We start from the raw sequence: 229,244 nt of genomic DNA on the forward strand, positions 1-229,244 counted from the left end.
TGAGCCGAGTCTCCTCGGCGGCGTTCCACGTCATGAGCTCTGTTGAGTTGCAGCTGCCAGAAGAACTGGCAGCTCCTAAACATACGTCAAGACGGCCGGAAAATCCACGTCCTGGCGTGCTCAGGGCAAGCCTGGAGGCGATTCCCGGGAGGACCAGTAACCTGAACCCCATGAGCGGCAATGACTTTGAAGGATTCGGGCGCCCGAATTGGCAGAAGCCCGAGAACGGCGACGAGCACGCCCAGGAATCCGGGGACTCCGTTTCGGAAGACCAGACCTCTGGGCACGAAGGCTTCGGTGCGCACTTCGGCAGGCCGGCTGAGGAGCCGGACGCTCCCGCGCCCTCCGAGGATGGGCCCGGCCAGCCAGAGGTGAGCGACGGCGAGGTACCCGCGCCGGTCCAGTACGAGGCGCCCGCGGCGCCCACCTGGCCGCGTGATGCCGAGTCAGCACCAGCCGCCGATGCAGTCGGCGAAGGCATGGAACCGGCCAGCGGCGACCAGTCTCACCCCGACGAGAACAGCACCGAGGTCCTCGGCTTCGGCGAGGGAAACGAGACCGCTGTGCTCGGTCGCGGAGACCACAACCAGACGGAGATCCTCGACTCCGGTGCGCCGGCCGCCCCGAGTTGGGAGCAGACTCCCCCACAGGACTCGAGCACCTGGAACGACCAGGGCAGATCCGCCCCAGCTCCAACTGGCTGGGACCAGACAGCCCAGCACGACCCCAACGCCTGGAACGACCAGAGCGCACCGGCCCAGGCTCCCGCAGCCTGGGACCAGCAGCCCTCCGCTCCGGCGTGGGGCCAGTCGGCTCCGGACGCGCAGGACGCCCAGACGACGCAGACTCCGGCGTGGAACGCACCGGGTGCCGGCCAGGCTGGCGCGAGTCAGGCGAACGGCGGCCTCGAGGCGCCGGCGTACGGCGAGGTGAACAGCGCGCCGAGCTACGGCGGCCAGAACGAGTCGCCCGCGTTCGGCTCGACCGCCCCCGAGGCGGGTGCCGCTGCCTACGGCGCCGGCTATGGCGCGCAGCAGCAGGCAGGCGCGTGGAACGGCGCTCCGGAGAACCAGACCCCAGCCCCCTACGCTCCCGGCCAGGCACCCGGCCAGGAGTTCGGGGCACCCGCGTTCGGTGGCAACGGTGGCGGTGGCTACCAGGGCGGCGGACCGTCCGGCCCCAACGACTTCGGCAACGGAGCCCCCGCCAAGAAGCCCTGGTTCCGGAAGCCCGCGATCCTCATCCCCGCGATCATCGGCGTCGTGGTCCTGGTGGGAGCCGCCGTAGCGATCCCCGTCACCATCCACAACAACAACGTGAACCGCGGCGACGAGCTCGCGGCTGCGTTCCAGACGGACCTCGACGCGCATTACGCGGACTGGACGACCGAGAACCTCGACCTTGCCGCCAACGTCACCATCTCGGCCTCACTGGGCGAGAACACCGACTTCTTCTCGCAGTCGGCGGCCCAGATGACCGATTTCTCGACTCGCTGCGGGAACGTCGCGACGGCGGAGACGACGATCAACGATCTCGCCGGGTCCACCGTGCCCTCGCTTGCGGTCGAGGACGGTGCCGACGCCTCCGAGGCATACAAGGCCGCTCAGACCGAGAGCGACGGCCTCAGCGAGCGACGCGACATCGTCGCGAACTTCGCTGACACGGCAAGCGCGGATGTCGCGGCGCTGCAGCAGTTCTGCGAGGCGTTCCCGAAGTACAACTCGATCTACAACACGTTCGGCACGCAGCTCGCGTCGTTCTCGTCGACGATCTTCACCATCCCGGACGGTCAGAACATCGACCTCGGCAACAACCTGTACTACCCGTGCAACGTGTCGACGGGATGCCCGGACTACAGCAACCCGAACATCGGCACGACGATCGCCGACGGCATCAAGTCGACCTACGTCGACTTCTACCGTGGCATCGCGGACCTGGCCGCATCGGAGTGCTTCCTCGACGAGCTCGCGGACGTCTGCACGAGCTACAGCACCGAGTTCGGGAAGGCCGCGGATGCTGCGCAGGCCGCCGCCGACTCGTACCGCTCTGAGACGCTGAGCCTCACCGTCGGGGCCGTTCCGTTCGCCAACTCGTCAACGCTGTTCACCGCGATGTTCGACACGTTCGACGCGGCCGACGCGGCCGTGCAGACGGCCTGGTGGAGCGCCGACCCGTCGTCAGACGGGCAGACGGACCGTGGCTGGCAGTCGCGAAGCCTGAAGACGCTGCTCTCCGCACACGAGAGCTCCATCGCGACGCTCGTCGAGAGCGTGCGCTAGCGGTTCCAAGCACACACAGCGATGCGGCCCCCGATCCACTGGATCGGGGGCCGCATCGCTATTCGGGGCGTGCAGCGCATCGGTGCTCGAGGCGCGATCTACTCCCCCATGTACTTGCGGGACGCGACGGCGCGGTCGGCCTCGCGCTTGTCCTGGCGCTCACGCAGTGCGTGGCGCTTGTCGAACTCGCGCTTGCCCTTCGCCACGGCCAGCTCGACCTTTGCACGGCCGTTGAGGAAGTAGAGCGTCAGCGGGACGAGCGTGTAGCCGCCCTCTTTGGTCTTCATGGCGAGCTTGCGGATCTGCTCCTTGTGCAGCAGCAGCTTCCGCTTGCGGCGTGGTGCGTGATTGTTCCACGTGCCCTCGAGGTACTCGGGGATGTGCACGGCGTCGAGCCACGCCTCACCGCGGTCGATGTACGCGTATCCGTCGACGAGGGAGGCGCGCCCCTGCCGGAGCGACTTCACCTCGGTTCCGTTCAGCACGATGCCCGCTTCGAGGGTGTCCTCGATCAGGTAGTCGTGCCTGGCTCGACGGTTCGTCGCGACAGGCTTCGTCCCTTGCTCCTTCGGCATGGCCTCTTCCTCTCTCGACGGCAGACGATGGACAGCCCGCTATCTTACGACACGGGCTGTCCATCGGTCTACCTTGCTGTTGCGTGCGGGTCAGACCTTGAGGTACTTGTTGATCGCGATGCGCGCGGAGACCCAGGCGAGCAGCACGCTGACGATCAGGAGGACGGGGATCGCGAGGAGCGCCTCCGGGACTCCGATGAGGGAGACGAACGGCAGCTGCCTGCCGAGGTAGCCCTGCACGAAGAAGTGCGCGATCGCGACGGTTGCTGCCGAGGCGAGCACGGCACCGATGAGGGCCGCGACGACGCCTTCGAGGATGAAGGGCGCCTGGATGTAGCGGTTGGATGCGCCGACGAGGCGCATGATGCCGATCTCGCGGCGCCTGCTGATCGCAGACAGGCGGATCGTGGTCGCGATGAGGAGCGCCGCCGCGACGAGCATGACCACCGCGACTCCGATCGCAGACAGACTGGCGACGTTGAGGAGCTCGAAGATGCTCTCGAGGTACTGGCGCTGGTCGGTGACCGCCTCCACACCGTCGTAGTTGGAGAGCTGCTCGATGATGATGTCGGCCTGGTCGGGGTCGGTGAGCGTGATGAGGAAGCTCTCCGAGAGGAACTCGGGCTCGACGAAGGACACAATGGGGTCGCCGGCGAACTGCTGCTGGAAGTTCTCGTAGGCCTGTTCTTGGTCTTCGAACTCGTACTCACTGATGTACGGGGTGAGGACGGCGCCCTGCAGGGCCGCCTCGACGGCGTCGCGCTGGGTGTCGCTCGCCTGGCCGCCTGCGCAGTTCGGGGCGGTCGAGACGGACGAGCAGAGGTCGACGGACACCTGAGCGCGGTCGTACCAGAAGGCCTTCATGCTGCTGATCTGCTGCTGCATGAGGATTCCGGCGCCGACGAACGTCAGGGAGACGAAGGTCACGAGCACGACGGAGATGACCATGCTCGAGTTGCGGCGAAGTCCCTGCCACATCTCGGCGAATACGCGGCCGATCATTTGACGTCTCCAGAGTTCTTCGTGGTCTTCTCGCCGGCGACGCGCGAGGCGATCGAGTCGGCGATGGATGTGGGGGCTTGCGACGCGACCTGAGCTTCGGCGTCGTCGTTCTGCTCGAGCTGGTTGGCGGTCTCCGCTTCGGTGAGCGGCACGATGCCCGGCTGGTAGACGCCATCGGACTCGTCGCGCATGATGACGCCGCCGTCGAGCTCGATGACGCGCCTGCGCTCCTCGTCGACGATCGAGACGTCGTGCGTGGCCATGACGACGGTGGTGCCGTTCGCGTTGATGCGGGTGAGGAGGCGCATGATGCCTCGGCTCGTGACGGGGTCGAGGTTTCCGGTCGGCTCGTCCGCGAGGAGGATGTCCGGCTTGTTGACGACGGCGCGGGCGATCGCGACGCGCTGCTGCTCGCCGCCGGAGAGTTCGTGGGGGAAGCGGTTCGCCTTGTCGCCGAGGCCCACGGTCTCGAGGACATCGGGGACGGCTTTCGCGACGTGGCCACGGGACTTGCCGAGCGCTTCGAGCGCGTAGGCGACGTTCTCGAACACGGTCTTGCCTGCGAGGAGGCGGAAGTCCTGGAACACCATGCCGATGCTGCGTCGGTAGTACGGCACCTTGCGGTTGGAGATGCGGCGCAGGTCCTGGCCGAGCACGTGCACCTGTCCGCGGCTCGGGGCGTCCTCGCGGAGGATGAGGCGGAGGACGCTGGATTTTCCGGACCCGGAGGGGCCGACGAGGAACACGAACTCACCGCGCAGCACCTCGAAGGTGATGTCGTCGAGTGCGGGGGCGGCGGTGCCAGGGTAGACCTTGGCGACGTTATCGAATCTGATCATGGCGCTAACAGGGTAGGCACCGGAGTGGCCGCAGCCCGGCGCGACATGCAGAACACGCCAGACGTGGGTGTCCCGGCTCGATGCTCCCTGGCGCCTTCTTCGTGTTCCTAGGCGGCGTCGGCTTCGCCGCGCTTGCGCCAGCGGATGCCGGCGGCGATGAACGCGTCGATGTCGCCGTCGAAGACCTTGTCGGTGTTGCCGGTCTCGTGCTGGCTGCGGAGGTCCTTGACCATCTTGTATGGCGCGAGGACGTAGGAGCGCATCTGGTCACCCCAGCTTGCGGTGATGTTGCCCGCGAGCTCCTTCTTCTGCGCGTTCTCCTCTTCGCGGCGGAGCAGGAGGAGGCGTGACTGGAGGACGCGGAGTGCGGCGGCGCGGTTCTGGATCTGGCTCTTCTCGTTCTGGCAGCTCACGACGATCCCGGTTGGGAGGTGCGTGATGCGGACGGCCGAGTCGGTCGTGTTGACGGACTGCCCGCCCGGACCGGAGGAGCGGAAGACGTCCACGCGCATGTCGTTGTCTGGGATCTCGATCGACTCGGTCTGCTCGATGAGCGGGACGACCTCGACGGCGGCGAAGCTCGTCTCGCGGCTTCCGGCTGAGTTGAAGGGGCTCATGCGCACGAGCCGGTGCGTGCCGGCTTCGACGGAGAGGGTGCCGAAGGCGTATGGGCTGTCGATCTCGATGGTGGCCGACTTGATGCCGGCCTGCTCAGCGTAGCTGGTGTCGAGGACGGAGACCTTGTAGCTGTGCTGCTCGGCCCAGCGGAGGTACATGCGGAGGAGCATCTCGGCGAAGTCGGAGGCGTCGACGCCGCCGGCGCCGGCGCGGATCGTGATGACCGCGGGGCGCGGGTCGAATTCGCCGTCGAGCAGCGTCTGGACCTCGAGGTTGCCGATGACCTTGGTGATCGACTTGAGCTCGGCGCGGGCTTCCTCGGCCGTGTCCTCGTCTTCCATCTCGACGGCCATCTGCGCGAGCACTTCGAGGTCGTCGAGGCGTCGCTCGATCTCGTCGAGGCGCTTGAGATCTGCCTGCGCGTGGCTGAGTGCCGAGGTGACCTTCTGCGCGTTCTCGGTGTCGTTCCAGAGGTCGGGGACGGATGCTGCGGCTTCGAGCTCCACCACCTTCGCGCGGAGCTTGTCGGGGTTGAGCACGGCGCTGATGTCTCCGAAGGTGCTGCGCAGGGCGGCGATCTCCGAAGCGAGGTCAAGGTTGATCATGATCCCCCAAGACTAGCCGCCAGGGCTGGGCGGCGCTGTTGGGCGCGCGTGGCGTCAGGAGAGCACCACCCTGGCGTCACTGGAGACGGTGATCTCGAGCCCGGATGGGAGCAGCGCATGGGTGAGGGGCGGGGTCCAGTGGCCGGTGATGACGACGGCGGCCGTGACGCCGTCTGGCGTCGTCGCGGAGACGAGCGCAACGCTGTCCGGGGTCGCCCCGGCGAGGTCCTCGAGCGTCGCGAGGGCGCGTTCGTGCACCTTCGTGGGGTCGAGGACCGGCTGCAGCTCAGCATCGACGAAGGCGACGTCCGCCGCCGCGAAGCTCTCCGAGGCGGAGAGCGCCACCGCGTCCGCGATCGTGAGGAGTCGCTTGCGCTCGATGGACAGCGACGTGGCGGCGACCAGCACGTAGGCGGCGGTGAGCCCGATCACGAGGAAGACCAGGATGAGCGGGAGCACGCTGCCGCGCTCGCCGTGCATCCGGCGCAGGCTGTCGCGCAGTCGTGCCCGAGCGCCCGTCACGAGGAGAGCCCGAACCTGGTGACGGCGAACGAGGCCGTGGCGCTGGTCGGGATGGACAGCGGAGCTGCTTCCCCGGTCAGGTTCGGCGCGAACGGCAGGGGCACGTCGATCGTGACGGTGACGGAGACGACGGCACCCGCTGCCTGGCAGGCACCGGCCGTGCTGCTGCATTCGACGTGCTGTGCGACGGTGCCGGCCTCGAAGCCGTGGTCGGCAGCGGCGAGGTCGATCGCCGCCGCGGCGAGCGCCTGCGTCTCGACCGACTCGGGGTCGGACGCCAGCAGACGTGCCGCGCTTCTCGCCGCCGACTCTCCGGCGATGCTCGCGCCCTGCAGCGCGGAGAGGGTGAGCATGAGGTAGGCGAGTGGCACGATCAGCAGTGTGCCGAGTGTCAGGAACTCGAGCGAGGCCGACCCGCGATCGTCACTCGGCATCCAGCGTCTCCTGCGGGGCATGTCCGGTCACCTCCAGCGCGTCCGGCAGCCCGAGGAGGCCGATGAGCGGAAGCGGCGAGCGCACGGTGACGGCGACGACGGGCGCTCCGTTGAGTTGTGTCGTGCTTGCTGTGACGTTCTCTGCGTAGCCCGCGCCGAGGCTGAGGGTGATGAGCTCGGCTGCTCGCGCTTCGCCCGCGTTGAGGTCGGCACCGAAGAGTCCCGCATGCCTCGCGCCCTCTCCTGCCGCATCGAGGAGCGTTGTGCGCACGTGCAACGCGAAGCCGATCTGCAGGACCGTGACGGTGAGCAGCACGAGCATCGCCGAGACCATGACCCACTCGGCGACCGCCGACCCCCGGTCGTCTCGGATCATGGGTCGGCGTGAGCGGACCGGCTTGTCAGCTGAAGTCACTGACTCGCGTGATGGCGTTCTCGAACACGTTGACGAGGAGGTCGCCGGCGACGGTCCAGAGAAGGATGACGATTCCGGCGGACATGATCGTGATCAAGACCCAGCCGGGGACGTCTCCGCGTTCGGAGGCGGCTCTAGTTCGGAGTGCGTGCAGGAACTGCATGGTCGTGCCTTTCGGGTGGGGCTCTAGAAGCTCGTGCGGAGCACGAAGACTGCCGGGTAGAGCGCGAACAGGATGGTGGTGGGCAGGATGAGGAAGATCAGCGGGACGAGCATCTGCACTTCTTTCCGCCCCGCCGCTTCGAGGAGCTCACGCTTCCCGAGCTCTCGGGCGTCGCTTGCCTGAGCGCGGAGCACATCGACGAGGGGCGCGCCGCGTTCCAGTGCGGAGATCATGTGCTCGACGCAGCGGTCGAGCGGCAGGTACTTGACGCCCCTGGTCATCTCGTGGAGCGCGTCGGCGAGCGAGACGCCCGTGTTCACGTGGTGGACGACGCGTGCGAATTCCTTGGCCAGTTCGCCGGTGCTGACGCTCGCGACGCGCCTGAGGCTGTCGAAGACTCCCTCGCCGGCCGAGATGCTGAGGGAGAGGAACTCGATCACGGTCGGGAACTCGCTGGCCACCTGTCGATGCCGGCGGTGCGCTGCACGCCCGAGGACCTGGTCGCGGGCGAAGATTCCGACGCCGCCGAGGAGGAGGGGAAGCAGGACCTGAGCGATGACCGGCATCCCTCGGGTCACGCCGAGCATCACTGCGGCGGCGAGTCCGATTCCTGCGGCGATCAGCCCCCAGGTGAGCTGTTCGGCTCGGAAGCGTTCGACGCTGGCGGAGGAGCCGCTTTGGCGAAGCTGGCCGATGATGCGGTCGTTGCCGCCGAGGACTTCGCCGAGCAGTGCGCGCCCCTTCGCCATGAGCGGGGCGGCGAGGGTGCCGAGGACGGGGAGCGGGTCGGTCGCGGTCTTCTGCACGTCGGCGCGAGCGGCTGCCGACACGTCGAGGAGGTGCGGTGCGAGGCGTTCGGCGAGATTCGGTCTGGAGAGTCGGGGCACGGCGGCGAGCATCGTCCAGAGGCCGATGCCCAGACCGAGTCCGCAGAGGACGGCCCAGCCGAGAGTCTCGTTCATGCGAACCACCTGCGGTCGTCCTTCAGCTTCGCGATCCGGAGCATCACGAGGTAGGCGAGGACTGTCGTCCCGAGGCCGATGAGGATGACGACGGCGCCTTCGTAGCTGTTGAATGCGGCGGCGGCCTCCGGCCGCGTGCCCAGCATGAGCAGGACGATCCAGGGTGCGGCGGATCCGAGCTTGGCGGCGTTCATGACCCAGGACTGCTTCGCCTCGACTTCGTGGCGCACCGCTTGCTCCTCACGGAGGTAGCTGCCGAGGCTCTTGAGCACCGTGGGGAGTTCGGCACCGCCGACGTCCCTGGACATGCGGAGTGTTTCGAGGATGCGGTCGGCGGTTGGGTCTGCGAGCCGTTCCTTGAGGTCGTCCAGCGCGACCCGGAAGCTTCCCGTGAGGCGGTACTGCCTCGTGAAGGCGGCGAAGTCCTCTCGTAGCACGGTCGGGCCAGACTCCGCGAGGCTCGCGACTCCCTCCGGCAGGGCGACGCCGGACCGGACGGAAGCGACGAGATGGTCGATGACATCCGGCCAGACGAGACGGTTGCGGCTGCGCCGCTGCACGGAACGCATTCGGACGATCAGGAAAGGACCGGCGCAGCCCGCCAGGAAGGCCAGCACAGCAACAGCGAACACACCGGTGAGCGCGAGTCCGGCGGCGCCGAGCGTGAGGCCGAGGACAACGGCGGCGCCCGCGAACACGGCCACCGGAACACGTTCGAAGCCTGCGCGCCTCAAGTCTGCGCGGAAGTCGTCGATGCGGGAGCCACGGACCTCGACGCGCTCGGCGCTCGGCGCTCGGGGGCCAGAGCCACGCACTCACGATGCTGGAGACACCCGCTCCCATGACGAGCGCGAGCAGCACGTTCACAGCGACCTCCGCAGAATCCGAGCAGCATCGAGACCGTGCGCCTCGTACTTCGCGATGCGTGGCGGCGGTGACCCCGTGGATTCGAGCTGCCCGCGACCGCGGCGGAAGAGCGTCGCCGCCTCGATGACCTGGCCCGTGGCGACACCCGTGGGTGCGAGGATCTCGCCCACGTGTCGAGTCCCCGAGGCAGTCATCTCCAGATGCACCACGAGGTCGATGCAGCTGGCGACCGTCGGCACGACGAACGCGCTGTCGATGTTGCGCCCAGCCAGGAGCGGCAGCGTCGACAGCTTGATGAGCGCGTCCCGAGCCGAGTTGGCGTGGATGCTGCACATGCCCGGCATACCGCTGTTGAGGGCGATCAGCAGGTCGAGGCTCTCGGCTTCCCGCACCTCGCCGACCACGAGCCAGTCGGGTCGCATCCGAAGCGCCTCTTTGATGAGTCGGCGAAGGGTGATCTCCCCGGTGCCCTCGAGGTTCGCCTGCCTGCACTGCAGCGCGACCACGTCGCGCGCGACGAGATCGAGTTCGAATGTCTCCTCGACGGTGACGATGCGCTCTTCGCTGCGCACGGAGGAGAGGAGCGCATTGATCATGGTCGTCTTGCCCGTGTGCGTGGCGCCGGAGACGAGGATGTTGCATCCGGCCAGGACCGCGAGCTGCAGGAACTCCGCCGCCTGGGCGGTGAGCGCCTCTCGCTCGACGAGGTGAGAAAGATCACGGATGCGGCGCGTGAACTTCCTGATGTTCACCGACGGGTACCGGCGCGTCACCTCCGGCACAGCCACGTGCAGGCGTTCGCCGTTGGGGAGGGAAGCGTCGACGAATGGGGAAGACAGGTCGACGCGCCGGCCGCTCGACTGGAGCATCCGCTCGATGAGGTCGCGCAGGTCGCCCTCGGGGACGACCGTCGGCGTGAGCTCGGGGACGCCGCCGCGCGCGACGAACACGCGTGACGGGGCGTTGATCCAGATCTCCTCGATCTCCGGATCGTCGAGGTACGGCTGGAGCACGCCGAAGCCGGTGACCCGCGCGAGGACCTCGCGCGTCGTCGACTCCTCGTCGTGCACGAGCGGCAACGAGGACCCGAGGGCCTCCTCGGCGTAGCCGCGCACCTCTTCCCGTGCGATGTCGGCGGCCCGTGCACGGTCGCCGCCGAGGTCGATGCCCTCGAGCAGGACACGACGACGGATTCGGTCGGTGATGGTGCTTACCGCGATGCTCACGCCGTCAGCATGGCGAAAAGCGGAAATCCCCGCAGAAGTTATCCACAGGCCCCGCAAGCCGAAGTTTCGCGGGCCACCGACGCCGCTCTAGACTGGTTCCCGCGCGCGGGCTCGCCCGTGCTCGCGGGAGTGGTGAAATTGGCAGACACGCAGGATTTAGGTTCCTGTGCTTTCGAGCGTGCGGGTTCAAGTCCCGCCTTCCGCACTGTCCTTCCTCCGGGATGCGCGCTTTCACGCATCCGCGGCTCCGGCGTCCGACGCTCCTCCGACTCGACAGACTGTCTGGTCCGTCTCCCCCGACCAACGGGTACGGTTCCAGTACCAGCACTGCGAAGGAGCATCGACGATGACCGAGTTCAACGAAGCCGACCTGCAACAGAAGGCGAAAGACCACCTCTGGATGCACTTCTCGCGCCAGTCCGTGATGGAAGACGGCGCCGGCGTGCCGATCATCGTCAAGGGCGACGGGCACCACATCTGGGACTCGAAGGGCAAGAAGTACTTCGACGGCCTCTCCGGCCTCTTCGTCGTCAACGCGGGACACGGCCGCACGCGTCTCGCCGAGGCCGCCGCCAAGCAGGCCGCCGAGCTCGCGTTCTTCCCCATCTGGTCGTACGCGCACCCGAACGCCATCGAGCTCGCCGATCGCCTCGCCGACTACGCACCTGGTGACCTCAACCGCGTCTTCTTCTCGACGGGCGGCGGCGAAGCCGTCGAGACCGCCTTCAAGCTGGCCAAGTACTACTGGAAGCTGCAGGGCAAGCCCACCAAGCACAAGGTCATCTCTCGCTCGGTGGCCTACCACGGCACGCCGCAGGGTGCACTGGCGATCACGGGCATCCCCGCCATGAAGGCGATGTTCGAGCCCCTCACGCCCGGCGGCTTCCGCGTGCCGAACACGAACTTCTACCGTGCACCGGAGCACGGCGACAACCTCGTCGAGTTCGGCCAGTGGGCCGCGAACCGCATCGAGGAGATGATCCTCTTCGAAGGCCCCGAGACGGTCGCCGCCGTGTTCCTCGAGCCCGTCCAGAACTCCGGCGGATGCTTCACGCCTCCCCCTGGCTACTTCCAGCGCGTGCGGGAGATCTGCACGAAGTACGACGTGCTGCTCGTCGCCGACGAGGTCATCACGGGCTTCGGCCGGATCGGCGACATGTTCGCATCGACGACCTACGACATCCAGCCCGACATGATCACGTGCGCCAAGGGCATGACAAGCGGCTACTCGCCAATCGGCGCCACCATCGTCAGCGACCGCATCTACGAGCCGTTCAAGCACGGCCAGACGTCGTTCTCGCACGGCTACACGTTCGGCGGCCACCCGGTGTCGGCGGCCGTGGCGCTCGAGAACCTCAAGACCTTCGAGGAGGAGCGGCTCACGCAGAACGTCAAGGAGAACTCGCCGCACTTCCGTGCTGCCCTCGAGAAGCTCCTCGACATCCCGATCGTCGGCGACGTGCGCGGCGACGGCTACTTCTTCGGCATCGAGCTCGTCAAGGACAAGGACACGCGCGAGACCTTCAACGACGAGGAGTCAGAGCGCCTGCTGCGCGGCTTCCTGTCGAAGGCGCTCTTCGACGCAGGCCTGTACTGCCGCGCCGACGACCGTGGCGACCCCGTCATCCAGCTCGCCCCGCCCCTCACGATCGGCCAGGCCGAGTTCGACGAGATCGAGCAGACGCTGCGAGGGGTGCTCACCGAGGCGAGCTCGCTCCTCTGACACGGGCTCGTCGTCGTCACCGACGGCAACCCGAAAAGCTCGGGATGGCAAACTCGCTTCGTGCTGGAACGTTCTCCAGCACGAAGCGAGCTTCCCATCCCGAGTCGCTATTCGAGGCCGAGGGCAGTGCGCAGCTTGGGCGCGAGCGCGTCGAAGGCGCGGCGGCGGTGGCTCGAGGCGTCCTTCTCCGCGTCGGTGAGGTCGGCCGCCGAACCTTCCGCCCCATCGGGCTGGAAGATCGGGTCGTAGCCGAAGCCGTGGTCCCCGCTCCGCTGCTCCAGGATGCGACCGGGCCACACACCCAGCACGGCCTCGCTCTGTTCCTCGCCCGTCGATGAAGCTGTGGCCGGCACGACAAGTGCAGCCGCAGCGACGAACTGCGCCGTGCGGTGCGGATGCGAGACGTCGCTCAGCTGCCACAGCAGCAGCTCGAGGTTCTCGGTGGCGTCCTTCGCTGGCCCGGACCAGCGGGCGGAGAAGATGCCGGGCGACCCGCCCAGCACGTCCACCGAGATGCCGGAGTCGTCGGCGAGCGCCGGGAGCCCCGTGTGCTCGGCGGCGGCGCGGGCCTTCAGCAGCGCGTTGGCCTCGAAGCTCAGACCGGTCTCGCGTGGCTCTGGCCCGTCGTAGGAGACGAGCTCGATGCCGTCGAGCTGGTTGCCGAGGATGCGCCGCAGCTCGACCAGCTTGTGCGCGTTGTGGGAGGCGAGGACGACCCGGACGGGCTCGCTCATGCCTTGAGCGCCTCGTTCTGCAGCTCGGTGAGCGTCGCGGTGCCCGCGAGGGCGATGTCGAGGAGACGGTCGAGCTCCTCGCGGTCGAACGGCTGCCCCTCGGCGGTGCCCTGCACCTCGATGAGCTTGCCGTCGCCGGTCGCGACGACGTTCATGTCCGTGCCAGCCCGTACGTCTTCCACGTAGGCGAGGTCGAGCAGCGGGACGCCGTCGACGATGCCCACCGAGATCGCGGCGATGGAGCGCGTGAGCACGTTGGCCTTCGCGGGGACATGCTTGTTGGCCTTCGCCCACTCGATGGACTGCGCGAGCGCGACGTAGGCGCCCGTGATCGCGGCCGTGCGAGTGCCGCCATCGGCCTGCAGCACGTCGCAGTCGATGACGATCGTGTTCTCTCCGAGCGCGGACATGTCGACGGCGGCGCGCAGGGAGCGCCCCACGAGACGCGAGATCTCGTGCGTGCGCCCGCCGATCTTGCCCTTGACCGACTCGCGGCTGTTGCGGTCGTTCGTGGCTCGCGGGAGCATCGCGTACTCCGCCGTGACCCAGCCCTTGCCCTGGCCCTTCAGCCAGCGCGGAACGCCGGGCGTGAACGACGCCGTGCAGAGCACCTTCGTCTTCCCGAACGAGATGAGGGCAGAGCCCTCTGCCTGCTCGCTCCAGCCCTTCTCGATCGTCACGGGGCGGAGCTGGTCGTGGGTGCGGCCGTCTGCGCGTGCTTCGGTCATTGGTCCTCCAAAGAGTCTGATGGGTACGGGAAAGCGGTGGGAGCTGGCGGGCGGATGCGTCAGGCGCGGCGCATCGACGGCGGCAGGTTGATGGCCTCCGTCATGAGGCGCTCGACGTGGCGCACATCGGGCCCGAGGAAGCGGCCGGCGAGGTTCACGAACGCCTCCGTGTTCTCGCCAGTCGCGCGGTACGAGTACTGCGGGTCGCGCCCGCTCGAGTTGAGCAGCCCGTTGGAGGCGAGGACTCGGTACACGTCTTGGGCCGTCTCGACGTCGCTCGACACGAGGCGGACGCCCGGGCCGAGCACGTAGCCGAGCACGCCCTTCAGGAACGGGTAGTGCGTGCATCCGAGTACCACCGTGTCGACGCCAGCTGCCTTGATGGGGGCGAGGTACTCCTCGGCGTAGCGGACGAGCTCGGGACTCGTCGTGTCGCCGCGTTCGACGTACTCGACGAACATCGGGCAGGCCTGCGAGAAGATCTCGAGGTGAGGGGCCGCCGCGAAGGCGTCGTCGTAGGCGCGAGATGACACGGTCGCCTCGGTGCCGAGCACGCCGATGCGGTTGTTGTGGGTGGCGCTGACGGCGGCGCGGACGGCGGGGGCGATGACCTCGACGACGGGCACGTCGTACCGCTCGCGGGCATCCCGCAGCACGGCGGCAGAGGCCGTGTTGCAGGCGATCACAAGCATCTTCACGTCCTGCTCGACAAGCTCGTCGAGGATCGCGAGCGACAGGCGCCGGACGTCGGCGATCGGCTTCGGTCCGTACGGCGTGTGCTCGGTGTCACCGACGTAGAGGAGCGACTCCCCCGGCAGCTGCGCCCGGATCTCCCTCGCCACCGTCAGCCCGCCGACACCAGAGTCAAATACGCCGATCGGTGCCTCGCTCATGGGTGCCGAGTCTACTCCCAGGCACCTTCGAGCGTGGATGCGCGCGCCGAGATCCCGTGCGCTCCCCACGGTGGGGCCTAGGCTGGGGCGGTGACTTCCGAACGCCCGTCCACCGGCTTCCTCACCGACCAGTACGAGTTCACGATGATCGATGCCGCGATCCACGCGGGCACCGCCGATCGTGACAGCGTCTTCGAGCTCTTCGGGAGGCGACTGCCGAGCGGACGCCGCTACGGGGTCGTGGCGGGGGTGGGCCGCGCGCTCGAGCTGCTGCGCGACTTCCGCTTCGGTGACGCGGAGCTCGAGCACCTGCGTGCGCACTCCGTCGTCTCGCCCGAGACCCTCGACTGGCTCGCGAACTACCGGTTCTCCGGCACGATCCGCGGCTACCGCGAAGGCGAGATCTACTTCCCCGGCTCCCCCATCCTCGAGGTCCGGTCGAGCTTCGCCGAGGGTGTCATCCTCGAGACGCTGCTGCTCAGCATCTACAACTACGACTGCGCCGTCGCCTCCGCCGCAGCACGCATGGTCTCGGTCGCCCGCGGACGCCCGCTCGCCGAGATGGGATCACGCCGCACGGGCGAGCGCTCGGCCGTCGCCGCGGCGCGCGCCGCCTACATCGCGGGCTTCAAGGCGACGAGCAACCTCGAGGCGGGCCGCAGCTGGGGCGTCCCGACGATGGGAACCGCCGCGCACTCCTTCACGCTCCTGCACGACTCCGAGCGCGAGGCATTCGCCTCGCAGGTCGCGACGCTCGGCGCAGGCACGACCCTCCTCGTCGACACGTACGACGTCCGGGAAGGAGTCCGGCTCGCCGTGGAGGTCGCGGGGCGCGAGCTCGGCGGCGTCCGCCTCGACTCCGGCGACCTCCCCACACTCGTCGCGGAGGTGCGCGCGCAGCTCGACGAGCTCGGCAACACCGAGACGAGCATCACGGTCACCAACGACCTCGACGAGTTCGCCATCGCCGGCCTCGGCGCGAGCCCGGTCGACTCCTTCGGGGTCGGCACGAGCGTCGTCACCGGCTCCGGCGCCGTCGCCTCCGGCATGGTCTACAAGCTCGTCGCCCGCCGCGGTGAAGACGGCGACTGGGTCTCCGTCGCGAAGCGCTCCGCTGGCAAGGCGAGCGTCGGCGGCGAGAAGTTCCCCGTCCGCCGCCGCGACGAGCACGGCGTGGCGGCAGCCGAGGTCGTCGGCATCGGCGCACCACCCGTCTCCGACAAGAGCGACAGGTCCCTGCTCGTCGACCTCGTCGTCGACGGCGTCATCAACGATGAATTCACCGGCGAGGCCGGCGTGCAGCGCGCCCGCGAGCACCACCGAACGGCCATCGACGAGCTGCCGATCGGTGCCCTCCGCCTCCACGCCGGTGAAGCGGCGCTGCCCACCGTGTTCGTCGAGCAGGACGGCCGCGAGACCGTCTGGGTCTGATTCCAGCCACGCCACCACGCACAACGGCCGCGACCCGTCTCCGGGTTCGCGGCCGTTGTGCATCCGGCAGAAGCCGACGACACCGGTGAGGGTTCTCAGCCCTTCATCTTCTCGTACACGGCCTTGCAGTTCGGGCAGACCGGGAAGCGGTCGGGGTTGCTGTTCGGCAGCCATTTCTTCCCGCACAGCGCGCGCACGGGCTTTCCCGTCACTGCCGACTCGAGGATCTTCTCCTTGCGCACGTAGTGCGAGAACTTGTCGTGGTCGCCGGGGTCGTCGGTCTGCTCCTCGTTGAGGAGCTTCTCGAGCTCGCGGTCGAGGATCGCCGTGCCGCCGCCGGTCTCGTCTGGCCCACCCGGGCCGGTTGGGGTGCTGGAGAACGTCATGCCGAACATCTTAGAGCGCAAAACGGAGGCGTCACCGGATGCACGACCCGGTGACGCCTCTCGAAGAACAGCCGAGGTCTACGCGCTCTGCGCGAAGGCCATGATCTCGCTCGAACGACGCTCGAACTGGCGAGCTCCTGCCAGCAGGCCGACGAGCAGCACGAGGAGCCCGACGACAAGACCCCAGCCGAGAGCCACGAAGTTCCACCACGACTCGCCGCCGTTGAGCGCCACGAGGCCCGCGTAGACGGCGGGGCCCATGAGCAGGATCGCGATGAAGCCAGTCGTCGGGTGCCAGAACACGCCGGACCCCCAGGAGCGGACCGGCTGGCTGAACGGCGAGTCGCCCGGGCGCGCCACCGGATACGGGTGCAGCACGCTGCCGATGCTCGAGAACCCGGTCGCCGAGAACAGCAGACCGAGCGAGAGCCCGACGAGCGCGAGGATCGTGCCCCAGTCGCCGACGATCAGCCACGTGATGACCGCACCGAGCAGAACGACGACTGAGCCGAACACCAGGGTCGGCAGGGCGCGACCGAAGCGGTCTGACAACCCCGACATGCCGCTCGTCACGTGCATCCACACCGCCGAGCCGTCGAAGGCGAGGTCGTTGTGGAGCGTCCACCCGATGAAGAACGCCAGCAGCGGCAGCGGCAGGAGCGCGAGATGCCTCGGCTCGACGCCGACGACAGCGAGCGGGATGAGCGCGAGAAGCGGGATGAGGATGATCGAGACGTTCACGACGACGTACCGTGGGTCGCGCATCCAGTACGTGACCGTGCGGGCGGCGACGACGAGGGCCGGCGACCGACCGAACGCACCGAACACGCCGAGGTCGACCAGCTCGGTCTCGTCACCGCCGAGCGCCGCCGACGCGACCCGACCGGCGATGACCTGCCAGAGGACGAGCAGGACGAGGAGGGTCGCGGCTCCGATGCCGAGCTGCGCGAACGCGAGCTGCAGGTCTCCCCCGGCGGCGCTGGCCGCGGCGGCCCACGGTGCGGCGATCGGGGACAGCGAGAGCACCTCGAGCGCGGCGCTGATCGCCTCGTGCTGACCGAGCTGCCAGTCGACGGATACGGCCACGAAGACGAGCGGCGAGGCGAGCAGGAGCAGCACCAGGACGAGGGCGGCGCGAGCATCGCTGACAAGCCGTCTGGCCCGCAGATCCTCGCCCACGAGCCCAGCCAGGCGGGAGAGCACGACCAGCGTCGCGAGCACCACTGCAGACCCGACCACGCCGACCAGGAGCGCCGTGCCAGCACTCGCCCACAGCAGCAGACCCGCGAGGAGGACGATGGTGATCGCGAACGACGGCACGCTCACGAAGGCGGTCCCGAGAGCGAGCCACGCAGAACGTCGGGGCGAGAAGCCCATGACGGTCAGCGACCGAGGGTCGATGGCCGCGACAGGCGTCACGAAGACGCTCACGAGGCCGGTCGCGATCGTGACGAGCGAGCCGACCATGATCGCACTCTCGCGCTTCGCCTCGATATCCGAATCCAGCATTGAGACGACCGTGAGCACCGCGAAGACCGCGAGGGCGATCGAGAGCAGCAGCGTGCCGATCCACGCCCCCCGATGCTGCGAGTCGCGTCGAGCGCCGTTGCGGATCGACTGCAGCTTCAGTTGAAGGAGATGTCCAGCCAATCCAGCCCCTCCATCTGTGGCGTGCCGCGGACCAGGTCGCGGAAGCGTTCTTCGAGCGTGATGTTGCCGCGCACGTCACTGACGGTGCCGGAAGCGAGCAGCTCCCCCCGCACGATCACCGCGACGTGGTCGCAGACGCGCTGGACGAGGTCCATGCTGTGGCTCGACAGCAGCACGGTGCCGCCGCGCTGCACGTACTCGAGGAGGATGTCGATGAGCTGTCCCGCCGACACCGGGTCAATCGTGTCGAACGGCTCATCGAGCACCAGGAGCTCCGGCGAGTGGATCAGTGCCGCGGCGAGCGAGATCTTCTTCGACATGCCGGCCGAGTAGTCCACGACCAGCCGGTTCGCCGCCGATTCGAGCTCGAACGCGTGCACCAGCGACTCCGTGCGCGCCCGCGAATCAGCAGGCGACAACCCCCGAAGGAGTCCGGAGTAGTAGAGGAGCTGCCCACCCGTGAGCTGGTCGAAGAGGCGCAGACGGTCGGGCAGGATGCCGATGTGCGGATGCGCGGCCTTCGGGTTCTTCCACACGTCGAGGCCGAGGACCTCCACGTTGCCGCTCGTGGGCTTCAGCAACCCCGTCGCCATCGACAGGGTCGTCGTCTTCCCCGCACCGTTGGGTCCGACGATGCCCGTGAAGGAGCCGCGACGAACCTCGAACGTGACATCGTTCACCGCGACATCCGAACCGAAGCGCTTCGTGAGCCCGTTGACCGACAGGACGGTGTCGCCGAGTTCACGATCCGGAGCCTCCGTGACGCGGGTCACCGGCGTCATCGTCGAGAGCCCCTCGGCGGTCGCGGCACCCAGCACCGGGTTCCTGACGGCGGCCGGGAGGCCGGTCTCCTGCTCCGCAGTCGCCTCCTCTGCCAGTGAGGAGACGGTCACGGTGTCGTCGACGACGATCGCCTCGACCATGATCGGCTGGGGTCGACTCGCGTCGCCCTCCGGCACGTCGGGGCTGGCAGCACTCTCGTTCACATCGTCGGCGGTGCCATCGCCGACGTCTGAGCTCTTCGAAGACATCGCTCAACCGTACCAACGATCCGGCGTGGCGCGCCGCCGCGCCAGCTCCAAGCTCTCCCCAGGCGGCCCCTCATACACTGCTCGCGTCGCCCTCTGCAAGACCGGGGCGGTGCCACCACGAGGAGGTCAAGTGTCCGATTCCAGCACGCAGCGCTTCGACGACGCCGCAGACGCGACCGCCTACGCACCCCTGCCGCCCCGCGAGGAGCAGACCGGCGCGGCGCCCGGCGAACAGGACAAGATCTGGCTCGACCGCCTCATGGCCATCCAGCGACCCATCGTGGTCCGGCAGATCCGCATCCTCCGTGGCAAGTACCCGGACGCGACGCCGAGCGAGCTCATCAAGAAGATCGAGCAGCAGTACCTCAACGCGACCACCGTCAGCGGCGGTGCAGCCGGTGCCGCCGCCATGGTGCCCGGAGTCGGAACCGCCGCCTCACTAGCCGTCACCGGTGTCGAGACCGCCGGATTCCTCGAGATGACCTCGCTCTTCGGGCAGGCGGTCGCCGAGATCCACGGCCTCCCCATCTCGGATCCCGTCCGCGCACGCACCCTCATCCAGTCGCTCATGCTCGGCAAAGCGAGCAAGAACCTCATCCAGCAGTTCGCGGGCCAAGTCTTCGGGAAAGGCCCGACCAAGCAGGTCTTCTGGGGCGAGATGGTGACGAAGAGCCTCCCCCGCGCCATGGTCGGCGAACTGTCCGGACGCATCCAGTCGATGTTCCTCAAGAGGTTCGTCGTGCGGCAGTCGGCGAGCACCGTCGGACGACTCGTCCCGTTCGGCATCGGCGCCGTCATCGGCGGAGCCGGCAACCGGATGCTCAGCAACGAGGTCGTCCGCACCGCACGCGAGGCGTTCGGCGTCGCACCTTCCAGCTTCCCCATCGAACTGCACCCCACCTACGCCGCACCCAAGGACGACACCGGAGACGACCACAAGGCGCTGACGCGCGGGCCGTTCTCCTTCTTCCGCGTCCCGCTCGCCCTCACCCTCGGGAAAGACAAGAACCAGGACTGGGAGGCCTAGGCCGCAGCGTCGAGCGAGACCTCGACCTCGATGACCTCGCCCTGGCGGACCACCGTCAGGGTCGCATCCTCACCCGCCTCGTATACGCGCACGTGCGCGATCAGGTCGTTGGCGTTCGACACCGGGATCGTGCCGATGTACGTGACGATGTCTCCCCGACGCAGACCGGCGAGGGAGGCGGCACCGTTCTCCACGACGCTGTCCACGTAGGCGCCCACGATGCTCTGACCGCTCGTCGCGACCGTCGCCGCGTTGCGGACCGTCGCGCCCAGCGCACCATGCGATGGCGTCTGGCCATCTGCGAGCTGCGCCGCGATCTGGACCGCATAGTTCGCCGGCAGCGCGAACCCCAGTCCGATGCTGCCGCTGGAGGCCGCCTGCCCCTGGCCGCCGGGCTTCGTGCCGGCGATCGCGACGTTGATGCCGATCACCTCGCCCTTCGCGTTGAGCATCGCGCCACCCGAGTTTCCCGGGTTGATGGCGGCATCAGTCTGGATGACGGGCAGCTGGACGATGCTCTTGCCCGGATCGGCCGTCGAGCTGAGCGGAGAATCGGTCGCGGCGTTCTCGTCAACCGTCGGCGGGACCGCCGCCGACGCGATCTCGATGCTGCGGTTGACCGCCGAGACGACACCGGTCGTCGCCGTGCCAGTGAGCCCGAGCGGCGCGCCCAGCACGATCGTCGACTGCCCGACGATCAGCTGGTCGGAGTCCGCGAACCTGGCCGGCTGGAGACCGCTTGCCCCGGTCAAGCGCAGCACGGCCACATCGGCGAGCACGTCCAGTCCGACGCGGCTCGTGGTGAAGACCCGACCGTCGCTGGTCGTCGCCGTGATCTGCGCATCAGAGACCGTGCCGTCGAGCGTCACGACGTGGGCGTTGGTGATGACGAGGCCGTCGCCCGAGTACACGACCGCAGACCCGGTCTCGGTCCTGGTCGGCGTCGAGACCGTCAGCGTGACGACACTCGGAGCGGCGAACGCGATCGCGCCGCTCGCCTCCCCCGGCAGCGGAGCCGTGGGCTCGCTCGGGGACCCGAGCGGCTGCGTGAGACGCTGCGCGTCCTGGTTGGGCTCGCCGATGAGATTCGCCGTGATGAGCGCACCGCTCACACCCCCGACAACCGCAGCCACGACGGCGACGCCTGCCGCGAGCAGCAGCCCGATGCGTCGAGTCACGACGGGCGCATCGTCGTGGATGGAGTGCAGGTGGGCACCCGCGCGGTGCCGCCCATGCTCATCCTGCTGCGCAGCCTTCGTGGGCGCGTCGGCGCTCGTCGCGTCGGCGCCGGCAGGGGAAGGTGTGTCGAGCATGTGAATCCTGACGTTCGCTCCATGCGTCGGGGCGCATCGGTGGCGCCAGTCTAGGGAGCAGGCGGAGTGGACGCTCTGGTTTCCGCGGCACGTCGCAGTTCGAGATTCGATCGTGACTCAGCCGATGACAGACTGGATGCATGCGCAGAGATGGACCGTGGCTTCGGGCAGCCCAGGGTGCTGGCCTCCTCTCACCGAGCGGAGAGCTGCAGGGCACCGTCTTCGGGGAGATGAGCGAACTCGCGCGGACCACCGGGTCCGTGAATCTCGGCCAGGGGTTTCCCGACTACTCGGGTCCGCAGGAGCTGCTGGACGAGGCGATCGACGCGATCTCCCGTGGTGAGAACCAGTATCCGCCGCCCAGGGGCACCGCAGATCTGCGCGCTGCCATCGCCGAGCACCAGCTCCGCTTCCGAGGGGTCTCGCTCGACCCTGACCGCGAAGTGCTGGTCACCGTCGGCGCCACCGAAGCGCTGGCGGCAACGGTGCTCGGCCTCGTCGAGCCCGGTGAGGACATCGTCGTCCTCGAACCGCACTACGACGCCTACGGCGCCCTCGCGCACCTCGCCGACGCCCGCCTGGTGACCGTGCCCGTTCGGTGGCCGGAGTTCCAGCCGGACCACGACGAGCTCAGGCGAGCCGTCACCGACCGCACCAGACTGATCATCGTCAACACCCCGCACAACCCCACGGGCGCGGTCCTCCGCAGCGAGACGCTGCAGCTCATCGTCGAGCTCGCGGCACGCCACGACGCGATCATCGTCACCGACGAGGTGTACGAGCACCTCGTCTTCGATGGCCAGCACGTCGCAATCGCGAGCTTGCCCGGTGCCGCCTCGCGAACGCTCAGCATCGGTTCGGCGGGCAAGACCTTCAGCGTGACCGGATGGAAAGTCGGCTGGGTCACGGGGCCCGCTGTCCTGATCGACGCGGTCCTCGCCGTCAAGCAGTACCTGAGCTACGTCGGCAGTGGCCCCTTCCAACCCGCCGTCGCCGCAGGCCTGCGCCTGCCGGCGGCGCGCTTCGACCAGGAACGCGACCGCCTTCGCCACAAGCGCGACCTGCTGGTCTCCGCGCTTCGCAGTCGTGGACTCGAGACGGCGACCCCGGCCGCCGGATACTTCGCGATCGCCGACGCCGCCAGCATCGGCTACACCGACGCCACCGAGCTCTGCCGCCGCCTGCCCCGGGAGATCGGAGTGGTCGGCATCCCGGTCGCTGCCCTCTGCACCCCGGAACGGCAGGGAGACTACCGCTCGCTGGTGCGCTTCGCGTTCTGCAAGAGCGACCAGATCCTCGAAGAGGGCATACGCCGTCTCGACCGGCTCAGCGAACTTGGCCGGTAGAAGCTCACGCGATCGGCTGCACCCGGTATCGCCGCAGCTCGAGCGCCGGGTTCTGCTCGCGAACCGCATCGATCACGTCGAGCGAGACCCACCCGATGGAGACGCCCGGGTCGACACCGGCACCCGCGAGCGTCGCTCCGCGAGGATCGACGACGGCACTGTGCCCCACGCCGATCGGCGCAGGGTGGTCGGCCGCCGCGAAGTACACGGTGTTCTCGATCGCCCGCGCCGCGAGCAGCGTCTTCCAGTGGTGCTCCTTCAGCGGGCCACGCACCCATTCGGCGGGGATGACGATGAGCTGCACGCCCGCATCCACGAGCGTCCTCGACACCTCGGGGAACCGCAGGTCGTAACAGGTCTGCAGGCCCACCCGCACGCCGCCAACGACAAACGTCTGCGGCACCGAGATCTCACCAGGGACAACCCAGTCGCTCTCCTTCGCGCCGAACGCGTCGTACAGGTGCACCTTGCGGTACTGGGCGACGACCTCGCCGCTCGAATCGACCGCGACGAGCGTGTTGGCGAACCGGCCCGGATCCTCGGACTCGGCCACGAGGCCGGCCACGATGGCAACGCCATGCTCCACGGCGAGCGATCGCATGAGCGAGACGAACGGCCCGTCCAGACTCTGGGCCTGGCGCACGAGCTCTTCCCCGAGGTCCGGGAGGAAGAAGCTCGCGTACTCGGGCACGACGACGAGCTGCGCGCCCCGACCGGCCGCCGTGGCGACGTGCTCACGCAGCAGCCGCTCGTTCTCGACAAGGTCCGCACCTGGCGCGTACTGCGCGACCGCGACACCGAGGATCGGACGCTTCTGCCCACCGTCAGGGGATCCGAGGGGTGCTTGGAGGGGGGTGCGAGCGTCGGAAGGCATGACGCGAGCCTACGGTGAGGTGCGCTCGGTCGGGAAGTCTTCACCAACGCGTCACCCGCGACGCACCGACCCCAGCTTGTCTGCGCGCACCGTCACGAGTACCTTCATTCTGCGAGCGGTGTGCTCGCAGTCACGAGGAGTCGCCCCATGCCTACCTACGCCGTGCTCTTGAAATACGAGGTCGTCTCGGCGCTCGTCATCGAAGCCGAATCCGAAGACGAAGCCGCGAAGATCGCCAACGAGTACGAATCCGAGGCTCACGACGCCGTCGAGGACACCGACGACGTCCGCGTCTCCTCGCGCCTGTGGGGCGACGGCACCCTCGAGGTGCAGACCGCCGCAGACGACGAAGCCGCTGAAGACCTGCTCGACGAGTGGATCGACGAGATCGAGAGCGAACTCGAAGACGCCGACGACGAAGACGACGACCTCGACGACGTCGAGGCCGAGCTCGACCCGGAGGGTGACGACGAGGTCGACGACTTCGACATCACCTCGGACGACGAGGACTCCGCAGCGAAGAAGGCCTAGCCTCAGCTGCCCGATCGAGGGGCCGGATGCATCGCATCCGGCCCCTCGTCTGTCCCCGCCAGAGGCCGCTGGCTTCCCGGCCGACGCACCTCTGACCAGCATCAGTGCGATATTCGGCCGATCGACCCGGAAGCGCGGCGTTCGCCGCAATATCGCACTGAAGTTGGACAGCGATCCTGCGCTACACGCGAGCGATCGCCTGGATGTCCTCCTCGAACTCGCGCTCGACGTCGGAGGAGACCGTGGTGCGCGTGGACGCGACGGAGGCGAGGAAGTCGTCCGTGGTCGGCCCGAGGGGCACGACGTCCCCCGAGTTCCGGGCCGCGACGGCGCGCTCGAGGGCGACCTGCGAGGCGCGGCGAGCGGCGAACTCGATGTCAGCCGGCGAGTACCCGCTGGTCTGCTCGACCAGCGCCGGCACGTCGACCGAGTCGCTGACCGATTCGGGCACGTATCGCTCCCAGATCGCCCGGCGGGCTGCGGCGTCCGGTAATCCGATGGGGATGACGTAGTCGAAGCGCCCGTGGCGCAGGAAGGCCTGGTCGAGGGCTCGGATGAAGTTCGTCGCGCAGATGAGAAGACGCCCCGGCTTCTCACGGAACGCCGGGATGATCTTGAGGAGCTCGTTCGTGACGCCCTGCGTGGGCGACGGCGGCTCCCCCCCTCGGTGCGAGGCGATCTCCTCGACCTCGTCGATGAACACGACGGCGTGCTCGAGCGACTCGACCTGCTCGAACGTCTCGCGCAGCTCGCCGGCGAGGCCCCTGGGCGACGCCGAGAGTCGGGACGGGAAGACCTCGACGAACGGCCACCCGAGGCGGGAGGCGATGCCCTTGGCGAACGTCGTCTTGCCCGTGCCGGGAGGGCCGAAGAGCACGATCGCGCGTGGTGGCACGACGCCGTACTCCTCCGCGAGGTCTGGGTCGCTGAGCGGCAGAACGAGGCGCCGCTCCAGCACGTCCTTCTCGTGCTGCATGCCGCCGATCGCGTCCCAGCGGTCGGGTGGCAGGATGCGACCGCCGAGCTCGCGCAGCGCGACCATCTCCTGCTGCTTGACCCGGATCTCCCGCTCGAAGTAGCGCAGATGCCGCTTGTCGGCGAAACCGGCCTTCGTGAGCGCGCCGACCTGGGTCTGCTCGTCCGGCACGAGGATCGTGAGCTTCTGGAGGCCGTGCTGGGCCATCCGCTGCTCGAGGGAGGCGAGCAGCGCGCCGCCGATGCCGCGCCTGCGCCACTCGTCGTCAGTCGCGAAGAACACGATCCAGCCCTGGTCGTGGGCTGCCCGCGCCACGGCCACGCCGACGATCTTCTCCCCCGCGACCGCGACGACGGCGGTGTCCTTCCGGGTCGACGCGATGACCTCGCTCAGCCCGTACACCGGTTCGCTGCCCGAGCTGCGGTGCTGCTCCCAGAGCCGCAGCAGCGCATCCATGTCGGTCGGCTGGAAGTCGCGGATGCGCCAGGTGCTCATCCCCGTGCCCCCGCATGCACTCCCGCGAGCGCGGTGAGCGCGCGACTGTTGGCGTCTGGTGAGCCGATGGTGATGCGGATGCCTTCGCCGGGGAATGCCCTGGCGAGGACGCCAGCTTCGGTGAGGGCGGCGTCGATGCGTGCGGTGTCGTCGCCGAGCCTGAGCCAGACGAAGTTCGCCTGGGAGTCTCCGATGTTCCACCCCTGGGCTCGGAGCTCGGAGGTGACGCGGGCGCGTTCGGCGACGATGTCGTCGATGCGGTTGGCGAGCTCGGCTTCGGCGTCGAGCGACGCGGCGGCGGCGGTCTGGGCGAGGGCGGAGACGGCGAAGGGGACGGCGACCTTGCGGAGGTTGGCTGCGACGTCGGCTTGGGCGACGGCGTAGCCGATGCGGAGTCCGGCGAGGCCGTAGGCCTTGGAGAAGGTGTGGAGCACGGCGACGTTTGGGTACTCGCGGTAGAGGTCGATGCCGATGGCGGTCTCGGCGTCCCTGTTGAAGTGCTCGTAGGCCTCGTCGATCACGACGAGCACGTCGCTCGGGACGCGGTCGAGGAAGGCCCGCACCTCGGCGTGGGTGAGGCTCGCCCCCGTCGGGTTGTTGGGGTTGCAGACGAAGATGATGGCGGTGCGCTCGGTGATGGCGTCTGCCATGGCGTCGAGGTCGTGGCGTTCGTCGTGCGTGAGCGGCACCTGCACGGGCGTCGCGCCTGCCCCGATCGCGATGATCGGGTAGGCCTCGAAGCTGCGCCAGGCGAACATCACCTCGTCGCCCTCTCCTGCGCTGGCCTGCACGAGCTGCGTCGCCACTTCGACGGACCCGGCTCCGAAGACGATGTTCTCCGGCTCGACGCCCTGCAGTTCAGCGATGCGTGCGGTCAGCTCGGGGGCGGCCATCGAGGGGTAGAGGTGGATGCGCTCGAGCTCGGCGGCGACCGCGTCGCGAACCGAGGCGAGGGGCGGGAAGGGGTTCTCGTTGGAGGAGAGCTTCACGACGTCGCTGGTGCTGGGCATGGCGCCCTGCTTGTACGCGGGGATGCGCTCGAGGGCGCTGCGCTGCTTGACCATGCTCTGAGCGTACAGAGAATCCGAAGCTTGGAGAGCGCGTCGTGGGTCCCCGCGTCGTAGCGTTGAGTCATGTGCGGTCGTTACGTCACCCCAGCAGTCGAGCACGTCGAGGCGCTCTTCGACATCGAGGCGCTCGGCGCTGACCTGCCGGAGCCGTCGTACAACACTCCTCCGACGGATCCGGTGCCGGTTGTCGTCGAGCCGGAGCCGAAGGGCGGCGGGGATGCGGTGCGGCGCGTCGAGCGCGCCAGGTGGGGGCTGCTGCCTCCGTTCGCGAAGGATCCGAGCTTCTCGTCGAAGGCGTTCAACGCGCGTATCGAGACGGTGCTGGAGAAGCCGACGTTCCGCGGCCCGGTGAAGCAGCGGCGGGCGATCGTGCCAGCGGTCGGCTACTACGAGTGGCGCAAGACGGCGGATGGCACGAAGGCGGGTTCGAAGACGCCGTTCTTCATCCACCCGGGGCGGAGCGATGACCTGATCGCGTTTGCTGGTCTGTACTCGTGGTGGGCTGACCCGACGAAGCCCGGCGACGACCCGTCCCGCTGGGTGCTCTCGACGACGATCCTGACGCGAGGGTCCACGGGCGAGCTGGCGAGCATCCACGACCGCATGCCTCTCATGCTGCCGCGGGCGCTGTGGGATCAGTGGCTGGACCAGTCGGTGGTCGGCACGCAGGGGTTGCTCGACGAGGCGAGCCTGGCGGGCGTGGAGCTGGCCTCGACACTCGTGATGCACGAGGTCGGCCCGGAGGTGGGTCGGGTCGCGAGCTCAGGGCCGCAGCTCATGGCCCCGGTGTCGTCCCAGGGCTAGTCGGACCCGCGGCTCCACAGGCCTGCGGGCCGGTGCGCTTGCGACGAAAGCGCCGTGCGGGTCACGCCCTCGACTCGCGCGCCGCTCGTCGGGCCGTCGATGCCGAGAGGTGCGTGCGCACCGCGGCCGCGGCGGCGACGGGGTCCTTGAGGCGGATCGCGTCGGCGATGGCCCGATGCTCGGCCAGCACGGCGGCCGAGTCCGCGGCGTTGCGCTCTCTGTCGGAGATGCGCGCGGGCGGCAGGATGATGGCGCGTGCGCCCATGCGGTCGAGGGCCGTGAGGAAGTAGCGGTTGCCGGATGCTGCGGCGATCGCGCGGTGGAAGGCGAAGTCCGCATCCACCGTCTCGCTGGGCAGGGTGGCCTTCGCGAGGGAGTCGAGGGCTGCGTCGATCTCGGCGATCTCCTGGGGCGACGGGGAGCGCGCCGCGAGCGCGGCGGCCTCGACCTCGACGGCGATCCGGAACGCGTGCAGCTCCGCGCGCTCAGCCTCGGTGTGCGCCCCGAGCCAGTCGTCACCCGCCGTGGGCGCGGGAGGGGTGAGCGCGTAGCTTCCGGAGCCGACGCGCGTGCGAACGAGGCCGCGCGACTGCAGGCGGTGCAGCGCCTCACGCACGACCGTCCTGCTCGCCCCGAACTCCTCGACGAGGCCGCCCTCGCTCGGCAGGCGGTCACCGGGGGCGATGACTCCTTCGACGATGCGGTCGGCGAGGACCCTGGCGATCTCCTCGGCGCGCGTCATGCTCATGGAGACATCGTGCCATCCCTGAAGCGAGCCAAGAGCTGGCCCGCCGTGCCGGGCTCAGCCACTCGCTGGCTTCATGCTGGACGCCCCACCCCGCGCTCAGACCGAGAGTGTCACGCTGTCGGTCGTCCAGGCCCGCGCCTGCTCGCTGAACGTGAACCCGAGCCCCGGACGGTCGGGCACGATCATCCGTCCGTCTCGCGTCTCGAGCCGCTCCTCGAAGAGCGGGTCGAGCCAGTCGAAGTGCTCGACCCACGGCTCGCGCGGGTAGCAGGCGGCCAGGTGCAGGTGGATCTCCATCGCGAAGTGCGGGGCGAGGTCGAGGCCCGCCTCGTCGGCGAGGGTCATGAGCCGGAGGAAGTTCGTGATCCCGCCGATGCGCGGCGCGTCCGGCTGGATGATGTCGCACGCGCGGGTGGTGATGAGCTGACGGTGCTCGGCCACCGAGGCGAGCATCTCGCCCGTCGCGATCGGGGTGTCGAGCGCACGCGCGAGATCCGCATGCCCCTCCGCGTCGTAGGCGTCGAGCGGCTCCTCGATCCACGTGAGGTCGAGGTCCTCGAGGCGGCGGCCCATGCGCAGGGCAGTCGCCCGGTCCCACTGCTGATTCGCATCCACCATGAGCGGAACGCTCGCCCCGATGTGCTCGCGCACCGCGCGGACGCGGCGCAGGTCCTCGGCCGTATCCGGGAGGCCGACCTTGATCTTGATGCCGCCGATGCCTTCTGCGAGTGACTGCGTCGCGCGCTCGCGCACCTCGTCGAGCGACGCGTGGAGGAACCCGCCTGACGTGTTGTAGGTGCGCACCGAGTCGCGGTGCGCACCGAGCAGCTTCGAGAGCGGCAGGCCGGCGCGCTTGGCCTTCAGGTCGTAGAGCGCGATGTCCAACGCCGCGAGCGCCTGGGTGGCGACGCCCGAGCGCCCGACGGAGGCGCCGGCCCAGAGCAGCTTGGTGTACAGCTTCTGGATGTCGTTCGGGTCTTCGCCGAGGGCGACTTCGGCGACCTCCCGCGCATGGGCGTACTGGGCGGCACCGCCTGCACGCTTCGAGTAGCTGAACCCGTGGCCGGAGAGGCCCTGCTCGGTGCGGATCTCGGCGATGAGGAAGACGACCTCGGTCATGGGCTTCTGCCTGCCAGTGAAGACCTTCGCGTCGGAGATGGGGGTGGCAAGCGGGAGGCGGAGCGTCGAGAGCCGTATTGAGCGGATCGAGTCTGCCGAGCGGAGTGCGTCTGGGGTGTGAGTCATATGCCTTCGTCCTTGAGGGTGACGTTCTGCAGAAAAGCTATCAGACAGCTTCAGAACCTGTCTAGCTGCAGCACACCCTCACCCTCTGACTGAGACTTGCGGTTGCCACTGTCGGTGGTGCGATTTACGCTTGATCCACATTCGAATACAGATTCGAATCAACGAAGGAGGGAACCATGCCAACCGTCATCGACGACACCATCGACGTCGCCGTCAGCCCAGACGGGCAGCCGGTCTCCTTCGTGTGGCAGCGCTTCCTCTACACCGTCACGGGCCAACCCCAGGCCTACTTCCGCAGGCTCCCGCCGTGGTGGCACGGAGGCTCATCCCCGGAGCGCATCGACCAGGAGCTGTGGCGCGTCACCGCGGTCCGCGACAGCGCACACGGGCAGCACGACGGACACCTCTACGACCTCTGCCGCGCCTCCGGCGGCTGGCTCCTGGCGCTGAGCTGGGAGTGAGGACACGATGAGCTTCCCCCACCTGCACGTCTCGTCCGGCTTCAGCGCGCACTATGCGGTCTCTCCTCCCGAGGTGCTCGCGCAGGCCGCCGTCGAGCGGGGCCTCGACACGATCGCCCTCACCGACCGCGACGGCATCTCCGGCGCGGTCAAGCACCTCCTCGCCTGCAGAGACGCGAAGCTGCGGGCCGTGCTCGGCAGCGAGCTCGCCGTGCACGACGAACGGGGCGAGCCCCTCGGGCGGGTTGTCGTGCTCGCGACCGGTGGAGACGGCGGCTCCGGCTATGCGGCACTGTGCCGGGCCGTGTCCGCAGCGCACGAGACCACCGCGAGCGCCCCAACGGGGGTGCATGAGCCGAGCATCCCACTCGCCCGCCTGGCCCAGCTCGCCGAGGACGAAGAGGGGGCCACCCGCCTGACGGTGATGCTCGGCCCGAGCAGCGACGTCGGCACGGCGGCTTCCGTGGCGCAGCTGGGGCTGGCGCGGGAGCGACTGCGAGCGTGGGTGCACGCACTCCCCCACTCCTCGCTGGTCGTGGAGGTCGTGTGCCACCTCGCAGAGCCAGGCACTCCCGGTTCGGTCACGGCTGCGACGCGGATGCTCGGTCTCGCCACGGAGTCCAGGCTGCGGGCGGTGCTCACGAACGCGGTCCGCTACGCCTCCCCCGAGGAAGCGGCGACGGTCGACATCGCAGACGCCGTCCGTGCTCGGCGGGCGCTCGACGAGATCGAGCTCGCCCCCACCGCGCAGGCGTGGCTCAAGCCTGCGAGCCTCATGCGGCAGGTCGCGCGCATGGTCGCGGATGCGGGCGGGCACGACGCCTCCGCCGCCGACGACCTCATCGCGCAGACGAGAGCGCTCGCCGAAGCCTGCATCATCGACCTCGAACGGGATGCGGGGATCGGCACCCCGCGCATGCCGGAGGTCACACGCTTCGGCATCGACGGCGACCCGTTCGAGGTGCTGCGGGTGAAGGCCGAAGCCGCGATCCCCGCCCGCTACCCCGGTGCATCCAGTGCCCACGAGCGCGAGCTGCACGACCGCCTCGCCCATGAGCTGAAGACCGTGCGGAAGCTGGGCTTCGCCCCCTACTTCCTCACCGTCTCGCACGTCGTCGAACTCATCAAGGAGATGGGGGTCCGCGTACAGGCCAGGGGGTCAGGGGTCGGCTCGCTCCTCAACTACCTCCTGTACACGAGCCACGTCGAACCCGTCTCCCTCGGACTCATCTGGGAGCGCTTCCTCTCTGACGAGCGACGCACGCTGCCGGACATCGACCTCGACGTGGAGAGCGCCGAACGCCACCGCGTGTACCACCGCATCTTCGACGAGTTCGGTGGCGAGCGGGTCACACTCATGTCGATGGTGAACACCTACGGATCGAGAGGCGCCGTACGCGACGCCGGACTCGCGCTCGGGCTCGCCGACGGGGAAGTCGACCGCATCGCCAAGGAGCTGTGGCGCTTCTCCGCGAAGCGCTTCCGACAGGCCCTCGCCGAGAAGCCGGAGCTTCGGGAGTTCGCCGAAGAGGTGCGCCGCTCTCGCCAGCTCGACGTGCTCGTCGAGGCGACAGAGCGACTCGACTCCCTGCCGAGGCACATCTCCGTGCACCCCTGCGGCGTCATCCTCTCCGACATCTCCCTGCTCGACCGCACACCAGTGCAGATGTCCGGCATCGGCCTACCCATGAGCCAGTTCGACAAGCACGACATGGACCCGATGGGCCTCATCAAGCTCGACATCCTCGGCGTGCGCATGCAGAGCGCCATGGCCCATGCCGTGAAGGAGCTGAAGCGCACCCGAGGCGAGGAGCTCGACCTCGACGCGCTGCCCCTCGACGACGAAGCGACCTACGAGACCATCCGCTCGACCAAGACCCTCGGCATCTTCCAGGTCGAGAGCCCAGGCCAGATGGAACTCGTCGGGAAGCTGCAGCCCGAGGTGTTCAACGACCTCGTCATCGACATCTCCCTGTTCCGCCCCGGCCCCATGCAGAACAACATGCCCCTCAACTTCCTCAGGGCACGCCACGAGGAGGTCATGCCCGACTACATCCACCCGAGACTCAAGCCCATCCTGCTCGAGACGAAGGGCGTCGTCATCTTCCACGAGCAGGTGATGCGCATCTTCGACGAACTCACCGGGTGCGGCCTCGAACTGGCCGACGTGTACCGACGCTGGCTCGCCAAGCCCGACCTCGTCCCGCGCATCGAGCAGCTGGTGCGCGGCAAAGCCGCCGAGCGCGGGTTCCCGCCCGAGATCATCGAACGGTCGTGGAAGGTGCTCGCCGGCTTCGGCAGCTTCGGCTTCGCGAAGGCCCACGGCGCCGCGTTCGCCCTGCCCACCTTCCAGAGCGCCTGGCTCAAGACCCACCGCGCCGCGCATTTCTGGGCAGGCCTCCTCACCCACGACCCCGGCATGTGGGGCAAGGACCTGATCATCGCCGAGGCAAGGCACCTCGGCATCCCGCTGCTGCCGATCGACGTGCAGCGGTCCGGCCTCGAGTACACGGTCGAGCCGCTCCCTGACGGGCGTGACGGGGTGCGCATGTCCCTCGCGGATGTGCGCGGCATGTCATCGGCGGAACGCGACAGGGTCGCCGAGCACCAGCCGTTCGACTCGCTCGCCGACTTCCGGGCACGAGTGCGGCCCCGTCGCAGCACGTTGGACTCCCTGGCCAGGGTCGGAGCGCTCGACGCCTTCATCGACTACGAGCCGCGCAGGCGGCACGAGCTGCTCGCGTTCATCCGCTCGCTCACCAGCAGCCCGACACGCGTGCCGGAGCATCAGCAGGCGTTCGCGTTCGCGCTGCCCGTCCCCCAGCTACGGGGAGTGAGCGCCATGGACCTGCACGGCAAGACGCAGACCGATCTCGAATTGCAGGAGCTCGGCCTCGGCGTGAGCCGTCACCAGATGGAGCGCTTCTTCCCGCTGTTCAGACAGCTCGGCGTCGTGCCGGCAAGCACGCTCATCGACCTGCCCGGCGGCACGGAGGTGCTCATCGCCGGGGTTCGCCGCGCGACGAACACGCCACCGATGCGCGGGGGCCGCCGCACGGTGTTCGTCTCCCTCGACGACAGCACCGGCCTCTCGCAGACCGTGTTCTTCCACGACGCACAGGAGCGGGCTGGCAATCGCGTGTTCCGCACGCACTACATGCTCGTGCGAGGCACGACACGCAGATCAGGGGCCAGGGGAATCTCCGTCACCGGCGACATGGCGTGGGACCTCCTGGAGGTCGCGCAGCTCATGGCGACGTCGCACCCCGCGAGCACAAGCGGCGCCCAGCGGATGCGCGGTAGCGACTCCGCTCAGACCAGATCGAGCGCCGTGGTCCTCGAATCGTCGGAGCGGGACACCTCCGTGAGGCCGAGACGCCTCGCGAGCGCGTAGGACGCCTCGTTCTCGAGGTCCATGACCGCGATCACCCGCTTCACCCCGACATAGTCGCGAAGGTACTCGACGAGCGCATCCGCAGCCTCGGTGGCGAAGCCCTGCCCGGCGAATCCCGGATGCATGATCCACCCGAGCTCAGCCGACCGATGCTCAGGCTCGACCTCCCGCAGGTGCACGGACACGTCGCCGACGAGCTGACCGTCATGCTCGACCGCGAGGGCCATGAAGTCCCCCGACTGCCACAGCCGCGTCTGCGTGGTGCGACGGCTCAGATGCTCCGTCGCCTCCGCGAGATCGCGCCGCTTCCAATGCAGGTAGCGCACCACGTCGGCGTTCGACACGATCTCGTGCCACGCCCCCGCGTCGCGGACGGTGTGGGGACGGAGCACAAGGCGCTCCGTGAACAGCTGGGGCGCGTCGAAGGGACGCTCAGTGCGGGGGCCGCGCAGGAACCGGGGACGGTGGAAGAGCCCACCCTGCAGGTCCTTCTTGACCCCCGGCGTACGGCTCCCGAGGTCGGGCTGCTGAATTCGCTGGAGTGTCATGCGTCGCAGGTTACGAACTCCCTCCATGCCCTCGGTAAGAGAAGATTTGAGCTTCCTATGAGGACGGGCCCACATACCACCCGCGGGGCCCGCTCGTGACACGATGATCCAATGCCCGATTCTGCTTCCGCTGACCCGATCATCGAGCCCGGGCGCCGTCGGGCGGTCCTCGCCCAGCTCCCCCGTCTCCACCGCCCGGACGGCACCCCCATCCGCGTGCTGCTTGTCGACGACGAAGAGACGCTCACGAACCTCGTCAGCCTGGCCCTCTCCTACGAGGGTTGGCAGGTCGACGTGGCTAGCAACGGTCGCGACGCGCTCGCGAAGTTCACGGCGGAACGGCCCGACGTCGTCGTCCTCGACATCATGCTTCCCGACATCGACGGCCTCAGCATTCTCAGGAACCTCCGAGGTCAAGGACACGCCACGCCCGTGCTCTTCCTCACCGCGAAGGACTCGATCGACGACCGCATCATCGGGCTCACCGCGGGCGGCGACGACTACATGACCAAGCCCTTCAGCCTGGAGGAGCTCGTCGCCAGGCTCCGCGGACTCATCCAACGAGCGGGCGAAGCCGTCGCGGATGACGCTTCGCAGCTCCGGGTCGGCGACCTCTTCCTCGACGAGAGCAGCTACGAGGTGCGCCGCGGCAGCGACCCGATCGCCCTCACGACAACCGAGTTCGAGCTGCTGCGCTACTTCATGCGCAATCCCAAGCGCGTGCTGAGTCGCGCCCAGATCCTCGACCGCGTCTGGAACTACGACTTCGCCGGCAAGGCCAGCATCGTCGACCTCTACGTCTCCTACCTGCGCAAGAAGATCGACGCCGGGCGCACGCCGATGATCCACACCGTCCGCGGCGTCGGCTACGTGATCAGGCCAGCCGAATGAGACCGTGGACGCTCCGGGCGCGCATCATCGTCGGCGTCACCCTCGTGGTCGCGTTCGTCATGAGCGTCATCGGCATCATGAACGTCGTCACCCTCAACTCGGCGATCACGAGCGTCGTGAACACACAGCTCGCCGCCTCCATGTCGGTGCTCGAGAACTCCGTCGACAAGTACCGGGACGACATCCCCGGCACCCACCCGCACCCGCCGAAGAACGGCGAGACAAGCGCCCCGAAGGTCAAGCCGCTCATCAACTTCGTCGGACACGCGCCAGGCACCATCATCGCCCTCGCGCACAACGGCGAGATCATCGACTCGGCGTCCTTCAGCGAGACCTCCGCGGTCGAGTGCGACCAGACCATCAAGAACGAGCTCGCCGCCCTCGCGCAGTCCGACGACTTCGCAGTCCAGCACTCCCTGCTCGAGACCATCAAGCTCGACGACGTCGCCGGCGACTTCCGCGTCATGATCCACGAATGGGAGGGCGACCCCAGCTACGCCCTCATCTCCGCGGTGTCGCTCGACACCGCCCGAGAGGCGACCCTCAACCAGACCGTCCTCACGCTCGTGCTCTCCTCGCTGGGCATCGGGCTCATCGTGCTCCTCGTCGCCCTGGTCATGCGCGTCGCGATGCGTCCCCTCTCCCGGGTCGTCAACGCCGCCGAGAACGTGGCGCAGATGCCCCTCGCATCGGGCGAGGTGGGACTCCGCCAGGCCGTGAAGCTCAACGACATCGACCCCCGAACCGAGGTCGGCAAGGTCAGCGAGGCGCTCGACAAGCTCCTCGCGCACGTCGACGAGGCCTTCGCGGTTCGCTCCGCAGCCGACCAGCGGATGCGCCGCTTCGTCACCGACGCCAGCCACGAGCTGCGCACCCCCCTGGCAGCGATCCAGGGCTACGCGGAACTCACCAGGCAGGACTCCGCATCCCTGCCGGACACCACCGAGCGCTCCCTGGCCCGCATCGAGTCCGAGGCGACCCGCATGAGCTCGCTGGTCAACGACCTCCTGCTGCTCGCCCGCCTCGACGAAGGCCAGGACCTCCAGCTCGACACCGTGGACCTGTCCGAGCTCGTCATCAATGCCGTCAGCGACGCGCAGGCCAGCGACGCCGACCGCCACTGGAGCGCCACCGTGCCCCCGAGCGAGGTCTCCGTGCTCGGCGACTGGGAGCGCCTGCACCAGATCGTCGTGAACCTCCTCTCGAACGCCAGCCAGCACACCCCGCAAGGCACCCACGTCAACGTGTCCGTCCGCTACGAACTCGCCACCGCGTCTGCGACCGGGCGCGAAGCCGTCCTGGTGGTTCGCGACGACGGCCCCGGCATCCCCGCCGCCCTGCGTCAGGACCTCTTCTCGCGGTTCGCACGCGGCGACTCGGCCAGGACACGGGCCTCAGGCAGCACCGGGCTCGGGCTCGCGATCGTGAAGTCCATCGTCGAGGCCCACGGCGGACAGATCGCCGTCGAGTCAGATGACGGCGCGGCCTTCATCGTGCGCATCCCCGCCGCCAAGGCCTGGGACTAGCGAGCCGCGCTCGCCTCCCGCCCCGATCCCGCCGCGCCGGCGAGCGGAGGTTTCGGCGGGTACGCGAGCGTCACCATGACCACCGAGATGATCATGAGCAGGAACCACGAGAGCAGCTTCGTGATCGACACGAGCTCCCAGCCGTGCTCCTGGTTCGGGTACACCCACGCCCCCGCGAGCGTGCCGATGTTCTCCGCGAACCAGATGAAGAGCGCGACGAGCAGGAACGCGACGAGCAGCGGCATGCGGAGCGACCTGCGGAACACGCGGAAGTGCATCCACGTGCGACCCCACAGCACCGCCACGAAGAGCAGCAGCACGTAGCGGAAGTCGTAGGCGTAGTGGTGCGTGAAGAAGTTCACGTAGATCAAGACGGCAGCGATGACGGTCAGCCAGATGCGCGGGTACCTCGAGAAGCGCAGGTCGAAGAGGCGATAGACGCGGCACATGTACGAGCCCACGGCGGCGTACATGAACCCCGTGTAGAGCGGCACGGGGCCGATGTGCAGCCCTCCCCCTGACGCGTAGCTCCACGAGCCGACGCTCGTCTTGAAGAGCTCCATACCGGTGCCGACGATGTGGAAGGCGAGGATCACGAGCAGCTCGCGCCCCGTCTCGAGCCGTGCGGCGATCATGACGACCTGGATGACGACGGCGCCGATGACGAGCGCATCGTTCCGAGCGAGCAGGGCGTCGTCCGGATACCAGAGCCTCGCCGCGAGGATCATGACGAGCATGAGCGCGCCGAAGATGCACGCCCACGCCTGCTTCAGGCCGAACACCAGGAACTCCACCAGGCCGGCCCTGAGGCCGTGAGACGGGGAGTTCTCGAGAAGCCGCCCGGCGACGTCGTCGATGCGCCGCTCGAGGCTCGTGAATCTGGCCACCTGGCACCGCCGCTTTCCTACCGCGCCAACGATCGGCGCACGTCGAATGGCCGAGACTAGCGGCTTCAGACCGCGAACCCGCTGAGGCGGGCCACGACACCCGCGCACTTCCAGGTCGGCAGTGGGCCCCGGAGACGGATGAGGGGCGGCCCAAGGCAAACGGGAACGCGAAAGGCCCGCTTCCTCGAGAGGAAACGGGCCTTGTGCCGCAGTTCATACTTGCTCTTTCGAGCAACCCAACTTGTGCGGCTTTGGTTGCGGGGGCAGGATTTGAACCTACGACCTCCGGGTTATGAGCCCGGCGAGCTACCGAACTGCTCCACCCCGCGGCACAAGAGAAAACATTACACGCGGTCCTGACGTCGTGCAACTCCGGGTGCTCGTTCCCCGGAAAACTCGGCGTGTCGGGGGTCCAGGGGCGACAACACCTCGGGCTAGAACGGGCCGAGCAACCGCTCTCAGGACGCGAATTCGCCGAAAACGGCTTCGCTTGACCCGGCGCGCACCGCATCCCGGGCGCGTCGCGCCCCCGTTGCAACCGCGTGCGCCCCAGAGATCTGGGTCTTGTGCAGCCGCCGACCGCACAGCAGGTGCACACGGCCCACCTCTGCTGACGAATCGTGGGCCGGGGCAGGGCGTCGCGGCGCGCTGCGGGGAGGACACGCAGGCACAGACGCCGACGGGCGCCGTCCTCAGTGAGGACGACGCCCGTCGGCGTGTGGAGCTCGGCCGCCTACGTGGTGGGCGTCGGCTCCGGGGACTCGCCCGAGGTGCCCGAGATCTGACCATCAGCCTCACGGGCGCGGTTCAAGGCGTCCGTGAGTCGCTTGTCAGCCTCAGCTGCGGCAACGAGGTCGTTGTTCGCGTACGCCGTCGTGCGGTCCTCAAGTGCCTGCTCAGCGTCGGCCAGGGCCGTCGAGAGCTGCTCCTGTGGAGTCCCCGTTCCCCCGCCAGCCGGCGGAGTCGTAGCAGTCGGAGCCGGCGTCCCAGCGGTGTCGTCCGGGATGGAGTCGACAGGCACATCGTCGTCGGAGACCTCGACGCCACCGTCACCCGCGTCCGCACCGGCGTCGCCACCGAAGAGCTCGTCGAGCGCCTCGTCGAGCGTCGGCTGGAACGCGATCTTGTCGCCGAACGCGACGAGCACGCGCCTGAGCAGCGGGTAGCTGGTCTCACCGGTGGACTCGACGTAGACCGGCTGCACGTACAGGAAGCCCTCGCCGACGGGCACGGTCAGCAGGTTGCCTCGCAGCACCTGCGTCTGGCCGCCTCGCTCGAGCAGGTTCAGCTGGTTGGCGACCGTCTCGTTCGAGTTGAAGATGTTCTGCACCTGACCCGGACCGTTGACGTTGTCGTTCTCGACCCGGAGGAGCGTGATGCGCCCGTAGGTGTCAGCGACCGTGCCGTCTGTGGAACCCGCGTTGGAGTTCGCCGCCAGGTACCCCCTCAGCACGTTCCTCGACTGCGCGTTCGCGTTCGTCAGCGGAATGTACGTGGAGTAGATCGAGAAGGCCGATTCCTGCCCGGGGAGCTGCATCGTCAGGTAGTACGGGGGCTGCGACGCTTCGCCACCAGTCGGGTTCTGCGGCAGCTGCCACGCGTTCGTCTGGTTGTAGAACGTGCTCGCGTCGGTCACGTGGTACCGCGCGAACATCTCGCGCTGCACCTTGAACATGTCCGTGGGGTAGCGGATGTGGCTGAGCAGGTCACCCGACATCTCTGACACGTTCTTCAGCGTCGACGGGAAGACCTTCTGCCACGTCTGCAGGATCGGGTCCGTCTCGTCGAAGGCGTAGAGCGTGACGCTGCCGTCGTACGCGTCGACGGTCGCCTTCACCGAGTTGCGCATGTAGTTGATGACCTCTGGAGGCAGCGAGGAGGCCGGCGTGTCCGCGTCCTCGAGCAGATTCTGCAGGCCGGCGAGCTCCGAGTACGGGTACTTGTTGCTCGTGGTGTAGCCGTCGACGATCCACGTGAGGCGTCCGTCCACGACCGAGGGGTACGGGTCGGAGTCGATCGTCAGGTACGGGGCAGCCGCCTGCACTCGCTCGGCCGGGTCGCGGTCGTAGAGGATCTGCGACTCGTCGTTGACGTACTCCGAGAGCAGGATCTGCTCCGACTGGAACTTGATCGCGTAGACGAGACGGTTGAAGAGGTTGCCGAGATCGGGGCCGCCGTCTCCCGTGAACGTGTTGTACGTCTGGGTTGCGCCATCCGCGCCCGACACGTGGTCGAACTCAGCTGGCTCGGACCCCTCGGGAGCACCGACGATGGAGTACTCGGGCGAGGTCTCGCCGAAGTAGACGCGGGGCTCGAACTCGCCGAGCGCGCCCTCGCTTGGCATGCCACCCTCGATGAAGAGGGGCTGGCCGTCTGGGCCGCGCTGGTTGCCGAAGGCCGTGACGAGCCCATAGCCGTGCGTGTAGACGATGGTGTTGTTGACCCATGACTGGGCGTCGGCGCCGAGGCCGGCGATGTTGATGTCGCGGACGGAGCCGACCGCATCCTGGACCTGGCCGTCGATCTCGTAGCGGTCGACGTCGAGCCTCTCCGGGAACTGGTAGTAGGCGCGCTCCTGCTCGAACTGCGCGAACGTCGGCGAGACGAGCGACGGGTCGAGGATGCGGATGTTCGCCGTGGTGTCGGCGTCGTCACGCAGCTGCCCCTGGCTGACCGTCGTCTCGGCCGCGTAGTTGACCTCTTCGATCTTGTCGAGGCCGTACGCGGCGCGGGTCGCGTCGATGTTGTTCTGGATGTACGGGGTCTCGAGTGCCTGCTCGCTCGGTCCGACCTGGAACTGCTGCACGATCCACGGGTAGACCATGCCGACGACGAGTCCGACGATGACGAGCAGCGCGGTTCCGACGAGCGGAAGACGCCAGCGGCCGATGGCTGCCGCGATGAAGAAGAGCACAGCGACGACGATCGCGGCTCCGGCGAGGATGCCCTGGCCGGGGATCGTCGCGTTCGCCTCGGTGTAGAGCACACCGGTCCAGCGGCCGGAGAGCGTGTTCAGCGCCGCGTAGCGGTCGAGCCAGAAGCTCACTGCCTGGACGAGCATGTACAGGCCGGCGAGGATCGCGATGTGCGTTCGCGCGCTCTTCGAGATGACGACCTCGCGACCGGTCACGCGGATGCCGCCGTACAGGTACAGCGTCGCGGCCGTGAGGATGAGGGAGAGCAGCACGACGGCGCTCACGAAGGCGACCACACCGCGGTACAGGGGAAGCTGGAAGACGTAGAACGAGACGTCGAGGTTGAACACCGGGTCGGTCTCGCCGAACGGGGTCGAGTTCATCCACATGAGCACGGTCTGCCAGGACGCGATGAGCGCCACACCGGCGAAAAGGCCGAAGATGGCGGGCACGAACACCATTGCCCCGCGACGGATGGGCTCGATGACCTGCTGATAGCGGTCGAGCTGCTCGTTGAGCTTCGCGTAGACGGGACGCGCGCGGTAGGCGATCTGCAGGTTCACATACAGGGGCACCGCCATGGCGACGAGTCCGATCGCGAACATGATCGCGCCAGCTCCCCACTCGGTGAGGAGGACCTGGAGGAAGCCGAGCTGGTCGTACCAGAGCACGTCCGCGTATCGGCCGGCGAACCAGAAGAAGACGACGAGAAGCGCCACGACGATCAGCAGTGTGATCGTGAGCGGTCCCATCCGACGTCGGCTGGCGGGTTTCGGACTCTGGGGCTGTTGAGCTGCAGTGCTTGTCACGTCGTACCTGTCATTGCCTGGAAGGGCCGTTTGTTTTCCGAGAAAGGGGAACTAGGAGAGTTTATCTGGCAAGTGCCTGGCAAAACTGAGACACCGCCGCCTCAGGAGCCGAGCACCGACTCGCAGGTGCGCAGCGAGGTCGTGTCGGCGCCTTCGCCGACGGTCTGGATGACCTGCTCAGCCTCGGTGAGCGACGAGACCGCGTACACGGGGATCCCACCCGGGATACCGCCGTCGATGACGTCCTGACAGTTGTCGGCCGGAGCGAGGAAGAGGTCCGCCCCGACCTCGACGGCCGCGTACAGCTTCTGCGTGATGCCGCCGATGCTGCCGACGGTGCCGTCCGGGGACATCGTGCCGGTGCCGGCGACGTGAAGCCCCTGGGTGAGGTCGCCGTCGACGAGCTTGTCCGACACGGCCAGCGCGAAGATGAGCCCCGCGCTCGGCCCCCCGACGTTGCCGAGCTCGATGCTCACATCGATGGGGAAGTCGTGCTGCGTGGAGACGGTGACGCCCAGCAGGGCTCGCTCCTCCCCCTCGACGACACCCGCGCGTGGCGTGATCGAGAAGGTCTTGGACTCGCCGCCCCGGTCGACAGCGACGTCCACCGGCTGCAGGTCGTCCAGATTGCCGCCTGAGGCCTCGGCGACCGCCGCCGGGAGGCCCTCGGTCGAGTCGACCGGGATGCCGCTCACTGAGGTGACGAGATCACCCGGCTCGAGCATCCCTGCCGCTGCCCCGTCCTCGCCCACCGAGACGATCGCGAGTGCCGTTCCGACGTCGTACCCCTCGTTGAGGAGCGCGGCAGCGATCGCATCCGCTTCCGAACCCTGCATCAGCGCAGCGTTCTGCGCGTCGCGCTGCTCGCCGGTCTCGGCATCTGCGTAGTACGCCTCCACGGGAAGCACGTCGTTGGACGGCGTGACGAGGGCGAGGAACACCTCGAACCAGTTGGGCAGGTTCTCCGGCCTCCCGCCCACGTTGACGGTCATGACATCCAGCTGCCCGTCAGAAGGCTCGAACGTGTCCGCTCCGCCGATCGTGATGACCTCGACCTGCGTGGGGTCCTCCTGCGACGCCTGCACGGTGCCGAGCGCATCGAAGACGGGACCGGGCGAGCGCACGACGTACGGGGCCGGGCTGAACCCGAGCGCGACGAGCAGCAGCATGCCGATCGACAGGAAGACGAGACCGATGCGCGCCCGGCGGGTCCCCTCTTCGCTTCGACGGCGGTTCGCCTCGTGCGCTCTGGCGAACGCCTCGGACTGCTCGCGCACACGCGCTTCACCCTCTGGTGAGGGCTCTGAGAAGAAGGTCACTGCGCTCGTTTCGATGTCCTGCGGCCATTGTTCGCCCGTGGCGCAAGGCACTCGGCGCATACGCAGTCACGGCGACCCTTCCTTCGAGGGGCCACGAGCTAGCGTAGATCCAAGCGCTGGGAGGTGCGGAATGAGTGGTGCACAGGGACCGATTCCCGACGACGGATCCGAGGACGAGCTGCGCAAGCTGCTTCGTGAGCTGCTGAGCGGCCAGGGCGGCTTCGACCCTGCGAAGCTGGCTGGGGTCGCGGGGCTCCCGAACGACCCTGCCGCGGTGCAGGCGCTGCTGTCGCAGCTGCAGGCGGCCGTGGCGAACCCGGGAAACGGGCTCGACTGGCAGGTCGCACGAGACCAGGCGCGCCGAGTCGCGCAGCCGAAGAACCGCGAGATCAGCTCGGAAGAGGCCGCCCGCTTCGACCAGGCGTTCCGCGTGGCGCAGCTGTGGCTGAGCGAGGCGACCGAACTCGGCGAGCTCAACGAATCCCCCGCGACGCTGACCAGACTCGAGTGGATCACGGGCTCGATCCAGTTCTGGACGTCGCTGTCCGAGCCGGTCGCCACGAGCATCGCGGATGCGCTCATGAACGTGCTCACCGAGCAGACACCACCAGAGATGGCGCAGCTGCTCGGCCAGTCCTCCTCGATGATGCGCGGCATCGGCGGTGCCATGTTCGCGGTGCAGCTCGGCCAGGTCGTGGGGAACCTCGCAGAGGAGGTCGTCGCCGGAGGCGACATCGGCGTGCCGGTCCTCGACCACAGCAGGCCCTCGCTACTGCCGCAGAACATCGACGACTTCGCCGAGGGCCTCGACGTCGACCGCGAGCAGGTCGAGCTGTACCTCGCGGTGCGCGAGACCGCCCACGCGCGTCTCTTCCAGCACGCCAAATGGCTCCGCCTGCATCTCATCTCGTCGATCACCGAGTTCGCCAGAGGGGTGAGCATCGACGTGTCCCGCATGGAGGAACTCGCGCAGACCCTCGACCCGAGCGACCCGGACGGCATCAGGGCCGCGCTCTCCGAAGGCGCGTTCATCCCGCCTCGCACCGAGCAGCAGGAGGCGGCGCTGGCGCGACTCGAGACGATGCTCGCGCTCATCGAGGGCTGGGTCGACGTCGTGACGGAGGACGCGACCGCGCGGCTCCCGAAGTCCGTTGCGCTGGCCGAGACGGTCCGCCGTCGGCGAGCCGTCGGTGGACCGGCGGAGCGCGCGTTCGCCTCGCTCGTCGGGTTGGAGCTGCGTCCCCGTCGCCTCCGCGAAGCGGCAGCCATGTGGAGGGCCGTGTCCGAAGCCCACGGCGCTCAGGTTCGCGACGAGCTCTGGGCGCACTTCGACGCCCTTCCCACCAGTGAGGACATCGACCACCCGGAGGCGCTCGTGACGAGGCTCGGCTTCGGCGAGCTTCCGGCGGACGAGTACGACGAGGCGCTCGCGAAGTTCCTCGACGACCCGACGGCGTTCGGAGATGCGCCCGAGGGCGGCGACAAGCCCACCGGCTAGCGGGCGGCGGCCGGCGGGCTCGACCCTCCGGCCGCGCCCCCGCCTGCCTGTGGAGAACTCCTGCGCGGGACCGCGAGTTCCAGCATGATCTCCGCATGGACCTGCGACTGCCTCCCGGTGTGCCGATCGTGTGGCGCTCCCCCACGGTTCTCCAGCTCGGCGGGGTTGCCGCTCACGCGATCATCGACGTGCCGAGCACGGGAGCCGAGCGCTTCCTCGAATCGCTGCGTCAGCAGGGCACGCTCGAGCAGTTCCAGGAGCGTGGCTCCCGACTCGGGCTGACCAGCGCCGAAGTGCGCGACCTGCTGGACGCCGTCAGCCCGCTGCTCGAGGTGGCGCCGGTTTCGCCGCGCAGACGGGCGACGAGACCCGCGAGTGGCGTACCGCGGCGACCACCGGTCGTCCTGGTGCGCGGCACCGTCGCGGGCGACGACCTCTCCGAGCACATCGCGGCGCTCGGATGCACCGTGAGGCGTGCCGGAGCCGACTATCGGCCTCCGAGACCCGCCGAGATCGGGGTGGTCGTCGACTGCGCCGACTACGTCCTGCCGCGGCGGCGATACGCGCCGCTGATGGCCGACGATGTCCCCCACCTCGTCGTCATCGCGGAGGACCTCGGGGCGACCGTAGGGCCGTTCGTCGTTCCCGGCCGCACGCCCTGCGTGCGCTGCGACGATCTGCACCGACTCGACGCCGACCGGGCCTGGGCGGCCATCGCCACGCAGCTCGCTGTCACCGACCGGGTCCCGCTGCCGCGATCCACTCGAGAGATCGTGCGCAGCCTCGTGACGAGATCGGTGGCCTCCTGGCTCGCCGAGGGACCCGCGTCAGCAGATTGCGGTTCCGAGTCCTGGAAGCTCGACGCCGTCAGCGGCGAGGTCCACCGAACGCACCGTTCGTTCCACGGCGAATGCGGGTGCCGAGCTCTGCCAGGAAGCGAGACGCGGGGCGCTCCGCGTCGCGTCTCCCCCCGAACTGCGCATGCGTCAGGCGGAGACGCTTCCGTGCGCGCGTGACGGCCACGTACAGCAGGCGCCGTTCCTCGTCGAGCTCCGCCTGCGACTCGGCGTACCAGATGGGCAGCAGGCCCTCGCTCGCCCCGATGATGGTGACACTGTCCCACTCGAGCCCCTTCGCCGCGTGGATGCTCGAGAGCGTCACGGCTCGCAGCTCCGGTTCGTACTGCATCTTGGCCCGCTGCTGCAGCTCCGCCGAGAACTCAGCGAGCTTCGTGCCGTGCGGCTGCGCATCGGCCAGCCGCAGAAGCGCGTCCCACGAGTTCCAACGGTCGCGGAGCGCGCCGGAGTCGGCGGGCGGCTCGTGTGTCCACCCGAGGTCGCGGAGTACGTCGCTGACCGCCTGGAACAGGGGCCCCTCGGTCTCCTGCATGACGGCGGCACGCAGTGCGCTGAGCGCCTGGCGCACCTCCGGCTGCTCGAAGAACCGGCGCTGCCCGATGGCCGAGTAGGCGATCCCCGCGTCCTGCAGGGCCCGTTCCACGGCGGCGGCCTGCACGTTCGTTCGGTAGAGCACGGCGATGCTCTCGATCGGGATCCCGCCGCGGAGATCCTCGCCGATGCGGTGCACGACCCCGCGCGCCTCATCATCGTCATCGTGGAACTGCAGCACCTCTGGCAGCGGCTCACGCCTCGGCGTCTCGGCGGCCGGCTCGAGCGTGAGCGCGTAGGGCACGTGACGGGCGACCTCGTTGGCGACGCCGATGATCGCGGATGTCGAGCGGTAGTTGTCCTCGAGACGCACGACCCGCGCGTCCGGATAGCGCTCGGGGAACCCCGTCAGGAAGGAGCTGGACGCCCCGGCGAACGAGTAGATCGTCTGCGCCGCATCGCCGACGACACACAGCTCGCGTCGCTCCCCGAGCCATAGCTGCAGCAGTCGCTGCTGCAGCGGCGAGACGTCCTGGTATTCGTCCACGACGAAGAACCGGTACTGCTCGCGGACACGCTGGGTCACCCACGGTTCGAGCTCGAGCATGCCGACGGTGGCCAGGAGGACGTCCTCGAAGTCCATCTGACGACGCTCGTCCTTGATGTCCTCGTACGCCTGCAGCAGCGCGAGCGCCGCGTCGTCGCCGACGCCCTTCGGCAGCGATCGCGTCGTTCGCAGCTGGATCGCGTACTCCTCGAGCGAGAGCTCGCGCACCTTGCGCCATTCGATCTCCGTCGCCATGTCCCGCACCCCCGCCGGGTCGAGGCGCAGGCGGATGCGCTCGGCGGCCTCGGCGATGAGCCTCCCCTTGCCCTTCACGATCGCCGGCGCGGGCCCGCCGACGGTGTGCGGCCAGAAGAAGCCGAGCTGACTCAGCGCGGCGGCGTGGAACGTTCGAGCGGCAACACCGGAGGCTCCGAGATCGCGGAGGCGTCCGCGCAACTCGCCCGCCGCCTTCGAGGTGAAGGTCAGGGCGAGCACTCGGGACGGGTCGTACACGCCGGCGCGGATGCCGTAGGCGATGCGGTGCGTGATGGTGCGGGTCTTGCCCGTCCCGGCACCGGCCAGAATGCAGACCGGTCCGACCAGGGCCAGCGCGGCCTCACGCTGCGCGTCGTTGAGGGAGGCGAGGAGGCTGACGTCTGCCGTCGAGGCCTGCGCCGGTGTCTCCGATTCAGTCGAGGTGACCACTGAGCCACGCATCGATGATCGCGCGTGCGATCGAGGTGGGGCCGGGGAGCCGATCCTCGATGGCGCGCACCTCGTCTCGAGTGAACCAGCCGAGCTCGACGATCTCGTCGTTGTCAGGTTCGACGCTCGCGGGGTCCTGGTCCGGGTGGAGCTTGGCGGTGAAGCCGACCATGATGCTCGCGGGGAATGGCCACGGCTGCGAACCCAGGTACCTCGGTTCGACGACGTGGGCCCTGGCCTCCTCGTAGATCTCGCGTGCGACGGCGGCTTCGAACGACTCTCCCGGCTCGACGAAGCCCGCCAGGAGCGAGAAGCGTCGCGGGTTCCACCGCACATTCGCGCCGAGGAGGATGCGATCATCCCGGTCGAGGACGGCCGCGATGATAGCCGCGTCCGTGCGAGGGAAGCTGACGTGCGACTCGCCCTCCGCCTGGCGCACCCAGCCGGCGAGGCCCGAGCTGGTCGCGGAGCCGGTGCGCGGCGAGAACCCGTGGGTGTCGTGCCAGTTCGTGATGGCGAGCGCCTCCGTGAACAGCCCGCAGTGCACAGCGCCCAGGTGCGCGGCGGTCTCCATGAGCCCCGCCCAGAGGCGCGCATCCGGCTCGAGGGCGGCCGCGAGATGCTCGCCGACGCTGACGGACACGACGGAGGTGCCCTTAGGCAGCCCGTCGTCGTCGGCGAGTGTGCGACCGAGGTAGATGGCCTCGCCGATGACGGGTGCCAGGATCGAGGCGCGTTCGCTCGTCGCGACCAGCAGCTCGAGCTTCGGCCCGTCGCCGTCGGAGCGCATGAGCGCCTTGCCTCCGCTCAGGACGAGCACGCGGGTGGCGTCATCGGCGAAGAGCGCCTGAACGAGACCGGGCTGGCTCCGACGCTCGTGGTCGCGATCGGTCTGCTGCTGGGCGAGGGGAAGACGAGACATGAAGTGATTCATAGGCGGACTCATCCTAGGTCGCCTCGACGCTGTGCGGGCGTGGCACTCGCTCAGCCTGGACCCTGCCTCCTAACCTGGACCCATGGCTGAGCTCTCGCTGGAACTCGCGGCACTTGCCGTGGCCGCTGTCCCCGACCTCGATGTGGCTGCGGCCCTCGAGCACACGTATGGGGCGCACGGCGACTTCGACGCCGCTCTGCTGACGCTCGCGGACGGCGAGACGATCATCGCTCGGCGCCCGACGTCGTCCGCCGCGGCTCAGGAGCAGCTGGCCGACGTGCGTGCGCTGGCCGTGTTGACACCCGGGATGCGCAGCCGACTCCCGTTCCAGGTGTCCGAGGTGCTCGGCAGCCTGGCCGGTCAGCGCGAGCGGGTCGCCGTGTACACGTATCTGCGCGGGATCCCCGCCGACCAGGAGACGCTCGAGCCCGGCACGCTCTTCCTCGTGAGCCTCGGTCGTGCCATCGCCGCCATCCACTCTCTTCCGAAGGGGCCCGTCGAGGCCGCGGGCATGCCGACGCTCACCGCGACTGAAGCGAGGCAGGCCGCCGCGCAGACGATCGCCCGAGCGAAGGAGACCGGCCGTCTTCCGGTCACGCTGGACCGCCGATGGTCGGCGGCCGTCGACGACGATTCGCTCTGGCAGTTCCAGCCGACGGTCATCCATGGGGCGCTCGGGCTCTCGTCGATCATCACCGACGGCAATCAGGTGCGCGGTGTTCTCGGTTGGAGTGACCTGCGCGTCGGCGATCCTGCTCGAGACCTCCACTGGATCTCGTCCCTCGATGGCGCTATCGCTCGCGGGATTCTCGATGAGTACACGGACGAGGCCCCCGGGACCGTGGATCGGCAGCTTCGACAGCGCGCACTGCTCTACGCAGAGCTCGAGCTCGCCCGCTGGCTGCTCCACGGCGTGGATGCCGGCGACGCGGACATCATCTCGGACGCGGAGGGGATGCTCGACTCTCTCGTCGACCGCATCCACCGTGCGCCCGCTCAGCCGCTGGTCCACGAGACGCTTCCTGTGCTCGATATCGCCGAGGTGCAGGAGCTCTTGAAGGAGGCCGCTGGTCGCCGCCCGGCGCACCAGCCTGCCACGCAGGACACGGGGAGCGCCGTGCTGACCGGACTGCTGCACGGCACCGACTCTGGGGCCCCTGCCGGCGTGCATCCTGACGACAGCCCGGAGGTCGACGTCGATCACGCAGCCGAGGACGACCTCGACGACGACACTCCCCCGAACGACTTCATGCAGACGGACTCGCGGCGCTGAGCGCAGCTTCCGCCTCTGCGAGCAGACGTTCGAGCTCTCGGCGCCCTGTGATCTCCGGGACTCGGATCTCCTCGCCTTCGCGGACGTAGACGAGCACTGCGTCGATGAGCTCGGGCGCGATACCGGTGTGCTCCGAGTAGGCGAGTGTGTAGAGCGCGAGCTGCAGCTGACGCTCCCATCGGGCGCTCTCGCCGCTCGGCACGCGACCGGTCTTCCAGTCGACGACCTCGATTCGGCCGTCGTGCTCGAAGACGGCGTCGATCTTGCAGACCACGGTGCGGTCGCCGAGGCGGAACTCGATGGTCTGCTCCACGAGAATCGGGGTCCTGTGCGGCCACGGCGTCTCGAGGAACGCGTCCTGCAGGCGTTCGAGTTCGGCGAAGTCGGCGCCTGACGCGTCCGCGAGGCTGCCAAGTGCCGCGTCTTCCGTGCCGAAGATCTCGGCCATGCCGAGGAGGTCTCCGCCGACGTTGGGCGCAGCGTAGTGAGCCTCCACCCAGGCGTGGAACATCGTCCCGATCCGGGTCTGTCTGAACGGCTTCTGCGGCATCGGGCGTCGCAACTGCGCCGCGATCTCGGCGGGATCGGTGACGAGGTCCTTGAACTTCGAGGCCGCGAAACGTGACGGGAGCTGGATGTGCGTCACCGTGCTGCGGTCGGCGCGTTCCCGGAGGAGGAGGTCGATGCGTCGATCGAGCGCTGCGTCCGGGATCGTCGCGCCGTGCTGAGCACTGGCGACGGCCTCTGCGAGCTCGCCCACCCGCCGACGGCGGGCCTCGGTGAATGGCTGATGCGGCCACGCCACGCTGTCCGCGGCGAGTGATTCCGGCGCATCCTCGAGCGTGTTCTCCGGCGGGGTCTCGATGATGCCCGCGTCGGCGAGCTCGCTGACGAAGGTCGAGACCTTCCGTGGCGCCTTGTGGATGGCGCTCCAGTAGGAACCCGTGATGAGCAGCTCGTGGCGCGCACGCGTGTAGGCGACGTAGGCGAGTCGCCGTTCCTCGTCGTCGTTGCGCTCCCTGATGCGCTCCTTGAGCTCGACCATGAGGTCGGCGAGCTCCTTCTGCGACTCCGCTTCCCGCCAGGGCAGCTCCGGCCGGTCGTGGGCGTCGAGCAGGAGCTCGTACGGGATGGCACCGCGCCGGATCCAGCCGAGGCCGTCGCGTGATGAGCTTGGCATCTCCCCCTCGACACTCCGGGGCACGGCGACGAAGTCCCACTCGAGTCCTTTGGAACCGTGGATGCTGAGCAGCTGCACGACCCCTGGCTCGGCCTGCTCCTGGACGGGGGCGAGCGTGTCGTCCCCCGCGGCGATCTCGACCCAGTCGAGGAACGCGCCCAGATCTGCATCCGGCTCGGCGGACGCGAATGACGCGGCCGCTTCGACGAACGCGTCGAGGTTGCCCACTCTGGCGATGTTGCTGGGGTTCGCGGTCACTTCGAGGTCGAGACCCATGATCGAGATGGTGGTGTCGACGAAGCTGGTGATCGGGAGTCCCGAGTTTCGTCGGAGCTCGGAGATCAGGTCGTTCACCTTCGGGATGCGGCGGAGCGCCTCGTCGCTGAGTTCGGTCAGCCAGGCGTCCGGCTCGTCACGCCTGGCCGCGCCCCGGATGCGGGTGGCGAGGAAGTCGAGCGCCTCCTGCAACGGCACCTCGTCGTCGCCGCTCGCGAGTTCTCGTCGGCTCGCACGGACGTCGTCCGCGAGGGCAGCCATGGTGACGTCCCGGTTGGCGAGGCGCCGCGAGATGTCGTGGATGACCTTCACGTCGGCGAGGCCGAACCGGTACTTCGCGCCGACGAGCAGCCGGATGAGCTCGTTGCCCGCGGTGGAATCGTGCGCGACGCGCATGGCACAGCGGAGGTCCACGACCTCCGGCGAGGAGAGGAGCCCGCCCAAGCCGATGACCCTGTTGGGCACACCGGCACGGGTCAGTGCCGCTGAGAAGAGTGGCAGGAGCTTGCGGGCGCGGAGCAGCACGGCTCCCGAGGGCGGCTTCGTCTCGCCACCGCCGATGCCCACGATGCGGTCGCGCATCCAAGTGGCGACGGCATCCGCCTCATCATCGAGAGTCTCGGGGAACGCCAGCGAGACCGTGCCCGCCGCCGCACCCGGCCGCGTGCCGAGCTGGGTGACGCCGGGGTCATTGGCCTCAGGGAGCCTGGAGGCGACCTGGTTCGCTGCGTCGAGGATGCGCGCGTCGTTTCGCCAGGAGATCGACAGCTGGAAGGTGGGCTCTTCCCCTGGCGGTGCGATGCGCGTTCTGAAGTCGCGGTGGAATCGACGCATGTTGCCGGGGCTCGCGCCTCTCCACCCGTAGATGGACTGCTTCGGGTCGCCGACAGCGAGGACCGGGTGATCGCCGAAGATCGTTCCGAGGAGGCGAGTCTGGCCGACGCTCGTGTCCTGGTATTCGTCGAGGATCACGAACCGGTGCCTGCTTCGCAGCTCCGCGACGACGGCCGGTGTGCCCGCGCAGATCTCCGCCGCGAACGTCACCTGGTCGGAGAACTCGATGAGACCGCGCTTGCGCTTCTCGAACTGGTAGCGCTCGGCGAGCGCGACGAAGATCGGCAGCTCTTCCAGGATGGCGACGGCGTCGGTCACCGGCTTGCTCGGCGTGTTCGCCTTGCCTCGGCCCGGCAGCTGACCGACCCGCCGGAACTCGGCGACGAACGCGTCGCACGCGTCGGCGGAGAGCTGGTTGTCTCTCATCGCCCTCGCGACGTTGAGCGCGAGGGCCGTGATGGCCGCGAGCTGCAGATCGAGCGAGCTGAGGCGTTCGTCGTCGCTCGCGAGCACGACGCTGCGCATGAGCGCGAATGCGGTCATCTCGTCGACGATTCGGGCGTCCGGCTCTTGTCCGATGAGGAGGGCGTTCTCCGAGAACACGCGGTTCGCGAACGAGTTGTAGGTCGACACCTCGGGGGAAGCGAACTCGTCACCCCCGACCAGCCCTTCGCTGCGAAGCCGGGCGAGGGCCAGCTGCACGCGTTCTCGGAGTTCCCCCGCTGCCTTCCTGGTGAAGGTCAGACCGAGGATCTCGGTGGGATGCACGCCCTGAGCGGCCACGAGCCAGACGATGCGCTGCACCATGGTCTGAGTCTTGCCGCTGCCAGCTCCGGCCATCACGAGACTCGGCGCGGGGGGCGCTTCGATGACGAGACGCTGCTCCGGGGTCGGTTCGAGCATTCGCGACGGGTCGTTGTCGGCGAGTGCCAGCGCGATGTCGCCGTGCGTGACGGCTGCTGCGGGCCAGGTGTGCGTCATTCGGTGACCTCCGGTGCGGCGTGCAGTGCGCACGCTCGTCCGCCACCGAACGAGCCGAGGCAGTGCGACTCGAGGTGGGCAAGATAGTGGGCGTCGGCGACGTGGTCGCTGCCTCCCGTCTCACGGGAGGGCTCAGGGATTCCGACCATGCCGAGGGCGACGGTGCGGACGCGGTCGAAGAACTCCGCGGTTGCCGCTTCGTCGAACGGCTGCTGGGTGCGCTCGCTCCACTCGAGTTTCGAGGTCGGCTTCGCGAGGAAGACGAGCTTCGCCTCGTGCACCTCTGCGGCGGGGATCTCCCCTCCCTGGTCGCTTCGCGGGGGAAGCTCAACGGACTGGGGCGGACGATCGACGGGGTCGCTCACCGCTCCCGTCGAGAGGGCGAGCTGGTAGGCGGCAAGCTGCGCGTTCCTGGTCATGGAGTCGTTGGACGGCATCGACTTGCCGGTCTTGAAGTCGACGACGTCGACGGAACCGGCAGCGGTGCTCTCGATGCGGTCGATCTTGCCGCGCAGCACGACCTGGGCGCTGGCGTCGCCCTCGACGCGCACCTCAATGCTGAATCCACGCTCGGCCCCGAGCAGCGCGCCGCCGCTGAGACTGACGCGGTGCAGGTAGGCGGAGAGGTTGCGTACGAGCTCGTCGACCTTCGCTCGAACGGCTTTCTCCTGCCAGGGTGCGTCGAAGTCACTCGAGCGCAGGCGCGCCTGCGCGAAGGCCGTTCGAGCCTCCAAGCTGGGGAAGTCGAACTCGGCGGCCGCGTGCACGATGTTGCCGACGTTCATACTCTCGCTCGTGCTCCCGCCTCCGTGCGAGCTCACGAACCAGTTCACGCCGCAGTCCTCGAAGCTCTCGATGCTGGACGGCGAGACCGGGATGCTCGCGTCGGGGTCGGACGGGTCGTGCAGTGGCCTGCCGGTGGTAGGCGGCAGGAGTCCGTACCAGTGGGCCGGGTCCGCGCCGGGCACGCCCTCCGCCGAGAGCTTCGCGAGACCTGCCGCGCCGGAGGTCTCGACCCCGTCGACGATCGCGGCACGACGCAGCTCGCCGACGAGGCCACGCAGGGTCAGGGACCCGAGCGCTACCTGCCCCGGCCCCGCGACCGAGTCGTTCCACGAGGTCGAGGACAGCAGGAAGAACGGCGACGGCGCGCTGTCCTCGCTTTCCTCTGCAGTCAGCAGCAGCCACTCCGAGGACCTGGAGACGGCCTGGGCGAACATGCGTCGCTCGTCGTGCAGTACTTCGAGTCGTCGGTCCACGAGATCGCGAGTGGTGTCGATGCCTCGTTCGAGCTCAGCGAGCTGACCTGCCCCGAGCAGCGAATCGCGGAGACGCAGGTTCGGCCAGACGCCGTCTGAGAGACCGGCGACCACGACGACTCGGAACTCGCGACCGAGCACGGCGGCCGGAGTCGTGACGGTGACCGTGCCGCCGTGCGCGCGACTCGCCAGGGAGTCGGCGGTGACCTCGCTCCCGGTCCACTGCAGGATGAAGTCGTGGATGCCCGCGTCCGGCTGCCGCTCCACGAAGCGCTTGCCGACGTCGAAGAGCGTGACCAGGGCGTCGAGGTGGGCACCGATCTGCTCCGCTCGCGGCCCCGAACCCAGCGCTGCCTCGCGCCACGGTCTCGCGAGGCCGAGGCGCTCCCACACGGCGAACAGGACCTCGTCGGCCGCGATGCTGCGCTGCTGGCCACTCGCGGCTTCGATCTCGGCTGCGACGGCACGGATCACCGAACCCAGCTGCTGGAGGGCCCGCGTCGCGCTGCGTCCGCTTGCCGAGCCGCCTGTCGCCAGCAGGCGCTCGAATGTCGCCGAGACGGGCGCGTCCGGGTCGGTCAGGAGGCGGAGGCCGGCAACGCGGGAGACGGCCTCGACGAGCAGCTCGTCGGCGGCGCGGTTTCCCCCCGCCGCGATCTCGTCCAGCCGCAGGGCACGCCGGACTCGCCGCAGCTGCACGGGATCGATCGCGAAGACCGGTGAGGCGGCGAGCTCCGCGATGGCTTCCGGGGTGAGCTCATCAGCCCCGCTCGCGATGGCCGCAAGACGAACCACCGCCTGCACCGCCTTGTCTCTCGCCGCGGGAAGGGCCTGCGAGGAACTCGTCGGCACTTCCAGCTTCGCGAGCTGGCGGCGCAGCGACTCGATGCTGCCACCGCGGCGCGTGATGACCGCCATGTCATCCCAGGGCACGTCGTGAAGGAGGTGCAGTTCACGGAGGTAGTCGGCGATCCCACGGCACTCGGCCGCCGCCGACGTGGCGGAGAAGCGAGCCACCGTCGGTGGGGCGGCCGGCGTTCGGGCGGCCGCCGCTGAGGCACCGGCCCGAGCCGCATCCGCCCCTCGGTGTCCGGATTCTCGCTGCACGCCGATGCCCTCCGTGACGCGCCGCACGAACGCTCTGAGCTCCGCACCCCCTCGATGCACGGTGCCGAGGACGAGCCGAATCGGCGCCGCGAGCGCGCCGCGCGTCTCTCCGCGCCAGTCTGCCGCCAGTTCCGGTCTCGAACCGCGGAAGCCACCCGTCGTGATGTCGGGGTCGCCGAACGAGACGATGCGCACGCCTCGCAGGGCGAAGGCCGCGAGGAGCCTTCGCCCCGACTCGGTGAACTCCTGGACGTCGTCGACCAGGAGGAGCTTGAGCTCGGCGAAGGCGTCGAGGCTGGCCGCGGAGTGCACGAGACTGGCCGCTTCGAGCACGATGCCAGGCGTGTCGAACGCGTTCGGCTTCGCCTGCTCGATGCTCTCGCGGAACTGTCGTGCGACCGCCGCAGCACCCGACCACACGGGCCTGAGATGGGCGAGCTCCTCGAGTCGCTCCGGTGTCACGTCGTACTCCGACATGGCGGCCAGGAGGTCGCGCAGCTCGGCCCTGAAGCCACGCAGCCCGATCGTCTCCGGGGTCACGGGCGGTGCCCATTCGACGGGCGCCGCGTGCAGCCCCTCCGGGACGGCCGCGGCGCGCGCCTCGAGGTCGCTCTGGATGAGCTCGGCCAGGATCGTGTCCTCGTCGGCGCCCGTGAGCAGCTGCGGGGCCTGCATACCGCGCCTCGCGCGGTCGGCACGCACGATCTCGAAGGCGAGCGACTCGGGCGTGCGCGCCATGGCACCAGGGGTGCTGACCGCGAGTCGCTCGGCGATGCTCTCGCGGAGCCGTGCAGCGCTGCGTCGGTCGGGGGTCAGCGCAAGCACCTCGGTGGTGCGGAGGCCGTCCACGAGAACGCGCCGCGCGAGCATCTCGATGAGCGTCGTCGTCTTCCCCGAGCCCGGGGCACCGACAACGCTGAGATGCGACGTCTCGTCAGCCTCGAGAACGGCCATCTGCGTGGCGTCGAGGAGCACTGCATCGAGCACTGGTCCGGAAGTCATGCAGTCACGGTATCCCGGGGCACCGACATTCGACGCGCAGCCATGGCCGCAGTCCGACGTGGCCAGCACGCGTTGCGCCCACGGCGAAAGACGAGGCGAATGCGCGCGAGCCCGGCGGCCTGCCGGTAGCCTTGCCAGACACCCGTTCGCATCCGAAAGGCGCCAAGTGGAAGTTCGCATCGGCATCAAGCACGCCCCACGAGAGCTCTCGTTCGAGACCGATCTCACCAAGGACGACTTCGAGCGCATCATCGAAGAGGCAGTCGCGAAGGAAGCAGCCATCGTGAAGCTGCACGATTCGAAGTCGCGCTCCTACCTCGTCGCGACAGAGAACATCCTCTACGTGGAGCTCTCCGGCGACCAGGCTCGCCGCGTCGGCTTCATCGCCTAGACCACCACCATGGAACTCATGTTCGCGGGCCTTGCGGGAATCCTGCTCGGTGTGGCTGTGCAATTCGCGGCACCCCATCGGGCCACGCGGGGCACGGTGCTCCTTCCCGCGCTGGGCGGCATCGTCGCGCTCGTGGCCTGGCAGGCGCTCACCTGGCTCCAGGGCCCAGCGCCATGGCTCGCCTATGACGGAGGCTGGATCTGGGTCATCACCCTCGTTGTCGCCGCGGTCGTGACCATCGCCGTCGGCTGGTCGCTGAGCGCTCGCCGCCAGCACGATGACGACGACCTGCTGCACCGTCTCAGCCACCTCGGCCGCGCGCAGACGACCACGTCGTAGGCGAGTCGGTCTCCCGCTCGCCGCAGACGATCAGGCCCCCGTGTCCCGACACTCCGACTGGAGTGGCCGGGCCGGGGGCCTTCGCCGTGCCCCGATACAGGGGCAGGGTCGTGCAGGTCCGTCAGGCAGCGAGCCCGAGTGTGTTCATCCGCCGGGAATGACCGGCGTACAGCACCGACGCGAGCTTCTCGAGCTGCGCTTCCCCGTCGGGGATGAGGGCATCTCCACTCGCTCCCAGCGGCACGTCGAGGGCGAGCCTGATCGCGAGCACGGTGTCGCCGACGATGCGGCGTCCCCACATCGCGAGTCGGTCGCCGAGGCCGTCTTCATAGTGGATGGCCGCCTCGATCACCGGCAGCAGCTGATCCCGCTCCTCGTCGGTGATGAAGACGGCCGCAAGCGCCGCCCGGTACTGCTCGCCGCCCTGCTCGGCAACCTCCCCGAAGAAGTCGCGGAAGAAGCCGGACGAGAGGTGGCAGCTCAGCAGCCGCTGCGCCCAGTCGTGCCCGAGCACTCGTTCCGGGTAGCCGGAGAAGTGCTCGGCAGCCTCGCCGATGCGCGCGATGGACGTCTGCTCCGCCGCGGCCTCTGCACCGCCGAGCAGGGTCCTGTGCCGCTCGAGCGCGGCGTTGGCGGCCGCTCCGATGTGCTGCTTGTTGGCGAGCGCGGGCGCTTCGTTGACGATGGCCGACAGCTCCTGGAACAGCAGCAGCTCGAGGTACGCGGCGCGCGCGACAAGCACGTCGACGGGAACCAGCAGGTCTCCCAGCGACGTTGCTGGCTTCGGCGCGGATGCCGGGGCTGCGTCGTCCTGGGATCGGTCTCCGCTGCGCCTTCCGAATACTGGCTTCACACGCACATCCTATGCGCCAGACGAGTCCGTCCTGGTGCAGCTCCTGGCCGGTCCGAGTCAGGCGATCTCGGTACCCGCCGATGTCCGGAGGACCAGAAAGCAGCTATTCGCTAGACTGTGGCGATGCCGCGACCGCGGCCGTTCGGCGCCCTTCGACTTCCCGGGCGCATCCCACAACTGCAGACAGGGCGTTTCACTCGTGAAGTTCTCCGACCTTTCCATCGATGCCGACATCGTCTCGGCCCTCGAGGGACACGGCATCACCGAGCCGTTCCCCATCCAGGAGCAGACGATTCCTCTCGCGCTGAGCGGGCAGGACATCATCGGCCAGGCCAAGACCGGCACTGGCAAGACCTTCGGCTTCGGCCTCCCCCTCATCCAGCGCCTCGGCCTCGACCCCGCCCATGGCGTGCAGGCGCTGGTCGTCGTGCCCACCCGCGAGCTCGCGGTCCAGGTCTACGAAGACCTCGAGATCGCCGTCTCCGGTCGCACCACGACCGTCGTCCCGATCTACGGCGGCAAGGCGTACGAGGGCCAGATCGAGCAGCTCAAGGCCGGCGCCCAGATCGTCGTCGGCACCCCGGGCCGTCTCCTCGACCTCGCGCAGCAGCGCATGCTCAACCTCTCCAACGTGCGCGAGATGGTGCTCGACGAGGCCGACAAGATGCTCGACCTCGGCTTCCTCTCCGACATCGAGCGCCTCTTCGCGCAGACGCCGGCGACCCGCCACACCATGCTCTTCTCCGCGACGATGCCCGGGCCGATCGTCGCCCTCGCCCGCCGCTTCATGACGAAGCCGATCCACATCCGCGCGACCGACCCGGATGAGGGCATCACGCAGGCGAACATCGAGCACGTCATCTACCGCGCCCACCCGCTCGACAAGGACGAGATGATCGCCCGCATCCTGCAGGCAGAGGGCCGCGGGAAGACCGTCATCTTCACGCGCACCAAGCGCGCAGCGGCAAAGCTCATGGAGGAGCTCACCGACCGTGGCTTCAAAGCCGCCGCCGTCCACGGCGACCTCAACCAGGAGCAGCGTGAGCGTGCCATGGCGGCGTTCAAGGCCGGCAAGAAGGACGTGCTCATCGCGACCGACGTCGCGGCTCGGGGCATCGACGTCGACGACGTGTCGCACGTCATCAACCACACGATCCCGGAGGATGAGAAGGCCTACCTGCACCGTGTGGGCCGCACGGGTCGTGCCGGCAACACGGGCATCGCCGTGACCTTCATCGACTGGGACGACCTGCACAAGTGGGCGCTCATCTCGAAGGCGCTCGAGCTCGGAGCGGAGGAGCCCGTCGAGACGTACTCCTCCTCCCCGCACTTCTACGCCGACATGCGCATCCCGGAAGGCACGAAGGGGCGCATCGCCGCGCCGAAGCGCGAGGTGCAGTCGCCCGGCAGCCGCCACAGCTCGAGTGAGCGCAACGAACGCAGCGAACGCGGCGGCTCTTCGACGCGAGGCTCGTCGGAGCGGCCCGCACGTTCACGCTCGCGTCGCCGCAGCGACGACTCGAGCGCCGCTCCGGAAGGCCAGGCGCCGGCAGCGCAGGCCGCGTCCGGAGAGCAGCCTGCCGCCGAGGCCGGGGCAGAACGCCCCGCTCGGCGACGTCGCCGTCGTCGCGGCGGTGGAGCCGGCAGCGAGTCAGGCGCCTCTCGCCAGGAGTCGCAGCCCAGCGAGTAGTCGCAGCTCAGCGGGCATCCGCGGCGCGCCGAGCTGATCGCTGCACGAATGCAGACGGCGCCGAGCACCAGCTCGGCGCCGTTCGCCTCCCCGGCGACGCCGCCGCCCGTCGCCGATCTCAGGCTGGTCAGAGCGGGGTAGCTCCGCCGATCACTGGACCGCTGCCCGTCGCCTGCTCCAGGATCCGCTCCAGCTGCTCGGGCGCCGTCGTGTTCTCGCCGAGTCGGTTCGGCTTTCCCGCACCGTGGTAGTCGCTCGACCCCGTGACGATGAGGTCGTGCTCTGCAGCGATGTCCAGCAGGAGGCGCCGGCTCTCCGCATCGTTCTCCCTGTGCCCCACCTCGAGCCCACCGAGGCCGGCCTGCACCAGCTGCTCGAGGACGTCGGCTGCCATTCCCCGCCTTCCCCTCGATCCCGGATGCGCGAGCACGGGCACCCCACCGGCCCTCCGGATGAGCCTGACGGCGTCGAACGGGCTGGGAGCGTAGTGCGCGACGTAATAGCCGCCTCTCCAGTGCAGGATGGTCTCGAACGCGGCGACACGGCTCTCGACGATGCCCTTGGACACCAGCGCATCGGCGATGTGCGGACGGCCGACCGTCGCGCCGGGCTCCGTGACGGCGAGCACGTCGTTCCAGTCCAGGTCGTGGTCGCCGCCGATCATCTGCACCATCCGCTCGGCACGCGAGACTCTGGACTCTCGCACCTGCTGCATCTCCGCCAGCATGACCTCGTTCGCGGGGTCGATGAGGTAGCCCAGCACGTGAATGCTCGCGTGGTTCAGCTGGGAGGAGAACTCGATACCTGGGATGAGCGTCATGCCCGTCTCCCGCGCCGCGACGCTGGCATCCGCCCAGCCTGCCGTCGTGTCGTGGTCGGTGAGGGCGATGACGTCGAGGCCCGCCCTCGCCGCCTGCCGCACGACGTCACCGGGCGACTCGGTCCCGTCTGAGACCACCGAGTGGGTGTGGAGATCGATGCCTGGCTTGTCGGAGGGGGTCATGCTTCGATCAAATCACAGGGGGTCCGGAAGTGAACGCCACGCGCCTCCCAGGCTCTCTTCGGCTCTGGGGCTACGCTGAGGCGGTCATGCCGCGCAGCTCTTCACACCCCAGACGTTCCTCTCTCGCCGGCCACCGTGCAGCGGGGATCCTCCTCGGGCTGGTCGCGCTCGCCGCGGCGATCGTCCTCGGCTGGCCGCAGCTGCTCGACCTGCAGCGCGCGCCGCTGGTGGCCCAGGCGATCTCGTTCCGGCTGCCCGTGGCCATCGGGGCGACGGCGATCCTCCTGCTCCTGCTCATTCCGGTCCTCGCCTCTCGGAAGGCGCGCGCGGTCCTCGGGATGACCGCTCTGGTCATCGCGCTGTTCGTCGCGTCGACGGTCGCTGTGCTCTTCGACCGGGGCCTCGGTGCTCCCCTCGCCGCGAGCGACGCGCCGGGGTCCATCAACATCCTGAGCTGGAACACGCGCGGCGACGCTCCCGGCTCCCCCTCGATCGCCGAGCTCGCCGTGGAAGTCGGTGCGGATGTCGTCGTGCTCCCGGAGACGACCGAGGAGCTGGGCGTGGAGATCGCCGCACAGATGTCCGAGGCCGGCTCACCCATGTGGGTGCACACCCAGACCATCGATGAGGACTACAAGGCCACGTCGACGACGCTCCTCATCTCTCCGGACCTCGGCGACTACGAGGTCGTCACCGACCGCGGTGATACGAGCACGCTTCCGACGGTCATCGCGGTCCCGGTCGACGGCAGCGGCCCCACGATCATCGCCGCGCACCCCGTCTCGCCGACGCCGGGCAACATGGAGGCGTGGAAGGCCGACCTGGAATGGCTCGCGGCGCAGTGCACGAGCAACACGATCGTCGCCGGCGACTTCAACTCGACGCTCGACCACCTCTCGGGTCTTGGAGAGAGTGGCGCCAGCCAGCTCGGCTCGTGCGCGGATGCGGCGCTGGCGACGGGCAACGGCGCCGTGGGCACCTGGACCGCGGGAGTGTCTCCGCTGCTCGGTGCCAACATCGACCGTGTCATGGCGACGCCGGAGTGGAGCGTCACGGGCTTCGAGGTGGTGGTCTCCCGCGACGACGCCGGCAGCGACCACCGGCCGGTGTTCGCGCAGCTTTCCCCGTCGTCGCTGAGCTGACGCGCCTTCTCGTCGAGAGCGCCTCGACGGTGACCGCGTCGTCCAGTTTTCCGCGCGACAATGGTGGGGTGACTACCTCCGACCGCTCCCGCACCCTGTCCGCCACAGCACCTGCCACAGCATCCGCCACGGAGGCGGCATCGGCCGTGGACGAAGGCGCGCAGGCCGTCGAAGCGCCTGCCAACGAGAACCGCAGCACGACGCCGAAGAGCGACGTGTTCCGGTCGCAGATCATGCGCGGCTGGGCAGAGCGCGACGAGCCGCTGCCGGAGGCCCGAGTGTCGGTGCCGACAGCCGCCGCCCACCGCGACGCGATCTCCGCACGTCATCGGGGCGCGCGGCTTGTGATCCCAGCGGGGAGTCTGAAGCAGCGCTCGAACGACACCGACTACCGCTTCCGAGCGCACTCCGCCTTCTCGCAGCTGACGGGGTGGGGCTCGGACGCCGAGCCTGGCGCCGTCCTGGTGCTCGACCCCGTCGACGACGGCCACGACGCGACGGTGTACTTCCGCGAACGCGCCGGCCGCGACAGCGACGAGTTCTACGCGAACTCCGAGATCGGCGAATTCTGGATCGGCCCACGGCCGTCGCTCGCGCAGACCGCCGCCGACCTCGACGTCGCGGCTCGGGATCTCGCCGAGTTCTCCGAGCTCGGTCTGGTGACGGACGCGCGCACGCTCGTGCTTCGCGAGGCCGATGCTGCGCTCACGGACCGAGTCGACGAGGCTCGGCGCACCATGTCGCTCCCCGACGCCGAGTTCGATGAGCTCCTCGCCGACGACGCCCTCCTCGCCCAGGACCTCAGCGAGCTCAGGCTTGTGAAGGATGCCTACGAGATCGGCCAGATGCGCGAGGCCGTCGCGGCCACGGCCGCGGGCTTCGACGACATCGTCGCGGCGCTGGCGCAGGCGTCGGCCCATCCGCGCGGTGAGCGGATCGTGGAGGGCGTCTTCCAGCAGCGGGCGCGCCTCGAGGGCAACGACGTCGGCTACGACACCATCGCGGCCTCCGGGAGCCACGCCTGCATCCTCCACTGGACGAAGAACTCCGGCGCGGTGCGCCCAGGCGAGCTGATCCTCGTGGATGCGGGGGTCGAGGTCGACTCGCTGTTCACGGCGGACATCACGCGGACGATCCCGGTGACGGGACGGTTCAGCGCGGAGCAGCGCCTCGTGTACGAGATCGTCCTCGAGGCCGCGGATGCCGCGTTCGCGATCGTTCGCCCGGGGATCACGTTCCGCACGATCCATGACACGGCGATGGAGGTCATCGCCAAGCGCACGCAGGAGCTCGGCATGCCGCTGGGGGTCGGCGAGACGGACCCCGCCGAGCAGCTGTACCGCCGCTACATGGTCCACGGCACGAGCCATCACCTCGGCATCGACGTGCACGACTGCGCGAAGGCGCGCCGCGAGCTCTACCTCGACGGCGTGCTCGAGGCGGGCATGGTGTTCACGATCGAGCCGGGGCTGTACCTGCAGCCGGACGACCTCACGGTGCCAGAGCAGCTCAGGGGCATCGGCGTGCGCATCGAGGACGACATCCTCGTCACAGCCGACGGCGCCGAGAACCTCTCGTCAGCCATTCCGCGGAGGGTTGCGGATGTCGAGTCGTGGTTCGCGAGGCTTCACGGCGAATAGCGGCGGGGCCGCTGGCTCAGGACGTGCCGTTGGGCCCCGGCCGTCCCTGGTCTGCCTGCTGGGCGCGCTTCTCGCGCTCGAGCCGCCGCAGCTCGGCCTGCGCTTCTGAGTAGGTGCGGCGGGGCGCTGCGGGGGCAGCTTCGGTGTCCGTGCTCGCCGCGTCAGTTGCCGGCGCGTCGAGTCCGGGCTGCTGCGCGGGAGGTGCAGCGGGCGGCACGTGAGCCGGCGCCTGCTGGGCTGGCACCGCAGCGGCAGGTGCCTGCTGCGTGCCGAGGAGACCGCGCGCCTTCCCGGCGTGCTCCCGCGGCACGACGACGTCGAAGTGCGTCGCGACGACCTGCATGACCGAGGTGAACTGCCGACGCTGCGGGTTCGCCGCGTATCCGATGACACTCCAGATCACGGAGAAGCCGATCGCGACGGGCAGGATCGCGATGAGGGTCTCGAAGCCGACCCCGGGCGTGACGATGAGCACGAGCAGCCCGACGAAGAGACCGAGCATGACGCCCGTGCCGACAGCACCGAGCGCCGCCTTGCCGAACGACATGCGACCCGTGACCCGCTCGACGGTGCGCAGGTGACTGCCGAGGATCGAGACCGTCGAGACCGGGAAGTCCTGCTTCGCGAGACCGTCCACGACGGCGCGGGCTTCCTCGTAGCTCTCGAGGCTCGCGATCACGTCGCCCTCTGGGACCTTCGGGAACCGACTGCGCGCGCCACGTGTCGTCGTGCCTGGGGTTGTCATGCCGCCATTCTCTCAGCACGCCAGTAGGAAACGCGGCGGCCCGGTCACATGTTCGCTCTCGGCTGGCGAGCCCCCACGGGCGACTACCATTGGCCCGTGAGCGTCTCCAAGGTCTTTACAGCGCGACTTTCCGCGTGCCCCGTCTTCGACGAGGACGGCGACCGCATCGGCAAGGTGCGCGACGTCATCGTCGAGTACCGCGCAGCGCACTCCCCGCGCGTCAACGGGCTCGTCGTCGAGACGAAGAGCAAGCGACTCATCTTCATCCCGATCCGTCAGGTCGAGTCGATCGGCTCGGGGCAGATCGTCGTGAGCGGTGAGATCGACTCGCGCCCGTTCGTGCAGCACGGGCAGGAGGTGCGTGTGCTCGCGGACCTCGCTGACCGCTCCGTGACCTTCAACGACGGGACGGCGACTGGCACCATCGAGGATGTCCAGATCGAGGAGGACGCGCAGGGGTACTGGAACGTGGGCCAGCTGTTCGTCCGCCTGCCTCGCAAGAGCAAGCAGCTCTTCGGCACCGGCCCGACGCGCTTCGCGACGTGGGACGAGGTCACTCCAGAGGTGACGCTCGGTGAGCAGCAGGCGGCGACCCAGTTCCTCACGGCTCACTCCGACATGAAGCCGAGCGACTTCGCGACAGCGCTCCTCGATCTGCCGGATGCACGCCTCAAGGAGGTCGTGAGCATGCTGCCGGACGAGCGGCTCGCGGATGTGCTCGAGGAGATGCGGGAGTCCGACCAGGTGACGATCATCGAGTGGCTCGATGAGGAGCATGCGGCTGACGTGCTCGACAAGATGCAGCCTGATGACGCCGCCGATCTCGTGGCCAAGCTGGACGCGGTCAAGAGCGAGGCGCTCCTGCAGCGAATGGACCCGGAGGAGGCGGAAGAGGTCCGCATGCTCCTCGAGTTCGCACCGGACACCGCTGGTGGTCTCATGACCACCGATCCCGTCATCCTCCCCGGGGACGCCACGGTGGCAGAGGCGCTCGTGCTGATCCGCCGGAAGGACCTCCCGGCTGCTCTCGCGACCAGTGTCTTCGTGACCCTCTCCCCCTACGAGCCGCCGACCGGCCGGTACCTCGGCCTCGTGCACTTCCAACGGCTCCTCAGATATCCGCCGCACGAGCGCCTCGACACCATCCTCGACCGCGAGATGGAGCCAGCGCCGACGACGATGCGCGACGCCGAGGTTGCTCGTGTGCTCGCGAGCTACGACCTCGTCGCGCTGCCCGTCATCGACGAGGCGCACCGCCTCGTCGGCGTCGTGACGATCGACGACGTCCTCGATCACCTCCTGCCAGAGGACTGGCGACAGGTCGACGCGGAAGGCGAGGTCGTGCCCAGCCGCGTCTCGCAGCGTGTCGGCACGAAGCGCGCCGTCACCGCCCCCGCGAACTCTCCAGTGGTCCGGAGGACTCATGGCACGTCGTGAAGACGATCTCGAGCGCCCGAAGGTCAAGGGCCTCCACCTCCGTCGGCCGCGCCCGAAGCCGAGGCGTGACGCTCGTGGAGACGACTCAGAGAACCGCGACCACGAGCGCAGCGATGCGTTCGGCCGCGGCATGGAGGCGTTCGCCCGAGCCATGGGCACCCCCGCCTTCCTCGTCGGTCTGTCGCTGTTCGTCATCTTCTGGGTCGTGTGGAACTCGATGGCACCCATAGAGCTGCGCTTCGACTCCGCCGACCTCGGCTTCATCGCCCTCACGCTCATGCTCTCGCTCCAGGCGTCCTACGCGGCCCCCATGCTGCTGCTCGCCCAGAACCGGCAGGATGACCGCGACCGCGTGCAGATCGCGCAGGACCGGCAGCGCGCCGAGCGCAACTCGGCCGACCTCGAGTACCTCGCGCGCGAGATCGTGGCATTGCGCGTCCTGACCAAGGATCTGGCCTCCAAGGACTTCATCCGGGCCGAGCTGCGCGCCCTGCTCGAGGACATCGAGGACCTCGATGATCCCGACGAGGAGGGCTCTGAGACCATCTCGCGCGAAGAGCAGCGGGTCAGCGACTCAGCGAGGCGACGTGCGGAAGCCATCCGGGACAGGAAGCGCGCGGCAAAGTCGGCAGAAGAGCAGGTGTGAGCGGCGTGACCGTCGCTGCGGACATCTGGGGCGCGCTCGGCGAGGTCAGCGACCCTGAGCTGCGTCGACCGCTGACCGAGCTCGGCATGATCGAGCGCGTCGACGAGCGCGGGGACGGGTCGTTCGAGGTCGAGCTCCGCCTCACGATCGTGGGCTGTCCTGCTGCCCGCCAGATCGAGCGGGACGTGCGATCTGCGATCGAGTCGGTCATCGACGGCGCGCCCTACGAGCTCGTGGTGGGCGTCATGACGCGCGAGCAGCGGACCGCGCTCACCGAACGGCTCCGCGGCTCGCGAGCCGGACGCGTGCATCCGTTCGGCAAGGACTCGCTGACGCGTGTCATCGCCGTGACGAGCGGCAAGGGCGGTGTCGGGAAGTCGACGGTGACGGCGAACCTCGCCGCGGCGTTCGCTCGACGCGGGCTCAGCGTGGGCCTCATCGACGCGGATGTGCACGGATACTCGATTCCGGGTCTCTTCGGGTTGGGTGAAGATGTCTCGCCCACTCGGGTCGGCGACATGATCGTGCCGCCTGAGGCGCACGGGGTCAGGCTCATCTCGATCGGCATGTTCCTCGGCGACGACGCGCAGGTGGTCGCGTGGCGCGGCCCGATGCTGCACCGCACGATCGAGCAGTTCCTCACCGACGTGTACTTCGGCGACCTCGACGTCCTGCTTCTCGACCTGCCGCCGGGAACCGGCGACATCGCCATCTCCCTCGGACAGCTGCTGCCGGGAGCCGAGGTCGTCGTCGTCACGACACCCCAGGCCGCGGCGGCCGAAGTCGCGTGGCGCTCGGGTGCGCTCGCCAGGAAGACCGGCCAGCGCGTCATCGGCGTCATCGAGACGATGTCGCCGTTCGCTTCGGCCGACGGTGAGCGTGTCGCGCTCTTCGGAGAGGGCGGCGGAAGGGCGGTCGCTGATCGTCTGAGCGAAGACGGCTCCCCCGTCGAGCTGCTCGCCGAAGTGCCCGTCAGCCAGTCTCTGCGCGAGTCCGGCGATGCAGGCACGCCCCTGCTCCGGCACGCACCGACCACTCCGGCGGGCATCGCCCTGCAGCAGGCGGCGGAAGCGCTGCTCACCCAGCCGAGGGGGCTCAGCGGGCGCAGGCTGCCCGTGTCGCTCGTCTAGACAGGGCTGGCAGACATGCAGCGCGCCCGACCGCGTGAGCGTCGAAGGGCGTCAGGATCAGGTCGCCTCGCCGTCGAAGGGCACGGGCCCGACCACGGCGGGAGCTGGAGCGGCGCCTGCTGCCCAGCTCGGTCGCGAAGCACCGCCGATCGCGGCGGCGGCTCCTCCAGCGGCCAGCGCCGCGGTGCTCGCAGCCGCTCCTGTCGAGGTCGGCTTCGCGACAGCAGGTTCAGGGGCCACGGGCTCGTCTTCAGCGAGGAGCGCGTCGCGGATGATGCGGCGGGGATCGTACTGTCTGGGGTCGAGCTTGCGCCAGTCGACGTCCGCGAAGTCGTCGCCCATCTCCTCTTTCATGCGCGACTTGGCGTTCGTGGACGCACCACGAAGCCACTTGACCGCATCAGCGAGACGCTCGGCAGCTTTCGGGAGCTTGTCGGGACCGATGATGAAGGCCGCGATAATGCCGATCAACAGCAATTTCTCAAACGTCAGCCCAAACACCGTCCCATCATAGGCTCTGGTCTGCGCCAACACGGCACTCGAGGGACGCCAGCTGGGACTCCCATTCGGGCCCCGAGGGCCAGGCCGACGCTAGTCTTGGAGAATGTCTGAACTGGAGCTCAGCTCGCGCTACATCAACGAGCGAATCGTGGACGATGCCCTCGTCCGGGATGCTCGTCAGCTGACGCTCGAACTCGGACTCCCGCTCCCCTCGGCGGCAGCCGCCGCCCACCTGACGTTCCTCGCCGCCGCCACCGGCGCATCCACGATCATCGAGATCGGCACCGGGGCGGGAGTACTGACCCACGCGGTCTGGCGCGGCGCGCCCGGCGCGACGATCACCTGCATCGATGCCGAGCCCGAGTACCTCGGCCACGCTCGTCGCCTGCTCATCTCGGCGGGTGCGCGAGGCGCGAGCCTCCGATTCATCACGGGCCACCCGCAGGACGTGCTCCCCCGCATGACGGAGGGCGGGTACGACCTCGTCGTCATCGGCGGCGACGTGGCGCACATCGGCGCTCACCTGCAGCACGGACTCCGGCTCATCCGCCCGGGCGGCACGATCGTGGCACTCGGCGCGCTCAATGGCGGCAAGGTGGCATCGCCGGCCCGCCGCGATGCGCTGACGAGCGGCCTCCGCGCGCTCTACGCCGAGTTCGACCTGCAAGACGACCTGCGGCTCTCACTCCTGCCTCTTGACGGCGGGATCCTGCAGCTCACGAAGCTGCGCTAGACAAGAGGACCCCGAGCAGGCACAGCAGACGAGCAGGCACAGCAGAAGGGCGCCGACCGAATGGTCGACGCCCTTCTGCTTCGTGCGGAACGGCTATTCGCCGACGACCGAGCTCAGCGCATCGCGAAGCTCGCGTGCTTCGTCGTCGTTGACGGACACCACGAGGCGCCCGCCACCCTCGAGGGGTACACGGACGATGATCAGCCGTGTTTCGCGGATGGCTTCCATAGGTCCGTCACCAGTACGCGGTTTCATCGCGGCCATAATTGCGCCTCCAAGATTTGTGCAGTGTCCTCCTAGTATCCCAAATTCGTGGACGGAGTGTGCATTCGGCCCTCCGGAATGTGAAAAGTCGTGTTCTGGATGCACGCAGACTTGCGGGGAATCGACGGGGGAACGACCAGAAGCGAGGTGTAGCGTCGAAAGGCGTTGGCGTCGACGACGCCTCCTGCTCTTGCCAGATGATCGAAAGGACTTTCCGTGGCTGAATACACGCTTCCCGACCTTCCATACGACTACGCGGCACTCGAGCCCCACATCTCAGCTCGCATCATGGAGCTGCACCACGACAAGCACCACGCGACGTACGTCAAGGGTGCGAACACGGCCCTCGAGCAGATCGCCGAGGCGCGAGACAGCGGCAACCTCGCGAACATCAACAAGCTCGAGAAGGACCTCGCCTTCAACCTCGGCGGGCACGTCAACCACAGCGTGTTCTGGACCAACCTCTCCCCCGAGGGCGGCGAGCCCGAGGGTGGCATCAAGGACGCCATCGACGAGCAGTTCGGCGGACTCGAAAAGTTCCAGGCGCAGTTCACCGCGGTGGCCCTCGGCGTCCAGGGTTCCGGCTGGGCGGTGCTCGGCTACGACCAGACCGGCGGCAACCTGACGACGTTCCAGCTGTTCGACCAGCAGGGCAACATCCCGTTCGGGGTCACGCCGCTCCTCCAGCTCGACGTGTGGGAGCACGCCTACTACCTCGACTACCAGAATGTCCGTGCCGACTACATCAAGGCGTTCTGGAACATCGTGAACTGGAAGAACGTCGGCGAGCGCCTCGACGCCGCACGCTCCTAGCTCAACCAGCGGGGCGACCCGCAGACGACGATTGCCGCATCCGTGCTGGATGCGGCGATCGCTGTCTGCGGGCTCGGGCGAGCAGGTCAGCCCTTGGCGACGGCGACGGCCCGCTCGAGGGCCGCGACGCACTGCCCGTCGGTCTCGCGCGTGATCGTCACGACGGTCCTGTCCTCGACGTAGTGGCAGATATCCGCATTGACCGTCTCTCCGTGCACGACGTCTTCGAGCTTGTAGACGGTGCCAGCCCCAAGCGGCTCTGACGCGTACGTGGAGGTCCCGAGACTCTGCCCCTCGGCCGAGCTCTCGAACTCGTCAAACGTCGAGGCCGCGTCGAAATCCTCGCTCGCGGGAATAGTCGCGATGTGCAGCGACGTCTCACGCCACTTCTGCTCGGCAGACTTCACCGGCGTCCAGCTGCAGACATTGTCACTTGCATCCCCGAGCTGGACGAACTCGTCCCCCTGCTGCCCGAAGAAGATGGACCGGAACGTCACGACCTCAGGAGCCAACAGCTCGCCTTTCATGGCCTCAGTGAACTGGTCGCACTGATCCGCTGAGTCGATCGAAGCGACAGCCCAAACCGCAGCGGGCTGCTCCGTCTCCTCGGGCGTCGCCGAGGAGGGAGCGGTGGGTGACGACGTGGTCGTGGGGCCCGCCTCCCCCGGTGTCGCCTGACACCCCGAAAGTGCCAGCATCCCGACCGCCGCGATTACTGCGATCCGCCCCGCCCCGAGTCGTTCCATGTCCTGCTCCCCTGTGTTCTGTCGACGCTGCTGCGTCGGCGCTGTTGCCTGCACTCAATGTAGGGGTTCACCAGGGTTTTCTATGCCGGAAACGATAACGCTCCGGCCACGGAACGGTGACGTTTTGGACCGGGCTAAGCCGGGGTCCAGTCACCCTCCACGGTGTACCAGCAGATGTACAGCCAGACCAGCTGGCCGACGAGCATGACGACGACCACACCGACCCGGTAGAGCGGTGACTTGGGGATGGCGACCGCGCCGAGGACGGGGAACATCGGCATGAGCAGACGGAAGGTGCTCGACTGCGGGAAGAACACGGCGAACAGGTATGTGAAGTAGCTGAGCAGCCAGATCCTGATCTCGATGCCGAGCCTTCGCATGACCGGGAGCGCGATGACGCCGAGCACGACGACGACGAACAGGACGACGATGATGGCACCGATCGGCTGCCCGAACCAGAACGTCGCACCGTGGAACCAGCCGGTGAATGGCACGAGCTCGATGGGGCCTGTGTAGTGGATGCGCCAGGCCAGCTCAGTGTCGATGTAGGCCGACGGAACGCCGGTGACGGCCCACGCGATGAGGAGCCAGCCGAAGCCGGCGAGCGCCGAGAGCAGACCGGCCGCCATGACCTTGATGACCTCCGGCTTCGGGAAGTCCTCCCGGCCCTTGGCATGCATCCACCAGCGAGCGAGGAAGTACAGGCCGAGCGCCATGGCCCACGCGAGCCCGGTCGGGCGGGTGAAGGACGCGATGACGATGACGGGGAGCATGACGAGCCACTGGCGCTTGATGAGCAGGTACAGCAGCAGCGCGACGAAGAAGTTCTGCGCGCTCTCCGCATAGCCGAGCTGCAGCAGCGGGCTCGTCGGCCCGATGCAGAAGAGCAGCGTCGCGAACGACGTCGTGCTCTTGTCGACGACCAGGGCCAGCGTTCGGTTGAAGACCCATGCCGCGCCGAACCCGAAGGCCGTCGCGACGAGCACCGACGCGATCTCCCAGGGGAGCGTCGTCACGAGCATCAGCGCGCGGACGAGCACGGGGTACACGGGCATGAACGCCCACGCGTTCTCGGTCACCTGCCCTACGTCGTTCCTCGGCAGGTCACTGGAGTAGCCGTACGGCCCCGTCGCGATGCGCTCGTACCAGGCGGAGTCCCAGAGGTTCGAGAAGGTCCACAGGTCGGGCTTGGCCGGCGACTGCCAGGTCTCCTGCTGCTGCGATGCGAACGCCAGCAGGAACGTGGTCGTCACGACGCGGGAGACGGCGAAGATGATGGCGACCTGCGCAAGCGGCGGCAGGCGATTCCAGTAGTAGGAGAAGTAGGTGGGTCGTGTGTCAGCGGCGACGGTGAAGTCGTCGCGGCCCGTCCTGGCTAGCGTGAGGTCAGCCACGTGCGCAGCCCCTCCTCGACGCGCGTGATCTCGGTCAGCAGCACCCGCTCGTCGTCCGCGTGCGCCTTCAACGGGTCGCCTGGGCCGTAGTTGACGGCCGGGATGCCCAGGGCCGAGAAGCGCGCCACGTCCGTCCACCCGTACTTCGGCTTGGCTTCCGCCCCTACCGCCTCCAGGAAGCCGCGGGCGAGCGGTGCGTCCAGTCCGGGACGAGCGGCGGGAGAGCGGTCCACGAAGTCGAGCTCGAAGTCGCCGAACCACTCTCGGAGCTTGGCCTCGGCCTCGTCGAGCGACTTGTCCGGAGCGAAGCGGTAGTTGACATGCACGACGCACTCGTCTGGGATGACGTTGCCGGCCACTCCCCCTGAGATGCGGACGGCGTTGAGCCCCTCCCGGTAGTCGAGCCCCTCGACGGGAACGGTGGCCGGCTCGAACGCTGCGAGCCTCGCGAGGATCGGCGCCGCCCTGTGGATGGCGTTCTCGCCCACCCAGGCGCGCGCGGAGTGCGCGCGCTTGCCTCTCGTGCGGATGTCGACGCGGATCGTGCCGTTGCAGCCACCCTCGACCTCCCCCTTCGTGGGTTCGCCGAGGATCGCGAAGTCCGCCGCAAGCAGGTCGGGTCGCGCATCGGCGAGCCGACCGAGGCCGTTGAGGTCCGAGGCGACCTCTTCGTTGTCGTACCAGATCCAGGTGACGTCGACGGCGGGTTCCGTGAGCTCTGCCGCGAGCCGCAGCTGCACGGCGACACCCGCCTTCATGTCGACGGTGCCGCGCCCCCAGAGGTACTCGCCGGCCGGCGTGCCCGGCACGTCCGCGGCCGCCTGCTCGGGCGTCAGCACCTCGCTGCGGGTCGGGAGGTTCTCGTTGATCGGAACCGTGTCGATGTGCCCGGCGATCGCGACCCGCTGCGTGCGACCAAGCGACGTGCGCGCGACGATCGTGTTGCCGAGCCGGAGCACTTCGAGATGCTCGAACGGCGAGAGCGCCGCCTCGATCGTGTCGGCGATCGCCGCCTCGTCGCCGGACACCGACGGGATGTCGCACAGCAGCCTCGTGAGTTCGGTCGAAGGTCGCGTCAGATCGATGGCGTCGGCGCTCGCGAGAGAAGACATGCGCTCAAGCCTAAGTCCTCCACCGGAACGGGCCCGCTCGTGCCCGCGCGAGCCCTTCGCTGGGTAGCCTGGAGCCATGACCAACGATGCACCAACCTCCAACGACCCGCGGACCGCGTGGGGCGACGGCCTCGCCACCATCACGAACGACGGACAGGTGCTCGACGCCTGGTTCCCGACACCCGCGCTCGGCGCCCTGCCAGAGGGCCGAGACCCGCACATCTCGCCCGCGAGCTTCGCCGCCCTCGCCTACGATGACGAGCGTCGCCAGGTCCAGGTCAGCCCCGTCACGGTGACCGTGGAGCTGGACGGTCCCGTCGAGAGCGTCGTCGATGCCTACCTGCGCCTGCACCTCCTGAGCCACCTCATCGTCGAGCCCAACAGCATCAATCTCGACGGCATCTTCGGCCACCTGCCGACCAACGCGTGGACCAACGTCGGGCCCATGCGCCCCGAGCTCGCGGCGAGCTCGCGCGCAGGCCTCCAGCGTGAGGGCATCCAGGTCTACGCCGTCGACAAGTTCCCGCGCCTCCTCGACTACGTCATGCCGGCGGATGTGCGCATCGCGGACGGCGGACGGGTGCGGCTCGGCGCTCACCTCGCCCCGGGGACGGTCGTCATGCACGAGGGCTTCGTCAACTTCAACGCGGGCACGCTCGGCCGTTCCATGGTCGAGGGCCGCGTCTCCCAGGGCGTCGTCCTCGGCGCCGGCAGCGACATCGGCGGCGGCGCATCGATCATGGGCACGCTCTCGGGCGGCGGCAAGGAGCGCATCCGAATCGGCGAGCGCGCACTGCTGGGCGCGAACTCCGGCATTGGCATCTCGCTTGGCGACGACTCGATCGTCGAGGCCGGCCTGTACGTCACGGCCGGCACGAAGGTCTCCCTCATCGGCGTGAGCGACCCCGATGGTCAGATCGGCGAGCCCCGCTCGGTGAAGGCCGCCGAGCTCTCCGGTGTGCCCAACCTGCTGTTCCGTCGCAACTCGCTCAACGGCGCCGTCGAGGCTCTGGCCCGCACGGGGGCTGGCATCCAGCTCAACGACGCGCTGCACGCCTAGCGGCAACCCCCGCAACCCGGAGACGAAACAACACTCCCCGCTGGCCACCTGTCGTGCGGCTCGAGCGGGGAGTGTCTTGTTCGTTCAGCGTAGAGCGCGAGCCGCCGGATCGGAAGCCCTCTCAGGGGTTTCCAGGTTCCGGCGGCTCTCTCTTTTCGTCGCGCGGCCAGCTTCAGAGAAGCTGGAAGCCGCGGTTCTCCGGGTAGTGCCGCTCCGGCTCCCCCGTGTACAGCTGCTGCGGGCGACCGATCTTCGTCTTGGCGTCGGCGTTGGCCTCACGCCAGTGCGCGAGCCAGCCGGGCAGCCGGCCGATGGCGAAGAGCACCGTGAACATGCGCGTGGGGAACCCCATGGCCTTGTAGATGAGGCCCGTGTAGAAGTCGACGTTCGGGTAGAGGCTGCGCTCCTTGAAGTAGTCGTCGTTGAGCGCGACCTGCTCGAGCTGCGTGGCGAGCTCCAGGAGCGGGTCGTTGACGCCGAGGGCGGCGAGCACCTCGTCGGCGGACTCCTTGACGAGCTTCGCGCGCGGGTCGTAGCTCTTGTAGACGCGGTGCCCGAAGCCCATGAGGCGGACGCCGTCTTCCTTGTTCTTCACGCGCTCGACGAAGCGGTCGACGCCCTCGCCCGATTCCTGGATCTGCGCGAGCATCTTCAGGACTGCCTCGTTCGCGCCACCGTGCAGCGGGCCGTTGAGCGCGCTGATGCCGGCTGAGATCGAAGAGTACATGTTCGCCTCGGTCGACCCGACGAGGCGGACCGTCGACGTCGACGCGTTCTGCTCGTGGTCGGCGTGCAGGATGAGGAGGCGCTCGAGCGCCTTCGAGAGCACTGGGTTGACCTCATACGGCTCGGCGAGGTTGCCGAAGTTGAGCTTGAGGAAGTTGTCGACGAAGTCGAGCGAGTTGTCCGGGTACAGGAAGGCCTGGCCGATGCTCTTCTTGTGCGCATAGGCGGCGATGACCGGGATCTTCGCGAGGAGGCGGATGGTCGACTGCTCGACCATCTCGGGGTTGTGGACGTCGAGCGAGTCCTCGTAGTAGGTCGAGAGCGCGTTGACCGCGCTGGAGAGCACCGACATGGGGTGAGCGTGCGGCGGCAGTGCCGTGAAGAAGCGCTTGAGGTCCTCGTGCAGGAGGGTGTGATGACGGATGCGATCCGTGAAGCTCTCGTACTCGGACTCGGTGGGGAGCTGACCGTAGAGGAGCAGGTAGGCGACTTCGAGGAAGCTCGACTTGGAGGCGAGCTCCTCGATCGGATAGCCGCGGTAACGCAGGATGCCGTTGGCACCATCGATGTACGTGATGGCGGACTTGGTCGACGACGTGTTGACGAAGCCCTGGTCGAGCGTCGTGTATCCCGTCTGCTTCATGAACGTCGAGATGTCGACCGCGTCAGCGCCTTCGGTGGCGCGCAGGACTGGGAACTCCGCGGTCCTGTCGCCGATCCTGAAGGTGGCCGAGTCCGCCTCGTGCTGGTGGGCCTCAGCCTGCTTGTGCTGTTCAGTCACAGATCCTCCTCGAGCGAGTGGGGGATGCTCCCCGGCGAGCACGCAGAACGCGCAGTGTCCTCATAGCCTAATCGGTCGACAAGGTGACTATGCGAATCCACAATGAAACCCGCGATGTGCTGTCTGTTGTCTACTGCGCGTGTACCGATTGGTCAGCATTGGCCGCAATCAGGCGCCGAGCGGCCTCAGCGATCTGCGCATCGGTGGCCGTGAGTGAGATGCGGACGTACCGGGCTCCGGCGTCGCCGTAGAAGACGCCCGGCCCGCCGATGATGCCCAGATCGGCGAGCGCGCCGATCGTGGTCCACGAGTCATGTCCTGTCGTGCCCCAGAGGTAGAGCCCCGCCTCGCTGTGCTCGATGCGCAGCCCCCAGGACTGCAGGGCCGGCAGCAGCACCTCGCGGCGTCGGCGGTAGCGGTGGTACTGCTCCCTGGCGTGCTCGTCATCGCCGAGCGCCGTCGCGACCGCCGCCTGCACAGGAGCCGGCACGATGAGGCCGGCATGCTTGCGCGCGACGAGGAGTCTCTCGATCAGCGAGGCATCACCAGCGATGTACGCCGCTCGGTATCCGGCGAGGTTCGAGCGCTTCGACAGCGAGGAGCAGGCGAGGATGTTCGTCAGGTCACCACCGGTGACCCGATCGTCGAGGATGCTCGGGATGCGCTCCCCCGACCATTCACCCCAGCCGAGTTCGGCGTAGCACTCGTCGTTCACGATGATGGCACCCAGCTCCCGCGCACGTTCGACCGCGGCCCCGAGCTCGTCGACGCCGAGGACGCGTCCGTCCGGATTGCCGGGGCTGTTCAGCCAGATGAGCTTCGTCGACGCGGGCCAGGAAGCCGGGTCGTCCCCTGAGAACCCCACCGCCCCAGCGAAGACGGCGCCGATCTCGTACGTGGGGTAGGCGCGTGCCGGGTAGACGACGGTGTCGCCTGCACCGAGGCGCAGGAAGAACGCCGCCGTGGCGACGAACTCCTTCGAGCCCACCGTGAGCATCGTGTTCGCTCGCCCGAGCCCCGTGACACCCCGGCTCCTGGCGAACCACTCGACCACTGCATCCCGCGCCTCAGGGGTGCCGATGGTCGTCGGGTAGGAGTGCGCGTCGGCGTGCTCGCGCAGCGCCGTCCGCACGATCTCGGGAGTCGGGTCGACCGGCGAGCCGATCGACAGGTCCACGGCGCCGTCAGGATGCGACTTCGCTCGTTCGACGTACGGCGCGAGGTTGTCCCACGGATAGTCGGGAAGCTCACCCAGCGTCACGCGCCGTCCCCCTGGGGGTCGAGCGCCGCGATGAGGGGGTGGTCGTGATGGATGACGCCCACCTTGGCCGCGCCTCCCGGGGAGCCGATCTCGCTGAAGAAGTCGACGTTCGCGGTGTAGTACTCGCTCCACTCGTCGGGCAGGTCATCTTCGTAGTAGATGGCCTCGACGGGGCACACGGGCTCACAGGCCCCGCAGTCGACGCATTCGTCCGGATGGATGTAGAGCATCCGGTCGCCCTCGTAGATGCAGTCGACGGGGCACTCGTCGATGCAGGCCCGGTCTTTCACGTCGACACAGGGAAGGGCGATGACGTAGGTCACTTGGGTGACTCCTCCAAGTTCGTGGGCGATCTCCCATCGTACTCGTCGCGGACGGGCGTCGTTCGCGCCCGACGGCTCGGGAGCTGCGGCCAGAATGCGCAGGCCGCCGCGATGAGCGATGCGAGCGCCAGCCACGCGAGGCCGAATGCGTCCCCGACGACGACGACGCTGGACCCGGGGTTCCAGAGTCCGAGGGCGCCGACCGCCGCGACGATGCCGGCCGCGAAGCCCGTGGTCATCCACCGGTCGACGAGGTACATGCGGAGGCCGATGCCGAGGCACAGGATGCAGGCGAGTCCGAGCACGATACCGACCCAGAGCGTGGTGTCGAAGAGCTCGACGCGACCGCGGTGCAGGAACGTCGTGACCGTGCCGACGATGAGGCCGAAAAGCGCGTAGAGCAGCGCCCCGAGGATTCGCTCCCCGGTTCGCTGCTCTCCGGCAGGCTGTTCGATGACTTCCGTCATACGACCTTAATCTTCACTGCGAACCGTGCGAGTTCGCACGTTCGACTACTGCTTCTTGGCGCGCGACGTGGCACGTGCACGTGCGTTGCCGTCGAGGAGCAGCTTGCGGATGCGGATCTTCTCGGGCGTGACCTCGACGCACTCGTCTTCGCGAGCGAACTCGAGGCACTCCTCGAGCGTGAGCTGGCGCGACGGGGTCATCGACTCGAACGTGTCCGCGTTGGCGGAACGCATGTTCGTGAGCTTCTTCTCCTTGGTCACGTTGACGTCCATGTCGTCGGCGCGCGAGTTCTCGCCGATGACCATGCCCTCGTAGACCTCTTCGGTCGGCTGCACGAAGAACGACATGCGCTCCTGCAGGGCGATCATCGCGAACGGCGTCGCCACTCCGGCGCGGTCGGCGACGATCGAGCCCGACGTGCGGGTCGTGATCGGGCCGGCCCATGGCTCGTAGCCGTGCGAGATGGCGTTGGCGATACCGGTGCCGCGTGTGCTGGTCATGAACTCGCTGCGGAAGCCGATGAGGCCACGCGACGGGATGACGAACTCCATGCGCACCCAGCCGGTGCCGTGGTTCGACATGGACTCCATGCGGCCCTTGCGCGCGGCGAGGAGCTGCGTGATGGCACCGAGGTGCTCCTCTGGCGAGTCGATCGTGAGGTGCTCGTACGGCTCGTGCGTCTTGCCGTCGACGATCTTCGTGACGACCTGCGGCTTGCCGGCGGTCAGCTCGAAGCCTTCGCGACGCATGTTCTCGATGAGGACGGAGAGCGCGAGCTCGCCACGGCCCTGGACTTCCCAGGCGTCCGGGCGGCCGATGTCGAGGACACGGATCGAGACGTTGCCGATGAGCTCGCGGTCGAGACGGTCCTTGACCATGCGCGAGGTGAGCTTGTGGCCCTTGACCTTGCCCATGATGGGCGAGGTGTTCGTGCCGATCGTCATCGAGATGGCCGGCTCGTCGACCGTGATGCCGGGGAGCGGGCGGATGTCCTCGGGGTCGGCGATCGTCTCGCCGATCATGATCTCGGGGATGCCGGCGACGGCGACGATGTCACCGGGGCCCGCGGAGTCGGTGGGGACGCGGTCGAGCGCCTTCGTCTCGAGCAGCTCCGTGATGCGCACGTTGTGCACCGAGCCGTCGTTCTTGACCCAGGCCACGTTCTGGCCCTTCTTGAGCGTGCCGTTGAAGACGCGCAGCAGAGCGAGACGCCCGAGGAACGGCGAGCTGTCCAGGTTCGTCACGTGCGCCTGCAGCGGCGCCTCCGGGTCGAAGGCGGGCGGCTGGATGTGCTTGAGGATCGTCTCGAAGAGGGGCTCGAGGTCGTCGTTGTCCGGCAGCTCGCCGTCAGCGGGCTGGTTGTGCGAAGCGGCACCGGCACGCCCGGAGGCGTAGAGGACGGGCAGGTCGAGCAGCGCGTCGATGTCGAGATCCGGTGCCTCGTCGGCCATGTCGGAGGCGAGGCCGAGAAGCAGGTCCTGGCTCTCGGCGACGACCTCGTCGATGCGGGCATCGGGACGGTCGGTCTTGTTGACGCAGAGGATGACGGGCAGGTTCGCGGCGAGCGCCTTGCGGAGCACGAAGCGAGTCTGCGGGAGGGGACCCTCGGACGCGTCGACGAGCAGGACGACGCCGTCGACCATCGACAGGCCGCGCTCGACCTCACCGCCGAAGTCGGCGTGGCCGGGGGTGTCGATCACGTTGATCGTGATCGGGCCATCCGTGGCGTGCTTCCCCTTGTACGAGATCGCCGTGTTCTTGGCGAGGATGGTGATGCCCTTTTCACGCTCGAGGTCGTTCGAGTCCATGACTCGGGCCTCGGTCGAGTTGCTGTCGTGCTCGCCAAACGAGCCCGTCTGCTTCAGCATGGCGTCGACGAGGGTCGTCTTGCCGTGGTCGACGTGCGCCACGATGGCGACGTTACGGAGTTCAGAACGGTGGGCGACAGGCACAGCAGTCATTCAGGGGTGCTTTCATTTGAGAAAAGGGCAGTTCATCCTACGTCACGGAGGGCACGCCTCCCGACCAGCGTGAGATGGGCCTCACGCTGGTCGAAGTTTCTACCGGGTCACTGCCCGGATTCGCGCTCCTCGGCTTCCGCCCGCAGCACGTTCTCCTGCTGCTCGCTCGGCGCGTCGGAGACCACGATGTCGTCGCCGAGCACCTCGTTCGTTACCGCAGCGGCCGTCGCCCGCTTGAGCGCGGCGCGCTCCTCGCGACGCATCGCCTGCTCGTCAGGGTCGGGAACCGGCACGGCAGCGACGAGGCGCTGCGTGTACGGATCCTGGGGTGCGCGCAGGATCTGGTCCGTCGGCCCCTGCTCCACGATCTTGCCGTGGTTCATGACGATCACGCGGTTGGCGAGCTGGTCCACGACGGCGAGGTCGTGGGTCACGAAGAGCACCGCGAACTGCAGGCGCTGCTGGATCTCGACGAGCAGCTCCAGCACGCGCTTCTGCACCGAGACGTCCAGTGCCGACGTCGGCTCGTCGGCGACGAGGAGCTTCGGCTCGAGCGCAAGGGCTCGAGCGATGCCGATGCGCTGACGCTGGCCGCCGGAGAGCTCGTTCGGGTAGCGGTTGCGGAAGGAACGGGGCAGCTCGACCTGGTCGAGCAGCTCGCCGACGCGGGCCTCGATCTCGGCCTTCGTGAGCTTCTTCTCGAGGATGAGCGGCTCGGCGATCGACTGCCCGACGGGCCAGCGGGGGTTGAGCGACGAGCCCGGGTCCTGGAAGACGATGCCGATGTCGCGGCGCACCTTCGCGAGGTCCTGCCGGGAGACGCCGTTGAGCTCGACGCCGTTGAGCTTCATGGAGCCAGCCGCGACCGGCAGCAGGCCGACGACCGCTCGCGCGACCGTGGTCTTGCCGGAGCCGGACTCGCCGACGACGCTGACGATCTCGCCAGGGTAGATCTCGAACGTCGCGTCCTCGACCGCCTTGAACGCTGGGACGCGCCCCTGCTTCGGGTACTCGATGTCGGCGTTCTGCACGACGAGAGCCGGCTCGCCCGTGAACTCGCGCGCGTCCAGCCCGCTCGCCTCCCCCGTGCCGAGGTGCGGCACGGCGTCGAGCAGCGTCTTCGTGTAGGCATGCTGCGGGTTCTTGAAGATCTCGCGCACCGTGCCGCGCTCGACGATCTCTCCACCCTTCATGACGATCACGTTGTCGGCGATGTCGGCGACGACGCCCATGTCGTGCGTGATGATGACGATGGCCGAGTTCAGGCGCTCGTGGAGTGAGCGCATGAGCTCCAGGATCTCGGCCTGGATCGTCACGTCGAGCGCTGTCGTCGGCTCATCCGCGATGAGGAGGTCGGGGTCGCAGCTCAGGGACTGCGCGATCATGGCGCGCTGGCGCTGGCCGCCGGAGAGCTGATGCGGGTACGAGTCGAACGCCTTGGCCGGGTTCGGCATCTCCACGAGGCGAAGCAGCTCGAGCGCACGCTCGCGCGCATCGTTCGGCGTCATCGTCGGGTTGTGGATGCGCAGGGCCTCGGAGATCTGGAATCCGATCGTGAGCACGGGGTTGAGCGCGGTCATCGGCTCCTGGAAGATGACCGCGATGTCATTGCCACGCGCGCGACGAAGCGTCGACTGCGGGGCGCCGATGAGCTCGGTGCCGTTGAGCTTCGCGCTCCCGGACGTGCGCCCGTTCTTCGGGAGCAGGTCAAGCAGCGTCATCGACGACACCGACTTGCCGGAGCCGGACTCGCCCACGATGGCGAGCACCTCGCCCGGCCGGACCACGTAGTTGATGTCCTTCGCGGCGGGGACCCAGTCTCCGCCGACCCAGAACTCGACGCTCAGGTCCTGCACCTCGAGGATGGGCGTCGTGTCGTCTTTGCGTGAAGTCGTGCTCATGAGCGTGCCTCCCGGTGGGCTGCGGTCGAAGTGCGTGGAGTCTGAGGTGCGAGCGGACCGACTGCCGGTCCGCTCACCGCGGTGGGACGGGATTCGTCTGCGACACTTGGCTCGTGTCCGAGCGAACAGTTCTCCGCCCCCGCATGGGTCTTGTCGTCTACGGCGTCATCACCGCCATGGCGCTGGTCGCCGTCATCTCCGTGGCGGTGACGCCCGGTGCCGGCCGCCACCTGCTCTCGGTGCTGCCGCTGCCCATCCTGGCGCTCGGCGTCGGGTGGATCACCCTCGTGAGCCCGAGCGTCGTCTTCACCGATGATGCGCTCGAGGTGAACAACCCCCTCAAGAAGACGGTCGTGCCATACGGCCACATCGAGCTGGTCGAGACGACGCGCGGCTTCACCGTCACCACGCCGGAGGGCAAGGTCAGCGCGTGGGCCGCTCCCCCGCCCGACCGGCTCAGCGCTGAGCGAATGGACCCGCGCGACCCGCTCCTGTGGAAGGATCCTCGCCGACTCACCGACGAGTCGCAGAGCATCCGCACGAGCGCCGCTCCCGGCACGTACTCGGGAGACGCGGCCGTGAACCTCACGCACCGCAGGGCCCAGCAGCAGCGTGAGGCCGGAGCCCCGCTCGCCCCGGTCGTGCGCACGCAGAACGTGGCGAACACGGTGGTGCTGATCACCACCCTGCTGGTCGTCGGCGCGCTCTTCGCGTTCTAGCCCCACAGGGGCCAGCGACCCGGCGCGCTCTGCGACGAGGACCGTCACGCATCCGCCTTGCTCAAGTCGCGGTCAGCCGCGTCGCCCTTGGTCGGACGGCCGTCGCGCGAGGTGAGCGTGCGCCACATGCGCGACCAGGTGCCGTTGCCCGGGATCTTGCGCTGACGCGGGTCGAAGGCGTCTCGCAGGCCGTCGCCGATGAAGTTGATGCACAGGGCGATCGCCACGATGAAGGCGCCGGGGAACCAGAACAGCCACGGACGGGTGGCGAACGCGCCCTGGTACTCCTGCACGATCTGGCCGAGCGACACGTCGGGCGGCTGGATGCCGAAGCCCAAGAACGAGAGGTTCGCCTCGAGGATGATGGCGGCGCTCATCAGCAGGGTCGTCGAGACGATCACCACGCCGAGAGCGTTCGGCAGGATGTGGCGGAAGATGATGCGCCGGCCGGAGGCGCCGGCGACGCGCGCAGCGTCCACGAACTCGCGCTCGCGAAGGGTGAGGAACTCGCCGCGAACCAGGCGGGCGAGGGACATCCAGCCGACGAGGCCGAGGACGACGGCGAGCGAGACGGCGCCGTAGGCCCGGAGCACCTCGTTCTGTCCAGCGAGCTGTCCGAGGACGGCCGCGAAGACGAGCGTCGGGATGACGAGGAAGAGGTCGGTGACGCGCATGAGCACGTTGTCGACCCAACCGCGGTAGTAGCCCGCGATGCCGCCGACGATGATGCCGATGACCGCTGCGAGGATGCCGTAGATGAACATGACCGTCAGCGACTGCTGCGTGCCGCGCATGACGCGGGCGAAGATGTCGCGGCCGATCTCGTCCTGACCGAACGGATGCGAGCCCCAGTCGAAGAGGCTCACGAAGGTCGGATTGCCGCCGTTCACGATCGGCGCGATGGAGTTCCAGTCGTAGGCCCACCAGCCCGAGACCTGGATCTGCGTGAACTTGCCCTCGGAGAAGTCCCACCACGGCACGACGATGCCGACGGACGTGAAGACGAGCAGCACGATGACCAGGAGGACGGCGGTGGACACCATGGCACCCGTGTGGCGCACGAAGCGCCGCCACACGATCTGGCCCTGGCTGAGGCCGATGGTCTCACGTTGCTCGATGGTCAGCTCGTCGCCGGGGCCGTGAGGCTGCGGGGCGGTGATCTCGGTGAAGTTCGGAGTCGTCATAGCTCAGCCCTCTCTCAGCTCAGGCGGATTCGCGGGTCGAGAACGGAGTACAGGATGTCGGCGATCAGGTTGAAGATCACGGTGAGCGCCGCGGTCACGAGGATGTAGCCCATGAGCGGGTTCAGGTCGACGTTGCGCAGCGACTCGGAGAAGATCGATCCCATCGCGCGCCAGCCGAAGATCTGCTCGGTGACGATCGCTCCCGAGATGATGGCGCCGACGTCGGCGGCCACGATCGTGGTGATCGGGATGAGCGAGTTGCGCAGCGCGTGGCGCATGACCACGGTGCGCTCGGGGAGGCCCTTCGCGCGTGCCGTGCGGACGTAGTCCTGGTTCATGATCTCGAGCAGGCTGGAGCGCGAGTAGCGGCTGTAGCTCGCGATGGAGATGACCATGATGGCGATCGTCGGCAGCAGGAGGTGCGTGAAGCCGTCCAGCATCTGCAGCCAGATCGACGGGTCGGAGCCGAGCTGCGGGCTGGATGCTCCGACGGTCGCGATCGGACGGCCGCCGGTCTGGTCGTAGTAGCCGGACCAGGTCTGCATGACGCGGTCGATGACGAGCAGCAGCGACACGACGAAGCCGACGATGGCGGCGTTGCTCGCCACGTTGCGCTTGTCGAGGCCTCCGAAGTACTTGCCGACGAACCAGGCGATGACCGTGAAGACCACGATGAGGGCGATGGGGAACCAGGCGCCGATCTCGTTGGTCATCGCGAACTGCAGCGGGTACCAGAGCGCTCCCCCGACGACCGCGACGGCACCGGTGACGATGAGGTTGCGACGGTGCGAGAGGCCCACCGTGAGCGCGGCGGTCAGCAGCACCGTGGCGAGGCCGAGCACGATGATGAGCACCGTGCCGAGCCCGGGGTTGCGGAACCAGTCGAGCAGCTCCATCCCGAACAGGATCGCGATCGTGCCGACGGCACCAGCACCGAACACGGTGGCGCGCGTCTTTGCGGGCCCTCCGATGATCGACATGAAGATGAAGCCCATGATCACGCCGATGAGCACCAGCAGCGGTATCGGTATCTCGGGGTCCTGCAGGAAGTCGTTGAAGCCGATGGCCATGTACTGCTTGAGCAGCACGGCCACGAAGAAGATCGGCAGCGAGTACGTGAGGAACGACAGGAACGTGACCGTGTAGTCGTAGCCGGAGTACTGGCGGAGGGCGGTCGTCACACCGACGGCGACGCCGATGACGACGGCGATGAGCGTCGCGGCCGTGACGAGCTGCAGGGTCTGGCCGACCGCCGAGGCGATGAGCGGGCCGACGTCCTGGTTGGCGATGTTCACGCCCATGGAGAAGTTGTTGCCGAGGAAGCCGAACAGGCCGTTCGGGTCGTCGAAGGTCGGGATGAAGAACCCGAGGATGCCGCCGAGCCACAGGAAGAAGCGGGCGGGGGCTGGCACATCCAGTTGCAGGAGCTCCACGCGCGCGGCGATGAGCTGCTCCTTGTTGGGAGCCGTGGACTCCAAGATGTCCGCGAGCGGGTCCTTCGAGATCGCGACGAGGTTGTACACGATGAAGAGCGCGCCCAGCAGGATGAAGATCGACACGAAGAGGCGTCGGAGGGTGAATCTCAGCACAGATGGGTCCTGTTCTGGAAGGGGCATTCGGCCGGGGATGTGGCCGTGAACAGACGAGGCGGGAGTCCCGCAGTCGAGAAGACTACGGTACTCCCGCCGTCGCTAGATCTGACCGCGCAGCGGTCAGCGCGTCGAGAGCTCGACGCTGGTGTGACTACTCAGCGGCTTCCACGGGTGCCCACTCCCAGGCGTTCCAGAAGTACTGGGGAGAGAGGAACCCGGGCTTGACGTTCGCGACCTCGTCGCTCCAGGCGACGACACCGGGGAACTGGAAGATCGGCACGGACCACGAGTTTTCCATGATGATCTTCTCGGCCTCGACGAGCTTGCCCTGAGCCTCGGCTGGGTCGATCGTGACGTCGACGTCCTTGAGGATCTGGTCGAGCTCGGGGTCGCTCCAGCCGTAGTAGTTGTTGATGCCGCCCGTGATGTAGTTCGGGGACGGCTCGCCGACACCGAGACCCTCGGACTGCCATCCGAAGAGGGCAGCGTCGTAGGCGTCGGTCTGCGTCGTGAGCACGGTGGACCAGTCCTCGGCGCTCGCGTCGACGATCGTGAAGCCGGCCTTCTCGGCCGAGGCCTTGATGAGCTGCAGCTCCTGCTGACGACGCGGGTTGGTGGATGCCGTCATGAAGCGGACGGAGGGGTTGGCCACGCCAGCCTGCGCGAGGAGGCCCTTGGCCTCTTCGATGGCAGCGTCGTCGCCCGAGTAGCGGGAGACGCCGCTGTCGGCGACCGACTCCTCGTAGCCGTCGGCGCCGGGAAGGAACACGAGCGAGTCGCGCGTGGTCGCATCCGGGGCGATCGGCGTGATGAGCTTCTCGACGATCTCCTGACGCGGGATCGTGAGGAGGAAGGCCTCGCGGATCTGCTGGGCCTTGGCCTCGTCGCCACCGTACGTGGCTGGGTCGAAGACACCGCCGTTGGCGACCTGGAGGTCGACGTGCTCGTAGGTGCCCTCGAGCGAGGACTCCCACTCGATGCCCTCGGTGGCCTCGAGCTGCTGCAGGAGGTCGGTCGTCGGCTGACCGGAGACGATCTGGACCTCACCGTTCTGGAGCGCCTGCACCTGTGCCTGCGGGTCCGGGATGAAGCGGATCGTGATGGTCTCGTAGTGCGGCAGCGGGCCCCACGTGTAGTCCTCGCGGGCCGTGAGCGTCACGTACTGGTTCTCGACCAGATCCGTGATCGTGTACGGGCCGTTGGAGAGGGTCTTCTGCGGCTCCTCCGGCATCGACGTGTAGTCGTAGCCGGTGCGGTAGGCGGAGGCGACCTTGCTCAGGAACTCGCTGTTGTTGTCGTTGACCGCGGTGATGAAGGCATCCTTCGCGGCCTGCGCGTCGTCGTACTCACCCGGGTAGGCGAGCTGGACGGTGCCGTGTGCCGAGATCGCCGTCGTGTCCGGCGCAAACATGGTCTTCCAGTCGGCGTACGGCTGGTCGTAGACGACCGTGAACGACTTGTTGTCGTCGGCGAGCGTCGGAGCCTGCGAGGCGAGGTCGAGCTGCAGACCGGGTGCCGGGTCGGTTCCCCAGTAGACACCGGCGTCCGCGGCCGCGTCGATCGCGTCCTGGTTCGTGACGTTGCCCTCGTCGTCGTACTCGGCCTCTGGCACCTCGCCCGCTTCGCGGTGCGTGGTGTTGGCGGCCCAGGTGAGCAGCAGGTCGGCGCCGTCGAACGGCGTGCCATCGCTCCAGGTGACCGCGTCGTTGACCGTGTACTTGATGGTCAGCGGGTCGGTCGAGACCTCTTCGACCGTGCCGAACTCGGTGTTCTCCACGAGCTCGGGGGTCGGGTCGTAGTCGATGAAGCCATCAGACGTGACGTGGACGATGTTGGCGTTCGCCGCGGCGTTGTTGGCCGAGGTGTTCACGTTGAACGCGAAGAACGGGTCGTTCCATGCAACCGTGATGGCGGAGCCACCGACGATCTCCGGATCGCGATTCGGGGCAGAGCAGCCAGCGAGAACCAACGCGCTTGTGGCGACGACGGCTCCCACGGCGATAACTCGTGATGTCCTCATAGGACCTCCTTGGGGAAACAGGGGCTGTGAACGTCGAACATCCACGAACTCTGTGAATTATCGACAAATACCCGTTGAACCTACGCCCCCTCGCGCGAGGGGTTTCACCAATTCAGGGGATCGTTACTCACACGAAACGGGTCTTGTTCAACTCTTACAAGCCGTTCGCCGTTCGTAGACTGCGGACATGTCACATTCGCGCATTGACGTTACGGTCAGCCAGGGTCCGGAGGAACTGGACCGCTCCGCGCGCGCGCGGCTGCGCTGGGAGATCTGGATCGTCCTGGCCCTCGCGATCATCCCGTCGAGCCTGTACGCGATCATCTCCCTCGCGGATCGTGCGACGCGCGCTACCGCACTCGCCGACCAGACGACGACGCTGAACGCTTCCCGCGACGCGCGGCCACTGTTCGACGCGCTCCTACAGCTCTCGAGCATCCTCACCGACCTCGTACCCGTCGCTCTGGTGATCTGGCTGCTCTGGACGCCCACCGTCTCGGGCTTCCGGAAGCTGGGCCTGGACACGAGGCAGCCCCTCGGCGACCTCGGGCAGGGCCTTCTGCTAGCCGCCTGCGTCGGCGTGCCCGGCATCGTCTTCTACCTCGCGACCAGGGCACTCGGGCTCACGCTCTCCGTCGAGGCGAGCGCGCAGGAGATCACGTGGTGGACCGTGATCCTGCTCCTGCTCGCGGCGCTGCGTGCCGCGCTTCTGGAGGAGATCGTCGTCGTCGGGTATCTCGCGACCCGCCTGCGCGAGCTGGGGTGGGCGACCTGGCAGATCATCGTCGCGTCCTCGCTCCTCCGCGGCTCCTACCACCTGTATCAGGGCCCCGGAATGGCGCTCGGCAACGTCGCCATGGGCGTGCTGCTCTCCTGGTGGTTCCTCCGCAAGGGGCGCGTGGGCGGCCTCGTCGTCGCGCACTTCATCCTCGACGCCGTCTCGTTCCTCGGCTATCCCCTCGCCGCGGCGCTCCTCCCGCAGCTCTTCACCTGAGACCGGTCACGTCGCGGAGCCCTCAGACGGTGAGATTCACGAACCGGAACGACTGGTCGCCGTACTCCCAGACCACGTCGAAGCGCTCCTTCGGAACGTCGAACACGACGTACCCGGACTCTGCGCCGACCCCGTACTCGCGCTGCTGCACGGAGCTCCCGATGCAGTCGTCCGCGAGCGAGGCCCCCAGCTTCGAGTCGCCGTTCTTCTCGAACAGGCGAAGGCTGTCGAAGGCGAACACGGGCGCGAACGCACCCTCCTCATCCTCGGCGCTGAGCGCCCCGTATCCCTCGACCTGCAGCTGGATCGCGACGTAGCTGCCGCCGGCTTTCGGAGCTTCCTCTTCGAGACACCGCACGTCGAAGGCCACACCCGCGATGGTGAAGCGGCCGACGGGTTCGCCACTCGCGCCGAGCACCGTCGCCCACTGGCCCCTCGTGAACCTGAGCTCGCCGTCGACAGGCTTCGGGTTCTCGTTCTCCGCGACTCGTGGCGCGGCCACGACCTGCACGTTGATCGGGGTGACCGTCGGCGTCGGCGTCTGGGTGACGCCCGGGGTGGCGATGACGGCCACCGCATCAGCGGATTCGCGCGTCGCGGCCACCGGCGGAACGCACGCCGCGAGCAGCAGCGACGCACCGAGCGCCGACGCCAGGAGGAGGCCGCGGACACCCCGTGGCCGCCACCCGCCGGAGAGCCTCACCGCGCTACTCGGTTCTCCCCGACGCCGCCGCGATCCGGGCGGCGAGCGGCGAGCCCAGGAGCGCTTCGAGCGAGACCAGCCTGCCCTCGGCATCCGTCATGGGCACTCGCCAGTTCGGATACTCGTCGGCGGTGCCCGGCTGATTCACGCCGCGGCGGTCACCCGCGAGATCGGACACACCCACACCGAACAGCTGGGCAGCCGAACCCGAGAGGTACTCGTGCAGCGCCACGACGATGTCCTCGTTGCTCGGCTCCTCCCCCACCAGGCCAGCTCGCCGGAGTCGGTCGACGACCTTCGAGATCGTCTCGGTCTCCTCGGCCCGCGCCTCCTCGACCGAACCTTCGAGCAGCCCGAGGCGCTCTCGAACGTCGAGGTGCTCGAGCGCGAGGAACCCAGCCGTCGGCGGGAGGTCGTGCGTCGTCACCGTCGCGAGACAGGCGCGCCGGTAGTCCTCAGGGGCCAGCGGGACCCCATCGTCCGACCATTCGAACCACAGGACGGAGGCACCGAGCATGCCGCGCTCGGCCAGCGCATCCCTGGCCTCCGGCGGAACCGTGCCGAGGTCCTCGCCGATCACCACGGCGCCCGCTCGCTGCGCCTCGAGCGCGAGGATGCCCAGCATGGCCTCTGCGTCGGTGCGCACGAAGCAGCCATCCTTCGCGGTGTTGCCCTCCGGGATCCACCACAGGCGGAAGAAGCCCAGGATGTGGTCGATGCGCACAGCGCCAGCGTTGCGGAAGACGGCGCGCAGCATGTCCCGGTACGGCGCGTAGCCGAGCTCGGCCAGCATGTCGGGGCGCCACGGCGGCTGCGACCAGTTCTGCCCGAACTGGTTGTACTGGTCGGCCGGCACGCCGACCGTCACGCCCCGGGCCATCGCAGCCCCGAACGACCACGCATCAGCTCCACCGGCGTGCACACCGACGGGCAGATCGTGCACGATGCCGATCGACATGCCGGCCGACCTCGCATCGGACTGCACCTGCCTCGCCTGCGCTTCCAGGAGACACTGCAGCCAGACGTAGAACTCGGCGTCCTCGGCGTGAGCGGCCGCGAAGTCGAGCACGTCAGCACCGTTCGCCGTTGCCAGCTCACTCGGCCAGTTGCGAGCATCTCGCCCATGCACGCGCGAGATGGCGCAGAAGACACCGAACCGCTCGAGCGGCTCCCCGGCCTCCTTGCGGAACTCCGTGAAGTCGTCGTCGATCACATTCGCCGACTGCCAGACGTCGAAGAGCGCACGGAGCGCTGGTTCCTTCAGCGCCCAGGCGGCGTCACGATCGATGCTGTCGACGCCGTTGCCCAGGATCGCCTCGCCCGCAAGGCGCGAGAGCAGCTCCACCGTGTCGGCCGGCACCTCGGTGCGCTGCGCGACGAAGGCGGCCGCCCAGTCGACGGTGAGGATCAGGGGGTCGCCGAACTGCCGTGAGGTCGGCAGGTACGGAGACGGCTCCATGGGAGACACCGGAGGGTTCGCGTTGAGGGGGTTGACGAGCACGAAGTCCGCGTCACGCTGCGCACCCCAGGCCGTCAACGTGGCGAGGTCCCGGAGATCGCCGATCCCCCAGGACGTGGTCGAGCGAAGCTGGTAGAGCTGGGTGAACAGCCCCCACGAGCGCTCGTCTGGCCAGGGCGTCCTCGTCGGCACGACGATCAGCGTGCCAGCAGGCGCATGCTCCGAGAGGTCGTCCCCGACCTTCGCGACGACCTCGTGCCAGCCCGTCGGCAGGTCCGCGGGCAGCGCGAACGTCGCGCGACCGATCAGCGCACCGTCGAGGTCCTTCGGATCGACCCAGTTCTCGACCTGCTGCAGGCTGCGAGTCGACCCGTCTTCGAGGAGCACGTCGACCTGGACGGCGCTCCCGTGAGGAACGTGGACGAAGATCGTGGCGTCGCTGCCCTCCCGCACCGTCGTGCAGGACGGCACCACTCGACGCCACGGCCGGTTCTCGAACTCGCGGGCCGAGGCGGCGACGTCCTCGTCGGTGGATGCCGGGAGACCGAGGGCGCCGAGGACCGCCGCGAGCGTCTCGGGCGCGACCTGCTCCTTCTCGCCCCGCCAGCCCCAGTACTCGACCTCGAGACCCGCGTCCGTCGCGAGATCGCGGATCGCGGTCAGATTGGTGATGCTCACGAGTATTCGACCTCAGTTTCGGTGACGGTGATGGTGCGAGGGGTGAGCGGCCGGTCCGCCGGTCCGGCAACCGGCTCCCCGGTCCTCGTGTCGTAGTGGCTCGAATGGCAGGGGCAGATGATGTGCTCCGCGGTCACCGTGGCGACCGGGCACCCCTGGTGCGTGCAGATCGAGCTGAAGCCGAAGTACTCACCCGCGGCGGGCTGGGTGATGACCGTCTCGGTGTCCGCGATGACGACCCCGCCTCCGACCGGGACGTCGCCGACGGGCACGGCGCCGCTCACCGTCGACGTGGCATCCGCATCCTGTCGACCGGCGTCGTCGCCTCCGCACGCGGCAAGCAGCGCCGCCGTCGCGATTCCGCCGCCGACAGCCGCGCTTCCCCGTATGACCCCGCGTCGTGAAGGATCTCGTCGTTCGCTCACACGTCAAGGCTAGTCGGCGCGTGGCTGAGCGGGCCGCGGCGCGCGCGAGCCACTCCCCGCGTCGACTACTCTTCGAGTTCCCGCCCCATGAGCTCCGGCAGGGTGAATGCGGCACCGGCGGCGAGCAGGAACGCGGCGGCGAACACGCCGAAGACGAGCACGCTGCCACCACCCGCGAGCATGACGGGCACCAGCAGCGGCGCGATGATCGACGCGATGCGGCCGAAGCCCGCGGCCGCCCCGGTTCCCGACGCGCGCAGCCTCGTCGGATAGAGCTCGGGGCCGATCGCGTAGAGCGCTCCCCACGCGCCGAGGTTGAAGAAGGACAGGCACATGCCCGCGGCGAGGATCGCGCCCTCGGTCGTCGCGAAGCCGAACCAGAACGCGGCACACGCGGAACCGAGCAGGAAGATGGCGAGCGTCGCACGCCGGCCGATGCGCTCGATGAGGAAGGCCGCGACGAAGTAGCCGGGCAGCTGCGCCAGCGTGATGATGAGCGTGAACTCGAACGACTTCACGAGGGTGAAACCCTGGCCGACGAGGAGGCTCGGAATCCAGATGAACGCGCCGTAGTAGCTGAGGTTGATGCAGAACCATACGGCCCACAGGGCGGCCGTCCGTCGGCGCAGCGACGGCGCCCAGAGGTCGCGCCATCGTGCCCGCTGGGAGTCCGGTGACACGGATGCTCGCGCTGCGGAGTGTCCGCGGTCAGACGCGTCGATACCCGCCGCTGGGGGCGCATCGACGCGAGCCGACTCCTCGAACTGCCGGACCGCTCGCTCGGCCTCCGCGTACCTGCCCTTGCTCTCCAGGAAGCGGACGGATTCGGGGAGCCCGAACCGCACGACCACCGCGTAGACGGCAGGCAGGAGGCCCGTCAGGAGGGCCCAGCGCCATCCATCCGCCGACAGCGGGATGATGAAGGCCCCGATGAGGGCGGCGCCGATCCAGCCGACAGCCCAGAACGCCTCGAGCAGCACGACGACCCGTCCGCGGATGCGCTTCGGCGCGTACTCGCTCACGAGCGTCGAGGCGACGGGAAGCTCGGCGCCGAGCCCCAGACCGACGATGAAGCGCAGCACCATGAGCGCGCCCACCGACGCCGCGAGCGCGGAGGCACCCGTGGCGAGACCGTAGATGAGGAGGGTCGCCGCGAACACCTGACGCCGCCCGAGCTTGTCGGCGAGCAGTCCGCCGACGCTCGCGCCGATCGCCATGCCGACGAAGCCGATCGAGGCGATGAACGACAGCGTCGTCGCGTCGAGGCTCCACTGCACCGCGAGCGCGGCCATGACGAACGAGATGAGGCTCACGTCCATGGCGTCGAGCGCCCAGCCGATGCCGGACCCGAACAGGAGCTTGCGGTGCCTGCCGGTGAACGGGAGGCGATCGAGGCGCTGATTGCGCGTGGGCGCCGCCTGCTCTGTCGCTGCGGCGTGGCGGTCAGCCGGGGTGCGCTCGGTCATGTGCGTATCCAAGGGTGCGGGGTGGAGGGGACGACTAACCGTGCCAGACAGGAAACGGCTCCACCAGCCCCGCTGCCGCATTGCGCAACGGAGGCCCGCGGAGCAGCGCTCTCTGCGAGTCAGGCCTCAGGGGACGCCATGTAGAAGACCTCCCACAGGTGGCCGTCGAGGTCGTCGAACGCTGAGCCGTACATCCCGAACTCGTTCGCCTCAGCCGGACGGTGGATTCTGCCCCCACCAGCCTCCGCCTTGGCCGTGATCTCGTCGACTTCCTCGGTGCTGCCGAGGAGGAGCGCGGTCGTGCTCTCGTGTCGGTTTCCGCCCACGATGGTCTCCGCGCCCTCCGGCAGGAAGCCCTGGAACCGCTCGGTCTGCAGCAGCATGATCGCGACCTGGTCGTTGACGACGACGCAGCTGGTGCTGTCGTCGGAGAACATCGGGTTGATGGTGAAGCCAAGTCCGACGTAGAAGTCGGTTGCCGCCTTGACGTCGGCGACGGGCAGGTTCGGGAAGACCATGGATACGCCCATGATGGGCTCCTTTGCACTCGAGACATGTGACGACGGATTACGCGTCGTAGCCCGATCATAGGAGTCCGAGCAGTCCACCGGAAGCGCGTCACGTGGCGTCGCGGGTCGTCCCGATCACGAGCGGGGTTTTGTCGGGGTCCTGCAGGAGTCCCTGCGCTCGAGCACGGTGTCGTGCGAGCGTCTCCGGCTCCATGTTCTGGAGGAGCGCGATCGTCATCTGGGTGCGCGGGTTGCGGGCGAAGACCGCCCGGTGGTGGGCGACGAAGTCCCAGTACAGGGCATCCCAGGCTTCAGTCCACGCCCCCGAAGGAAGGTCGGACATCTTCCGCAGGTAGTTGCTGCCGGAGACGTAGGGCTTGGTGGTCACCGTCTCGCCGGCCGCGAACTGGCTCATGGCGTAGACGTTCGGCACCATGACCCAGTCGTAGGCGTCCACGAACTGCTCCATGAACCACCGGTAGACGTCGTCCGGGTGGATGCGGAGCAGTGACATCGCGTTGCCGAGCACCATGAGGCGTTCGATGTGGTGGGCGTACCCGGTCGCGAGGACGCGACGGATGACGAGGTCGACGGGGTCCAGTCCGGTGCTGGCGGTCCACCATCCGCGCCCCAGGCGATTCGTGTGTCCGAGGACGTTCGATGTCCGGAGTTCCCGGCCACGGAGCCGGTAGGTGGCCCGCATGTACTCCCTCCACCCGATCACCTGACGCACGAAGCCCTCGAGGGAGGCGAGGGGTGTGTCCGCGCGGGCGCTCGAGAGCGTCATCTGCAGCACCTCGCGCGGGTCGAGCAGACCGATGTTGAGTGCTGGCGTGAGCAGGCTGTGGTTGAGGAAGGGATGCTCCGCGGAGATCGCGTCCTCGTACGGGCCGAAGTCGTCGAGGCGCGTGCGGACGAATTCTCGGAGGTGCTCGCGCGCCTCGTCCGCGGTCGTCGGCCAGGCGAACGTCGTCGGGTCGCCCGGGGCGTGGGGGAACTCCTCGCGAACCCAGGCGACGGCGAGTTCGACCTGTTCCTTCCCTTCGTCGCGGCCATCTGATGGCGGGGTGGGAGACATGAGTGCGTCCAGGTCGAAGGCGCCCTGGGGATGCACGCTCGGGTGTCCGCGGAAGCGCGAGACCGTCGGCGGCACGTATCCCCTCGGCACGCGCTTGCGGTTGTCCGCATCGAACGACCAGCGGCCGCCGCATGGGCCGTCGCCGTCGAGGAGGATGCCGAGTCTGCGACGCTGCCAGATGTAGAACTCGTGCATGCGTGATTCGTTGTGCGCGAACCAGGAGTCCAGCTGCGCCCGGTCGGTGAGGAAGTTCGGCGTCTCGAGTTCGTCGTCCGCAGCCGCGGCGTAGCCCCCTGCTGCCAGTGCCCGGGTCAGGTCGCGTTCAAGCCAGTCGTCGACGACGTCGAACCACGTCACCCGGGTCGGCGAGTGTCGGCGGACGAGCGCGGCCACCTGCTGGCCGGAGGGAGCAGCCGCGTCGCTCTCCAGGTACTCGACGACGTGCCCTGCAACGCGGAGACGCTGCGCGAACCGGGACATGGATGCTCGGTGCAGGACCAGCTTGTGCGAGTGGAAGGCGTATTGGCGGAAGAGGAGATCGTGTTCGATGAGCACGAACACGGTTCCGGTCGGCTCGGCGAAGTGCGCCTCGAACAGCTGGTGGGGCAGGACGAGCCGCAGCTCCCGCCCTGCCGCTCTCGGTTCAGCCAAGGAGCTCGACGGTGGCGTCTGCGGCCCGGTTTCCGGCGACCAGCGCACCTTGGATGGACCCTGTCTCGCGGTGGTCGCCCGTCACGATGAGCCGCTCTCCGACTCTCTCCGGCCCGCGGTCGACGAGGGGCGGTGGCTGGGCGGGGAGGGTGTGCGGGATGACGTGGTGCGCGAGCACCTCCCAGCCGTCGGTGGGCGTGCCGTATAGACGGGCGAGGTCGCGTCTGACGTCCGCTTCGCTCGCGAGTCCGTCCAGGCGGTCGAGGAGGGTGGTCGCCTGCACGAGGTGCTGTCCGGCCGGGGCGTAGGAAGGGGCCACCTCCGAGATGACGGCGGTGTTCCAGATCGGCCCGGCCGGCCCGCCGCCTATGTTCGAGGCATCCAGAAGGAGGAACGGCCCGGTTCGCGGCGTCCCCGTGGCCCGGAACCACCATGTTGTCAGGCCGTGCGTCTTCGGAGCCGTCTGGCCGGTCAGCGCAGGGAGGTCGTTCGGGGCGACCGCGACGATCGCGGCTCGGGCGAGGATCGTCCCGCGGTCGGTGACGACCCGCACGCCACCCCCGGTCTCGGTCACCTCCCGCGCGGCGGTGCCGAGCCGGACGGGTTCGTGCAGCGAGGCGGCGATCTGGGCAGGCAGTGCGCGCATCCCGTCGGCGGGGAGCCCTGGCGCGCCGAGCGCGAAGTAGCGGACGAGCTGCTTGACGTGGTTCGCCGAGCTGCCTCCGCTGCTGTCGGCCAGGACTCCGGCGAGGAACGTGTCGAGCAGGTCGAGTCGGAGCCGCCCGGTGAGGCCCGCATCGTCGAATGAGGCGCTGAGCGTCGTATCCGGCCCAGCAGCCTGCGGGTCTGGGTGTGCAAGCGTCGGGCCGAGCCAGCGTGCGAGGGCCAGGACGTCGGAGACCGGCACGTGCCCGCTGAGCAGCGTCTGCAACGCGAACCGCGGATGGCGGAGCGGGTGCGCGAGCGTCGACGTCCGCTCCCCCGAACGGACGATGGCCCCGACCCCGAAGCGCTTGAGGTCGAGCGCAGCGAGGTCCGCGGAGGCGCGCAACGCCGGGTAAGCGGGGTTGAGGACCTGGAAGCCGCGGTCGCAGAGGAAGCCGTCGATGGCGTCCGTGCCGACTCTGCCGCCGACCTCGTCCTCCGACTCGAGGACAACGACGCTGCGCCCGCGCTCCTCGAGGCTCCGCGCGGCCCTGAGGCCGGCGAGCCCTGCTCCGATGACGACGACGTCCGTGTCCATATGGCTCCGTTCGATGGGCTTCGCTCGACTGGTCCGTCAGTCTGCGGGAGCAACCCGGGCCGTCCCTGAGCGCGGGCTCGTGAACGCTGGTGGGCGCGGTCCTCGGCAGGCCGGCGTGCTGGTGGCGCAGAATGGCCCGCATGCACGGCATTCATGAGATGGAGGAGTCCGACTCCCCGGCCACGCACGCGAAGCGACTGGCCTCGCTCCGCGCGGACGCCGTCGACCGCGTCACCAGTACGTCCGCGGCACTGCGGGCGCTTGTCCAGGACCGCTCCTCGCTCAACGACGACGACGAGCACGACCCCGACGGCGCTCCGCTGTCGGCCGAGTGGTCCCGCCTTGCCGGGCAGGTGGACGCGGCGCAGTCGGAACTCAGGCAGATCGAGGCAGCGCTTCTGCGCCTCGAAGAGGGCCGCTACGGCGTCTGCTCGACGTGCGGCCAGCGCATCCCGAACATCAGGCTGCGGGTTCGTCCCTTCGCGGAGCACTGCGTCTCCTGCGCAGAGCAGCGGCGAGGCCGCGGCCGTCAGTAGGCGGATCGCCGCTCTCTCCACCACAGCCTGCACGGCTGCGTGGAACCTCGCCGAACGCCGAGGCAAGGCGGCAGCGTCTCCGGCTCACCCCCGCACGCGTCGTACGCGTTGAGGAAGATCTCGCAGTCGCAGTACGCGCCCAGTCGGTCGAGGCGCTCGAGGAGTGCGGTCGCTCGCGGGGCCGTGCGTTCCTGGTACCACTGCGAGAAGCGGTGAGCGCCGTCGCAGCCGAACTCGTCGAGCTGCACGGCGACGTAGCACAGCAGGCATTCGCGCGGCCCGGGTTCGAGCAGGTCGTTCGCCATCGTCTGGACGAGGGTCTCGGCTTCTTGGTCGATTGGCTGATCTGTCATGACCTGATCTTGGACCGGACCACCGACAATCTCTGTCGCAGTGCGCACGTCCACAGCGCCGCCGCGATTCAGCTCTCGCGAGACGAGAGCACGCAGAACTCGTTGCCCTCCGGGTCGCGCAGGACAACCCAGTTGACGTCGTCGCCCTGCCCGACGTCGGCGCGGGTGGCGCCCCTCGCGATCAAGGCGTCGACATGGGCGACCTGGCTCTCGTGCAGCGGAGCCGCGAGGTCGATGTGGAGCCTGTTCTTCACGGCCTTGTCGTCGCCGACCGGGACGAAGACCAGTCCGGGGCCGACCCGCTCGAAGGGCACACCAGGGTTGTCCTCATCGAGCCACTTCGGGATGATGACCGCCTCGTCGCCGTCCTCGAAGGAGACCTGCCAGTCGAGCGTCTCCGCCCACCAGGCCGCAAGAGCGCGGTGATCTCTCGAATCGATGACGGTCGAATACCAGCGAAGTCCCATGTGCGCCTCCTCAGACGCGCCCATCCTCGGCGACCGAGCTGGGGATTCGCGCCACCCGGCCCGAGACGACCTCGAATTCGCGAGCTCGAGGAGACCGAGCAGGTTCGGAGAAGCATCCCCGCGCCAGGGGTCGTACCGTAGTCGTGATTCACCTGCTCACGACTGAACGAAGGAAGCTGCCATGGCGGAGAAGACGACCGGACTCTCGAAGGACGAGCGCGAGGCGGTCAAGCAGCGTGCCGCGGAGCTGCGCGCCGAGCAGAAGGCGGGCAAGAACCGGGCCGCGGGCGACGCGGCTATCCAGAAGGCGATCGCGGAGATGACCGACGAGGACAAGGCGCTCGCCGAGGGCGTCGACCGCATCGTGAAGGACGTCGCCCCGCAGCTCATGCCGAAGACCTGGTACGGCTTCCCCGCCTACACCGACGCAGACGGCAAGGTCGTCGTGTTCTTCAAGGCGGCATCGAAGTTCACGACTCGGTACGCAACGCTCGGCTTCGAGGAGGCCGCGAAGCTCGATGACGGCGACCTCTGGGTGACGTCGTTCGCGCTCATAACGCTGACGCCGGAGACTGAGAAGACCATCGCCGATTACGTGCGCAGGGCCGCGGGCGCGTAAGTGCGACGGAGTCGGACTCGGGCCAGGCAGGGGCTTCCCGCCTGGCCCGCTCTCTCAGCCGTGTGCGGCTCTGCGGTACCGGATGTGCGTGGCGAGCGGTGAGTGCAGCACCTCGACCGGTTCGTACCCGAACGTCTCGACGCCGTCGAACATCCGCTCGCCGCCACCGAGCAGCACGGGCGCGATGTCGAGGGCGAGCTCGTCGATGACGCCGGCCTGCAGTGCCTGTCGGACCGTGGAGGCGCCACCGGCGATGTCGACGCCGTTGCCGTCCGCGACGGACAGGGCCCGGGCGAAGGCGGCGTCGAACCCGTCGGTCACGAAGTGGAAGGTCGTCCCGCCTTCCATCTCGATTGGCTCGCGGGCGTGATGCGTGAGCACGAACACCGGCGCATGGTACGGGGGCTCATCGCCCCACCATCCTCGCCACTCTCCGTCCCATTCGCCGCGAATCGGGCCGAACATGTTCCGGCCCATGACGTAGGCGCCTCGGGGCCGCATGAGCCAGCTGGCTGCGACCTCGTCGGCGTCGGTCGCGCGCGGATCCCCCATGTGCCACGTGTGGAGGCCGTGCCCTCCCCGGCCGAGGGGATGCTCGCGGCTCTGCTCGGGGCCGGCGACGAAGCCGTCCAGGGAGATGGACATGTGGCACGTGGTGTCGGACATTCGGGGCCCTCCGTTGGACGCGAGATCAGATCGTGACCGCGACCCTACTCCCGATTCAGCCCGGGCATCACTCCCCGCCACCCGCCGCCGTGATCAGGGTGTGCAACGTGCTGCTGAGCAGTTCACCGTGCCGTTCGTCGAGCGTCTGGCCGGCCCGAAGGAGGCCGATGACATAGAGCCCGCTGATGGCTTCCGCCCGCACTCGCTCGTCGCGCACGTGCACGAGGGAGCGCACCGCGTCGCTCGTGACGTTCATGACGAGCCGCGGTCGCGCAGGCGACGCCTCAGGCTCGCTGAGCAACCCCGCCCAAGGGTCTGCCTCAGCACCGTCATCCGCCAGCTGACTCAAGTGGTCATCGCCGGCGGCCACGAACAGGGAAGGCGTGGATGCAGGCGCGAACGCCCGCAGATCGAGGTCCACGCCGAGCCGTTCGAGGACTGCACGGGCGTGCACCTCGAACCCGCGGGCCTCCGCGCCACCCTCGCGCGGTTCCGGGAGGGAGTCGAGGAACGCGTGCGGGTCGAAGGCGCGCACGCGCGCCGTATGCCCGCGGCGCTCACGCACCTTGCGGAGGATCTCGCTGCCGTAGACATAGGAGCCGTTGACGAGCAGCGATCGCTTCGCGCGCAGGAGCGGGGCGAACGCGGTGAAGTCGGTCATCGACGTCGTGTACCGCACATCGTCCGAGAGGCGCAGGATCTGCGCGAGCGTCATCGTGCCTTCGCTGGTCTCCCAGGGCACGTGGCCGATCACGAGGTCGAGCATGTCGTCATCGCCCGCCGCCATGGCGAGGATGCCCTTCGCGTGGACGTCCATGAATCGGTCGAAGCCGACCGGGTCGCTCAGCGCGAAGTGCTCGATCCCCTGCCTGAGCTGCGTCCCGATCTGCGCTTTCACGTCGCCGATCGCCGGCGAGTCCTGCAGGGATTCTCGGGAGGCGGTCAGGGCGAGGTCGCCGCCCTCGACGGCGAGTCGCACGAAGTAGGCCCAGTTCGGAGCCAGCTGCACGTTGTCGTCGGCGACGAACATGCCGTGAGAGTAGACGGTGTCGCCGTGTCGGTTCCCGACCCGCCCCGGGCTGTCCGAGATGAAGGCCACCCCGACCACACCGGCCGTGGGCACGTCGATGGGAAGCACGGCGAGGGGCGCGAATCCGAGCTCGCGATGACACCAGGCCGTCGCCTCGAGGCCGGAGCCTCTCCATGGCGGCGTCCGGGTGCTGACGATCTCGGACTGCGCGTGCGCACCGGTCCGCAGCGTGATGGGCAGCTCGAGCAAGCTCGCGAAACGCTCAGCGAGCAGTTGCACCCGCACCGGTTCGACCCACTCCCGGTCGTCGGCGCGCGCCTGCACTCGCACCTCGGTGCCGGCGTCCGGGAGAGGCGTCTGGGCGCTGGTGATCGTGAATGTGCCATCAGAGTTCCCGACCCAGCTCAGCGTCGGCGCGTCGGCCGAACGGGCGCTGCGCGACCGCACCTCGATGCGATCGGCGATGAGGAAGCACGACAGCAGCCCGATGCCGAACTGGCCCAGGTACTGACGACGCACTCGCGTGAAGTCGCTCCGCTTGCTCGAGGCGCCGATGGTCGCGAGCACCGACCGCATCTCCTCCTCGGTCAGCCCGATGCCGGAGTCGCGGACCAGCACGGCCCCGCCGTCTTCGATCTCGATCGCGATCTCCCGAGGGGCGGACGGATCGGATTCGCTTCTGGCCACCACCGCGTCCCTGGCGTTCTGGATCAGCTCGCGGAGGTACACGCGCGGGCTGGAGTACAGGTGGTGGGACAGGATGTCGACGATGCCGCGCAGGTCGACACGGAAGCTCTCCCCGCTCATGCGGACACCCCGAAGGAGGTGTCGCCCGGGAACCATCGGTCCCGCACCCAGGTGCTCCACCCGTCATCCCCGTTCCGGGCGTCCAGACCGCGGGTGAGGTCCGCGACCCGCGAACGGAGTCTCGGGCCCCGCGGGTCGTCAGGGGATGTGGCGAGCAGCGCGCTGCCGCAGGCGGCGAGGACCATGAGTTCGCTTGGCGACTCGTCGACCTCATCGAGCAGCGCATCGATGATCCGTCCGAAGTCGGCACCGGGTGCGGCTATCCCCTCGAGCAGCACCCATCCGGGTAACGGCCCGAACTGTGTGACATCCCCGTCGACGCTCTCCAGGAGCCGAACAAGCTCGGCTGAGGCCGCCCTGTCTCCGGAACGGGCATCCAGCCAGCACAGCCACGCAGTCGCGGCTCGAATCTGCTCGGCATCCCCGATCGCGCGGACGCGTTTGGCCGTCGCCGCCGCGAAGGCGGGCTCGACCAGGGCCGTCAGCCGAACGACTTCGAGGTCGACCGTGACTCGGTCGAGCAGGTTCTCCTCTGCCGCCAGCTCGTGCTGCACCTGCTCGACGGCCGCGCGCAGGGCCGAGCCATCGTCGCGGTGGGCGGCGATCTCCGCGCGCGCGAGCGAGAGGTGCGCGAGCGGGCCAGCGGTGACCTCCCGCAGGCGAGTCTCGGTCTGGATGAGCTCCTCGATCTCCGACCACGCGACGTCGGGCGATGCGACTGCCTGCTCGACGGTCACCGCGAAGAACCGCTCGCCGATAGCCTGGAAGGCGTCCTCGATGGCGTCGTGCGCGCGCAGGAGCTCCGTCTGCGAACTGCGGAAGTCGCGAACGAGCGTGGCGATCCTGCCCTGCTGACCTGCCCTGAGACCGTGGAGCAACGGTACGCAGTAGCGGGTCGACGCGCACTTGAGCTGCTCAGAGCGCGCCGCGAGGGAGGCCGCGAGGGCGTCGGCTTCTTGGGGCGTCTCGGCGGAGAGCAGCTCCATCGTGTCGCCGAGGTGCGCGACGTAGCGGTGCTTGATGGAGATGGGCGGGTCCTCGGAGCTCACCGACGCCGTGCGAGGCAGCCAGCCCGCGGCGAGAATCGCCTCGGCTCGTTCTTCCACATCGCCCCAGACCTCCGGGTCATCGACGACGGTGGGCCGTGGATGGGTGGGGAGCCCCGCCCACCAGAATGTCTCGAGTTCGCGAGAGTGCACGTCGGTGCCGCCACGCCGGTCCAAGGCGGCGGCGGACTGCTCGGCCAGCGCCCTCAGCAGCTTGCCCTCCTCCCCGATCGGGTCGGCGAGGATGCGGCTGCGCGCGACGGCGGCTGTCGCCTCCCAGTCACTCCCATCGAGGTGCAGGTTGCGGAGGGTGTGGTCGACGGAAGCGAGCGCTGCATCCGGCCGCTCTTCCAGGACGGGGATGAGGAACTCGGCGACACCGTCTCGAGCGAGCCGGGCGGATCCGACCCCGGCGAGCAACTGCTCGGCGATGAGGTTCGCGTCCGCTCGCCGACCCGCGCGAACGTAGAAGAAGGCGAGCATGATGAGCAGCGGCAAGGCGTTCACCGCCTCGGAACGCGCCTCGTCGAACGCGCGAGGGTCGATCTCGAGCATCCGCAACCGCTGCTCGAGCGTCTCCGTCGCGCGCGGCAGATCGAAGCGGGCCACCAGAGGCAGCTCCATCTGGATGACGCCGGAGTCATCCGGACGCCATTCGACGCTGTTCTCGGATCGCCAGCGCTGAATCCAGTCGAGCGTCGCCTCGGCCTCGCCCCTGGCGGCAGAGACCGTGGCTCGCGCCACGTAGACGCCGACGATGTCGGCACCCCGCTGCCGGATCTGCTGCTCGACGAGATCGATGGCACGGGTGATCTGCTCGAGCGGCACGACCGGGTCGTCGACGAGCGTCATGCTCGCCGTCGCGATGGAGTTGAGCATGCGGTTCACGTTCTCGGGTGCGATGAGGTCGCCGTGGCGGTGGATGACCTGCATGAGTCGCACGTAGGCGTCGAGCGCTCGGACTCCCAACCCCGCCTTGACGAGGGTCGTGTACTGGCCGAGACGCGCGCTCGCGATGAGGTGGGGGAACTCAGCTCGTTCGCAGTCCTCGATGAACTCATCCCAGACCTCGAGCTTGCCTTCGTCCTCTGGCAGGTCCCAGATAGCGGAGCTGCGCTCGAAGAGACTCTGGATGCGTTCCTGCTGCTCGTCGTCGAGCGTGCCTATCTCTGAATACGCGATCATCGTGGGCCTCCTTTGGGGACGTGTCCTCGCGACGACCCTACCCAGGCCATGCTGAAGGTGCCCGTCGCCGTCGACCGAGTGCTCCTGGATGACGAGGCCCTCGCGTGCTGCTCACGGAAGGACGGCTCAGTCGGCACCGTCGACCTGCACGCAGCGCCGCGCGAGCGCCCTGCGTGCGCGGGGCCCGAGGAAACCGCCGATGTCGTCCACTCGCCGGAGGTTCGGGAACGGCGCGAGGTCGTGGTCGGTGATCGTTGCGATGTCGAAGCTGCTGTCCTCCCCATCCCACTGCGGAATCAGCTGCGCGTAGATTTCATTGCCTCCGTCGAGGACGAGCTCCTCGACCTTCCCTGCTACGCGCGTAGGGATCGGATACCTGCGCAGCCAGGCGCGCACGGAAGGGATCATGGTGTCGTAGTAGGCGTCCGGATCGAAGTTCTTCGCTCCTTGATCCTGAGCGAAGTCGTACACGTTGAAGCGCGGACCGAGCACCCGCTGAACGAACATGAGCTCGTTGAGGATCGCGAGACGGAACGGGAACGACTTCAGCGAGAGTGTCGGCTCCTCGAGCACCGGAAGCTTCCATATCCCGGACGGCTTCTTCACCGGCGGCACGGGCCTGTACGAGGCGATGATCTCCGTGACCGGAGCGTGCGCTGACCGGACCACGTCCGCCAGCTCCTCGGTCTGCTGTCTGGCGAAGCGCTCTCGGGCCTCCATCGCGTGGAGCTCTCGCAGCTCGGTGGTGTTCAGGAGCAGGACGAACTCCCAATCCCCGACCCTGAACCGAAGCATCAGGTACGCCTTCCGGAGCTCCGCATCCGGGGCTGCTGCGATCGGCGGCTGCCCCTCGATGGTGAACGCACCCGTGTAGGCACCAGACGGGCGGTAGAGACTCGCCGATTCGTCGCGCTTCGCCTCTCTGCGCGCATCGGTTGCCAGGGTCACGGAGACGCCCGTCGCCACTTCGCCGTCCTTCGTGGACGCGCGCACGCCGACGTCGTCCCAGACGACCCAGGTGGTGCTCCCGTTCGGTGGAAGGGTGCGCGGTGAACCCAGCGCGTCCGTCAGGGCTCGGACGCTCTGCGCGTCGACCGGCACGCCGTCGATGCGCAACCCGTCCCGTGAGACATCGATGCTCGGCATGTTCACGTCTCTGCTCATGACCACCACTTCCTCGAGGCTCAACCGACGCCACCAGTATGCGAGGCGCCACGCGTGTGCGCGAGCAGCGTTCGGTGCCGGTTCGGCGACCGGTACCGGCGGTGCTGGAGGGCACCATCGACAAGCATCCGGGTACGGTTGCTGCTGTCAGTGCGCTGCCCCTGCCCTGGCAGACCGGATTGGCGGACCCCGAGTGTCGAAGCGCAGAAGCAGATCGAAGGCGCCGGAGCGGGACTCGCGGTGCTTCGTGCAGGTGAGGAGCCAGCCGAGCCTCGGCGTCGAGACGTCGACCGGAACCACCTGGGTCGGCGTCGACCAGCAGGTCGGGCACGGCTCCGCGGATGCGCTCTTCGAGCTCACCACCGAGCAGTACGTCGGGGAGCTGGTCTGGGACTCGGTCAGGCCGGGCTTCGTCGGCGAGTGCTGGTCGGGGAAGCACGACGACCTCAGGCTCTTCGACCCTCGCGGCGGGTCCTGGTATCCGGAGCAGTGGGTTCCTGCGAGGACCCGGATGTTCCCTCCCCGCGTCGACGGGGAGATCTGGCACCACGTGGACGCCCTGGGTGAGGCGCCGGATTCGGAACGCGCGACGGTCTCGCGGGCGCTCGCGGGCGGGACGGAGGACGTGACCGTGGATGCCGGGCGCGTCGCAGGCATCCGCTTCACGCTGAGCGGGGACCCCGCCTATCCGCGACCGGCTGGCCTCATCGCCGGGCTCGGTGCCGGGGCGAGTCGAGCTCAGGTGTCGGCGGTGCTTGGCGCTTCCATCGAGGCGGACTCGGACGTGCACGGCCTCGAGGGTGATCTCGTGCGCGTCCGCTACGACGCTGAGGGTCTTGCCGAGGTCCTCCTCGAGCGTCCCGAGCCGCGTCCGCTGCCGGACGGGCCGTTGAAGCCTGTCTTCGGGATGCTCGGCGAGCCGGAGGGTGGCTTCGCGTGGACGCTCGGGAGCGAGCTGCTCGGGGAGGTCCGTCGGCGCTGGGCCGTGTCGTCGGGGTTCCCGAGGCGCCTCCTCGAGTTCGACAGCGGCGCGGAGGTGCAGGTCGAAGACGCCCGCGTGCTGAGCGTTCGACTCCGTCCCTCCCCTGAGTCGGACGCTCCACCGCCGGTCGGTGTGACGGCGCTCGCGCGTGGTCCGCGCTACCCGCGGACACGGGAGGAGGCACGCCACACGCTTGGTGCACCGCTGTCGACGACCGGCCGGATGGAGCTCCGACGGTTCGGCGCCTGCGATCTGATGACGGAGTACAGCTCGGCCGAAGCCGACGCGGCGGTGACCGAGCTGACGGCGCTCCCCGTCGGGGCGAGCGTGTCGCACCGCATCCACCGGTGGCGTTCCGGCGAGTTCACGATGTTCCTCGACGCCCTCGGCCTCCCGGAAGAGCATCCGCTGGTGCTGGCGGTCGGCCGGCTCGACGGGGTCGACCTCTCGTTCCGCGATGGCTGTCTCGAGCGTGTCGAGATCGGCGGCGCAGGCTCCCAGGCCGAGCGCTTCGCCGCGTTCGTCGACGGGACTCCCGCCAGCCCGACGCGGAAGGAGCTTCCGTTCGGAGTGCCGACGTACATCGGCGAGCAGGACGATCTGCGCGACTTCGAGCAAGGCTGGATCCACGTGCACGCGCGCGACGGCGTGCACATCACAACCATCGCGGTGAGCCTGGAGCCGCCCGAAGACGTCGACGTCCACCTCTGGCTGCCGCACCGCGACCGCTGAGGCAAGCGGCCGTCGGTCGCTGCGCATCTCACCTCCTGCGATCGGGATGCGGCAGCTGCTCCACTGTCCACCGGTCCTCCTGGTCGAGCCAGGCCTGCGTCCGTGCATCATGGTGCTCGTTCATGGCGACGAGCGTATGCGCTCAGACGGACGCCCCGACCGGCCTGTGGATAAGTCGCTTGCGTCGCGAAGAAGGCCGCGATACTGCTCCGCATGGGAATTCGCTACTACGGCTGGCCGCTCCGCACGCAGGCTGATTTCGAGCGGGCCGTCGACGACCCGTGTGCAACGAGCTACGCTCTCGATCGGCGTGAGGCCGCCATCGATGACGAGAACTGCGTCGGTCTCGACAAGGGGTTCAGAGTCCTTCTGGACTACTTCCTGCGGGACTGGATGCCGGGGCCGTCCGCCGACAGCCTGCTCGAAGTCGCCGGACCGCCGGGGTCCTCCGCGCTCGCGACGATGGCCACCCCCGATCGCTGTCATTGCATCGACGAGCGTCAGATCAACGTCCTCCCACGAGCCGGGGCGCTGCTCCTGCTCGGAGACGTCCTCTACTCCGACGGGTACGCGAGCTGGAAGCCGTACTACGGCATCGTGCCGGCGGAGTATGTGCGCCTCGCGGCCGACGACTACGCGCGTGTCGACCTCGCCGAGCTCGAGAAGGCTTGCGGGGAGGCGGACGGTCTGTACTGCAGTGGCCTCTTCGAGCCATTCCGGGAGGCGATCCAACGGTTCACCAACGAGGGCGCCGGCTTCTTCTACTCGATCCGCTAGCGACGACTGGTCGTCACCGACGAGGTGTCGGAGCGTCATTCAGGTGGCAGCGAATCCCAGACCTCTCGCCATTTGGCCGCGAGCGTGTCGATCGTCTCATGCGCGTTCAGCCCGCTCGGCTGAGGAACGACCCAGAGGTCGACGCCTTCAGGCCAACCGTCGATCGCGAGCACATCCTGCCGTCCGAGCACCGCCCTGGGCAGCGCGTATGCGGTTCGGAAGGCGGTGATACCCGCAACGGCCACCGCGTCCGGACGCATCTCCCGCACACGTTCGACGAGTCGCCGCCCGCCGGTCTGCAACTCTGAGCGCGAGAGCTCGTCAGCTCGCACCGTGGCTCGACCGACCAGGTTCGTGATCGCGATGCCGCGGCGCAGCAGGGACTGCTCGTCGTCGGCTGGGAGTCCGCGCGAGGCGTCGACGACGTGGTCCGTGAATCCGGCTCGGTGCAACGAGGGCCAGAATCGGTTGCCCGGCCGAGCGAACGGGGCGTTGACCGCCGCCGTCCACAGCCCCGGGTTGACGCCCACGATGAGGAGACGGACTGTTGCGAGATCGACGGGGAGAATGTCGTCCACGGCATCGGCGTCGCTGCCCTGGAACGCGGCAAGCTCGGAAGTCAGAGGCTTCCGACCACCAAGCGGCGACTCCCGACGCTCCCTGGCAGGGACGGGCGCGAACACGGGCGAGTCACTCACTGCAGGTCCTTCCCATCGACGGTCCGAGGCTGGTCTGCACGAGTCAGACGGTGGACGCTGCCACCGCTACACGTTGAAGCGGAACTCCACGACGTCGCCGTCCTGCATGACGTAGTCCTTGCCCTCCATGCGGGCCTTGCCCTTGGCACGAGCCTCGGCGGTGGAGCCGGTCTCGACGAGGTCATCGAACGAGATGACCTCGGCCTTGATGAAGCCGCGCTCGAAATCGGTGTGGATGACGCCCGCAGCGGCAGGCGCCTTCCAGCCCTTGCGGATCGTCCACGCGCGCGACTCCTTGGGGCCGGCGGTGAGGTACGTCTGCAGGCCGAGCGTGTCGAAGCCGATGCGCGCGAGCTGGCTGAGGCCCGACTCGTCCTGGCCGAGCGACGCGAGCAGCTCAGCCGCTTCTTCGGGGTCCAGGTCGATGAGCTCCGACTCGGTCTGCGCGTCGAGGAAGATCGCCTTCGCGGGTGCGACGAGCGCGGCCAGCTCGGCCAGCTTCTCCTCGCTGCTCAGCGCGGCCTCGTCGATGTTGAAGACGAAGATCATGGGCTTGGCCGTCAGCAGGCCGAGCTCCTTGACGGGCTCGAGATCGATCTTCGTCGCCGAGAGCAGCGTGCCCTCGTCGAGCGCAGCCTTGGCCTCATTCGCCGCCTCGAGCACGGACGAGTCAAGACGCTTCTGCTTGACCTCCTTCTCGAAGCGCGGCAGCGCCTTCTCGATGGTCTGCAGATCGGCGAGGATCAGCTCGGTGTTGATCGTCTCCATGTCGCTGGCCGGCTCGACCTTGCCGTCGACATGCACCACGTCGCCGTCTTCGAAGCCGCGCACGACCTGCACGATCGCATCCGCTTCACGGATGTTCGCGAGGAACTGGTTGCCGAGGCCCTCCCCCTCGCTCGCACCGCGCACGATGCCGGCGATGTCGACGAACGACACCGCTGCGGGGAGGATGCGCTCCGAGCCGAAGATCTCGGCCAGCACCTTCAGGCGGGCGTCGGGCAGCTCGACGACCCCCACGTTCGGCTCGATCGTCGCGAACGGGTAGTTCGCCGCGAGAACCTGGTTCTTCGTGAGTGCGTTGAAAAGGGTCGATTTGCCGACGTTGGGCAGGCCGACGATGCCAAGAGTAAGAGCCACGAGGGTCTATCGTACGGGGCCGAGCGTCATTCGGCACTCCAGACCGACGCGAGCGCGTCCCAGTGCGCTCGCGTCATGAGCGAGCGCGGCGTGACGGCGACACTCGTCACCCCGTAGCTCGCGGAAGCGCGAACCCCTGCCCCGAAATCAGCCGGATCGAGCAACACGTCCCCGTCGTCGGTCCACAGCCCCACTGACATCGTCACCATCGTCGGATCGATACCCGCGTCACGGAACGCGCGCGTCAGGGTGGTCGAGTCATCGCCAGACGCACCGCTCATGCCGAAGTAGTTCCAGACGATGAGCCGATCGACGGCCCCCGCGAGCACCGAGAGGTCGTGGCCGCTCTCGGCGCGTCCGGAGACCGGGTCTTCCCACGACGTGCGCACATCCAGCGCCAGCTCACTGCCGGCCGCGTTCGCCGCCACACGTGCACGGGATGCGAGCTGGGCGATCACCTGCGACCGCCACGCGCCGATCGACGGATGCCCGGTATCGATCGCACCGTCTGCGTCTCGTGGCCAGTCGGCTGCGCCGAACATCGACATGTACAGTTCGCGGTCGTCATCGCCGAATGTGGACCCATCGAACATGATCTCCGTGAGCGTGACCTCGTCAGCGTCGTAGGTCCTGGCGACGTACCCGACCATCTCGACGAGCCGGTCCCCCACCGGTCCGTCCGCGAGCGCAGACGCGGACGAGAAGGATTCCGACCGCTGGCCAGATGCGTCGACCCCTGCGAGCTCGGGGTCAGCGGCGATGAGCTCGGGGATCAGGGCGTCGATCGTCAGCACGATCCGTCGAGGTGTCCCGTCCGGCTGGGTGCCGACCTCATCGATCGCACGCTGCACGTAGTCGGTTCCGGTCTCTTCGACAAGAGACGAGTTGCGATCCGCATGCTTCGCCCACGGGAAGGCCGACCACTCGACACGCCCCACTGCGAGGTGCACGGCATTCGCGTTCACAGATTCGAGGTCGGCTCGGACCGCAGACCAATCCGTGTCGGCGTTGGCGACGTCCTCGAAGCCGAGGCTCACCGCCCGCACCTCCGGGTCGACGATCTGCGAGTCGTCGGCACATGCGGTGAGGCCCAAGAGCGAGACCACGGTCAGGACGCAGAGAGCGGCGCGGCGACGCGCTCCGTGCTGGTGCGGGACACGACCCCGGTTCGTTCGAGCTTGTTCCATCGTTGTGGGGCCTTTCGGAGTTCCAGGGAGAGCGCCCGCACGAACACCACGCTCATGAGCGAGGAGTAGACGGGCCACAGCACCAGGGTCCACGCGAACCGCAGATCACCCCAGGCGCGGTTGAGCGCGACAGCGACGAGCAGGAAGAGGACCGCGACCGGGAGTCCGAGCCAAAGCACGAGCTGCCACGCATCCGAGGCAACGGCCGAACTGTCGCCGAGCATGACGGCAAGAATGAGCAGGGGCACGATCAGCAGCTGGGCGATCGGCACGACGATCGACGTGGCGACCAGATAGATCAAGGAAAGGCCGAAGATCCCGAAGCGGGGATTCCCGATCATGTCAGCGTGCTTCCCGCAGGTCTGCAGCAGGCCTCGACCCCACCGCACTCGCTGGCGCCACAGTCCCCTGATCGTCGACGGGCTCTCGGCGAAGACGACCGCTCTCGGTGCGAACGCAACTCGGAACCCGGCGCGGTAGATGCGCCAGGTGAGCTCGAGATCCTCCCCAAGTGTGTCCTCGGCGAGCAGCCCACTGCGTTCGAGCACGTCGCGACGGAACGCGCCGATGTTGCCGGAGACGATCGGGAGGCACCGCATCACGTGCAGGGCACGGCGCACGAGGCCCGTGCCCACGTGGCTGATCACGGCGAGGAACCGCGTCTGGACTCGATCGAGGTTGACGGGCCGATCGTCCCCGCAGACAGCCCCGACCGACGGATCCGCGAAGGCTTCGATCATGCTTGCGATGGCGTCCTCACCGAATACTCCGTCGGCATCGCTCAACAGCAGGACTTCGCCCTGCGCAGCCTTGATGCCGACGTTCAGCGCAGACCCCTTGCCGCCGTTGGCTTTGGTCAGCGCGGTGACCCCTGGATACTCGGCCGCGAGCTCCTGCATCCGCGCGAACGTCGAATCCGTGGATCCGTCGTCGACCAGGATGATCTCGAACGCTGGATAGTTCGAACGCGCCAGCGACCGAACGCAGTTCTCGAGCACATTCGCCTCGTTGAACGCGGGCACGACAACGCTCACGAACGGTGCGCTCGCCCCGAAGATCGTCGTTTCGGAATGACGCGGTCGATGGCGACGACGGCGACTCGCCGAGACCTCGTAGGCCACCGCGAGCGGCAGGTAGACCAGCTTCAGCGCCCCGAGCACGAGGATGAGCGTGCCGAGGATCAGGAGCGGCCAGAAGAGCCACGGGGTCATGCAGGGTCCAGTTGCTCCACCAAGGACGCCCAGTCGGCGAGCACCGAGGCGAGCAGCTCGGGAGCGTGCTCTGAATTGGCCCCGAAGCGCGCGTTGACCTCGAGCACGACGGGCACGCCATGCTCATCGCGCCGGATGTCCAGGTCGACGGGCCCCACGAGTCCGAGCCTCGTGACGGCCGACTCTGCCAGCCACGCGACATCGACGGCCTCGTGCGCGGCAAGCCGCGTCGTCTCGACGGCGTTCCCGATGCGGCCCTCCTTCATGACGGTCTTCTCCAGCACCACGACGCTGGTTTCTCCGGTCCGAGGTGAGCGGTAGACCTGGGGCGCGTATTCGATGCCGGGCGCGAAGGCCTGGATGAGGCTTCGGGCGTCCACACCACCCCAGTCGTTGCGGGCGTCTTCGATGAGGCGAACGCCTCTGCCTCCGCGGGACACGCGTGGTTTCACGATGACCGGGCCATTGAACGCATCGAGCGCACTCTGCGCGGTCGCGTGCTCGGCACCACCCGTGAACTTCGGCACGGCGACGCCGGCCGCGTCAAGGGCCCACATGGTGAAGAGCTTGTCCTCGCAGAGCGTAGTCGCAGCGGGCGGCGAGACGACGACCGCTGGCTCCCGCTCACCTTCTCCGAGCAGGTGCGCGATTCCAGCGATCCGAACGAGCTCTTCTGACACCGTCGGAATGACGACGTCGGCTTGCGTCTGCACGACAAGCTCTCGAAGCGCCGGAGCGTAGTCCGGCGAGTCCGCGCGCGGTACCTGCACCGTCATCGAGAAGTTCTCGTCCGACAGAGCGGTGATGTCGGTACCGATCGCGAAGATCTCGAGACCGTTGGCGCGCAGAGAAGCGAGCTGCCGTCCGAGCGCCTTCCCCGCGGGACCTCCGGCCCCGGTGACCAAGACTGTCCTCATCATGAGAAGCGTCCTCCTGTGTTCTGCAGATATCGCACGAGCTCGAACCCTTCCGCGTGATCGCACTTGGCCTGCGCCCCTCGGAAGGCCGCTATCCCGCGCACCCGATTCGAGGTCATGTACGGCTTCCCTGCCTGGTCGCGGTGCGTCTGCACCGCCTTGACTTTGACGTCGATGAACGCGTCGATGTCGACGAACATCGATGGGTTGAACTGCCGCGTGACCGAGGGAGACTCGAAGCAGAGGATGGACGACGCCTGCCTCCCCGCTCGAACGACTGCACGGTGCACCGCCTGGTGGTCCTGGTGGTGGTCGTGCTCCGAGTGCGTGAGGATGACCGTCGGCGCGAAGGATGCGATCGCGCTCTCGATCGCGCGGATCATGCTGCCGTTCGCGTCGGCCAGCTGCGTGTCCGGGAAGTCGTGCACCGTGACATCGTCGACACCGAGCATCGCCGCCCCGGCGTGCGCCTCGAGGATGCGCGCCGACGGATCGCCGCCCCGCTGACCACGACTCATCACGAGGACCTTGACCTGGTGTCCGCCATCGACGTACGACGCGACAGTGCCGCCGCACGCGAGCTCCAGGTCATCCGGATGCGCCCCGACCACGAGGACGCGCTTCGGCTGCACGACCGACGGCCTCCTGGCGTGCACGGCCTCGATGAAGACGACGAGCAGCCCCGCGAGCAGGCACAGCGCCACTGTTCCCAGCACCTCCAGCTGCGTCGGCGCGTGATCGTCACCCTGAGCGTGGAAGATCAGGAAGAAGTAGGCGAAGCCGAGCAAGCTCGCGAACAGGAGCAGCATCCAGCGCACCGGTGGCCCGACCTCCGCTGACACCAGGGCCCTGTCCATGCGCACGGCCACGTAGAGGATGAGCCCCAGACACGCTGAAGCCCCGAGGACCGCAACGATCATGGAGATTCCTTCTTCTTCCTGCACAGAGGCGAACGCCCCTGCATCTCATCGGGTTGCTATTCCGGTGTGGGAATCCTACGGCGGCTTGCCCGCACGCCTTTCTTCGTGATCCCGCAATATCAGGTCAGTAGTCCATGAAGTTAGTCCAGCATCTTCCCACTCTCCGTCCGGGAGCGGTCGAATACGGCGCAGCGTGCGAGCATGGACGACGTGACCATCGACTTCACGGCGATCGATTTCGAGACCGCCAACGGCTCCCCCGCCTCGGCGTGCGCGGTCGGTCTGGTCCGAGTCCGCGACGGGCGGATCGCCGATCGTGCGACCTGGCTCATCCGACCGCCGAGCGCTCACGATGAGTTCCGCCCGTTCAACGTGCAGCTGCACGGCATCAGCCGGGAGATGACCCGCGGGGCCCAACCCTGGGAGCGACAGCTGCCGGGGTTGCTCGCCTTCCTCGGCGACGACGTGCTCGTGGCACACAACGCGAGGTTCGACATCGGCGTGCTGCTGGCGACGAGCCTCGCGACGCAGGCAGCATTGCCGGCCCTGCGCTACTTCTGCTCCCTCCGACTGGCGCGCCGCAGCTACGAGCTGCACTCGTATCGTCTCCCGGTTGCCGCCGAAGCCGCAGGGTTCCGGACACTGGTCCACCACGACCCTGTGTCGGATGCAGAGGCGAGCGCGGCCATCGTCATCGACACCGCACGGCGGTTCGGCGCTCCGGACCTCGCCTCATTGGCAGCGAGCCGTGACGTCGCCATCGAGCGGATCGAACTCGATCAGGAGCGGGAACGCGCGGCGACACTCACTGCGGCGGCCACCTTCGCCTGAAATGTCGGTGGCACCTGCGAGGGTGGACGTATGGATCTTCTTCTCCTCGCCATCGGGCTCCTCCTCGGCCTCGTCGTCGGCTTCGCCGTCGCCGCGATGCGCGGCGCAGCACAGCGTCAGCAGCTCGCAGCTGAGCTGGCCGGTGCGAGCGCGCGAGCCGAAGCAGCAGACGAGGCGCGTGCGACCGCGGAGCATCACCTCGAGGGGGTTCTCGCGCGTGAGCGAGCGCAGCTCGAGGCACGACGGTCGAAGGAGGTCGGTGAGCAGCAGGTGCTCACGGCCCTCGCCCCGGTGAACAAGCAGCTCGAGCTCATGCGCCGGGCCGTCGCGTCCATCGAGGAGCAGCGGCTCCAGCAGCATGGCGAGCTCAGCGAGCAGCTCCGCAACCAGCACGAGGCAGACGAACGCCTCAGGGCGACGACCGACTCGCTCGCCTCCGCGCTCCAGTCCAACCAGGCGCGCGGCGTATGGGGCGAGGCGCAGCTTCGCAACATCGTCGAGGCCTCGGGGATGCTCGAACGGGTCGACTTCGACACGCAGGTGAGCGTCAGCGGCGAGCAGGGAGCGGGTCGACCCGACATGCTCGTGCACCTCCCCGGAGACAAGCACCTCGTCATCGACGCGAAGGCACCGATGGCCAAGTACTTGGCAGCGAGCCAGCTCAGCGAGCTCGGCGACGAGGAGGAGACCAGCAGACGGCGGACTCTCCTGGGCGAACACGCGAAAACGCTCAGGGCGCACGTCACGGCGCTCGCCGCTCGCGGCTACCCCGGGTCGGTCTCGGGTTCGCCCGAGCTCGTGATCGCGTTCGTGCCGAGCGAGTCGGCGCTCTCGGCCGCCGTCGCCGCCGATCCCTCGCTGCTCGAGGACGCCATCCACCGTGGCGTCGCGGTCACGTCGCCGGTCTCGCTGTGGGCCACGCTCCGTGCCATCGCATACGCCTGGCAGCAGGACGTCCTCGAAGACCGTGCACACGAGATCTTCGAGCTGAGCACGCAACTCCACGCGCGCCTCGGCACCCTCGCGACCCACATCGACAAGCTCGGTCGGTCACTCGCAGGGGCGACGACCAGCTACAACGCGTTCCTCGGCTCGCTCGAGACGCGCGTGCTGCCAACGGCCCGGAAACTCGACGCGCTCAACATCGGCTCGCCGATCTCGACCCCGCGGCCGGTCGAGGACCAACTCCGCGGGCTCACGGCGCCAGAACTGACCGAACCCACGCTGTCCGGAGCGGCAGAGAGCGCGCCAAGCGGGCGCTGACGCGCACCCAAAGTCACCCGGACGAGACATCGCTGCCCCCGGGTGCTTCACCGGCCTGGTGGCGGGCGGAGCATCCGAAGAACAGCGAATGTGTCAGAAAGACACCCGGGTCAGAGCCACTTGTCGGCGAGGTGCTCAGCCGTGACTCTGCGGACCGTGCCCGAACGCGAACGGAGCACAACCGAATCCGTCATGATGCGGTTGCCGACCCGGCGGACACCCGCGCACAGACCACCGTCAGTCACACCCGTGGCAACGAAGTAGGTGTTCTCCGTGCGGACCAGATCGTCCTGCGTGAGCACCGCATCCAGATCGTGTCCAGCAGCGATCGCCCGCTCGCGCTCCTCAGCATTGCGCGGGTACCAGCGGCCTTGGAGCACGCCGCCCAGGGCCTTGATCGCACAGGCGGTGATGATGCCCTCCGGCGTTCCGCCGATGCCGACGCACATGTCGATGCGCCCGGTGCCCCGCGCCGCGTTGATGCCGCCAGCTACATCACCGTCGAGCATGAGCTGCGTCCCTGCTCCGGCCTCGCGGATCTCGTTGATGAGCTCTTCGTGGCGAGGTCGATCGAGCACGGCGATGACCATGTCCTCGACCGGCTTGTTCTTCGCCTTCGACAGCGCGCGGATGTTCTCGCCGATCGGGCGAGCGAGATCGATGACGCCGACCCCCTCGGGGCCGGTCACGATCTTCTCCATGTAGAAGAGATCCTTCGGGTTGTACATCGAACCGCGGTCAGCCACGGCGATGACGCTCAACGCGTTCTGGCGCCCGGCGGCGGTCAAGCTCGTCCCGTCGATCGGGTCGACCGCGATGTCGCAGTCAGGGCCCTGACCGTTGCCGACCTGCTCGCCGTTGAACAGCATCGGGGCTTCATCCTTCTCACCCTCGCCGATGACGACCACGCCGGCGAAGTCGACGGTCGAAAGGAATTTGCGCATGGCATCGACCGCGGCGCCATCGGCAGCGTTCTTGTCGCCTCGCCCGATGAACGGCGTCGCTCGGATGGCAGCGGCCTCGGTTGCGCGCACCAACTCCATAGCGAGGTTGCGGTCCGGGTTCGCGAAGAGCTGCCCGTGCTCAGGAGTCGGAGTGGCGGAAGTCGAGGTCACAGGGGTCCCTTTCGCTGGCGTTGTGGACGTTCTCGCCGAGCAATCACACGACACCATTGCTCCGCGCTATCCAGTTCCCAACCCTAGTACGCGCGCTCGGAGAAAGTCGGCGGCCCTGGCTAGACTTCACGCGTAAGTTCCAAGCGCTGAAGGAGCACACATGCCCATCGCAACACCGGACCAGTACGCCGAGATGCTGAACCGAGCCAAGGAAGGCGGCTTCGCGTACCCCGCGATCAACGTCTCCAGCTCGTCGACCATCAACTCCGTCCTCCAGGGTCTCACCGAAGCCGGCTCTGACGGCATCCTCCAGGTCACGACGGGCGGTGCGGACTACTTCGCCGGCCAGTCCGTGAAGGCACGCGCCTCCGGCGCGCTGGCCATGGCCGCATTCGCACACGAGGTTGCGAAGAACTACCCCATCACGGTCGCACTCCACACCGACCACTGCCCGAAGGATGCGCTCGACGGATTCGTCTACCCGCTCCTCGAGGCATCCGCCGAGCAGATCAAGCGCGGCGGCGAGCCGATCTTCCAGTCGCACATGTGGGACGGCTCGGCTGTGCCGCTCGCTGAGAACCTCGAGATCGCTTCGAAGATCCTCAAGCTCACCCAGGCCAACAACCAGATTCTCGAGGTCGAGATCGGTGTCGTCGGCGGCGAAGAAGATGGCGTCGCGCACGAGATCAACGAGCACCTCTACACGACGCTCGATGACGCGATCGCGACCGTCGAAGCTCTCGGTCTCGGCGACCGTGGCCGCTACATGGCCGCGCTCACGTTCGGCAACGTCCACGGCGTCTACAAGCCCGGCAACGTCAAGCTCCGCCCTGAACTCCTCGCGGAGATCCAGGCGGGCCTGGCTGAGAAGTACGGCACCGGGGCCAAGCCGCTCGACCTCGTCTTCCACGGCGGCTCGGGCTCCACCGACGAAGAGATCGCCGAGGCAGTGCGCAACGGCGTCATCAAGATGAACATCGACACGGACACGCAGTACGCGTTCAGCCGCTCGGTCGCCGACACGGTGCTCAAGAACTACGACGGCTTCCTCAAGATCGACGGGGAAGTCGGCAACAAGAAGGTCTACGACCCCCGCTCGTGGGGCAAGAAGGCCGAGTCCGCCATGGCGGCTCGCGTCGTCGAGGCCACCAAGCAGCTCGGCTCGTTCGGTCACTCAGCGGCGTGAGTGTGACGCCGGGAGCCGAGCAGCAGGACACGGTGCAGGAAGCGAAACGCAAGAACGACCGCTTCCTCGGCATCGGGTTCCTGGTGCTCGGCCTCGTCGCCACGATCCTGAACATGACGACGTTCACGGAGAACTCGCTGGCGGGCCAGATGGCCCTGCTCTATGAGGACTTCGGGATCAGCGACTACGTCCGGCCTGAAGGACTCGGCGTGTTGTCCACGACGGCGATCCTCGTGCTTCCCGCGATCTACGCGCTCACGCTGTACCTCACGCTCATCCGCTGGAAAGCAGGCAAGCGCGCCATGTGGATTCCCGTCATCGGCGCCGTCGTCACCCTGATCACGATCTTCGGCTTCACGTTGACCGCGATCCTGCTCCACGGAGAGTTGCTTCAGGCGCTCTCGAGCGGCGCACTGCCAACCGCGACGCCGACGTCCACCTGACGCGACACGCCCGGTAGCCACCGAAGAGCGCGGTGGCGCTCTCCACAGGCACGAGAACTCGGCCCTGGCACGCGATATCCTCGATATCGCAAGCCAGGGCCGAGTTTCTCGGTCCTGATGCGCAGTCCTGATCGCATCCGCGCGGGACAGCCCAGATCTCCGAAAGAGGCACGTGGTCGTCATCCAGCCCCCGAAGTCGACACCGGATGCACCCTGGCCGGTCAGCGTCGTCTCCGAACTCGTTCGAGACTGGATCGCGCGCCTCGGCTCCGTCTGGATCGAGGGCGAGCTCACCGGCTGGAGCATCCGAGGCGGGCACGCCTACGGCAAGATCAAGGACCTCGACGCGGACGCCACGCTCTCGGTCACCGCCTGGCGCAGCGTCGTCCAGCGTCTCGACGGCGAGTTCAAGCAAGGCGACCGCGTCATCGCGAGCGTCAAGCCAGACTTCTGGGTCAAGGGCGGCACGCTCTCGATGCAAGTCTCCGACCTGCGGCACGTCGGACTCGGCGACCTCCTCGAACGGCTCGAACGGCTCCGCAAGCAGCTGGCCGCCGAGGGCCTCTTTGCCGATGGCCGCAAGAAGGCTCTCCCCTTCCTGCCCGGCACCATCGGACTCATCACGGGGCGAGAGTCCGATGCTGAGAAGGACGTGCGACGCAACTCGGAGCTCCGCTGGCCAGCAGTGCAGTTCCGCACGATCCACACCTCCGTGCAGGGCGAGCGCACGGTCGCCGAGGTCTCGGCCGCATTGCTGCAGCTCGACGCAGACCCAGAGGTCGATGTCATCATCGTCGCGCGAGGCGGTGGCGACTTCCAGCACCTCCTCCCCTTCAGCGACGAGAGCCTCGTGCGGCTCGTCTCCGAGCTCTCGACGCCCGTCGTCAGCGCCATCGGCCACGAAGCCGATCGACCGATCCTCGACGATGTCGCCGATCTCCGAGCCTCCACCCCGACGGACGCCGCCAAGCGGGTCGTGCCAGACGTGGCGGAGGAACTCGCTGGAGTCCAGCAGGCAAGGTCCCGAATCCTGCAGCGCATCGTCGACCGCGTTCGCAGCGAGTCGAATGCCCTCGAATCCCTCGTGTCTCGCCCGGCGCTCGCCAACCCGTCCTGGATCATCGACCAGCGCGGCGAGGAGCTCATGCGTGCCTCGCAGCGCGGCGAAGAGCTCATCACCCGTCGCCTCGACCGAGAACAGGACAAGCTCGAGTCGCTGGCCCGCCATCTGCGCGGCCTCTCCCCGCAGGGCACGCTCGAGCGCGGATACTCGATCGTCGAGCGCGTCGACGGCGCCGCTCGCACACTCGTCACGGCCTGGCAGGACGCCCCAGCATCCGCCGAGCTCCGTATCCGCACGGCTGACGGCCGCATCACGGCCTCGTCCCTCGGCGGCGAGCCCATCATCACGACCGGCGCCTCGAATGGCGCAACGGAGGCGAACGTAGAATGACCACCATGCAGGAACAGTCCGACATCGCAGAGCTCAGCTACGAGCAGGCACGCGACGAGCTCATCTCCGTCGTGAGCCAGCTCGAACAGGGCAGTGCCTCGCTCGAGGCCTCACTCAAGCTCTGGGAGCGCGGCGAGCAGCTCGCGGCGCACTGCGAGTCGTGGCTGCTCGGCGCACGCAAGCGCCTCGAGGCGGCACGCCGGCGCACCGACGACACCGACGAGTCCTGATGGCCAAGCAGAAGCAACCCCCGATCGTCGCGGAGCTCGGTCGCCCCGAGACTCCGGAAGAGACCTTCGCGCGAAAGGCCGAGTCCTCGCGCCTTTACCGCAAGCGCAAGACGATCAACAATCTCGTCTACTCGCTCCTCGTCTCGCTCGGCCTCGTTGTCTTCATCGTCGCCATCGTTCCGCGCAACGAGACGCCGGTGTCCTTCGACGTCGACTTCGCCTCGGAGGCCGAGAGCGCGCAGGGCGACTTCGCCGAGCCGCTCGTCGTGCCGCAGGTCCCGGCAGACTGGACCGCGAACGAGGCCGAGATCCGCACGAGCGCCGACGGCGTGAGCGAGTGGTACATCGGCTTCCTCGTCGGCCCGAAGGATGCCCCGACGGAGTACGTGGGGCTGAGCCAGGGCATCGGCGTCAACCCGACCTGGTTGCTCGACGCAACGCGCGAGCGCACGCCGACGGGCACCGTGCAGGTCGGCGGCCTCGACTGGATCGAGTACGACGCGACGAACCTGAGCCCGGAGGACGCCGGCAACCGTGCCTACATGCTCGTCCACGAGCAGGGCGACCAGGCCTACCTCGTCTACGGCAACAACAAGCCGGAGACCGTCACGAAACTGGCAGAGCTCGTCGCTGCCGACCTCGGCTGAGGCCAGTACTCGGTAGGCTGGCCTCTACAGAGATCGGCTACCTGGAAAGGTCACACAACGTGGTGGAAAATCAAGACGAGTACCGCATCGAGCACGACACGATGGGCGAGGTCCGCGTTCCCAAGAACGCCCTCTACGCTGCGCAGACTCAGCGCGCCGTCGAGAACTTCCCCATCTCCGGTGCGGGCCTCGAACCGGGCCAGATCATCGCCCTCGCACGCATCAAGCGCGCCGCCGCGATCGTGAACGCCAAGCTCGGCATCATCGAGCAGCCCGTGGCCGACGCCATCGTGGCCGCCGCACAGCAGATAATCGACGGAGAGCACCTCGATCAGTTCCCGATCGACGTCTACCAGACCGGCTCTGGCACCTCGTCGAACATGAACATCAACGAGGTCCTCGCGACTCTCGCCACACGAGGCCTCGGGGAGACCGTTCACCCGAACGACCACGTGAACGCCTCGCAGTCGTCGAATGACGTGTTCCCGACGTCGGTGCACGTCGCAGTCACGGACGCGCTGCTCAACAACCTCGTCCCCGGTCTCGAGCACCTCGCTGAAGCCCTCGAGCGCAAAGCCCAGCAGTGGGCGACCACCGTGAAGGCCGGCCGCACGCACCTCATGGATGCGACCCCGGTCACACTCGGCCAGGAGTTCGCCGGCTACGCCAGGCAGATCCGCCTCGGCATCGAGCGCGTGCAGTCGACGATCTCACGCGTCGCCGAGGTCCCCCTCGGTGGAACCGCGACGGGCACCGGCATCAACACCCCGGCCGGGTTCTCGCAGCAGGTTATCGCCGAGCTGGCCGAGAACTCGAAGCTCCCCCTCACCGAGGCGCTCGACCACTTCGAGGCACAGGGTGCGCGTGACGGCCTCGTCGAAGCCTCGGGCGCGCTGCGGACGATCGCGGTGAGCCTCATCAAGATCAACAACGACCTCCGCTGGATGGGATCGGGGCCGAACACGGGCCTCGGCGAGATCCTGATCCCCGACCTGCAGCCGGGCTCCTCGATCATGCCGGGCAAGGTCAACCCGGTCGTGCCAGAGGCGGTCCTCATGGTGGCATCGCGCGTCATCGGCAACGACGCGGCCATCGTCTTCGGAGGAGCCTCTGGTTCGTTCGAGCTGAACGTGCAGATCCCCGTCATGGGAACCGCGCTGCTCGAGTCCATCCGTCTCCTCGCGAACAGCGTCCGCGTGCTCGCTGACAAGACCGTCGATGGCCTCGTCGCCAACGAAGAGCGCGCTCGCGCCCTGGCCGAGTCCTCCCCGTCGATCGTCACTCCGCTCAACCGCGTCATCGGGTACGAGGCCGCCGCGAAGATCGCGAAGTACTCCGTTGCAAACAAGGTCACCGTCCGCCAGGCCGTCATCGACCTCGGCTACGTCGAGCGTGGCGACATCACGGAAGAGCAGCTCGACGAGAAGCTCGACGTGCTCAGCATGACCTCGCCGAACCTGTAAGCGCGCGTCTGCGCAGCAATGACCCGCCGTGGCGACACGGCGGGTCATTGCTGTCATCCCCCGGCGCTGTCCTCAAGCGGGCGGGCGCCGTCGCACGCGCGTAGCGGTCACACCGGCCCGGACACGGCCAGCCACGTCACGGGGAGCCAGTAACCGGCGAGCAGCGCCGGCCCGAACGCGATGCTCCGCCGCCGATCGCGGGTGCAGGCGAGCACGACGATGCTCTGCAGTCCCCCGAACAGGACGGCGAGGAAGACGAGGAGAGCGGGGAGGGACGGGTGCACCAGAGCCGCCGCGGCCGCGAGGACGGCCCCGAGTTTCACGTCACCCATGCCCAGCCCGCCGAGCACCGAGCAGAGCAGGAGCACAGCTCCGACCAGCACGCCGATGACGATCGCCACCACGTCGAGGCTCCCGGTGAGGAGCCAGTCGAGGCAGCACGCGAGCAGCAGGCCAAGCGCGGCGAACACCACAAGCGGATTCGGCAGTCGGTGCTCGCTCACGTCAGTGACGACGAGACGGGGCGTGACGATTGCGAGCGCGACCATCACCGGGAGCTCGCCGAGCCGCCCCGCAACCGCCGCGGCGACCGCCACGCCGACCAGGGCGCCAACGCACAGCAACTCCCCGAAGCTCCACCGCCGTGACGAAGAGGCCGGGCCCCGCGCTCCCCCGTGTTCGCGCGCGGAGCCCAGCCTCGTCACGGCAGAAGAGCTCCCCCTCGCTCTCTCTGCCATGCCAGAACGCTAGTCACCACACTCATGCCGCGCAGAAGTTATCCACAGGCTCGAGGGCGTGGGCGCTGCCCGAAGTGCAATCCGGGCAGTCCCCGCGCCCGTCCGCAGCCTCACACCTCGTAGTCACCCAGCAGCTCGGTGACCAGCGCGGCGATGTCGCTGCGCTCGGACCTCGTCAGCGTCATGTGGGCGAAGAGCTTGTGCCCCTTGAGCGTCTCGATCACCGAGGCGACGCCGTCATGCCGACCGACGCGCAGATTGTCGCGCTGAGCGACGTCGTGGGTGAGCACCACGCGCGAGTTCTTGCCGATGCGCGAGAGCGTCGTGAGCAGCACGTTCCGTTCGAGCGACTGTGCCTCATCCACGATCACGAAGGCGTCGTGGAGCGACCGCCCGCGGATGTGCGTGAGAGGGAGGATCTCGAGCATGCCGCGATCCATGACCTCGTCGATGACGTTCTCGGAGACGATCGCCGACAGGGCGTCGTAGACCGCCTGCCCCCAAGGGTTCATCTTCTCGCCCTGATCGCCGGGCAGGAAGCCGAGCTCCTGCCCGCCCACCGCGAAGAGCGGGCGGAAGACCATGATCTTCCGGTGCAGCCCGCGTTCGAGGACTGACTCGAGGCCCGCGGCCAGGGCGAGGGCACTCTTCCCAGTACCCGCGCGTCCGCCGAGCGACACGATGCCGATCGACTGATCGAGGAGCAGGTCGATGGCGAGACGCTGCTCCGCCGAACGCCCGTGCACGCCGAACACATCCAGATCGCCCCGCACAAGTCGGACGGCGCCCTTCCCCGACACGCGTCCGAGCGCGGAGCCTCGATCCGAGTGGATCACGAGGCTCGTGTTGACGGGCAGCTCGTCGACGGCCCCGGTCGCGACCGTCTCGTCGGTGTACAGCGTGTCGAGCTCGTCCGCCCCGAGCGAGATCTCGGCGACCCCCGTGTAGCCGGTGTCGCGAGCCAACTCGGCCCGATACTCCTCAGCGGCGAGGCCGATCGCCGACGCCTTGACGCGCATCGGCAGGTCCTTGGACACGACGGTGACCGCGAGCCCCTCGCCAGCCAGGTTCTGCGCGACCGCCAGGATGCGCGTGTCGTTGTCTCCGAGCTGCATCCCGCTGGGCAGCACGCTCATGTTCGAGTGGTTGAGCTCGACTCGCAACGTGCCTCCGGCCTCCCCGATGGCGATCGGGAAGTCGAGGCGCTCATGCTTGATGCGCAGCTCATCGAGGAACCGGAGCGCCTGGCGTGCGAAGTACCCGATCTCCGGGTCGTGCCGCTTCTTCTCGAGCTCCGTGATGACGACGACGGGAATGACGACGGCATGCTCCGCGAAACGGAAGAGGGCCCTCGGATCGCTGAGGAGCACCGACGTGTCGAGCACGTAGGTGCGGGTCGAGGTCGCGGTGTCGGGAACCGCGACGTGCACGGCGCTCCCTTCCTCGTTCTCGAGGTGGTCGGTGTTGCGCTGTGCGGGTGTCACGGCAGTTCCGCTCCTTCGCCAAGCTCTCGCTCGTCGTTGGGTTACGTTCCGACCACAGGGGCACTCGGTAGGGTGAAACGAACTTCGGGAACCTGTGGCCGTTTCGATCAGGCACCGTACCTGATGGCATTAACGTACGACGATGCCGCGCACGCCACGCGCAGGCGAACGTTAAATCTTGGCTCGTGTCTGGGAGCGCGGCCGCTACTGCCCGTAGCGGCGTTGGCGCGAAGCGAAGTCACGCAGGGCGCGCAGGAAATCGACCTCTCGCAGGTCCGGCCCGAGCGCCTCGACGAAGTAGAACTCCGAGTGGGCCGACTGCCACAGCATGAAGTCGCTGAGCCGCTGCTCACCCGAGGTGCGGATCACGAGGTCGGGGTCTGGCTGCCCGCCTGTGTAGAGGTGCTCCGCGATGAGGTCGGGGGTGAGGATGTCCGCGAGTGCGGCGACATCGCCCCCGTCTGCTGCGTGCGCTCGCACGATCCGCCGCATCGCGTCGACGATCTCGCTGCGGCCTCCGTACCCCACGGCAAGGTTCACGTGCATGCCACGGCGCTGAGCCGTGTCGCGCTGCAGGCGCTCGAGCGTCGCCCCGAGCCCGGCTGGGAGATGCTCCGAGGACCCCGCATGGTGCACTCGCCAGCGCGCATTGTCGGCGATCTGCACCGCGAGCTTCTCGATGATGTCGATGAGGGCGTCGAGCTCCTCGCTGCTGCGGTTCTTGAGGTTGTCGTTCGAGAGCAGGTAGAGCGTGACGACCTGCACTCCCTCCCGGTCGCACCAGGCGAGGAATTCCATCATCTTGGCCGCGCCCGCCGCGTGCCCCTGCGCGGCGTCGCGCAGGCCGAGCTGCTTGGCCCAGCGCCGGTTGCCGTCGATGATCATCGCGACGTGCTTCGGCTTGGGACGTCCGTGCAGAGATCGACGCAGCCGCCTCGTGTACAGCCCGTACAGGAAGCTCCGCAAGCTGGTGGGAATCATCGACATGGTTCAGCCAACGTACCGGACCCCGGGTCGGATACACGTGCACGAGGCCGCGTAGAGTTCGAGGGTGGCTTCAGAACATCACGCAGACGATGAACTCGACCCGGGGCCGGAGCCCATGGTGCACCTGCCGGTGCTCGAGGCAGAGTCGGGGGCTCCCGTCGTGGAGGCGAAACCGTCCTGGCGCGGCTGGGTGCACGCCGGCACGCTTCCCGTGTCGGTCGTTGCCGGCATCGTGCTCATCGTGCTCGCCGAGGGCACCACCGCGAAGCTCGCCTGCGCGCTCTACGCGCTCTGCTCGTGGCTGCTGTTCGGCATCTCAGCGCTCTACCACCGCTTCAACTGGAGCGAGAAGGCTCGTGTCGCGCTCAAGCGCTTCGACCACGCCAACATCTTCCTGCTCATCTCGGGGACGTACGCGCCTATCGCGCTCGTCGCCTTGCCACCGGAGAAGGGGTGGCCGCTGTTCGCAGTCGTCTGGGTCGCCGCGCTGCTCGGCATCTGCTTCCGCGTGTTCTGGATCGGCGCGCCGCGCTGGCTCTACGTGGCCCTGTACATCTCACTCGGGTGGGCGGCCGTCGCATACCTCGGCGATATCGCGGCTGTCAACGTGGCGACGGTGGTGCTCATCGTCGTCGGAGGCCTCTTCTACACCGTCGGCGCGGTCTTCTACGCGCTCAAGCGCCCGAACTTCTGGCCGGGCCACTTCGGCTTCCACGAGCTGTTCCACGTCTTCACGGTGCTTGCGTTCCTGAGCCAGTGGACGGGCATCCTGCTGCTGTGCATCGACCCGCCGGTCTTCACCGGCTGACCGGACGGACGCTGACCGGACGGACCTAGTCAGCGATCTTCTTCTCGCCTGCGGCCTGCTCTGCGTCCGGTGCGGCCTGTCCGTCCGGGTGGGCATCTCCCGTCGCCGCGGCGCCCGAGTCTGCCGGCCCCGCAGCGGCCGCAACGTCCGCGGCCTTGCCCACAGCGACCTCGCCCTGCAGCTGCTCGCGGATGCGCGCTCGCGCCTGGACGCGGCTCGTCCGGCGGATGAGGTCCATCACGAGCAGTCCGGTCGCGACCGCGACGAAGATGAAGACGAAGAAGCCGAGCGGGCCCGGGGTCACGTCATCCGGGTTGAAAGGCAGTTCCTCCCCCGGCGTCGGCGCGGTCGCGGCGAGTGTCAGCATCCAGGTCTGGACCTGCGCGACGAGCATCACGCGGAAGCCCCCGGGGAGCGCTGCTTGTCGTCATTGCGCTCGTCGACACCGCTGAACAGGTCGGTCTCCGGCGTCGGCGCATCGACGCGTGAGTCCACCAGCTCGAAGTCGTCGTACGGGTATGCCGCCGCCTCGATGTCGCGTGGAATCGCGAAGAAGCCGCTATCGGGTGCCACCTGGCTGGCGTGCGAACGCAGGGCCGAGTCGCGGGCGTCGAAGAACTCGTCGATCTGGATCTGGGTCGTGACGTTGCTGGGCTTGTCGCGCATCCAGGCGAGCATCTGCTCGAGGCGCTCGAGGAGCGGCGAATCCGGGTCGAGTCCCTTGATGTGCTGCAGGAGGCTATCCGCCCGCTTGCCGTTCATGGTGCGGTCGTAGTAGAGCTTCGAGATGCGCCAGGGTGCGCCGAGCTCGGGGTGCGAGGCGAGTCCGGACTCGCGCCAGACGCGCATGGAGACGTCATGCGTGCGGATGTGGTCTGGGTGCGGGTAGCCGCCATTCTCGTCGTACGTGACGAGCACGTGCGGGCGGAACTCACGGACGAGGCGCAGCAGCGGCCGCGCGGAGATGTCGAGTGGGATGCTCGCGAACGAGTTCACGGGCAGCGAGCCGTCTTCCGACGCCATCCCGGAGTCGACGTACCCGAGCCAGCGGTGCTCGACGCCGAGGAACTCCTGTGCGGCGGCCATCTCGACGCGGCGGAGGCCCGCGAGGTCGCGCTGCGCGTGGAAGACGGATTCGAGCCCCGGGTTGAGGATGTCGCCAGCCTCGCCACCGGTGCAGCTGACCACCATGACCTCGGCACCCCTCGCACGGTACGCGGCGTAGGTCGCTGCACCCTTGCTGGACTCGTCATCGGGATGGGCGTGGACCGCCATCAGTCGAAGTGTCACTGGTCTCCTCGTGGAACGTTAACCTAGGTAGAGAGCCTATCTCGCGCGGCCGCCAGTTTCTGGCCGTGCACGCCCTCCCGCCGAGAGGAACCCCCAGTGTCAGCTGAACGCGAAACCGTCGCCGCGGCCACCCCCGCAGCCGACCTCGCATCCCGCGCTGATCTCGTCGATCGATATGGCGCGCGCGCCCCCCGCTCCGAGAAGAAGCCGGAACGCTGGATCTGGATGGTGGTCGGCATCTTCGTCATCGCGGTCGTCGCGTTCTGGGCGACGACGACCGTCGGCCCGGTCTCCTCCTCGGCGATCCGCGCCGACACCGTTCGGTTCTCGATCCTGGACGACGCGAACGTGAGCTTCGACTACCGCATCACGGCCCCGGCAGGCACCGAGGTGACCTGCGCCATCGAGATCCGCGACGAGCAGCAGGCAGTCGTCGGCTGGGACGTCGTGGAAGTCCCACCCACCGACGAGGCGTCCCAGGTGCTGAATGTCCAGGTCCGGACGACGAAGGCGGGCACGACGGCTTTGGTGAAGGAATGCTGGTTGCCGTAGAATGGTGACTGAGGCCCTGACTCGCGTCAGGGCTTTGGTCGTATCCGGCTGCACAAGGAGTTCCAGCATGGCTAACCCATCGGTGACCTGGCTCACCCAGGAGACGTATGACCGGCTCAAGGCGGAGCTCGACGAGCTCGCCGTGAACGGTCGCGAAGAGATCGCCAAGCGCATCGAAGAGGCGCGCGAAGACGGCGACCTCAAGGAGAACGCCGGCTACCACGCGGCGAAGGACGAGCAGGGCAAGATCGAGGCCCGCATCAACCAGCTCGAGACGATGCTGAAGAACTCCGAGGTCCGCGAAGCGCCGGAAGCATCCGGCATCGTCGAGACGGGAACGGTCGTGACGGCCAAGATCGGCGGCAAGGAGCAGAAGTTCCTCCTCGGCAGCCGCGAGATGGCCTCGCAGACGCAGCTGCGCGTGTACTCGGGTGAGAGCCCGCTCGGGGCTTCCATCCTGGGCCTCGCAGTCGGCGCATCCACCAGCTACGAGGCGCCGAACGGCAACTCCATCGACGTCGAGATCGTCGAGGTCGAGACCTTCCACCCGTAGGCACCAGCCGCAGCGCGCACGCGGTGCAGCAGAAGAGGACCTCCCCTGGGAGGTCCTCTTCTGTGTCAGGGCTGCGCGCCGGATGCTCGGGTCACGGCATCGGAGCCGCGTCCCGGCTCGTGCGCGGCTGGTAGCCGAGCGCGCGAAGCGCATCCATCACCTGATGGGAGTGCTCGGTGCCGCGCGTCTCGACGGAGACCTCGAGCTCGACGTGGCTCACCTGCAGGCCCTTGTTGTGGCGTGTGTGCAGGACTTCGACCACGTTCGCGTTGACCTCGCTGATGGTCTTCGCGATGAGCGCGAGCTGACCCGGAACGTCCTGCAGCTCGATGACGAGCTTCAGGTAGCGATCGGATGCGGCGAGACCGCGGCTCAGCACCTTCTCGAGCATGAGCGGGTCGATGTTGCCGCCCGAGAGGATCGCGACGGTCGTGCCCGCGTCCTTGATCTTGCCGGCAAGGATCGCCGCGACGGCAGTCGCCCCGGCTGGCTCGGCGACGAGCTTGGCGCGCTCGACGAGCAGCAGGATCGCCCTCGAGATATCGTCCTCGGAGACCGTGACCACCTCATCCACGAGGTTGCGGACGACCTCGAACGTGATCTCCCCTGGCACGTCGACGGCGATGCCGTCGGCGATCGTCGGTCGCGCCTGGATCTTCACCGGGTAGCCCGCCTCGAGTGAGACCGGGAAGGGCGCGGAGTTCGCGGCCTGCACGCCGATGATGCGGATCGGCCGACCACGCTGCTCGCCGAGGAGCGACGCCGCGACGCTGACGCCCGAGATGAGGCCGCCCCCGCCGATGGGCACGATGATCGTGTCGACGTCGGGTGCCTGCTCGAGGATGTCGAGCGCGAGCGTGGCCTGCCCCGTGATGATGTCGGCGTGGTCGTACGGGTGGATGAACTCCGCTCCCGTGTCGACCGCGAACTGCTTCGCCGCGACCAGAGCGTCGGCGACGTTGACACCGGTCAGGACCACGTCGGCGCCGTATCCGCGCGTGGCCTGCAGCTTGGGGAGGGGCACGCCCACTGGCATGAAGATGGTCGCCTTGATGCCGAGCTCTCGCGCAGCGAACGCGACGCCCTGCGCATGGTTTCCAGCCGAGGCCGCCACGACTCCGCGAGACCGCTGCTCCTCGCTCAGCTGCGAGAGGCGGTACGTGGCGCCGCGGATCTTGTACGACCCGGTGCGCTGCATGTTCTCGCACTTGAGCAGCACAGGCGAGCCGAGCTTCTCCGAGAGGAAGCGTGCCGAGTCGATGGGCGTCTGCGAGATGACCTGCCGCACGATTTCGCGTGCCGCGACGATCTGGTCCAGCGTGATGATGGGAGCGGTCATACCGTGCTTGCCTTCTGTTCGCGCTGCGACTTCTCGCGCTGGGGTGTTGGGGGCTTGGTGAGCTTGGTCGGGTCGGGTTCGTCTCGCCAGGAGCCCCGCGAGATGTACTGGACCATGACCTTGCCCGCTGCGACGAGCGGGACCGCGAAGACGGCACCGGCGATGCCGCCGAAGATGGTTCCGGCGCTCACCGACAGCAGCACGGCGAGCGGATGCAGCTTGACGGCGCTGCCCATGATCAGCGGCTGCAGGATGTGCGACTCGATCTGCATGACGGCGACGACGACGATCAGCATGATGAGGGCGTTGAGGAAGCCGTTGTACGCCAGGGCGACCGCGACGGCGATCGCGCCCGCCGAGATCGCTCCGATGTAGGGCACGAACGAGGCGAGGAACACGATGACGCCGATCGGCAGCGCGAACGGCACCTGGAGGATGACGGCGCCCAGGTAGATGCCGACGGCATCGATGAGGGCGACCAGCACCTGCACGCGCACGTAGTGGCCCACGGAGATCCACCCACGCTGCCCCGCTCCGTCGATGGCGGCGCGCGCCTTCTTCGGGAAGATCGACACGATGAAGAGCCAGATGCTGCGACCGTCGAGCAGGTAGAAGATCAGCGCGAACGCGGTGACGAGCGTCCCCGCGAGGAAGGCGGCGACGTTCGACCCGACCGAGACCGCTTGCGACGCGATGGAGTTGACGTTCGACTGCACCCAGCCGACGATCTCGCTCAGCCCCGCATCGACCTGTTCCTCGGTGACGTGCAGCGGGGAGTCCCTGAGGAACTGCAGGGCCAGCTGGTATTGCGCCTCGAGCTTTCCGAGGTCGAGGTTGAACCCCTGCGCGAACTGGCTGATGACCAGCGTGATGAGGGTGCCGATGGCGACCAGCAGCACGATGAGCGACAGGATGAGCGCGGCCCAGCGCGGCAGCCCGCTCCCCACCAGCCACTTCATGAGTGGGGCCAGCAGCGATGCGAGCAGCGCGGCCACGAGCAGGGGGATGACGAGCAGCGACGCCTGGGTCACGAGCCAGCCGAGCGGGATGAGTGCGAGCAGGATGGCCACGCTGCGCCAGGCCCAGGCGGCGCCGATGCGAAGACCGCGTGGGACGAGTTCGTCTTCGCTCTCGTTGCGCAGCGCTGGCGAGGGGTTCTGCGCCAGTGTGGAGCCGGTTCTCGCCGAGGCCGCCGTGGCGGTCGTCTCGTCGAGGTCTCGTTCGGTCATAGGCTCAATACTAGGAGCGCCCGCGGGCGCGTCGGAGCCACTAGAACTGCACCCGAGGGGGCTGCGAGATGGCGGCACGGTCGGCCACCTCGAAGAACGAGCGCTGCTCGTAATGGAGCGGGCCGGCGACGAGATTGTTGGGGAACACCTTGACCTTGGTGTTGTACTCGCGAACGCCTCCGTTGTAGAAGCGACGCGATGCCTGAATGCGGTTCTCCACGTCGACGAGGTCGGACTGCAGCTGCAGGAACTCCCGACTCGCCTGCAGCTGCGGGTAGGCCTCTGCGGCGGCGAAGAGACCGCGGAGCGCGCCCTGCACCCCGTTCTCTGCGGCGCTCACTTCTTCAGGGGTCTGCGCCTGCGAGCTGACCTGACGCGCCTCGGCGAACGCGGCGAAGGCCTTGTCCTCGTGCGTCGCGAACGTCCGCACGCTGCTCTCGAGCTGCGGCAGGAGCTCCTCGCGGGCAACGAGCTGCGCGGTGATGTCAGTCCAGGCTGCATCCACGCGCGTCTGCAGCCGCTTCAACGCGCGGCTCGTGGCGACCGCGTACACGGCGATGGCAATGACGATGAGGAGCACGGCTCCGACGGCGATCCAGACTTCGAGCATGCCGGAATGGTATCCCGCATCGACTGCGAGGCGGCGGGGTCAGCTCACCGCCTGAGCGAATTCACTGGACGCCGACTCCGCGAGGTGCCGAAGGTGCTCGGGGATGGGCATCCCCCGGCGCCGAGCAGCCTGCGCCCACAGGCGCCCCGCACGGTACGAGGACCGCACGAGCGGGCCGGCCAGGACGCCGAGGAAGCCGATCTCCTCGGCGACCGATTTCAGCTCGACGAACTCCTGCGGCTTCACCCACCGGGCCACCGGCAGGTGTCGTGGGCTGGGGCGCAGGTACTGCGTGAGCGTGATGATGTCGCAGCCGGCTTCGCGGAGGTCGGCGAGCGCCTGCTCGATCTCATGGCGCTCCTCCCCCATGCCGAGGATCAGATTGGACTTCGTGACGAGGCCCGAGTTCCTCGCCTGGGTGATGACGCCGAGCGACCGCTCATAGCGGAACGCGGGGCGGATGCGCTTGAAGATCCGCGGCACGGTCTCGACGTTGTGTGCGAACACCTCCGGCCGAGACGAGAAGACCTCCGCGAGCAGCTCCGGGTTTCCGGAGAAGTCCGTCGCGAGGATCTCGACGCCTGTTGCCGGGTTGTCGGCGTGGATGCGCCGCACGGTCTCCGCATGAAGCCATGCGCCTTCGTCAGGCAGGTCATCTCGCGCGACGCCCGTCACCGTCGCGTAGCGAAGCCCCATCGCGGTCACCGATTCAGCGACCCTCCGCGGCTCGTCGGTGTCGTACTCAGCTGGCTTGCCCGTGTCGATCTGGCAGAAGTCGCACCGGCGCGTGCACTGCGATCCCCCGATGAGGAACGTGGCCTCTCTGTCTTCCCAGCACTCGTAGATGTTGGGGCAGGCTGCCTCCTGGCAGACCGTGTGCAGGCCGCCCTCCTTCACGAGCTCGGAGACCCTCGTGAACTCGGGCCCCATCCTGGCTCTCGTCTTGATCCACTCCGGCTTGCGCTCGATCGGCGTCGCCGCGTTGCGCGCCTCGACACGGAGCAGCTTTCGCCCCTCGGGCTTGATCGTCATGCCGCGACCTCGTTTCGGATGACGAGGTGCTCGGTGAGCAGCTCGGCGACTCGTGGGGCGATCTCAGCCGGCGTGACCACCCGTCCGAGCTCCACGCTCAGGGAGGTGACGGCTGCGTCGCTGATCCCGCACGGCACGATGCGCTGGAACGGCTCGAGCTCGTTCGAGCAGTTCAGGGCGAAGCCGTGCATGGTGCACGCCTCGACCACGCGGACGCCGATCGAGGCGATCTTCCGAGGTGCATCCTCAGGTCCCACCCAAACTCCCGACCGTCCGGCCACTTGGCGGCCGACGACGCCGAGTTCGCCGATCAGCTCGATGAGCGCCACCTCGAGCCGACGGACGTGCGCCACGACATCGATCGGCTCCGGAAGCCGCACGATCGGATACCCGACGAGCTGGCCCGGCCCGTGCCAGGTCAGACGGCCGCCCCTGTCTGCATCAACGATCGGTGTCCCGTCCACGGGACGCTCACTGGCCCGTGTCAGCCGCCCGGCGGTGTAGACGCTCGGGTGCTCGAGCAGGACGACCGTGTCAGCGCGCGAACCGGCGACCCGCTCGGCGTGCAGCGCGCGCTGCATCCCGAGCGCCTCGGCGTACTCGACGGCCTCTGGCCCGAATCCCGGTGTCAGCACATGCATCATGGCACCAGTGTCGCATATTGTGGACGCAGTACAAGAACGTTGCTCGGCGCAAAGAGGGGCGACCATTGGTCACCCCTCCGCGCGCCCGTCGCCGGCCGTCACACCGCGATCTGCGACGAGACCGCTTTCAGCTTGTGCCGCGCCAGCGCCAGGTTCGCGCTCGTACGGCTCAGCACGAGGTAGATGAACAGGCCGTTCGACCCCTGCGTGTTGAGCACGTTGATCAGGTGGTACTGCGAGCTCAGCGTGATCAGGATGTCGTCGATCTCGTCGGTGACGCCGAGCTCGCTCATCGTCGCGAGCTTCGCCCGCACGACGTTGGAGTTGCCGGCGGCCGCGATGCCGAGGTCGAAGGACGGATTGCCGCCCTGCGCGAGCGCCATGCCGCTGGCATAGTCGACGATCGCAGCGCCGGTGGCGCCCTCGATGCTGAGCAGCTGCCTGATGGCTTCGTCGAGTGAACTCATGTGGTGTTTCCCCTTTGCGTTTCGAGTCGCCGACTCCACACCTTCAGGAACGGCAGGCGAAAGATCGTCCTGCGTTATCGTCCATTCCGAAGCGGTTTCGTCGTCCGACTCCCCCTTGCCGACCAGATTCCCCAACGCATCCGAGCCATCGTTCATGCGTCCCGGAGAATGCTCCGCAGCAGTCGCAGCCCCAGACCCGGCCGTGACATCCGCGGCAGCCAGGCCCAGGAAGCGCCGCCACCATGGCAGTGAATCGGGTGTCCGCACGTCAAACCTCAGCCGCATCGAAGATCCAGTCGGTGTTGGCTGCCGACGGCAGCCGACATGACCATAACGCACACCTGGACCCCAGAAATACGCGGCAGAGGTCAGCGATCGTATAGATTTGGCTCGTCCGAGTTCGCAGTTCGCTGCGGAGGGGGCGGACGAACGGCGCGTTGTCGATCCCAGAATCACGCGTCGCAGAGCTATCGAGGGGGAACGATGGACACTCTTGTGCATATGACTGATGCGACCGCTTCGTACGGCAACCGGCACGTACTTCGAGACATCGACCTCACCCTGTACCGAGGTCAGATCGTCGGCCTGATCGGGGTCAACGGGGCCGGGAAGAGCACGCTCGTCAACACGCTCGTCGGACGACACCAGCTCGATTCCGGAACCATGATTCTCGGCGACGAGCCGTACGCGCCGGAGTCGCTCGACGAAGCGCAGGCATGCGGAGTCGGCGTCATCACGCAGAACGCGGAACCGCCGACCGGCTTGACGGTTGCGCAGGCGCTCTTCCGGAACACCTACCGGGCGGGCGAAGCGCACGAGGAGGTCCTCGAACGCGCGACCGAGCTGCTCGACCAGACCGGTGCCGAGCTGGACCTCGGCGCCATGGTCAGCGAGCTCGATCGTGGTCGACGCGCGCTCGTCGAGGTCGTGCGCATGCTCGCCGAGGAGGCACAGCTCGTGGTGATCGACGAGGTGGCCGTCACGCTCGCAGATCACGAGATCGCGCTGCTCCACCGGGTCCTGCGCCAGCTTGCCGGGCAAGGACGCGGCATCCTCTACATCACGCACCGGATGGACGAGGTGCAGTCCATCGTCGACCGTGTTCTCGTGCTCCGCGAGGGCAGGATCGCCATCGACACCCCCATCGCGGGGCTCAGCTCGGAAGAGCTCACGATCATGCTCCTGGGCGAGCTGCCGGAATCCGATGCGACGCTCGCGGTCGCCGCCGATGACGCTCATCGCGCGGCACTCGCTGCCTTCGGCGTCGGAGACGGCCAGCTTCTGCACGGCGTCGATCTGCATGTCCGCCCAGGCGAGGTCGTCGGCATCACCGGCACACACGACTCGGGCGTCCGCCAGCTCATCGAGATCCTCGGCGGCGCCCAGCACCCCGGGCAAGGTCACGTGGAGCTGTTCGGCGAGCCGGTCGATCTGACGGAGTCAGGGGCCGCGGAAGCGCACGGAGTGAGCTTCCTCCCGGACGCCGTTCCCTCGTTCGACTCGGACCGGAGCCTCAGCCAGGGCGTCGACCCGGCGGACAGCTCGCTCAGCGCCGAGATCACGCGGGCTCGGAAGATGATCGACCTGGTGCACCGTCTGCGCATCAATACGACGAACATCCACGCCGCGCTCGATGAGCTCTCCGGCGGCGATCAGCAGAAAGCCGAGTTCATCCGCGCCGTGGAACGCGGCGGCAGCGTCCTGGTGCTGGCTCACCCGACGCAGGGCGTCGACGTCGGTGCCAGACGGTCCGTATTCGCGTTCCTCCACAGCCTCGCCGAGACCGGCACCGCGGTGGTGTTCCTCGGCACCGACATGACGGAGCTCCTGCAGTGGAGCCACCGGGTCGTGGTCCTCGCCAACGGACGAACCGCACTCGAGGGCCGCTCCGAGCTGCTCGACGAGGACATGATCGTGCACGCGATGCTCGGTGCCCAGCGGCCTGAGCGCGTCGGACGCCGAGCGGCGATCACCGCCTAGACAGCCTGCCGCGAGAACGCCGCGGCACGCTCCACCTGGTCAGCGGTGATCGTCGTCCCCGTGTACTTCTCGAACTGACGCGCGGCCTGCAGCGCAGCCACGGCCGCGCCCGTGATCACGGGGACTCCGCGAGAACGTGCAAGGCGGATGAGCGGAGTCTCCGCGGGGAACGCGACGACATCGAAGACAAGCTCGGCTGCGGCGACGTGCTCCTCGCTGAATGACAGCGCCCCCTCGTCGGCGCCCGTCATGCCGAGCGGGGTGACATTGACGAGGGCGAACGGACCAGGCGCGGGGTCCACGGCCTGCCACCGGAATCCGTACTTCTCGGCGAGTGCGGAGCCCGTCCTCTCGTTGCGCGCGACGACCGTGACATCCGCGAAGCCCGCATCCCGGAACGCCGCCACGACGGCCTTCGCCATGCCGCCCGCCCCGCGCACGACGACGGGCAGCGACGGGCGGATGTCGTGCTCCGCGATGAGGGCGGCGATCGCCTCGTAGTCGGTATTGGAGGCGACGAGCTTTCCTCCGTCGTTCACGATGGTGTTGACCGACTCGATCGCGAGTGCCGACGCGTCCAGCTCGTCCACGAGCGGGATGACGGCTTCCTTGAACGGCATCGACACCGAGCAGCCGCGGATACCGAGTGCACGAACGCCGCGAACGGCACCCTCGATGTCCTCCGTGGTGAAGGCCTTGTAGATGAAGTTGAGGCCGAGCTCGTCATAGAGGAAATTGTGGAAGCGCGTCCCGAGGTTCGACGGCCGGGCGGCGAGCGAGATGCAGAGCGTCATGTCCTTGTTCAGAATCGGCATGACGCCAGTATGGCGCGCAACAAGCCCGCCTTGCCACGCGGACCTCGAATCACGCAGAGAACCAGCGGAGTGCCCCACCAGGGACTCGAACCCTGACCTGGAAAGATTTTAAGTCTTCTGCCTCTGCCAATTGGGCTAGTGGGGCGTACACGTCGGGGCCGCCGCATCCGAAGATGAGGCGGCCCCGACGAGCGTCGCTACTTGCTGTCGCCAGCGGGAGCCTTCGCCGAGCGGGCGGCGGGCTTGGGAGCGGCCGAACCTGCCTCAGCCGTGACCTTCTCGGCAGCGTTCTTGCCGCTCGTGTCAGCAGCGGGCTTGTCCGACGGCGCAGCGGGCTTGCCGCCGCCGTGCTCGCTCGACGCGGGGAGCTTCTCAGGCGCGTCCTTCTTCGCCTCGGCGACGGCCGGGCGGGGACGCGAAGCGAACCGCTCGAAGCCGGCGCGAGGCGTCTCGCGGGCGCTGAGCGACACGAAGTCGCGCCCGAGCACGAAGTTGTTGATCCAGCCCGTGAGCACGCGGATCTTGCGCTCGACGGTCGGGATGGCGAGGTCGTGGTAGCCGCGGTGCGCGAGCCAGGCGAGCACGCCGGTCAGGGCGAAGGTGCCCGACTGGAAGGCGCCGACGCCGATACCGAGGCCGGCAACCGCGCCCATGTTCTCGTGGTAGTAGTCCTTCGGCGTTCCGCCGCGAAGCGTTGCGACGAGGTTCGAGGCCATGAGCTTGCCCTGGCGAACCGCGTGCTGCGCGTTCGGCACGCAGAAGCCGCCGACTCCGCCACCGGAGAGGTCCGGGACAGCGGACACGTCGCCGGCCGCCCAGGCGTCCTGCACGATGCCGTTGTCGCCCTCGACCCGGAGGTCGGCGCGGGCGCGGAGGCGTCCACGCTCGTCGACGGGGAGGTCGCTGTTGCTCTTGATGATCGGAGCAGCCATGACGCCAGCCGTCCAGACGATGACGTCCGTGGGGAACTTGTCGCCGGCCGACGTCTCGACGACACCGTCGACAGCAGAGGTGACCTGCGTGTTGAGGTGCACGGTCGCGCCGCGCTCGGCGAGGTTCTTGATGACCCAGAGAGCCGTGTCCTCGGAGACCTCGGGCATGATGCGCCCGGCGGCTTCGATGAGGTGGAAGTGCACGTCGTCGAACTGCAGCGACGGGTAGTCCTCGAGCAGCGCGGTCGCGAGCGAGCGCATCTCAGCGAACGACTCGATGCCGGCGAAGCCGCCGCCGACGACCACGAAGGTCAGGAGGCGCGTGCGCTCCGGGCCGGGGGCCATCGTCGACGCCTTGTTGAAGTTGTCGATCATCGTGTCGCGGATCCACGTGGCCTCTTCGACCGTCTTCACGCCGATGGCGTTGTCGGCGATGCCCGGGATCGGGAACGTGCGCGACACAGCACCCGCGGTGACCACGATGATGTCGTAGTTGACCGTGTAGGGCTCGCCGATCTCAGGCGTGATGGTCGCCGTCTTCGTGGCGTGGTCGATGTTCGTGACCTCAGCCGTGATGACACGCGAGCGCTTGAGGTGACGTCGCAGCGAGACGACCGCGTGACGCGGCTCGATGTTTCCGCTGATGACCTCGGGAAGGAACGGCTGGTACGTCATGTACGGCAGTGGGTCGACAACCGTGACCTGGGCTTCGCCCGGGTTCAGCTGCTTCTCGAGCTGCCATGCCGTGTAGAAGCCGGCGTAACCTCCGCCAACGATGAGAATCTTAGTCACGTACTTGTACTCCCTGCATGCGATGGTTGGGCGAGGAAAACCTTGTCAAGTCTACTCCTGCACATCACCGGTGAGTGCATCACCGGGGTTGGCGCACACGCAGCGCTGCGGTGACCACGTTGACAGCTCGAGGGCCCAGTCGCCGACCGGGTTCACACCGGGCCCCGCGACCAGCGAATGGGCGGCGAGCGCGTGCAGGCACTTGACGCGTGTCGGCATGCCCCCCGCGGTGACGCCCGAGATCTCCTCGACGACCTCGAGGGATTCGCGCTCCGCCAGGTAGCGCTCGTGCGCGGCGAGGTAGGCGGCCCGGAACTCGTCGTCGTCGCTGAGGCGCTGCTGCATCTCTGGCATGACCTGGTCTGCCTCGATCTGCGACATGGCGATGGTCGCGGCCGGGTGGGAGAGGTAGTAGAGCGTGGGGAACGGCGTGCCGTCGGGAAGGCGCGGGCGGGTGACGACGACGGTCGGGTTGCCGCACGCGCAGCGCGCGCCGATGCCGACGACCCCCCGCATGGGACGGCCGAGCTGCTCGCGCATGACGTCGAGATCGCGTTCGGTGGCTTCTGAGTACTCGAGCATTGGTCGCTTTCGGCTGTGCGGGCGGATCCGCGTTCACGCGCATCCACTGATCGTGGTGGTGCGTCTGCTGCTAGTCGGTCGGAGTCGGCGCCGGGGCCGTGCCCGCGGTCACGAGCGACTCGGCGAAGCTGTCGAGCCAGCTCGACTGCGTCTCGTGGAGGTCGGTGCTGATGTTGCTCTGCTGCTGCTTGGTGGTCGCCGGCGGGTCGAGCACGAGGTAGCTCGTGTCCCCCGGCATGACGAAGAGGAGTCGACCGCGTGCCTGCGACTGGATGTACGCGGGGTCGCTCCACCTGTCGCGTTCCGTGGCGATCTCGTCCACGCTCTGCTGCGTCTGGGTGAGCTCGGCCTGCAGCTGCGCCACGTACTGCCGCTGCGCGATGTAGCGCTGGGCCGTGGGCGCGAGCACGGCGATGCCGAGGATCACCACGAGGGCGACGAGCACGGTCGCGCCGTTCGGGCGCACGGTCGGGATGCGGCCGCGCGAGCCGGAAGCGCCCTGCCCGGATGTGCGGGGCGACGTCGACGTGGACTTGGCGCGGGGCTTGGACTTCGGCTTCGCGCTCGACTTGGCCTTCGCGCTCGATTTGTCCTGCGCGTTCGACTTGGCCTTCGCGTTCGATTTCGGGGGCGCGGCAGTTGCTGGCCGCGTCTTCGACGTCGTGTTCGGAGTGGACTTCGAGCCAGCTCGCGAACCCGCGCTGGTGCTCGAATCGCCCGCTGCGCCCGTCTTCCTGCCTGCGCCGGACTTGCCTGTCGAGTTGGGCATGCTCATCCCCCTCTCCGTGTCGACTCTCCATCATGCCGAACGGGCCGGGGACTTGCCCCGACCCGTTCGTGTGTCGCGCTGATCAGCGCGGCGCAGTGCCTACGCCTTGTGGCGAGGGAAGGCGCTGCGTCCCGCGTAGACGGCGGCGTCGCCGAGCTCTTCCTCGATGCGGAGGAGCTCGTTGTACTTCGCGACGCGGTCGGTGCGGGCGGGCGCACCCGTCTTGATTTGCCCGGAGTTCGTGGCGACTGCGAGGTGCGCGATCGTCGCGTCCTCGGTCTCGCCCGAACGGTGCGAGAGGATCGCCGTGTAGCCGGCGCGCTGCGCGAGCGAGACAGCGTCGAGCGTCTCCGTGAGCGTGCCGATCTGGTTGACCTTCACGAGGAGCGAGTTGGCCGCGCCCTCGGTGATGCCGCGCTGGAGGCGCTCCGGGTTGGTGACGAACAGGTCGTCGCCGACGATCTGCACCTTGTCGCCGATGGCGGCGGTGAGGGCCTGGTAGCCCGACCAGTCGTCCTCGTCCAGCGGGTCCTCGATCGTGACGATCGGGTAGTCGGCGACGAGCTTCTCGTAGAAGGACGTCATCTCCTCGGCCGAGACCTCAGCACCCTCGAAGTGGTACTTGCCGTCCTTGAAGAACTCGCTCGAGGCGACGTCCATGCCGAGCACGATGTCGGTGCCGAGCTCGTACTTCGTCGCGCCGATGGCCTCGACGATGAGGTCGAGAGCCGCACGCGTGTTGGGCAGGTCGGGGGCGAAGCCGCCCTCGTCGCCGAGGCCCGTCGCGTAGCCCTTGGAGTGCAGCGTCTTCTTGAGCTGGTGGTACACCTCGGTGCCCCAGCGAAGCGCCTCGCTGAAGGTCTCTGCACCGATGGGGAGGATCATGAACTCCTGCACGTCGATGCCGTTGTCAGCGTGCGCGCCGCCGTTGATGATGTTCATCATCGGCACGGGCAGCACGTGCGCGTTCGGGCCGCCGACGTAGCGGAAGAGCGGGAGGCCAGCCGAGTCGGCTGCAGCCTTGGCGACCGCGAGGCTCACGCCGAGGATGGCGTTCGCGCCGAGGCGCTTCTTGTTCGGGGTGCCGTCGAGCTCCTTGAGCTCCTCGTCGACGAGGCGCTGGTCGCTGGCGTCGAAGAACTCGATGGCGGGGTCGATCTCGTCGATGACTGCCTCGACGGCCTTCTGGACGCCCTTGCCGAGGTAGCGGTCGGCGTCGCCGTCGCGCAGCTCGAAGGCTTCGAAGGCACCGGTGGATGCACCGGACGGCACGGCCGCGCGGCCGGTCGATCCGTCATCGAGCAGAACCTCGACCTCGACGGTTGGGTTGCCTCGGGAATCGAGGATCTCGCGGGCGTGGACGACGTCAATAAGGGCCACAGGATGCTCCTTGCGAATCAGTAGCGTACGGACCGCCAGAGACGCGGTCCTTCGTCAGTGTATCGGGGTCGGTGGAACGTGAGGAAGGAGGGGCTTGACGAGCTCACGGGGTGGGCGACGGCAACCCGGCAGTCTCCCCCGCCATCAGCTCCGCCATGCTCGGGACCCGCCACACCACCGGGTCCTCCGCGTACTCGGCAGCTGCGCCCGCCGGATCCCACTGCAATTGCTCGAGCGCCCTGCCGGGAGGTACGAGATAGAGAGCGCAGCGGAGCTGCTGCGAGTCGGCTTCGTCCTGCTTGGGGACGCCCAGGGCTTCTTCGCAGACGACTGCGTCAGGCGCTTCGTCGACGGTCGCGCGCGGCGCCACCGAACCGTCGTCGAGGATACCGACCAGATCCGGTGGAAGCGCCGACGTCCCATCTTGCGCGTCACCCTGCAATCCGACTTCGACGTTCACCGATTCCGGGTGCGTCCACTCGTCGCCGATCTCCGCGAGGCCCGCGTTCTCCGGACCACCGATCGACAGCACCGAGAAGGTGACGGCGACCTCGCGACCGTCCTCGAGCGGGAGCAGCGCGGTCTCCTGGTACTCGAATCGGCTGCCGGGCTCGGCAACGGATTCAGGGATGACGACCTCCTGGTAGGTGAAGGGGTCGTCCCACTCGCCGAGCAGTGAGCACCCGCTCACTGACGTTGCCATTGCCACCGCGAGGCCGGCGGACGCGAGCCAACGCCCTCGGACTCTGCTGACTGGTTTCACCCGTAGCGCGCTCGATTCCAAAGCTCCTCCTCGTTCGGAGGTGCCAGGTTACGAGTCCTGGAGCGCTTCGAAGCTGAGCGTCTCGGGCGCCTCGACGTGCTCATCCCGCACGTGAGCGACGTGCGTGAACCCCTGCTCGGCGAGCGAGGCGAGGAGGCCCCGCACGTTCTTGGGCTTCTTCGCGACCCGCACGCGCGAGGCCCCCGAGCGCACGACCGCGCCCTTGACCTTCGCGATGTCGGCGACGGATGCGCGCTTGTCGAAGAGCAGCGCGACTGCGCGCTCCTCCCCCGTCTCCGGCAGCTGAGCGAGGTCGACGATGCGCTCGAAGCCGATGGAGAAGCCGCAGGCCGGCACATCCTGGCCGAGGAAGCGGCCGATCATGCCGTCGTACCGACCGCCGCCACCGACCGATGAACCGGACTCGGGGTGAGCGGCTTCGAAGATCGTGCCCGTGTAGTAGCCCATCCCGCGGACGAGGCTCGGGTCGAACACGAGCCGGGTCGACGCGCCAGCAGCGGCAGCAGCATCCGCGATCTCGACCATGCCGTCGACGACCTCGACGACGGCCGGGTCCTCGCGGAGCGCGCCGGGCAGGCTCGTGAGGATGGTCTCGCGGTCGAAGCGGATGCCCGACTCGAGCAGCGGGGCCCAGGTGGCGAGCGCCGCCGCGAGCTGCAGGGCCGCCGTCGCGTTGATCGTCGCGAGCTCCGCGGCGACCCCCTCCGGCCCGATCTTGTCGAGCTTGTCGATGGTGATGAGCGCGGCGCCGTGCTCGGCATCCGCGAATCCGCAGTGCACGAGCAGCGCGGTCAACAGGCGTCGGTCGTTGACTCGCATGGTGCAGTCGTCCAGGCCGAGCTCCACGAGCGCAGCCGACGAAGCCACGAGCAACTCGACCTCCGCGAGCGCCCCCGGCTCGCCGATGATGTCGATGTCGCACTGCACGAACTGCCGGTAGCGGCCCTTCTGTGGGCGCTCGGCGCGCCAGACGGGGGCGATCTGCAGGCTGCGGAAGACGCCGGGCAGCGTGCCGCGGTGCGTCGCGACGAATCGGGCGAGCGGCACCGTCAGGTCGAAGCGCAGGCCGAGGTCGCTGAGCGCGAGCGGGTCCCCAGCCTCAGCCGCGGCGGCCAGCGCGTCCCCGTCGAGCGCCCGCTTCATGACGGCGAACGAGAGCTTCTCGTTATCGCCACCGAGCCCCGAGTGCAGCCGCGCTGTGTCCTCGACGACGGGCGTCTCGATCTCATCGAAGCCGTGCCTCGTGTACACCTCGCGGATCGTGCCGAGGATGCGCTCGCGCCTGCGCTTGTCTGCCGGGAGGAAATCGCGCATGCCACGAGGCGGGGTGATCTGAGAAGCCATTGCACTATTCTCGCAGGATGATCGCACGCGAGACGTCCGGGGGCGCGCGGTGACCGGCCTCATCATCCTCTCGGCGGCGCTTCTCTTCGCTGCCTGCATGTTCTGGAGCTTCTCGCGCATCGGACGCCCGGGCCGCCCACGCGTCGGCGGCGCCCTGTCCGGCGCCATGACCGGAGTCGACCAGGCATTCGCCCCGACCCACGCCGAGGCCGCGGAGGCACTCGAGGCGGAGCGCGTGATGCCTGCCCCCACCCCGGTCACCGGTGGCCCGCTGCCGGTTGAGACCGGCCGCGTCGAGATCACGCTCGAACGGCGTGACGAGGCATGACCGCCCAGCTCCCCCTCGTCAGTGCAGGCCAGGCCCGGCGCATCGCGCTCGCAGCCCAGGGCTTCGGTACCCGAAGTGCCGCGACCGAAGTCGGCACCAGGCAGCTCGGCTCGCTGCTCTCGCGCATCCACCTCCTGCAGATCGACTCCGTCAACGTGTGGGAGCGGAGCCACTACATGCCCGTCTTCTCGCGCCTCGGCGGCTACGACAAAGCCGTACTCGACCGGCTCGCGTCGGGCCGCACCCCGCGGCTCACCGAATACTGGGCCCACGAGGCGGCGCTGCTCCCGGTCGCGTCGCTCCCCCTGTTCGGGTGGCGCATGCGCGAGAAGGCGGAACGCGACCGGCGCAAGAGCGCGGAGTTCCTCGAGGGCCACGCGGCGACGATCGCGTGGCTGCGCGCCGAGCTCCGCGAGCGAGGGCCGCTCGCCGCCAGCGAGTTCGAGCACGAGGCCAACAAACGGCGCGGATCGTGGTGGGAGTGGTCAGACGTCAAGATCGTGCTCGAGTACCTCTTCCGGTGGGGTGAGCTGGCGTCAGCCCCCCGCAAGGGCTTCGAGCGACGCTACGCGCTTCCCGAGCAGGTGCTTCCCGCCGAGGTGCGTGGTGCTGAGGTGAGCACGCGCGACGCGGTCCGCGAACTCATCGGAATGGCCGCCGCCGCCCACGGCATCGGCACCACGGCTGACCTGGCCGACTACTTCCGCGTGCCGATGGCGCTCACGAAGACCGCGCTCGAAGAGCTCGCCGACTCTGGCGAGGTCCTCCCCGTGCGAGTCGCCGAGTGGGGCAAAGACGGCCAGCCCGGCCTCGCGTGGCTGCACCGGGACGCCCGCCGCCCACGCGCGATGGACGCGGCCGCGCTCCTCTCACCGTTCGACCCCGTCGTCTGGTACCGGCCGAGAGCCGAGCGGATGCACGACTTCCACTACCGCATCGAGATCTACACCCCCGCCCACAAGCGCGTGTACGGCTACTACTCACTGCCCATCCTCCTCGGCGACGCCGTCGTCGGCCGCGTCGACCTGAAGAACGACCGCCAGTCGCGCATCCTGCGCGTGCAATCTGCGTGGAGCGAAGCGGATGCGCCCACCGATATCGCCGAGCGCACCGCGCTCCTGCTCCGTGACGCGGCCGCCTGGCAGAACCTCGACGATATCGTCGTGGCCGACCGCGGCACCCTCGCCCGCGACCTCGCGGGCGCCCTCACGACCTGACCTGACCTGGCGCGCTGACGACGACGCGCTGACATTGCGCTGGCCCAACTGCGCCGCGAGCCAACGCTGCCAGCCGATGAGCCCGTTAGGCCGCGCCATAGCGGCCACTTGACTGGCAGCAGTTCGCGGGAGGCCGGCAGAAGCGGCCATCTGCCTGGCAGCGATGCGCGGCCGCAGCACCGGGACGAAGTGCGGCCGGACGAGGCCTCGTGAGGCGGCGCCGGTGACGGAAATCAGCCGCGTCGGGTTTCGGCCGCGCGGATGCGTTGCTCGAGTTCGCGGTTCGCGAGCCGCATCGCGCGTTCGGCGTCGAGGCCCCGCGCATCCGCGTCTCGCACGAGCGCCAGCAGCGTCCGCCCAAGTTCCAGTTCCTCGCTGACCGAGCTGACCGAGTCGACCGAGTCGACTCCGGCCGCACCGACCTCCACCCCAGGTTTCGGGATGGCTTTCTCGCTTCCGGATGGTTTGTTTTCCATCCCGAGGTGATTTCCCCATCCCGAATCGAGAGTGGTGGCGACGGATGCGGTGTCAGCCGCGACGGCGGGCGACACCGCCGCGGCGACCTGGCGCTCCTTCCCGAGGAGCTTCTGGGCGAGCGCAAGCGCCGACATGTCGCGGGGCACGCCATCGAGCACGCTCGTGCGGTCGCGCTTCTCGAGGGCCTTGGCCTCCTGCCACAGGCGGATGATCTCGTCGATGTCACGGGTCGGGGTCGGCCCGAAGACGTGCGGGTTGCGGCGCACGAGCTTGTCGGCCTGCTCACGCGCGACGTCCTCGAGCGTGAACGCGCCGCTCCCCCGCGTGGAGGCTATGTCGGAATGGAAGAGCACCTGGAAGAGCACGTCTCCCAGCTCCTCCTTGATGTCGGCCGGGTTGTCGTCCTCGAGGGCCTCGACGAGCTCCGCCGTCTCCTCCGTGAGGTACTTCACGAGCGTCGCGTGCGTCTGCTCCTCGTACCAGGCGCATCCGCCGTCGCCGCGAAACGCCCCGACGACTTCAAGCAGACGGAGGAGCTCCGGATGCTCGCAGTGCCCAGACCGCTCGCTCGCGTCGGCCACGGCTACTTCGCCTCCGCGTCGCTCGTCACCTCGACGGTCTCGTCTTCCACCTCGAAGATCGCCGTGAGGATGCCGCGCACCCAGATGAGCATCTCCTCGTCGCTCGGCAGGGTGCCGTCGCGGCCCTCGAGCACCGGGATGGCGAGCGAATGGGTGGCATCGACGACCTTCGACCCTGGGTACATGCGGCGGAGGCGCATCTGCTTGGAGTCGCTGAGCTCGGCGGGCCCGATGCGCAGCGTCTTGCCGAAGACGACGAGCTCGCCGAGGCCGGCCTTGACGGCGAGGCGACGCAGCTTCGAGACCTCGATGAGGCGCTGCACCTCGATGGGCGGCTCGCCGTAGCGGTCCTGGAGCTCCTCGAGGACGAGCCCGATCTGGCCGGGCTTCGCGTTGGGGCTCGAGGCGCTCGACAGCTTCTGGTACGCCTCGAGGCGCAGTCGCTCGCTCGCGACGTAGTCTTCCGGCACGCGTGCATCCACGGGGATCTCGAGGCGCAGCTCGGTCTGGCCTTCCGCGACCTCGCCGCGGAACGTGTTGACGGCCTCGCCGATCATGCGCAGGTAGAGGTCGAAGCCGACGCCCGCGATGTGTCCGGACTGCTCGCCGCCGAGCAGGTTTCCGGCGCCGCGGATCTCGAGGTCCTTGAGCGCCACTTGCATGCCGGAGCCGAGCTCGTTGTTCGCGGCGATCGTCTCGAGGCGGTCGGTGGCGGTCTCCGTGAGCGGACGCGTTCCGTCGTACAGCAGGTACGCGTAGGCGCGCTCGCGGCCGCGGCCGACACGCCCGCGCAGCTGATGCAGCTGGCTGAGGCCGTACCGCTCCGCGTCGTCGATGATGAGCGTGTTCGCGTTGGCGATGTCGAGGCCCGTCTCGACGATCGTCGTCGACACGAGCACGTCGAACTTGCGCTCCCAGAAGTCGACGATGATCTGCTCGAGGCGTGCCTCGCTGAGCTTGCCGTGGGCGACCGCGACACGCGCCTCGGGCACGAGCTCGGCGATCTCGGCCGCGACCCGGTTGATGGATGCGGTGCGGTTGTGCACGTAGAAGACCTGGCCCTCACGCAGCAGCTCGCGGCGGATCGCGGCTGCGACCTGGCGGTCGGACTTGGCGCCGACGAAGGTGAGGATCGGGTGCCGGTCTTCCGGCGGCGTCGCGAGGGTCGACATCTCGCGGATGCCGGTGACGGCCATCTCGAGGGTTCTCGGGATGGGCGTCGCGCTCATCGCGAGGATGTCGACGTTGGCCTTGAGCTTCTTGAGGGCGTCCTTGTGCTCGACGCCGAAGCGCTGCTCCTCGTCGATGACGATGAGCCCGACGTCCTTGTACGCGATCGAGTCGGTGAGGAGGCGATGCGTGCCGATGACGATGTCGACGGAGCCGTCGGCCAGCCCGCGGATGGTCTCCTCGGATTCCTTCTTCGACTGGAAGCGGCTGAGCGGCTTGATGGTGACGGGGAAGCCCGCCATCCGCTCGGAGAACGTCTCGTGGTGCTGGCGGACGAGCAGCGTCGTCGGCACGAGGATGACCACCTGCTTGCCGTCCTGCACGGCCTTGAACGCGGCGCGAACGGCGACCTCCGTCTTGCCGAAGCCGACGTCGCCGGAGACGAGGCGGTCCATGGGGATGGGCCGCTCCATGTCGCGCTTGATCTCGTCCACGGTCTGGAGCTGGTCGGGCGTCTCGACGAAGGGGAACGCCTCCTCGAGCTCATGCTGCCATGGCGTGTCCGGCCCGAACGCGTGGCCCTTCGACGCCATGCGCGTGCTGTAGAGCTTCACGAGCTCCACGGCGATGTCGCGGACCGCCTTGCGCGCCTTGCCCTTCGCGGCGGACCAGTCGGAACCGCCCATCTTCGACAGGGCTGGCGCCTCACCACCGACGTACTTGGTCAGCTGGTCGAGCTGCTCGGTGGGGATGAAGAGCTTGTCACCGGGCTGCCCGCGCTTGGAGGGCGCGTACTCGATGAGGAGGTACTCGCGCACGGTCTTCGGGGCGTTCCGGCCGCCGGCCTGCACCTCTCGCTGTCGCAGCTCGATGAACTTGCCGATGCCGTGCGTCTCGTGCACGACGAAGTCGCCCGCCTTGAGCTGCAGCGGGTCGACGACCGAGTTCGTACGGCGCCTGGCGAGCTTCTTCGGCTGCCTGGAGTCGTAGCCGACGGAGCGACCGAAGAAGTCGGTCTCGGTGACCAGCGCGAGCTTCTGCCCGGGCACCTGCACGCCGGTGGAGACGGGCGACTGGGTCAGGTAGGCGACGCCGGTCTCGAGTTCGTCGGGGAGCTCATCGACGAGCCGTGCCCCGTCGCCGTGCTCGGAGAGCAGCTGGCTCGCGCGCTCGACGAGCCCTGGCCCCTGGCTCGTGACGACGACCCGCCAGCCGTCCTTGAGGAGAGCCGACACGTGCTCGATGGCGCCGTCGGCGTTGCCGGCGAAGCTCGGCACGGCGTCGCCCTCGATCTTGACGGCGAGGATCTCGCTCGCGTCGAGCTGCTCCTCCGGGATCTCCAGCGACTGGAACGGCGACAGCGACCACCACGGCCTCGCGCCACGGGCATCCCGCAGCCCTGAGACGGTGAGGAAGTCACCGGAGCTGAGGTCGATAGGGGCGTCGGCGCCGGCCGTCGCCGCGCTCCAGGCGGCCTCGAGGAACTCGTGGTTGGTCTCGGAGAGGTGGACGGCGCGCGTGGCCACTCGCTCGGGCGACAGCACCGCCATGGCGGCGTCCTCTGGCAGGTAGCTCGTGATGGGCACGAGCTCGCTCACGAGCGCCGGCGCGAGCGACTCCATGCCCTCCGACGGGATGCCCTCGGCGATCTTGGCGAGCATCTGCTGGAGGTTGGGGAACTCGTGCTGCATCTCGCGAGCCCGCTGGCGAACGCTCTCCGTCAGCAGCAGCTCGCGCGCCGGCGTGATGAGCGCCTCCGTGACCTCTGACTCGAGCGAGCGCTGGTCGGCGACCGAGAACACTCGGATCTCGTCGACCTCGTCGCCGAAGAAGTCGATGCGCAGCGCGTGCGAGGCGTCTGGCGGGAACACGTCGAGGATGCCGCCGCGCACGGCGAACTCGCCGCGGCGGGTGACCATGTCGACGCGCGAGTAGGCGAGGTCGACGAGCTGCAGGGCGAGGCTCGAGAGGTCGTTGCCGCGGGAGCCGCGCTCGAGGCGGATGGTCGTGGCCGCGTCGAGACCGGGGAGGAGCGGCTGCAGGGCGGCGCGCACGGAGGCGAGCAGCACGAACGGAGACGTCCGCTCGCTGGCCTTCCACTCGGTGAGCTCGCGCATCGCGCGCAGTCGCTTGCCCGTCGTCTCGACCGATGGGCTCAGGCGCTCGTGCGGGAGCGTCTCCCAGGCGGGGAACTCGGCGATGTGGGCGTCCGGGACGAACGTCTGCAGGTCTGTGCCGAACTGCTCGGTCTCGCGGCTCGTCGCCGTGAGCACGAACAGCATGGGTGCCGCGTCGAGCTCGGCCTGGCGCGCAGCGAGGAGGTTCGCGATGAGCGGCGCCCTCGCCCCGTCGACGAGCGAGAAGTCGGTGTCACGACCGGCCCGCCCCATGGCGCGCTCGAAGGAAGGGGTGGACTGGATGGAGCGTACGAAGCCGTGCAGAGTCACTCGGGGAATTGTACGCGCCGAGGCGAAGATACTTCCTACAGTGCCCAGGCTCGCTGTCCCGCTGTCGGCGATCTACGCCAGGTCTGCCGATTCGAGGAGCACGGTGAAGGGACCGTCGTTGACGCTCGCGACCTTCATCATGGCGCCGAATTCACCGGTCTCGACGTGCACTCCGCCCTCCCGGAGGGCCGTGACGAAGGCGTCGACAAGCGGCTCCGAGTGGGCCCTCACACTCGCGAGCGACCACGACGGCCGTCGCCCCTTGCGTGCATCCCCGTAGAGCGTGAACTGACTGACGACCAGCGCCGGGGCGCCGGTGTCGAGCACACTCTTCTCGTCGTTCAGGATGCGCAGCCCGAGCACCTTGCGGGCGAGCTTCGCCGCATCCGCGTCGGTGTCGGTGTGCGTGACGCCGACGAGGATCAGGAGTCCCGGCTCGTCGATGCGGCCGACGGTCCGCTCGTCGACCGTGACGCTCGCCTCGGTGACGCGCTGGATGACGAGCTTCACGCGCCCGCTGCCGTGTGCACGCGCAGCTGAGCGGCCTGGATGCCGTCGCTCGCGATCAGCTCGACGGCGTCCGCCGCGTCGCCGACGAGCACGGGGAGGACCTCGCGCTCGCTGCCCGCGAAGTCCTTGAGGACGAAGTCGGCCGCGTCCTGCCGGCCCGGAGGACGCCCGATGCCGACACGCACGCGCAGGTAGCTCGGGTCGCCGAGTGCCGCGCTGATATCGCGGAGGCCGTTATGACCGCCGTGGCCGCCACCGACCTTCAGCTTGAGGGTGTCGAACGGGAGATCGAGCTCGTCGTGCACGACGATCACGTGGTCGACGTCGACCCCGTAGTAGTCGACGAGCTGCGAGACCGGTCCGCCCGAGGTGTTCATGTAGCCGTTCGACTTCGCGAGCACGAGCTTCGGCCCACCCGGGGCCGTGCGCCCCTCGGCGGTGCGGGCGTTCGCCTTGTTGTGCCGCGAGAAGCTCGCGCCTAGTCGCTTCGCGAGCTCGTCCACGACGAACTGACCGACGTTGTGCCGGTTCTTCGCGTACTTCTCGCCGGGATTGCCGAGTCCGACCACGAGCCAGGTGTCTGCTGCCATGCTGCAAAGCCTTTCATGCGACGGGATGCGCTGCGCGACGACCCGTGGGATCTCTGGAACGCGAAAGGCGGACGGCCGGAGCCGCCCGCCTTTCGACGAAGTTGCGTCGAGTCGACGACGCCAGACGCGAGATTACTCGGCGGCTGCTTCTTCGGACTCTTCGTCCTCGTCCTCGTCCTCGCCGCGAGGCGTCTGGATCGAGACGAGGGCAACCTCTTCTGCGTCTTCCGCGAGGTCGACCAGCTCGGTGCCCTCGGGCAGCTTGAGGTCTTCGCGGTGGATGAGCGTGCCATCCTCGAGGCCCTCGACCGAGACCTCGATGAAGCTCGGGATGGTGGTGGCGTCGGCCGAGACGAGGATCGTCGTCGCGTCCTGCACGGCGATCGTGCCGGGGAACGGGTCGCCGACGAGGTGCAGCGGCACGTCGACCTCGACGCGCTCGCCCTTGCGGATGACCGCGAGGTCGAGGTGCTCGATGATCTGACGCACCGGGTCGCGCTGGACGTCGCGGACGAGCGCGAGCTGCTTGTCGCCTTCGATGTCGAGCTCGATGAGCGCGTTCGCCTTGCGGATGAGCAGCATCGTCTCGTGACCCGGGAGGGTCAGGTGGCGGGGCTCGGTGCCGTGGCCGTAGAGGACCGCGGGGATCTTGCCTGCGGCGCGGATCTTGCGTGCCGCACCCTTGCCGAACTGGTTGCGCAGTTCGACGCTGAGCTTGTTGGTCTCTGCCATGTTGTCTCCTTGGTGGTGGTTCTCGACAGACTGAGGAAGCGTGTGGAGGCCCATTCAAGGACACATCACCGCGTCGATCACGGGCCTCACGGCCCCTCGCCGAAGTTCAGCCCCCCACTTTACGTCATCGAGCGCGCGGGTGGGCACGTTCTTGCAAAGCTCTGCTGAGCTCCCCGTCAGAAGCCGACGGCCTTGCGCCAGCCGTGGCGGCGAGCGCTGCTCACGGCGGCGCCGGCACCCAGCATCGCGAACCCGAAGACCACCAGCTCTGCGGCGAGCAGCGAGACAGCCATTCCGGATGCAGGGCCCGCGAACAGTGCGAACGTGGCGAGCTGATCCTGCCACAGCGGCGCGGCCGCGATGGCGGATGTGAGCTGGGCGTGGAAGAGGAACGAGGCGAGCCCCGCCAGGACGGACAGCGCCCCCGCGACGACCGACCCGGTTCCGGACAGTCGCATCGTGAGCGCCATGAGGAAGAAGCCGACGGCCGCCAGCATGGTGACGAGCATCGTCCAGACAGGTGAGACTCCCCCACCGTCCCCGATGAAGCTGCCTGCTGACGACGAGACGCCGGAGACGATGATGAGCAGGGGGATGGCGCTGAAGGCGACCACGCAGATGGCGTAGAGGGGCACGGCGAGGAAGACGGAGCCGATGCGCGCCCAGACGCTGGGGCTGGCCGACTCGCGGGCGCGGCCGTACTTGTTCGCCTGCCCCCGCGCATCCGTCTGCCCCGGCTGCTGCGCGGCGGGTGGCTGCTGCCTGCCCTCCTTGGGCGTGCGGGTCGGAGCGACGGGTGCCACCGCGGGCGGCGGTGCCTGCTGCGGGATGACGCGGGTCGATTCCTCGCTGCCGGCGTAGAGACTCGACGACGAGCGAGCGGATGGAGCGCTCGGCGTCGCACGCGTCCTCGGCATCGCCGTCGTCGGCTGCTCGTCGGTGATGGCGTCGCCGTCATCGTCTGGGCGCCCGAAATCGTAGGCTCTCGTGCGGGCGTCGTGATCAGCCACTGAGTGTCTCCCTGTCTAGGTGCTCGCGGTCGCGCGCACCGCCAGATCTGGTCCTGGCCGTGCGCCGAGTTCGGCGACGTTTCGTCATGTTCGGAAATCGTTGCCGTGCTCGTGCCACAAGTCAGCGTACGACTGCCCGTCGTGCAATACCGTGGAGTGTCCCGTGCATCGCCCTGACGGGAGACAAGCATCCACTCTGAAAGAGACGCATCTATGACCACTGACGCTGCCCCCTCGATCTCCTCGGAAACCGGCTCGTCCCCCAGCGCGAACATCGGCGTTGTCGGCATGGCCGTCATGGGCTCCAACCTCGCCAGGAACCTCGCGAGCCGCGAGGGCAACACCGTCGCGGTCTACAACCGCTCCCCCGAGCGCACCCGCACGCTCGTCGCCGAGCACCCCGAAGCAGGATTCGTGCCCTCCGAGTCGGTGGCCGACTTCGCAGCGTCACTCCAGAAGCCCCGCACCGCGATCATCATGGTCCAGGCAGGCGCCGGCACCGACGCGGTCATCAACCAGCTCGTCGAGGCGTTCGAGCCGGGCGACATCATCGTGGATGGCGGCAACGCCCTCTTCACCGACACCCGCCGCCGCGAGGCAGCCGTGCGATCCACGGGCATCCACTTCGTGGGCTGCGGCATCTCCGGTGGCGAAGAGGGGGCCCTCAACGGCCCCTCCCTCATGCCGGGCGGCACCGCCGAGTCGTACGAGACGCTCGGCCCCATCCTGCGCACCATCGCCGCGGTCGCCGAGGGCGAGCCCTGCGTCACCCACGTCGGCACCGACGGCGCCGGCCACTTCGTGAAGATGATCCACAACGGCATCGAGTACGCCGACATGCAGCTCATCGCCGAGGCCTACGACCTCATCCGCCGCGGCACCGGCAAGACCCCCGCCGAGATCGCCGAGATCTTCGCCGAGTGGAACAAGGGCGAGCTCGAGTCGTACCTCATCGAGATCACCGCGGAGGTCCTCCGCCAGGTCGACGCCGACACCGGGAAGCCACTCGTGGACGTCATCCTCGACGCCGCCGGTGCCAAGGGAACCGGCGCCTGGACGGTCCAGACGGCCCTCGACCTCGGCGTGCCCGTCTCCGGCATCGCCGAAGCCGTGTTCGCCCGCTCCGTGTCCTCCAAGCTCGAGCAGCGCGCCGCATCCCGCACCCTCCCCGGCCCCGACGGCTTCCAGGTCGAGGACGCCGACGCGTTCGTCGAGGACGTGCGCCTCGCGCTCTACGCGTCCAAGATCATCGCATACTCGCAGGGCTTCGACGCCATCATCGCCGGCGCCGAGCAGTACGGCTGGGACATCAAGAAGGGCGACATCGCCGCGATCTGGCGAGCAGGCTGCATCATCCGCGCCCGCTTCCTGAACCGCATCACGGACGCCTACGCCGAGAACCCGAACCTCGTGGCCCTCGTCACCGCGCCCTTCTTCACCGACGCCGTCAACACGGCCCAGGCGGCGTGGCGCCGCGTAGTCGTGCAGGCAGCGCAGGCCGGCATCCCCGCCCCCGCCTTCTCCTCCAGCCTGTCGTACTACGACGGACTGCGCGCCGAGCGCCTCCCCGCCGCCCTCATCCAGGGACAGCGCGACTTCTTCGGCGCCCACACCTACAAGCGCGTCGACCGCGACGGCGTCTTCCACACCGACTGGTCCGGCGACCGCCCCGAGCACAACGCATAGCTCGGCGCCAAGAAGGCCCCGTCCTCCCAGCATCAGCTGGGAGGACGGGGCCTTCGGTGTCTCGAAGAGCGCAGACCCGCCTCATCCTGAGGCTGTTGTGCCCTACCGCGAGTCGCTCCAGTGGGTCGCTGTTCTGCTCATCCGGCGACCCTTTGGGGCGACTCGCGCCGCGTGAGGGACAGACGGGGGGTCAGACCGCGGCGGGGGTCTTCGCGTCGGATGCGGCGTTCTTCGGCGCGAGGGCACGGGATGCTCGGGTGCGACCGTGCGTGTAGTAGAGCGGGAGTCCGACGAAGAGCAGTCCGCCGACGAGGTTGCCGACGACCGTGGGGATCTCGTTCCAGATGAGGTAGTCCATGAGCGTGAAGTCGGCGCCGAGGAGCAGACCGGAGGGGAACAGGAACATGTTCACGATGGAGTGCTCGAAGCCCATGAAGAAGAACAGCATGATGGGCATCCACATGGCGATGACCTTGCCGGAGACGCTCTTGGAGATCATGGCGAGGGCCACTCCCGTCGCGACCATCGCGTTGCAGAGCACGGCGCGGACGAAGAGGGTGAGCATGCCGGAGGCGCCGTGCTCGGCGTAGCCGACGGTCCTGCCCTCGCCGATGTGCCCGATGGCCTCGCCGACCTCGTTCGGGGGTGTTGCGAAGCCGTTCGTCACGACGATGGCCATGAGCACGGCGATGGTGAAGGCGCCGAGGAAGTTGCCGACGAACACGAGGCCCCAGTTGCGGAGCACGCCGCGGAGGGTGACGCCCGGCCGCTTGTCGAGCCAGGCGAGCGGCCCGAGCACGAAGACCCCCGTGAGGAGGTCGTAGCCGAGCAGGTACAGCATGATGAAGCCGACGGGAAAGAGCAGGGCGCCGAGCAGCGGGACGCCGGTCGTGACGCTGACGGTCACGGCGAAGGCGGCCGCGATCGTGAGGAACGCGCCTCCCATGGTCGAGCGGATGATGGTGTCGCGGGTCGACAGGAAGATCTTGCTCTCCCCGGCATCGATCATGGTGGTGACGAGGTCATTCGGCTTGACGTAGGACACGGGTTCCCTTTCGCTCTGGCGATGCTCTGCGGCCATGTTCGGCCCGATATCCACAAGCTATTGGGGTGCAGTTTCGGCCCCGTGGCTCGTGCGGTGCGTTCTGGTTTCTTTTCCCTCTCGTCCCCGCCGCGGGGCTGTGAGAAGTGCGATCAGACGGGGGCCGCGGCGGGGACGACGGCGTCGAAGCGCTCGAGGATGATGTGCGCGATGCGGTCGTCGACACCGAGGGGTGCCGCCACGATGTCGCCGCCCGCCTCGGTGACGCGGTCGTGGAAGAAGCCGGGGGTGAGCAGGTAGCTCGCGATGCTGACCCGCCGCGCCGGGGCGCCTCCCCCGCGGCGCACGCCAGCCGCTCCTCGAGCGAGCTGCACCGCCGCTGGCACGCGCGGGTCGAGGGCCGCTCCGTAGCCGAGCACCGCATCCGCGCCGCCGATGGCGTTGAACTGCTCGCGCAGCTCGTGGAAGCGGGGCACGGCGGCGGCCGCCGTGGAGCCCGCGACGGCAATGACGACCCCGTCGTCGGCACTGCCGCCAGCTTCAAGGAACCGGTCCCACAGCAGCTGCGAGAGTCTGGGGTCCGGTCCGAGGGGCGCCGCGACCGAGGTGCCGGGTCGGGCCGCCGCGGCTTCCGCGATGTCGACCTGCGTGTGGAAGCCGACCGTGAGCAGCACTGGCACGATGACGACATCAGCGTCGGCGGGCAGTCCGGCGAGCACCTCGACGAGGCTCGGCTGCTGCACGTCGACAAACGCCTCGACGACCTGCACGCTCGGCCGCATCGCCTGCGCGCGGCGCAGCAGCTCGCGGATGACGGCCTGACCGTCGGTGTTGTCGGTTCCGTGGGATGCGCCCACCAGGATCGTCTGCCGCGGGTGCTGCTCGTTCATTTAGTGCTCGCTCTCTGTGCTGATGCTCGTTCCTGACGGTCGTCCGTCCATGTGCTCGGTCACGCGGGACCCTGACATCGCGCGGGCTGCGCTCACGTTGCGCTGCGCGCTCACGTCGCGCGGACGCGCAGCCGGTAGCCCCGCTTCACGACGGTCTGCACGATGGCCCGGTCGCCGAACGACTCACGGAGGCGCGCGACGGCGACGTCGGCGGCATGGTTGGTCGTCGGGTTGCCGGGCAGCCGAGCGAGGATCTGCTCGCGGCTCACGACGCCACCCGGGTTGCCGGCGAGCAGCCGCAGCACGCGCAGCGCTCCGGGTGAGAGCTCGACGACGTCGTCGCCGATGACGGCGCAGCTCGAGCGGAGGAAGAGGCGGCCAGCCTCGGTCTCGATGCCCTCGGCCGCTCGCTGGGCGTAGTGCTCGATGAGCTCGCGGATGAGCGCGCCGAGTCGTCCGCGCTTCGGCACGACGGGCTCGATGCCGACGGCCCGCAGGGGCGCCGCGGTGATGGGGCCGACCGCGACGGTGACCAGCGAGCCGTCACGGCAGCGTGCTTTGAGCCGTTCGAGGGCTCCGGAAGTCCCCACGTCAAGCGCGTCGTCGCCGTCTGCCGGACCCGACTCGTCCGCGAAGGATCCGAGCCACGCGGAGACCCCGGGAGCCGAGGTGAAGACGATGGCGTCGACCTCGCCGTCTGCCGCCTTGAGCGCCCACCGAGCGAGCAGCGCAGGGTCGGCTGGCGGCCCCCACTTGTAGACGATGAGGCTCTCGACGTCGGCGCCCGCGACCGCGAACTGCTCGTCGAGGCCGTCGGCTCCCGAGCCGTGGTGCTGGAGGGCGATGCGGGCGCCCTCGACTCCCTCGGCGAGGAGGAACTGGGCGAGTTCCGCCGAGGTCTCCGATTCGGCGACCCAGTCGGCGTTGAGCCCCGCCGCCTGGATCGCCCCGCGCGCTTTCGGGCCTCTCGCCACGATGCGCGCGCGGGCGAGCACCGCGACGAGATCCTCGGCCAGCCCGTGTGCATCCGCCGCGTCGATCCAGCCGCGGAAGCCGACGCCCGTCGTCGCGACGACGATGTCGGGCGGGTCGGCGATGACGCGCTTCGTCGCGTCGAGGAGGTCGGCGTCGTCTTCGACCGCGGTCATGCTGAGCGACGGCGAGTGGCGGATGATGGCCCCGCGTCGCTCGAGCGCCGTCGCGAGCTCACCGGAACGGCGGTCGCTCGTCACGACGACGACGACGCCGGCCAGGTGCTGTTCCTGGGGTGCGCGGCCGCGCGCCCCGCTCGCGGGCTCGGGGCTCATGCTGACAGCGCGTCCTGTTCCTGGAGCGACCGTGTCGCCTGCAGAAGGCCGAACTGGGCGACCTCGCCGATGACGATGATGGCGGGGTTGGCGACACCGACGTTGCGCGCCGTGGCGTCGATCGTGCGCAGGCTTCCCCTCGTGACGCGCTGTCGAGGGGTGTGGCCGTTCTCGACGATGGCGACGGGCATGTCGTCGCGCACTCCCGCATCCACGAGCTCCTCGCAGATGCGGCCGAGCGCTGAGACGCCCATGAGCACGACGAGCGTGCAGGTGTCGCCCTTGACGGAACGGAGGAGCTCGGCGCCCAGGCGCTGGTGCCCGGTCACGACCTGGAAGGAGTTGGCGACGCCGCGGTGCGTGACGGGGATGCCGGCGGCCGCGGGCACCGAGATGGCGCTGCTGATGCCGGGGACGACCTCGACGGCGATGCCTTCCGCGTTGCACGCGAGCACCTCCTCGCCGCCGCGCCCGTACACGAACGGGTCGCCGCCCTTGAGCCGCACGACGACAAGCCCCTGCTGCGCCTTCTCGACGAGGATGCGGTTGATCTCCTCCTGCGGCACGGGGTGGTGCTTGGGCTGCTTGCCGACGTCGATGATCTCGACCTCGGCGGGGAGCTCGGCGAGCACGGAGCGCGGGCCGAGGCGATCCGTCACGACGACGTCGGCTTCCGCGAGCGCGCGCCGCCCGCGGAGGGTCATGAGGTCGGCGTCGCCCGGTCCCCCGCCGACGAGCACAACCCTGCCAGCACCTGGTCGGTGCCTGCGCAGGTCGACGTTGCCGGCACGGAGCCCTTCGGCGAGCTGGTCGCAGATGAGGCGGCTGCGGCGCGGGTCGGCGCCCTCCTTGGAGACGACGCCGATCTCGACGGCCCCGGCATCCGAGGTCGCCGGGGTCTTGGCGCTGCCGGCGGATGCGTCGCTCGCGTTCACGCACCACACGCGGCGCTCGTTCGCCCACTCGGCGACGAGGAGGTCGGTGGCCCTGTCGCCCGTCGCGGTGTGCACGAACCAGGCTCCGTCGAGGTGGTGTGCCTGCACGGGCTCCTGCAGCCAGGTCGCGAGCCCGTCGGCGACGAGACCGCCGAGCGTGCCGCCGAGCTCGGGGGCCACGACGGTGACGGATGCGCCGGCCGTGACGAACTTCTGGGCGCGTCTCGCGGAGACGGCCCCTGCCCCCACGATGAGGACGTCGCGGCCGGTGAAGTCGAGGGCCATGAGCGTGCTCATCGCGTCTGCCTTCCCTCGAGGCGCAGGCTCAGGTCGACGAGGACCGTGCCGTCGTCGTCGATGCGCACCGGGTAGGTCGTGAGGGTGCGCGCATCCTTGCCGACGGTGTCGAGGCACTCGCCCGTGGCAAGGTCGAAGATCTGCTTGAACATCGGGGAGGCGACGGTGACGCGTCCGCTCCTGGAGCCGACGAGGCCGCGGCTCATGACCTGCGAGCCCGAGTACGGGTCTGCCTGCTGGACGGCGAAGACCCGCTCGTCGCGGAGCCGGAACAGCGCGATCTGGGTGCCGTCCAGGATTGCGGCGACGCCACGCTCGGGGTGGAGGGCGTCGAGGGGGCAGACCGCGATCCAGTGCTGGCCGGCGGCCTCGGAGGGGCGTTCGCGGGTGGCGCTGCGAGTGTCGAGTGCGATGGTCATCGTCGGACCTCCAGGGTTGTTCCTGCGATTACTGTTCCGGCGCTTCGGTCGGCCTCGTTGGCCGGGCGGAGCTGGCCGCGCTCCGGCACGTAGCCGAGCGACGGGTCGGGCGTGCTGGGCGCGTTGACGAAGGACACGAAGCGCTGCATGACCTCCGGGTCGTTCAGCGCCTCCTGCCATTCGTCCTTGTAGTTGTCGACGTGGTTCGCGACCATGGCGTCCAGGTCGGCCGCGATGCCGAGGCTGTCCTCGAGCACGACAGCCCGAAGCGTGTCGATGCCGCCGTCGAGGTCCTCGATCCAGCGCGCGGTGCGCTGCATCCGGTCGGCGGTGCGGATGTAGTAGCCGATGAATCGGTCGATGGCGGTGATGAGCTGCTCGTCGTCGAGGTCCTCCACGAGGAGCTCCGCGTGGCGGGGCGTGAAGCCGCCGTTGCCGCCGACGTAGAGGTTCCAGCCCTTCTCGGTGGCGATCACGCCGACGTCCTTCGCGCGCGCCTCGGCGCACTCGCGCGCGCATCCGGAGACGCCGAACTTCAGCTTGTGCGGCGAGCGGAGGCCACGGAAGCGGAGCTCGAGGAAGATGGCCATCGCAACGGAGTCCTGCACGCCGTACCGGCACCACGTCGAGCCGACGCACGACTTCACGTTGCGCAGGGCCTTGCCGTAGGCCTGGCCCGACTCGAAGCCGGCATCGATGAGCTTCTTCCAGATCTCCGGCAGCTGCTCGATACGGGCCCCGAAGAGGTCGATGCGCTGGCCACCCGTGATCTTCGTGTAGAGCCCGTACTCCTTGGCGACGGCCCCGATCGCGATGAGCCCGTCGGGGGTGACCTCGCCGCCCGGGATGCGCGGGACGACCGAGTAGGTGCCGTCCTTCTGCATGTTGGCCATGACGTGGTCGTTGGTGTCCTGCAGCGCCGCCTGCTCGCCCTTGAGGATGTGCCCGTTGCCGAGCGAGGCGAGGATCGAGGCGACGACGGGGCGGCAGATGTCGCAGCCGCGTCCGCCGTTGCCGTGGCGTTCGATGATGCTCGTGAAGGTCGAGAGGCCCGTGACGCGCACGGCGTCGAAGAGCCCCGCCCTGGAGAGCGCGAAGTGCTCGCAGAGGGCGTTGCTGACCTCGACCCCCGTCTTGGCGAGCTCGGTCGAGAAGATCTTCTTCACGAGCGGCACGCAGGAGCCGCAGGCGGTGCCGGCGTTCGTGCAGGCCTTGACGCCGGCGAGGTCGGTGCAGGCGTGGTCGGTGACGGCGCCGCGCACCGCGCCGACGGACACGTTGTTGCAGGAGCAGACCGTGGCGTCGTCCGGCAGGTCGCCACCGACCTCCGGCATGCCGTCGGCGGGCAGCAGGTAGGCGGCCGGGTCGGCACCGAGCTCGCGCCCGACCATGGGGCGCAGCGAGGTGTAGGCCGAGGCGTCCCCGACGAGCATGCCGCCGAGCAGCACCTTGCCGTCGTCCGACATGACGAGCTTCTTGTAGACGCCGCCGACCGGGTCGGCGTACGTGACCTCGAGCGCGCCCGGCGACTCGGCGAAGGCGTCGCCGAAGCTCGCGACATCCACACCCGTGAGCTTGAGCTTCGTCGAGAGGTCGACGCCGGGGAACGTCGCCGCTCCCCCGGTGAGGCGGTTGGCGACGACCTCGGCCATCGAGTAGCCGGGGGCGACGAGGCCGAAGCACTCACCGCCGATCGAGGCGACCTCGCCGATCGCCCAGATGCTGGCGGCGGATGCGCGGCACGCCTCGTCGACCTCGATGCCACCGCGAGCGCCGAGCGTCAGCGCGGCGTCGCGAGCCAGCTCGTCGCGGGGCGTGATGCCGACGGCGAAGACGACGAGGTCGGCGAGCTCGGGCTCGCCGTCCGGGAAGTCGAGGCCCGCCGCGCGGCCGTCGGCGTCGAGCACGACCGCACTGGCGCGGGACCCGGTGCGCACATCCACCCCGAGGTGCTCGATGAGGAGCCGCAGCGACTCGCCGCCGCCCGCGTCGAGCTGGGCGGACATGAGGTGGCCGGAGGACTGGACGACGGTGCATTCCGCGCCGAGGGCGACCATGGCGCCCGCGGCTTCGAGCCCGAGCAGGCCGCCGCCGACGACCGCACCGCGGACCGTGCGACCGAGCCGCTGTGACAACTCGGCAACCTCAGCCTTGAGCGCGACCACGTCGTGGACGGTGCGGTAGACGTGGACGCCGGGCGCATCCACCCCGGCGATGGGCGGCTTCGCGGCGGACGAGCCCGTCGCGATGACCAGCTCGTCGTAGTGCTCGGTCGCGCCGAGCGACGTCACGAGCGTGCGGGTGCCTGGGTGGATGCTCGTGACCGTCTCGGAGGTGCGGAGCGTGACGTTCGGGTGCGACCACATGAGCGGCCTGCCCAGCTCCAGGGCAGCCGGGTCGACGCCCGAGAACGTGCTCGTGAGCTGGACTCGGTCGTACGGCCGCCACGGTTCGTCGCCGATGACGGTGATCGCCCAGACGTGGTCCGTGTCCTGCGAGCGCAGCGACTCGACGAAGCGGTGCGCGACCATGCCCGCGCCGATCACCACGACGTGACGGGAGCGCGGTGCCGGGGGGAGCATGTCGCGAGCGTAGGTCTGGGATGTTTCGTCACCGTGCGGCAAATGTTTCGTGCTCATCACAGCTCGCCCCGGTCGCTTCGACTTGGTGTGCGCATGCTGGCTCCTCCGTGGATGAACGGCGACGGTCGGTCGCTGACATGCTCAGAGCGTAGAAACCGCATGTTTCACGGGGTGCGTGCTGCTGTTTCCCCGAGGCAACTTCCTTGGCACACGGATCCGGGGAGGGTGTGAGAAGTGGGAAACCGAGAATCGGTGTGCCGGCCGCCGCGTCCGACGTGACGGAGTCCGCGAGCGCGGCCGTCGACTACAGCCACTTCCTCCATTTGAAGACCGACCACAGGGTGACGGCCAGGCCGAACATCGCCAGCAACGAGAGCGGGTAGCCCCACTCGGCGTCGAGCTCCGGCATGTTCGTGAAGTTCATGCCGTACACGGTGCCCACCAGGCTCGGCGCGAAGAGGATCGCCGCCCAGCTGGTGATCTTCTTGATCTCCTCGTTCTGCGCGATGCTCTGCTCCGACAGCTTCTTCGTCTCCTCGCTCTGCGCGAGGCTCGCCTCCGAGAGTTCCCGCATCGCCTCGTTCTGCTGCTGCGTGACCAGCGTGCTGTGCACGGTGAGGGCGTTCTCGAGGAGCACCCGGAACGAGTCGGCGCGCTCCGCGATGCGCAGCGCATGGTCCAGGACGTCCCGGTAGCGAGCGCGAATCTCCTCGCTGGTGTTGTACTTCTCGGCGCCCCGCAGGAGCGCTTCGAGGATGGTTCGCAGCGGACTCGTCGCGCGTTGGAAGTTGATGACCTCGCCGAGGAGTTCGTAGATGCGGCGCGTGACCCGCTCGTCGCCCGCGAACAGCTGGTCCTCGATCTCGTCGATGTCATTCTCGAGACCGGCGGTCACCGGGGCGTACCCGTCGACGACCTGGTCGAGCACCGAATAGAGGACCGCCTCGGGACCAAGGCTGAGGAGCGCCGGGCTCTGCTCCATCCGGTGCCGGACGTCGCCCAGCTCCGGGCGTGCGGCCTGCCTGACCGTGACCACGAACTCGGGGCCGACGAACAGGTGGATCTCCCCGAAGTGGACCGTCTCGGTGGCGTCGACGTACCAGGCTGGTCGGAGGACCACGAAGAGGGTGCTGCCGTAGCGTTCGATCTTCGGTCGCTGATGCCCGACCCGTGCGTCCTCGACGGCGAGCGGATGCAGGTCGAACTCCCTGGCGACGGCGTCGAGTTCCTGGTTGCTTGGCTGGAAGAGGCCGATCCAGGCCATCCCCGCATGCTCGCGGAGCTTCTCGAACGTCTCGTCGAGTGTTGCCGGCGTGAAGCACCGACGCCCCTTCACGTAGATCCCGTTGTCGATCAAGGCCATGGGCTGCCCTCCTAGCACGTCGGATGTCGGTGAGGCGTCGTCCGCAGTCCGCGACCGCGACACGCGCCCCCGAACCCACCGCGGACCGACCCTACGCCCACTTCCCCGCTGACGGGAGCGAACCTGCGCGAGACCGCGTTGAGGAGTACCTCGCCGACCTTTGGAGGTGCGCGGCAGCTCGGCGGGATCGGCTCAGGTTCGGTCAGCGCCGACGGCTGCGCTTCGACGACGCGCGCTTCGAGCGTCCGCCCCGCTGAGCGCTCCCGGACTTGCCGTGCTTCGGGCGCTTCGACTGCTTGGCACGCGACGCGGCCTGCTGCTCGCGCTTCTTCTTGGCGCTCTGCTTCTTGACGACGATTCCGAACACGAATGTGACGATGCGGAGGAACATGGTTGCCTGCTTTCGGTGAGGTGAGATCGTGCGGGGTCAAGTGCCGCCGCCTGGCCACCGAACGGCGGCCAGGCCGGCTGAAGAGGTGAGGCGGTGTGAGCTACTGGACGCGAGCTTCGGCCGGCTCGTCGTGCTCGTCGCTCGGCAGGTGCACGTCGTTGATCGTGACGTTGACCTCGGTGACCTCGAGGCCGACGATCGTCTCGATCGCACGGATGACGTCGGCGCGCACGCCGTTGGCGACATCCTGCAGCGCGACCGGGTACTCGGCCACGATGGTCACGTCGACGGCGACCTGCGTCTCACCGACCTCGACGCTCACACCCTGGCCCTGGTCGGTGGCGTTGATGGCGTTGCGGATGGCACCGATGGCGCGGGCTGCGCCACCGCCGAGGTCGTAGACGCCGTGCGCCTCGCGGGCGGCGATGCCGGCGACGCGGGCGACGACGCTGTCGACGACCGTCGTCGTGCCGTGGCCGGTTGCGACCTCCGAGCCGGTGCGGCTGGTGGGAACGACACTCTTGTCAGTGGACCCCGTGCCCGCCTTGGACGGAGCGACGACGCTCGGGGTGGCAGTCGTGTTGGGGGTGACGTTCGACATGTGCGGTTCTCCTTGAGATCGAGCCCTGGTGCGTGTGCACCGATGGGGGGCGTTACAGAGGAGACGTGCGCCGACGCCGGAGCGTCACAAAGTTCCTGTGGCTCTCGGCGGACACTCAGGGAACGGGGCAGGGGGAGATCAGCACGGGCCGGTCAGACGCACGCGATCGACGAGACCGAGCACCGTCTCAGCCGGTACCTACCTGGCGACCTGGCCCGTGCCGTCCACCGCCAGTGGGTCGATCTCCGCGAGCTCGGCTTCCGTGAGCCCGGGTGCATCCAACGCGGCGACGTTCTGCTCGAGCTGCGCGACGCTCGAGGCACCGATGAGCGCGCTCGTGACCTGCGGGTGGCGCAGCACCCAGCTCAGGGCGAGCTGCGCGAGCGTCTGGCCGCGGCCAGCGGCGATCTCGTTCACCGCGCGAGCCCGCGCGAGGTACTCGTCGTCGATGCCAGCGGCCGAGAGGAACCTCGACGTGGCAGCGCGCGAGTTCTCGGGCACCTCGCCGTCGAGATAGCGATCGGTGAGCAGGCCCTGCGCGAGCGGCGAGAAGACGATCCCGCCAGCTCCCACCTCATCGAGCGCCGGGAGCAGGCCCCGCTCGATGTGGCGGTCGAACATGGAGTAGCGCGGCTGGTGGATCGTGAGCGGGATGCCGTGGCTCGCCAGGATGCGCGCGGCCTCGCGCGTCTGGGCGGGGTCGTAGTTCGAGACCCCGACATAGAGTGCGCGCCCGGAGGTGACGGCAGTCGCGAGCGCTCCCATGGTCTCCTCGAGCGGCGTCTCGGGATCGAAGCGATGCGAGTAGAAGATGTCGACGTAGTCGAGGCCGAGGCGAGCGAGCGACTGGTCGAGCGACGCGAGCACGCTCTTCCGCGAGCCCCACTCGCCATACGGTCCTGGCCACATCGCGTAGCCGGCCTTCGACGACACGATGATCTCGTCCCGGTGGGCGGAGAGGTCGGCCGCGAGGATCCGACCGAAGTTCGCCTCCGCCGACCCTGGCGGCGGCCCGTAGTTGTTCGCGAGATCGAAGTGCGTGATGCCGAGGTCGAACGCGCGGCGGATGATCGCGCGCTGCGTCTCGACCGGCCGCTCGCGGCCGAAGTTGTGCCACAGGCCGAGGGAGAGCTCGGGGAGCTTCAACCCGCTTCGCCCCGCTCGTGCGTAGCGCATCCGCTCGTATCGATCGGCGGCGGCGGTGTACTCGGAGTGCGCGACTGCGGTCATGGTCCGATTCAGCCACTTTCGCATTCGTAAGTCAATGGCGTGCCTCGTTTACGATGACGTAAGCTCGTTCGGGTGAAGACATCGACGTGGATGCCCGGCCGCCAGACAGTCCGCTTCGGCGGCGACTACAACCCAGAGCAGTGGCCCCGCGAGGTGTGGGGTGAGGACATCCGCCTCATGCAGGACGCCGGCGTGAACCTCGTCAGCATCGGCATCTTCTCGTGGGCGCTCCTCGAGCCGGAGGAAGGCGTCTACGACTTCGCGGTGCTCGACGAGATCATCGACCTTCTGCACGACGCAGGCATCGACGTTGACCTCGCCACACCGACGGCCTCGCCGCCAGCCTGGTTCTACCGGAAGTACCCGCATTCGAGAGCCGTGACGCGCGACGGCATGCCGCTCGCCTTCGGGTCGCGCGGCATCGTCAGCCCGAGCTCCCCCGAGTACCGACGCGCTGCGACGGCGATCGCGGCGAAGCTCGCCGAGCGGTACTCCGAGCATCCGGCAGTTGTGCTCTGGCATGTCCACAACGAGTACGGCACCCCGGTCACGGAGAGCTACGACGACGCCTCCGTCATCGCGTTCCAGGTCTGGCTGCAGGAGCGCTACGCGACGCTCGAGACCCTCAACGTGGCGTGGGGCACGAACTTCTGGGGTCAGCGCTACGGCGCCTGGGAGGAGATCGATGCGCCGCGAACCTCGGGCACGGCAAGCAACCCCGCCCACCGCCTCGACTTCGCACGGTTCAGCTCGGCGGCACTGCTCGAGTGCTTCAAGGCCGAGCGCGACGCGATCCGCGAGCACGCCTCGCAGCCGATCACGACGAACTTCATGGCCGGCATGTGCCCCAGCGTCGACCTCTGGCGGTGGGCCGACGAGGTCGACATCGTCGCCAACGACCATTACCTCTCCGCCGAGCAGCAGGACAACCACATCCAGCTGTCCCGGGCCGCCGACCTCACCCGCTCACTCGCGCGGGGCAAGCCGTGGATCCTCATGGAGCACTCGACGTCGGCGGTGAACTGGCAGCCGCGCAACATCGCGAAGCGACCGGGCGAGATGCGTCGCAACAGCCTCGCCCACGCGGCCCGCGGCGCCGACGCGGTGCTCTTCTTCCAGGTGCGGGCCGGGCAGAGGGGCGCCGAGAAGTTCCACTCGGCCCTCATCCCGCAGGCCGGCGCGACGTCGCGCAAGTGGCGGGAGTCGGTGGCGCTCGGCGCCGACGTCGCCGCCCTGGCGCCGGTCCTCGGCTCGCGAGTGGATGCGCGGGTCGCGATCGCCTGGGACTGGGAGTCGTTCTGGGCGCAGGATCTCGACTGGCGCCCCTCGGTCGACCTCGACCACCGGGAGCGCATCGAGGCCTTCTACGCGGCGCTCTGGCGCCGCGGGGTCACGGTCGACTTCGTGCATCCCGCCGCCGACCTCACGGGGTACGACGTCGTCTTCGCCCCCGCGCTCTATCTCATCGAGGACGACGCGGCGGCGAACCTGCGCGAGTACGCGGCGCAGGGCGGCACGCTGGCGTTCTCCTACTTCTCCGGCATCGTGTCGAGCAACGACGATGTCCCCACCGGCCCCTACCCCGGCCAGCTCCGTGAGGTGCTCGGCCTCGTCATCGAGGAGTTCCTGCCCCTGCGGGCCGGCGAGCGGATCACGCTCAGCGACGGTGCGCGCGGGCGCGTCTGGAGCGACGACATCGAGCTGCGGGGCGCCACGAGCGTCGCCGAGTTCGCCGACGGCCCGGGCGTCGGCCGTCCGGCGGTCACCAAGAACAGCTTCGGCGACGGCACGGCCTGGTACCTCGCCACCGCGCTCGACGGCGCCGACCTCGACGGATTCGTGACGCGGGTGCTCGACGGTGCGGCGGTCGACTACTCCCCCGTCGGCAACGTCGAGCGCGTCGTGCGCCGCGGTGACGGCGTCGACTACGTGTTCCAGATCAACCACGGAGCGCAGGATGCGAGGGCCGGGATCTCGGGGCATGACCTGCTGACGGGCGAGTCGGTCTCGTCGGACGATCCAGTGCCAGCGGGCAGCGTCCGCGTCGTGGCCGTCCCTCACGCGCAGTCCTGACGGCCCGACCAGGGATCCGCAACGCTGAACTGGTAGGAACAGACCATGACGGAAGCGGACTCCCCCACGTTCGACGCAGCATCAACCGCCCTCGAAGTGGTCGAAGGCGTGGACCTCAGCGGCAAGACGGCGCTCGTCACCGGGGCGAGTTCCGGGATCGGCGTCGAGACGGCCCGGGCGCTCGCGGCGGCGGGCGCGCACGTCACGCTCGCCGTGCGGGACACCGAGGCGGGCGAGCGTGCTGCGGCCGAGCTGCGAGCCTCCACCGGCAACGACGACGTCCGGGTAGTGCACCTCGACCTCGCCGACCTCGCCACGGTGCGTGAGCTGGCCTCAACTTGGGCGGGACCCCTGGACCTGCTCATCAACAACGCGGGGATCATGCACACCCCGGAGCTCCGCACCCCGGACGGCTGGGAGCTGCAGTTCGCGGTCAACCACCTCGGGCACTTCGCGCTCGCCAACGCCCTCCTTCCCGCACTCACCGAGGCGGGAAACGCGCGCATCGTGGCCGTGAGCTCGAGCGGCCACGCCTCGAGCGGCATCCGCTTCGACGACCCGTTCTTCGTGCGAGATGCGTACGACCGCGGGCTCGCCTACGGCCAGTCGAAGACCGCGAACGTGCTGTTCGCGCTCGAGGCGACCAGACGCTGGGCGGACCGCGGCATCGCGGCGGCGGCGCTCATGCCGGGTGGGATCTGGACCAACCTGCAGCGGCACTGGGACCCGGAGGTGCTGGCCGACATGAAGCGGCGCTTCCCGACCAAGACGCCGGAGCAGGGCGCCGCGACTTCGGTGTTCGTCGCGACGCGCGCAACGCTGGGACCAGGCACGCCCGCCTACTACGAGGACTGCCACCCGGCGGAGGTGGTCGATGAGATCGTCGACGGGGTGCACGGCGTCGTCGCCCACGCGCTCGACGAGACTGCCGCGCGGCGTCTGTGGAAGCTCTCCGAGTCGCTCCTCGCCGATGAGGCGTCCAGGCCTGCCGAGCCCGAGTTGCCAACCTGAAAGTGGAGCGACTTTCCGACTGAGAGCACACGCGCAGGAACGCGCATCCACTCGAGCCCGCCACGGACGAGATCCGCACGCTCATCCATGTCACGACCGCCGAATACCTCGCCCACGCGGGCGTTCCCGAGCAACCATTCGGCGTCGACTGGGAGATCAGCCTGCCCGCAGGAGTCGACGAGGGCAGGCTGCACGGAGCGTGCATGGCCGCCCACCATGCGATCGACCCGAACAACGGGCGCCTCGCGGCCCAGCGAATGCTGACCGCGCTGCGGGAGATGCTGGCGGAACCGGGACGCGGATAGGTGCGAGACGCGCTCGGGTATCGAAGGGGAAGAAGACCCCCCGGGTGCGGTTGCGTTCTGATCGGCGCACGAGGTGGGCCTACCGAGACGACGATCGACTCGTCCCCTCGTCGTGATTCCTGGGCGACGACCACGGGCCTCCCTTCACGGGAACCTCAGTCCGAAGAAAAGTTATCCGCGAATCTGCAGAATGTCGGTGGTTGTCCGTAGCGTTGGGGTCATGCAACAGCACCGCTCCTCCGACGTTTCGGATCCGGGGTTCGACCCCTCGGACCCAGCCTCGGTTGCGGCGCGGCGGGCGGAGATCCTGACCATGGAGGAGCAGGCGGCGGCAATGATCGCTGCAGGGGCTGCCTTGCAGCTGCGGGCCCACGCTGCCGCGTACGACTTCGGTCACGCGTTGGATGCGGCGGAGGGGTGCACTGAGTCGGCGATGCATGTGCGGTCCATCGCGAACGAGGTGGCGCTGGTCATGCAGGTGTCGTGCGGGGTGACGCAGGGCCAGCTCGCGCTCGCGTCGATGACGCAGCAGGACTTCCCTGCTTTGGCGGTCGCGTTGGACGAGAACGTCGTGACGCCCGCGCAGGTGCACAAGCTCGTCGAGGTAGGCCTCAAGGTCAACCACGAGGATCCGGTCGAGCAGGCGGAGCGGCGGGCGCTGTTTGTGGAGGTGATGCTCGAGCGCGTGCGGCGGGAGCCGTTGCCGCCGCAGGCACTGCGGAAGGCGGCGGAGCGGGTCGCGGAGGAGCTGACTGACGAGTCCATCGATCAGCGGCATACGCGGGCGAGGCGGCAGCGCCGAGCGACGGTCGAAGATCTTGGCGACGGGATGAGCATCATCCGGGTCACGACGGACACGTTCGTCGCGCACGCGATCCGCGACCGGGTGCGGAAGCAGGCGCTCGCGATCATCAAGGCGCGCCAGAAGGCGACAGCCGACGGTGCCTCAGGTGCAGCAAACACGGCCGCGCCCGGAACTGGCAGCGCGTTCGGACCCGTTGTCGACGATGCCCGCGCGAGCGCCGAGGCTACCGGGGAGCCAGACGCACCCGACGCCCTGGACGAGCGGAGTCTGAACGAGGTCATGTCCGACGTCGTCGCCGACATGCTCCTCACCAGCGATCCGATGGGCAACTCCGCGGCCGCCGGCATCCAGGCCAACGTGCAGCTCTCGATCCCGATCACGACGGTACTCGCCGACAGCGACCCCGCCAGCGACCAACCGGGCCGGGCGCCCGCGCTGCTCGACGGGATGACACCCATGCCGATCGAGGACGCGAAACGCCTCGCCGCGACCGCACCAGCCTTCCTCCGCGTCCTCACGCACCCCATCACCGGGGCCGTACAAGCCGTCGACTCCTACAAGCCCACCGCGGCGATGCGCGCCTTCCTACAGGCCCGCGACATCCACTGCCGCTTCATCGGCTGCCGACAACCCGCCGTGAGGTGCGAGCTCGACCACACCGAGGACTACCAGCACGGCGGCAAAACCGCAGTCTGGAACCTCAGCGACTTCTGCAAGAACCACCACATCGTCAAACACCACACCGCCTGGAAAGTCAGACAACTCGGCGGCGGCATCCTCGAATGGACCACACCAAGCGGGAAGATCTACATCAGCCGGCCCGAACCACACGGCGTGATCTTCAGACCAAGCGACCAACTCTTCAGACCGACGGATGAGCTCCCACGACTTCGCAAGGACCCGGACCGCGAACCAGGACCGCGACAATCCGACGACCCATCGTCGAGGCCCGGACACCTGCCGATGACACCACCGTTCTGACCCGACGATGCACTGCGCTGAGATGCGCCCCACTCCCTGGTCGAGAGGGGGCGCACCGCAGTGGCAGTCTGGGCTGGCTACCCGCGGCGGCGCACCCAGGCGGTCGTCTCCCCCGCCAGCGTCGCGCCATCCCCGAGGTCGCTGCGCAGCAGAACCTCGGCATCGGAACCCAGCTCGAAGGGTTCTGCGCCGAAGTTCGTGACGACCTCCCACCCGTTCGGGCGAGAGAAACGAAGCACATCCGCGCGCGCGCTCGACAGCCACTCAAGATGCTCACCGCTCTGCAGCTCGTGACGGAGCGCAAGCGCGCGGCGGTACAGCGCGAGCACAGAGCCCGCATCACCATCCTGCACTTCGACGGCCGACGCACCGAACCATGCGGGCTGAGGGAGGTGCGCATCCGCTTCCCCGAAACCGAACGACCGGCCCTCGGCCACCCAGGGCAGGGGAACACGGCAGCCATCGCGACCGATGTCCACCCCCGGGTTGCGGAAGAACGTCGGATCCTGGCGGTCAACGTCCGGGATCCCGGCGACCTCGTGAAGACCGAGCTCCTCACCCTGATAGAGGTACGCCGAACCCGGCAGCCCGAGCGTGAACAGCGTCGCCGCGCGAGCACGCCGCAGGCCGCCCTCAGCGTCAAGCGTCGGACGCGCACCACCAGAGAGCAGCCACTCCGCGCCGTGCTTCACGAGCGGGTGCCCCTTCTCGTTCCGCTCCACATGCGGGAGGCCATACCGGGTCGCGTGCCGCACCACGTCATGGTTCGACAGCACCCAGGTGGTCGACGAACCGGAACGCTCTGCCAGCTCGAGATTGTCAGCGACGATGCTCGAGAACTGCGCCGCCTCGAAGTCGGCCTCGAGGAGGTCGAAGTTGAACGCCTGCCCGAGCCCCTCCGGGCTCGCATAGCGCGGCCGACGGTCACGCTCAACCCACGCCTCCGCGACCGCGGTGCGCGGCGGGTCATACGAATCGAACACCTTGCGCCACTCGGCGTACACCTCGTGCACGTCGTCACGGTCGATGATCGGGTGGTGTCCGTCGAAGGGCAGCGCGTCGAGCTGAGCCTTCGAGGGCAGCTCCCCGCTGAGGTCCTTCGTCAGCATGTGCGCGACATCGATGCGGAAGCCGTCGACGCCGCGATCCGACCAGAAGCGCAGCGTGTGCAGGAAGTCCTCGCGCACCTCCGGGTTCGCCCAGTTGAAATCGGGCTGCTCGACCGCGAAGTTGTGGAAGTACCACTGGCCGTCCTCGACCCGATGCCAGGCCGGTCCGCCGAATACCGACTCCCAGTCGGTCGGCGCCTCGGCTCCATCCGGCCCCTTCCCGTCACGGAAGATGTAGCGCTCGCGCTCCGGCGACCCTGGCCCCGCCGCGAGGGCAGCCTGGAACCACGCGTGCTGATCCGACGAGTGGTTGGGCACGATGTCCACGATCACGCGGATCCCTGCGCCGTGGAGGGCCGCGACCATGACGTCGAAGTCGTCGAGCGTGCCGAGACGCGCATCCACGTTCCGGTAGTCGGCGACGTCGTAGCCGCCGTCGGCGAGCTCGGAAGGGTAGAAGGGGCTGAGCCAGACGGCATCGATGCCGAGCCCCTGTAGGTACGGCACCTTCTCGGTGATGCCCGGCAGGTCGCCGAGCCCATCGCCGTTCGCGTCCGCGAAGCTGCGCGGGTAGATCTGGTAGACAGCCGCATGACGCCACCAGTCGGCGTCGTGCGGGTGGGAGCGGGTGAGGACGTCGGTCTCTGCCGAGAAGGTCGAGCTCATAGTCGAAGTATTCCTTGGGGGTTGTTGGTGGTCTGGGGTGAGAGAGGCGTTGCTTGGGAGGAGGAGGCGCTGGCCGGGGATGCGTTCAGCCCTTGACCGCGCCCTGCGTGACGCCCTCCATGACCCACCGCTGCGTGAACAGGTAAGCGATCAGGGCGGGCGCCATCGCCATGAGGTAGGAGGCGAAGGAGACGTTGTAGTTGTTGCTGAACTGGGTCTGGAAGATCTTCTGCACGACGGGCAGCGTCTGCATCGCCGGGTCGGAGATGATGAGCGACGGCATCATGAAGTCGTTCCAGGACGCGAGGAAGGCGAAGATGCCGACCGTGGCGCTCATCGGGGCGAGCAGCGGGAAGATGACCCGCCAGAACGTCTGCCAGGTGCTGGCCCCGTCGATGCGCGCGCTTTCCTCGAGCTCGCCCGGGATCGACCGCAGGAACGCAGTGAAGAGCAGGATCGAGAAGCTCAGCTGGAACATGACGTGCAGGATGATGACGCCGACCGGGTTGTCGAGGCCGAAGAGTCCGCTCATCTGGATCTGCGGCAGCGCGACCGCCGGGAACGGCAGGAACATCGCCGCGAGCAGGTAGTAGAACGACCCCCGGAAGAAGCGGTGGTTCCAGTTGCGCGTGATGGCGTACGACGCGAGCGCCGCGAGCAGGATCACACCGGCCACCGTGCCCGCCGTGATGAACACGGAGACGCCGAACGCCTGCGGGAAGTTCGTGAGGTTCCAGGCCTCGACGAAGCCGTCGACGCTGAACGGCGCCGGCAGCGCGAAGACGTTGCCGCTCACGGCCTGCGACGTCGTCTTGAAGGCGGTCACCACGGTCACGTAGAGCGGGATGAGCACGGTCACGGCGCACAGAAGCAGGATGATCGTCGTCGACCATCGGTTCCGCCCGCCGAAGTTCTTGTTCGCCGGGGCCACACTGGCGCGGCCGACGATGGGTTGCTGAAGGGCCATCAGAGTTGGTTCTTTCCCTGGGTGAGGCGGAGCTGGAGAAGGGAGATGACGACGACGATCACGAAGAAGAACGTCGCGTTGGCCATCTGGTAGGCGTAGTCGCCACCGCTGAAGCCGGTGAAGATAGTCATTGCGATGCTTCGAGTCGACGTGCCCGGGCCGCCGTCGGTGAGGCCGACGATGATGTCGTAGGCGTTGAGGAAGTTCTTGAACCCGAGGATGACGTTGATGACGACGTAGCCCGCGACGAGCGGCAGCGTGATCTGCATCATTTGCTGCAGCTTCGTCGCACCGTCCAGCTCGGCGGCCTCGTACACGTCCCCGGGCACCGCGAGGAGGCCCGCGATGTAGATGAGCAGCGTGCCGGGAATCGCCTGCCAGGCCGTGACGATGACGATCCCGATCCAGGCGAGGTTGGGGTTCGCGAGGATACTCTCCGAGAGCCACGGGATGTTGAGGCTCTGCCCCAGGGCCGGAACCGCGTTGGAGAACAGGAAGTTGAACACGAACGCGATGACGATTCCCGAGATGACCATGGGGATCACGAACACGGTGCGCAGCGGGGCCTTGAGACGGATGCGCGCCACGAGCCCCACCGCCAGGAGGAACGCGAGCACGTTGACGAGGATCACGGTGACGGCCGCGAAGCCCATCGTGAAGCCGTAGCTCTGCCAGATGGCGGGGTCGCCGAACATGGCGAAGTAGTTGGTGACGCCGACGAAGTTCCACTCGCCGAAGCCGATGGAGTTCGTGAAGCTGAAGAAGATGCCGATGACGGCGGGGATCGTGATGGCGATCGTGAACAGCACGAGCGTCGGGACGAGGAAGAGGTAGAAGACCCGGTCGACTCGACGTGTGCTGCGTGGCCTGAGCTTCTTGCCTGCCCGCTGGGCTTCGTCGGTGCGGATCGCCTCGGTGGTGGTCGACACTGTTGTCTCCATTCCGGTTCGTGATCGAGTGGTGCTGCCCGTTTCCATGAGCGGATCTATTGGCGCAGCGCGAGGCGGGCCCAGTCGGCGTCGAGTGTGCTGAGCGTCGACTCGACGCTCGCTCCCCCGGTGACGAGTCCCTGCATGTAGTTCTCGGTGGGGATCGTCAGTGGAATCGCCTTTGACGGGCCCTGGTAGAAGGCGGCACTCTCGTAGTACGGCTGGAGCTCGACGAGCCGCGGGTCGGTGACCGGGTCGGCGTCGACCGTGGTGCCGAAGCCGAGCTGTGCGGCGTTGTAGGCGTTGATGATGTCCGGCTGGAAGAGGTACTGCAGGAACTCGCGCGCCTCCTCCTTGTGCTTCGAGGCTTCGGGGATCCAGGCGGCGAGGTCGATGTTGACGCGCACCTCGCGGTCGTCGGCATTCTCGGTCATGGGCAGCGGGAACATGCCGAGGTTCGCATCCGGGTTCGTTTTAGCGATCTCGCCGAGCGCCCACGGGCCCTGCAGGTACATGCCGGCCTTGCCTTCCGCGAAGGCCACGTTGCCGTCGCCATAGCCGCGGCTGCCGGCGTCCGCGTTCGTGTACTCGCTGGAGAGCTCAGTCATGCGGGTGACGGAGTCGGTCATGGTCGACTTGAACGAGACTGGTGAGTCCGGGCCGACGTCCGTGCCGAGCTCGTTGAGCTCGTTGTAGAAGCCGGCGACGTCGATGGAGCCACCCACGGTGTAGTCAAACCAGCCCTGGCTCACAGTCCACGGGTCCTTGAAAGTCGCGTAGAAGGGGTCGATGCCCGCCGCCTTGAGCTGGTCGCAGACCTCGATGAGCTCGCTGTAGGTCGTCGGGACCTCGAGGCCCTGCTCCTCGAAGATGTCCTTGTTGTAGATGACGGATGCGGCCATCACCGAGTAGGGCAGCACGCTCGTGCGTCCCGGGTAGCTCGCGTACTGGTCGACGAGGTTCTGGATTTCCGGCAGGATGCGGTCTGCTTCAGGCAGGTCGGAGAGGTCGGAGAGCGCGCCGCGCTCCATGAACCGAGCCATCTCCATGTTGTAGTTGAGGAGTCCGAGGTCCGGCGGGTTGCCCCGGAGGAAGCCGGCCTGCAGGTTCGAGGAGGTGTCGAGCACGACGCGAACCTCACTCTGCGAGGAGTTGTAGTCCTGGATGAGCTCGCGGAAGTACGGGATGGCCTCTGGCTTGCTGAGGAAGAAGCGCACCTCGGTCGGGCCGGTGCTGCTGCAGGCCACGAGGCCGGAGCCGGCGAGCACGAGCACAAGCGCGGCCACGAGGGCGCGGAGCAGGGTGCGGGGCCGGAAGCGTTTCGATGGTGATGGCACGTCATTGTCCCTTGGGCTGAGCTGGCAGCCCCAGGGAGATTCGGGGAGGCCAGACATTGAAACGAACACTAAATTTTGTATCTAAATTTACTACTGGAGGTAATGTAAGCCGACGGCCAGCGAAAGGTCAACACCGTGTTCAGACTCCCCGCCACCCCAGCGCCCCTCAAGCGCGCGAACCTGCAGCTGCTGCTCGAGTACGCATGGGATTCAGGAGCGTTCACGGCAACCGAGGCCTTGAGCATCGGCCTCACTCGGTCAACGATCATCGACCTGCTCGACGAGCTCGCCGGCTGCGGCCTCGTCACCGAGCTGCCGAATGCCCGCGAGGACGGCAGCTACCAGAAGGGGCGCCCGGCTAGGCGGTTTGAGTTCACGGCCGACGCTGGCATCGTGGTCGGCGTCGACGCGGGACGCGAGCACCTGACCACGACTGTGTCGAACCTCCGCGGCATCACCATCAGCTCCGGCCAGGTCGAGGTCGACCCGGGCGCTGACTCCCCTGAGACCCGGCGAGCGCTCCTCCGGAAGGTCGTCACCGACCAGCTGTCGACGACCAGGCACACCATCGATCAGGTGGCCGCCCTGTGTGTCGGTGTCCCGGCGCCCGTGGACGCCCGCGGCACCTCCCCCGCGCACGTCGAGGGGTTCTGGCAGCGCACCAACCCCGACTTCGCCACCGTCTTCGAGGACCAGGTCCCGATCATCCGCGTCGAGAACGACGCCCTGCTCGCGGCCGTCGCCGAGGGCAGCGTGGGAGGAGGCGTCGACTGCAGCGACTTCGTCACGTTCCTCAGCGGCGAGCGGTTCGGCGCTGGCATCGTCGTCGACGGACGCCTGCTGCGCGGCGCGCACGGCGGGGTCGGTGAGATGCTCGGCCTCGACCTCGTCGCTGGAGCGGAGGGTGTCGACGGATTGGGGCTTCGCGCCGCACGCCTCGCGCGAACAGCCGTCGAGCAGAACGCAGTGGCGCCGAACAGCGCCCTGCTCGGCGTCCCACCCCACGAGATCAACGGCAAGCTCGTCCTCGAGGCGGCGAACGAGGGCGACATCGATGCCCTCCGCATCGTCGCCGAAGTCGGCGGCGTCCTCGCGCGCATCGTCGGACTCGTGGCCAGCCTGTTCGATCCCGAACGGGTCATCATCGCCGGCGGCGTCGCACCCGGAGCCGACGGCCTCATCGCGGCGGCCCGCGAGGAGCTGCCGGCGCTCCTGCACCTGCCGGTGCCAGAGCTCGTCCGCTCCGAGCTCGGAGCCGGCGTGGTCTCCGTGGGCGCCGTCCAGCACGCGCTTCGCTCACTGCGCGACGGCATCCTCGACCTGTAGCGCTGTGGATCTGAACCCCTGGGGTCCTGAATCCTGACCATCCGCAGGTGAAGAGACCGAATGCTCACCGCCCGGCAACACACCGACGTGGAATGCGGCGAGCAACCGTGCTGTTCGATCTGGGGGGCAACGCACCAGCGCTCAGCCCCCGATCCGAAAGGCACTATCAGTGGACCTCTTCTCTCCTTTGACCCTCGGCGACATCCAGCTCGCCAACCGCGTCGTCATGGCGCCGCTGACTCGCACACGTGCGAGCGCGGAGGGTGTACCGGGTGAGCTTGTGGCGGAGCACTACGCTCAGCGCGCCAGCCTGGGCCTCATCATCACCGAGGGCACGTACCCGAGCGCCGAGTCTCGCTCCTACCCCGGCCAGCCGGGCATCGTCACCCCCGAGCAGACCGAAGGCTGGCGCCGAGTCGCCGAAGCCGTGCACGCCAAGGGTGGCCGCATCGTCATGCAGATCATGAACGGCGGGCGCGTCTCGCACCCCGACATCACGGGCACGCCCCGCATCGTCGCCCCGAGCGCCATCGCGATCGACGGCGAGGTGCGCACCCCCAACGGCAAGCAGCCGTACCCGGTCCCCCACGCCCTCACGACGGCCGAGCTCGCCGATGTTCGCGAGGAGTTCGTGGATGCGGCCCGCCGCGCCATCGAGGCAGGCCTCGACGGCGTCGAGATCCACGGCGCCAACGGGTACCTGCTGCACGAGTTTCTCTCCCCCGTCTCGAACCAGCGCACCGACGAGTACGGCGGCTCCCCCGAGGCGCGCGCTCGCTTCGTGGTCGAGGTCACCGCGGCCGTCGCGGAAGCGATCGGGGCCGGCCGCGTGGGCCTGCGCCTCTCGCCCGCCCACAACATCCAGGACGTCGTCGAGACCGACGACGCCGACGTGCGCGCGACCTACGACGCCGTCGCCGACGGCCTCGCACCCCTCGGCCTCGCCTACCTGAGCGTGCTCCACAGCAACCCCGAGGGCGAGCTCGTGCAGGACCTGCGCGCACGCTTCGGCGGCGCCTTCATCGCGAACAGCGGCTTCAGCCGTGTCACGACCCGCGAGGAAGCCGTCAACCTCGTCAAGGAGGGCAACGCCGACGCCGTCGCCGTCGGTCGCCTCGCGATCGCCAACCCCGACCTCGTCGAGCGCTGGCTCGGCGAGCACCCCGAGAACGAGCCGAACCCGGCGACCTTCTACGGCGACAGCGCGGTCGGATACACCGACTACCCGCGGCTCTCCGCGTAGCCCCGCAAGGCGAAGACAGAGCGAATGCCGCCCGCCAGAACCCTCTGGCGGGCGGCATTCCACACCTCCGGGCGATGCGGCACTCCCTGCCCGGCACCTGAGATTCGGTGCCAGGCGGACGCGACGCGGACGCGATCCCCTTGCGGCCCTTGCGCGACACATCCGCCGTGTTAGCATGCGTTATACGATTAACTGATCCACAAGGAGGTGGGCAATGGCGAGGCGCCCCAAGACGACCACGATGGCACAGGTGGCGGAGCACGCAGGCGTATCCCAGGCCACGGTGTCGCTGGTCCTGAACAACGTCGCAGGGTCGCGCGTTGCCGAGGCCACCAAGGAACGTGTGCTCGAGGCCGTTCGCGACCTCGACTACCGAACGAATGCGTTCGCGAAGACGCTGCGCAGCGGCGAGTCGGAGATGATCGGCTTCATCTCGGACGAAGTGGCAAGCTCGCCATTCGCGGGCGGCCTCCTGAAGGGAGCCCAGCTCCTCGCCTGGGAGAACGGCAACGTGATTCTCACTGTCGACACCTACAACGACGCCGGCCTCGAGCAGGCCGCAGTCGAGATGATGCAGTCGTACCGGGTGCGGGGCGTCGTGTACGCCTCCATGTACCACCGCGTGATCGATGTACCCGAGGCCCTGAGCGGAGTACCCACCGTCGTCGTCAACGCCCAGGACCGTGCCGGCCTCGTCCCAAGCGTCTTCCCTGACGAGGAGATGGGCGGATATGCCGCGACACGTCAGCTCGTCGAGGCGGGGCACACGAAGATCGCCATGATCAACATTCAGCCCGAAGTGAGCGACCTGCCGGCAGGCATCGGCCGCCTCGCGGGGTTCCGAAGAGCCCTGACGGAGGCCGGGCTGTCGGCATACCCGGACTGGATCCTCTCCGGCACGGGAATCGTCGAGGACGGACTGCGCCTGACCGCACAGCTCATGGAGGGCGAAGACCGCCCGACGGCGATCTTCTGTGGCAACGACAGAACGGCCTGGGGTGCGTACCGAGCCCTCGAGGCACGCGGCCTCACCGTGCCAGACGACTGCTCGATCATCGGATTCGACAACCACGAGATGCTTGCGCCGCACCTCGACCCGGGCCTCTCCACCGTCGCCCTCCCCTACGAGCAGATGGCCAGGACCGCCATCGATCTCCTTCTCAACCCAACACCCTCCCCATCCCTTCACATCCCACTCGAGTGCACCGTCGTCACTCGCGGGTCTGTAGCAAAGGCCAAGGCATGACCACGAAGACCACCACCCCCACGCGAACGGGGAAGCAGCCCCGTCACCCCTTCTTGACGAGGCGCCCGAGGCGAAATCTCAAGACGGAGTTCCGTCGCGCCTTGCGAAGCTGGCAGTTATACGTATTACTTACCCCTGCCCTCGTCTCTGTTCTGGTCTTCAAGTACTGGCCCATGTACGGCGCGCAGATCGCCTTCCGCAACTACAACCCGGCTGACGGATTCGCCGGAAGCCCGTGGGTTGGGCTCGAGCACTTCGAACGGTTCGTCAACTCGTTCCAGTTCGAGCGCCTGATCGCCAACACGCTGACGCTGAACGCCCTCGGGCTGCTGATCGCATTCCCCGTGCCTATCATTTTGGCCCTCATCGTCAATCAGCTGCAGAGCGAACGTTTCAAGAAGTTCACGCAGACAGTGCTCTACTCACCCTCGTTCATCTCCGTCGTGGTCGTTGTCGGAATGATCTACCTGCTCTTCTCGCCGCGATCCGGAATCGTCAACAACGCCATCACCGTGTTCGGCGGCGACCCGGTCTTCTTCATGGGATCAGCGGAATGGTTCAGGCCCCTGTATATCGGCTCCGACATTTGGCAGAATGCCGGATTCTCGATGATCGTCTACCTCGCCGCCCTGACCGCCATCGATCCGTCGCTGCACGAGGCGGCCCGAGTCGACGGCGCGAACAAGTGGCAGAGAATCCGTCACATCGATATTCCGGGCATCCTGCCCGTCATCACGATCCTGTTCATTCTTGCGATCGGGAACCTGTTCAACCTCGGCTTCGAGAAGGTCCTCCTCATGCAGACAGACCTGAACCTGCCGACCTCGGAGGTCATTCAGACCTACGTCTACCAAGCCGGACTCAAGCAGGCCCAGTTCAGCTACTCGGCCGCCATCGGCCTCTTCAACTCCTTCATCAACATGGTGCTGCTCCTGACCTTCAACTGGGTCGCGAAGCGTGCAGGCCAGTCGACCCTCTGGTGACGAACATGACCTCTACGACTTCTGCGCCTCGGCACGAGACAACCGAGCACCACGTCCCGGCCGAGCACCACCCCGAATCCCGGCGCCCGGCCAGCCGCCGGAAGGAATCCTGGCGCAGACGCATGGCCGACCCGGTCTTCAACGTGTTCGCGGTTGGAACCCTGGTGCTGGCCATCGCGGCCATCATCTACCCCCTGTACTTCATCGTCATCGCGTCGGTCAGCGAGCCGTCCGAGATCCTGAACGGCAACGTCTGGCTCTGGCCGCAGGGGTTCACGCTCGAAGGGTACGCACGCATCTTCGCGGACGCTGCGATCTGGCAGGGGTTCGGGAACTCGGTTCTGTACACCAGCGTCGCCACTCTCATCAGCGTCGTGTCGATTCTCTGCGGCGCCTACGCCCTGTCGAGGAAGGACCTCTACGGCCGGAAATTCCTCATGTTGATCTTCATCCTCACGATGTTCATCGACGGAGGCCTGATCGCCAGGTACCTCGTCGTCCGAGACCTCGGGATGCTCGACACCATCTGGGCCGTCGTCCTCCCGGGTGCGGTCGGCGTCTGGAACCTCATCATCGCGCGAGCGTTCTTCGAGAACAATGTGCCAAGCGAACTTCGGGAAGCCGCTCAGCTCGATGGTGCCAACGACTTCCGCTTCTTCTTCCAGATCGTGCTCCCTCTCTCGAAGCCGCTGATCTTCCTCATGATCATGATCCACCTCGTGGCGAACTGGAACGCTTTCTTCGATGCGCTCATCTACCTCGACGACGAGAGCAAGTATCCGCTGCAGCTTGTGCTCAGGAACGTGCTGATCCAGTCGGAGGTGAATTCCGCGGGAGGCACAGGCGCCCTCGATTCCTATGCCGCGGCGCAGCGCCTCGGTGAGCTCATGAAATACGGAATGATCGTCATCTCGAGTCTCCCCCTCCTCATCGTTCTGCCGTTCATGCAGAAGCACTTCACCAAGGGAGCAATGATCGGCGCCGTCAAGAGCTGATTCCTTACCTGTCATTCCCACCGACATATCCGTCTCATCTCCACCACGACAGAAAGTAAACGACTATGAAACAGCGACGTTTCGCGACCTCGATCGCCCTCGTCACCGTCAGCGGCCTCCTGCTGACAGGGTGCTCTGGCGGTGGCGGCAGTGCAGAGCTCACCGACCTGTCCGCCGACTACGGCTTCAAAGCCGAAGGCCTTCCCATCGTCACCGAGCCCCTGACGCTCACATTCGGCGGGACCAAGTCACCACTCGCGCCCGACTACACCACCATGGAACTCGTCCAGCAGTGGGCGACGGACACGAACATCTCGATCGACTGGCGCAATCTGCCGGAGCAGGTCTACGCAGAGAAAAAGAACCTCATGCTGGCGGGCGACGAGCTCCCCGATGTCCTGTTCAACACCGGCCTCAGCGACTCCGAGATCGTTCAGAACGGCTCGAACGGAACGCTGCTGCCCTTGGAAGACCTCATTGCCGAGCACGCCCCGACGCTCTCCGGCATCCTCGACGCCCGGCCCGACATCAAGGCCGCCCTGACCGCGTCCGACGGGCACATCTACACACTGCCGTCCGTCGAAGAGCTGGGGATCCTGCAGCACCCCAACTTCCTCTACATCAACAAGAGCTGGCTCGACACACTCGGGCTCCCGATGCCGAGCACGATCGACGAATACTGGGCCGCGCTCGAGGCGTTCAAGACCGGTGACCCCAACGGCAACGGCAAGGCGGACGAGATTCCCCTCTCATTCCGCACCGACTCCTTCGCAGCCAACCCGTCAGACCTCGTCACCGCCCTCGGCGGCCAGCCGGAGAACAACGACCACCGCATCGTCCGCGATGGCGTCGTCGAGTTCACTGCGAACACCCCCGAGTACCGCGCTGGCGTCGAAGCGCTCGGCGAGTGGTACGCGGATGGGATCATCGACCCCGAGTCGTTCTCGCAAGACGACGTCGCCTACCTCTCAAAGGGCAAGTCTGAGACGCCCATCCTCGGCTCGTTCTTCTGGTGGGAGCTCGAGGAGATGGTCGGCGAGGAGAAGAGCTCCGACTACGAGCTGGTCGGCATTCTCGAGGGCGCCAACGGCGAGCGCCTCGCCAGCGTCTCCAACAACCAGGAGATCAACCGTGGCGCGATGGCGCTCACGCGCGCCAACCAGTACCCCGCTGCGACCATCCGCTGGGCCGACCGACTCTTCGATCCCGTCATGTCCGCGCAATCGAACTGGGGCCCTATCGGTGTGACGTTGGAAGAGGATCCTTCAGGTCTCCTCGTGCAGATCCCGGCCCCCGAGGGTGAATCCGAGGGAGAGCGTCGCCAGAAGGTCGCCCCTGGCGGCCCGAAAATCACCACAGCCCAGGACTTCGAGACCGTCGTCGCGCCCGAACCCCGCGCGAAGGAACGCCAGGAACTCGTCACCGAGAACTACGCGCCCTACGCCGCCAATGAGGCCTATCCGCCCGTGCTCCTCTCGAACGAGGAACTCGACCAGACCGCCTTCGCCCTCACGGATATCAACAGTCTCGTGAAGGAGAAGTTCGCCAGCTGGGTGGTGAACGGCAACATCGACGCCGAATGGGAGAGCTACACGAGCCAGCTCGACGGCCTCGGCGTCGCCGAGGTGACCGACATCTACCAACAGGCCTACGACCGCTTCCAACAGGGCGGCGAGTAGCCACCGTGTGGCGGGCCCGCGCGGGCCCGCCACACGAACGCACCCGTCAACCGCTTTCACCCCTGCAAAGGACCACGCTCAATGACCACGACTCCCCAGACGACAACGGCCGTGACCCCGCTCCGGCCCTCGGCTCACTTCACTGCCGAGACGTCCTGGCTCAACGACCCGAACGGGCTCGTCCACCACGACGGGCTCTATCACCTCTTCTTCCAGACGAACCCCTTCGGCAGCACATGGGGCAACATCTCGTGGGGTCACGCCACCTCCACGGACCTCATCTCGTGGGAAGAGAAGCCCATCGCCATCCCGGCGAACGAGCAGGAGATGGCCTTCTCCGGCAGCGCCGTCGTCGACAGCCGGAACACCGCCGGCTTCGCAGCCGACGGAGAGACCGCGCTCGTGGCGATCTACACGAGCGCCCACCCGCCCGTTGGCGAGGTGCCTGGGCTGCAGGCTCAGTCGCTCGCCTACAGCGTCGATGCGGGCACAACGTGGACTCGGTACTCCGGCAACCCCGTGCTCGACATCGACTCCTCCGAGTTCCGCGACCCGAAGGTCTTCTGGCATGGAGGAGACGACGGCCACTGGGTCATGGTGGTCGTGGAAGCGGTCGCACGCAAGGTGCTCTTCTACACCTCGCCCAACCTCATCGACTGGGCCTTCAGCTCGGACTTCGGCCCAGCGCACGCGACAGGCGGCGTCTGGGAATGCCCCGACCTGTTCCCCCTCCAGGTCGAGTCCACAGGCGAGACACGCTGGGTGCTCGTCGTCAGCATGAACCCGGGCGCACGAGCGGGCGGCTCCGGCACGCAGTACTTCGTCGGCGATTTCGACGGCACCACGTTCGTCGCCGAACGGCTCAGCACATCCGAGGATCCCGACTCGTACGACTGGCTCGACTATGGGCGCGACTACTACGCAGCGGTCTCCTTCAACAACACCCCTGACGGCCGTCGCCTCATGATCGGGTGGGCGAGCAACTGGGACTACGCCAACCAGACACCCACCGCTCCGTGGCGATCCGCGATGTCACTCGTCCGCGAGATCAGCTTGACCCAGGACGCGGTAGGACGCCGACGTCTGCGACAGGCTCCCATCTTGGGCGAGCAGACCAGCCAGGTGAACGTGAGCGAGCACGTGATCGACCTTGAAATCGGCCGGCGCACCACCCTCGTGCTCGACACGGAGGGCAAGACCGACGAACGGGTCCAGATCCACTTCGAAGGTGGCGACGCGCCCCAGCTGCTCTTCGACCGCAGCGAGAGCGGCTTCACCGACTTCAATGCAGAGTTCGCGACGTTGAATCGGGTGCCGATTGCCCCGCACCTCCCGCGGCCGCTCGACATCAGGGTCGTCGTCGATGCGACCGTCATCGAGGTGTTCCTCGGCGAGGGGGCGCAGACCGTGACCGAGCAGGTGTTCCCCACTGCACCACTGAGCGGAGCGCACATCCTGCAGCACGACTGAGCTGTTCGGACCCAGCACCGCCAGCGGGGCCCGCTGAAGCGACACCGCTTCGGTGGGCCCCGCCTTTTTCCGACCGCGCGCACTGTGCGACAGTTGGCCATGCGCATCGTCGACTTCCCCGTGCCGGACACCGTCGCCGCTCGCGGTGCCCTCGAGCTGGCCACCGAATACCAGTCGGCCGCCATCACCGCGCACGCCCTGCGGTCGTGGCTGTGGGCCGAGGGCATCGCGGCGGCCGAGGGCCGCACCGGCATCGACCACGAACTCCTCTACGTGGCCGCCGTCCTGCACGACCTCGGAACGGTGACCGAGTACGACAACCACACCGTCTCGTACGAGCACGCCGGCGGGCACGTCGCCGTCGCCCTGACAGCCGGCGCCGGCTGGCACGCCGAGCGCCGCCACCGGGTCCTCGACGTCATCGTGCGGCACAACTGGCCGAGCGTCGACCCGGAACTCGACCTCGAGGGGTACCTGCTCGAGCGCGCCACCGGCCTCGACATCACGGGCAGCCAACCCGACGCACTGCCCGAGGCGTTCCTGCGGGGAGTGCTCGCGGCGCATCCGCGCGGCACCCTCGCGGCGGAGTTCGGAGCCTGCGTCACCGACCAGGCGTCGCGAAAGCCGACGACCTCGGCCCGCAGGCTCGTCGACGGCGGGCTGCTCCGCAAGCTCGAGGAGAACCCCCTCGAACGCCTCCGGTAGTCCGCAGCAGGGGCCGCAAGCGACAAGCCGCGCCCGAATCGTACGGCCGCTACCCTGACCTCGTGAAGACACAACAACGGACCCGCCTCAGCGGCACGCTGATGGGCCTAGCGGTTGCCGCTCTGCTCAGCGGATGCGCGACATTCACGAATGCCTGCACGGACATCGGCTGGACGAATCGGGTCGACGTGCAGTTCACCGGGCCCGCTGCAGCGATCGCGATCATCGAGACCATGGAGGCCTGCGGAGAAGAGACCTGTTGGAAAGCGCCGAGACCCGCAGCGACTCCCACGAGCCCGCCCGGTGCCATCGAGGCCTACGAGTTCCCTGCGACCGCGGTCACCGACACGCGGTGGGCGCTCGCCATCGGGATGGATACACCCGAGTCGATCACGATCACCGCCCGGACCGCCGATGGGACGGTTCTCGGCACCACAGAGTCAGACGTCGACTGGACCCGCGTCGGCGGGACGGCGCAGTGTGGCGGACCCCACGAAGGCGGGCCGGTGGAACTGGACGTCGCGCTCTGAGAGCAACGCCCGGGAACACCAAGAATCGCTCACAGCACCACAACCGCCAGACGCCCCGTCCGAACCGAGTGGTTCCGCCGGGGCGTCTGTGCGTTCTGGAGGCTCGTCCGCTTACGCGGCGCCGTCGAACATCGACGTGACCGAGCCGTCCGTGAAGACCTCGGTGATCGCGCGAGCGAGAGTCGGCGCGATCGGCAGGATCGTGAGCTTGTCGAATCGCTTTTCCGGCGGGAGCGGCAGCGTGTCGGTGACGACGACCTCGTCGATAGCGTCGGAGCTGAGGCGCTCGACGGCCGGGTGCGAGAAGACGGCGTGCGTCGCGGCCACCACGACACCGATCGCGCCGGCGGCCTTGAGAGCCTCCGCGGCCTTGACGATGGTTCCACCGGTGTCGATGAGGTCGTCGACGAGCAGGCACACGCGGCCCTCGACGTCACCGACGATCTCGTGCACGCTCACCTGGTTCGCGACCTTCGGGTCACGGCGCTTGTGGATGATCGCGAGCGGCGCATCCAGCTGGTCGCTCCAGACGTCGGCGACGCGCACGCGGCCCATGTCGGGCGACACGACGGTGAGCGTCGCCGGGTCGAGCTTCTGACGGAAGTGCTCGAGCAGAACCGGCATGGCGAACAGGTGGTCGACCGGGCCGTCGAAGAAGCCCTGCACCTGCGGCGCGTGCAGGTCGACCGACATGATGCGGTCGGCGCCAGCGGCCTTGAAGAGGTCGGCGACGAGGCGGGCCGAGATCGGCTCACGGCCGCGACCCTTCTTGTCCTGACGCGCATACGGGTAGAAGGGAGCCACGACCGTGATGCGCTTCGCCGACGCACGCTTGAGCGCGTCGAGCATGATGAGCTGCTCCATCAGCCACTCGTTGATCGGCGGGCAATGCGACTGGAGCACGAACACGTCGGCCCCTCGCATGCTCTCCCCGTAGCGAGCGTAGATCTCGCCGTTCGCGAAGGTGCGCGACTCGGTCTCCCCGAGCTCGATGCCGAGTTCTGCCGCGACTGCTTCGGCCAGCTCGGGATGAGCCCTGCCGGAGACGAGAACAAGTCGTTTCTCAGTGGAGGTAATGATGCCAGACACGCTGTACCGCCCGTTTCCTGTGCTTGCTCTGTTGTTACGCGTTCGGTTCTGATTCGCGCGACGAGGCAGCCTCAGCGGCCTCGGCCGCGGCGGTGCCCGCTCGGTTCTTGAGCACCCACCCCTCGGCGTTGCGCTGAGGTGCGACGTTGATGGCGAGTGCACCCGCTGGGACGTCCTTGCGGACCACCGTCCCAGCCCCGGTGTAAGCGCCGTCGCCAATCCTAACCGGGGCGACGAAGACGTTGTGCGAGCCGGAGCGCACGTTGTCGCCAACGGTCGTCCGGTGCTTGTTCACGCCGTCGTAGTTCGCGGTGATCGTGCCCGCTCCGACGTTCGAGTTGACACCCACCTCCGTATCGCCGATGTACGAGAGGTGCGGCACCTTCGAGCCGTCGCCGATCTGCGCGTTCTTCGTCTCCACGAACGTGCCGATCTTCCCGCCCGCCCCGAGAATCGTGTTGGGGCGCAGGTAGGCCCACGGCCCGACGGATGCGCCGGCCCCGATGACGCTCAGCGTCGCGTCGGTGCGCTTCACGACGGCCCCCTCGCCGACCTCGCAGTCGACGAGCGTGGTGTCAGGCCCGATGATGGCGCCGTCGGCGACCGAGGTCGCCCCGCGCAGCTGCGTGCCAGGCAGCAGCTCCACGTCGCGCCCGAGCGACACGTTGCCCTCGATGACGGTCGTCGCCGGGTCGTGCACGGTGACGCCCTCGAGCTGCCAGTGCCGGATCTGCCGAGCGTTGTAGTAGCGCTGCGCCTCCGCGAGCTGCACCCGGTCGTTGATGCCCTGCACGATCTCCGGGTCGGTGACGGCGATCGCCTCAATGCGCCCCGCATCCGCCTTGATGAGCTTCGCCGCGTCGGTGAGGTACTTCTCGCGCTGCGAGTTCGAGTCGTCGATGCGGCTCAGCACCTGGCGGACCGTGCGAGCGTCGAACGCGTACACGCCCGCGTTGATCTCGGAGATGCGCAGCAGCTCCTCACTCGCGTCCTTGTGCTCGACGATCTCGTCGAAGTCGCCGCCAGACGAGCGGACGATGCGCCCGAAGCCTGCCGGCTCCTGCACGAACGCGCTCAGGAGGGTGAGCTGGTTCTTCGCGTGACGGTGCTGCTCGACCATGCGGGCGATCGTGCCCGAGTCGAGAAGAGGCACGTCGCCGGAGAGGACGACGACGACACCGTCGAAGTCCGCGGGCAGCGACTCAAGACCCACCTCGAGTGCCCGGCCGGTGCCGGGAACGTCGTCCTGGTCCGCGAACTGCGTGTCTGGAGCCAGGTCCTGGATGGCTGAGACGACGCGGTCACGATCGTGGCGCACCACGGTGACGGTGTGCGCAGGGCCGAGCTCGGCGGCGGTGTGCAGCACGTGCCCGACGAGGGGAATGCCTCCGAGTCGGTGCAGCACCTTCGGGGTGCTCGAGCGCATCCGTGTTCCCTGGCCAGCCGCCAGGATGACGATTGCGAGTTCTCGATCGGTCACAGATCCTCCTCGTTGTGGGCGCCGCGATGCGAACGCCATCACGGTCCACGGTGGCATGCAGCACCCCCGCGCCGCTCCTCCCCCAGGATTCGAACCTGGACCTAACAGCTCCAAAGGCTGTCGTGCTGCCGTTACACCAAGGAGGAACGTGCCCGCTCACGCGCGCACTCGCCAATTGTGCCAGAACCGGGAGGGCCGCGCGCTTGCCACGGTGGTGGTGTGGAGGTGAGTGCGCCAGACTGGCGAGTCACAAGACCCAAGGAGGCGTCATGTCCGAAGCCCTCGCCGTCGCGAATCGATTCACCGACACGTACTCGGCCGCCGTCACGGGGCGCGACAAGACCGCGATCATGTCGCTCTACGCACCGGACGTCCGGGTCTTCGACCTGTGGAGCACCTGGTCCCACGAGGGGGCCGGCACCTGGGGGGACTCGATCGGCGAATGGTTCGACTCCATCGAGTCGGGCACGCACTCCGCGACGTTCACCGACCTGCGCGCATACGGCGACCACGACGTCATCGTCGTGGAGAGCTACGTGCGCTACTCGTGGCACAGCCCCGAGGGTGAGCTCGAATGGATGGACAACCGACTCACGTGGGCGCTCGTGCGGCACAAGGGCGAGTGGGCCATTGCGCACGAGCACACGTCGGCGCCCGTCAATGCCGAGACGGGGCTCGTCGTGACGAAGCGTGAAGTGGATGCCCACCACCCCAACTCGTAGGCGGGAGACCCCGCGAGTGCTCGGCGGTGGCCGTGCTCCCCGTCGGCGCGTCGCCCCCGGACCGCGGGACTCGCCATAATGGGGGTATGGATGCCCCCGGACGTGCAGCTCAGCAGCGCGACTTCTCGCGCGACGCCGGTGAGCTGAACGCGGGCGGCCGCCCCGTGTATGCCGCACATCCGGTCGACACCGTCGACACGATCGTGCGCGACTGGTCGCGGGAGCGCCCGGATCTCGACGTCGACCCGCTGCGCATCTTCTCTCGCGTGAAGCGCATCGCGAAGCAGCTCGACGCCCTCCGCAAGGCGGCCTTCGCCGAGACGGGCCTCGAGCTCTGGGAGTTCGATGTCCTCTCGGCCCTGCGCCGCGCCGGATCCCCGCACCGCCTCAGCCCCAAGCACCTGCTCGCCTCGAACCTCGTCTCGAGCGGCACCATGACGAACCGCATCGACCGGCTCGTGGGCCGCGGCCTCGTCACCCGCGAGGTCGACCCCAATGATGGGCGCGGCATCCTCGTGACCATGACCGTCGACGGGCGCGACCTCGTCGACGAGGCCCTCACCCGCCTCGTCGCTGCTGAGCGCGAGCTGCTCGCCGAGCTCGACCTGGAGACGCGCGACGACCTGGCCACTGCCCTGCGCACACTCTCGCTGCGCATGGACGACCCGGCGCACTGAGCTCCGCCCCCCCCCCCCTTTCTCGGCGGGCGCCGGGCCACCCCGGCCTTAAGCTGGTCTGATGGCCCATCTCCTCGGCGCGGAAGCGCTCCACCTCGAGTTCCCGACCCGAGTCGTCTTCGACAGCGTCTCCGTCGGCATCCAAGAGGGCGACCGCATCGGCATCGTCGGGCGCAACGGCGACGGCAAGTCGACCCTCCTCAAGCTGCTCGCCGACCGCATCCAGCCAGACGGCGGCAAGGTCACGCGGCGGCGCGGCGTGCGCGTCGGGATGCTCGACCAGGCAGACACCCTCGACCCCGAGCTCACCGTCAAGCAGGCCATCGTCGGCGACATGGACGACCACGACTGGGCCTCCGACGCGAAGATCCGCGACGTCGTCAACGGCCTCGCCGGCGACCTCGAGTGGACCGACAAGATCGGCGACCTCTCCGGCGGACAGCAGCGGCGCGTCGCCCTCGCCGCCCTGCTCATCGGCGACGACGACATCATCATGCTCGACGAGCCCACCAACCACCTCGACGTGGAGGGCATCGCGTGGCTCGCGGGGCACCTCAACTCCCGCTGGTCGAAGAACCAGGGCGGGCTCGTGGTCGTCACCCACGACCGGTGGTTCCTGGATGCGGTGTGCCAGACCACGTGGGAGGTGCACGACCGCGTGCTCGACCCGTTCGAGGGCGGCTACGCGGCGTACATCCTGCAACGCGTCGAACGCGACCGCCAGTCCGCCGCCATCGAGTCGAAGCGCCAGAACCTCATGCGCAAGGAGCTCGCCTGGCTGCGCCGCGGCGCCCCCGCCCGCACGGCGAAGCCGAAGTTCCGCATCGAGGCGGCCACGCAGCTCATCGAGGACGAGCCGCCCGTCCGCAACCCCGTCGAGCTGTCCCAGCTCGCGACCGCCCGCCTCGGCAAGGACGTCGTCGACCTCCTCGACGTGGGCGTGACCTTCGGCGACAAGGAAGTGCTGCGCGACATCGAGTGGCGCATCGCGCCCGGCGAGCGCACCGGCATCCTCGGCGTCAACGGCGCCGGCAAGTCGACCCTGCTCAACCTCGTCGCCGGCAGCCTCGAGCCCACGAGCGGCAAGGTCAAGCGCGGCAAGACCGTCAAGATCGCGACCCTCTCGCAGCGCCTCGCCGAGCTCGACGAGCACCAGAACGACCGCGTCCGCGAGGTCGTCGCCCGCCAGAAGTCGAGCTACGTGTCCGGCGGCAAGGAGATGACGCCGTCGCAGCTGCTCGAGCGCCTCGGCTTCACGACCACCCAGCTGCAGACCCCCGTCAAGGACCTCTCGGGTGGCCAGCGCCGCCGCCTGCAGCTGCTCCTCATCCTGCTCGACGAGCCGAACGTGCTCATCCTCGACGAGCCCACCAACGACCTCGACACCGACATGCTCGCCGCCATGGAGGACCTCCTCGACACGTGGCCTGGCACCCTCCTCGTCGTCTCGCACGACCGGTACCTGCTCGAGCGCGTCACCGACCAGCAGTACGCGGTGTGGGATGGCGGCCTCCGCCACCTCCCCGGCGGCGTCGACCAGTACCTCGAGCTGCGCTCGAACAGCCTCAAGGGCTCAGCCCCCGCCACGCTCTCCAGCACGACGGATGCGGCGGCCAGCGGTTCGTCGTCCTCCTCCGCATCTGCCTCGACCGGCCTCTCTCTGGGAGGCGCCGACCGCCGCTCGGCAGAGAAGGAGGTGCAGGGCATCACGAGGAAGATCCAGAAGATCGAGCAGTCGATGAAAAAGGTCGACGCGGAGCTCGCCGCCCACGACCAGGGCGACTACGAAGGGCTCGGCGTCATCACCGCGAAGCGCCAGGCGCTCGCGGCCGAGGTCGACGCCCTCGAAGAGCGCTGGCTCGAGCTCTCCGAGGTGCTCGAAGCGTAGCCTGAGCTCGCCCCTCCAAGACACCTCGCGAGTTGCCGCAAAGGGTCGCCATTCGCGACGAACGGCGACCCTTTGCGGCAGCTCGCGGGGCCGGCACTCGCCCTACGCGAGGTTGCGCTCGGCGTAGACGCGCATCGCGTCGCGCACGAACTCGGCGCCCGTGGCGTGCACGCGCGTGTAGTTCTTGCCGAACCGCTCGTCGGCGATGTACATCTCGCCGAGGCCCGCGAACGCCTCCGCGCTGGGGATCTCTCCGTTCCAGCCGGCCTTGACCCACTCGAACTGCCGGCGCGCCGCGGCCTGCGCCTCGTCGCTGTCGGGGCCGTGACCTGCAGTCTGGGCCGCGCTGAACGCATCCTGGATCCGCGTCTGCTCCTCCAGGAACCCCTGCTTGCCCTCCTCGCCGAGACCACGCCACCAGGTGTCGCCGTCGGCGTACGCCTTGGCGCCCCAGCGCTCCTCAACCTCGTCCTCGTACTGCGTGTGGTCGAACCCGTCGAACATCTGCTCAGGCATGAGCGTCTCCTTCCCTTGGAGCGCGGCGAGAGTCGCGCGCACCGATCCGATCTGCGTCGTGAGGCGGCTTCGTTCGTCGTTCAGCCAGCCGAGGTGCGTCTCGAGGGCAGCGACGTCGTCGCTCCGCCCGGCAAGCGCATCGCCGATGGCGACGAGGCCGACGCCCAGCTCGCGAAGCAACAGGATGCGCTGCAGTCGCACGAGCGCGCCCTCGTCGTAGTAGCGATAGCCGTTTCTGCCCGTGCTGCTCGGCCGCAGCAAGCCGATGCTCTCGTAGTGCCGCAAAGTGCGCGAGGTCACCCCCGACTGCTTCGCCACCTCGCCGATCGACCACTCCATGACCGCATCCTCTCCCAGATCGTACGAGCGGCTCCCCCGATCTTCGGGAGAAGCGAACCGCTCGAGAACGACTGTAGAAGTTGACGCAACGTCAAGGTCAAGCGTCACGCTGAGAGGAAGTTCCTGACGACGTGGTCGAGGCCGCGCACCGTGAGGTCGATCGACTCGAGGTCGAGACGCTCGTTGGCGGAGTGGAAGCGGTTGCGCGCGACGGAGAAGGTCAGCTCAGGGCTGAGGATGCCGAAGCCGAACGCGTTGGCGCCGTGCAGCCGGTAGAAGCGCGCGTCGGAGCCGCCGACGCCGAGGATCGGCGCGGGCTTCGCTCCGGGCACGAACTCGGCGAGGGTCTGCTCGATCTGCGTGTAGAGGCGGGTGGTCGTCGCCGATTCGTTGGCCGGCGAGAACCAGTCGCCCTCGACGCTCACGAGGCCGGGGAACTCGGCTGCGATCGCCGCGAGGTGCGCCGCGACGTCCTCCTCCGTGACACCGGGCAGCACGCGGATGTCGAGCGAGATCGACCCGCTGTCGGGAATCACGTTGACCTTCGAGCCAGCTTCGACGATCGTCACGGCGACGGTCGTGTGGGTCCAGGCGTGCACGAACGGGACGAGCTCACCGAGCTCGGGATGCGCGCTCAACTCGTTGATGGCGTCGTCGATCGTGGCCGGGTCGGCGAGACGAGCGCTGAGTCCGGCGGGCAGTTCCAGCGCCGCGAGCGTCTCAAGCCACTGCTCGCTGATGCGCGGTGCCGGGGCCACGTCCTGCAGGCGATCAACGACCTTGGCGAGCGTCACGGCCGCGTTCGAGCGCCCCCAGGGAGCAGACGCGTGCGCCGCGTCGCCGCGCACGACGATGCGCCGCGGAGCAGCACCCTTCTCGCCGACGCCCACCGTGATGGCGGTGCTGCCGACTCCGCCGAGTCGCGCGCCGCCCCACTCGGTGAGCACGTTGTCTGCGGCGATCGTCGCCCAGTCGTTCTCGGAGAACCAGCCGACGCCGGCTCGGCTCCCCTGCTCCTCGTCGGCGACGGCCGCGAAGACGAGATCACCGGTTGGCGCGAATCCGCTCGTCGCGAACCGCTTGAAGATGACCGCGTACGAGGCGGTGAGGAAGAGCATGTCGACGGCGCCTCGACCCCACACCTCGCCGTCGATGAGCTCGCCCGAGTGTGGCGGATGCACCCAGTCGGCGGCCTTCACGGGCACGACGTCGGTGTGCCCGACGAGCGCCAGCGATTCCGCCGCGGGGTCCGTGCCCGCGAGACGAGCGACCACCGAGACGCGTCCCGGGAACGGCTCGACGCGCGTCAGCTCGACGCCGCTGCCGGCGAAGAACGCCTCGAGCACCGCGGCGGCGCGCCATTCGTTGCCGGAGGCGAGCGCGCCGTCGTTGACGGTCTCGGCGCGGATGAGCTGCTGCAGGAGGGCCACGGTCTCGTCGCGAAGCGAAGTCATGCCCTCATCCTGGGCGAAAGGCGGCGGGTCCGCGTGCTCGGGCGTTGCACGGGGTCACGTGGCCTGCCGGGGACGCGCGAACGTGCAGGGCCGGGGTCCCAGAAGCCACCAGTCGACACCACCGGTGCACGTCCACGAACGCCCTTCGCAGAGGAATCGGCCGGCTTCCGGCGCTGCGGCCGGCGTGATGACAGCGACGCTCAGGCGCCCGCGGGCACCAGGTCCTCGACGACCGCCGGCAGTCCGAGGTTCTCGCGCAACGTGGTTCCCGGGTACTCGGTGCGGTACGAGCCGCGCTCCTGCAGAGCTGGGATGAGCTCGTCGACGATGTCGTCGAGGCCGGACGGCACGAGGTACGGCGTCAGGTTGATGCCAGTGACCGCCCCGCTCCGGGCCAGCTCCGTGAGCGTGTCGGCGACCTCGTCGACGCTGCCGACGAATCCGCGCTGCGAGGACAGGTGGATGACGAAGTCGCGGATGGAGAGGCCGAGCGCTTCGGACTTCTCGCGCCACTGCTGCGCGAGCTCAAGCGCCTCCGCGTTCTGGAACGCGGTGCCACGGGTGCCGTCGGTGACGGCGACCACCGGGTCCTCGGTGGGCAGCGGTCCGTCTGGGTCGAGGTGCGAGAGATCCTTGCCCCAGAACTGCTCCAGATAGCGCAGGGACGTCGCGGGCGAGATCTGGTGCTCGCGCACCCAGCGCGCCTTCTCCTCGGCCTCCTTCGGCGTCCCGCCGACGACGATGGTCGCGCCGGGGAAGAATGCGAGCTCGTCGCGGGCACGACCGAACTTCGTGAGCCGCTCGCGCAGGTCGGCGGCAAACGCGGTCGCGCCCTCCAGCTCGGGATGCGCGGAGAAGATGACGTCGGCGTGCTCGGCGCCGAAGTCGCGCCCCTGGCTCGAGTCGCCGGCCTGGAACAGCACGGGCCGCGACTGCGGGCTCTGCGGGAGAACACGGTCGGTGACGAAGCGGATGAACTCACCGTCGACGTCGACTCCGCCCCGGTTCGCCCACAGCTGCTTGGCCGCTCGAACGAACTCAGCAGCGCGGTCGTACCGGTGCTCGTGGGCGAGGTGCCCGCCGCGGCGGAAGTTGGCGCCGGTCCACGCGTTGTCGGTCGTGACGATGTTCCACGCGGCGCGTCCCTCGCTGAGGAGGTCGAGGCTCGCGAGGCGGTACGCGAGGTCGGCCGGCTCGTTGTAGGTCGTGTTCTGCGTGGCGACGAGGCCGATCTTCTCGGTGATGGGTGCGAGCGCGGCGAGCTGCGTGATGCCATCCGGTCGCCCGGCCACGTCGTTGTCGTGGATCTTGCCGAGGTGCTCGCGCAGGCGAAGACCCTCGCCGAGGAAGAACGCCGAGAAGAGGCCGCGCTCGGCCGTCTGGGCGATGCGGCGGAACGACTCGAACTCGGTCTGTGAGCCGCTCTGCTCGCTCGACCAGATGGTCGTCGAGTTCACGCCCTGGAAGAAGACGCCGAACTGGATCTGGCCGGAGCCCTCGGCGCTCGCCGATGGCCGAGTCGCGCCCGTGCTGTGCTGTGTCATCGTCGTGATCCTTCGCGTTCAGAGTGCCTGGGCGGCGTAGCGGTTGACGGGGTGCGCGAGCCCGAGGGCATCCCTCAGGTGCTCGCCTGCCCGCGGCGAGGTGAAGACGCCGGCGCGGCGCAGGCTGGGGAGCACGGCACGGCCGAGCTCCTGCACGTCGGCGCCGAAGTCGGCCGGCAGCAGGCGCACGCCGTTCGCGAAGGAGGCGACCCCGGTGATGAGATCGGCGAGGCCAGCGGCGTCGCCTGAGTAGTGGATGCGCCCGGCAGCTTCGGCGTCAGACGCCCGGTTCACGACACGGTCGGCCGCAGCGCTCCCGCGCGCGTCGAGCGCGAACGAGACCTCGACGACCGTGCGCTCGATTCCCTGGGTGTCCGCCTGCCCGGCGGCGGCGCTCGCCACGAGGACTGTTCGCTCGCGGATCAGCGCGACGTCGATGAGCTCGGGCGCGGCCGAGCCGTAGACCGCGAACGTCGGGAGGAGCCCCTGGTGCGGGCGCGGGATGATGGACGGCCCCTTCACGCTGAAGCGTGCGCCCGCGAAGTCGGCGTAGTGCAGCTTGTCGCGGTCGAGGTACCGCCCCGTCGTCGTGTCGCGGATCACGGCGTCGTCCTCCCACGAGTCCCACAGGCGCCCGAGCACCTCGATGGTGTCGTCGAGCTCGGTGCGACGCGATTCCGGTCCGTCGAGCGGCGCCCGGTCAAACGCGGCGGCCTCGAGCGCTCCACCGTCGGCCTCGCCGATCCAGCCGGCTCGGCCGTGCGAGGCGTAGTCGAGGGTCGCGAGCTGCGTCGCGAGGTGGAACGGCTCGACCGCCGTGACGCGCACGAGCGGCACCAGCCCGGTCGCTCCGGAAAGCGGGGCGGCGAACGCGGCCTGCGTCACCGCATCCAGTCGCGGAACCGTCTCGCCGAGCTCGGGGAAGCCTGCGTCTTCGAACGTCGCGATCGTCACGCCGAAGCGCTCGAGGGCGTTGATCGCCGCGCGGATGCGGGTCGGGCTGACGCCCTCGCTGCCGGCTTCGACGGCGATGGCAAACGGCGGGTTCTCGTGAGTCATGCCTCGCAGACTAGGAACGGGGCGTCACCGTGTGACGGCTGGCGCTTCACCTGCCGCCCCCGGAGGACTTCTGACGCAACACTGGATGCGCGCCCCGCGAAGTGAGGCGTACGGTACCAACCACGAGCACAAGCCCGCCCCACTCAGGAGCGGACCGCACGACCCCCGACCGTGGAAGGAGCATGAAGATGACGCACACGACTACAGGCTTGAACTTCATGTGCCAGCAGCGCGTCGAGACGGGCAGGCTGGCGCAGCAGTGAGCCTCGGGCTGCACACGTCGATCGGCAACGCCGTCCGTGTGACCACCACCCGAGCAGGTGCCAACCGCGTGGAGTTCCACGCCATTCCCTTCGACGGCGCACGAGTCGTCGCCACCGCCGCCCTCTCCGGCGACCTCGACGGAGTCGGCGCCGAGCTGGTCTTCGATGAGCTCTGGGTCGCGCCGGAGCTGCGCGGCAACGGCATCGGCACCCGAGTGACGCGGGCGGCCATCACGTGGGCCGACCTGCACCTCGCGACGGGCATCGATACGTACGTCGCCGAGCAGAACGTCGCCATGCAGCGCCTCCTCGAGCAGCTCGGCTTCGAGCGCCGCCCTGAGCTCGAGCACGGCGAAGAGGCGTGGACGCAGATCTTCGCGCTGTCTCTCGAACTCGCGGGCTGAGGGGCCAGAGCGCCGGCTTCCGGTCTCCAATCGCGGGGTTCCGGTCTCCGGTTTCCGGTCTCGGGGTCAGACGTCGAGCGGCTGGCGTGGGCCTGGCGGGAGGGCGCCAACGATACTGCGATTGCCATCGCCGCGAACCCTCACGGATGCAGCGAGGCGTCGGCGGGCGTCATGCGCCAGGCCAGGAAGCGCACGGTCAGGCCGCTGCGAGACGGCGCGCAGCAGAACGGGCCAGCCTGCACTCGCGCATCCGTCGCCAACGGCGCAACGCGGACGAGCCGCCACGGCTCCTCATCGACCCGAGCGCGGACGATGACCGCGTTGCCGGCGCGGCTCGCCCGCACCGTGACGCGGCGGCCACCCCAGTCGGGAACAGGTGCGAGCGACCAGTCGGACTCGCCCCTGGTCACGACCGCACCCAGCTGCTCCTGCCCGTCACTGAGCTCGATGCCGGCCTTGATCCACGTCGTCTCGTCGCTCCGCAGGAAGATGCCCGCCTGGTCGAACTGCTCGCTGAAGTCGACGAGGAACTCCACCTCGACGGCGGAATCCTGCTCGAGGTCACGCAGGAGCGCATGCTCGGTGTCGTGGACGAACCCGTAGGAGGTTGTGCGCCACGCGTCGCTGCCTTCGGCGGCCGTGACGAGGAGGTCGCCGTCGACGACTTCTACGGACACGGGCTCGTTGGTCCACTGCCCGTCGTTCCATGGCAGGTTCGTGACGCTCTGCGTGTTCATGACTGTCATCCAACCAGTCCCCGCGAGGTCTGCGCTCAGCTGACCGGCTCGAGCGGCTGCACTGGGCCGGCCCCGGACCTGCCGACGACCACCAGGGCCGGACGCGTCACGTTGTTCTCGGGATCGTCTTCCCAGGTGAGCGCGAGGGCTGCGCGTTCGAGGACGCCGCTCGAGCCGTTCCGGCTCGTCGTGCCGCCGGACGCCTCGACCTCGAACGAGGTGATTCCCTTGGAGCCGGCGACGACAAGCACGTCCACGCCGTCGTCACGCAGCCACCTCGCGGCGATGACGGGAAGTTGCGGCGCCCCGTTCACGGGACTCGCGACGGGACCTGCACCGAGCAGCGTCGGATCGTCGTCGTCGCGTGTTGCGACGACCACCGCCCAGAGGACACCGGACCCGCTCCCCTGGCTCTCGAGGTGCGCCACCTCGACGAGCGAAAGCGGGGCGCCGGACGGCATGGTCTGGTCGTCGAGGATCGAGGCGCGCAGACGCCGGCCCTTCTCCTCCTCCCGAGCCGTGATGATGCCCCGCGAGAGCGCCGCGAACCTCGCGTTCCCCCGCTCAGCGTCGATGACGGCGGACCAGTCCCCGTCGGCGTCCTCCGTCTGCAGGAGCGTGAGGCCCGAGCTGGGATGCACGTAGGCGAAGCCCTCGACCACGTCGATCCCCGAACCGCCCGCATCCGGGATCCGCAGCAGCGAACGGGTTGCGAGCAGAAGGAGTCCGTCCGAGGTGGATGTCTCACCGAGCGAGGGAGCCGCCCCAGCGGCGAAGGTGACGGTCTCGAGTGACGTGCCCCGCTGCATCCGCTCGTTGAAGAGCAGCACGCCCGTCGCGACGGTGAAACCGCGCTCGTAGCGGGCCGTCGCGATCGAGGAGGTGCCGAGCACCGAGTAGGTCGTGTCGTCGCCGCTGCCCGCGCCGTCGAGCGGGCGGACGAGCGCGGCTACCGTGTTGTCCGATCGGAGGATGACGAGCCGCGCGGAGAACGAGGCGCGCACGGATGAGGTGCCGACCTTCGTCGAGTCGACGTCTCCCGCCCAGAGGAGCTCGATGGCCTGCCCCTCCGGGAGTTGAAGGGTGTCGCCCTCGGCATAGTCGCGCCAGGCATCGGCCGCAGCAACCAGTGGCCGTTGCTCGTCGAGCTTCGCCTCGGCACCACGGGTCGGGTAGCCGGGGAGCGTCGACTCGCTCACCACGTCCGTCGAAGAGGTGTCACCGTCACCGGTGAAGGCGAGGACCACCCAGCCCGCGGCGAGCGCCAGCACCACGACGATCGCACCGATCGTCAGCATGCGCGCGCGGCGGGACGGCAGCGGAACGTCTGCGTCAGCCGCGGCGGACTCGCCCATGCCCAATCCCTCGCCTAGCTCCGGGGCACCGACCTCGTTGTGGTGCTGTCCTCGTAGTCTGCACGAGTCCGCGCGAAGATGCGGCGAATGGCCGAGATCTCAGCCGGTGCGCGTCAGGCCCGAGGCTCGAAGAGCTCTCGTCGTCTGGCTCCTCGCTGACGCAGGCCTCAGGCCTCGGGCTGCCAGGCCTCCGCGAGGCGCACGTAGTCGTCGATGCCGACCGTCTCACCGCGGGCCGTCGGGTCGATCCCCGATGCCTCCAGGACGAGGGAGGTCGCCGCTGCGTTCTCGCCGAGCAGCGGGGAGAGCGCCTGTCGCAGCATCTTGCGCCGCTGCCCGAAGGCGGCGTCGACGATGCGGAACACCTTGCGGCGCAGCTCCTCGGAGCCGCGCGGTGTGTCACGCTCCGTGTAGGAGATGAGGATGGAGTCGACGTTCGGCACAGGCCAGAACACCTTGCGACCCACGAGGCCGGCGCTCGTCCAGGAGCCATACCAGGCGGCCTTCACGCTCGGCGATCCGTAGACCTTCGAGCCGGGGCCCGCGACGATGCGCTCCCCCACCTCGGCCTGCACCATGACAACGCCGCGTTCGAGCGACGGCAGCCGCTCGAGGAGGTGCAGCAGCACGGGCACGGACACGTTGTACGGCAGGTTCGCGACAAGCGCGACCGGTTCGCCCGGCACATCCTGCACCTGGAGGGCGTCGGAGACGATCACGTCGAGCTGCGCGCCGGGCGCGTGATCGGCGACCGTCTGCGGCAGGCGGGCGGCGAGGCGCTCGTCGATCTCGATGGCGGTGACGCTCGCGCCCGTCTCGAGCAGGCCGAGCGTCAGCGATCCGAGGCCCGGCCCGACCTCGAGGATGTGCTCGCCGGAGCGGACCTTCGCGGTCTGCACGATGCGCCGCACCGTGCCTGGGTCGTGCACGAAGTTCTGCCCGAGCTTCTTCGTGGGGGTCACGTCAAGCTCGGCCGCGAGCTCGCGGATCTCGTTGGCGCCAAGCAGGCTCACGCTCATGCGGAATCTCTCTGAGTGGATGCGGCGGCGGGTGCGGCGCCCGACAGGTTCCAGCTGCCGTAGACAGCCTCGGTGTTCGCGCTGATCTGCGCGCTGAGCTCGTCGACCGGCACGTCGAGGTGCTCGGCCATCGCGCGCAGCGTCACGGGGATGAGGTAGGGCGCGTTCGGGCGTCCGCGGAACGGGACGGGGGTGAGGAATGGCGCGTCGGTCTCCACGAGGATGCGGTCGAGGGGCGTCACCGTGAGCGCCTCCCGCAGCGAGGCCGCGTTCTTGAACGTCACCGTCCCGGCGAACGAGAGGTACCAGCCCTCGTCGGCCGCGATGCGGGCCATGTCGGCGTCTCCGGAGAAGCAGTGGAAGACCGTGCGCTCCGGGGCACCGACGCGCTTGAGCGTCGAGATGACGTCGTCGTGCGCGTCCCGGTCGTGGATCTGCATGGCGATGCCGTGCCGCTTCGCGAGCTCGATGTGGCGCTCGAACGCGCCGACCTGCAGCAGCTGGTCAGCTTTCTCCGGCGTGCGGAAGTAGTCGAGCCCCGTCTCGCCGATGGCGCGCACGCGCGGCTCGGCCGCGAGGCGGTCGATTTCGGCGATCGCCTCGTCGAGGGTGCCGGCGGCGGCGAGCTCGGGCACCACGTTCGGGTGCAGGGCCACCGCGGCGAGCACTCGCTCGTTCGTCGCGGCGATGCGGGCCGACCACCGGCTCGAGGGCACGTCGTTCCCGACCTGGACGACGCCCTTCACTCCCGCAGCGACGGCGGCGTCGAGGTGCTCGTCGAGCGACAGGCGCTCGTCCTCCTCGCCGTCCTCGATCTCGAGGTGGGTGTGGTTGTCGTAGCAGGGCACATCCAGCGCGTCGGGGTACGGCGGGTAGGCGAGGATGCGCGTGTGCCCCGACTCGCTCGTCGCCGAGCGGCGGCGCAGCTTCTCGGCCGACCGCTCCGCCTCGCCCTGCTGGGCTTCGCCCTGCTGAGACTCGGGCACCGTCAGCGCTGGACTTCCTGCTCGATGCGCGGGAAGAGCGGCGGCAGCTCGCTCAGCGGGCGCGAGCCGACCAGCGCGTAGGCGTTGGCGATGCGGGTAGCGGCGAGTTCGCCGTCTCCGCCGATCGCGGACCACAGCTTCTCGGCGGCGATCGGGATGAACGGGTTGAGGAGCACGGCGAGGTGGCCGAGACAGCGGGTCGTCACCTCGAGCACCGCGGCGAGGCGAGCGCGCCCCTCGTCGCCCTGCTTCGAGAGCGCCCACGGCTCCTGCTCCGTGATGTAGCCGTTGAGCGCATCCACGAGCCGCCAGATGTGCGCGAGCGCACCATCGATGTCGAAGGCGAGCATCGCCTCGTCGGCCTTCACCGCGACGTCGGTCGCGAGGTCGATGATGACCTGCTCGGAGTCGAGCAGCGTCGACTGCTCCGGCACGACCCCGTTGAAGTACTTGTTGACCATGGCGATGACGCGGGAGGCCAGGTTGCCGAAGCCGTTCGCGAGCTCGGACTGGTAGCGGGCCGACAGGTCCTCCCACGAGAACGAGCCGTCCTGGCCGAAGTGGATGGCGCGCAGGAAGTAGTAGCGGAACGCGTCGGAGCCGAAGACGTCGGTGATCTCGGTCGGCGCGATGCCCGTGAGCTTCGACTTCGACATCTTCTCGCCGCCGACGAGCAGCCAGCCGTGCGCGAAGATGCCGGCAGGAACCTGGAGTCCGGCGGCCATGAGCATGGCGGGCCAGATGACGGCGTGGAAGCGGAGGATGTCCTTGCCCACCACGTGGTGCGCGGGCCAGAGCTTCTCGAGCTCCGACTCGTCGTCACCGTAGCCGATGGCGGTGATGTAGTTGAGCAGCGCGTCGAACCACACGTAGACGACGTGCGACTCGTCCCACGGCACCTTCACGCCCCAGTCGAACGTGGTGCGGGAGATCGAGAGGTCGCGGAGGCCCGAGCGCACGAACGAGATGACCTCGTTGCGCGCCGACGAGGGCTGGATGAACTCGGGGTTCTCCTCGTAGAGCGCGAGCAGGCGCTCCTGGAAGTCGCTGAGCTTGAAGAAGTAGTTCTGCTCCTGCAGCAGCTCGAGCGGCTTCGAGTGGATGGCGCAGACCTTCTCGCCCTCGTACTGGCCGGTGCCGGCGACGATCTCCGACTCGGGCTTGAACTCCTCGCAGCCGACGCAGTAGAGCGCCTCGAACTCGGCGTCGTAGATGAAGCCGGCGTCGTTGAGCTTCTGCAGGAAGCGCTGCACGCGCGTCTCGTGACGCTCGTCGGTCGTGCGGATGAAGTCGTCGTTCGAGATGTTCAGGGTCTCGAGCATGGGCTTCCACGCCTCGCTGACGAGCTTGTCGGCCCACGCCTGCGGCGTGACGTTGTTCGCGAGCGCCGAGCGCATGATCTTCTGGCCGTGCTCGTCGGTTCCCGTGAGCAGCCATGTCGTGTCACCGCGCTGGCGGTGCCACCTGGCGAGCGCGTCGACGGCGACCTCCGTGTACGCGTGACCGATGTGGGGAACGTCGTTGACGTAGAAGATCGGTGTCGTGATGTAGAACGATTCGCCGGAAGCCATGGAGATCATCCTATTGTCGGCTGGGCCCTGTTACGACGCGAGGTGCCCCTGGTAGAGGTCGCGCTTGCTCATGCCCGTCTCCGTGGCGACCTGCGCGGCCGCCTCCTTGAGGCGCATCCCGCCTGCCACGAGGTCGGCGACCATCGCCTGCGCGCCGGCGGCGTCGACGACCGCGGGTGCCGCCCCCTCGACGACGATCACGATCTCGCCGCGCACGCCCTCCTCGGCCCAGGGCACGAGCTCGGCCGCCGTGCCGCGCTTGACTTCCTCATAGAGCTTCGTCAGCTCGCGGCACACCGCGATGCGGCGGTCGGCCGGCCAGATCGCGGCCATGTCGGCGAGCGTCCTCGCCAGGCGGTGCGGCGACTCGAACAGCACGACCGTGCGCGGCTCGTTCGCGAGGGATCGGAGGAACGTCTCCCGCTCCCCCGCCTTGCGCGGCAGGAAGCCGTCGAACGTGAAGCGGTCGGTGGGCAGCCCCGAGATCGCGAGCGCCGTGATGACGGCGCTCGGGCCGGGCACACTGGTGACGGTCACCCCCTCCTTCGCCGCGAGCGCGACGATCGGGTACCCGGGGTCGGAGATGCCCGGCATCCCGGCGTCGCTCACGAGCACGACGTCGGAGTCGCGCGCCTGCTCGACGATCGTCTTGGCCAGCTCGTCCTCGTTGTGCTCGTGCAGGGCGACGAGCCTCGGTCGGTTCTCGACCCCGAGCATCCCGAGCAGCTTCGCCGTCGACCTGGTGTCCTCGCACGCCACGAGGGAGGCGTTCTTGAACGTGTCGATGAGACGCGCCGAAGCGTCACCGAGGTTCCCGATGGGGGTGCCCGCGAGGATGATCATGGCTGCGATCCTCCCACGCGCTGGGCGCATGGCCCCCTACGATTGCTTGCGTGAGCGAGCAAGCAGAGACCGGAACCCCAGACGAGGCGGCCACGTCCCCCGCGGCGGCTGCCCCCGCGACGGCTCAGGTCGAGGCTCCGGCGGCCGACTCCGCTTCGCCTGCGACGGATCCTGCCCCGAGGGCCCAGGTCGAGCGAGGCTCGGTCTTCGACGACCTCTGGGCCCGCGTCACCAGCACGCCGCGACTCCGCGTGCGCACCGAGTGGATCCTCCTCGGCGTCGTCACGCTGCTCGCCGCCGTCCTGCGGTTCTGGAACCTGGGCGGCGCGCACTACCTGATCTTCGACGAGACGTTCTACGTGAAGGACGCGTGGACGCTCCTCAACCTCGGCTACGAGGCAGAGTGGCCTGACAACCCGAACGACGCGTTCAACGCGGGCGACCCGAACGGCTACACGACCGACCCGTCGTACGTCGTGCATCCGCCGCTCGGCAAGTACATCATCGGGCTCGGGATGCTCGTCTTCGGCGCTGACAACCCCTTCGGGTGGCGCTTCGGCGTGGCCCTCGTCGGCACCCTCGCCGTGCCGCTCCTGTGGGTCATCGCGAAGAAGCTGTTCCGCTCGCCCGTGCTCGCCACCATCGGCGCCGGCATGCTGGCCATCGACGGGCACGCGATCGTCATGTCGCGGGTGGGGATCCTCGATGGCATCCTCATGTTCTTCGTCCTGCTGGCCTTCCTGTTCGTGCTGCTCGACCGCGACGACCAGCGGCGCAAGCTGCGCTCCAAGATCATGGCGTGGCGCGCCGAGGAGGGACTCGACGGCGAGCCCGTGCCCACGAAGGCCACGACCACCTCGCGCGCCCCGGATGTGAAGCCCGTCGGCCCCGACTGGGGGCCGCGCCTGTGGTGGCGCCCCTGGCTCATGGCCGCCGCCGTCACCCTCGGCGCCGCCTCCGCCGTCAAGTGGTCGGGCCTCTACTTCCTCGCCGCGTTCTGCGTCTACACGCTCGTCGTCGACATGATCGAGCGCAAGCGACTCGGCGTGACGTTCTGGGGGTCGGCCGCGATCCTCCTGCAGGGCCCCGTTTCGTTCATCCTGACCGTGCCCCTTGCCGTGCTCACCTACCTCGCCACGTGGACCCGCTGGCTCACGACGACCGGTGGCTTCTACCGCGACTGGGCCGAGCAGGCAGGCAACGCGTGGACGGGGCTCCTGTCCTGGGTGCCGCTCCCCCTGCAGAGCCTCTGGCACTACCAGGTGGAGGCCTACAACTTCCACCGCGGGCTGAGCGCCGAGCACCCGTACCAGTCGGGGCCGCAGGAGTGGCCGTTCCTCATCCGCCCGACCGCGTTCAGCTACATCTACAGCGGCAAGGGCGACGGCTCAGGCTGCGACGTCGACCAGTGCGTCGAGGCGATCACGTCGATCTCGAACCCGATCATCTTCTGGTTCGGCACGGTGTCGATCCTGTTCCTGATCATCATGTGCTTCCTGCGGCCGAAGTGGCAGTACTTCGCGATCCTCGTCGGGTACGGCGCCGGCTACTTCCCGTGGCTCGCCTACCTCGAGCGCCAGGCCGTCTTCCACTTCTACGCGATCGCGTTCCTGCCGTTCATGATCCTCGCGTCGCTCGTGGTGGTCCAGACGATCGCCGGCGACCGAGAGACGCCGCGCACGTCTCGGACGATCGGCGTCTCCGCCGTCGGGGTGCTGCTCGTGATCATGGCGCTCGTCTCAGTGCTGTTCTGGCCCGTGTGGACCGGGCAGATGATCTCGACCTCCTACTGGTCGCTCACGCACTGGCTCCCCAGCTGGCGGTAGCCGCGGCTCAGGCCCTGCGGCCGCGCGTGCCCCGCATCCGTCACCCGCTTGCACTCCTCGCCCCCAGCTAGGTCACTTCCGCCCCGCCACGACGTCCGACTTGGGCTCGAACTGACCTCTTCACGCGGTGCAGCTGCGTCCGGGAAAGGGACTGGATGCGTCAAGCTGTGGAGAACTTCAGCGCGACGTCCACGACGTGCGTAGGTTCCCGGCATGGCCGATCGCAGACCGATTCCAGACGAGCTGCGGGGACGAGCGTTCGGGATCGCTGAGGGGAACGCAGCCGGACTCAGCACGAAAGCGCTCGCGCGGCAGAGCCTCGTTCGGCCGTATCGCGGTGTGCGAGCGACAGAGCCGGCGCATGACAGCAGGGAGCAGGTCCTCCGCTTCGGGCCGCGACTTCGGGATGGCCAGGCACTGAGTGCCCGCTCCGCACTGCTCGTCTACGGGCTACCGCTTCCCAGACGCCATCGCTCCGCGATCGTGGATGTGCTGGTCAGGCAGTCGGCGTCACGACCACGGGCGGAGGGTGTTCTCGCGCGGCGCATACGAGATGACCTCTGGGCGGCGGACCGAATCGAGGGGGTCCAGGTGGTCACCCTCCCGCTGCTCTTCGCCCTCCTCGCGGGTTCGTTCAGCGAGACAGAGCTGATCACGGTCGGCGACGCGATGATCAGCAGCTTCGACCGCTACCCGGGGCGCATGTCCCCCGGTCCGCTTGTGCGGCTGTCGAGCCTGTTCGACATGGGTGAGCGCTGGGGCAGGCTCCGGGGCGGAGCTGTGCTGCATAGGGCGCTGCCTCGCCTTCGGGAACATGTCGCCTCACCGCCCGAGAGCTGGCTCCGCTGCATCATCGTGGATGCCGGCATCGAGGAGCCCGCAGTCAACGCGGACATCTACGAAGGCGGACGCTTCCTGGCGCGCGGCGACCTGGTGTTTCGAGACCAGCGCGTCGTCGTCGAGTACGAGGGCGAAGGGCATCTGAGCCCTGCGCAATTCCGACGTGACATCACGCGCACCGAGTCGTTGATCGCCGCCGGGTGGCGTGTCATCCGCATCACGCACGCCGACCTGTTCCCGAGCCCCGCGACGTTCCTCGACCGGTTGCGTGCGGCGCTCGCGCGGTGACTCCTGGCCGAGCATGGGTCACTTTCGACCCGGTGTGCGCCCGCTGAAGGGGCGAAAGTGGCCTCTTCAAGTGAGCAGCGGACGCGCGCACCGGGATGAGCTCAGGGGATGAGGCGGTCGGCGCGGTAGCGCTCGAAGAGGTCGGCGAAGGCCTGGTCGGTTCGGCGGAAGCTGAGGAAGCCGGCGTCGCGGCTCTTGCCCATGTCGGTGACGACCTCCATCTCGCGGCCGAGATCGGCGTCGGTGTGCCACCAGGATGCGAGCCGCGAGATGTCGGACTCGACGAGGTCGTGCTCGGCGACGACGGCCGGCCAGTGCTGCTCGAGCTGCGCCATCTGCACCTCGAGCGGGCGCGCCTCGCCCTCGAACCCGACGACCCGCTCCGCCGGGACCCCGAGCAGCTCCGCCAGGCGCGGCCACATCCACCGCCAGCGGAAGATGTCGCCGTTCACGATGTTGAACGCCTCGTTCTGGCCGGCAGGCTCGGTGGACGCCCACACCATCTGCTCGGCGAGGACTCCCGCATCCGTCATGTCGGTGAGGCCGTTCCACTGCGCCTCGCTGCCGGGGAACACGAACGGCACGCCGAGGTGCTTCGTGAGCGCGGCCTGCACGGCGATCGTCAGGCCCATGTTCATGGCGTTGCCGACGGCGTGCCCGATGACGGTGTGCGAGCGGTGCACCGACCAGGTGAAGTGCTGGCGGGCGGCCGCGGCGAACAGCTCGTCCTCCTGCGCGTAGTAGAAGTTCGGGGTGTCGAGCCGATCGGACTCCTCGCGGAACGGGGTGTCCGGCATCTCGCCAGCCGCATACGCCTCGAATGGGCCCAGGTAATGCTTGAGTCCGGTGACCAAGGCCGCGTGCTGCACGGGCGCGTGCGCCAACGCGGCCAGGAGGTCGCGGACCATGGCGCCGTTCACGGCGATGTTCTCCGCCTCCGTCGCCTGGCGCTGCCACGCGGTGAAGAAGACATGCGTCGGGGTCTCGGAAGCCAGCGCCGCATTGAGGCTCACAGGGTCGCGCAGGTCGGCGGCGATGCCCCGCACCCTGTCGGTGCTCGCGGCGCTGCGCGAGAGCGCGAGCACCTCCCAGCCGTCCTCGGTCAGGCGATCCACGAGGGCCGAGCCGGTGATCCCGGAGGCTCCCACGACGAGCGCGGTCTTCTGCGTTTCGGTGGTGTCGTTCGAGTTCGAGGTCATCAGGGGTGCAACGAGGCGGCGAAGGACGATATTCCAGGGTGCCCAACTCGTCGTGAGCGGACCGATCACCGCATGTCGGTTAGCCCCGCACCTCCGAGACCTGGCGAAGCACCTTCGAGTCGAGGGCCGCGAGCGCGACGACCTTGTACCCCTCCGACTCGAAGAAGATCGTCGCACGGTCCTCCTCCACGCTGACGACCGTGCCCGGTCCCCATTCGCGGTGCTCGACGAGTTCGTCGACGGACAGCGGCGCGTCAGGAGCGCTCTCGACGCCCGAGCCCGCGTCGCGGGGGCCGCCGGCGCCCGCAGCGTCCGAAGCGACTCCGGCATCTCCCGCGGCCTCGCGCCGCTCGCAGCCGTCGCAGTTACCGCACCACTCCGGCCCGTCGACCCCGAAGTAGTCGAGCAGCACCCGGCGGCGGCACTGCGACTCCTCCGCGTAGGCGCGCATCATCGAGAGGCGCGATTCGGCGATGCGCCCCCTGGCGGCGACCGCATCCTTGACGGCCCGCACGACAACATCCGCTCGGGTCGTGCGCAGCGGTTGCACTCCGTCGGCCGTATCGACGAGCTCCGCGTCCACCAGCTGGTTGAGGAGCCTCGAGACGGTTCTGGCGGGCCGATCGACGGCCTCGGCGAGCTCTCGAACGCTGGCGCCCGGCTTGCGCTTGATGGCGCGCCAGAGGTCCTGCAGCGCGGCCTTGTCGACCGAGCGCTTCGCGAAGAAGCGCCGCAGCGCGAGGTCCTCGACGCGGTAGTGCAGCACGGCCGTCGCCGGCTCGCCGTCGCGGCCCGCGCGCCCCACCTCCTGGTAGTAGGCGTCGAGCGACTCCGTCGTCGCGGCGTGCAGCACGAAGCGAACGTCACCCCGGTCGATGCCCATGCCGAACGCGGAGGTCGCGACGACCACGTCGAGCTCGCCGTCGCGCCACCGATCCTGGACCGCTCGGCGCTCGGCGACCTTGAGCCCTGCGTGGTAGGCGGCGACATGGCGGCCTTCCGCGGTGAGCTCCGCCGCGTATTCCTCGGTCTCCCGGCGCGAGGCCACGTAGATGAGGCCGGGGGCGGTCCAGCTGCGCGCCTCCAGGATGACGGCGGCCCGCTTGTCGTCGTCGCTCTCGTGGCGTTGCACCACGAGACGGATCTCCGGGCGGTCGACGCCGTGCACCTGCACGTCCGGGTCCTGCATCCGCAGCCGCTCGACGATCTCCGCCCTCACGGGCTTCGAGGCCGTCGCGGTCATCGCGAGCACCGGCGGGTCGCCGAGTGCTGAGCGCACGTCGCCGAGCCGCAGGTAGTCGGGCCGGAAATCGTGCCCCCAGGAGGAGACGCAGTGCGCCTCGTCCACGACGAGCAGCGACACGTCCTGCGCCGCGAGCCGGGCGACGTTGTCCTCGTCCGCGAGCTGCTCGGGCGCGAGGAGCACGTAGAGCGATCCGCCCTCATCGATGCGCTCCCAAGCGCGAGCCACGGCGGCAGCACCCCGCGAGGAGTTGATGGCGACGACGTCCGGGGCATCCGGGGCGGCCTCGATCGACGCGCGCTGGTCCGCCTGCAGGGCGATGAGCGGCGAGACCACGACGACGATGCCGCCGCGCGCAGCGCCCGCGACCTGGTAGACCGCGGACTTCCCACCACCGGTCGCGAGCACGAGCAGCGTGTCGCGTCCTGCGGCCGCCGAGCGGATCGCGTCGCTCTGGCCGGGGAGGAATGACTCCCACCCGAACCGCTCCCGCGCGATGCGCTCGATGGTGTCGTGAGCAGGTGCGGGGGAACTCATGCTCTCGACGGTATCGACGACGAACTCGGTGGCGACGTCGCTTGACAGGCCCCCCTGCTTCGTGCCGCCCCGACTCGCTGGAGCCACCCCAGAGCTGCCGGTTCCTGCCGCCAGGAGCCAGCATTCCCCGTGTGGATGCGGCGCACGCGAGACGGCCGGCGTCCCCTGAGGGAGCGCCGGCCGTCTTGTTGCCTGCTGGAGGCTAGTTCACCTCGTTGGGGTGCGCCGCGACGCGACCCTCTTCACCGCGCTCGAGCGCCGTGATGGCGTCGTACTCGGCGCCGGACAGCTCGAAGTCGAAGACCTGAGCGTTCTCGACCATGCGCTCACGCGACGTGGTCTTCGGGAACACGATGTTGCCCTTCTGGATGTGCCAGCGGATGACGACCTGTGCGGGCGTCTTGCCGTGTGCATCCGCTGCGGCCTTGACCGGCTCGAGCTCGAAGAGCGGGTACTTGGCCTGGCCGAGCGGGCCCCACGCCTCGGTTTTGATGTCCTCGGCCTGCAGGTAGGCGTCGAGCTCCGGCTGCTGGAAGATCGGGTGCTGCTCGATCTGGTTGACGACCGGCTTCACGCCCGTTGCGGAGATGATGTCGCGCAGGTGCGACTCGAAGAAGTTGCACACGCCGATCGACGTGGTGAGACCGGCCTGCTGCAGCTCGACGAGCGCCTCCCAGCTCTCGACGTACTTCTTCTGCTTCGGCGTCGGCCAGTGGATGAGGTAGAGGTCGGCCTTCTCGAGGCCGAGGCGCTCGAGGCTCGCGTCGATCGCGGCGCGGGGCGTGTCGCGTCCCTGCTCGTCGTTCCAGAGCTTCGTGGTGATGTAGAGCTCTTCGCGCGGAATGCCCGACTTCGCGATGGCGCGGCCCACGCCCTCCTCGTTGCCGTAGATCTTCGCGGTGTCGATGTGGCGGTACCCGACCTCGAGGGCGTCGGAGACGATGCGCTCGGTCTCCGCCGGGTCGACCTTGAAGACGCCGAAGCCGAGCTGGGGGATGCTGGTGCCGTCGTTGAGGGATACGTTTGGGATCTGCAATGCGGTCATTCCACAGTTTTACCAAGCGTGTGCAACTAAAGCGAGTTGGCGAGCGACGCTGGAAGCGAACGAGCGCGGATCGCGACCGCTGAGTGGCCGGTGCGGGCCACATTCGCAAGCCACCTGGCAATAGACTGAACTGCTCATGACTACGACGCCCCTCGAGATCTCCTACCCGCCGGAGCTGCCCGTCAGCCAGATGCGGGACGAGATCCGCGACGCCATCGCCGCCAACCAGGTGGTCATCGTCGCGGGCGAGACCGGCTCGGGCAAGACGACGCAGCTGCCGAAGATCTGCCTCGAGCTCGGGCGCACCATGATCGGGCACACGCAGCCGCGACGCATCGCGGCGCGCACGATCGCCGAGCGCATCGCCGATGAGCTCGGCGGCGACATCGGCGGGCTCGTCGGCTACCAGGTCCGCTTCACCGACGAGGTGTCGGCCGAGACGCGCGTCAAGCTCATGACCGACGGCATCCTCCTCAACGAGATCCACCGCGATCGCCTGCTTCGCAAGTACGACACGATCATCATCGACGAGGCGCACGAGCGCAGCCTCAACATCGACTTCCTCCTCGGCTACCTGAAGACGCTCCTCCCGAAGCGACCAGACCTGAAGGTCATCATCACGTCGGCGACGATCGACCCGGAGTCGTTCTCGAAGCACTTCAACGACGCCCCCATGATCGAGGTCTCGGGCCGCACCTTCCCCGTCGACGTGCGCTACCGGCCGCTCGTCGCGGACGCGCCGCTCCCCGGTGAAGAGGACGAGGACGCGGCCCCGCAGACTCCAGAGCGCGACATGTTCGAGGGCATCGTGGATGCACTCGACGAGCTCGACCGCGACCTGCCGGGTGACGTCCTCGTGTTCCTCTCGGGCGAGCAGGAGATCCGGGATGCGCAGGACGCGATCCGCGCGCACGTCGCGCGCGACCGCCGCCCCGAGTCCACCGAGGTGCTCCCGCTCTTCGGGCGCCTCTCCTCCGCCGAGCAGCACCGCGTGTTCGAGTCCAAGCGCCCACCGGGCGTGCGGCGGCGTGTGGTGCTCGCGACAAACGTCGCCGAGACGAGCCTCACGGTGCCGGGCATCGTGGCCGTCATCGACACGGGCACCGCGCGCATCTCCCGCTACTCGACGCGTGCCAAGGTGCAGCGCCTCCCCATCGAGGCCATCTCGCAGGCCTCCGCCAAGCAGCGCTCCGGCCGCGCCGGCCGCACCTCGGCGGGCGTCGCGATCCGCCTCTACTCCGAGGCGGACTTCGACCGCCGCCCCGAGTTCACCGAGCCCGAGATCCTCCGCACGAACCTCGCGAGCGTGCTCCTGCAGATGCTCGAGCTCGGCCTCGGCGCGCTCTCCGAGTTCCCGTTCCTGCAGCCGCCGGACGCGCGCGGCATCAAGGACGGCACCGACCTGCTCAGCGAGCTCGGCGCCGTCGAGCCCGGCAAGGCCAGCCAGGGGAAGAGCAGCCAGCTGCGCCTCACGAAGATCGGCCGTAGCCTCGCCCGCCTGCCCATCGACCCCCGCTTCGGGCGCATGGTCATCGAGTCGAAGCAGCACGACGTGAGCCGTGAGGTGCTCATCATCGTGGCCGGCATGACGGTGCAGGACATCCGCGAGCGGCCGCTCGACCACCGGCAGAAGGCCGACGAGCTGCACGCCCGTTTCCGCGATCCGTCCAGCGACTTCCTCACGCTCGTGAACCTCTGGAACTATCTCGAGGAGCAGAGCCACGAGCTCGGCTCGAGCGCGTTCCGGCGCAAGTGCCGCGACGAGTTCATCAACTTCGTCCGCTTCCGCGAGTGGCAGGACGTCTTCCGGCAGCTGCGTCAGCTCGCCGGCCCCATCGGGCTCAAGGTGCAGCGGCCCGCCGCCGGCCAGGTGCAGGAGCCCGGTGCGCTGGCCGATGCCATCCACCGCTCCATGCTCGCCGGCCTCCTCAGCCACATCGGCATCCGCGACGAGTTGAAGCGCGACTACGCCGGGGCCCGCGGCACGCGCTTCCAGATCTTCCCCGGCTCGGGCCTCGCGAAGGCGAAGAAGCAGCCGGACGTCGTCATGGCCGCCGAGCTCGTCGAGACGAGCCGCCTCTTCGCGCGCACCGTCGCCAAGATCGATCCGGCCTGGGCCGAGGTGCTCGCGGGCGACCTCGCGAAGCGGAACCACTCCGATCCGCACTGGGAGAAGAAGCAGGGCTCCGCCGTCGCGATCGAGCGCGTGACCCTCTACGGCGTGCCCATCGTCCGCGGACGCACGGTGCAGTTCTCGAAGATCGACCCCGCCTGGTCGCGCGACCTGTTCATCCGCCACGCCCTCGTCGAGGGCGACTGGAACGGCCGCCACAGCTTCGACTCGAAGAACCGGGCGCTGCGCAAGAGCCTCGCCGACCTCGAGGAGCGCACCAGGTCGCGCGGCTCGTACTCCGACGACGAGGACGCCGTCTTTGAGTTCTACGACGAACGGCTCCCCCGCGACGTCGTCTCGCAGTCCACGTTCGAGAAGTGGTGGCAGGGCGCGCAGAAGCAGACCCCGCAGCTGCTCACCATGACGAGGGCGGATGTGCTCGGCGAGGATCACGCCGACCCCGACGAACAAGGTGCCGGGTTCCCGACCGAGTGGAAGCAGGGCGACCAGCGGCTGCGCCTCAGGTACCGCTTCGACCCGGGCGCACCCGACGACGGCGTGACCGTCAACGTCCCGCTGCCCCTCCTGTCCCGACTCGACGACCGCGGCTTCGACTGGCAGGTGCCCGGCATGCGCCGCGAGCTCGTCATCGCGCTGCTCAAGTCGCTGCCGAAGGCGACCCGTCGAAACTTCGTGCCCTCCGCCGACTGGGCCGACAAGCTGCTCGGCGAGCTCGGCGAGGCGAGGCCCGACCTCGGCCAGGAGGTTCCTGGCGACTTCGACGACACGCTCCGGCAGATCATGCAGCGACAGGCGGGCATCCGCTTCGACGTCTCCGAGTTCGACTGGAGCCGTGTGCCGTCGCACCTGCGCGTGCGCTTCCGGGTGCTCGACGACCGCGGCCGCGAACTCGGCACGGGCGAAGACCTCAAGACGCTGCAGGACAAGCTCAAGAAGGCGTCGGAGGCGTCGGTGCTGCGCGCCACGCAACAGGTCGCCGCACCGGCTCGACCAGGGAACGGCGTGCGCGAGGCCGGCTCGGTGCCCGCGCAGAGCGCGTCGACGGCGGAGCTCCGCTACGACCAGCACGGGCTCACCGAGTGGCCGCTCGACGAGATCCCAGAGCTCATCGACATCAAGCGCAAGCACGGCGTCATCCGCGCGTACCCGTCGCTGGCCGTCGTCAAGGGCAGCATCGACCTGCGCCTCGTGACGACCCCAGAAGACCAGGCGCGCGAGCATCCGGTCGGCGTCGCCGCGCTCCTCGCCGCATCGGTGCCCTCCCCCGCGAGCTACGTGCAGGAGCACCTGACGGCGAAGGAGAAGCTCGCCCTCGCGACGAGCCCGTACCACTCGACACCGGCGCTCTTCAACGACATCGTCGCCGCGCTCGCCCAGGATGCGGTTGCCGCGTACTCCGTGGAGCACGGCGGGCCCGTGCGCACGCGTGCGGCCTTCGACGAGCTGCGCGAAGCCTTCAACGCGACGCTCGTCGACCGCATGTTCGCGCAGACGAAGCTCGTCTCCGAGGTGCTCGACCGCTTCCGCGAAGCCAACAAGGCGCTCAAGTCGGCCAACCACATCTCGGTGCTGCCATCGCTCGCCGACGCCAGGTCGCAGCTCCAGGCGCTTGTGTACCCGGGGTTCGTGTCGAAGACGGGCGTCGCGCGCCTCGCGCACCTGCCCCGCTACCTGCGCGCGCTCACGTACCGCCTCGAGCGGGTGCTCAGCCACTCGAGCATCGAGCGCGCTGGGCTCATGCAGGTCGAGCAGGCCACGGCGCTGTACACGGAGGCCGGGGGCACGTTCCCCGTCGCGCGCACTGCGCCCGCGTCCGTCGTGCAGGCCAGGTGGATGCTCGAGGAGTTCCGCGTGAGCCTCTTCGCGCAGCAGCTCGGCACGGCCGAGACCGTCTCGCTCAAGCGCATCCGCCAGGCCCTCGCGGAGAAGTAGCGCCCCGCAACGCAGATCGCTGCCTGAGAACCCAACCCCTCGAGCGAACGAGAGGGTGGCCTCACAGGCAGCGATGACGCGCCTGAGGGTTAGACCGCCGTGTAGCCGCCGTCGACGAGCACGTAGGAGCCCGTCATGAAGCTCGCCTTGTCGGAGAGCAGGAACGTGGCGAGGTTTGCAACCTCCTGGGGCTGGCCGAGGCGGCCAAGGGGATGCTTCGCCTCGAGCGCCGCGAAACCGGCCGCGTCCAGGTGCTGCTCAAGCAGCGGGGTGCGGATGTACGCGGGCCCGACCGCGTTGATGCGCAGACCCTGCGGACCGTACTCCGCCGCCGCGTTCTTGGTGAGGCCGACGACGCCGTGCTTCGCCGCGGTGTACGCGCCGCTGCCGATCGCAGCCACGGTGCCATGGATCGACGCCATGTTGACGATCGCGCCCTCGCCGGCACCTGCGTCGAGGATCGCTGGGATCTGCGCCCGCAGGCCGTAGAGCACGCCGTTCAGGTTGATGTTGATGACGCGATTCCAGTCGTCGACCTCGACCTCGGCCGCCGGAGCAGCCTTGCCGCCGATGCCGGCGTTGTTCACGGCGTAGTTGAGCTTGCCATAGGTCGCGACGGCGTGCTCGACGGTGCGGACGCTGTCCTCGGCGATGGCCGTGTTCGCTTCGAACGGCGACGCCGTGCCGCCAGCTGCCTCGATCTCGCCGACGACGCGCTTCGCGCCCTCGAGGTTGATGTCGGAGACGACGACCTTGACGCCGTTCGCTGCGAGGTCCTTGGCGATCGCCTCGCCGATCCCGGAACCGCCGCCGGTCACGATCGCGACTTTGTCCTGAAATGCCATCTGCTGATTCCTTCCGAGGCTGGGCCGGTGGGATCCGGCCGTCGCTTCGAGTGTCCTCCCGCGCAGCCGCAGATGGCTGTGTCTCGGGTCAGCGAAGAGGCGTACGATCCGAGTGAGCTGTATCCGTGCACGCGAGCTCGGTGATGAGTCGCCGCCTGCACGCAGCTGCGTGCAGGCGCGCCAGGCGCGCCCGATCCGGTGGCGCTACTCGGCGGCACCGAGCCAGACCGTCGTGTCGGTCAGCAGCTGAGCCGCATCCTCGACGTGCGCGACCTCGCTGCGGGCGAGCACACGAAGACCTTCCGGCAGCGCAACCGGCTCGGTGCCGAAGTTGGTGATGACGGTGACGTCGCCGTTCCGGTAGGCGAGCACCTCGTCGCCGAAGCCGTCGACCCATTCGAAGCGCGCATCCCCCAGCCCGAGGTCGTGCTCGCGTCGGAGCGCGAGCAGCGAACGGTAGAGGTTGAGCGTCGAGGCGGGGTCGTGCACCTGCTCGCTGCGGGCGAGCTTCGCCCACAGCTCAGGCTGAGGAAGCCATGACTCCCCCGTCGCGCTGAAGCCGTAGCTGTCGCCCTCGGCCTCCCACGGGATGGGCACGCGGCACCCGTCGCGACCGTACAGCTCGCCTTCGGAGCGGATGAAGATCGGATCCTGCCGTGCGTCGTCGGCGAGGTCGATGACGTCGGGCAGGCCGAGCTCCTCGCCCTGGTACAGGTAGCTCGAGCCCGGGAGTCCGAGCATGAGCGCGGTCGCGGCGCGGGCACGACGCTCGCCCACGACGGGGTCCGGCTGGCCTGGTGTCTTCGGGCCGACGCCCGCGCCGTGCGCGTTCGGCTCGGTCAGCGCGAGGCGGGTCGCGTGGCGCACCGTGTCGTGGTTCGACAGCACCCACGTGCTGGGGGCACCGGATGCGGCGAATGCGGCGAGCGAGCGCGTCACGACCTCCTTCTGTCCGTCCGCGTCCCACGGGGCGCGCAGGTACGCGAAGTTGAAGGTCTGGTGCAGCTGGCCGGGGCGGACCCATTCGGCCATCTCCTCGACGCTCGGCAGCCAGGCCTCACCGCACAGCACGCGGTCGCCGTCGTACTCGGCGGCCACGAGGTGCCAGGCGCGGAAGATGTCGTGCACGGCCTCCTGGCCGAGGTACGGGGTGCGGGGGTCGCCGACGATGGGCAGGTTGCTCTCGACGGGGATGTAGTCGGGCAGTCCGTCTTCCTTCGCGAGGCCGTGGGCGACGTCGATGCGGAAGCCGTCGACGCCGCGGTCCAGCCAGAATCGGAGAATGTTCTCGAAGTCCTGGTGCACCACCGGGTTCGACCAGTCGAAGTCGGGCTGCGTCGAGTCGAACAGGTGCAGGTACCACTGGCCGGGGGTTCCGTCGGCTTCCGTGAGGCGCGTCCAGGCGGGCCCGCCGAACAGCGACTGCCAGTTGTTCGGCGGCAGCTCACCGTGCTCGCCCTTGCCCTCACGGAACAGGTAGCGGGCGCGCTCGGGGCTGCCGGGGCCAGCGGCCACGGCCGCCTTGAACCAGGCGTGCTCCGAGGAGGAGTGGTTCGGGACGATGTCGACGATGATGCGGATGCCCCGCTCGTGAGCGGCTTCGAGCATCCGGTCGAACTCGTCGAGCGTGCCGAAGACTGGGTCGACATCGCAGTAGTCGGCGACGTCGTAGCCGGCGTCGTTGAGGGGCGACGGGTAGAACGGGGAGAGCCAGATGGCGTCGATGCCGAGGTCGGCGAGGTCCGGGATGTGCGCGGTCACGCCGGCGAGATCGCCGATGCCGTCACCGGTGCCGTCCGCGAACGAACGCGGGTAGACCTGGTAGATGACGGCCGAGCGCCACCATTCGGATCCGGGGGTGGTGTCCTTCGCGAACTGGGCTGCTGTGGGTGCATCGTTGAGCGTCACCTCGACAGGCTAGTGGAAACGCGGCACCCCCTGTCCACCGGACAGGGGGTGCCGCGTTCTTCGCTACAGGGAACGTGGAAGTGCTAGAGCACCTTCCCGAGGAAGTCCTGCGTGCGCGACTCCTTCGGGTTGCCGAACAGCTCGTCCGGCGTTCCCATCTCGACGATCTTGCCTTCGGCCATGAACACGACACGGTCGGCGACTTCGCGCGCGAAGCCCATCTCGTGCGTGACCAGGGCCATCGTCATGCCCGACTTGGCCAGGTCGCGGATGACCTGCAGCACCTCACCCACCATCTCGGGGTCGAGGGCGCTGGTCGCCTCGTCGAAGAGCATGATCTCCGGGTCCATGGCGAGCGCGCGGGCGATCGCCACACGCTGCTTCTGTCCGCCGGAGAGCTGCGAGGGGCGGCGGTCCATGAGGTGATCGAGACCGACTCGGCGCAGCAGCTCCTCGCCACGCTTATTGGCCGCTTCCTTGCTCGTGCCCTTGATCTCGCGGGGCGCCAGCGTCACGTTCTCCAGCACGGTCATGTGCGGGAAGAGGTTGAAGTGCTGGAACACCATTCCGATGCGCTGGCGCACCTTGTCGAGGTTCGTCTTGGGCGCCGTGATGTCGTCGTCGTCGATGAAGACGTGGCCCTTGGTGACCTCTTCGAGGCGGTTGAGGCAGCGCAGCAGCGTCGACTTCCCCGAACCGGACGGACCGATGATGGCGATGACCTCGCCGTTGGCGATCTCGAGGTCGATGCCCTTCAGCACCTCCACGGGGCCGAACGACTTGTGCATCTCGACGACGCGCACGCGCGGCTCGCCCGAGTTGACCGCGTCGAAGCGACCGGTGAATGGCGTCTGCTCCACGGCTGACGCATCCGACGCTGAGTTGTTCACGTCACTCATTTGTTGAACCTCTTGTCGACGTAGTTGGAGAGGACCGTCAGCAGGTAGATGACGATGAAGTAGAGCACACCGACGACGAGCCAGATCTCGAACGACCGGAAGGTCGAGGCGATGACGATGCGGCCCTGGTAGGTGAGCTCAGCGAAGCCGAGGACGGACAGCAGCGAGGTGTCCTTCAGCGTGATGATGAACTGGTTGATGAGCGACGGCGTCATGATCTTGAACGCCTGCGGCAGCACGACTCGACGCATGGACTTGCCGCGCGTCAGGCCGAGCGAGCGAGCCGCCTCCATCTGGCCGGGGTCGACCGACTGGATGCCCGAGCGCACCGTCTCCGTGATGTACGCGCCGGCGTTGAGGCTCAGCGTGATCACACCGGCCGTCAGCGCGTCGAGCGAGATGCCCGTCACGGCTGGCACACCGAAGTAGAAGAAGAACGCCTGCACCAGCACCGGGGTGCCTCGGAAGATGTTCACGTACGTCGACGCGATGCCGCGGAGCAGCAGGTTCTTCGAGATCTTCAGGAAGCCGAACGCGAGGCCGAGGATCATGGCGAAGACGAGCGACAGAGCGGTGGCCAGCAGCGTGTAGCCGAGGCCGACCATGAGCGACGGGAAGGCGGCCACGACGAGCTCGAAGAAGCCGAGCTGTCCCGACTCCTCCTCGCTGCCGAGGTAGCGGTCGTTGATCGTGTCGAGCACGCCCGTGTCTTCGGCGTTGGCGAGGCCGGCGTCGAACATCTCAAGCAGGTCCGCGTTCTGTCCCTTGAGTACCGCGAAGCCGTACTCGCCACCCTCGATGGGGTCTCCGACGGTCATGAGGCCGTTGCCCTGCTGGATGCCGTACTGCAGCACAGGGAAGTCCTCGAACAGTGCGACGGAGTTGCCCGTCTGCACCTCCGCGATCATGTCGGCGGTGTCGGAGAACGTGCGGATCGTGAAGCCGTACTCGGTCGAGAGCTCCTCGGCGGTGGTGGCGCCCACGGTTCCGGTCTTGACGGCGACGTTCTTGCCTGCCAGGTCCTCGTAGCCGGCGATGCTCGTGTCGCCGTCGGCGACGGCCATCTGCACACCGGAGGTGAAGTACGGCTCCGAGAAGTCGAAGACCTCCTTGCGCTCATCCGTGATGGTCATGCCGGCGATGATGCCGTCGGCCTGACCCGACTGGACGGCCTGGAGGGCGGCGTCGAAGCCGAGCGGCTTGATGTCGACGGTGAAGCCCTGGTTCGCGGCGATCGCGCGCATCAGGTCCATGTCGATGCCGATCGTCTCGCCGTTCTGCTCGAACTCGAACGGCGCGTACGTGTTGTCCGTCGCGATGACGTACGAGCCCTTGTCCTGCGGGGTGTCGACCGCGAAGAGCGGGTTCTTGGGCAGTGTGCCCGGACCGTCGTCCTCGATGACCTCGTTGCCGAGCGTGACGACTCCACCGGAGATCTTGGTCGCGTCGGGCGCGCCGTCGCCGAGGTACTCGTCGAGGATGCCCTGATAGGTGCCGTTCTCGACGACGTTCTTCAGGCCCTCGTTGAAGGCCTCGCGGAGCTCCGCGTTCTGGCCCTTGTTGACCGCGAAGCCGTACGACGACGCGCGCTCCGGCTCGGTGACCGTCTTGAGGTTGATCTCGCCGGTCTCGATGCCGTACTGGAGGATCGGGAAGTCGTCGAACACCGCGACCGAGTTGCCGCTCGTGACGTCGTTGAACGCGTCGGATGCATCCTGGAAGCCGGTGACGGTGAAGCCGATCTCCTTGCCCAGGGTCTCGGCGAAGGTGAAGCCCTCGGTGCCGTTCTTGGCGGCGACGGTCTTGCCCGCGAGGTCCTCGTACGTGGTGACGTCGCCGTTGTTCTTGGCGACGGCCATCTGGATGCCGGAGTCGAAGTAGGGGTTCGAGAAGTCGAACGTGCCCTTCCGCTCATCGGTGATCGACATGCCGGCGATCATGCCGTCGACGGCATTGGTCTGCACTGCCTGCAACGCGCCATCGAACCCGAGCGACTTGATGTCGACCGTGAAGCCCTGATCATCCGCGATGGCGTTGATGAGGTCCATGTCGATACCGCGGAGCTCGCCGTCGATCTCGAACTCGAACGGCGCCCACGTGGTGTCGGTGGCGATCGTGAAGGTCTGTCCCTCGACCGAGCTCTTGCCGATCGTGGCCGCCTGGGCGGTTCCCGCGATGGCGCCGCCGGTCAACAGCAGCAGCAGTGCCACCGCGATGACGGACAGGACTTGGTTTCGTGAGTCTGCGACTCGTTGCAGGAGTGAGGTGAGCGAAGTTCGCATCGTGCTCCTCGGCCAGGGCAGACCTGGAGCAGCGTTGGAACCTGTCGGAACCCGGCTGCCCCCGCGTCTGCCGGTCTGTCGGCTGACGCAGATCGCCTCAGCCGAATTGTGTGCGCAACGCTACCGGCCTGAGAGTCTGCTGAATGACACGATCCGCACATCGTGTTCGCCTTGTGATGTTCGTTCGTCGCAGCGGATGGCCGATTTCCATCTCGCGGGATGCGGGACGGGAACCTCCCTAATGCGTGAACCCGCGCTTGTCATCCCCTCGGCCGGAGCGCCCTGCTGCGCCCGACTCGAGATCCCGGACCGCGGCGCGGAGATCGCCCATGAGGTCGTCGGCGAGGTCTCGTCCGAGCCCGTTGCGAACCACGATGCGCTGGACGAGCCTGTCCGAGAGATTGTCCGGCAGCGGATACGAGGGCACGAGCCAGCCGGTCATGCGCAGCCGGTCGGAGACATCGGCGAGGGTCCACGCGCCGCCCGCGTCGGTGCGCTGCCAGGCGAAGACGGGGATGTCGAGCTGCGTGTTGAAGAGGACGAACTCGTCCATGGAGTCGATCGCCTGCGCGAGGAACTGCGCCACGTCCATCGTCGCGCGCTGCACGCGCTCGTACCCCGAGAAGCCCAGGTGCAGGAACTGGTAGTACTGCAGCAGCACCTGCGCGCCGGGGCGCGAGAAGTTGAGGGTGAGGGTGGGGATGTCGCCGCCCAGGTAGCTGACCCGGAAGATCAGCTCGGGCGGCACGAGGTCGACGTCTCGCCAGACGACCCAGCCGAGGCCCGGGTACACGAGCCCGTACTTGTGGCCAGAGGTGTTGATCGACACGACCCGGTCGACGCGGAAGTCCCACTCGAGGTCCCGGTTGAGGAACGGCGCGATCATGCCGCCGGACGCGCCGTCGACGTGAACGGGGATGTCCAGTCCGCGCGCGGCCTGGATCCGGTCGAGCGCCGCCGAGATCTCCTTCACCGGCTCGTACGCGCCCGTGTAGGTGACGCCCATGATGGCGACGACGCCGATGGTGTTCTCGTCGACGACGGCGTCGAGCTGATCGCCCGTCAGCGTCGGATGCGCGTCGTCGATGGGCACGAAGCGAGCCTCCACGTCCCAGTAGACGCAGAACTTCTCCCAGCACACCTGCACGGCACTCGACATCACGATGTTGGGTGCATCCGCCGACTGCCCCTTGGCCTTGCGCGCAGCGGCCCAGCGCTTCTTGAGGGCAAGGCCCGCGAGCATGGCGGCCTCCGAGGAGCCGACCGTGCTCGTACCGATCGCCTTCGCGACGTCGGGCACGTGCCACAGGTTCGCGATCATCTTCCAGCACCGCTGCTCGATCTCGGCAGTCCGTCGGTACTCGTCCTTGTCGACGATGTTCTTGTCGAACGTCTCCGAGTAGAGGCGGTCGGCGTGCTCGTCCATGTACGTGCTCACGAACGTGGCGAGGTTCTGCCTGGCATTGCCGTCGAGCATCGCGTCGTCACGCACGAGCTGGTACGCGACCTCGCTCCTCGTCCCGTGCTCGGGCAGCTCTAGCCTCGGAAGCGGCGCGAGCTCATCGGCGCTGCTGAAGATCGTCAGGGGATTCTCGCTGGCGGGAGGCGTCACAGGGGTGTCCATGTGCATACTCTTGCCACTGGTGGGAAGACCCGCAAGAGTCGGAGCGGCTCAGATGACGGAATGGGGCGTGTGAGCGACGAGATCGGACTGCTGTGCGAGCCGTACCTGCTGCTGCCGGACGAGACAGGTGTCGAGGTCGCCTGGGTGACCGATCGGAGGCCGCGCGCGAGCCGCCTGGTCTTCGCGCCGTGGGAGCTTGCCGACCGCCTCGAGCAGCTGAGCCCGGACGAGCTGCTGGGTGCGTCGATCGGCGGCGAGCTTCCCGGCGCTGTCTGGGTGCAGGCCGCCAGCACGCGCCTGTCCGCGATGGCCGAAGACCGCGAGAGCGTGCTCCCGGCGCGGCTGGTCGACCTTCGTCTCGCCTTGCAGAGCGGCGAGACAAGCGGCGTGACCGTGCCACGCGAGGTGTGGCGGATCGCCGCGAGAGCGACGGGCCTCGAACCCGGGCGGGCGTACGCGTACCGAGTTGCCAGCTCCGGGGTCGCATCCGACGTCGCCCACCTGTCAGCCGCTCCCCCAGCGGATTCGCCCTCGTTGAGGCTGCTGCTGACCAGCGACCATCAGCTCGGAGCGACGGTGCCCGCCACGATGCAGCAGGCGATCGCCGCAACCGGGGGCTTCGACGCCGTGCTCTACGCGGGCGACTTCGTGAATGTCCCCGACCGCGCCTCAGAGTGGTTCGATGACGCCCGCGGCTCGGCGTTCTTCCCCTCGATGCGAGGCATCCTGCCCAACACGCCGATGCTCTCGGTTGTCGGCAACCATGAAGTCCAAGGGATGCGAGAGGCCGGGGCCACGCTCGCGGAATCGTTCGAGAACGCGCTGCCGCTCGCCGTCAGCCCGGACGGCCTGAGCCTCTCGAACTACGAGATGCTGTTCCCGTCCCCGTCAGGGGCGCGCTTCTTCGCCATCACCTTCGGCGGCGTGCGCATCATCGCGCTCAGCGCGGCGCGTGTCTGGCGATCCGACCGCGCGGCGGAGCACCCCGAGGACCGTGTCGTCTCGAGCAGGTACCAGGAGTCGCGCGACGTGCTCGACGACCCCCTGGCCCAACGCTACGGTTCGCACATCATCGACGACCTGAGCGCCGGGAGCCCGCAGTACAACTGGCTGCGACGCGAACTGCGGAGTCCGGAGTTCGCGGAGGCGAGGTTGCGGATCGTCGTCATGCACGAGAGCCCGCACAGCATCGGCGTGAACGCGATGCCGCACTTCGCGCATCCCGTTCGCCTCGAGGAGCGGGATGCGACTGGGCAGGTGACCGGGGTGCGCTACGACTACCCGTCGAGCGAGAACATCCTGCTTCGCGACGTCGCGCCGCTGCTGGAAGCGGCACGCGTCGAGCTCGTGATCGGCGGGCACTCCCATCTCTGGTCGAGGTTCACGTCGCCAGCGGGCGTGCACTACCTCGAGACCTCGCACGCGGGCAGCACCCACGGAGCGTTCGAGAGCGGCGGCGGACGGCAGCGCGCCCGCCCGCCTCGCCTCTGGAACGCCCACGACGCCCTCGCTCAGGGCGACCCGGGCGGCCTCACCCCCATCGTGCCGAGCATCCGCCCCCGGCTGGGACCCGAGAACCAGCCGCTCCCGTACGTCGCCGACCCCGAGCTGAGCGTCTTCAGCGTGCTGACCGTGTCAGCGGATGCGGGTGCGGAGGTCTCGAGCTACGTGGTCGACTCGCGCACCCCGGACGCCCCCGCTCAGCTCTTCGACGCGTTCCCGCTGGGGTAGTCGTCTGCGGCGCGGTCACGTGCGGCCCGGAGGAGCTTGGGGCCGAAGGTCCACAGCAAGACGGCGAGCACGGCGATCCCGCCGCCGGCCCATAGGCCGGCGGTGGGTGAGACGACGAAGTCGAAGACGAAGAGCACGATGCCGACGAAGAGGAGCGTGGCTGCGACGAGGCAGACGAGGAGGATCACGCTCCCCGCGTGCACGAGCTGTGCTTTTGCGCGCTCCTGGAAGAGCACTCGGTGCAACATGACCGGTGCGAGGGCTAACAGGGTGACGACGACGGCGAAGATGACGAGGCACAGGTAGAGCACGTGGTCGAACGTCCCGAGTTCGGTGAAGCGCTGCTGGAACGGCAGTGTCAGGAGGAACCCGGCCATGATCTGCGTGCCCGTCTGCAGCACGCGGAACTCCTGCATGAGCTCGTTCCAGTTCCGGTCGTAGCGCTCGTTCGGAGTCTCGTCGCGCCCGTCGTCAGGCGTGGTGGTGACCTCGTTGTCGACCATGACTTCTCCTGCGTTCCTGGAGGTGCCGGGTATCTCGTTGTGCTGGTGGTCCGGCGCTCCCCGAGCCGAGGGTCGGGGAGCGCCGGACTCAGCGGTCAGGAGAGGTCGCTGACGCCGTCCTGGCGTCGGCGGTCCTGCGAGCCCTCGTCGTCGACGGCACCGCTGCCCGCCTCGAACGTCTCGTCGCGGCGCTCCTGGCGGTGCTCCTCCTGGTGCTCGTGCTCCTCGCGAAGTTCCTCGTTCTTGTCGTGTCCCATGGGATCTCCTTCGATCGTGCTTGGGGAACCGTGCTCGCCCTCCGGCGGCGGGGTGCCGCTGCCCAGAGCGTAGCGCGCGCGGCCTGGATCGGACCAGAAGTCGGACTCCCCAAAGCCACACAGAGCTCGACGCCACGAGCCCCGGGGTGCGGGCTGCGGGAAGAAAGTCAGGGGCGCGTTGTCGAGAGAGACGCCTCGAGGCGGCACCGGCCAGGTTCCTGGTCGGTGCCGCCTCGAGGGTGGCGCTGCGGGGGCCTGGGGTTAGAAGTCCCAGTCCTCGTCTTCGGTGTTGACGGCCTTGCCGATGACGTAGGAGGAGCCGGACCCGGAGAAGAAGTCGTGGTTCTCGTCGGCGTTCGGCGAGAGCGCCGACAGGATCGCCGGGTTCACGTCGGTGACGCTGGAGGGGAACATGGGCTCGTAGCCGAGGTTCATGAGCGCCTTGTTGGCGTTGTAGTGCAGGAACTTCTTGACGTCCTCGGCCAGGCCGACTTCGTCGTAGAGGTCGTGCGTGTACTGCACCTCGTTCTCGTACAGCTCGAAGAGCAGCTCGAACGTGTAGTCCTTCAGCTCCTGGCGCTTGGCCTCGTCGACGAGCTCGAGGCCCTTCTGGAACTTGTACCCGATGTAGTAGCCGTGCACTGCCTCGTCACGGATGATGAGGCGGATGAGGTCGGCCGTGTTGGTGAGCTTCGCGTGGCTCGACCAGTACATGGGCAGGTAGAAGCCCGAGTAGAACAGGAACGACTCCAGCAGCGTCGACGCGATCTTCCGCTTGAGCGGGTCGTTGCCGTGGTAGTAGTTCATGACGATCTGCGCCTTGCGCTGCAAGTTCTCGTTCTCTGTGGACCAGCGGAACGCGTCGTCGATCTGCGGCGTGCTCGAGAGCGTCGAGAAGATCGACGAGTAGCTCTTGGCGTGCACCGACTCCATGAACGCGATGTTCGTGTAGACGGCCTCCTCGTGCGGCGTCAGCGAGTCAGGGATGAGGCTGACAGCGCCAACGGTTCCCTGGATCGTGTCGAGCAGCGTGAGCCCCGTGAAGACGCGCATCGTGAGCGTCTGCTCGGCCGGCGTGAGCGTGTTCCACGACTGCACGTCGTTCGACAGCGGCACCTTCTCCGGAAGCCAGAAATTGTTGACGAGTCGGTTCCAGACCTCGACATCCTTTTCATCCGGGATGCGGTTCCAGTTGATCGCCTCGACTTTTTGGAGGAGGTGGCTCGTCTCGACCTGCGGGTTCATCTGCGTGAGTTCTTTTCTGTCGCGTTCGTGCGGGAATAGTCGGGCATTCGCCCGGAGGCCGGCCTGGCCGAGGAGTGCTGTTACAGCATGCAGCTGACGCAGCCGTCGACCTCGGTGCCCTCGAGCGCGAGCTGACGAAGACGGATGTAGTAGATCGTCTTGATGCCCTTCTTCCACGCGTAGATCTGCGCGCGGTTGATGTCGCGGGTCGTCGCCGTGTCCTTGAAGAACAGCGTCAGCGACAGGCCCTGGTCGACGTGCTGCGTCGCCTCGGCGTACGTGTCGATGATCTTCTCGTAGCCGATCTCGTAGGCGTCCTCGAAGTACTCGAGGTTGTCGTTCGAGAGGTACGGCGCCGGGTAGTAGACGCGGCCGAGCTTGCCTTCCTTGCGGATCTCGATCTTCGACGCGATCGGGTGGATCGACGAGGTCGAGTGGTTGATGTAGCTGATCGACCCGGTCGGCGGCACAGCCTGGAGGTTGCGGTTGTACATGCCGTGCTTCTGCACGAGCTCGCGCAGCTCAGCCCAGTCGGCCTGGGTCGGGATGTGCATGCCCTCGAAGAGCTCGCGGACGCGTTCCGTCTTAGGAGCCCACTCGACGTCGACGTACTTGTCGAAGAACTCGCCCGTCGCGTAGGTGGAGCGCTCGAAGCCGGCGAAGGAGCGGCCGCGCTCGGTCGCGATGAGGTTCGAGGCACGGATCGCGTGGAACACGACCGTGTAGAAGTACATGTTCGTGAAGTCGAGAGCCTCTTCCGAACCGTAGAAGATGCGCTCGCGTCCCAGGAATCCGTGCAGGTTCATCTGGCCCAGGCCGATGGCGTGCGACTCGTCGTTGCCCTTCGCGATGGACGGCACCGAGGCGATGTGGCTCATGTCGCTCACAGCGGTGAGACCGCGGATGGCTGTCTCGACGGCCGTCGCCAGGTCGCGGGAGTCCATGGCTGCCGCGATGTTCATCGAACCCAGGTTGCAGGAGATGTCGTTGCCGATGGTCTCGTAGCCGAGGTCGTCGGTGTAGGTCGTCGGCGAGTTGACCTGGAGGATCTCCGAGCAGAGGTTCGACATGTTGATGCGGCCCTCGATGGGGTTCGCACGGTTCACCGTGTCCTCGTACATGATGTACGGGTAGCCGGACTCGAACTGGATCTCGGCGAGCGTCTGGAACAGCGTGCGTGCGCTGATCTTCGTCTTCTGGATGCGCGCGTCGTCGACCATCTCGTAGTACTTCTCCGTGACGGAGATGTCGCCGAACGGCTTGCCGTAGACGCGCTCGACGTCGTACGGGGAGAAGAGGTACATGTCCTCACCCCGCTTGGCGAGCTCGAACGTGATGTCGGGAACCACGACGCCGAGCGAGAGCGTCTTGATGCGGATCTTCTCGTCGGCGTTCTCGCGCTTCGTGTCGAGGAACCGCATGATGTCCGGGTGGTGCACGTTGAGGTACACGGCTCCGGCACCCTGCCGCGCGCCGAGCTGGTTCGCGTAGGAGAAGGAGTCCTCCAGCAGCTTCATGATCGGGATGATGCCAGAGGACTGGTTCTGGATCTGCTTGATCGGAGCGCCGGACTCGCGGATGTTGGAGAGGTTGAAGGCGACGCCACCGCCGCGCTTGGAGAGCTGCAGCGCGGAGTTGATGGAGCGGCCGATGGACTCCATGTTGTCCTCGATGCGGAGGAGGAAGCAGGAGACGAGCTCGCCGCGCTGCTTCTTGCCCGTGTTGAGGAACGTGGGGGTTGCTGGCTGGAAGCGACCGGCGATCATCTCGTCGGCGAGCGAGGTTGCGAGCGCCTCTTCACCCTGCGCGAGGCCGAGCGCGACCATGAGCACGCGGTCCTCGAAGCGCTCGAGGTAGCGCTTGCCATCGAACGTCTTCAGGGCATACGAGGTGTAGAACTTGAACGCGCCGAGGAACGTGGGGAAGCGGAACTTCTTCGCATAGAGGCGGTTGCGGAGCTGCTCGATGAACGAGTGGGAGTACATCGCGAGCGTCTCGGGCTCGTAGTACTCGTTCTCGACGAGGTACTCGAGGCGCTCTTCGAGGTCGTGGAAGAAGACCGTGTTCTGGTTGACGTGCTGGATGAAGTACTGGTGAGCGGCTTCGCGGTCCTTGTCGAACTGGATCTGGCCGTTCTCGTCGTACAGGTTGAGCATCGCGTTCAGCGAGTGGTAGTCGAGCGTGTTCGCCGCCGTTGGTGCGTTCATCGTGATGACACTTGCGTCGTCGAGAGCGGTTGTTGCTGCCAAAACCTGTCCAATCCAGAGTTGACTGCGGCGACGTCGTCTGGCGTGCCGAAGAGTTCGAAGCGGTAGAGCGTGGGTACGCCGCACTTCGCGGAGATGATGTCGGCTGCCAGGCCGTAGCCCTTGCCGAAGTTCGTGTTGCCGCCGGCGATGACGCCGCGGAGGAGCTCGCGATTGCGCGGCTCGTTGAGGAACCTGATGACCTGCTTGGGGACGGCCCCGCGCCCATCTCCCCCACCGTAGGTGGGGAGGATGAGCACGTAGGGCTCGTCCGCGACAAGCTGAGGTTCGCTCGGGAAGAGCGGGATGCGGCTCGCCGGCCGCTCGAGCTTCTCGACGAAGCGACGCGTGTTCTCTGAGACGCTCGAGAAGTAGATGAGCCCGGTCATGGGTGCAGTCCCTTCTTCAGCAGCGGCGAGAGCAGCGCGGTGCGACGACTAGGCCGTGGCGAGAGCAGCCAGCTGGCTGATCTTGTCGGGACGGAAGCCCGACCAGTGGTCGTCACCGGCGATGACGACGGGAGCCTGCATGTAGCCGAGCTCCTTGACGGTCTGGAGTGCCTTCTCGTCGGCCGAGACGTCGAAGATCTCGTACTCGATGCCCTGCTTGTCGAGGGCACGGTAGGTGGCGGTGCACTGCACGCATGACGGCTTGCTGTAGACGGCGATTGCCATGGGTTTTCTCCTGGTTCCTAAGTGCTTGGGAGTGCTATTCGTGCAGTTCGGTGAACGCGTCTCGCCCGGTCTTCCGCGGCCCTGCCGGAGCAGTCTCACGCGGTGCCAGGTGGATGAACCCCCGTTGTGTCGCAGTTTCCCGCGGCCACTACATCTTGTGCTCGATGAGGCTACCACCACTAGATGCGGTGTTACAACCGTGTAGTTCTCCACAAGTCCTCCACAGAAAATGCCCCTGTTTCCGGCGTTTCTCCACCGGTTTTCGGCGGTTGTGCACAGTCTGTCCCCAACCACCGACATTCTGTGTCTGAGGCGTACGATTGTCGGCGCTGTGACGAACTACGCGACTGTACTCAGAACCCCTGGCCTGGCACGACTCCTGCTCTCGCAGCTCGTCGCCAGGTTCCCCGCCGGCATGCTCTCGCTCGCGATCCTCATGCACATCGAGGACACGTACTCCAACTTCACCTCGGCCGGCGTCGTCCTTGCCGCGTTGAGCATCGGCCAGGCGGTCTCCGGACCGGTGGCGGGTCGCCTCATGACGTTCTGGGGCATGCGCCCCGTTCTCATCGCGACGATGGTCGCGTGCTCCGTGTCGCTCACGGCCCTCGCCCTCTGGCCGCCGGTGCTCTGGCAGGCCGCGATCATCGCCGTCCTCGCCGGCCTCACCATCCCTCCCGTCTCCCCTGCCGTACGGACCATCTACCCCAAGGTGGTCAACGCGGCCCTCCTCTCTCGGCTCTTCTCCCTCGACGCCTCCCTCCAGGAGGTCATCTGGGTCATCGGCCCGGTCGCCACCACGGCCGTCGCGTTCGCGATCTCCCCCGCCGCCGGCATCCTTGTCGCGGCCGGCATCCTGCTCCTCGGCGGCCTCTGGTTCGTGGCAGCGCCCGAGGTGGGGAAGGTCCGCATCCCGAAGTCGAGGAGGAGGGCCGGGGCGGTGCTCCGCAATCCCGTGGTCGTTCTCATGTCGATCATCGGCGCGCTGCTCGTCGGCGCCTGCTCCGCCATCGAGGCCGCCGTCGTCGCCGAGTTCGGGCACGAGCGAGCCGAGACCGGGATACTGCTGGCGGTGTTCGCCGTGGGCTCCCTCGTCGGAGGCCTCGCGTTCGGACACCTCCCGCTGGCCCCAGCGTCCTTGGCGCGCCGCATGGGCATCGTGTTCCTCGGCATCGGTCTCGCACTCATCTCGACGAACCCGATCTGGCTCGGCGCGGCGTTCTTCGTGAGCGGCCTCGGCATCGCGCCGGTCTTCTCCGGCAGCTTCTCGGCCGTGTCCTCGAGCGTCAGGTTCAGCGAGAGCGCAGAGTCGTACGGGTGGATGGCGACCGGCCAGCTCATCGGCGCGGCCGCGGGCTCCGCGCTCGCCGGCATCGCCAACGACCTCGCCGGCTCTCTCGGCGGCTTCCTCGTCAGCGCGGCCTTCGCGCTCCTCGGCGCGGCCGTCGCGCTCGTCTGGCGTCGGAGCATCCCGGACCTCCGCGGCACCGACATCGCTCCGCGCCCCGACACCGAGCCGATGAACATCCTGAACGCGCCCTCCTGATCGACTCTCGCTCAGTCGCACGCCGAACGAAAGGCCTCCATGACCTCGCCGCTCTCCCCCAGCCTGACCATGAACGACGGCATCGAGATCCCGCAGCTGGGGCTCGGGGTCTACAAGGTGCCTGACGAGGAGGCGACGCGAGTCGTCGTCGACGCCATCGACCTCGGCTACCGCCACATCGACACCGCCGCGTTCTACGACAACGAGGTGGGCGTGGGGCGCGGCATCCGCGAGAGCGGCGCGTCTCGCGATGGCCTGTTCGTCGCGACGAAGGTCTGGCACGACCGGCACGGCTTCGACGAGACGCTCGCCTCGTTCGACGAGAGCCTCGAGCGGCTCGGGCTGGACTACGTGGACCTCTACCTCATCCACTGGCCAGCCCCCACGCAGGACCGATACGTCGAGACGTGGCAAGCGCTCGAACGGCTCCGCGACGAGGGCCGGGCCCGCTCGATCGGCGTCTCGAACTTCAAGGGGCATCACCTCGACCGCCTGGCCGCGGAGACCGGCACCGTCCCGGCCGTCAACCAGATCGAGCTGCACCCCCGGCTGCCGCAGACCGAGACGCGCGCCTACAACAGCGCCCACAGCATCCTGACGGAAGCGTGGTCCCCGCTCGCCAGAGGCACGCTGCTCCAGGAGCCCGCGCTCGTCGCACTCGCCGAGAAGCACGGCAAGACCGTCGCTCAGGTGGTGCTGCGATGGCAGCTGGACCTCGGCAACGTCGTCATCCCCAAGTCCGTCCACCGCGATCGGCTCGCCTCGAACCTCGAGGTCTTCGACTTCAGCCTCGACGCCGAGGACCTCGCCGTGATCGCCGCACTCGAATCCGGCGAACGGACCGGCAAGGACCCCGACCTCTTCTTCTGAGCGCCTCTCCCCCGGCGCAGATCGAACGCGACGCACTCCTCGACGCGCGTTCTCTGGGGGAACTCGGAGCGCGCCCGCCCCCTACAGGTGCTTGCATGACAGCTATGCGCACCACATTGAGGCGGCTCGGAGCCGCGACCGCCCTCACCCTGTCGGCCCTCCTGCTCGCCGGATGCGCAGGCAATGGCACCTCCTCGGCCGAGTCCGCCGGGGCTCCGCAGGGAGTCGCGCAGGAAGACGCCGGCCAGGCCCCC

Annotated in this window: 200 protein-coding genes, 4 tRNA genes and 1 pseudogene (1 of these 205 only partly in view); 70 read left to right on the forward strand and 135 right to left on the reverse strand. The window is 68.3% G+C overall.

What is annotated here, in order from left to right; translation table 11 throughout:
- Nucleotides 1–170 precede the first annotated feature (170 nt).
- Nucleotides 171–2,279: a hypothetical protein gene (locus C5B97_RS12005; protein WP_104312249.1), complete on the forward strand. Its 2,109-nt coding sequence runs from the start codon at nt 171–173 to the stop codon at nt 2,277–2,279.
- A gap of 98 nt (nt 2,280–2,377) precedes the next feature.
- On the opposite strand, the gene smpB is transcribed toward C5B97_RS12005, so the two are convergent.
- The 11 genes from smpB to C5B97_RS12055 all read right to left on the reverse strand — a co-directional run bounded on the left by smpB (nt 2,378) and on the right by C5B97_RS12055 (nt 10,507).
- Nucleotides 2,378–2,854 carry an SsrA-binding protein SmpB gene (smpB, locus tag C5B97_RS12010; RefSeq protein WP_104241539.1) on the reverse strand — a complete coding sequence of 159 codons (477 nt, stop codon included), beginning with the start codon at nt 2,852–2,854 and terminating at the stop codon, nt 2,378–2,380.
- A gap of 90 nt (nt 2,855–2,944) precedes the next feature.
- Nucleotides 2,945–3,856, reverse strand: a complete 912-nt coding sequence (gene ftsX, locus C5B97_RS12015; RefSeq protein ID WP_104312250.1) for a permease-like cell division protein FtsX — start codon at nt 3,854–3,856, stop codon at nt 2,945–2,947.
- Nucleotides 3,853–4,695: a cell division ATP-binding protein FtsE gene (gene ftsE / locus C5B97_RS12020; RefSeq protein WP_104312251.1), complete on the reverse strand. Its 843-nt coding sequence runs from the start codon at nt 4,693–4,695 to the stop codon at nt 3,853–3,855. The genes ftsX and ftsE overlap by 4 nt, the downstream gene beginning before the upstream one ends.
- 107 nt (nt 4,696–4,802) lie before the next feature.
- A complete protein-coding gene (prfB, locus tag C5B97_RS12025; protein WP_104312252.1) occupies nt 4,803–5,918 on the reverse strand; it encodes a peptide chain release factor 2 in 1,116 nt (371 codons plus the stop codon).
- A 54-nt stretch (nt 5,919–5,972) separates the two neighbouring features.
- Nucleotides 5,973–6,398 carry a hypothetical protein gene (locus tag C5B97_RS12030; protein WP_104312253.1) on the reverse strand — a complete coding sequence of 142 codons (426 nt, stop codon included), beginning with the start codon at nt 6,396–6,398 and terminating at the stop codon, nt 5,973–5,975.
- Nucleotides 6,399–6,436: 38 nt separating this feature from the next.
- Nucleotides 6,437–6,874 carry a hypothetical protein gene (locus C5B97_RS12035; protein ID WP_104312254.1) on the reverse strand — a complete coding sequence of 146 codons (438 nt, stop codon included), beginning with the start codon at nt 6,872–6,874 and terminating at the stop codon, nt 6,437–6,439.
- On the reverse strand, nt 6,864–7,289 hold the full coding sequence (locus tag C5B97_RS12040) for a TadE family protein (RefSeq protein WP_258068191.1): 426 nt from the start codon (nt 7,287–7,289) through the stop codon (nt 6,864–6,866). Before C5B97_RS12040 ends, C5B97_RS12035 begins: the two co-directional genes overlap by 11 nt.
- Nucleotides 7,276–7,452, reverse strand: coding sequence for a hypothetical protein (locus tag C5B97_RS17975; protein WP_167516480.1), 177 nt, complete (start codon nt 7,450–7,452; stop codon nt 7,276–7,278). The genes C5B97_RS12040 and C5B97_RS17975 overlap by 14 nt, the downstream gene beginning before the upstream one ends.
- Before the next feature lie 23 nt (nt 7,453–7,475).
- The gene (locus tag C5B97_RS12045; RefSeq protein ID WP_104312255.1) at nt 7,476–8,414 is read right to left on the reverse strand and encodes a type II secretion system F family protein; all 939 of its coding nucleotides are present in this window, start codon (nt 8,412–8,414) and stop codon (nt 7,476–7,478) included.
- Entirely contained in the window at nt 8,411–9,118 is a 708-nt protein-coding gene (locus C5B97_RS12050) for a type II secretion system F family protein (protein ID WP_258068192.1), read from the reverse strand. The genes C5B97_RS12045 and C5B97_RS12050 overlap by 4 nt, the downstream gene beginning before the upstream one ends.
- Before the next feature lie 159 nt (nt 9,119–9,277).
- Entirely contained in the window at nt 9,278–10,507 is a 1,230-nt protein-coding gene (locus tag C5B97_RS12055) for a CpaF family protein (protein WP_104312256.1), read from the reverse strand.
- 123 nt (nt 10,508–10,630) lie between these two features.
- Between C5B97_RS12055 and C5B97_RS12060 the strand changes: the two genes are divergently transcribed.
- Together C5B97_RS12060 and C5B97_RS12065 are read left to right on the forward strand one after the other, a co-directional pair.
- Nucleotides 10,631–10,712, forward strand: a tRNA-Leu gene (locus C5B97_RS12060).
- Nucleotides 10,713–10,853: 141 nt separating this feature from the next.
- Nucleotides 10,854–12,230: an aspartate aminotransferase family protein gene (locus C5B97_RS12065; protein WP_104312257.1), complete on the forward strand. Its 1,377-nt coding sequence runs from the start codon at nt 10,854–10,856 to the stop codon at nt 12,228–12,230.
- 107 nt (nt 12,231–12,337) lie between these two features.
- Here C5B97_RS12065 and rdgB read toward each other — a convergent pair whose 3' ends face one another.
- Genes rdgB through murI form a run of 3 tightly spaced genes read right to left on the reverse strand, consistent with a single transcriptional unit; the run spans nt 12,338 to nt 14,585 of the window.
- Nucleotides 12,338–12,964, reverse strand: coding sequence for an RdgB/HAM1 family non-canonical purine NTP pyrophosphatase (gene rdgB, locus C5B97_RS12070; protein ID WP_104312258.1), 627 nt, complete (start codon nt 12,962–12,964; stop codon nt 12,338–12,340).
- Nucleotides 12,961–13,692 (reverse strand): ribonuclease PH, encoded by a 732-nt coding sequence (gene rph, locus C5B97_RS12075; protein ID WP_104312259.1) that lies wholly within the window; start codon nt 13,690–13,692, stop codon nt 12,961–12,963. The genes rdgB and rph overlap by 4 nt, the downstream gene beginning before the upstream one ends.
- A 59-nt stretch (nt 13,693–13,751) precedes the next feature.
- Nucleotides 13,752–14,585 carry a glutamate racemase gene (gene murI, locus C5B97_RS12080; protein ID WP_104312260.1) on the reverse strand — a complete coding sequence of 278 codons (834 nt, stop codon included), beginning with the start codon at nt 14,583–14,585 and terminating at the stop codon, nt 13,752–13,754.
- 90 nt (nt 14,586–14,675) lie between these two features.
- On the opposite strand from murI, the gene C5B97_RS12085 reads away from it, so the two are divergent.
- Entirely contained in the window at nt 14,676–16,016 is a 1,341-nt protein-coding gene (locus C5B97_RS12085) for a nicotinate phosphoribosyltransferase (protein WP_104312261.1), read from the forward strand.
- Between the two features lie 95 nt (nt 16,017–16,111).
- Here C5B97_RS12085 and C5B97_RS12090 read toward each other — a convergent pair whose 3' ends face one another.
- The 3 genes from C5B97_RS12090 to C5B97_RS12100 all read right to left on the reverse strand — a co-directional run bounded on the left by C5B97_RS12090 (nt 16,112) and on the right by C5B97_RS12100 (nt 19,083).
- Nucleotides 16,112–16,402, reverse strand: coding sequence for a DUF3039 domain-containing protein (locus C5B97_RS12090; RefSeq protein ID WP_104312608.1), 291 nt, complete (start codon nt 16,400–16,402; stop codon nt 16,112–16,114).
- Nucleotides 16,403–16,480: 78 nt separating this feature from the next.
- The gene (locus tag C5B97_RS12095; protein ID WP_104312262.1) at nt 16,481–18,052 is read right to left on the reverse strand and encodes a hypothetical protein; all 1,572 of its coding nucleotides are present in this window, start codon (nt 18,050–18,052) and stop codon (nt 16,481–16,483) included.
- Nucleotides 18,028–19,083: an ABC transporter ATP-binding protein gene (locus C5B97_RS12100; protein WP_306455467.1), complete on the reverse strand. Its 1,056-nt coding sequence runs from the start codon at nt 19,081–19,083 to the stop codon at nt 18,028–18,030. Before C5B97_RS12100 ends, C5B97_RS12095 begins: the two co-directional genes overlap by 25 nt.
- 130 nt (nt 19,084–19,213) lie before the next feature.
- Between C5B97_RS12100 and C5B97_RS12105 the strand changes: the two genes are divergently transcribed.
- Entirely contained in the window at nt 19,214–20,110 is an 897-nt protein-coding gene (locus tag C5B97_RS12105; protein ID WP_104312263.1) for a hypothetical protein, read from the forward strand.
- On the opposite strand, the gene C5B97_RS12110 is transcribed toward C5B97_RS12105, so the two are convergent.
- Nucleotides 20,107–21,423 carry a S1C family serine protease gene (locus tag C5B97_RS12110; protein ID WP_104312264.1) on the reverse strand — a complete coding sequence of 439 codons (1,317 nt, stop codon included), beginning with the start codon at nt 21,421–21,423 and terminating at the stop codon, nt 20,107–20,109. The two genes, C5B97_RS12105 and C5B97_RS12110, sit on opposite strands and share 4 nt — an antisense overlap.
- A gap of 140 nt (nt 21,424–21,563) precedes the next feature.
- On the opposite strand from C5B97_RS12110, the gene C5B97_RS12115 reads away from it, so the two are divergent.
- Nucleotides 21,564–22,769: an aminotransferase class I/II-fold pyridoxal phosphate-dependent enzyme gene (locus C5B97_RS12115; RefSeq protein WP_104312265.1), complete on the forward strand. Its 1,206-nt coding sequence runs from the start codon at nt 21,564–21,566 to the stop codon at nt 22,767–22,769.
- 4 nt (nt 22,770–22,773) lie between these two features.
- Here the strand turns inward: C5B97_RS12115 and C5B97_RS12120 are convergent, their stop codons facing one another.
- A complete protein-coding gene (locus C5B97_RS12120; RefSeq protein WP_104312266.1) occupies nt 22,774–23,643 on the reverse strand; it encodes a carbon-nitrogen hydrolase family protein in 870 nt (289 codons plus the stop codon).
- Between the two features lie 147 nt (nt 23,644–23,790).
- Here C5B97_RS12120 and C5B97_RS12125 point away from each other — a divergent pair, with 147 nt between their 5' ends.
- The gene (locus C5B97_RS12125) at nt 23,791–24,174 is read left to right on the forward strand and encodes a hypothetical protein (protein WP_104312267.1); all 384 of its coding nucleotides are present in this window, start codon (nt 23,791–23,793) and stop codon (nt 24,172–24,174) included.
- Nucleotides 24,175–24,355: 181 nt separating this feature from the next.
- Here the strand turns inward: C5B97_RS12125 and C5B97_RS12130 are convergent, their stop codons facing one another.
- A complete protein-coding gene (locus C5B97_RS12130; protein ID WP_104312268.1) occupies nt 24,356–25,645 on the reverse strand; it encodes an ATP-binding protein in 1,290 nt (429 codons plus the stop codon).
- The gene (gene hisC / locus C5B97_RS12135) at nt 25,642–26,709 is read right to left on the reverse strand and encodes a histidinol-phosphate transaminase (protein WP_104312269.1); all 1,068 of its coding nucleotides are present in this window, start codon (nt 26,707–26,709) and stop codon (nt 25,642–25,644) included. Before hisC ends, C5B97_RS12130 begins: the two co-directional genes overlap by 4 nt.
- A gap of 69 nt (nt 26,710–26,778) precedes the next feature.
- Here hisC and C5B97_RS12140 point away from each other — a divergent pair, with 69 nt between their 5' ends.
- Nucleotides 26,779–27,519, forward strand: a complete 741-nt coding sequence (locus tag C5B97_RS12140) for an SOS response-associated peptidase (protein ID WP_104312270.1) — start codon at nt 26,779–26,781, stop codon at nt 27,517–27,519.
- A gap of 61 nt (nt 27,520–27,580) precedes the next feature.
- On the opposite strand, the gene C5B97_RS12145 is transcribed toward C5B97_RS12140, so the two are convergent.
- Nucleotides 27,581–28,267 carry a FadR/GntR family transcriptional regulator gene (locus tag C5B97_RS12145; RefSeq protein ID WP_104312271.1) on the reverse strand — a complete coding sequence of 229 codons (687 nt, stop codon included), beginning with the start codon at nt 28,265–28,267 and terminating at the stop codon, nt 27,581–27,583.
- Nucleotides 28,268–28,363: 96 nt separating this feature from the next.
- On the reverse strand, nt 28,364–29,512 hold the full coding sequence (locus tag C5B97_RS12150; RefSeq protein WP_104312272.1) for a mandelate racemase/muconate lactonizing enzyme family protein: 1,149 nt from the start codon (nt 29,510–29,512) through the stop codon (nt 28,364–28,366).
- Between the two features lie 176 nt (nt 29,513–29,688).
- On the opposite strand from C5B97_RS12150, the gene C5B97_RS12155 reads away from it, so the two are divergent.
- Both C5B97_RS12155 and dnaE read left to right on the forward strand, forming a co-directional pair.
- On the forward strand, nt 29,689–29,973 hold the full coding sequence (locus C5B97_RS12155) for a hypothetical protein (RefSeq protein WP_104312273.1): 285 nt from the start codon (nt 29,689–29,691) through the stop codon (nt 29,971–29,973).
- A 7-nt stretch (nt 29,974–29,980) separates the two neighbouring features.
- Complete coding sequence (gene dnaE, locus C5B97_RS12160) at nt 29,981–33,367, forward strand: DNA polymerase III subunit alpha (RefSeq protein WP_104312274.1); 3,387 nt, start codon at nt 29,981–29,983, stop codon at nt 33,365–33,367.
- Here dnaE and C5B97_RS12165 read toward each other — a convergent pair.
- Entirely contained in the window at nt 33,286–33,915 is a 630-nt protein-coding gene (locus C5B97_RS12165; protein WP_181026993.1) for a GNAT family N-acetyltransferase, read from the reverse strand. The two genes, dnaE and C5B97_RS12165, sit on opposite strands and share 82 nt — an antisense overlap.
- Nucleotides 33,916–34,026: 111 nt before the next feature.
- On the opposite strand from C5B97_RS12165, the gene C5B97_RS12170 reads away from it, so the two are divergent.
- Both C5B97_RS12170 and C5B97_RS12175 read left to right on the forward strand, forming a co-directional pair.
- Nucleotides 34,027–34,806: a response regulator transcription factor gene (locus C5B97_RS12170; RefSeq protein WP_104253611.1), complete on the forward strand. Its 780-nt coding sequence runs from the start codon at nt 34,027–34,029 to the stop codon at nt 34,804–34,806.
- Entirely contained in the window at nt 34,803–36,332 is a 1,530-nt protein-coding gene (locus C5B97_RS12175) for a cell wall metabolism sensor histidine kinase WalK (protein ID WP_104312276.1), read from the forward strand. Before C5B97_RS12170 ends, C5B97_RS12175 begins: the two co-directional genes overlap by 4 nt.
- Here C5B97_RS12175 and C5B97_RS12180 read toward each other — a convergent pair.
- The 4 genes from C5B97_RS12180 to C5B97_RS12195 all read right to left on the reverse strand — a co-directional run bounded on the left by C5B97_RS12180 (nt 36,329) and on the right by C5B97_RS12195 (nt 42,262).
- Nucleotides 36,329–37,219: a DUF817 domain-containing protein gene (locus C5B97_RS12180; RefSeq protein WP_104312277.1), complete on the reverse strand. Its 891-nt coding sequence runs from the start codon at nt 37,217–37,219 to the stop codon at nt 36,329–36,331. The two genes, C5B97_RS12175 and C5B97_RS12180, sit on opposite strands and share 4 nt — an antisense overlap.
- Nucleotides 37,220–37,471: 252 nt before the next feature.
- A tRNA-Met gene (locus C5B97_RS12185) sits at nt 37,472–37,548 on the reverse strand.
- Nucleotides 37,549–37,952: 404 nt separating this feature from the next.
- Nucleotides 37,953–40,886 carry a UPF0182 family protein gene (locus C5B97_RS12190; RefSeq protein ID WP_179556489.1) on the reverse strand — a complete coding sequence of 978 codons (2,934 nt, stop codon included), beginning with the start codon at nt 40,884–40,886 and terminating at the stop codon, nt 37,953–37,955.
- A gap of 158 nt (nt 40,887–41,044) precedes the next feature.
- Nucleotides 41,045–42,262, reverse strand: a complete 1,218-nt coding sequence (locus C5B97_RS12195) for a PDZ domain-containing protein (RefSeq protein WP_104312278.1) — start codon at nt 42,260–42,262, stop codon at nt 41,045–41,047.
- Nucleotides 42,263–42,392: 130 nt separating this feature from the next.
- Between C5B97_RS12195 and C5B97_RS12200 the strand changes: the two genes are divergently transcribed.
- Nucleotides 42,393–43,760, forward strand: a complete 1,368-nt coding sequence (locus C5B97_RS12200; protein ID WP_104312279.1) for a zinc-dependent metalloprotease — start codon at nt 42,393–42,395, stop codon at nt 43,758–43,760.
- 867 nt (nt 43,761–44,627) lie between these two features.
- Here C5B97_RS12200 and C5B97_RS12205 read toward each other — a convergent pair.
- Both C5B97_RS12205 and nudC read right to left on the reverse strand, forming a co-directional pair.
- Nucleotides 44,628–46,400: an ATP-dependent helicase gene (locus tag C5B97_RS12205; RefSeq protein ID WP_258068201.1), complete on the reverse strand. Its 1,773-nt coding sequence runs from the start codon at nt 46,398–46,400 to the stop codon at nt 44,628–44,630.
- Nucleotides 46,384–47,322, reverse strand: a complete 939-nt coding sequence (nudC, locus tag C5B97_RS12210) for an NAD(+) diphosphatase (RefSeq protein ID WP_257023094.1) — start codon at nt 47,320–47,322, stop codon at nt 46,384–46,386. Before nudC ends, C5B97_RS12205 begins: the two co-directional genes overlap by 17 nt.
- A 94-nt stretch (nt 47,323–47,416) precedes the next feature.
- Here nudC and C5B97_RS12215 point away from each other — a divergent pair, with 94 nt between their 5' ends.
- Entirely contained in the window at nt 47,417–48,607 is a 1,191-nt protein-coding gene (locus tag C5B97_RS12215) for a phosphotransferase (RefSeq protein ID WP_104312282.1), read from the forward strand.
- Here the strand turns inward: C5B97_RS12215 and C5B97_RS12220 are convergent.
- Together C5B97_RS12220 and C5B97_RS12225 are read right to left on the reverse strand one after the other, a co-directional pair.
- Entirely contained in the window at nt 48,582–51,878 is a 3,297-nt protein-coding gene (locus tag C5B97_RS12220; RefSeq protein WP_104312283.1) for an ATP-dependent DNA helicase, read from the reverse strand. The two genes, C5B97_RS12215 and C5B97_RS12220, sit on opposite strands and share 26 nt — an antisense overlap.
- The gene (locus C5B97_RS12225) at nt 51,875–55,246 is read right to left on the reverse strand and encodes a UrvD/REP family ATP-dependent DNA helicase (protein WP_181026994.1); all 3,372 of its coding nucleotides are present in this window, start codon (nt 55,244–55,246) and stop codon (nt 51,875–51,877) included. The genes C5B97_RS12220 and C5B97_RS12225 overlap by 4 nt, the downstream gene beginning before the upstream one ends.
- Before the next feature lie 166 nt (nt 55,247–55,412).
- Between C5B97_RS12225 and C5B97_RS12230 the strand changes: the two genes are divergently transcribed.
- Nucleotides 55,413–55,637 carry a DUF3107 domain-containing protein gene (locus C5B97_RS12230; protein WP_104253871.1) on the forward strand — a complete coding sequence of 75 codons (225 nt, stop codon included), beginning with the start codon at nt 55,413–55,415 and terminating at the stop codon, nt 55,635–55,637.
- A 9-nt stretch (nt 55,638–55,646) separates the two neighbouring features.
- Nucleotides 55,647–55,976 (forward strand): hypothetical protein, encoded by a 330-nt coding sequence (locus tag C5B97_RS12235; RefSeq protein WP_146080809.1) that lies wholly within the window; start codon nt 55,647–55,649, stop codon nt 55,974–55,976.
- A gap of 121 nt (nt 55,977–56,097) precedes the next feature.
- Here C5B97_RS12235 and C5B97_RS12240 read toward each other — a convergent pair whose 3' ends face one another.
- Nucleotides 56,098–56,829, reverse strand: coding sequence for a ferritin-like fold-containing protein (locus C5B97_RS12240; protein ID WP_179556483.1), 732 nt, complete (start codon nt 56,827–56,829; stop codon nt 56,098–56,100).
- Between the two features lie 199 nt (nt 56,830–57,028).
- On the opposite strand from C5B97_RS12240, the gene C5B97_RS12245 reads away from it, so the two are divergent.
- On the forward strand, nt 57,029–58,519 hold the full coding sequence (locus C5B97_RS12245; protein WP_104312287.1) for a DEAD/DEAH box helicase: 1,491 nt from the start codon (nt 57,029–57,031) through the stop codon (nt 58,517–58,519).
- A 127-nt stretch (nt 58,520–58,646) separates the two neighbouring features.
- On the opposite strand, the gene C5B97_RS12250 is transcribed toward C5B97_RS12245, so the two are convergent.
- Entirely contained in the window at nt 58,647–59,522 is an 876-nt protein-coding gene (locus C5B97_RS12250; protein WP_104312288.1) for a PHP domain-containing protein, read from the reverse strand.
- An 86-nt stretch (nt 59,523–59,608) separates the two neighbouring features.
- Between C5B97_RS12250 and C5B97_RS12255 the strand changes: the two genes are divergently transcribed.
- Together C5B97_RS12255 and C5B97_RS12260 are read left to right on the forward strand one after the other, a co-directional pair.
- Nucleotides 59,609–60,664 carry an endonuclease/exonuclease/phosphatase family protein gene (locus C5B97_RS12255; protein WP_104312611.1) on the forward strand — a complete coding sequence of 352 codons (1,056 nt, stop codon included), beginning with the start codon at nt 59,609–59,611 and terminating at the stop codon, nt 60,662–60,664.
- Between the two features lie 146 nt (nt 60,665–60,810).
- A complete protein-coding gene (locus C5B97_RS12260) occupies nt 60,811–62,304 on the forward strand; it encodes an aminopeptidase P family protein (RefSeq protein WP_258068273.1) in 1,494 nt (497 codons plus the stop codon).
- Between the two features lie 16 nt (nt 62,305–62,320).
- Here the strand turns inward: C5B97_RS12260 and C5B97_RS12265 are convergent, their stop codons facing one another.
- Nucleotides 62,321–63,049: a general stress protein gene (locus C5B97_RS12265; protein WP_104312290.1), complete on the reverse strand. Its 729-nt coding sequence runs from the start codon at nt 63,047–63,049 to the stop codon at nt 62,321–62,323.
- A gap of 96 nt (nt 63,050–63,145) precedes the next feature.
- Between C5B97_RS12265 and C5B97_RS12270 the strand changes: the two genes are divergently transcribed.
- The 3 genes from C5B97_RS12270 to C5B97_RS12280 are packed head-to-tail and all read left to right on the forward strand — an operon-like array spanning nt 63,146 to nt 66,262.
- Nucleotides 63,146–64,486, forward strand: a complete 1,341-nt coding sequence (locus tag C5B97_RS12270; RefSeq protein WP_104312612.1) for a CBS domain-containing protein — start codon at nt 63,146–63,148, stop codon at nt 64,484–64,486.
- The gene (locus tag C5B97_RS12275) at nt 64,473–65,132 is read left to right on the forward strand and encodes a DUF1003 domain-containing protein (RefSeq protein WP_104312291.1); all 660 of its coding nucleotides are present in this window, start codon (nt 64,473–64,475) and stop codon (nt 65,130–65,132) included. The genes C5B97_RS12270 and C5B97_RS12275 overlap by 14 nt, the downstream gene beginning before the upstream one ends.
- Nucleotides 65,133–65,137: 5 nt before the next feature.
- Nucleotides 65,138–66,262 carry an Mrp/NBP35 family ATP-binding protein gene (locus C5B97_RS12280; RefSeq protein WP_258068204.1) on the forward strand — a complete coding sequence of 375 codons (1,125 nt, stop codon included), beginning with the start codon at nt 65,138–65,140 and terminating at the stop codon, nt 66,260–66,262.
- 57 nt (nt 66,263–66,319) lie between these two features.
- On the opposite strand, the gene C5B97_RS12285 is transcribed toward C5B97_RS12280, so the two are convergent.
- Complete coding sequence (locus tag C5B97_RS12285; protein WP_104312292.1) at nt 66,320–66,763, reverse strand: Sec-independent protein translocase TatB; 444 nt, start codon at nt 66,761–66,763, stop codon at nt 66,320–66,322.
- Between the two features lie 103 nt (nt 66,764–66,866).
- Between C5B97_RS12285 and C5B97_RS12290 the strand changes: the two genes are divergently transcribed.
- Nucleotides 66,867–67,496 (forward strand): O-methyltransferase, encoded by a 630-nt coding sequence (locus C5B97_RS12290; protein ID WP_104312293.1) that lies wholly within the window; start codon nt 66,867–66,869, stop codon nt 67,494–67,496.
- Between the two features lie 93 nt (nt 67,497–67,589).
- Here the strand turns inward: C5B97_RS12290 and C5B97_RS12295 are convergent, their stop codons facing one another.
- The gene (locus C5B97_RS12295) at nt 67,590–67,760 is read right to left on the reverse strand and encodes a DUF3117 domain-containing protein (protein WP_104253630.1); all 171 of its coding nucleotides are present in this window, start codon (nt 67,758–67,760) and stop codon (nt 67,590–67,592) included.
- A 216-nt stretch (nt 67,761–67,976) separates the two neighbouring features.
- On the opposite strand from C5B97_RS12295, the gene C5B97_RS12300 reads away from it, so the two are divergent.
- The gene (locus tag C5B97_RS12300; protein WP_104253631.1) at nt 67,977–68,573 is read left to right on the forward strand and encodes a superoxide dismutase; all 597 of its coding nucleotides are present in this window, start codon (nt 67,977–67,979) and stop codon (nt 68,571–68,573) included.
- A gap of 86 nt (nt 68,574–68,659) precedes the next feature.
- Here the strand turns inward: C5B97_RS12300 and C5B97_RS12305 are convergent, their stop codons facing one another.
- From C5B97_RS12305 to dapE, 3 genes are all read right to left on the reverse strand, one after another.
- Complete coding sequence (locus C5B97_RS12305; protein WP_146080810.1) at nt 68,660–69,100, reverse strand: hypothetical protein; 441 nt, start codon at nt 69,098–69,100, stop codon at nt 68,660–68,662.
- Between the two features lie 353 nt (nt 69,101–69,453).
- Nucleotides 69,454–70,713 (reverse strand): hypothetical protein, encoded by a 1,260-nt coding sequence (locus tag C5B97_RS12310; protein WP_104312295.1) that lies wholly within the window; start codon nt 70,711–70,713, stop codon nt 69,454–69,456.
- On the reverse strand, nt 70,695–71,825 hold the full coding sequence (gene dapE / locus C5B97_RS12315; protein ID WP_104312296.1) for a succinyl-diaminopimelate desuccinylase: 1,131 nt from the start codon (nt 71,823–71,825) through the stop codon (nt 70,695–70,697). The genes C5B97_RS12310 and dapE overlap by 19 nt, the downstream gene beginning before the upstream one ends.
- Before the next feature lie 76 nt (nt 71,826–71,901).
- Here dapE and dapD point away from each other — a divergent pair, with 76 nt between their 5' ends.
- Nucleotides 71,902–72,885 (forward strand): 2,3,4,5-tetrahydropyridine-2,6-dicarboxylate N-succinyltransferase, encoded by a 984-nt coding sequence (gene dapD, locus C5B97_RS12320; protein ID WP_104312297.1) that lies wholly within the window; start codon nt 71,902–71,904, stop codon nt 72,883–72,885.
- A 172-nt stretch (nt 72,886–73,057) separates the two neighbouring features.
- Here the strand turns inward: dapD and C5B97_RS12325 are convergent, their stop codons facing one another.
- The 6 genes from C5B97_RS12325 to C5B97_RS12350 all read right to left on the reverse strand — a co-directional run bounded on the left by C5B97_RS12325 (nt 73,058) and on the right by C5B97_RS12350 (nt 80,306).
- A complete protein-coding gene (locus C5B97_RS12325) occupies nt 73,058–74,329 on the reverse strand; it encodes a citrate synthase (RefSeq protein ID WP_258068274.1) in 1,272 nt (423 codons plus the stop codon).
- Between the two features lie 193 nt (nt 74,330–74,522).
- On the reverse strand, nt 74,523–75,653 hold the full coding sequence (dapC, locus tag C5B97_RS12330; protein WP_104312299.1) for a succinyldiaminopimelate transaminase: 1,131 nt from the start codon (nt 75,651–75,653) through the stop codon (nt 74,523–74,525).
- Complete coding sequence (gene fdxA, locus C5B97_RS12335; RefSeq protein WP_104253637.1) at nt 75,650–75,976, reverse strand: ferredoxin; 327 nt, start codon at nt 75,974–75,976, stop codon at nt 75,650–75,652. The genes dapC and fdxA overlap by 4 nt, the downstream gene beginning before the upstream one ends.
- Nucleotides 75,973–76,443, reverse strand: a complete 471-nt coding sequence (locus tag C5B97_RS12340; protein WP_104312300.1) for a hypothetical protein — start codon at nt 76,441–76,443, stop codon at nt 75,973–75,975. Before C5B97_RS12340 ends, fdxA begins: the two co-directional genes overlap by 4 nt.
- 45 nt (nt 76,444–76,488) lie before the next feature.
- Nucleotides 76,489–78,405 (reverse strand): translational GTPase TypA, encoded by a 1,917-nt coding sequence (typA, locus tag C5B97_RS12345; RefSeq protein ID WP_179556474.1) that lies wholly within the window; start codon nt 78,403–78,405, stop codon nt 76,489–76,491.
- 107 nt (nt 78,406–78,512) lie between these two features.
- Nucleotides 78,513–80,306, reverse strand: coding sequence for an ABC transporter ATP-binding protein (locus C5B97_RS12350; protein ID WP_104312301.1), 1,794 nt, complete (start codon nt 80,304–80,306; stop codon nt 78,513–78,515).
- A gap of 113 nt (nt 80,307–80,419) precedes the next feature.
- Between C5B97_RS12350 and C5B97_RS12355 the strand changes: the two genes are divergently transcribed.
- On the forward strand, nt 80,420–81,025 hold the full coding sequence (locus C5B97_RS12355) for a hypothetical protein (RefSeq protein WP_146080811.1): 606 nt from the start codon (nt 80,420–80,422) through the stop codon (nt 81,023–81,025).
- Between the two features lie 44 nt (nt 81,026–81,069).
- Here C5B97_RS12355 and C5B97_RS12360 read toward each other — a convergent pair whose 3' ends face one another.
- The 3 genes from C5B97_RS12360 to C5B97_RS12370 form a co-directional block, all read right to left on the reverse strand.
- On the reverse strand, nt 81,070–82,209 hold the full coding sequence (locus tag C5B97_RS12360; protein ID WP_104312303.1) for an ABC transporter permease: 1,140 nt from the start codon (nt 82,207–82,209) through the stop codon (nt 81,070–81,072).
- A 14-nt stretch (nt 82,210–82,223) separates the two neighbouring features.
- Nucleotides 82,224–83,798: an ABC transporter permease gene (locus C5B97_RS12365; RefSeq protein ID WP_104312304.1), complete on the reverse strand. Its 1,575-nt coding sequence runs from the start codon at nt 83,796–83,798 to the stop codon at nt 82,224–82,226.
- Between the two features lie 154 nt (nt 83,799–83,952).
- The gene (locus C5B97_RS12370; protein ID WP_104312305.1) at nt 83,953–85,821 is read right to left on the reverse strand and encodes an ABC transporter family substrate-binding protein; all 1,869 of its coding nucleotides are present in this window, start codon (nt 85,819–85,821) and stop codon (nt 83,953–83,955) included.
- A 187-nt stretch (nt 85,822–86,008) separates the two neighbouring features.
- On the opposite strand from C5B97_RS12370, the gene C5B97_RS12375 reads away from it, so the two are divergent.
- Nucleotides 86,009–86,815 carry a CPBP family intramembrane glutamic endopeptidase gene (locus C5B97_RS12375; RefSeq protein WP_104312306.1) on the forward strand — a complete coding sequence of 269 codons (807 nt, stop codon included), beginning with the start codon at nt 86,009–86,011 and terminating at the stop codon, nt 86,813–86,815.
- A gap of 22 nt (nt 86,816–86,837) precedes the next feature.
- Here C5B97_RS12375 and C5B97_RS12380 read toward each other — a convergent pair whose 3' ends face one another.
- The 7 genes from C5B97_RS12380 to C5B97_RS12410 form a co-directional block, all read right to left on the reverse strand.
- Nucleotides 86,838–87,518, reverse strand: a complete 681-nt coding sequence (locus C5B97_RS12380; RefSeq protein WP_104312307.1) for a hypothetical protein — start codon at nt 87,516–87,518, stop codon at nt 86,838–86,840.
- A gap of 4 nt (nt 87,519–87,522) precedes the next feature.
- Complete coding sequence (malQ, locus tag C5B97_RS12385; protein WP_104312308.1) at nt 87,523–89,655, reverse strand: 4-alpha-glucanotransferase; 2,133 nt, start codon at nt 89,653–89,655, stop codon at nt 87,523–87,525.
- Nucleotides 89,652–90,080, reverse strand: coding sequence for a Rieske (2Fe-2S) protein (locus C5B97_RS12390; protein WP_104312309.1), 429 nt, complete (start codon nt 90,078–90,080; stop codon nt 89,652–89,654). Before C5B97_RS12390 ends, malQ begins: the two co-directional genes overlap by 4 nt.
- Nucleotides 90,081–90,145: 65 nt before the next feature.
- Entirely contained in the window at nt 90,146–91,546 is a 1,401-nt protein-coding gene (locus C5B97_RS12395; protein ID WP_104312310.1) for an MFS transporter, read from the reverse strand.
- Nucleotides 91,547–91,665: 119 nt separating this feature from the next.
- A complete protein-coding gene (locus C5B97_RS12400) occupies nt 91,666–92,076 on the reverse strand; it encodes a VOC family protein (RefSeq protein ID WP_104312311.1) in 411 nt (136 codons plus the stop codon).
- Between the two features lie 88 nt (nt 92,077–92,164).
- Entirely contained in the window at nt 92,165–93,784 is a 1,620-nt protein-coding gene (locus C5B97_RS12405) for a cryptochrome/photolyase family protein (protein ID WP_104312312.1), read from the reverse strand.
- Nucleotides 93,777–95,027 carry an NAD(P)/FAD-dependent oxidoreductase gene (locus C5B97_RS12410; RefSeq protein ID WP_104312313.1) on the reverse strand — a complete coding sequence of 417 codons (1,251 nt, stop codon included), beginning with the start codon at nt 95,025–95,027 and terminating at the stop codon, nt 93,777–93,779. Before C5B97_RS12410 ends, C5B97_RS12405 begins: the two co-directional genes overlap by 8 nt.
- A 140-nt stretch (nt 95,028–95,167) precedes the next feature.
- On the opposite strand from C5B97_RS12410, the gene C5B97_RS12415 reads away from it, so the two are divergent.
- A complete protein-coding gene (locus C5B97_RS12415; RefSeq protein WP_257023093.1) occupies nt 95,168–95,563 on the forward strand; it encodes a TraR/DksA C4-type zinc finger protein in 396 nt (131 codons plus the stop codon).
- Here the strand turns inward: C5B97_RS12415 and C5B97_RS12420 are convergent.
- Together C5B97_RS12420 and C5B97_RS12425 are read right to left on the reverse strand one after the other, a co-directional pair.
- Complete coding sequence (locus C5B97_RS12420; protein ID WP_146080812.1) at nt 95,557–95,916, reverse strand: DUF2695 domain-containing protein; 360 nt, start codon at nt 95,914–95,916, stop codon at nt 95,557–95,559. The genes C5B97_RS12415 and C5B97_RS12420 overlap by 7 nt on opposite strands.
- 68 nt (nt 95,917–95,984) lie before the next feature.
- Entirely contained in the window at nt 95,985–96,383 is a 399-nt protein-coding gene (locus C5B97_RS12425; protein ID WP_104312315.1) for a VOC family protein, read from the reverse strand.
- 181 nt (nt 96,384–96,564) lie between these two features.
- On the opposite strand from C5B97_RS12425, the gene C5B97_RS12430 reads away from it, so the two are divergent.
- The gene (locus C5B97_RS12430; protein WP_104312316.1) at nt 96,565–97,002 is read left to right on the forward strand and encodes a hypothetical protein; all 438 of its coding nucleotides are present in this window, start codon (nt 96,565–96,567) and stop codon (nt 97,000–97,002) included.
- Nucleotides 97,003–97,056: 54 nt separating this feature from the next.
- Here C5B97_RS12430 and C5B97_RS12435 read toward each other — a convergent pair whose 3' ends face one another.
- From C5B97_RS12435 to C5B97_RS12450, 4 genes are all read right to left on the reverse strand, one after another.
- Nucleotides 97,057–97,668 carry a dihydrofolate reductase family protein gene (locus tag C5B97_RS12435; RefSeq protein WP_104312317.1) on the reverse strand — a complete coding sequence of 204 codons (612 nt, stop codon included), beginning with the start codon at nt 97,666–97,668 and terminating at the stop codon, nt 97,057–97,059.
- A gap of 67 nt (nt 97,669–97,735) precedes the next feature.
- Nucleotides 97,736–99,505, reverse strand: coding sequence for an HSP90 family protein (locus tag C5B97_RS12440; RefSeq protein ID WP_181026995.1), 1,770 nt, complete (start codon nt 99,503–99,505; stop codon nt 97,736–97,738).
- On the reverse strand, nt 99,502–101,736 hold the full coding sequence (locus C5B97_RS12445) for a hypothetical protein (RefSeq protein WP_104312319.1): 2,235 nt from the start codon (nt 101,734–101,736) through the stop codon (nt 99,502–99,504). Before C5B97_RS12445 ends, C5B97_RS12440 begins: the two co-directional genes overlap by 4 nt.
- Nucleotides 101,737–101,862: 126 nt before the next feature.
- On the reverse strand, nt 101,863–102,900 hold the full coding sequence (locus tag C5B97_RS12450; protein WP_104312320.1) for a hypothetical protein: 1,038 nt from the start codon (nt 102,898–102,900) through the stop codon (nt 101,863–101,865).
- A gap of 193 nt (nt 102,901–103,093) precedes the next feature.
- Between C5B97_RS12450 and C5B97_RS12455 the strand changes: the two genes are divergently transcribed.
- Together C5B97_RS12455 and C5B97_RS12460 are read left to right on the forward strand one after the other, a co-directional pair.
- Nucleotides 103,094–104,614: a hypothetical protein gene (locus C5B97_RS12455; RefSeq protein WP_104312321.1), complete on the forward strand. Its 1,521-nt coding sequence runs from the start codon at nt 103,094–103,096 to the stop codon at nt 104,612–104,614.
- 213 nt (nt 104,615–104,827) lie between these two features.
- Nucleotides 104,828–105,391: a hypothetical protein gene (locus C5B97_RS12460; protein WP_104312322.1), complete on the forward strand. Its 564-nt coding sequence runs from the start codon at nt 104,828–104,830 to the stop codon at nt 105,389–105,391.
- Nucleotides 105,392–105,426: 35 nt separating this feature from the next.
- Here the strand turns inward: C5B97_RS12460 and C5B97_RS12465 are convergent, their stop codons facing one another.
- From C5B97_RS12465 to C5B97_RS12490, 6 genes are all read right to left on the reverse strand, one after another.
- Nucleotides 105,427–106,089, reverse strand: a complete 663-nt coding sequence (locus C5B97_RS12465) for a mismatch-specific DNA-glycosylase (RefSeq protein WP_258068212.1) — start codon at nt 106,087–106,089, stop codon at nt 105,427–105,429.
- Between the two features lie 66 nt (nt 106,090–106,155).
- Nucleotides 106,156–107,229, reverse strand: a complete 1,074-nt coding sequence (ychF, locus tag C5B97_RS12470; RefSeq protein WP_104312323.1) for a redox-regulated ATPase YchF — start codon at nt 107,227–107,229, stop codon at nt 106,156–106,158.
- 26 nt (nt 107,230–107,255) lie between these two features.
- Nucleotides 107,256–108,335, reverse strand: a complete 1,080-nt coding sequence (locus C5B97_RS12475; protein WP_104312324.1) for a hypothetical protein — start codon at nt 108,333–108,335, stop codon at nt 107,256–107,258.
- Between the two features lie 2 nt (nt 108,336–108,337).
- Nucleotides 108,338–109,627, reverse strand: a complete 1,290-nt coding sequence (locus C5B97_RS12480; protein WP_104312325.1) for a glycosyltransferase family 2 protein — start codon at nt 109,625–109,627, stop codon at nt 108,338–108,340.
- Nucleotides 109,624–110,547 carry an ATP-grasp domain-containing protein gene (locus tag C5B97_RS12485; RefSeq protein ID WP_104312326.1) on the reverse strand — a complete coding sequence of 308 codons (924 nt, stop codon included), beginning with the start codon at nt 110,545–110,547 and terminating at the stop codon, nt 109,624–109,626. The genes C5B97_RS12480 and C5B97_RS12485 overlap by 4 nt, the downstream gene beginning before the upstream one ends.
- Nucleotides 110,544–111,464 carry a PIG-L deacetylase family protein gene (locus tag C5B97_RS12490; protein ID WP_104312327.1) on the reverse strand — a complete coding sequence of 307 codons (921 nt, stop codon included), beginning with the start codon at nt 111,462–111,464 and terminating at the stop codon, nt 110,544–110,546. The genes C5B97_RS12485 and C5B97_RS12490 overlap by 4 nt, the downstream gene beginning before the upstream one ends.
- 201 nt (nt 111,465–111,665) lie before the next feature.
- Here C5B97_RS12490 and C5B97_RS12495 point away from each other — a divergent pair, with 201 nt between their 5' ends.
- Complete coding sequence (locus tag C5B97_RS12495) at nt 111,666–112,295, forward strand: 3'-5' exonuclease (RefSeq protein ID WP_258068214.1); 630 nt, start codon at nt 111,666–111,668, stop codon at nt 112,293–112,295.
- 30 nt (nt 112,296–112,325) lie between these two features.
- The gene (locus C5B97_RS12500) at nt 112,326–113,558 is read left to right on the forward strand and encodes a DNA recombination protein RmuC (protein ID WP_104312328.1); all 1,233 of its coding nucleotides are present in this window, start codon (nt 112,326–112,328) and stop codon (nt 113,556–113,558) included.
- A 110-nt stretch (nt 113,559–113,668) separates the two neighbouring features.
- Here the strand turns inward: C5B97_RS12500 and glpX are convergent, their stop codons facing one another.
- A complete protein-coding gene (gene glpX / locus C5B97_RS12505) occupies nt 113,669–114,601 on the reverse strand; it encodes a class II fructose-bisphosphatase (protein WP_244295971.1) in 933 nt (310 codons plus the stop codon).
- A 232-nt stretch (nt 114,602–114,833) separates the two neighbouring features.
- On the opposite strand from glpX, the gene fbaA reads away from it, so the two are divergent.
- The 6 genes from fbaA (at nt 114,834) to C5B97_RS12535 (ending at nt 120,095) form a co-directional block, all read left to right on the forward strand.
- Complete coding sequence (fbaA, locus tag C5B97_RS12510; protein WP_104312330.1) at nt 114,834–115,859, forward strand: class II fructose-bisphosphate aldolase; 1,026 nt, start codon at nt 114,834–114,836, stop codon at nt 115,857–115,859.
- Nucleotides 115,856–116,302: a DUF6264 family protein gene (locus tag C5B97_RS12515; RefSeq protein WP_146080813.1), complete on the forward strand. Its 447-nt coding sequence runs from the start codon at nt 115,856–115,858 to the stop codon at nt 116,300–116,302. The genes fbaA and C5B97_RS12515 overlap by 4 nt, the downstream gene beginning before the upstream one ends.
- Nucleotides 116,303–116,474: 172 nt before the next feature.
- A complete protein-coding gene (xseA, locus tag C5B97_RS12520; protein ID WP_258068218.1) occupies nt 116,475–117,755 on the forward strand; it encodes an exodeoxyribonuclease VII large subunit in 1,281 nt (426 codons plus the stop codon).
- Nucleotides 117,752–117,985, forward strand: a complete 234-nt coding sequence (locus tag C5B97_RS12525) for an exodeoxyribonuclease VII small subunit (RefSeq protein ID WP_104312332.1) — start codon at nt 117,752–117,754, stop codon at nt 117,983–117,985. Before xseA ends, C5B97_RS12525 begins: the two co-directional genes overlap by 4 nt.
- Nucleotides 117,985–118,632 carry a DUF4245 domain-containing protein gene (locus tag C5B97_RS12530; protein ID WP_104312333.1) on the forward strand — a complete coding sequence of 216 codons (648 nt, stop codon included), beginning with the start codon at nt 117,985–117,987 and terminating at the stop codon, nt 118,630–118,632. Before C5B97_RS12525 ends, C5B97_RS12530 begins: the two co-directional genes overlap by 1 nt.
- Before the next feature lie 62 nt (nt 118,633–118,694).
- Nucleotides 118,695–120,095, forward strand: a complete 1,401-nt coding sequence (locus C5B97_RS12535) for an aspartate ammonia-lyase (protein ID WP_104312334.1) — start codon at nt 118,695–118,697, stop codon at nt 120,093–120,095.
- 107 nt (nt 120,096–120,202) lie between these two features.
- On the opposite strand, the gene C5B97_RS12540 is transcribed toward C5B97_RS12535, so the two are convergent.
- The 3 genes from C5B97_RS12540 to C5B97_RS12550 all read right to left on the reverse strand — a co-directional run bounded on the left by C5B97_RS12540 (nt 120,203) and on the right by C5B97_RS12550 (nt 123,303).
- Nucleotides 120,203–120,832, reverse strand: coding sequence for a prepilin peptidase (locus tag C5B97_RS12540; RefSeq protein ID WP_104312335.1), 630 nt, complete (start codon nt 120,830–120,832; stop codon nt 120,203–120,205).
- A gap of 110 nt (nt 120,833–120,942) precedes the next feature.
- The gene (locus C5B97_RS12545; protein WP_258068275.1) at nt 120,943–122,262 is read right to left on the reverse strand and encodes a PhoH family protein; all 1,320 of its coding nucleotides are present in this window, start codon (nt 122,260–122,262) and stop codon (nt 120,943–120,945) included.
- A gap of 258 nt (nt 122,263–122,520) precedes the next feature.
- The gene (locus C5B97_RS12550; RefSeq protein ID WP_104312337.1) at nt 122,521–123,303 is read right to left on the reverse strand and encodes an isoprenyl transferase; all 783 of its coding nucleotides are present in this window, start codon (nt 123,301–123,303) and stop codon (nt 122,521–122,523) included.
- Between the two features lie 115 nt (nt 123,304–123,418).
- Here C5B97_RS12550 and C5B97_RS12555 point away from each other — a divergent pair, with 115 nt between their 5' ends.
- On the forward strand, nt 123,419–124,111 hold the full coding sequence (locus C5B97_RS12555; protein WP_104312338.1) for a hemolysin III family protein: 693 nt from the start codon (nt 123,419–123,421) through the stop codon (nt 124,109–124,111).
- 25 nt (nt 124,112–124,136) lie between these two features.
- Here C5B97_RS12555 and C5B97_RS12560 read toward each other — a convergent pair whose 3' ends face one another.
- Nucleotides 124,137–124,508: a hypothetical protein gene (locus C5B97_RS12560; RefSeq protein ID WP_146080814.1), complete on the reverse strand. Its 372-nt coding sequence runs from the start codon at nt 124,506–124,508 to the stop codon at nt 124,137–124,139.
- Nucleotides 124,505–125,401 (reverse strand): mycothiol conjugate amidase Mca, encoded by an 897-nt coding sequence (gene mca / locus C5B97_RS12565; protein WP_258068220.1) that lies wholly within the window; start codon nt 125,399–125,401, stop codon nt 124,505–124,507. Before mca ends, C5B97_RS12560 begins: the two co-directional genes overlap by 4 nt.
- A gap of 96 nt (nt 125,402–125,497) precedes the next feature.
- Between mca and C5B97_RS12570 the strand changes: the two genes are divergently transcribed.
- Both C5B97_RS12570 and greA read left to right on the forward strand, forming a co-directional pair.
- Nucleotides 125,498–125,953 (forward strand): DUF4307 domain-containing protein, encoded by a 456-nt coding sequence (locus C5B97_RS12570; protein ID WP_104312341.1) that lies wholly within the window; start codon nt 125,498–125,500, stop codon nt 125,951–125,953.
- 67 nt (nt 125,954–126,020) lie between these two features.
- Nucleotides 126,021–126,506 carry a transcription elongation factor GreA gene (gene greA / locus C5B97_RS12575; RefSeq protein ID WP_104253676.1) on the forward strand — a complete coding sequence of 162 codons (486 nt, stop codon included), beginning with the start codon at nt 126,021–126,023 and terminating at the stop codon, nt 126,504–126,506.
- Nucleotides 126,507–126,597: 91 nt separating this feature from the next.
- Here the strand turns inward: greA and ilvA are convergent, their stop codons facing one another.
- From ilvA to C5B97_RS12605, 6 genes are all read right to left on the reverse strand, one after another.
- The gene (gene ilvA / locus C5B97_RS12580) at nt 126,598–127,845 is read right to left on the reverse strand and encodes a threonine ammonia-lyase (RefSeq protein WP_104312342.1); all 1,248 of its coding nucleotides are present in this window, start codon (nt 127,843–127,845) and stop codon (nt 126,598–126,600) included.
- Nucleotides 127,842–129,074 carry an AI-2E family transporter gene (locus C5B97_RS12585; RefSeq protein ID WP_104312343.1) on the reverse strand — a complete coding sequence of 411 codons (1,233 nt, stop codon included), beginning with the start codon at nt 129,072–129,074 and terminating at the stop codon, nt 127,842–127,844. The genes ilvA and C5B97_RS12585 overlap by 4 nt, the downstream gene beginning before the upstream one ends.
- 40 nt (nt 129,075–129,114) lie before the next feature.
- Complete coding sequence (locus tag C5B97_RS12590) at nt 129,115–129,684, reverse strand: LemA family protein (protein ID WP_104312344.1); 570 nt, start codon at nt 129,682–129,684, stop codon at nt 129,115–129,117.
- A 39-nt stretch (nt 129,685–129,723) separates the two neighbouring features.
- Nucleotides 129,724–130,716, reverse strand: a complete 993-nt coding sequence (lipA, locus tag C5B97_RS12595; RefSeq protein ID WP_104312345.1) for a lipoyl synthase — start codon at nt 130,714–130,716, stop codon at nt 129,724–129,726.
- Complete coding sequence (gene lipB, locus C5B97_RS12600) at nt 130,713–131,360, reverse strand: lipoyl(octanoyl) transferase LipB (protein WP_104312346.1); 648 nt, start codon at nt 131,358–131,360, stop codon at nt 130,713–130,715. Before lipB ends, lipA begins: the two co-directional genes overlap by 4 nt.
- 98 nt (nt 131,361–131,458) lie before the next feature.
- Complete coding sequence (locus tag C5B97_RS12605; RefSeq protein WP_104312347.1) at nt 131,459–131,827, reverse strand: hypothetical protein; 369 nt, start codon at nt 131,825–131,827, stop codon at nt 131,459–131,461.
- Nucleotides 131,828–132,328: 501 nt separating this feature from the next.
- Here C5B97_RS12605 and C5B97_RS12610 point away from each other — a divergent pair.
- Nucleotides 132,329–133,807: an ATP-binding cassette domain-containing protein gene (locus tag C5B97_RS12610; protein ID WP_181026996.1), complete on the forward strand. Its 1,479-nt coding sequence runs from the start codon at nt 132,329–132,331 to the stop codon at nt 133,805–133,807.
- Here the strand turns inward: C5B97_RS12610 and C5B97_RS12615 are convergent.
- The 8 genes from C5B97_RS12615 to hisS all read right to left on the reverse strand — a co-directional run bounded on the left by C5B97_RS12615 (nt 133,804) and on the right by hisS (nt 141,205).
- Entirely contained in the window at nt 133,804–134,622 is an 819-nt protein-coding gene (locus tag C5B97_RS12615; RefSeq protein ID WP_104312349.1) for a shikimate 5-dehydrogenase, read from the reverse strand. The genes C5B97_RS12610 and C5B97_RS12615 overlap by 4 nt on opposite strands.
- A gap of 70 nt (nt 134,623–134,692) precedes the next feature.
- Nucleotides 134,693–134,767: transfer RNA gene (locus tag C5B97_RS12620), tRNA-Leu, on the reverse strand.
- A 52-nt stretch (nt 134,768–134,819) separates the two neighbouring features.
- A complete protein-coding gene (locus C5B97_RS12625) occupies nt 134,820–136,346 on the reverse strand; it encodes an FAD-dependent oxidoreductase (protein ID WP_104312350.1) in 1,527 nt (508 codons plus the stop codon).
- A gap of 51 nt (nt 136,347–136,397) precedes the next feature.
- Nucleotides 136,398–136,928 (reverse strand): DUF501 domain-containing protein, encoded by a 531-nt coding sequence (locus C5B97_RS12630; RefSeq protein ID WP_258068224.1) that lies wholly within the window; start codon nt 136,926–136,928, stop codon nt 136,398–136,400.
- A gap of 70 nt (nt 136,929–136,998) precedes the next feature.
- Nucleotides 136,999–137,697: a septum formation initiator family protein gene (locus tag C5B97_RS12635; RefSeq protein WP_181026997.1), complete on the reverse strand. Its 699-nt coding sequence runs from the start codon at nt 137,695–137,697 to the stop codon at nt 136,999–137,001.
- Nucleotides 137,698–137,796: 99 nt separating this feature from the next.
- Complete coding sequence (gene eno, locus C5B97_RS12640; protein ID WP_104253687.1) at nt 137,797–139,077, reverse strand: phosphopyruvate hydratase; 1,281 nt, start codon at nt 139,075–139,077, stop codon at nt 137,797–137,799.
- A 103-nt stretch (nt 139,078–139,180) separates the two neighbouring features.
- Nucleotides 139,181–139,768 carry a hypothetical protein gene (locus C5B97_RS12645; protein ID WP_104312352.1) on the reverse strand — a complete coding sequence of 196 codons (588 nt, stop codon included), beginning with the start codon at nt 139,766–139,768 and terminating at the stop codon, nt 139,181–139,183.
- Between the two features lie 120 nt (nt 139,769–139,888).
- Entirely contained in the window at nt 139,889–141,205 is a 1,317-nt protein-coding gene (hisS, locus tag C5B97_RS12650; protein WP_104312353.1) for a histidine--tRNA ligase, read from the reverse strand.
- Between the two features lie 49 nt (nt 141,206–141,254).
- Here hisS and C5B97_RS12655 point away from each other — a divergent pair, with 49 nt between their 5' ends.
- Both C5B97_RS12655 and C5B97_RS12660 read left to right on the forward strand, forming a co-directional pair.
- Nucleotides 141,255–141,533, forward strand: a complete 279-nt coding sequence (locus C5B97_RS12655; RefSeq protein WP_104312354.1) for a hypothetical protein — start codon at nt 141,255–141,257, stop codon at nt 141,531–141,533.
- On the forward strand, nt 141,530–142,750 hold the full coding sequence (locus tag C5B97_RS12660) for a winged helix-turn-helix domain-containing protein (RefSeq protein ID WP_104312355.1): 1,221 nt from the start codon (nt 141,530–141,532) through the stop codon (nt 142,748–142,750). The genes C5B97_RS12655 and C5B97_RS12660 overlap by 4 nt, the downstream gene beginning before the upstream one ends.
- A gap of 233 nt (nt 142,751–142,983) precedes the next feature.
- On the opposite strand, the gene C5B97_RS18240 is transcribed toward C5B97_RS12660, so the two are convergent.
- The 6 genes from C5B97_RS18240 to C5B97_RS12690 all read right to left on the reverse strand — a co-directional run bounded on the left by C5B97_RS18240 (nt 142,984) and on the right by C5B97_RS12690 (nt 150,267).
- A complete protein-coding gene (locus C5B97_RS18240; protein WP_104312356.1) occupies nt 142,984–143,808 on the reverse strand; it encodes a MazG nucleotide pyrophosphohydrolase domain-containing protein in 825 nt (274 codons plus the stop codon).
- Between the two features lie 2 nt (nt 143,809–143,810).
- Nucleotides 143,811–147,368, reverse strand: coding sequence for a transcription-repair coupling factor (gene mfd, locus C5B97_RS12670; protein ID WP_104312618.1), 3,558 nt, complete (start codon nt 147,366–147,368; stop codon nt 143,811–143,813).
- A gap of 129 nt (nt 147,369–147,497) precedes the next feature.
- The gene (gene dtd, locus C5B97_RS12675) at nt 147,498–147,935 is read right to left on the reverse strand and encodes a D-aminoacyl-tRNA deacylase (protein WP_104312357.1); all 438 of its coding nucleotides are present in this window, start codon (nt 147,933–147,935) and stop codon (nt 147,498–147,500) included.
- Complete coding sequence (pth, locus tag C5B97_RS12680) at nt 147,932–148,525, reverse strand: aminoacyl-tRNA hydrolase (RefSeq protein ID WP_104312358.1); 594 nt, start codon at nt 148,523–148,525, stop codon at nt 147,932–147,934. Before pth ends, dtd begins: the two co-directional genes overlap by 4 nt.
- Before the next feature lie 132 nt (nt 148,526–148,657).
- On the reverse strand, nt 148,658–149,257 hold the full coding sequence (locus C5B97_RS12685) for a 50S ribosomal protein L25/general stress protein Ctc (RefSeq protein WP_104253694.1): 600 nt from the start codon (nt 149,255–149,257) through the stop codon (nt 148,658–148,660).
- 176 nt (nt 149,258–149,433) lie between these two features.
- A complete protein-coding gene (locus C5B97_RS12690; protein WP_104312359.1) occupies nt 149,434–150,267 on the reverse strand; it encodes a hypothetical protein in 834 nt (277 codons plus the stop codon).
- A gap of 213 nt (nt 150,268–150,480) precedes the next feature.
- On the opposite strand from C5B97_RS12690, the gene gndA reads away from it, so the two are divergent.
- A complete protein-coding gene (gndA, locus tag C5B97_RS12695; protein WP_104312360.1) occupies nt 150,481–151,953 on the forward strand; it encodes an NADP-dependent phosphogluconate dehydrogenase in 1,473 nt (490 codons plus the stop codon).
- 190 nt (nt 151,954–152,143) lie between these two features.
- Here gndA and C5B97_RS12700 read toward each other — a convergent pair whose 3' ends face one another.
- From C5B97_RS12700 to C5B97_RS12745, 10 genes are all read right to left on the reverse strand, one after another.
- The gene (locus tag C5B97_RS12700) at nt 152,144–152,998 is read right to left on the reverse strand and encodes a formate/nitrite transporter family protein (RefSeq protein WP_104312619.1); all 855 of its coding nucleotides are present in this window, start codon (nt 152,996–152,998) and stop codon (nt 152,144–152,146) included.
- Between the two features lie 149 nt (nt 152,999–153,147).
- On the reverse strand, nt 153,148–153,885 hold the full coding sequence (locus tag C5B97_RS12705; RefSeq protein WP_104312361.1) for a sirohydrochlorin chelatase: 738 nt from the start codon (nt 153,883–153,885) through the stop codon (nt 153,148–153,150).
- Between the two features lie 110 nt (nt 153,886–153,995).
- Complete coding sequence (locus C5B97_RS12710) at nt 153,996–155,192, reverse strand: uroporphyrinogen-III synthase (RefSeq protein ID WP_104312362.1); 1,197 nt, start codon at nt 155,190–155,192, stop codon at nt 153,996–153,998.
- Nucleotides 155,189–156,424, reverse strand: coding sequence for a uroporphyrinogen-III C-methyltransferase (gene cobA / locus C5B97_RS12715; protein WP_104312363.1), 1,236 nt, complete (start codon nt 156,422–156,424; stop codon nt 155,189–155,191). The genes C5B97_RS12710 and cobA overlap by 4 nt, the downstream gene beginning before the upstream one ends.
- Nucleotides 156,421–156,843 (reverse strand): nitrite reductase small subunit NirD, encoded by a 423-nt coding sequence (nirD, locus tag C5B97_RS12720; RefSeq protein ID WP_104312364.1) that lies wholly within the window; start codon nt 156,841–156,843, stop codon nt 156,421–156,423. The genes cobA and nirD overlap by 4 nt, the downstream gene beginning before the upstream one ends.
- A complete protein-coding gene (gene nirB, locus C5B97_RS12725; protein ID WP_104312365.1) occupies nt 156,840–159,425 on the reverse strand; it encodes a nitrite reductase large subunit NirB in 2,586 nt (861 codons plus the stop codon). The genes nirD and nirB overlap by 4 nt, the downstream gene beginning before the upstream one ends.
- A gap of 304 nt (nt 159,426–159,729) precedes the next feature.
- Entirely contained in the window at nt 159,730–160,788 is a 1,059-nt protein-coding gene (locus C5B97_RS12730) for a magnesium and cobalt transport protein CorA (RefSeq protein ID WP_104312366.1), read from the reverse strand.
- Nucleotides 160,789–160,990: 202 nt separating this feature from the next.
- Entirely contained in the window at nt 160,991–161,179 is a 189-nt protein-coding gene (locus tag C5B97_RS12735) for a hypothetical protein (protein ID WP_104312367.1), read from the reverse strand.
- Between the two features lie 100 nt (nt 161,180–161,279).
- The gene (locus C5B97_RS12740; protein WP_104312368.1) at nt 161,280–161,780 is read right to left on the reverse strand and encodes an Asp23/Gls24 family envelope stress response protein; all 501 of its coding nucleotides are present in this window, start codon (nt 161,778–161,780) and stop codon (nt 161,280–161,282) included.
- 198 nt (nt 161,781–161,978) lie between these two features.
- Nucleotides 161,979–162,956 carry an aldo/keto reductase gene (locus C5B97_RS12745; protein WP_104312620.1) on the reverse strand — a complete coding sequence of 326 codons (978 nt, stop codon included), beginning with the start codon at nt 162,954–162,956 and terminating at the stop codon, nt 161,979–161,981.
- Nucleotides 162,957–163,100: 144 nt separating this feature from the next.
- Here C5B97_RS12745 and C5B97_RS12750 point away from each other — a divergent pair, with 144 nt between their 5' ends.
- The 4 genes and pseudogenes from C5B97_RS12750 (at nt 163,101) to C5B97_RS12760 (ending at nt 168,185) form a co-directional block, all read left to right on the forward strand.
- The gene (locus tag C5B97_RS12750; RefSeq protein ID WP_104312621.1) at nt 163,101–165,083 is read left to right on the forward strand and encodes a beta-galactosidase; all 1,983 of its coding nucleotides are present in this window, start codon (nt 163,101–163,103) and stop codon (nt 165,081–165,083) included.
- A gap of 45 nt (nt 165,084–165,128) precedes the next feature.
- A complete protein-coding gene (locus tag C5B97_RS12755) occupies nt 165,129–166,094 on the forward strand; it encodes an SDR family NAD(P)-dependent oxidoreductase (protein WP_104312369.1) in 966 nt (321 codons plus the stop codon).
- Between the two features lie 44 nt (nt 166,095–166,138).
- Nucleotides 166,139–166,270 (forward strand): annotated as a pseudogene (locus tag C5B97_RS18375) (DUF5956 family protein); the annotation flags it as partial.
- A 349-nt stretch (nt 166,271–166,619) separates the two neighbouring features.
- A complete protein-coding gene (locus tag C5B97_RS12760) occupies nt 166,620–168,185 on the forward strand; it encodes an HNH endonuclease signature motif containing protein (protein ID WP_146080816.1) in 1,566 nt (521 codons plus the stop codon).
- Nucleotides 168,186–168,262: 77 nt separating this feature from the next.
- Here the strand turns inward: C5B97_RS12760 and C5B97_RS12765 are convergent, their stop codons facing one another.
- From C5B97_RS12765 to C5B97_RS12780, 4 genes are all read right to left on the reverse strand, one after another.
- Nucleotides 168,263–169,960 (reverse strand): alpha-amylase family glycosyl hydrolase, encoded by a 1,698-nt coding sequence (locus C5B97_RS12765; protein ID WP_104312371.1) that lies wholly within the window; start codon nt 169,958–169,960, stop codon nt 168,263–168,265.
- 85 nt (nt 169,961–170,045) lie between these two features.
- On the reverse strand, nt 170,046–170,927 hold the full coding sequence (locus tag C5B97_RS12770) for a carbohydrate ABC transporter permease (protein ID WP_104312372.1): 882 nt from the start codon (nt 170,925–170,927) through the stop codon (nt 170,046–170,048).
- Nucleotides 170,927–171,835, reverse strand: a complete 909-nt coding sequence (locus tag C5B97_RS12775; RefSeq protein WP_258068276.1) for a carbohydrate ABC transporter permease — start codon at nt 171,833–171,835, stop codon at nt 170,927–170,929. The genes C5B97_RS12770 and C5B97_RS12775 overlap by 1 nt, the downstream gene beginning before the upstream one ends.
- Before the next feature lie 77 nt (nt 171,836–171,912).
- Nucleotides 171,913–173,193 carry an extracellular solute-binding protein gene (locus tag C5B97_RS12780; RefSeq protein ID WP_308471454.1) on the reverse strand — a complete coding sequence of 427 codons (1,281 nt, stop codon included), beginning with the start codon at nt 173,191–173,193 and terminating at the stop codon, nt 171,913–171,915.
- Between the two features lie 135 nt (nt 173,194–173,328).
- Here C5B97_RS12780 and C5B97_RS12785 point away from each other — a divergent pair, with 135 nt between their 5' ends.
- The 9 genes from C5B97_RS12785 to C5B97_RS12825 all read left to right on the forward strand — a co-directional run bounded on the left by C5B97_RS12785 (nt 173,329) and on the right by C5B97_RS12825 (nt 183,370).
- Entirely contained in the window at nt 173,329–174,519 is a 1,191-nt protein-coding gene (locus tag C5B97_RS12785; RefSeq protein ID WP_104312375.1) for an ROK family protein, read from the forward strand.
- A 169-nt stretch (nt 174,520–174,688) separates the two neighbouring features.
- Entirely contained in the window at nt 174,689–175,762 is a 1,074-nt protein-coding gene (locus tag C5B97_RS12790; RefSeq protein ID WP_104312376.1) for an alkene reductase, read from the forward strand.
- A gap of 214 nt (nt 175,763–175,976) precedes the next feature.
- Nucleotides 175,977–177,008 (forward strand): LacI family DNA-binding transcriptional regulator, encoded by a 1,032-nt coding sequence (locus C5B97_RS12795; protein ID WP_104253717.1) that lies wholly within the window; start codon nt 175,977–175,979, stop codon nt 177,006–177,008.
- Nucleotides 177,005–177,991 (forward strand): sugar ABC transporter permease, encoded by a 987-nt coding sequence (locus C5B97_RS12800; RefSeq protein ID WP_104312377.1) that lies wholly within the window; start codon nt 177,005–177,007, stop codon nt 177,989–177,991. The genes C5B97_RS12795 and C5B97_RS12800 overlap by 4 nt, the downstream gene beginning before the upstream one ends.
- Before the next feature lie 5 nt (nt 177,992–177,996).
- The gene (locus C5B97_RS12805) at nt 177,997–178,986 is read left to right on the forward strand and encodes a carbohydrate ABC transporter permease (protein WP_104312622.1); all 990 of its coding nucleotides are present in this window, start codon (nt 177,997–177,999) and stop codon (nt 178,984–178,986) included.
- Nucleotides 178,987–179,051: 65 nt separating this feature from the next.
- Nucleotides 179,052–180,665 carry an ABC transporter substrate-binding protein gene (locus tag C5B97_RS12810; protein ID WP_104312378.1) on the forward strand — a complete coding sequence of 538 codons (1,614 nt, stop codon included), beginning with the start codon at nt 179,052–179,054 and terminating at the stop codon, nt 180,663–180,665.
- An 81-nt stretch (nt 180,666–180,746) separates the two neighbouring features.
- Nucleotides 180,747–182,135 carry a glycoside hydrolase family 32 protein gene (locus C5B97_RS12815; RefSeq protein WP_104312379.1) on the forward strand — a complete coding sequence of 463 codons (1,389 nt, stop codon included), beginning with the start codon at nt 180,747–180,749 and terminating at the stop codon, nt 182,133–182,135.
- 99 nt (nt 182,136–182,234) lie between these two features.
- Entirely contained in the window at nt 182,235–182,840 is a 606-nt protein-coding gene (locus C5B97_RS12820) for an HD domain-containing protein (protein WP_104312380.1), read from the forward strand.
- 62 nt (nt 182,841–182,902) lie between these two features.
- The gene (locus tag C5B97_RS12825) at nt 182,903–183,370 is read left to right on the forward strand and encodes a hypothetical protein (protein WP_146080817.1); all 468 of its coding nucleotides are present in this window, start codon (nt 182,903–182,905) and stop codon (nt 183,368–183,370) included.
- Nucleotides 183,371–183,481: 111 nt separating this feature from the next.
- On the opposite strand, the gene C5B97_RS12830 is transcribed toward C5B97_RS12825, so the two are convergent.
- From C5B97_RS12830 to C5B97_RS12840, 3 genes are all read right to left on the reverse strand, one after another.
- Nucleotides 183,482–184,459 carry a ribose-phosphate diphosphokinase gene (locus C5B97_RS12830; protein WP_104312382.1) on the reverse strand — a complete coding sequence of 326 codons (978 nt, stop codon included), beginning with the start codon at nt 184,457–184,459 and terminating at the stop codon, nt 183,482–183,484.
- Between the two features lie 34 nt (nt 184,460–184,493).
- Complete coding sequence (gene glmU, locus C5B97_RS12835) at nt 184,494–185,939, reverse strand: bifunctional UDP-N-acetylglucosamine diphosphorylase/glucosamine-1-phosphate N-acetyltransferase GlmU (RefSeq protein WP_104312383.1); 1,446 nt, start codon at nt 185,937–185,939, stop codon at nt 184,494–184,496.
- 74 nt (nt 185,940–186,013) lie between these two features.
- Nucleotides 186,014–186,085, reverse strand: a tRNA-Gln gene (locus tag C5B97_RS12840).
- Between the two features lie 123 nt (nt 186,086–186,208).
- Here C5B97_RS12840 and C5B97_RS12845 point away from each other — a divergent pair.
- The 3 genes from C5B97_RS12845 to C5B97_RS12855 all read left to right on the forward strand — a co-directional run bounded on the left by C5B97_RS12845 (nt 186,209) and on the right by C5B97_RS12855 (nt 189,226).
- Nucleotides 186,209–186,661: a nuclear transport factor 2 family protein gene (locus C5B97_RS12845; RefSeq protein ID WP_104312384.1), complete on the forward strand. Its 453-nt coding sequence runs from the start codon at nt 186,209–186,211 to the stop codon at nt 186,659–186,661.
- A gap of 86 nt (nt 186,662–186,747) precedes the next feature.
- Nucleotides 186,748–187,338, forward strand: coding sequence for a MarR family winged helix-turn-helix transcriptional regulator (locus C5B97_RS12850; RefSeq protein WP_104312385.1), 591 nt, complete (start codon nt 186,748–186,750; stop codon nt 187,336–187,338).
- Between the two features lie 61 nt (nt 187,339–187,399).
- Complete coding sequence (locus C5B97_RS12855) at nt 187,400–189,226, forward strand: ABC-F family ATP-binding cassette domain-containing protein (protein WP_104312386.1); 1,827 nt, start codon at nt 187,400–187,402, stop codon at nt 189,224–189,226.
- A gap of 102 nt (nt 189,227–189,328) precedes the next feature.
- On the opposite strand, the gene C5B97_RS12860 is transcribed toward C5B97_RS12855, so the two are convergent.
- The 4 genes from C5B97_RS12860 to C5B97_RS12875 form a co-directional block, all read right to left on the reverse strand.
- A complete protein-coding gene (locus tag C5B97_RS12860; RefSeq protein ID WP_104312387.1) occupies nt 189,329–190,081 on the reverse strand; it encodes a MerR family transcriptional regulator in 753 nt (250 codons plus the stop codon).
- Nucleotides 190,082–190,185: 104 nt separating this feature from the next.
- On the reverse strand, nt 190,186–191,535 hold the full coding sequence (locus tag C5B97_RS12865) for a M20/M25/M40 family metallo-hydrolase (protein ID WP_104312388.1): 1,350 nt from the start codon (nt 191,533–191,535) through the stop codon (nt 190,186–190,188).
- 200 nt (nt 191,536–191,735) lie between these two features.
- Nucleotides 191,736–193,079 carry an LLM class flavin-dependent oxidoreductase gene (locus C5B97_RS12870; protein WP_104312389.1) on the reverse strand — a complete coding sequence of 448 codons (1,344 nt, stop codon included), beginning with the start codon at nt 193,077–193,079 and terminating at the stop codon, nt 191,736–191,738.
- Nucleotides 193,080–193,097: 18 nt separating this feature from the next.
- Complete coding sequence (locus C5B97_RS12875) at nt 193,098–194,138, reverse strand: LLM class flavin-dependent oxidoreductase (RefSeq protein ID WP_104312390.1); 1,041 nt, start codon at nt 194,136–194,138, stop codon at nt 193,098–193,100.
- A 220-nt stretch (nt 194,139–194,358) separates the two neighbouring features.
- On the opposite strand from C5B97_RS12875, the gene C5B97_RS12880 reads away from it, so the two are divergent.
- Nucleotides 194,359–194,805: an N-acetyltransferase gene (locus tag C5B97_RS12880; protein ID WP_181026998.1), complete on the forward strand. Its 447-nt coding sequence runs from the start codon at nt 194,359–194,361 to the stop codon at nt 194,803–194,805.
- A gap of 140 nt (nt 194,806–194,945) precedes the next feature.
- On the opposite strand, the gene C5B97_RS12885 is transcribed toward C5B97_RS12880, so the two are convergent.
- From C5B97_RS12885 to rsmI, 6 genes are all read right to left on the reverse strand, one after another.
- Nucleotides 194,946–195,542, reverse strand: a complete 597-nt coding sequence (locus tag C5B97_RS12885) for a DUF1349 domain-containing protein (RefSeq protein ID WP_104312392.1) — start codon at nt 195,540–195,542, stop codon at nt 194,946–194,948.
- Nucleotides 195,543–195,577: 35 nt separating this feature from the next.
- Nucleotides 195,578–196,897 (reverse strand): hypothetical protein, encoded by a 1,320-nt coding sequence (locus C5B97_RS12890; protein ID WP_104312393.1) that lies wholly within the window; start codon nt 196,895–196,897, stop codon nt 195,578–195,580.
- 167 nt (nt 196,898–197,064) lie between these two features.
- Nucleotides 197,065–197,916, reverse strand: a complete 852-nt coding sequence (gene rsmA, locus C5B97_RS12895; RefSeq protein WP_104312394.1) for a 16S rRNA (adenine(1518)-N(6)/adenine(1519)-N(6))-dimethyltransferase RsmA — start codon at nt 197,914–197,916, stop codon at nt 197,065–197,067.
- Nucleotides 197,913–198,842 (reverse strand): TatD family hydrolase, encoded by a 930-nt coding sequence (locus C5B97_RS12900; protein ID WP_104312623.1) that lies wholly within the window; start codon nt 198,840–198,842, stop codon nt 197,913–197,915. Before C5B97_RS12900 ends, rsmA begins: the two co-directional genes overlap by 4 nt.
- Before the next feature lie 62 nt (nt 198,843–198,904).
- The gene (gene metG / locus C5B97_RS12905; RefSeq protein WP_104312395.1) at nt 198,905–200,473 is read right to left on the reverse strand and encodes a methionine--tRNA ligase; all 1,569 of its coding nucleotides are present in this window, start codon (nt 200,471–200,473) and stop codon (nt 198,905–198,907) included.
- A gap of 30 nt (nt 200,474–200,503) precedes the next feature.
- Nucleotides 200,504–201,316 (reverse strand): 16S rRNA (cytidine(1402)-2'-O)-methyltransferase, encoded by an 813-nt coding sequence (gene rsmI / locus C5B97_RS12910; RefSeq protein ID WP_104312396.1) that lies wholly within the window; start codon nt 201,314–201,316, stop codon nt 200,504–200,506.
- Between the two features lie 50 nt (nt 201,317–201,366).
- On the opposite strand from rsmI, the gene C5B97_RS12915 reads away from it, so the two are divergent.
- Nucleotides 201,367–203,142: a dolichyl-phosphate-mannose--protein mannosyltransferase gene (locus tag C5B97_RS12915; RefSeq protein WP_104312397.1), complete on the forward strand. Its 1,776-nt coding sequence runs from the start codon at nt 201,367–201,369 to the stop codon at nt 203,140–203,142.
- 591 nt (nt 203,143–203,733) lie between these two features.
- Nucleotides 203,734–204,270, forward strand: a complete 537-nt coding sequence (locus C5B97_RS17980; RefSeq protein ID WP_181026999.1) for an endonuclease domain-containing protein — start codon at nt 203,734–203,736, stop codon at nt 204,268–204,270.
- A gap of 101 nt (nt 204,271–204,371) precedes the next feature.
- On the opposite strand, the gene C5B97_RS12925 is transcribed toward C5B97_RS17980, so the two are convergent.
- The 3 genes from C5B97_RS12925 to C5B97_RS12935 form a co-directional block, all read right to left on the reverse strand.
- Nucleotides 204,372–205,469 (reverse strand): SDR family oxidoreductase, encoded by a 1,098-nt coding sequence (locus tag C5B97_RS12925; protein WP_104312399.1) that lies wholly within the window; start codon nt 205,467–205,469, stop codon nt 204,372–204,374.
- 79 nt (nt 205,470–205,548) lie between these two features.
- A complete protein-coding gene (locus C5B97_RS12930) occupies nt 205,549–207,249 on the reverse strand; it encodes a RecQ family ATP-dependent DNA helicase (RefSeq protein ID WP_104312624.1) in 1,701 nt (566 codons plus the stop codon).
- 202 nt (nt 207,250–207,451) lie between these two features.
- Nucleotides 207,452–208,285, reverse strand: a complete 834-nt coding sequence (locus tag C5B97_RS12935; RefSeq protein ID WP_219819814.1) for an aldo/keto reductase — start codon at nt 208,283–208,285, stop codon at nt 207,452–207,454.
- A gap of 145 nt (nt 208,286–208,430) precedes the next feature.
- Here C5B97_RS12935 and hrpA point away from each other — a divergent pair, with 145 nt between their 5' ends.
- Complete coding sequence (gene hrpA / locus C5B97_RS12940; RefSeq protein WP_104312401.1) at nt 208,431–212,360, forward strand: ATP-dependent RNA helicase HrpA; 3,930 nt, start codon at nt 208,431–208,433, stop codon at nt 212,358–212,360.
- Between the two features lie 89 nt (nt 212,361–212,449).
- On the opposite strand, the gene C5B97_RS12945 is transcribed toward hrpA, so the two are convergent.
- From C5B97_RS12945 to C5B97_RS12965, 5 genes are all read right to left on the reverse strand, one after another.
- The gene (locus tag C5B97_RS12945) at nt 212,450–213,205 is read right to left on the reverse strand and encodes an SDR family NAD(P)-dependent oxidoreductase (RefSeq protein WP_104312402.1); all 756 of its coding nucleotides are present in this window, start codon (nt 213,203–213,205) and stop codon (nt 212,450–212,452) included.
- Nucleotides 213,206–213,409: 204 nt separating this feature from the next.
- Complete coding sequence (locus tag C5B97_RS12950) at nt 213,410–215,113, reverse strand: glycoside hydrolase family 13 protein (RefSeq protein WP_104312403.1); 1,704 nt, start codon at nt 215,111–215,113, stop codon at nt 213,410–213,412.
- A gap of 83 nt (nt 215,114–215,196) precedes the next feature.
- On the reverse strand, nt 215,197–215,901 hold the full coding sequence (locus C5B97_RS12955) for an amino acid ABC transporter ATP-binding protein (protein WP_181027020.1): 705 nt from the start codon (nt 215,899–215,901) through the stop codon (nt 215,197–215,199).
- Nucleotides 215,902–216,008: 107 nt separating this feature from the next.
- Entirely contained in the window at nt 216,009–218,294 is a 2,286-nt protein-coding gene (locus tag C5B97_RS12960; protein ID WP_104312405.1) for an ABC transporter substrate-binding protein/permease, read from the reverse strand.
- A 238-nt stretch (nt 218,295–218,532) separates the two neighbouring features.
- Nucleotides 218,533–219,918: a glutamate decarboxylase gene (locus tag C5B97_RS12965; RefSeq protein ID WP_219819800.1), complete on the reverse strand. Its 1,386-nt coding sequence runs from the start codon at nt 219,916–219,918 to the stop codon at nt 218,533–218,535.
- A 69-nt stretch (nt 219,919–219,987) separates the two neighbouring features.
- On the opposite strand from C5B97_RS12965, the gene C5B97_RS12970 reads away from it, so the two are divergent.
- The gene (locus C5B97_RS12970; RefSeq protein ID WP_181027000.1) at nt 219,988–221,649 is read left to right on the forward strand and encodes a metallophosphoesterase; all 1,662 of its coding nucleotides are present in this window, start codon (nt 219,988–219,990) and stop codon (nt 221,647–221,649) included.
- Here the strand turns inward: C5B97_RS12970 and C5B97_RS12975 are convergent.
- The 6 genes from C5B97_RS12975 to nrdH all read right to left on the reverse strand — a co-directional run bounded on the left by C5B97_RS12975 (nt 221,619) and on the right by nrdH (nt 226,574).
- Nucleotides 221,619–222,152: a DUF6328 family protein gene (locus C5B97_RS12975; RefSeq protein ID WP_104312408.1), complete on the reverse strand. Its 534-nt coding sequence runs from the start codon at nt 222,150–222,152 to the stop codon at nt 221,619–221,621. The genes C5B97_RS12970 and C5B97_RS12975 overlap by 31 nt on opposite strands.
- Nucleotides 222,153–222,247: 95 nt before the next feature.
- Entirely contained in the window at nt 222,248–222,409 is a 162-nt protein-coding gene (locus C5B97_RS17985) for a hypothetical protein (protein WP_181027001.1), read from the reverse strand.
- Nucleotides 222,410–222,670: 261 nt separating this feature from the next.
- Nucleotides 222,671–223,654: a class 1b ribonucleoside-diphosphate reductase subunit beta gene (gene nrdF / locus C5B97_RS12980; protein ID WP_104312409.1), complete on the reverse strand. Its 984-nt coding sequence runs from the start codon at nt 223,652–223,654 to the stop codon at nt 222,671–222,673.
- 80 nt (nt 223,655–223,734) lie between these two features.
- Nucleotides 223,735–225,861 carry a class 1b ribonucleoside-diphosphate reductase subunit alpha gene (gene nrdE, locus C5B97_RS12985; RefSeq protein WP_104312410.1) on the reverse strand — a complete coding sequence of 709 codons (2,127 nt, stop codon included), beginning with the start codon at nt 225,859–225,861 and terminating at the stop codon, nt 223,735–223,737.
- The gene (gene nrdI / locus C5B97_RS12990; protein ID WP_104312411.1) at nt 225,858–226,289 is read right to left on the reverse strand and encodes a class Ib ribonucleoside-diphosphate reductase assembly flavoprotein NrdI; all 432 of its coding nucleotides are present in this window, start codon (nt 226,287–226,289) and stop codon (nt 225,858–225,860) included. Before nrdI ends, nrdE begins: the two co-directional genes overlap by 4 nt.
- 48 nt (nt 226,290–226,337) lie before the next feature.
- Complete coding sequence (gene nrdH, locus C5B97_RS12995; RefSeq protein WP_068478736.1) at nt 226,338–226,574, reverse strand: glutaredoxin-like protein NrdH; 237 nt, start codon at nt 226,572–226,574, stop codon at nt 226,338–226,340.
- A gap of 331 nt (nt 226,575–226,905) precedes the next feature.
- On the opposite strand from nrdH, the gene C5B97_RS13000 reads away from it, so the two are divergent.
- The 3 genes from C5B97_RS13000 to C5B97_RS13010 all read left to right on the forward strand — a co-directional run.
- On the forward strand, nt 226,906–228,120 hold the full coding sequence (locus C5B97_RS13000; RefSeq protein ID WP_104312412.1) for an MFS transporter: 1,215 nt from the start codon (nt 226,906–226,908) through the stop codon (nt 228,118–228,120).
- 39 nt (nt 228,121–228,159) lie between these two features.
- Nucleotides 228,160–228,990, forward strand: a complete 831-nt coding sequence (locus C5B97_RS13005; protein WP_104312413.1) for an aldo/keto reductase — start codon at nt 228,160–228,162, stop codon at nt 228,988–228,990.
- A gap of 104 nt (nt 228,991–229,094) precedes the next feature.
- On the forward strand, nt 229,095–229,244 hold the beginning of the coding sequence (locus tag C5B97_RS13010; protein ID WP_181027002.1) for a DUF4349 domain-containing protein. The gene runs 795 nt beyond the window's last position; 150 of the gene's 945 nt are visible here — the first part of the coding sequence; the start codon lies at nt 229,095–229,097; the stop codon falls past the right edge of the window.

Origin of the sequence: Pseudoclavibacter sp. RFBB5 (assembly GCF_002931555.1) — a bacterium.
GTDB lineage: Bacteria > Actinomycetota > Actinomycetes > Actinomycetales > Microbacteriaceae > Pseudoclavibacter.

Excerpts from the sequence above, each read along its gene's own strand:
- C5B97_RS12005 (WP_104312249.1), top strand. The coding sequence starts at position 171 with ATGAGCGGCAATGACTTTGAAGGATTCGGGCGCCCGAATTGGCAGAAG.
- smpB (WP_104241539.1), bottom strand. The coding sequence starts at position 2,854 with ATGCCGAAGGAGCAAGGGACGAAGCCTGTCGCGACGAACCGTCGAGCC.
- ftsX (WP_104312250.1), bottom strand. The coding sequence starts at position 3,856 with ATGATCGGCCGCGTATTCGCCGAGATGTGGCAGGGACTTCGCCGCAAC.
- ftsE (WP_104312251.1), bottom strand. The coding sequence starts at position 4,695 with ATGATCAGATTCGATAACGTCGCCAAGGTCTACCCTGGCACCGCCGCC.
- prfB (WP_104312252.1), bottom strand. The coding sequence starts at position 5,918 with ATGATCAACCTTGACCTCGCTTCGGAGATCGCCGCCCTGCGCAGCACC.
- C5B97_RS12030 (WP_104312253.1), bottom strand. The coding sequence starts at position 6,398 with ATGCACGGCGAGCGCGGCAGCGTGCTCCCGCTCATCCTGGTCTTCCTC.
- C5B97_RS12035 (WP_104312254.1), bottom strand. The coding sequence starts at position 6,874 with ATGCCGAGTGACGATCGCGGGTCGGCCTCGCTCGAGTTCCTGACACTC.
- C5B97_RS17975 (WP_167516480.1), bottom strand. The coding sequence starts at position 7,452 with ATGCAGTTCCTGCACGCACTCCGAACTAGAGCCGCCTCCGAACGCGGA.
- C5B97_RS12045 (WP_104312255.1), bottom strand. The coding sequence starts at position 8,414 with ATGAACGAGACTCTCGGCTGGGCCGTCCTCTGCGGACTCGGTCTGGGC.
- C5B97_RS12065 (WP_104312257.1), top strand. The coding sequence starts at position 10,854 with ATGACCGAGTTCAACGAAGCCGACCTGCAACAGAAGGCGAAAGACCAC.
- rdgB (WP_104312258.1), bottom strand. The coding sequence starts at position 12,964 with ATGAGCGAGCCCGTCCGGGTCGTCCTCGCCTCCCACAACGCGCACAAG.
- rph (WP_104312259.1), bottom strand. The coding sequence starts at position 13,692 with ATGACCGAAGCACGCGCAGACGGCCGCACCCACGACCAGCTCCGCCCC.
- murI (WP_104312260.1), bottom strand. The coding sequence starts at position 14,585 with ATGAGCGAGGCACCGATCGGCGTATTTGACTCTGGTGTCGGCGGGCTG.
- C5B97_RS12090 (WP_104312608.1), bottom strand. The coding sequence starts at position 16,402 with ATGACGTTCTCCAGCACCCCAACCGGCCCGGGTGGGCCAGACGAGACC.
- C5B97_RS12100 (WP_306455467.1), bottom strand. The coding sequence starts at position 19,083 with ATGTCTTCGAAGAGCTCAGACGTCGGCGATGGCACCGCCGACGATGTG.
- C5B97_RS12110 (WP_104312264.1), bottom strand. The coding sequence starts at position 21,423 with ATGCTCGACACACCTTCCCCTGCCGGCGCCGACGCGACGAGCGCCGAC.
- C5B97_RS12115 (WP_104312265.1), top strand. The coding sequence starts at position 21,564 with ATGCGCAGAGATGGACCGTGGCTTCGGGCAGCCCAGGGTGCTGGCCTC.
- C5B97_RS12120 (WP_104312266.1), bottom strand. The coding sequence starts at position 23,643 with ATGCCTTCCGACGCTCGCACCCCCCTCCAAGCACCCCTCGGATCCCCT.
- C5B97_RS12125 (WP_104312267.1), top strand. The coding sequence starts at position 23,791 with ATGCCTACCTACGCCGTGCTCTTGAAATACGAGGTCGTCTCGGCGCTC.
- C5B97_RS12130 (WP_104312268.1), bottom strand. The coding sequence starts at position 25,645 with ATGAGCACCTGGCGCATCCGCGACTTCCAGCCGACCGACATGGATGCG.
- hisC (WP_104312269.1), bottom strand. The coding sequence starts at position 26,709 with ATGGTCAAGCAGCGCAGCGCCCTCGAGCGCATCCCCGCGTACAAGCAG.
- C5B97_RS12140 (WP_104312270.1), top strand. The coding sequence starts at position 26,779 with ATGTGCGGTCGTTACGTCACCCCAGCAGTCGAGCACGTCGAGGCGCTC.
- C5B97_RS12145 (WP_104312271.1), bottom strand. The coding sequence starts at position 28,267 with ATGAGCATGACGCGCGCCGAGGAGATCGCCAGGGTCCTCGCCGACCGC.
- C5B97_RS12150 (WP_104312272.1), bottom strand. The coding sequence starts at position 29,512 with ATGACTCACACCCCAGACGCACTCCGCTCGGCAGACTCGATCCGCTCA.
- C5B97_RS12155 (WP_104312273.1), top strand. The coding sequence starts at position 29,689 with ATGCCAACCGTCATCGACGACACCATCGACGTCGCCGTCAGCCCAGAC.
- dnaE (WP_104312274.1), top strand. The coding sequence starts at position 29,981 with ATGAGCTTCCCCCACCTGCACGTCTCGTCCGGCTTCAGCGCGCACTAT.
- C5B97_RS12165 (WP_181026993.1), bottom strand. The coding sequence starts at position 33,915 with ATGACACTCCAGCGAATTCAGCAGCCCGACCTCGGGAGCCGTACGCCG.
- C5B97_RS12170 (WP_104253611.1), top strand. The coding sequence starts at position 34,027 with ATGCCCGATTCTGCTTCCGCTGACCCGATCATCGAGCCCGGGCGCCGT.
- C5B97_RS12175 (WP_104312276.1), top strand. The coding sequence starts at position 34,803 with ATGAGACCGTGGACGCTCCGGGCGCGCATCATCGTCGGCGTCACCCTC.
- C5B97_RS12190 (WP_179556489.1), bottom strand. The coding sequence starts at position 40,886 with ATGGGACCGCTCACGATCACACTGCTGATCGTCGTGGCGCTTCTCGTC.
- C5B97_RS12200 (WP_104312279.1), top strand. The coding sequence starts at position 42,393 with ATGAGTGGTGCACAGGGACCGATTCCCGACGACGGATCCGAGGACGAG.
- nudC (WP_257023094.1), bottom strand. The coding sequence starts at position 47,322 with ATGTCTCGTCTTCCCCTCGCCCAGCAGCAGACCGATCGCGACCACGAG.
- C5B97_RS12215 (WP_104312282.1), top strand. The coding sequence starts at position 47,417 with ATGGCTGAGCTCTCGCTGGAACTCGCGGCACTTGCCGTGGCCGCTGTC.
- C5B97_RS12220 (WP_104312283.1), bottom strand. The coding sequence starts at position 51,878 with ATGACGCACACCTGGCCCGCAGCAGCCGTCACGCACGGCGACATCGCG.
- C5B97_RS12225 (WP_181026994.1), bottom strand. The coding sequence starts at position 55,246 with ATGACTTCCGGACCAGTGCTCGATGCAGTGCTCCTCGACGCCACGCAG.
- C5B97_RS12235 (WP_146080809.1), top strand. The coding sequence starts at position 55,647 with ATGGAACTCATGTTCGCGGGCCTTGCGGGAATCCTGCTCGGTGTGGCT.
- C5B97_RS12250 (WP_104312288.1), bottom strand. The coding sequence starts at position 59,522 with ATGACCCCCTCCGACAAGCCAGGCATCGATCTCCACACCCACTCGGTG.
- C5B97_RS12255 (WP_104312611.1), top strand. The coding sequence starts at position 59,609 with ATGCCGCGCAGCTCTTCACACCCCAGACGTTCCTCTCTCGCCGGCCAC.
- C5B97_RS12265 (WP_104312290.1), bottom strand. The coding sequence starts at position 63,049 with ATGACAACCCCAGGCACGACGACACGTGGCGCGCGCAGTCGGTTCCCG.
- C5B97_RS12275 (WP_104312291.1), top strand. The coding sequence starts at position 64,473 with ATGGCACGTCGTGAAGACGATCTCGAGCGCCCGAAGGTCAAGGGCCTC.
- C5B97_RS12290 (WP_104312293.1), top strand. The coding sequence starts at position 66,867 with ATGTCTGAACTGGAGCTCAGCTCGCGCTACATCAACGAGCGAATCGTG.
- C5B97_RS12295 (WP_104253630.1), bottom strand. The coding sequence starts at position 67,760 with ATGGCCGCGATGAAACCGCGTACTGGTGACGGACCTATGGAAGCCATC.
- C5B97_RS12305 (WP_146080810.1), bottom strand. The coding sequence starts at position 69,100 with ATGAAAGGCGAGCTGTTGGCTCCTGAGGTCGTGACGTTCCGGTCCATC.
- dapE (WP_104312296.1), bottom strand. The coding sequence starts at position 71,825 with ATGTCTTCTCTCGCGAGCGCCGACGCCATCGATCTGACGCGACCTTCG.
- dapD (WP_104312297.1), top strand. The coding sequence starts at position 71,902 with ATGACCAACGATGCACCAACCTCCAACGACCCGCGGACCGCGTGGGGC.
- C5B97_RS12340 (WP_104312300.1), bottom strand. The coding sequence starts at position 76,443 with ATGACGGAAGTCATCGAACAGCCTGCCGGAGAGCAGCGAACCGGGGAG.
- typA (WP_179556474.1), bottom strand. The coding sequence starts at position 78,405 with ATGACTGCTGTGCCTGTCGCCCACCGTTCTGAACTCCGTAACGTCGCC.
- C5B97_RS12350 (WP_104312301.1), bottom strand. The coding sequence starts at position 80,306 with ATGAGCACGACTTCACGCAAAGACGACACGACGCCCATCCTCGAGGTG.
- C5B97_RS12360 (WP_104312303.1), bottom strand. The coding sequence starts at position 82,209 with ATGACGACTCCGAACTTCACCGAGATCACCGCCCCGCAGCCTCACGGC.
- C5B97_RS12370 (WP_104312305.1), bottom strand. The coding sequence starts at position 85,821 with ATGAGGACATCACGAGTTATCGCCGTGGGAGCCGTCGTCGCCACAAGC.
- C5B97_RS12375 (WP_104312306.1), top strand. The coding sequence starts at position 86,009 with ATGTCACATTCGCGCATTGACGTTACGGTCAGCCAGGGTCCGGAGGAA.
- C5B97_RS12395 (WP_104312310.1), bottom strand. The coding sequence starts at position 91,546 with ATGACCGAGCGCACCCCGGCTGACCGCCACGCCGCAGCGACAGAGCAG.
- C5B97_RS12400 (WP_104312311.1), bottom strand. The coding sequence starts at position 92,076 with ATGGGCGTATCCATGGTCTTCCCGAACCTGCCCGTCGCCGACGTCAAG.
- C5B97_RS12410 (WP_104312313.1), bottom strand. The coding sequence starts at position 95,027 with ATGGACACGGACGTCGTCGTCATCGGAGCAGGGCTCGCCGGCCTCAGG.
- C5B97_RS12415 (WP_257023093.1), top strand. The coding sequence starts at position 95,168 with ATGCACGGCATTCATGAGATGGAGGAGTCCGACTCCCCGGCCACGCAC.
- C5B97_RS12420 (WP_146080812.1), bottom strand. The coding sequence starts at position 95,916 with ATGACAGATCAGCCAATCGACCAAGAAGCCGAGACCCTCGTCCAGACG.
- C5B97_RS12425 (WP_104312315.1), bottom strand. The coding sequence starts at position 96,383 with ATGGGACTTCGCTGGTATTCGACCGTCATCGATTCGAGAGATCACCGC.
- C5B97_RS12430 (WP_104312316.1), top strand. The coding sequence starts at position 96,565 with ATGGCGGAGAAGACGACCGGACTCTCGAAGGACGAGCGCGAGGCGGTC.
- C5B97_RS12435 (WP_104312317.1), bottom strand. The coding sequence starts at position 97,668 with ATGTCCGACACCACGTGCCACATGTCCATCTCCCTGGACGGCTTCGTC.
- C5B97_RS12440 (WP_181026995.1), bottom strand. The coding sequence starts at position 99,505 with ATGAGCGGGGAGAGCTTCCGTGTCGACCTGCGCGGCATCGTCGACATC.
- C5B97_RS12445 (WP_104312319.1), bottom strand. The coding sequence starts at position 101,736 with ATGATCGCGTATTCAGAGATAGGCACGCTCGACGACGAGCAGCAGGAA.
- C5B97_RS12450 (WP_104312320.1), bottom strand. The coding sequence starts at position 102,900 with ATGAGCAGAGACGTGAACATGCCGAGCATCGATGTCTCACGGGACGGG.
- C5B97_RS12460 (WP_104312322.1), top strand. The coding sequence starts at position 104,828 with ATGGGAATTCGCTACTACGGCTGGCCGCTCCGCACGCAGGCTGATTTC.
- C5B97_RS12480 (WP_104312325.1), bottom strand. The coding sequence starts at position 109,627 with ATGACCCCGTGGCTCTTCTGGCCGCTCCTGATCCTCGGCACGCTCATC.
- C5B97_RS12485 (WP_104312326.1), bottom strand. The coding sequence starts at position 110,547 with ATGATGAGGACAGTCTTGGTCACCGGGGCCGGAGGTCCCGCGGGGAAG.
- C5B97_RS12490 (WP_104312327.1), bottom strand. The coding sequence starts at position 111,464 with ATGATCGTTGCGGTCCTCGGGGCTTCAGCGTGTCTGGGGCTCATCCTC.
- C5B97_RS12495 (WP_258068214.1), top strand. The coding sequence starts at position 111,666 with ATGGACGACGTGACCATCGACTTCACGGCGATCGATTTCGAGACCGCC.
- C5B97_RS12500 (WP_104312328.1), top strand. The coding sequence starts at position 112,326 with ATGGATCTTCTTCTCCTCGCCATCGGGCTCCTCCTCGGCCTCGTCGTC.
- glpX (WP_244295971.1), bottom strand. The coding sequence starts at position 114,601 with ATGGAGTTGGTGCGCGCAACCGAGGCCGCTGCCATCCGAGCGACGCCG.
- fbaA (WP_104312330.1), top strand. The coding sequence starts at position 114,834 with ATGCCCATCGCAACACCGGACCAGTACGCCGAGATGCTGAACCGAGCC.
- C5B97_RS12525 (WP_104312332.1), top strand. The coding sequence starts at position 117,752 with ATGACCACCATGCAGGAACAGTCCGACATCGCAGAGCTCAGCTACGAG.
- C5B97_RS12530 (WP_104312333.1), top strand. The coding sequence starts at position 117,985 with ATGGCCAAGCAGAAGCAACCCCCGATCGTCGCGGAGCTCGGTCGCCCC.
- C5B97_RS12540 (WP_104312335.1), bottom strand. The coding sequence starts at position 120,832 with ATGGCAGAGAGAGCGAGGGGGAGCTCTTCTGCCGTGACGAGGCTGGGC.
- C5B97_RS12550 (WP_104312337.1), bottom strand. The coding sequence starts at position 123,303 with ATGTCGATGATTCCCACCAGCTTGCGGAGCTTCCTGTACGGGCTGTAC.
- C5B97_RS12555 (WP_104312338.1), top strand. The coding sequence starts at position 123,419 with ATGGTGCACCTGCCGGTGCTCGAGGCAGAGTCGGGGGCTCCCGTCGTG.
- greA (WP_104253676.1), top strand. The coding sequence starts at position 126,021 with ATGGCTAACCCATCGGTGACCTGGCTCACCCAGGAGACGTATGACCGG.
- ilvA (WP_104312342.1), bottom strand. The coding sequence starts at position 127,845 with ATGACCGCTCCCATCATCACGCTGGACCAGATCGTCGCGGCACGCGAA.
- C5B97_RS12585 (WP_104312343.1), bottom strand. The coding sequence starts at position 129,074 with ATGACCGAACGAGACCTCGACGAGACGACCGCCACGGCGGCCTCGGCG.
- C5B97_RS12590 (WP_104312344.1), bottom strand. The coding sequence starts at position 129,684 with ATGCTCGAAGTCTGGATCGCCGTCGGAGCCGTGCTCCTCATCGTCATT.
- lipA (WP_104312345.1), bottom strand. The coding sequence starts at position 130,716 with ATGACGATCAAGCCCGAGGGGCGAAAGCTGCTCCGTGTCGAGGCGCGC.
- lipB (WP_104312346.1), bottom strand. The coding sequence starts at position 131,360 with ATGATGCATGTGCTGACACCGGGATTCGGGCCAGAGGCCGTCGAGTAC.
- C5B97_RS12605 (WP_104312347.1), bottom strand. The coding sequence starts at position 131,827 with ATGAGTTCACTCGACGAAGCCATCAGGCAGCTGCTCAGCATCGAGGGC.
- C5B97_RS12610 (WP_181026996.1), top strand. The coding sequence starts at position 132,329 with ATGACTGATGCGACCGCTTCGTACGGCAACCGGCACGTACTTCGAGAC.
- C5B97_RS12615 (WP_104312349.1), bottom strand. The coding sequence starts at position 134,622 with ATGCCGATTCTGAACAAGGACATGACGCTCTGCATCTCGCTCGCCGCC.
- C5B97_RS12630 (WP_258068224.1), bottom strand. The coding sequence starts at position 136,928 with ATGCTCGAGTACTCAGAAGCCACCGAACGCGATCTCGACGTCATGCGC.
- C5B97_RS12635 (WP_181026997.1), bottom strand. The coding sequence starts at position 137,697 with ATGCCCAACTCGACAGGCAAGTCCGGCGCAGGCAGGAAGACGGGCGCA.
- hisS (WP_104312353.1), bottom strand. The coding sequence starts at position 141,205 with ATGGCTTCTCAGATCACCCCGCCTCGTGGCATGCGCGATTTCCTCCCG.
- C5B97_RS12660 (WP_104312355.1), top strand. The coding sequence starts at position 141,530 with ATGACCGCCCAGCTCCCCCTCGTCAGTGCAGGCCAGGCCCGGCGCATC.
- mfd (WP_104312618.1), bottom strand. The coding sequence starts at position 147,368 with ATGGGGCGGGCCGGTCGTGACACCGACTTCTCGCTCGTCGACGGGGCG.
- pth (WP_104312358.1), bottom strand. The coding sequence starts at position 148,525 with ATGGCAGCAGACACCTGGCTCGTGGTCGGACTCGGCAATCCCGGCGAG.
- C5B97_RS12685 (WP_104253694.1), bottom strand. The coding sequence starts at position 149,257 with ATGGCAGAGACCAACAAGCTCAGCGTCGAACTGCGCAACCAGTTCGGC.
- gndA (WP_104312360.1), top strand. The coding sequence starts at position 150,481 with ATGACCACTGACGCTGCCCCCTCGATCTCCTCGGAAACCGGCTCGTCC.
- C5B97_RS12705 (WP_104312361.1), bottom strand. The coding sequence starts at position 153,885 with ATGAACGAGCAGCACCCGCGGCAGACGATCCTGGTGGGCGCATCCCAC.
- C5B97_RS12710 (WP_104312362.1), bottom strand. The coding sequence starts at position 155,192 with ATGAGCCCCGAGCCCGCGAGCGGGGCGCGCGGCCGCGCACCCCAGGAA.
- cobA (WP_104312363.1), bottom strand. The coding sequence starts at position 156,424 with ATGAGCACGCTCATGGCCCTCGACTTCACCGGCCGCGACGTCCTCATC.
- nirD (WP_104312364.1), bottom strand. The coding sequence starts at position 156,843 with ATGACCATCGCACTCGACACTCGCAGCGCCACCCGCGAACGCCCCTCC.
- nirB (WP_104312365.1), bottom strand. The coding sequence starts at position 159,425 with ATGCTCCCCCCGGCACCGCGCTCCCGTCACGTCGTGGTGATCGGCGCG.
- C5B97_RS12730 (WP_104312366.1), bottom strand. The coding sequence starts at position 160,788 with ATGGCCTTGATCGACAACGGGATCTACGTGAAGGGGCGTCGGTGCTTC.
- C5B97_RS12735 (WP_104312367.1), bottom strand. The coding sequence starts at position 161,179 with ATGTTCCTCCGCATCGTCACATTCGTGTTCGGAATCGTCGTCAAGAAG.
- C5B97_RS12740 (WP_104312368.1), bottom strand. The coding sequence starts at position 161,780 with ATGTCGAACGTCACCCCCAACACGACTGCCACCCCGAGCGTCGTCGCT.
- C5B97_RS12745 (WP_104312620.1), bottom strand. The coding sequence starts at position 162,956 with ATGCGCTACGCACGAGCGGGGCGAAGCGGGTTGAAGCTCCCCGAGCTC.
- C5B97_RS12750 (WP_104312621.1), top strand. The coding sequence starts at position 163,101 with ATGCCCGGCCGCCAGACAGTCCGCTTCGGCGGCGACTACAACCCAGAG.
- C5B97_RS12755 (WP_104312369.1), top strand. The coding sequence starts at position 165,129 with ATGACGGAAGCGGACTCCCCCACGTTCGACGCAGCATCAACCGCCCTC.
- C5B97_RS12760 (WP_146080816.1), top strand. The coding sequence starts at position 166,620 with ATGCAACAGCACCGCTCCTCCGACGTTTCGGATCCGGGGTTCGACCCC.
- C5B97_RS12765 (WP_104312371.1), bottom strand. The coding sequence starts at position 169,960 with ATGAGCTCGACCTTCTCGGCAGAGACCGACGTCCTCACCCGCTCCCAC.
- C5B97_RS12770 (WP_104312372.1), bottom strand. The coding sequence starts at position 170,927 with ATGGCCCTTCAGCAACCCATCGTCGGCCGCGCCAGTGTGGCCCCGGCG.
- C5B97_RS12795 (WP_104253717.1), top strand. The coding sequence starts at position 175,977 with ATGGCGAGGCGCCCCAAGACGACCACGATGGCACAGGTGGCGGAGCAC.
- C5B97_RS12800 (WP_104312377.1), top strand. The coding sequence starts at position 177,005 with ATGACCACGAAGACCACCACCCCCACGCGAACGGGGAAGCAGCCCCGT.
- C5B97_RS12805 (WP_104312622.1), top strand. The coding sequence starts at position 177,997 with ATGACCTCTACGACTTCTGCGCCTCGGCACGAGACAACCGAGCACCAC.
- C5B97_RS12810 (WP_104312378.1), top strand. The coding sequence starts at position 179,052 with ATGAAACAGCGACGTTTCGCGACCTCGATCGCCCTCGTCACCGTCAGC.
- C5B97_RS12815 (WP_104312379.1), top strand. The coding sequence starts at position 180,747 with ATGACCACGACTCCCCAGACGACAACGGCCGTGACCCCGCTCCGGCCC.
- C5B97_RS12820 (WP_104312380.1), top strand. The coding sequence starts at position 182,235 with ATGCGCATCGTCGACTTCCCCGTGCCGGACACCGTCGCCGCTCGCGGT.
- C5B97_RS12845 (WP_104312384.1), top strand. The coding sequence starts at position 186,209 with ATGTCCGAAGCCCTCGCCGTCGCGAATCGATTCACCGACACGTACTCG.
- C5B97_RS12850 (WP_104312385.1), top strand. The coding sequence starts at position 186,748 with ATGGATGCCCCCGGACGTGCAGCTCAGCAGCGCGACTTCTCGCGCGAC.
- C5B97_RS12855 (WP_104312386.1), top strand. The coding sequence starts at position 187,400 with ATGGCCCATCTCCTCGGCGCGGAAGCGCTCCACCTCGAGTTCCCGACC.
- C5B97_RS12860 (WP_104312387.1), bottom strand. The coding sequence starts at position 190,081 with ATGGAGTGGTCGATCGGCGAGGTGGCGAAGCAGTCGGGGGTGACCTCG.
- C5B97_RS12865 (WP_104312388.1), bottom strand. The coding sequence starts at position 191,535 with ATGACTTCGCTTCGCGACGAGACCGTGGCCCTCCTGCAGCAGCTCATC.
- C5B97_RS12870 (WP_104312389.1), bottom strand. The coding sequence starts at position 193,079 with ATGACACAGCACAGCACGGGCGCGACTCGGCCATCGGCGAGCGCCGAG.
- C5B97_RS12875 (WP_104312390.1), bottom strand. The coding sequence starts at position 194,138 with ATGACTCACGAGAACCCGCCGTTTGCCATCGCCGTCGAAGCCGGCAGC.
- C5B97_RS12885 (WP_104312392.1), bottom strand. The coding sequence starts at position 195,542 with ATGAACACGCAGAGCGTCACGAACCTGCCATGGAACGACGGGCAGTGG.
- C5B97_RS12890 (WP_104312393.1), bottom strand. The coding sequence starts at position 196,897 with ATGGGCGAGTCCGCCGCGGCTGACGCAGACGTTCCGCTGCCGTCCCGC.
- rsmA (WP_104312394.1), bottom strand. The coding sequence starts at position 197,916 with ATGAGCGTGAGCCTGCTTGGCGCCAACGAGATCCGCGAGCTCGCGGCC.
- metG (WP_104312395.1), bottom strand. The coding sequence starts at position 200,473 with ATGGCTTCCGGCGAATCGTTCTACATCACGACACCGATCTTCTACGTC.
- rsmI (WP_104312396.1), bottom strand. The coding sequence starts at position 201,316 with ATGATCATCCTCGCGGGCACCCCCATCGGGAACCTCGGTGACGCTTCG.
- C5B97_RS12925 (WP_104312399.1), bottom strand. The coding sequence starts at position 205,469 with ATGACCTCGAACTCGAACGACACCACCGAAACGCAGAAGACCGCGCTC.
- C5B97_RS12930 (WP_104312624.1), bottom strand. The coding sequence starts at position 207,249 with ATGAGTTCCCCCGCACCTGCTCACGACACCATCGAGCGCATCGCGCGG.
- hrpA (WP_104312401.1), top strand. The coding sequence starts at position 208,431 with ATGACTACGACGCCCCTCGAGATCTCCTACCCGCCGGAGCTGCCCGTC.
- C5B97_RS12945 (WP_104312402.1), bottom strand. The coding sequence starts at position 213,205 with ATGGCATTTCAGGACAAAGTCGCGATCGTGACCGGCGGCGGTTCCGGG.
- C5B97_RS12955 (WP_181027020.1), bottom strand. The coding sequence starts at position 215,901 with ATGCACAAGTCGTTCGGCCCCGTGGAGGTGCTGAAGGGCATCGACCTC.
- C5B97_RS12960 (WP_104312405.1), bottom strand. The coding sequence starts at position 218,294 with ATGCGAACTTCGCTCACCTCACTCCTGCAACGAGTCGCAGACTCACGA.
- C5B97_RS12965 (WP_219819800.1), bottom strand. The coding sequence starts at position 219,918 with ATGGACACCCCTGTGACGCCTCCCGCCAGCGAGAATCCCCTGACGATC.
- C5B97_RS12975 (WP_104312408.1), bottom strand. The coding sequence starts at position 222,152 with ATGGTCGACAACGAGGTCACCACCACGCCTGACGACGGGCGCGACGAG.
- C5B97_RS17985 (WP_181027001.1), bottom strand. The coding sequence starts at position 222,409 with ATGGGACACGACAAGAACGAGGAACTTCGCGAGGAGCACGAGCACCAG.
- nrdF (WP_104312409.1), bottom strand. The coding sequence starts at position 223,654 with ATGAACCCGCAGGTCGAGACGAGCCACCTCCTCCAAAAAGTCGAGGCG.
- nrdE (WP_104312410.1), bottom strand. The coding sequence starts at position 225,861 with ATGAACGCACCAACGGCGGCGAACACGCTCGACTACCACTCGCTGAAC.
- nrdI (WP_104312411.1), bottom strand. The coding sequence starts at position 226,289 with ATGACCGGGCTCATCTACTTCTCGAGCGTCTCAGAGAACACGCGTCGC.
- nrdH (WP_068478736.1), bottom strand. The coding sequence starts at position 226,574 with ATGGCAATCGCCGTCTACAGCAAGCCGTCATGCGTGCAGTGCACCGCC.
- C5B97_RS13005 (WP_104312413.1), top strand. The coding sequence starts at position 228,160 with ATGACCTCGCCGCTCTCCCCCAGCCTGACCATGAACGACGGCATCGAG.